Genomic DNA, 179,869 nt, shown 5'->3' on the forward strand with positions numbered 1-179,869 from the left:
CGGACCTGAGGTCGGAGCGATGCTGGTGAGGGTGGGCACCGCGATATAGGTGAACGCGACACCGTTGCTGGTCCCGCCGGGGGTGGTGACGGTAACCGCCACTGTCCCAGCTGAATGGGCTGGGGTCATCGCCGTGATCTGCGTCGAGGAGTTGACCGTGAACGAGGTTGCCGGTGTCCCACCGAAACTCACTGCGGTGGCTCCGGTCAAGTTCGTCCCGGTGAGCACGACCGTCGTTCCGCCGGCCGCCGACCCCGAAGCCGGACTGATGCTGGTCAAGGTAGGAGCAGGCACGCCATAGGTGTAGGGCAGTGGGTTGCTCGTGCCGTCCAGCAGTACCTGTACGGTGACGTTCACCGTGCCGGTTCCAGGCGGCGCGATGGCCGTGAGCTGGGTATCGGAGTCGATGGTGAATGTCGTTGCCGTCGTGCCGAACCGGACACCCACGGGACCGACATTGCTGAATCCGGAGCCGGTGATGACAACAGAGTTGAAACCCGCTGGAGGGCCGAAAGAGGGTGTCAGCGAGGTGATGACAGGTGCCATTTTTTTGCTTTCTATCAGTGAACGTGAAAAGGGTTCTCCCACAGCAGCACGGGCCTGGCCGTTTGTTTCGCCGCCTATACTCAGTAACCCTCCAGTTGCGACACTTTGGCAATAAATCCCCGGTCCACCTTCGTCCAGTCGTTGTCCGTTTCTCGTGTTCTGCCGGTAGCCATTGGGAAACTGGACGCCAGGGGTGAACTTGTGGCCAGGCTTCGATAGGTGTCACCGTCCATTTCGGATGCCTGGGCTTTGTTCACGAATTCCGTTGCTGGTTGTTCGCGAATTCTGGTGTCATTGTTCGCGGCTTCCGTTGCTGGTTGTTCGCGAATTCTGGTGTCATTGTTCGCGAATCGCGTTGCTGGTTGTTCGCGTATTTAGGCATCGGTTGGGCTGGGTGATTCCCGATCCCGGTCGCGAAAATTGACCATCGCCTGAGTTGATATGTCGGATTGGCGTGTCGTGCTGTGCGGGGTCGGCGGTGGGTTACTCAGGCGTGGGCGAGTATGTAGGAGTCGGTGATGGCGGCGTCCGCGGCCGGACAGAGCCGCAGTCCTGTAATGACGAGGGCGATCTCGGCCATGGTGAAGGCGCAAGACTCTGCCGAGCACAGGGTGGGCGATGTGTGGTCCAGCGTCCTGTCCCTGCTTGGTGGTCGGCGCGAGGTCTGAGCGAGGACCTGCCACCACAACGGTGTCGAAATTCGCGATCACAAAAATCCCGAAGTGATGTCGAGATTCACGACCGACTGCTGCCCAGATTCGCGATCAAGAACCAGCTGCCGTAAGAACCGTGTCATCTGGCACATGAAGCACAACTGCCTGGTAACCGGTGGTGGCGGGTGTGGTTTGTCGCGTGATGAGGGGGGCTTGACAAGAATGAGCCGACCGATCGGGCGATCATCGAACACGACGGCAAGGGGGTCGAGGAGCAGCAGCGCGGAATCAGGCGGTAGCGCGAACCGACCTGACCTTTGCTATTGGGCAGCCTCGGCGTGGAGCCGGTACCGCGGATAGTTTCCAGAATCGACCAGCCGGGCCCGCAGGCTACGGCGAGCGGCCATGCTGAAGCCTGTGCCGACGTTGCCGATATAGGTGAGCCGACCGTCGTTGTCGTGCGCGGCCAGGACCAGGGACCCGAACGTCGGCGCCATCGTCCCGTCTACGTCGGAGTCTGGCCTACTGCGATCTCACCGGGCCGGGGTCAGCGGAATCTCTGGATTGGTACCGGCCCGCCACCGCGCCAGCGTCGGCCGGCCAATCGCAGTACTTCCCATTCTGGTTCCAGTTCAGGCCGGTCGGACACGTGTGCACGGTCGCAACGTTGTTCGAGCATTCGACGTACTTCGTCACGTCTCCGGGATAGGGGAAGAGCCCGTCGGGCTCGGGACAGTTGAAGGCGGCGATGTCGAGTACGGTGTCCTCCGCGAGAGCAGACGACGCGGCAACGAGCGTGAGGGTGGAACCGAGCAGCAGCCCGGCTGCTGGCAAAGCAAGAACACAGGCGAATCGCACGGTCGTCTCCTTCGGGTGATGTGGGTCGAGCGGGCCGTACCAGTGGGCGCACTGACCTCGTTACACGCCGGCATCATCGGAATCGAGATTGCCGCACCACCTCCCATGAGTGTCCTTGACGCCGGTAAGTTTTCTGGCCGTTTCGACGAGTCTTCTTGGGGTAGTGGGGGTTCCGGTAGTAATCCCGAAATCCAACGATACGGAACATGGTCTCCATCGATCGCCGACCTCCTGCGGCGGACGATCGTAGCGAGCCCGGGCATCTGGAAGGCGACCTGGTATCCGGAACCAGGCCATCAGGGGTGGTTGGCATGATGGCCGGCATGGCTACCACAGGACTTCCCGAACTCGATGTCGCCCGGATCGTGAAGTACTGCGCCAGTAGAGTTCCCGAACAATATCGCCACGAGATTCGGGTCGAATGCGACGTCTCGCCGCGCCATGTCACGATCTGCGAATGCCGACCACCATGGCACGAGGACTTCGGCCCGGAATGGACACGATTCCCGATCGCCCGCCTGCACTACACGAAGAAAACCGGGTTGTGGACGTTGTATTGGCGGGACCGACACCTCAAATTTCACCGCTACCGGTTCTTGGAGCCGAGCCCTCACGTTCAGGACCTGCTCGATCACATCGACAACAGTGGCGACCCGATCTTCTGGGGTTGATCAGTTATCGTCGGTGACGCGTTGACCTGTTGAGTCCAAGATCGTTTGGTTTCCTCGGCTCTGTCACTCTGTCGTGTGAGAAGGTGGGGTTTCACTCGTGAATTGGGTTCTGCCGATAACGGTTACGCGTGCCGAAGGAATCCGGATGGAAGAGGGCTTGGTGGAAGCAGCGTTCGATGTGGCTGGGCTGGTGGGGCATCGCTATCGCGTGGCCGACTACTACGAGGTAGGGCGAGAGAAGATACGCGAGTACGCGCGAGCAGTACAAGATTTCCACCCGGTGCACTGGAGCGAAGCTGCTGCCGGTGAGCTCGGGTACGCCGGGTTGGTCGCGCCCACTACGTTCATCTCGACCGCCGCGATGCTCGCCAACCGCAGGCTCTTGGAAACCGTCATGACCGGCTACGACATGTTCGTGCAGACCGATCAGGTCTTCGAAATGTACAAGCCGGTGCTCACCGGCGACCGGTTGGTCAGCGATGTCGAGCTCTCCTCGGTGCGCCGCATCGCGGGCAAGGATCTGCTCACCATCACCAACACCTTCACCGGCCAGAACGGTGACGTCGTGCAGGTGATGCACACCACCGTCGTCGGCATCACCGGTGAGGACGTCGACGCCGGCATCAGCGACACGATCGAACGCGTGATCATGAGCGGACTCGACACGACCGCCCGAACCGCAGTCGCGCCCGCGCCCGCGGACGCGGATGGGCTGCTGGGCTCGGATCCGGATGCGACGACCGCTGTACGTACCTCCCCGGTCTCGCGCACACGTGTCCCGCGCACCGCACTCCGATTCGAGGACGTCACCGTCGGTGACGAGCTTCCTGCTCGCACCGTGCACCTGACACGCGGGGATCTGGTGAATTATGCCGGGGTCTCCGGGGATGCGAACCCTATCCACTGGCACGACGAGGTCGCGGCACTCGCGGACCTTCCGGACGTGATCGCCCACGGCATGCTCACCATGGGCCTAGGCGCGGGATTCGTCACCGATTGGCTCGGCGACCCGGGCGCGGTGATCAGATACGGGGTCCGGCTGTCGAACTACACGGTCATCGAAGCCGCCTCCGCTGGAAGCGTTGAGTTCACTGGGCGCATCAAGTCGGTCGACTCCGAAACCAGGACCGCTGTTGTCGTCATAGTCGCGAAGTCCGCCGGACGCAAGGTTTTCGGCCTCGCCACTGCGGATGTTCGCCTCACATAACCTCCGCCGCAATAGGTCCGGTGCTCAGAACAGGGTGTCGCGGACTCGTAGAGGCCGGTAGCCGGTGGGGCACAGCTGGGCGAGATCGGCGTCGATGTCGACTTCGATGGCGCCGAAGAAGACCAACCAGCTCGAACAGCGAAACATCGACCTGCAGCAACAACTCGACGAACGCGACGACGATCTTGCCGCCGCTCGTGCCACCAACCGCGAACTCATGACCCGGCTCAACACATCAACCCAGCCCCGATAACAGGTTCGAGCCCGCCCCTGTCGACTCGTGGCAACCGCCCCGAAGGAGGGCCGACCGTAATCAGTGTTACCGATCGTGTTCGCGTGCTCTTTTGCGGAGTGAGCGTGAGTGAGTTCATAGAGCACACGCCACATTCGCAAGTAGGTTCTTGAATATGGATAACGACGGACCCAGCCGTACAGCGCTCATCACCGCGTACGCCCGCGCCTATCACCAGATCGCTGACCGACCACAGATCTTCACCGACCCCCTGGCGGCACGTCTGCTCGGCGTCACCGCAGAGGAACTGGCCGAATTGGGCACGCCCACAACCAATCACCTCGGTGACGGGGCCAGCGATCGGCCCCGCCGACTCTTCTTCGCCGCACGCGCGCGCTTTGCCGAGGACGCCGTGGCCGCCGCCATCACCGCTGGTGTGCGGCAGGTCGTGATCCTCGGCGCCGGTCTGGACACCTTCGCCTATCGCAATCCGCGCCCGGACTTGCGTATCTTCGAGGTCGACCACCCCGCCACCCAAGCGTGGAAACGCGAACGCCTTACTACCGCCGGAATCGACCGCCCTGAGACGTTGACCTTCGTGCCGGTCGATTTCGAAACCCAGACGCTGGCAGCGGGATTGGAATCCACCGGGTTCAAACGGACGGACCCGGCCGTATTCGTGTGGCTCGGCGTCGTTTTCTATCTGACTCCGAACGCCGCCCACGCCACTCTCGAATACATCGCTGGTCAGGCCCAGCCGGTCGAGGTGGTCTTCGACTACCTGCAGCCCGCGAACAGCGACGAGGACCGTGCGCACCAGCAGGCACGTGCCGATCGGCTGGCCGGCGTCGGCGAACCCGTGTTCAGCTACTTCACGCCCGACGACATCGCCGCACAGCTGCGCGCCCTCGGCTTCACCGACCTCGAAGACCACTCCGCCCCCGACCTCGTCACTCGCTACCTCGACGGATCCCCAAGATTCGGAGGCGAACCGCCCCGCGCACTGCGCGCGATCCGCATACTGCGCGCGAGCCGCTGAGGATTGCCCGCCACGTCGACTCGCACCACATCTGTCGCGACGGCTAGCATCTCCGGCATCAGCCTCTGAACTGCACAAACTCAGAGAAATGCGGGAACGCACGTGAGCGGAGCCCCGGAGAACAGCCCGAATGCATAGGCGGTCTTGAACAAGGTGGCGTCCCGAAACGCGGGCAACCAGCCCTTGCGGCCGAAGGCTCGGATCCGGGCGACTTCGTTGTCGCAGTGAGCAAAGAAGGCGTGCAGCTCCGCTTTCGTGAACACCCGTTTCTTCGGATCGGACTCGTTCTGTTGAACGTGCAGGTCACCGAGCCATTCGTCGATCATCGCCGGAGTCCATTGCCACAGATAGACATTCACATACGCGGTGAACGCCTTGCCCGTGCTCTCACGGCCTTCCACCGTCGTGCGGCCAGGTTCCGCGCGAGCTGCTGATTGGCGAACCCGGCCAGCATGGCCCGAAAGACCTGTTCTTCCGGCCGCAGCAGCGACACCCCGTCGAGCAGATGCAGCCGTGCCGCACCTGGCACCGAACCGGAGAAACCCACCGAACCACCCACCCTCCACCGTTCGCATCTGATGCGAGTCATGGACGAATCCGCAGGCAGTTGGGCCACACTCGGTCATGAACAGACCGCAGACGGCTACCATCGCCAGTGCCTCGGCAGCTGAAATCCTCTGGCAGAAGCCGCAATTGCCGCCCTCGAACCGGTCGATGTGCACACCGTCGCGAGTTCGCAATCCGATGCAATTGGCGGCGAAAGTAGTAATCGCGCGAAAAACAACGACAATGGCTTGACCAGCAGTGATGGCAGCGGGAGTTCAAATCCGCCGAAGAGCCGAAAAGGGGAGCCATGAGCGGATGTCCGGTCCGGATTGGATACTTATCTCGAGCGAGGTTTCAGCAGATCCTCGACCAGGCTGCTGGTGAGAGCGCGAGGGATGCTCGCCCCGGTCAGAGCGCAATAAACGAGCGGACCGAGTAGGGCATCGAGCGTGGCGTCGAGGCCGAGTTCGGGCGAGATCTCAGCGGCGTCGATTGCGTGCGCGAGCATGTCGCGTTCTCGAGCGCGGCGTGGATCGAGATAGCGCGTGTGGAAGCTCTCGGCTGTGCCGGGATTGTGCTGCGCCTCGGCGATGAGTGCGAGCAGGACCTTGCCGGCAGGCTCGCGGGTGAGGAATCGGGCGAAGCCGCGGATGTACGCGCGGATGTTTTCTGCTGTGGGCTTGTCCGTTGGGACGGGGAGGCGCTTGTCGCTGTCTTCGATAAGCGTGTCGAGGAGGATCTCGACCTTCGAGGGCCACCAGCGGTAGATCGTTTGCTTGGCGACGCCGGCACGACGCGCAATCGCCTCGATGGTCAAAGCGCCGAAGCCGTGCTCGACGAGCAGATCGTCCGCGGCATGCAGCACGGCCAGCCGCGCAGCCTCGTCGCGACGGTTGCCCGAGCGCGTCCTGGGCGGAGAGTCCGGGGCGGGCATGGGGTCACCTTACCGGTCGGTGATGCCGTGACCGGACGGCGACGTAATGTATTGTCTAGACGCAACGTTGCGTCTATAGAATATTTCGTCAGGTAGGAGCAGATAATGTCCGCCACGTCCAACCGTCAAGCACTCGTCATCGGGGCCTCCAGAGGCTTGGGTCTTGCCCTGGCCGGTGAGCTCGTTCGACGCGGCTGGCGAGTCATCGCCACCACGCGCCGCGACGGCGACGAGCTACAAGTGAATTCCGATGCCTCCAATGGGCGGCTGCACATCGAAACGCTGGAGATGACCAGCTCGGAACAGTTGGCCGCGCTGCGCGAGCGCCTGGACAGGGACCGACTCGACCTACTGTTCGTCAACGCCGCCATCGACCGCGGCAATCTGCCGATCGACGAGGTCTCCACCGACATGTTTACCGAGGTGATGATCACCAACGCACTGAGCCCGTTGCGCGTCCTCGAGGCCCTGCGTGGGCTCGTCGTGCCTGGCGGAACCGTGGCGGTCATGTCCTCCGACCAGGGCAGCATCTCCCGAAACACCGAGGGCGGCTATGAGCTCTACAAAGCCAGCAAGGCCGCGCTCAACCAGCTGATGCGCAGTTACGCCACCCGCCATGCCGGTGACGGACACACCAAACTGCTCATCGACCCCGGCCACAACCGGACCCGGCTCGGCGGACCCGACGCGCCTCTCGCCCCGCAAGAGAGCATCCCGGCCGTCGCCGACGTCCTCGAGACGCAGTCCGGTGCGCCCGGCCTGCAGTTCCTGGATCGGCACGGCCAGAGCGTCCCGTGGTAGAGCCACACCTGCGCTGATCGAGCTGTCGAGCCACCCGCCGAGCACCGGCCGTGATGCGAGATACGTTGTCGGACAGGCGATCAGGAGCCGCCACTCAGACGCGCGCCATGCGGCAATAGGGGGCATTCGGCGACGAACACAATCTGGGATTCGGCGGTGGTGGGCTGCTGCCCCCGGACCGCGGATGCGCGGGCCAGGCCTGGCCGACACCTTGCCTGCCCTGGTGCGCCGGCCCGCGACCGACGTCGGGATCAGATGGGCGCGGTCTGGATCCGGTCGAAGATCAGTACTCATGAGGATCTAATTCGTTGCCGTCGGCGCTGAGTTCGCGTTTCCCGTCCGGCTGACCGCCGGTGCCGGCATTGTTCACGAGCACATCCAATCGCGAAGTGCGGGCGATGATCTCGTCGGCCAGCCGGTCCACCTCCGCGAGTCGCGACAGGTCGGCCAGGACGATCTGCGGTGCGTGTCCGCTCGCGGCTGTCACCTCGGCCGCTGCGGCCCGATCGGGGTTGCGGCCGTGCAGGATCAGCCGGGCACCCGCTGCGCCGAGCCGCACCGCGAGTTCGCGGCCGAGTCCGTCCGTCGCGCCCGTCATCAGCACAGTGCGATCGACCATGCGATCGATATCGTTGTCGCTCATAATCTTTCCTTGCAGTCTCATTTCCCGTCCTCGTTCCGGATGCTGACCGAAGTGGCGGTCAGGTCGAGCGCGACGTGCGTGCCGAGAGGCGTGTGCACGACGCGCGGTTCGCCAGTGGCCGGCATCGGTATGCCGTTAACGACGACCTCGACCCAAAAGGCTGAAACGCGATCAATGGATATGGTCCCGGGGCGCACGGGCGCCCGCCGGGCCGCGCAGGCGGTCACCGGCGGGTTGTCGCCTTGGACGGCGGGGTCGAGGCAGGCGCGGAAACCCGCCCTCCGCAGTCGAATTCCTTCGGGCCCGGCGGCGACTCCGACCATGATGTAGTTGCCATCCGGACCGGCCCGGGCGTCGTCAGTCGAGGAAGTGCTCGAGTTCCGCGGTGACGAATTGGGGATTCTCCTCGACGAGCCAGTGCCCCGCGTGCGGGACGTCCACGGCTCGCACGATGTTGGTCAGGCGCGGAGAGAGGGTGGCTCGGATCGCGTCGAGTTGGCCCTGGGCGGTCATGAGCAGGGTCGGGACGGATGTCGGTGGGTCAGCGACGGTGTCGCGGACGTCCTTGTCGAGAGCGCGATAGAGCTCGAAGCCGACCGACAGGGCCTCGGGGCGACTGTAAGTGCGTGCGAATTCGTCGATCTCGGCGTCGGTGAACGGGGATCGCTCCGAGGTGCCGCCGAATGCCGTGCCGCCGAAGGAGACCTGCGGGTAGAACATGGCCAGGTACTCGCGGACGTGGTCGCCGACGATCGCTTCGGGGACCCGTGGCTGGGAGTGGAAGGCGATGTGCCAGCTCAGCGCGCGGTAGGTGCGTGCATCGATCGCGGGGCCGGGCAGGGGCAGGTCGAGGTAGCCGAGGCGGGCGGTGTCGGCGGGGAACTGGTCGGCGTACTGGAATGCGATGGCGGCGCCGAAGTCGTGTCCGACAACGCGGGCGTCCCGCACTCCGAGCCGGTCGGCGATCAGGGTGTGCGCGTACCGGGCGAGGGTGGCCTTGTCGGAGCCGGTTGGTAAGCCGGTGCTGTCACCCAGTCCGGGGAGGTCGATGGCGTAGACGGTGTGGTGTTCGGCGAGGGCGGGCATGATCGGCCACCAGCCGTACCAGGTCTGGGGCCAGCCGTGGATCAGCACCACCGGCGTGCCGTGGCCGCCGGTCACGTAGTGCATGCGGACGCCGTCGACGTCGGCGAAATTGTGCTGAAAAGTGTTCTCGAACTTGGGATCCCCGTGCGTGGCGGCGGCGTAGGAGGGGACGGCGGGCGTTGTCGTGGAGCAGGCCGCGGTTGCCATCGTGAGCAGGATCGTGAGTGCGACGGTGGCGACCGCGCGCGTGGAGCGGAGCAAGCCGCGTGGCCGGGTTGCGGTGATCATGTGGTCCTGTCCTGGATGAAGTCAGCGGCCGGTCGTGCCGTCGAATAGTTCGCGGAGGATGTCAGCGTGGCCGGCGTGGCGGCCGCTCGCCGGCGATCCGGTCGTCCAGGCCGTGCGAGCGGGCACGGCCGGCGAGCCGCTCGATCGCCACGGCCGAGACGTCGACGGCGGTCACCCGCCAACCGCGCTGGGCGAGCCATAACGCGTCGCCGCCGCCGAGGTCCAGTGCGTCGCCGGGTGACACATCCGGAACCGTCTCGGCGAGAAGAACATTCGGGCGCGGGTCCGCGGGTGCCGTCCGGTCGGCATACACGCCGTCCCAGAACGTGACCGCATCGGTGGTGGTCATCGAGACTCCTACTGTCGGAATGGGCTTCGGAGACGGCGGGGTGGGTAGGACTCAGTCTCATCCGGCGCTCCGTGATCTGGCACGCAATCTTGCGGTTCCGGCAAGATGGGCGCATGGACCCCGAAACAGATGACGTGCTCGACGCGGTGGGCCCGCGGCTGCGTGCGTTACGGCGCGAGCGCGGTATCACCCTCGCCGATCTCGCGACGACGACCGGTGTCTCCGAGAGCACGCTGTCGCGGCTGGAGAGCGGGCAGCGCCGGGCAACCCTCGAGTTGCTGCTGCCGCTCGCTCGCACCTACGACGTGCCGTTGGACGACCTCGTCGGTGCGCCCCGCACTGGCGATCCCCGAATCCATCTGAAACCGATCCGGCGGTTCGGGATGGTCTTCGTGCCGCTGTCCCGGCGGCCGGGCGGGGTGCACGCGTTCAAGATGATCATTCCCAGGGTTCCGGCACCGCTCGAGCCGACGCCGCAAACGCACGACGGCTTCGAGTGGCTGTATGTGCTCAACGGCCGCCTCCGACTGGTAGTCGGCGAGCGCGACCTGACCTTGCCGCCCGGCGAGGCCGCGGAATTCGACACCTCCCTACCGCACTGGCTGGGCAGCGCCGACGGCGGCACGGTCGAGCTGCTCATCCTGTTCGGCTTGCAGGGGCTGCGGTCGCATGTACACGCCGAGCCGCATCGGTGAGCTTCCCCGGCAGCCGGCTCATGCGGTGTTGACGCGACGAGGAAGGTCACGGCCGGGGCGGACGCGCACCCGGCGGAACTCCCACCCCGACGCGACCCGCTAGCGCACCAAATTCCTGGCAGGGTGCCCGTCCTCCAACCGCGCGGCGATGCTTGACTCGTTCCAGAAAGCGGACGAGACTCTGGGCGTGTCCACGGCCACGGAATTCCAGCAGATGCTGCGGGGAGTTTCGCTTCGCGTGACCGCTCCGCGTATTGCGGTGTTGAGTGCGGTGCACGACCATCCGCACGCCGATACGGATGCGATCATCCGCGCCGTGCGATCTCGGCTGTCAGCGGTATCGCACCAGGCGGTGTACGACTCGTTGCGCGTGCTCACCGCCGCGGGCCTGCTTCGATGTATTCAGCCCTCCGGCTCGGTCGCCCGGTACGAAACGCGGGTCGGCGATAACCACCATCACGTCGTATGCCGGGCGTGCGGGTTGATCGCCGATGTCGACTGCTCGGTCGGGGAGGCCCCGTGTTTGTCCGCGTCCGACGACCGCGGCTTCTCGATCGACGAGGCCGAGGTCATCTACTGGGGTCTGTGTCCCGATTGCGCCGCATCGCACGCCAGATGATCACGTCCTGACCGCAGCCCGCCTTACTCATTCAGGAAGGAATGTCATGACATCCGATAGCCGTCCACCCGCTCCGGAGACCGGAACTCGAAGCGCGAGCGAGAGTGAGAACCCGGCCATCCCGTCTCCGACTGCGAAAACCGACCATCGCCCGCGCACCATCAAGGACTGGTGGCCCGAGCAGATCGATGTCTCGGTGCTGCACGCACATTCGTCCAAGTCCAACCCACTTGGCGAGGATTTCGACTACGCCGAAGAGTTCGCGAAGCTCGATGTCGACGCTCTGAAGGCCGACGTCGCCGCCGTTATGACCGACTCGCAGGACTGGTGGCCCGCGGACTACGGCAACTACGGTGGCCTGTTCATCCGGATGAGCTGGCACGCGGCGGGCACGTACCGAATCGCCGACGGCCGCGGTGGCGGCGGTCAGGGCGCGCAGCGCTTCGCGCCGCTCAACAGTTGGCCGGATAACGCCAGTCTGGACAAGGCTCGTCGACTGCTGTGGCCGGTCAAGCAGAAGTACGGCAACAAGATCTCCTGGGCCGATCTGTTGGTGTTCGCCGGCAATGTCGCTCTCGAATCGATGGGTTTCCAGACCTTCGGCTTCGGTTTCGGCCGCCCCGATATCTGGGAGCCGGAAGAAGTGTTCTGGGGCCCGGAGGACACCTGGCTCGGCGACGAGCGCTACAGCGGTGACCGGGATCTGGCGAAGCCGTTCGGCGCTGTCCAGATGGGCTTGATCTATGTGAATCCGGAAGGGCCCAACGGCCGCCCGGATCCGGTGGCCGCCGCGCGGGACATCCGAGAGACCTTCGGCCGCATGGCGATGAACGACGAGGAGACCGCCGCCCTGATCGTCGGCGGCCACAGTTTCGGCAAGACCCACGGTGCGGGCGATCCCGATCTGGTCGGCCCCGAACCCGAAGCGGCCCCGCTCGAGCAGCAGGGCCTGGGCTGGAAGAGTTCCCACGGAACCGGCAAGGGTAAGGACGCGATCACCAGCGGTCTCGAGGTCGTGTGGACTGCCACTCCGACCAAGTGGGGCAACGGCTTCCTGCAGAACCTGTACGGCTACGAGTGGGAACTGACCAAGAGCCCGGCCGGGGCGTGGCAGTGGAAGCCGAAGGACGGCGCGGGCGAGGGCGCCATTCCAGATCCGTTCGGCGGGCCGGCCCGCACCCCGACCATGCTGACTACCGACCTGTCGCTGCGGGAAGATCCGATCTATCGGGAGATAACCCGCCGCTGGCTCGAGCACCCCGAGGAACTGTCCGAGGCGTTCGCCAAGGCGTGGTACAAGCTGCTGCACCGCGATATGGGACCGCTCAGCCGCTACCTCGGGCCATGGGTTGCCGAGCCGCAGCTGTGGCAGGATCCGGTGCCGGCCGTCGATCACGAACTGATCGACGAACAGGACATCGCGGAGCTCGAGCGCAAGGTCCTCGACTCCGGCCTTTCGATCGCGCAGCTGGTCAAGACCGCGTGGGCGTCGGCAGCGAGCTACCGCAGTACCGACAAGCGCGGCGGCGCCAACGGCGCCCGGATTCGGCTCGCGCCCCAGAAGGATTGGGAGGTCAACGAACCCGCCGAGTTGGCGAAGGTCCTGCCCGTGCTCGAGCAGATCCAGCAGGAGTTCAACGGTTCGGCAGCCGGCGGCAAGAAGGTGTCGCTGGCCGACCTGATCATCCTGGCCGGATCCGCGGCGGTCGAGAAGGCGGCCAGGGATGCCGGCCACGACATCAAGGTGCCGTTTGCGCCCGGACGGACCGACGCCACGCAGGAGAACACCGATGTGGAATCGTTCGCGGTGCTCGAACCGCGCGCGGACGGGTTCCGCAACTACGTCCGCTCCGGCGAGAAGGCCCCGCTGGAGCGTCTGCTGCTCGATCGCGCGTACATGCTCGACGTGACGGCTCCGGAGATGACGGTACTGATCGGCGGCCTGCGCGCCCTGGGCGCCAATTACGGCGGCAGCAAGCATGGTGTGCTCACTGAGCGTCCGGGCCTGCTGACGAACGACTTCTTCGTCAACCTGCTCGATATGCGCACAGAGTGGAAGACGTCCGAGTCGGCGGAAAACGTCTACGAAGGTTTCGACCGGTCCTCCGGCCGACCCAAGTGGACAGCCACGGCCAACGACCTCATCTTCGGCTCGCACTCGGTGCTGCGCTCGGTAGCCGAGGTCTATGCGCAGCAGGACGCCACCGAGAGATTCGTGAAGGACTTCGTCGCCGCGTGGGTCAAGGTGGTCGACAACGATCGATTCGACCTCGCCTGATCTCGGTTGGGCCGCCGGTGGCGTGGCAGCACGTTGTGTGTCACGCCTGTTTCGACGCGAGCTCGATCACGGTGATATCAGAGGGTGCGCCGACGCGGACCGGGGGTCCCCACGCGCCGGCGCCGCGGCTGACGTAGAGCTGGGTGTCGCCGTAGCGGTCCAGGCCCGCGACGGTCGGACTGGCAAGGCCCGCAAGGTAATTGCCGGGCCATAACTGGCCGCCGTGGGTGTGGCCGGACAGTTGCAGGTCGACTCCGAATTCGACCGCATCGTGGATCTGCACTGGCTGATGCGCCAACAGCACCGCGGTACGCGCGAGATCACGGTCGCCGAGCGCGGCGGTGAAGTCCGGTCCCTGTCCGATGCGTTCGCCTTGAATATCGTTGACCCCGGCGAGGTCGAAATACGGCAGCTCGGTGCGGCTGTTCGCAAGCAGCCGCAGTCCGAGTTCCTGCACATGCTCGATCCACTGCTCGGCACCGGAGAAGTATTCGTGGTTGCCGGTCACGAAATAGGCGCCGTGTCGTGCCTGCAACCGCGCCAGTGGTTCGACCGCCGAGCGCAGGTGTTCGACGCTACCGTCGACCAGATCACCCACTACGGCAATGAGATCCGGTTGGGTGTCGTTGATCGTCTCGACCACTCGCTCGGCGAATCCTCGGCCCAGAATCGGACCGAGATGGATATCGCTGACCACTGCGATCCGGTAGCCGTGCGCGGTGCGTGGCAGATGGGCCAGCGGCACCGTCAACTGCTTTACTCGCGGGCCGGTCAGCACGCTGTGGGTACCGTAGCCGACCGTGCTCACCGCCGCCAGGGTCGCCGCGGCGCCTACCGCCCGAGAGACGAAGAGTCGCCGTGAAACCGGCGCGGGATGATCCGCGGCCACGGTTGCCGCAATGTCTTCGGCCGTCCTCGAATGCGCCATCCAACGCCGCAAAAGCGGCCGCACCAGCTCACCCGCAAACAGCCACAGCACGAGATAGACGAACAGCGCGCCCCACATATAACCGGGCCAGGCGATGATCTGGATGATCAGAAACGGAACACCGGCCGATTCGGACGCGAACGCACCGATCAAAAGTGCTGTCCCCGCGACGATCACGCCGGTACCGACCCGGCGGGCGATCGACGCGCGCTCCGTCGTATCCCACACCAGCCGCCGCCAGAGATACCAGTGCACGCCGACCACTCCCAGAACGACGATCACCGCACCGACGACGATTCCCACAACGACCACCACGTCCACGGCAGCACTCTATGTCGTCCGAGCATTGGGTGAGAGTGCCGAGTAACGGCCGACGAGTGTTGGATCGGGATCGCGAGTACTACGGTGCCAACCGCGAGTGGCTACCACAGGTGCAGGCCGGCGATGACCCCTAGAACGTGTTCTGCCTCGTGCGGAGTGCGCCGCCCGATGAGCGAATCTACGGTATGACTACGTAGTAATCGGCTGATCCAGCTACCCTGGGACTTCAGAGATGTCCAGTAGTTGATGAGGGAGTCGGCATCGTGCGTGGATTCGGGGATTTGGAGGCGGTGATCATGGACCGCATTTGGGATCGGGACGCGGAAACGACAACGGTCCGCGAAATTTTCGACGAACTGGCCGCCGAGCGTGGTATCGCCTACACCACGGTCATGTCGACCATGGACAACCTGCACCGCAAGGGCTGGTTGGCGCGCGAACGCGCGGGTAAGGCATATCGATATTGGCCGACGCTCACTCGTGAGGAACACAGCGCGCGGCTCATGCTCGAGGCACTCGGCTCCGGCGGCCGCTCGGATCTGGTGCTCAGCCATTTCGTCGATCGGATCAGCGACGAGGAGTCGGCCGGACTGCGGGCCGCACTGCGTCGGCTGACCTCGCGTAAAACCCCAGAGGCGCCGTGAATGTAGCCGTCAGCCTGATGATCTACGGCAGCTTGGTGGCCACCTTCGGCCCGACCGTGCTGCGCAGACTCACCCGGCGCGGCGTCGCACCCCGGCTCGGGGTGCTCGCCTGGCTGGTCGCGATCGCGGGCGCATTGGGAGCCTGGGTCATCGCGGCCGGCATACTGATCGTCGAATTCGCCACCTACTGGCATCCCGCCGATACGCTGCGCGACTGCTACAACGCGCTGGCCACACCGATGCGCATGCACGGTGGCCTGCTGGTCCAATTGGGCACCCTGACCTGCGCGGCCCTGGTCGCCATTGCGCTCCTGGGCATCCTGGCGCACGCCGCACAGGCGGTGTTGTACATGCGACGCAAGACCATCGCACACGGACGCGCCGTTCGCATGGTCGGTCGTCGCGTGCCCGGCGTCGGTGCGGTCGTGCTGGACTCGCCGGAGCGCCAAGCCTATTGCGTGGCCGGCCGCCCCGACACCATTGTCGTGACCAGCGCGGCCGTCGACGCACTGACCGAGAGGCAGCTCGCCGCGGTGCTCGCTCATGAGCACGCACATCTGAGCGAGCGGCATGCCGGACTGCTCCGATTGCTGCGCGGTATCGCGATCACGCTGCCCGGGATGCGTCTGGTGACCGACGGGACGCACGAAATCGGCCGACTACTCGAAATGTGCGCCGACGATACGGCGGCGCGGACGCACGGCCGGGAGCCGCTGCTCGGCGGCCTGCTCGCGATTGTCGGCGCGACCGAACCGCTGCCGACAGCGGCGTTGGGCGCCGCGGCCACCGCCGTACTGGATCGGGCCGAGCGCTTGGTGGCACCGGTCGGCGCGGTGCGGCGCGCGACGAATCGGACCGCATTGCTCGCCGTGATGGCGGCGACCGTGGTGGGTCTTCTCGAGATTGCGGTCGGAGTACTGTTCTGCAGCACAGTGCTGGGATGAATCCGGTACCGGTCCCGAGCCGGTGCGGGTTGTGTCCGGTTGGCCGGCAGAACAGAGGAGGGGCATAGGTGCACGTCACCTGGGAGCAGGTTTTCGCTTGGCGACTGCGCAGGCAATTCGTCATGTCACCTGACGATGTCGGTGTCACCGAGATCGTCGAGCGCCTGTGCGGTGTGCAGGCTCAGGTGACCGCGGCCGCCGATCTCGCGGTGGCGCTGCGGCGCAGCAAACCCGATCCAGGTGCGCTGCTACCGGAATTGGCGGCGGGCACCCTGATGAAGACCTGGGCCATGCGCGGAACTCTGCACGCGCTCACCCCTGATATGGCGGCCGCGGTTCTTTCCTTGATCGGTTCTGCCCGCACCTGGGAAAAGCCCGCCTGGCAGCGCACATTCGGGGCGTCGCCCAAGGATGTCGCGGCGCTGGTCGATGCGGTGGCGCAGGTGCTCGATGGCGTGGTGCTCAGCCGGGACGAACTGGTCGACGCGCTGGTCGCCGACCCCGCATTCCATCGGCTCGGCGAGGAATTGCGCTCCGGCTGGGGTGCGCTGCTCAAGCCGCTGGCCTGGCAGGGGGCGCTGTGTCACGGTCCCGCCCAAGGTAATCGGGTCACGTTCACCAGCCCGGCCCATCTGGTCAACGGTTGGCGTGGCCTGCCCGAACCCGATGCCGCCGCACCTGTAGCCATTACCGGTTACCTCGGCGCATACGGCCCGGCGACCCCGGAAGCCTTCGATGCCTGGCTCAGCCGCAACAGCCTCCAGAAGACGAGGGTGCGTCGATGGTTCTCGGAGTTGGGGGACGCACTCACCGAGGTCGATATCTCAGGCAGGCGCGCCTACATACTCACCGAACATGCCGACGAACTGGCAGCCACGAAACCGGCCCGCACCGCGGTACACCTTTTGGGCGCCTTCGACCAATACGTCCTGGGGCCGGGCACCGGCGACACCGAACTACTTCCCACCGAACATCGCTCCCGAGTAAGCCGGGCAGCAGGGTGGATTTCTCCCATCCTGGTCCTCGACGGCCGCATCGCCGGCACCTGGGAGACCAGCGCCGACGACCTATCCATCACCACCTTCAACGGCTCACTGCCTCCGACCCTCGAGCTGAAAGCCGCTGCCGACCACGTCGCCGCAGCCATGGGCCACACCGGTTTCACCGTCCACGTGGCGTAGCAACCATCCGCGGCCGACCGAAGGTGACCGCGGTGGATGCGACGGACCTGCCGCTTCCTGATGAGTTCTTTGAAGCAACCAACTATGCTGAGGCGCATGCGCAGGACCAGCTTCGACGAGATGAACTGCTCGGTCGCCCAATGCCTGGAGGTGGTCGGCGAATGGTGGACGCTGCTGATCGTGCGCGACGCACTCTTCGGCGTGAGCCGCTTCGACGACTTCCGCGCACGTCTGGGCATCGCCCGCAATGTACTCACCCAGCGCCTGGAACACCTTGTCGCGCACGACATCATGGTCAAGGTGCCCTACCAGGAAAATCCGGTGCGCTACGACTACCAGCTCACCCCAAAAGGTCGCTCGCTCTGGCTCGTCGTCAATGCCATGCGCCAATGGGGTGACCAGTGGGCCGCGCCCGACGGCCCGCCGGTGCAGGCCGTGCACGAATCCTGCGGCAAGACCACCGTGATCGAACCGGTCTGCGCCGAATGCGGCCAGCGGGTGCACGGGCAGGACCTGAGCCCCGTCGACGGTCCTGGCGCTGCGGGCGGCCGCTCGATCCTGCCCGCCGACCTCCAGCACGCCCACTGATCGATACGTCCATTAGGCTGCGGCGGTGGCGGATGGGCGAGTGCGGAAGTTGATCGACACGGTCGCGTGGGTGCGCATCGAAGACGGCCGCATCCTCTGTGCACGACCTAAAGGCAAGGACATCTTCTACATTCCGGGCGGCAAACGCGAGGGTGCGGAGTCCGATCTGCAGACGCTGCTGCGCGAGATCGAAGAGGAGTTGACCGTCGCGCTGGTTCCGGAAACCGTCGCCCACGTCGGCACGTACGAGGCCGCACTGCACGGGCCGGCCAACGATGTGATCGTACGGATGAGCTGCTACACCGCCGACTATCGTGGCATCCTCGCGGCGAGTAGTGAGATCGAAGAGGTCGCGTGGTTCTCCTATGCGGATCGCGCGTTGGTGCCGCCGGTCGATCAGCTGCTGTTCGACGACCTGGTCGATGCGGGCCGACTGGCCTGAGGTGCCCGCGCATCCGCCGCGCGGGATACGGTCGATGGCATGACCACGGTTCGCTCACTGTTGCGTTGGGCCGCATACGCGTTGGTTGCGCCGGTAATCGGCCTCGGCCCGATAGCGAGCCGGTTTCGCGTCCCGCGCCGATTGCTGGGCATTTTCATCGCGCCGCGAGATCGTCTGGCAGTGCGTGCGGTCGCGCATTCGGTGCTGGCCGGTGCGGTCGGCCTGCTGACCTGGTTTTTTGCCTTCCTGGCGACCATCGCCGCGGTACGCGGAATCTTCTATCCACTCATCGCGGACAACGATCTCGAGCACTCCTGGGGTGGTCCGACGCTGGCCGGAGCCTGGGCGGTGCATGCACTGCTCGGGGTCGGGCTACTGCCCGTATGGGGTCTGGCGCTGGCCGGATTCGGTGCAGTGCAAGTGCGCCTGACCCGCCGGTTACTCGGTCGGCACGGTCCGTGGTGGCCCCTTCCGGTATCGCTGTTGTTGGTCGTCGGTGGGGTGGTGCTGTTCATCTCCTGGTGGCATCAAGTCTGAATGGGGCATGGGCAGGGCCCGCAGATGCGGTGGTGAATCACGTGCGGATCGTGGGGGGCCGGTGAAACGTGCGGGCGCCTGGCTGGCCACTCTCGAACCGGCGCTCGGTGAACATGCCGAACGCCGTCTCGTCGGCTGCCTCATCGACTGGAAGGTGGACGGCATCGCCGGCCACCACATCAGCGCCAGGCTCGAATACCGGTAGCCGCGATCAGGTGGCGACCGGAGACCGCCCGGCCCGTTCGATGAGGTGTTGTACCAGGTTGAGTAGTACTTCTTTGCTGGAGGTGCGGTCGCGGGCGTCGCACAGCATGACCGGGATGTGGTCATCGAGGTCGAGTGCGTCGCGTACCTCATCGATGGTGTAGACGGGTGCGCCCTGGAAGCAGTTGACCGCGACCAGGAATGCCAGTCCGCGGCGTTCGAAGTAGTCCACGGCGGCAAAGGAATTGCCGAGCCGACGGGTGTCGGCGATGACGATTGCGCCGAGTGCGCCGCGGGAGAGTTCGTCCCAGAGGAACCAGAATCGGTCTTGGCCGGGGGTGCCGAATAGGTAGAGGACGAGGTCGCGGTCGATGGTGATGCGTCCGAAGTCCAGAGCCACGGTTGTGGTGGTTTTGTGTTCGACGCCGGATAGGTCGTCGACCCCGGTGGAGACTTCGGTGATCAACTCCTCGGTGCGCAGTGGCGCGACCTCGCTGATGGAGGACACCATGGTTGTTTTGCCGACGCCGAATCCGCCGGCGATGAGGATTTTGACCGAGGCCGCCAGTTGTGGTGTCGCACTGGGGTGGGTGGGGTCAAAGTTTTCGGATGCCATCCAGTACCGCTCGCAATATGTTGAGATCGCCGGGGCCTGCTTCCGGCTGGACCGGTGCCCGGAAGATCAGGTGGCCCTCGCCGATCAGGTCGCCGACGAGGATCTTGGTGACCGCTAGGGGGAGTTTCAGGTGGGCCGCGACCTCGGCGACGGATTGTGGTGCGCGGCAGAGTCGCACGATATCCGCGTATTCCGGTTCGGCTCGCCGCAGGGTGGGTGGTGGGTCGGTGGTGACGACCACGGTGAGCATGTCCAGGTCGTGGCCTGCTCCCATCACCCGCCCGCGGGTGAGTGCGTAGGGCCGGACCAGTGGGCCGGCTTGTTCGTCGTACCATTGCCCGCCGTGGTGTGTCATGGCAGTCGTGCTGGGGTGGATAGGTAGGTGCCGACGCGTTGGACGGTGACGTTCATTTCGTAGGCGACCATGCCGAGGTTGGCTGTTTCGGCGGCTTGTAGTGCTAGGCAGGCGTTGTCGCCGGCGGAGGTGACGAACAGTATCGCGCGGTCGAGTTCGATGACGGCTTGGCGGACGCTGCCGCCGTCGAAGCGGGCTCCGGCGCTGCGGGCGAGGCCGTAGAGGGTGGAGGACATGGCGGCGAAGTGTTCGGCGTCTTCGCGGGTCATGGTGGTGGAGCGGCCGAGGAGTAGGCCGTCGGTGGATAGTACTACTGCGTAGCGTACGCCGGCGAGGCGGTCGACGAGGTCGTCGAGTAACCAGTTGAGGTCACCGGGGCTGGAAGAAGTCACCGTTACCTTCCTGTTCATCCGAGTGTTTACCGCTCGGTCCCTGATAGGTGCCGAATTGCTCGGCGGCCGCCACCTCTGGCAGCACGGCATCGGGGACGGCACGGCGGCCCTGCCTGGTCCCGTTTTCGATGGCGGACATCAGATCTCGCGCCTGCTCCGCCGAACGTTCCCGCTCCGGTGGCTGCTCGGCTTCGGGTTCGGCCGGAGTCGATTGCGCCAGTTGCGGTGCGATGCTGGCTTGCCGGTTGCGGCGCGGCAGCGCTGGCCTGGTGTCGGGCGCGGTGGGCTGCGGCGCCTCGAACGTGGGCGGCGCTTCGACGGCGGGCGGCGCCAGCGGCGGCGCGGTGAGCACCGCGGACTCGGTTTCAGCGCCACCATAGGGGGAGGAGTCGACGAACGGGACCGGATGCCGTCGCCTGCGCGCTGATTCCAGCGGCTCGGAATCCGTTGTCAGAGCGGCTTGTTCATTGGCGAGCAGGGCCGAGGGGATGAGCACGATGGCACGGATGCCGCCGTAGTCGGACTCCGACAACCGGACCGATACCCCGTGCCTGGCGGCCAGCTGGGCGACCACGAACAATCCGAGCCGGGAGTCCGAAGACAACGCCGCGACACCGAAATCCGGTGGCTTGCGCAACATCTCGTTGACCCGGGCGATCTCGGCCTCGGTCATGCCCATGCCCTGATCGCTGATCTCGGCGACCACGCCTTTGCCGACCACATTGCCGCTCACCTCGACCCGCGACTGTGGTGGCGAGAACGAGGTCGCATTGTCCACCAGTTCGGCGAGCAGATGGATGAGGTCGGCCACGACCGAGCCGAGCACATGCGTCTCGGGTAGCCGGGCCACGCGAACCCTTGCGTAGTCGAGGGTTTCGCCGACCGCGCTGCGCACCAGATCGATCAGCGGCACCGGATTGCGCCACTGCCGCCCTGGCTGGCCGCCACCGAGAATGATCAGGTTCTCGGCATTGCGACGCTCGCGGGTGGCGAGGTGATCGAGCCGGAACAGGGTGTCCAGCAGGGCCGGATCCTCCTGGCGCTCTTCGGCCTTGTCAAGAATCTCCAGCTGCCGGTGCACCACGATCTGGCTGCGGTGGGCGATATTCAGGAAGACCGCCTTCACACCCTCACGGGTGCGGGCCTCGTTCACCGCACCCGCGACGGCCGCGGCATGCGCGTGCTGGAAGGCCTTGGCCACCTGACCGATTTCGTCGTGACCGTAATCCAGTTCCGCGGATTCGACCTCCGGATCGATGAGCTCACCCTCGCCGAGCCGGCGCATCAGCTCGGGCAGCCGCTCATCGGCCAGCGCCAGGGTTTCACCGCGAAGCCGCTTGAGCCGGTTGATGACTCGGTTGGCCAGCACGATCGCGATCACGAACGCCAGCAGGCTGACCACAATGACACCGCCACCGGCCCACGCCGATCGCGCGGTGGCATCGGCGGCCTCGTCTTCGGCCAACTTCTGCGAGTACTTGTTCTGGGCGATCCACACATCGATCAGCCCGCGGTTCACCTCGCCGGCCGCGCTGTGCCACTCCTGGGGGCTCAGCGGCAGGGCGGGTGGCGTCGCCTGTTTGGTGGAGCTGCTCGACGAACTGGATGAACTCGACGAGTTGGAGGTGGTGCTCGTTGCCGTGGTGTTGCGTTGGGCCAGCGCGTTTTCCATGGCTATCAGCTGCTGCCAAGCCTGGCTCGCCATCAGCGTGTGCAGGCTCTCCTGCTGCTTCGGGTCCAGTTCGCCCGCGAGATTGGCGGCCTCGGCGTGATAGAAGCCGATCTGGCGCAGGTACTCGTCCATCGGAATGGGGGTCGGCCCATTGGAATTGACGATCATGCCCGCGAGCGCGGTGCTGCGCGACATCGCTTCGGCCACCAGGAAGATTCGCATACCGTCGGCGATGTGCACGCCGATCGTGGCGTCCGGTGCGGACTGCTCGGCGATCTCGGTGCCGAAGGAGATGATGTCGAGCAGTCGGTTGTAGAAGTTGTATGCGTCCGGGACGGGCAAGGTGCCGGCATCGGTGAGCGTTCGGACCTGGTTCATCGACGTCGACAGCGTCATAAAGTTCGCGGCGTTATCGCCGATCTTCGAATCGTCCACCGCCCGGAGTCCGGCGGAGGCATCGATCAGGCCCTTCAGCGCGCCATCGAGGCGCATCCTGGCCACACCTAGTGCGGGGGTTGCGGTCTCGTCGCCGGTCAGCGCGGCCAACGTAAGCTGGCGTTCGCTCTGGACCGCCTCCAGCAATTCGCGGGTGGAGGGTATGGCCTGCTGATTCTGGGCCGCCCAGTCCTTGGCCTTATTTCCCTCGGCAACCAGATATCCCGCCGCACCCACGCCGACCACGAGCAGAGTCAGGCTCGGCACGAGCGCGATCGCCAGAATCCGTGTTCGGACCCCGAGCCTCGCTCTGAACATCGCCATAATCTAAACCAGTTGTGACCATTTCGTTGCGCATGTCCTGCTGAGCGGGACTCGAGTTGACATTTCCGTAGTACTTGCGCCGGCCCGTTCGATGAGATGCTGGACCAGCATCAGCAGGGTGTTCTTGCAGTACTTCCGGTGACGAATACGCGTCGTCATCCGCCAACCCCGAGGAGAGGCTCCTACTGAGAACGGACGCGGCGTATGTTGTGTGTATCTGGGGGTTACTCACAAGTAGGAGGCACCGATGCCCGCGCCGAAAGCCGAAGTGTTCGACCGCCTGAGCGCGATCGCCGCGATCGCTGATCCGGATGGCCGTGCGCGCAAAACGATCGCCGAAACCTTCACCGGCAACCCACTCGGCAGCGTGCCGGTCGGCACCGCCGATGACGTGGTGGCCGCATTCGACAAGGCCGAGACCGCGCAGGCCCGATGGGCCGCGCGTCCGGCCAAGGATCGTGCCGCGGTACTCGAGCGATACCGCGAATTGGTCGTCGAACAGCGCGAATTCCTGATGGACGTGATCCAGGCCGAAACCGGTAAGGCGCGCTGGGCCGCCCAGGAAGAGATCATGGGCCTGATGTTCGCGGCCCGCTATTTCGCCGGGGTCGCACCAGATCTGCTCGACGCACACCGCGTGCCCGGCGCCTTCCCGGTGCTCAACCGAGCGACGGTGCGCCACCAGCCCAAGGGCGTCGTCGGTGTGGTCGCGCCGTGGAACTATCCGATGCTGCTGTCCATCGGCGATTCGATCCCGGCGCTACTCGCGGGCAATGCGGTGATCGTCAAACCGGATAGTCAGACCCCGTTTTCCGCGCTGGCCAGCGCCGAACTGCTGTACCAGGCCGGACTGCCCCGTGACCTGCTCGCCGTCGTCCCCGGACCGGGCACCGTCGTCGGCACCGCCATCGTGGACAATTGCGACTACCTGATGTTCACCGGCTCCTCCGCCACCGGTCGCACCCTGGCCGAACAGTGCGGGCGCAGGCTCATAGGATTCTCCGCGGAACTCGGCGGCAAGAACCCGATGATCGTCACCCGCGGCGCGAAACTGGACAAGGCCGCCAAGGCCGCGGTGCGCGCCTGTTTCTCCAATGCGGGTCAACTGTGTATTTCGATCGAACGGCTGTATGTGGAGAAGGCGGTCGCCGCGGAGTTCACCGAGAAGTTCGTTGCCGCCGTACAGGCCGCGAAACTCGGTGCGGACTACGATTATTCGGCCGATATCGGCAGCCTGATCTCCGAAGCGCAATTGGAGACCGTGTCCAAACATGTCGCCGACGCGACCTCCAAGGGCGCTCAGGTGCTCGCGGGCGGCAAAGCGCGTCCGGATCTGGGACCGCTGTTTTTCGAACCCACCGTGCTCGCCGATGTCACCGACGAGATGGAATGCGGCCGCAACGAAACCTTCGGTCCGCTGGTCTCGATCTACCCGGTCGAGAGCGTGGAGGAGGCGATCGGGCTGGCCAATGACACCGAATACGGTCTGAACGCGAGCGTCTGGGCGCAGAGCAAGGCCGCGGGGGAGCGGATCGCCGAGCGGTTGCATGCGGGCACCGTCTGCGTCGACGAGGGGTATGCCCCGGCTTGGGGCACCACCGCCGCGCCGATGGGCGGTATGGGCATCTCCGGTGTCGGGCGCAGGCACGGCCCGGACGGTCTGTTGAAGTTCACCGAACCTCAGACCGTTGTAGTCACGCGATTCATGAATCTCGATGCGCCGCCGGTGATTTCGCGGGACAAATGGCAGCGGCTGCTGATGACGCTGGTCCGTGGTTTCCGTTTCCTGCCCGGCAGGTAGACACCGCACCCCGCCGTCCCGGTCTGCAGCGGGACGGCGGGGCTTAGCGGTGTCGGCCCAGGGCTGCGGACCCCCTGGCCGATCACCGGTTGGCCGCCCGCGGACGCACCCGCGGGCGTGAATCAGGTATCGACGACTGCGTTTTCGGTAGTCAACTCATCCGATCGGCTCCCGTCCGCGGTGGCGGTCCCGCCGCCAACGCCGCCGTCTCCTCATCGGACAGCAGGCGCGATCTGATGATGAACCGCACGCCCTCTGGCGCCTCCAGCGAGAATCCGCCGCCGCGCCCGGTCACCACGTCCACGGTGAGATGGGTGTGTTTCCACAGTTCGAATTGATCACCGCTGATCCAGAATTCGGTATGCCACGGCAACCGACCCAGCAGCACATCCGCGCCGCCTACCCGGAATTCGCGCACTCCGAAGCACATCGGTGAACTCCCGTCGCAGCAGCCGCCGGATTGGTGGAACAGCACCGGTCCGTGCTGTTCTATCAACCGGCGCAACACTTCTCGTGCCCGTTCGGTGATCGCGACGCGGGCTACTCTGCCGTGCATCAGTAGAACCCGAGTTTTGTCGGTGAATAACTGACCAGCAGATTCTTGGTCTGCTGGTAGTGCTCGAGCATCATTTTGTGGTTTTCCCGGCCGATGCCGGACTTCTTGTACCCGCCGAAGGCGGCGTGCGCAGGGTACGCGTGGAAACAATTGGTCCATACTCGCCCTGCCTTGATTGCCCGACCCATCCGGTAAGCCGTGGTGATATCCCTGGTCCACACCCCGGCGCCGAGGCCGTAGAGGGTGTCGTTGGCGATCATGGTCGCCTCTTCGACGGTGTCGAACCTGGTCACCGCCACCACTGGGCCGAAGATCTCCTCCTGGAAGATCCGCATCGTATTGGTGCCCTCGAAAATCGTCGGCTGGATGTAGTAGCCACCCGGCAGTCCGTCTACCTTGCGTGCTTCCCCACCGGTGAGCACACGGGCGCCTTCCCGCCTGCCGATATCGATATAGGACAGGATCTTTTCGAATTGGTCGTTACTGGCCTGGGCACCGATCATGGTGGTGTCGTCGAGCGGATTACCGCCCCTGATGGCTCGGGTCCGTTCGATGCAGCGGGCCAGGAATTCGTCGTAGATCGACGAATGGATCAGCGCGCGCGAGGGACAGGTGCACACCTCGCCCTGGTTGAGCGCGAACATGACAAAGCCCTCGACGGCCTTGTCCAGGAATTCGTCATCGGCGGCCATGACATCGGGCAGGAAGATATTGGGGCTCTTACCACCCAACTCCAGGCTGACCGGGATGATGTTCTCGCTCGCGTACTGCATGATGAGCCGTCCGGTGGTGGTCTCGCCGGTGAAGGCGACCTTGGCCACGCGCGGACTCGCCGCCAGCGGCTTACCCGCCTCGACACCGAAACCGTTGACCACGTTGAGAACTCCGGGCGGCAGCAGATCCGCGATGAGCTCGATCACCAGCAGAATCGATGCCGGGGTCTGCTCGGCGGGTTTGAGCACCACACAGTTGCCCGCCGCCAAGGCCGGAGCCAGCTTCCACGCGGCCATCAGGATCGGGAAGTTCCACGGGATGATCTGACCGACCACGCCGAGCGGTTCACGGAAGTGGTAGGCGATGGTGTCGACATCGATTTCGGCGATGCTGCCCTCCTGGGCGCGAATGGCGCCGGCGAAGTAGCGGAAGTGGTCCACCGCTAAAGGCAGGTCGGCGGCGAGGGTTTCGCGCACGGGTTTGCCGTTATCCCAGGTTTCGGCGATGGCGAGGGGTTCGAGGCTGTGCTCGATCCGGTCGGCGATCTTGTTGAGGATATTCGCGCGCTCGGCGGGGGAGGTGGCGGCCCATTTGGCGGCGGCGCTGTGCGCGGCTTCGAGAGCCATATCGATATCGGCGGCACAGGAGCGCGCCACCGAGCAGAAGGTCTCGCCATCGACGGGGGAGGGGTTCTCGAAGTACCTGCCCTCGATCGGGGCCGCCCAGTCACCACCGATGAAGTTGTCGTAGCGACTGGCGTAGGTGACGATGCCGGTGGCAGACCCCGGTTTGGCGTAGATCATGTGTAGGCGCTCCCTCGCGAATCTTGCCTGCCGGGCCACTATGTCCCGAGAAGGTTGGTGCGAGGTTGGTGCCGCTATCGCGGCGGGCCGTCAGCAGCGCAGTGCGGTATACAACCGGGCGACGACCACGGCGCGGCGCACATCGTCGGCGGGCAGCAATCGCAGCGCGTGCTCGTGCACTTCGATATCGCCGGGGGAGCGCTCGCCGAAGGCAACGGCGTGATCCGCCCGGTCGCTGGCCAGTACGGCGGTGCGCACCCCGACATCGAGATGGTTGCGCCACTGCAGCACACGTGGGCTGTCCGAACCGGGCAGCAGCGGTCCACGGTAGAGCCAAACCGCAGAGGTCGTGTCGCCAGCCTGGATGGCGGCGAGCAGGTCGACCGCATCGCAGGAGACCGGACCGGTGAGCATGTACCGGCGGTTGCTGATCTCGCCGCCGGTGGTGCGGCGCAGATGTGAGACATCAGCCTTGAGCGTGCTGGAGGAGACCGGGCGGTCGCCGTAGACCGCGGCCTGCAGTTGTTCGGGGGTGAACCCGTCGGGCTCCAGGGCGAGCAACGCCAGGATTTCCAGGTGGCGCGGCGGCAAGGGCACCGGCCTGCCATCGCGGACCAGCCGTGCGCCGTCGAGACATTCGAGCCGCACGCCGCGTGCGGGTGTCGGAGCGGCCGCACGCAATATCGTCTCGACCGCGGTGACCAGCGCCCGGACCGAGGTCATCACCATCGGATGCGAACGCTCCCAGGAACTGGACAGATCGAGCACACCCAACTGGTGGCCGTCGGGTGCGTGGATCGGTGCGGAATAGCAGACCCAGCCGTGTAGCGCGGCGACCAGGTGTTCGGCGGAGAAGACGGTGGTCGGGCGGTCGCTGTGCAGCGCGAGCGATAATCCGTTGGTGCCCATATGGCTTTCGTCCCAGCAGCCGCCTGGTGCGAAATTCACCGCCTCGGCTTGACGACGCAGCGCACGATCGCCGCAGGACCAGAGAATGGTGCCCGCGGCGTCGGTGACGACCGCGAGATAGCCGGAGTCTTCGGAGATGCCGCGCAGATCACCGGCGAGTTCGGTAATGGGTTGGCGCAGTGGGGATTCGGTCCAGCGCTCGCGGACATCATCTAGCCCGGGGGCCGCGGTGCAACTCGGATCGACGGTCGTGAGCGAGCGCCGCCAGGATTGGATGACCTCATTGCGTAGCGAGGTCGAGTCCGCGGATATGCCGAAAGCGCTATTCGGAGCGGACGTCCAACGTGCCCATTCTTTTTCCAGTGCGGCCCGTTGTCGGGTGAGGGTGCGGAATTGTGCCACCTCGTTGACCCCATCGTTAGTGTGAGCTCACATTCGCTATCTCATGATGGCGTACGCATCTAGGTTGAGTCGAGAGTTCGATGGCAAACCGACCGTTCCCCATTGAAGATTCAACTCTGCTGTGCGATCACGGTCTACGCTGCTGGATATGGCAAGGGTTTCGCGACGAGCCAAGGTGGCCGACGTGCACGAACTGGCCACCGGCATGCCGTTCGTCAACCGCGTGGACGGTCCGCACGGCAATGCGGTGTACCAGGTCGGCGGCAAATCCTTTGTCTTCTTCCGCAACCCGCGCCCCGACGCATTCGATCCGGACACCGGTGAACGATATACCGATGTGATCGTGATCTGGGTGCCCTCGGAATCGGACAAACTCGCGCTGGTGCAGGATCCGGATTCACCGTTCTTCACCACTCCGCATTTCGACGGGCATCTGTCTGTCCTGGTGCGCGGCAGTCGCATAGGTGAACTCAGCAAGCAGGAGTTGGCCGAGGTCATCCAGGACGCCTGGCTCAGCCGGGCCTCCCGCAAGCGGGCGGCCGACTGGCTGGCCGCGCACAATGTCGCGGACTGACCTGCCGTGGCCTGTCCTGCGTTCAGCGCAGCAACTCGATTACCGCGCCCATCGGCTCCATACTGCTCTCGAGTACCGAGACGTAGCTGAATCCGAACCGTTCCCGGCGCTGTTCCAGCTGCCGCGCCATTTCCTTCGGCGTCCCGATCAGCAATGCGGGCAACTCCTCCGGCTGGTCGGCGGCATCGGCGGGCAGATGCGGCCCATACAGTTCCAGTGCGGCCGACCGTTCATCCGGCGGAACCACCCGCTGCAGCAGGATATTCAGCTCGACATCCTCGGCCCGTGACCCGAGCAACTCGCGTAGATACGTCATTCGCGCATCGGTGGCGTCGAGTCCGACGAACTGCAGCGGACCGCCGTTGTATGCCGGTGCGGCACCGGGCAGCGCGACGATATCGGCATATTCGGCCGCGACCCGCAGCAGCCGATCACCCCAACCGGCGATGACCAGCGGCGGGCCCGAAGGCTGCACGGGCCGCGGCTGATACTCCGGATCGGCGAACAACCGCCGCAGTGTCGCGACGGTCGTCGCCAACTGCTCGACCCGCTTGCCCGCGGTCTCGAAAGTGATTCCGGCCGTTTCGAATTCCTCCCGGACATATCCGGCTCCGAGCCCCAACTCGACGCGTCCATCGGTGAGTTGATCGGCCGTGGCGGCATCGCGTGCCAAGAGCGTCGCGTTATAGAAGGGTGTGTTCAAGACGAGGGTGGTCAGCCGAACCCGCTCGGTGGCCTCGGCCGCGAGAATCATTGCCGGAAACGGCGCGGGCAACCCCAGGTGATCGGCCACACCGATCACGTCGTACCCGAGTTCCTCGGCCCTGCGACACTTTCGTATCCACTCCGCTCGCGAAGCGGGAGCGAGCAGATTGACACCGAACCGGAACTTGCGTCGCGCAGCCGTCACCGTTCCTGTCTACCAGGCCCGATCAGCAGGGTGCGAGCACCAGTCCCACCCAAACCATCCCGGCCGATGTCACGACCGCCGCCAATGCCGGACCTGGCCGCTTGAACGACTTGACGGTCCGCCGCAACGCATTTCGCCATTGCGGCACATCGGGTTTCGTCTCCGATGTCCGCCTGCCCAACCAGCGTCGCACCAATCCGATGGTGCCGATGACGAGTGTCGCGATCAGCACGGTCCACCCCTACGCATTCACGGCTGTCCGCCGCGACGAAGCCTCCGCCGCCCGTGGCACGACGCCGAACTCGATCAGACTCTCCGCAGTGTCCAGGACGGTCTCCCGCACCGGTCGCATCGACCATCCGAGTTCCCGCCGCGCCTTCTCGTAGCTGAGCTGTTCGGTGCGGCCCAACATCGGCACCGTCAATCGAATCCCCTTGTCGAACAGGGCGATCGCCCGCACGAGAACATCCGGGATCACCCGAGTCGGTACCCGGTATCCACGCGGCCCGAATTCCTCGGCAAGCATTCGCCCCATATCCGCCATCCAGACATGTTCGCCCGCACAGATATACCGATTCCCGACCGCTGCGGCAGACTCCAGTGCAAGCCGATGCGCCACCGCCAGATCCCGCACATCCACCACTGCCCACCCCACCCGAGGTGAACCCGGCGCGTCGTGGGCGAGCAGTCGGCGCACCGGTTCGTGTGAGGTGCTCGTCGCCGCGGATTGCAATGGGCCCAATATCATTCCGGGATTCACCACCACCAGCTCCAGACCCGAATCCACCGCGAAATCCCATGCCGCCCGCTCGGCCAGTGTCTTGCTCTTCTGATAGGCGGCACTGCGTTCGACCACCGACCAATCGGCTTCGGTGCGCACCGCATCCGTCTCATGGCCGTAGGTCACCGCGGCGATCGAAGAGGTGAGCACCACCCGCTGAACGCCGCCATCGGCACACGCCCGCAATACCCGCAATGTCCCGTCGACCGCGGTACCGATCAGTTCCCGTTCATCGTCTGGCGGCGTTGCGGGAAACGGTGACGCCACGTGCAGTACGTACGCACAGCCGGAAACTGCCGCCGCCCACCCCGCATTGTCGTTCAGATCCGCCGCGACGAACTCCAACTCGCCGCCGAGCCGATCCGCAAGCGCCACCAGATGTGCGCGCTTATCCGCATTTCCGAGATCGCGAACCGTGCCACGCACGGCATATCCGTGCTCGAGCAGTTCCGCGATGACGTGTCCAGCGACGAATCCTGTTGCGCCGGTGACGAGTACCCGTGAACTCATATGCTTACCCGCTTCGAAGGAGGAGATGCGAACAGCTCATCTGAGCGCCGCTCAGATCATCTAAGCACTGCATAGTTAGGCTGTCCAGCAGGTGTCGAATACGCTCGATTGGTGACGCGGACCAGTTACCACCACGGCGCGCTGCGCGACACGCTCCTCGCCGCCTGCCTGCGGCTGATCGAAACCGAAGGCCTCGGTGCGGTAAGCCTGCGGCGGGTGGCCCGCGAGGCGGGCGTGAGCACCGGCGCGCCGTACCACCATTTCGCTGATCGCTCGGCATTGCTCGCCGCCCTGTCGACCGAGGGTTTCCGACAGCTCGGCAGCGATTTGGCCGACGCACGCGCCGCCGCCGTCAGCCCGTTACAAGCACTGACCGCGCTGGCCGAAACCTATGTGCGGTTCTCCCAGGAAAATCCCGGCTACTTCCGTCTGATGTTCCGTCCGGAACTCTCGCAACCCGATAAGCATCCGGACGCGGCGGCCGCGGGCGATGCGGCCTTCGATGTCCTTGCCGACAGCATCGCCGACGCCGTCGCCGCCGGGTTGCTGCCCGCCGATAAGGCCGACACGCTGGCCGTCATGTGGTGGAGTCTGGCGCACGGCATGGCCTCGCTGTGGCTGGACGGTCAGCTCGAAAAACGCAGCATCCAGCTCGGGACCACCGCGCCCACACTGGTCGAGGACATCATGCGCACCTTCACTGCATTGCTCGGTCCCGGCGCGTGACGCCCGCGCGGGCACACCCGACACTAGAGTGAAGCCGAACATTTGCTGTCCGATGCACCCGCACTCTTCGAGAGGGATGTTCCGATGACACAGCAGCTCGATCCCACGGTCCAGGAATTCGTCGCCGCGCTCAACGACAGCGACCAGGACCGCTTCTACGCCATCCTCACCGACGATGCGACCATGTCCGATGACGGTGTGGAGCGCAATCTGGTCCAGTGGACCGATTCCGAGATCTTCGGCAGCAATGGGCGCATGAATGTCGAATCGGTCGGTGACAACGGCACCGAATTGGTTGCCGACTACACGAACTCCCGCTGGGGTTCGATGCGCACCGCCTGGCGCTTTATCGTGCACGACGGCAAAATCAGTCGATTCGAGACCGGCCAGGCCTGAGTACCCTGAGTTCGTGTTCAGTCCGCCCGCCGCCCGACCACCACCACCCACGGAGTCGCTGCGCGACGCTGTGTTGCCTGATTACGGCACGGGCTCCCTGGCTGATCTTTTCCCCTCACTCCTCGCCGGGCTCGGCGTACCCGGCGAGGTCGACCGGCTCGGCCTCGAACTCGCCGCCGATCGGATCTGTGTACTGCTGATCGACGGTCTCGGCGCGGATGCGCTCGCCGCGAATTCCGATGCGGCGCCGTTCCTGTCGGCGCTGGCGCGACGCACGCTGACGGCCGGCTTCCCGAGCACGACGACGGTCAGTCTGAGTTCACTCGGGGTCGGTGTGCCCCCCGGTGAACACGGGTTCACCGGATACCTGATACACGTGCCCGGCTACGACCGGCTGGTGAATGCGCTGACCTGGCGGCTACACGGCGCGGGACCGAAGATCGACCTGCTGCACGATCTGGTGCCGGAGCAATTCCAGCCCACCGCCACGGTTTTCGAGCGCGCCGCCGCCGACGGTATCGCGGTGGCCCAGGTCGCGCCGCGCCTACAGGCGGGTTCCGGGCTGACCAGGGCCGTGCTGCGCGGCTGCGAATTCCGCCCCTACGTATCCGTCGGTGATTTCGTCGACGGCGTCGCGATCGCATTGCGGGCGGGCTCGCGGTCGTTGGTCTACGCCTACCACGGCAACCTCGACACGACCGGTCATGTGCGCGGACCATCCTCCGACGCTTGGCTTTTGGAGCTCGCGCATGTCGACCGGCTGGCCGCGACCATCGCCGAACATCTGCCGCCCGATGCCGCGCTCATCGTCACCGCCGATCACGGCATGGTGGAACTTGTCGACCGTATCGATTACGACAAGACCGAGGTACTGCGCGACGGCGTACGCCTACTCGGTGGCGAACCGCGCGCCCGTCACGTCTTCACCGTGGATGGCGCCACCGCCGATGTGGCAGCGACATGGCAGGAATTCCTGGGCGTCGACTTCGATGTCATCCCCCGCGCCGAGGCGATCGACCGCGGCTGGTTCGGCCCCACCGTGGCACCGCATATCGCCGAGCGCATCGGCGATCTCGTGGTCGCGGCCCGTGGTCTGCGCGGTGTCGTGCGCACCGGCGCCGAACCGCTGGAATCCAGGCTGATCGGACATCATGGTTCGCTCACATCGGCGGAGATGAATGTGCCGCTGCGCACGTTCCGACCGTAACCGGCCATTGCCCTAGGCTGTACGCGTCGTCGCGGGCATGGTCGCCCGCCGAAGCGCCAGGAGGATCTCTATGAACGCCACGCTCTTACGGACCGGACTCGGCGTCGCGGCCGTCGCGGCACTGCTGGCCGGTTGCACCGAAATCGAGCGGGCGCTCAACCAGGGTGGGGACACCACCTGCCGCGATTACGTCAAACAGGATCAGGACACCAAGCGCACGACGATCACCAAATTCATCAAGCAGCAGACCAACGATGATCACGAGCCCGCGGGCACGGCGGTCGATGCGACGATGATCCAGGTGGATCTGCTCTGCGGTGCGCAGGTCAATCAGGACACCCCGATCAAAAAAGCCGATATCGCAGGCATTTTCCTCAACAAGTAGTCCGAATACGTGGCAGGCGGACACGCAAAAGCGGCCCCAGTCGATCGAAAACTGAGGGCCGCTTTGCTGTTTCGGGACTACGCGCGATCGAACTCGCCGTCGTTCACGCTAGCGGTGAAGGCGTCCCACTCGGACGGAGTGAACACCAACGCGGGACGGGTCGGGTTCTTCGAGTCCCGCATTCCGACGTGGTCACCGTCGAGGAAGGCCACCTCAACGCACTCTTTTCCGGCTTCGCTACGTCGGGACTTGAACCACTGCGCGGCGGTTAGGTCGACCTCGACGTTCACTGTCACAACTCCTTACGGCACGGACACTCCGGGCATGCAGACGGCCTCTGAGAAAGCTGGGGCCGATTTGCTACCTCGACCTACGTCCGGTCGAACTCGCCGTCGTTCACGCCAGCCGTGAAGGCGTCCCATTCGCTGGGCTTGAAGACCAGCGCGGGGCCGGTCGGGTTCTTGGAGTCCCGCACGCCGACCATGCCTCCGTCAAGGTGTGCGACCTCCACGCATTCGCCGCTGCCCCCCGAACTGTGGCGTGATTTGAACCACTTCGCCCCCGTCAGGTCGACTTCAGCGTTCACCGTTATAACTCCTTGCTATTTCTCTCAATAGGACGCGACTCGACCGAGCATCCATCGTCGCCCCAACCAGCGTACGGAACGTGTGCCGACAACGTTGCACGTCGTCGCGCTTCTCGAGGTACGCATCCCCTGTGTAGCTCTCCGCATAGATGACAGACGGTTCCACCGGTTTGCCTTGTACGTCCTTCGGAAAGGTCATCACAATGAACGGGGTGACGAGTCTGCCGGTTGGCAAGCCAGCTTCTTGCCTGAGTATGCGTAACTCGATGTTCTCGAGCGTGCTCATGTCCGCCGCATGTCGACACTGATCAGCCATCACCTGCGGGTTACCGATGGTGGTCCGCAGCGCATTCTCATGTATCACGGCCGTAAGTTTGCACGGATTCCGGGGCCGCGTGAGCAGGTGCTGACGTCGAGCCCGAACGGCTGCCAACCGTTCCAAATCCGCGTCGGGGACTCGCGGCTGCCTTGCTCGGTTCATGGCCTGCGCGTAGTCGTGAGTTTGGAGCAGACCGGGGATGATGAGCGGCTGAAATATAGCCAATTCACTTGCGGCGGATTCAAGTTCGACGTACGTGTTGAACTTCGGCTCGAGTACATCACTGTAGGTTCGTAGCCACGACCGGACAGGCGCCTGTCCTGCAAGCTCCTTCCATGCCACAAGGTCTTCCGCCTCGACCCCGTATAGCCCGCCCAGGGCGTCAAGATCTGTCGCCCTGACGGTTTTGTTGCGGCCGTTCTCCAGTCTGCTAATCGTTGCGTTACCCCAGCCGAGTGTTCGCGCGGCCACCTCCAAGCTCAGGCCCGCCCGCGTCCGTGCTTCTCGCAGTAAACGGCCGAGTTGCCTACGCGGCAGAGTGGTTCCGTTGTCCTCTGGCCCATCATCGTCTTCGGTTGTCACCCCTTGCGATCCCCTTCCGGCTTGCGATGCAGCTTCCTTCCGTCGCGGAAGGAGCGTAACTGTGTCAGCGGAAGGATTACTGCGCTTTCAGTTGAGTTTCGCCAGTTCGCAATTGCGCCTGTCCGAACGTTGGCGCTTGACACACCCTTTGCGTCATGTCCACGCCGAAACGAGAGCTTCCACAACGAGATCCGTTCACCGGGCCGCCAGTCGCGTACACGGGCGCACCGCCCGAACTGGTCGAGCAGGTCGCGGCCGCGGTCCGCGAGTGGGCAGGCCCGCCGATAGCTCCATCCGTGCGCCGTCTGCTCGACGACTTCCATAAGGACACCCAGCAGAAACTCGACCTCGCTCCCATCGACAGCCGTCCGATATTTCAGGGTGCGGACGGCTCGTTGGTTCCGGTCGACGAGGACGGATGGATTTGCGACTCGGACGCCGATCCGGACAAAGCCGACGCAAACACCATCCAGCCCACCGATGTTCGCGACCTCGAGGAATCGTGAGCACGAAACCCCGAGACCTCGAGAACGTTTCGCCTCGTCCCAACGAACCGGATGTACACCTCAGCGTGTTCCTGCACGGCGTGCGCCTCGACTACGCCGCGTGCCTTACCGCCGCGCTGATATTCACGCGCGAACACCAGCGGCGGCATTACGCCGACGCGGTCACCATCGACCTCGGCGACACCAGCCGCTATCCGCGTCTTCCGTGCGAACGCCTGTTCCTCGGACGATGAGATGGGCGAAATTCGAGAGCGTCAACGGAATCCGTCGGGCCATTCGACTTTCCCAGCGGCAGCCGACGATTGTGCTGGTCAAGGCCGAATTGACGGTTCATGCGCATTCTGCATTACTGTGATCTACATCACGTTCCGTCGGGCATTTTGTCGGTGGGGCCTGGCATGGTGGGCGACATGCCTTTCGCCGATTCCGTCGTCGCCACGGATGTCATCCGCGTGCTCGGTGCCCGTGAGCACAACCTGCGCAATGTCTCGTTGGAAATCCCCAAGAACAAGATCACCGTCTTTACCGGCGTCTCCGGGTCGGGCAAATCGTCGATCGTTTTCGACACGATTGCCGTGGAGTCCCAGCGTCAGCTGTATGCGACATTCCCGGCATTCATTCTCAACTTCCTACCGCGCTATGAGCGGCCGCACGCCGAGGCGATCGAGAACTTGACGGCTCCGGTCATCATCGACCAGCAGCCCGTGGGCGGTGGGCCGCGCTCGACCGTCGGGACGATGACCGATATCTACTCGATGGTGCGGGCGATGTTCGCCCGATTCGGTTCGCCCTCAGCCGGATTCGTATACAACTACTCGTTCAATGTGCCGCAGGGCATGTGCCCGGACTGCGATGGACTCGGGGTCACGGTGCGGGCCGATCCGGATCGGTTGGTGGACCGGAGCAAATCGCTGAGCGAGGGTGCGATTCTGCTGCCCGGTTATGCGGTGGACAGCGGCGAGTGGCAGATGTACGGCAAATCCGGGCGCTTCGATCCGGATAAGAAACTGGCCGATTACGACGAGGACGAGTTCACCGACCTGCTCTACGGCACCGGCGGCAAGGTGGAGCTGACCTTCGCCAAGGGCACCTGGAAGGCGAATTACGAAGGGCTGGCGGCCAAATTCACCCGCACCCGATTGCAGCGCGACACCACAACGCTCAGCGAGAAGACGCGCGAACAGATGCAGAAATTCCTCACCGAGGGTGTCTGCGCGACCTGCCGTGGTGCTCGGCTCAACGAAGCGGCATTGGCCACGAAGATCGATGGCCGCAATATTGCCGACTGGTCCGGACTGCAGATCACCGATCTGATGACGGTACTCGATGCGATCAGCGATCCGGCCGCGCTCGGACTGGCCGCCGCGATCCGGACCGCGCTGCAGCGGGTGAGCGATATCGGACTCGGTTATCTGAGTCTGGATCGGCCGACCTCCACCCTGTCCGGCGGTGAGGGGCAGCGGCTCAAGATGATCAAACACCTGTCGAGCACGCTGATCGGGATGACCTATGTATTCGACGAACCGAGCGTCGGATTGCATCCGCGTGACGTAGGCCGGTTGAACAACCTACTGAAGGCACTGCGGGACAAGGGCAATACGGTGCTGGTGGTCGAGCACGATCCGGATGTCATCCAGATCGCCGACCACATCGTCGATGTCGGGCCGCGCGCCGGTCTGCACGGTGGGCAGGTGGTATTCGAGGGCACCTTCGCCGAGCTGCGGGCCGCGGATACGCCGACGGGTGCGGGATTGCGCAGGCCGTTCACGGTCAAGGACACCTTTCGTAAGTCGAACGGCGCGTTGCTCATCGAGCATGCGAATGTGCACAACCTGAAAGATGTGACCGTCGCGGTGCCGACAGGCATTCTCACCTCGATCACCGGTGTGGCCGGTTCCGGCAAGAGCAGCCTCATTCGCGATGTGTTCGTCCGGGAGCATGCGGATGCGATCTTCGTCGACCAGTCGGCGATCGGGGCATCGTCGCGGTCCACGCCCGCAACGTATCTGGGCCTGATGGATCCGATCAGGAAGCTGTTCGCCAAGGCGACGGGGGAGTCGCCGGGCCTGTTCAGTTTCAACTCGACCGGAGCATGTAAGCAGTGCGAGGGGCGCGGTGTGATCATTACCGAGGTCGCCTACATGGACCCGGTCACCACCCACTGCGATGCCTGTGACGGACGCCGGTTCTCCGACGAGGTGCTGGCATTGACCTTGCGCGGCAAGTCGATTGCCGATGTGCTGGCAATGTCGGCCGAAGAAGCCCTCGGATTCTTCACCGAAAAGGCACTGTCGGCAAAGCTGCGGACGATGAACGAAGTGGGTCTGGACTATCTCAGCCTCGGTCAGGCCATGAGCACCCTCTCCGGCGGCGAACGCCAACGCATCAAACTGGCAACCCAACTCCAGAACACCGGCACCGTCTACGTTCTCGACGAACCGACCACCGGCCTGCACATGTCGGATGTGGACACCTTGCTGGCTCTGATGGACGGCTTGGTCGACCGCGGCAACACCGTAGTGGTAATCGAACACAACCTCGATGTGGTCGCCCATTCCGACTGGGTGATCGATCTGGGCCCCGACGGCGGCAAGGACGGCGGCGAAATCGTCTTCACCGGAACTCCCGCCGAATTGCTGACCCACCCGACCTCTCTCACCGGGGAGTACCTGCGAAAGTACAAGGCCGCCGGGTAGGGGTCAGGCGGAATCAACGAGCGGGCGGACGTGCGCGGCGGCGGAGGCGTCGTCGCGCCACGTGCACGCGAGGCCGAAGGCGGCTACTCGGCCGGTGGCCAAAACGGCTCGTATGGACGCTGAGACGTCGGCCAGTGTGGGGCCGTTGGGGGCAGGGAAGAGTAGGCCCGGGAGATCCTCCGGGGTAACTACATCGAAGTCGACATGAAGGTAGAGCGGGCCGTCCGGCAGGTCGCCGAGGTCGTCGACCGGGCGGTGCCGGATCTGCGCGGCGCGCAGGTATTCGGCTTCCGGTGGGTCGAGGTCGCGGCCGCCGACCAGGACGGCGCGCTGTTCGGGGATGGCGCGCAAGCCGATTCGGTCGGCTATGAGGTGACGCCCGTAGCCGACCAGCATGCGCAGCGGGAAGCCGCCGAGGTAGCCGGATGCGGAGGTCTCGAGGGTTTGCACATCACCGTGCGCGTCGAACCAGACGAGCGCGGGATCCAATCCGGCCCTTTGTAATCCGGCCACCGTGCCGAGGGCGGTGGTGCAGTCGCCGGAGGCGACGATCGCACGTTCACCGCGAATCGCGGACTCCGCAACCCGGTCCGCCACCGCGTCATAGAGCACGGCCATCCGCGCCCATGGATCATCGACATCCGGCAACTCGGCCGTGACCACCGCGTCCGGGGTGATCGGAACATCCATCTCCGGCCGGTATTCATCGAGGTGGTACGGCACGAGCAAGCGCATCTATCCGAGCCTATTCGGGACCGAAGCACGCGCCACCGAATTAGGAACAGGGCCGCGGGAACGTGCGTCCGCCCGGCGCGGAGGGGCCGCCTCGGTCCGTCGTTGTGGCCATCGACGCTTCGGCTCAGCGCGCCGCGTTCACTGATGCGGACTGGTACCCGACCGTCCGCACCGCGTCGGTGATGAGCTCCCGAACGTCACGTGGTGCGCGCGGAAGCAGGTCGTGTAGGTCGGATTTCGATGCTTCGAGGAGTCCGGCACCGAGATTCGCGAACAACGAGAGCGTATGCGTGATTTGATACGGCTCCAACCCGATGCCCTGCAACATATCTCGCATGTCTTCGAGTGAGACGGGCACGTATCGCACCGGGCTGCCGAGGGATTCGTTCAGAATCTCCGCGATATCCGCACCACCGACCGCGGTCACGCCTTCCAACTCGTACACCTTGTCCGCATGCCTGCTACGCCGTCCTGCGGTCAGATCGCGCTCGGTCTCCGCGGCCACCCGTACGGCGACCTCGGCCAGATCCTCCCGTGCCACCACCGAGATTCGACCGGTGCCGAATGCGGCGGCGAATACCCCGGACTCAGCCGAGGCGACGGCACCGGCGACGGCGAGCCCGACCGGCACCTCCGCGTAGAGTCCGTTGCGCAGGATCGTGACGTCGAATGGTGCGGCGGCCAAACGCTTTTCGGTCCAGCGGTGCGGCAGCGCAATCGTCATCAGATCGCCGGAACCCGCGAGACTGGTGTAGATCACGTGCCGGACCCCGGCTGCCGCTGCGGCGTCGATCACCGCACCGTGCCGGGCCAACACCACATCGTCTTCGGCATATCCGGCCGAAATCAGGACGAGGACATCGACATCCCGCAGTCCCGCGGGCAGCGTTGCCGGGTCGTCGAAATCGATTCGGCGCGTGGTGGTGTCGTCACCGGAGCGGCTGCCCCCCGCTACTGTCAGTCCGTCGAGGGTGGACAGGCCTTGGTGGACGAGGCTGCCGAGGGCTCCGGAGATACCGGTTACCAGGATCATCGCAACGCTCCCGATTGTTGTAGTTGCTGGATTCGTCCCAGCATCGGCGGCCGCGAAGCGCGGCATAAGGAGGCACTTTCATGTCGGTCACGAACACCGCGGTCACCGCGCAGGTCGCGGGCACTATTCCCGATGGGCCCTGTGGCGATGACGACTGTGGCATCCGCGATGTGCTCGACCGGTTGGGGGATCGGTGGACGGTATTGGTGATCGTCGAATTGAGTAAAGGGGTGCGGCGTTTCCGCGAGTTGGAGCGGGCGGTTCCCGGCATTTCACAGCGGATGCTGACACTGACCACCAAGCGGCTGTGCCGCGACGGCATGGTGGAGCGGATCGCGTATCCGACGATTCCGCCGCAGGTCGAATACCGGCTCACCGAGACCGGCCAGAGCCTTGCCGCGGCGATCGTCGCACTCGCCGACTGGTCGCGCGATCATAAGGACCGCATCGCCGACGCCCGCCGACGCTGGGATGCCGAGCACGGCGATTGAACACCTGTCGCGGGCGGGCCAACAGCGCTTGAATGGAAGCATTCCCCAGGGAGGTTCCGATGACCCTTACCGCTTGTGACCTGCTCGACGGGATCCAAGCCGAGCTGGCCCCGCACGACAACGACAACCGCATGGTTCCGCTTATCTCGGTCGGCAAAGCACCGCGCGCGGTCTTCGCCGCGATCGCCGCCGAGGAGCAACGCATCACCAGCAGCGACTGGCGCAGCTTCCACGCCATGGCGGCACGAGAGGACGAACCGCACGTCAGAGCATTCCTCGACGGACTCCCACCGGGCGAGCAGCAGGCGCTAGCCCTGTTGGACGCGCTCATGGCGGCAGTTGGACCAGACCAGGGCATGGAGCTGCCCAGAGCGGGTTGTCAGGCCTACCCGGCCTACGTCGCCTGGTTGGCGCTCAACGCCGAGCCCTCCGCCGCTGCGGCGGGCATCTACGCGAACGTCGCCGCATTCGGCCGCTACTGCCGTGCCGTCGCCGAAGGCATGCGCGCGCACTACGACTTCGACGACCCGGCCTGCGCATTCTTCGACTTCTTCGCCGCCGACGCCGCCCCCGAAGCCGAACAGCGGGCCTTCGCCGCAATCCAGGCCGGACTCGACTCCGGACGATTGAATCCGAACGAGGCACACTTGTATGCCAGACTCTTCCAGAACTACGAACTCATGTTCTGGAACACCCTGGCCGACGAGTTCTCCGGATAACAAGGTGCACAGTCAAGCCGTTGGTGTTCGTCCGACCGTGGAAGTCGAGCCGACCGACCACCCGTTGGCCGTGATATGCGAGCACAGGCGTTTCAACCGCAAAGCCCAATCGCGCGTCGAGCGCGGCGCTATCGCTGCTCGCTCAGCTGCTGCGTGCCCGTGATGCGGAGCAGTTCCAGCGCTGTGGCGGCAGGAGTGTCAGGTCCCGCGGAGTACACAACTACGGCCTGGTCGCTGTCGGGGACGAACAGCGCATCGCAATCCAGGACCAAACGCCCGACCTCGGGGTGATCGATGGTCTTGGTGGCGCTGCGCCAGTTGCCGGTGCTCCCTTCGCGCCACAGCTGATCGAATCGCTCACTGCGCGAACGTAGTTCGGCGATGAGCCGAGCGAGGTCGGGATCGTCGGGATAGGCCGCCTTCGCGCTGCGCAGCGAGCTGACCCAGGATTCGGCGGCCGCCTCGGCCTCGGCGGGGGTGAAGACCACCCGGGAGGGTTCGGTGCCGAGGAAGGACTGCCAGATGATGTTGCGTCGGGCGGGCGACCATGCGGAGAAGTCCCCGAGCAATGCGGCGGCCATCGGATTCCAGGCCAGCACATCGGCCTTCGCGGAGATCACCAGTGCGGGCAGATCCGCCATGCGGTCCAGCAGCCGCAGCACGCTCGGTCGCACCACCATGTTGATGCGACCCGCCTGCGGTGGCGCGGAACCGGCCAGCCGGAACAGCAGATCGCGTTCGGGATCCGCGAGCCGTAGGGCGCGGGCGAGCGCGCCGAGCACCGCCACCGACGGTCGCGGTCCCCGCCCCTGTTCAAGCCGGACCACATAGTCGACGCTGACACCGGCCAGTTGCGCGACCTCCTCGCGTCGCAGCCCCGGCACCTGGCGTCGCGAACCACTGGGCAGCCCGACATCGCGCGGCCGCACCCGGGCGCGGGCCTGCCGCAGTAGCGTGGCGAGTTCGGCGCGATCCATGCCTCGATGATGCCGCAGCGTGCGGGTGCCGGGGTGGTACTGCCGGTCCCAGGAGTTGGCGGCCCTGGAGCCACATTCGGGTGGCAGGCCAGGCTCGAGTCATGACCAACACGACAACAGCCCTGGTGACCGGGGCGAATAGGGGAATCGGCCGCGAGGCGGTCCGGCGGCTGGCCGAACTCGGCTGGCAGGTATTCCTCGGTGCTCGCGATGCGGAGCGCGGTAAGGCGGCCGCGTTCGACCTCGCCGAACAGGGATTGAATGTCGAATTCGTCCAGTTGGACGTGACTTCGGTCGAATCGATCACGGTCGCCGCCGAAACCATCGCGGCGCGGACGCCGCACCTGGATGTGCTGATCAACAATGCCGGTATCGGAGGCACGCGGGCCACTCCCGCCGACACCGTTGCCGCCGATTTCCGGAATGTCTTCGAGACCAATGTTTTCGGGCCCGTCCAGGCGACCCACGCTTTTCTTCCGCTATTGCGTGCCGCCACCAATCCACGCATCGTGATGGTGTCCAGCGGCATCGGTTCGATCGCAATCACGTCCGATCCGAGCCGGATCGAATCGCAGATCCTCGGCCTGGTCTACCCCTCCTCGAAGACCGCGCTGAACATGATCACCACGCAGTACTCGCGCGAACTGCCGCAGATGCGAATCAATGCCGCCGATCCTGGTTACACCGCAACGGATTTGAACGGAAACTCAGGGCATCAAACGGTCACCGAGGGCACCGACGCCATCGTCCATCTCGCGACAATCGGTCCCGACGGCCCCACCGGCGGCTTCTTCAACCGCGTCGGCCGGGTGCCGTGGTGAGCACCCGACCTTGCAACCTTGTCGCTCCGGGATTCAGCGCGCTCCGCCGTTGACATATAACGTCTGGCCACTCACATAGGACGCCTCATCACTGGCCAAGAACGCGATCACCGCGGCGACCTCCTCGGGCTGGCCCACTCGGCCGAGCGGGGTCCGTTCGGCGGCGGCCTTCTGATGGTCCTCGGCCGTGAGCCCGACCCGATCGGCGGTCGCGGCCGTCATCGCGGTGGCAATGTAGCCTGGCGCGACGGCATTGACATTGACGTTGTATGGCCCGAGCTCGAGGGCGAGCGTCGCGGTCAGGCCCTGTATCCCGGCCTTCGCGGCCGCATAATTGGCCTGACCGCGATTGCCGAGCGCCGAGCGGCTGGACAGCGAGACGATCTTGCCGTAGCGCTGGGCGACCATGTACTCCTGGGCCGCCTGGGTGCAGTGGAATGCACCGGTCAGATTGACCGCGAGCACCGCATTCCAGTCGTCCTCGGAGAGCCGGAAGAACAGATCGTCGCGGGTGATGCCCGCATTGTTGACCAGAATGTGCGGCCCGCCGAAAACTATTGCGATATCAGCGAATACGGATTCCACCGAGGCGCGATCGGTGACGTCGCAGACATAACCGCGGGCCGTGCCGCCCGCCGCGACGATTTGCGCGGCGGTGTCCTCAGGTGCATTGCGGTCGAGCACTGCGACCTGCGCGCCTTGGGCGGCGAGCAACTGTGCGGTGGCCGCGCCGATACCCTGTGCCGCGCCGGTGACGACGGCGACCCGGTCGGTGAATCTGGTCATCGAAAGTCCTCCTCGAGAGTTCGCTACGGCGCCCATCAGAATGCGCTCACGCCGGTCAGCGCACGACCGATCAGTAGCTTCTGGATCTGGCTTGTGCCCTCGTACAGGGTCATCACCTTGGCATCGCGTAGATATTTGCCGACCGGGAATTCGTCGATATAGCCGTAACCGCCGAAGACCTGTAGCGCCCGATCGGCCGCGCGTACCGCGGCCTCGCTGGCGAACAATTTGGCCTTCGACGATTCGATGGCGAATTCGGCACCGCGGTCGATCAGGTCGGCGACCCGCCACACCAGCAGCCGGGCCGCATCCACATCGAGGGCGATATCGGCGAGCAACTCCTGCACCAGCTGATGCCCGGCGATCGGCTTGCCGAATTGTTCGCGCTCGGTGGCATATCCGACCGCCGCGTCCAGGCAGGCTTGCGCGATACCGACACAACCGGCGGCCACCGACATTCGGCCCTTGGCCAGTGCCGCCATCGCGACGGTGAAACCCTTGCCCTCATCGTGCAATCGGGCGCTGTCGGGAACCCGTACGCCGTCGAGCACGATTTCGGCGGTGGCCTGTCCGCGCAATCCGAGCTTGCCGTGGATGGTTCGGGCGGTGAAACCGGGGGAGTCGGTCGGGACCAGGAATGCGGTGATGCCGCGATGTCCCGCACCGCCGGTGCGCGCGAAAACGAGGGCGATATCGGCCCAGGTGCCGTTGGTGATGAACATCTTGGTCCCGGACAGCACCCAGTCGTCACCATCGCGGACCGCGCGGGTGCGCAATTGCGCCGCATCGGAACCGGTTCCGGGTTCGGTGAGGCCGAAGCAGCCGAGTGCGGTGCCCGAAGTCAGGCGCGGCAGCCAGGTACGCTTCTGCTCCTCAGTGCCGTAGTGGTTGATCGACTTGGTGACCAAACCCAAAGAGACCGAGACGATTCCGCGCACCGCGGAGTCGCCGCGGCCGAGTTCCTCCAGCACCAGACAGTAGGTGAGATGGTCGCCACCGCTGCCGCCGTACTCCTCGGGAATGGTCAGGCCGAGAAAGCCGACTTCGCCCAGTTTGGACACGATCGCGATATCGACGGATTCAGTCCGGTCCCACTCCGTCGCATGCGGCGCGATCTCGCGGTCGACGAATTCGGCGGCCAAGCGCTGGGCGGCGGCCTGTTCGTCGGACAGTTCCAGGTTCATCGCGACTCCGGGCAGGAAAACTAACGGCGAAAGTTTCTCGTATGCTAACCCTCGATAAACTAACGATGCAAGTTTGATGTTGTGGGTATCCACCGTGTGATACTGGATCGATCGACCAGGAGGTTTTCGTGGGAAGGCCCCGCCGCCCCTTGCTCAGTCGCGCCCGCATCGTGGCGGCCGCGCTGGATCTGGTGGATGCCGAAGGTCTGGAGGCGGTTTCGATCCGTCGACTCGCCGCCGAACTCGGGGTGCAGGGCCCATCGCTCTACAACCATGTGGCCACCAAGGACGATCTGCTGGACGCGATGATCGATGCCGTACTCGGCGAGATCGATCTGTCCATGTTCACCAACATCTCGGATTGGCGTGTGGCACTCCGCGATTGGGCCAGGTCGTATCGGGCGGCCCTGGCGGCGCATCCGAAGGTCGTACCCGCCCTCAATCAGGGCATGGGTCGACGCCCGAATGCCTTGCGGCAGGCCGATGCGGTCTTCGGAGGTCTGGTGGCGGCAGGTTGGCCCCGAAGGGAAGCCACCCAGGTGGGGGCGCTGATGCGGTTCTTCGTCACCGGGTCGACGCTGGGGTCGTTCGCTGGTGGATTCCCGGAGGACGCGGCGGTCTATCGCGGGAATTATCCGCACCTGGACGAGGCGCATCTGCTATCGGGACGGCAGCGCGATATCGATGACGCCGCCTTCGAGACCGGATTGCGTGCGTTGCTGGACGGGTTGTCGTTGCGGTTTGAGACGCTGGAGGGTGCGGCGGGCTAGCGCGCGGCCAACCAGTCCGGGAATTCGGTCAGCTCACCCAAGACGAAATCAGCTCCCGCCGTGCGCAATTCGTCGGCATCGCAGGGCCCGGTCATGACCCCGAGCGCGTACACACCCGCCGCCCGCGCCCCGCGCATATCGCCCTCGTGATCGCCGACGAACAGGTCCGCGCCATGCTCTCGCAATGCCGCCGCCTTGCCGTCGGACCAGAGATCACCGACCACCTCATCGATTCGCCACCCGAGCTCGGTGACGTGCAGTCGGGCCAGCGGTTCGTGCTTGCCGGTCACGATGAGCACCCGTCCGCCGCGCGCACGGACGGCATCCAGTGCGGCATCGGCCCCCGGCATGGCCGGAATGTAGGGCACGATCGATGGATAGATCTCGCGGTAGCGGGACACGAGTGCCGGAATGAGCTCCTCGGGCGCACCGACGTCGGCCAGCAGCATCGCCAGTGGGGGGCCGAGTCGGTCGGCCAATTCGGCCCCGCGCAACGGCAGGTCGAACTCGGTGGCCAATTGCTCGATCGCTTTGCGCACACCCGGTCGGGAGTCGATCAGTGTCATATCGAGGTCGAATCCGACGGTCCAGGTCATCCCATGACTCTATCGTCGACGCTCGATCGGCCGCGCGACAGCGTCGGCGGTTAACCAAACCGGGCACGGCGAAGATCAATCAGGCGAAACATTTCCGCAGGCGGCGCGAAAAGCCGATCGCCGACCTTACAGTTAACCGACAGCGAACGGCTCCGGTCTGCATCGCGGAGGACGAGATGACGAGCCAGCGCCAGCCACTGACCATGGGCTCGATTTTCGGGCACTATCGGTTGGATCGACTGATCGGGCGCGGCGGCATGGGCGAGGTCTACGAGGCCTACGACCTGCGCAAGCGCCGCAGTGTGGCGATCAAGGTGCTCCTGGAACGCCTCGCGCAGGACGAGGGGTACCGCGAGCGGTTCCAGCGCGAGGCCGATGCCGCCGCGCGACTGCGCGAACCGCATGTCATCCCGATTCACGATTACGGCGAGATCGACGGCCGCCTCTACATCGACATGCGCCTGGTGGACGGTGCCAGCCTGCCGTCGGTATTGCGGAGTGAGGGGCCGATGCCCGCACCGCGGGCGGTGGCGGTGATCCGGCAGATCGCCTCGGCATTGGATGCCGCACACGCCGAAGGGCTGGTCCACCGTGATGTCAAACCGGACAATATTCTGCTCACCCCGGATGGTTTCGCCTACCTGGTCGACTTCGGTATCGCGCACTCGGATGCAGATCAGGGGCTGACCACACACGGCGCGGTGATCGGTTCGTTCAGCTATATGGCGCCGGAGCGGTTCCGCGCCGAGCACGCCACGCCCGCGGTCGATGTCTACTCCCTGGCGTGCGTGCTCTACGAATGCCTCACCGGTGCACGGCCGTATCGGGGCAGCACCGACGCCGAGATCATCAGCGCGCATTTGTTCGAACCGGTGCCGCGACCGAGTACGAATCGGCCTGATGTGACGCCCGCGCTCGATACCGTCATCGAGCACGGCATGGCCAAGGACGCGCGCGAACGCTACCGGGCGGCGGGGGACCTCGCGCATGCGGCGGAGGCCGCACTGACGAGTGCGGGCGCGGTTACCGAAGGACGCAACGCGGTATCCGATACCGACGGACGAACCTCGAATAGTGAAGCAGGACAAGTCGGTTCACCCGATATCGCGACTCGTGACGATCTGTCATCCGTTGTCCGGAATCCCGGTACGCAGCGATCCGACGTTGAGCAGCCCGAGGCCGAGAAACACGATACTCGGGGACCCACTGTCGCCGAACCGCGCCGCCGACGCCGTGTGCTGACCGCCCTCGTCCTGGCACTCGCCGCCGTGATCGCCGCTGGGGCCGGTTTCGGAGCCTGGACCTTGCTCGGAGATCGCAAGGGCACCGCGGTCGCCGACGCCACCGCATTGCGCGACGCGGATATCGATCTGCTGAAGATCGTCGCACAGACCGGCCGCAAACGATCCACCTGCCAACACGAGCAGCCCGACGCCTCAACCACCGTCGCGGTCATCTTCTGCCCGGACAACCCCGCCGCCAGTGAGTCGGCGGTCCGATACATGCGTTTTCGCAATATCGACGCATTGCGCGACTACTACAACCTCTTGGTCCGCACCTTCCACGCCACGAACTGCCCGAGCGACCCCGCCGGGGCGGACGGCCCGGTGATGTACGAGGGCAAGGAGATCGGTCGCAAGGCGTGCATAGCCAACCGCGCCGAGGCACCCAACGCGCCGAAACCATCCCTGCTACTGACCGATGAGACCCAGCTGGCGCTGGCCTTCTTCATCTGGCCTGCGCCCAGCGACGAGCCGATGCGCGACTACATGGCGAAGTCCATGCCCAACCAGTTCCTGACCGCTGAAGCCGCTCGCGACCCGGACTTCTTCACACCCGAGGACCGCGACCTCCTCGGGCGACTCGGCAGTGCCTTCGGCCCGGGGAACTGTGGGCACGTGCCGCCGCCCGGCGGCACGGTGATCGCGGCCATCGCGTGCAGTACGCCGTCCGACTATCCGTCCGCCCTCTTCTTCGGATTCCCGGACGCCCAGTCGGCCGATACCCTGTACCGCGCCGATGTCGGGGTCCTCGGCGGACACAGTTGCCACGGCGGGGGCGCCGACGACGTGTGGCGCAGCGGGGGCCAAGAAGTCGGCCGATTCTTCTGCTTCGTGGACAACGAACCGGACATCGGCCCCCGGACGTGCCTGGTGGCCGTACACTCCGCTACCCGCATGCTCGCCCAGTTCTGCACGCTGATACCGGGAAACCCGCTCCCCGGACCGAAAACCGAAGCCCAACTGGTGGACTGGTTCGATAAGCACGTCAGCTAGTTGGGCGGCATGACACCGAAGGTGAATTCGGTAGTGCCGATGCGGATCGTCACACCATCGGTGAGCGCGGCGCCGTCGATGACCCGAATCCCGCCGACGAACACACCGTTGGAGGACAACAAATCCTTCAGCACGCATGTCACCCCATTGCTGACGATCACGGCGTGATGGCGGCTGACCTTGCCGTCGTCGAGCACGATGTCGTTGTCGGGCAGGCGGCCGATACGGGTGAACGGGCTGGTGATCGGGAAGGTCTGCCCGCGCGAATCCCGCAGGTACGCTTGGGATTCAGGCGCTATCAGATCGACGACGGTGGTGGCGCGCAGTGCGGATGCGACGGCATCGGCGGGCGGGGTCAGCGGTTCCTGCCGCAGCATCTTGGCTTCGAGTTCGCGAATCGAGGCAACCGGATCGATCCCGAGCTCATCGGCGAGCGTCACCCGCAATCGGCGCAGCGCCTCGAGTGCGTCGCTCTGTCGCCCGTTCACATACAGCGCGGTGATCAGCTGCTCCCACAGCGGTTCGCGCAGCGGATACCTATCGGCCAATTCGGCCAATTCGGCGATCACGCCATCGGCCCGCCCCTGCGCGATCTCGGCCTGGGCACGGGCCTCGACAGCCCCGATCCGTTCGTCGTCCAGGGCGGTGGCGAAGGCATCAGCGAAGCCGAGTCCCTGCAGATCCGCCAGCGCGGTGCCGCGCCACTGGTCGAGCGCGCTGGAGAGCACCTCGCTGGCCACTGAGAACCGGCCCGCGGCCATGGCCCGCAATCCGGATTCCCTGCGGGCACGGAATCGCTGGACATCGCAACTGTCCGCGGGCGCCGCGATCCGGTATCCGGTGCCGGCGCGCGAAAGGATCGTGCGCGCATCGAGTCCGGCATCCCGCAACGGCTTTCGCAGATTCGACACGATGGTATGCAGGCTGATCCGGATATCCGGCGGCGGATTTTCCTCCCACACCGCCTGTGCCAGCGCCTCCGTCGACACCGGCCGGTTCGCATTGACCACCAGATACGCCAGTACCGCGCGCTGTTTGACGCCGCCGAGCGGTTGCGCCACTCCGTCGATCGTCAACTGCACCGGTCCGAGCACCCCGTACCCCGCCCGCATATCCGACATCCCCCAGTCCTCCCGTTCTCGAAAATAACTATCGAGCGCCACGACCTCGCCGTTTCCGGTATCAATCGTGGCAGCGGGTGCCGCGTTCGGCGACCGCGTTGAAGAAGTATCAGACGATCCGGTCGAATCGATTCGTGACGAATTGCCGCGCCCGCAATAGCGAATACGCGCACTACGTTCCGCCCGAACGTCAGTCGAGCTGCGCCCCAGTGGCGATCCGGACTACTTCCCGGTCGGGGTGAAGCACCGCTACACGCGCTGAGCGCGTTATTCCTCGGCGCGGAACTGGGCGCGTTTGTAATCGCCGTATGGTTCGTCGCGTTCGCGCACGGCCTCGCGGAAACCTACGGTGGCCGAACGCAGTTGGAATGCGTAGCCCTCGCGCGTGTGCCGCGAGATCCCGTCGAATACCGTGCTGATCATCGCGGAATTCGTCACGCCCTGCGAATGCAGCGCCGAATTGAGCGCCAGTTTGGCCATCATCAGCTGGTTGATCGGCATCCGCGCGATGCGAGCCACCAATGCCTCGGCGCGTTCGTCGAGTTCATCGGCCGGACACGATTCGACCGCGAGGCCCCAATCTTCGGCCTGCTTTCCGCTGATGCAGTCACCGGTGAACAGCAGCCGCTTCGCGCGCTGATCGCCGAGGCGATGCGCCCACATACCCGCCGCCGGAATGCCCCATACACGGGTGGGTGGGTAGCCGATTTTGGTGTCGTCGGCGCAGATGATCTGGTCGGAGTAGAGCGCGATATCGGTGCCGCCCGCGATGGCGAACCCGTGCAATTTCGCGACGGTCGGCTTATCGGCGTTCATGAGGCTGGCGAAACCGCGGTTGAACCGACTCATCATGGCGTAGTCGATCATCGGATCCCATGTGCCCCAGGGATTGTGATTGACCGCCTGCACCACTGGATCGGCCACGGTGCCGGTGGTGTCGATCGAGCCGTCGACACCGTGGCTGCCCTGTTCGGCGAACATATCCAGGTCGTAGCCGCCACAGAAACCCTTGCCGCGCCCTGACACCAGGATTACGTGCACCCGCGGATCCAGATCGGCTCGCTCGACCGCATGCGCGAGATCGACCGGGGTGTCCGGGGTGATCGTATTGCCCTTCTCCGGGCGGTTGAAGGTAATGCGCGCGATGCGCCCGTCGCGCTCATAGGTGAGTGTGCGGTACTCGCGTTCGCCGGCGGGCTCGGGCCGATCCCGCCACGGCGAATCGGGTACCTCTGTCCAGTTCTCGTACCAGGCCGCGGGGCGGGTGCCCGCATGGTTCGAAAAGGCTTCGCTATCAGGCTGATTCACGTGGAACTCCCGGTGCACTCGATGCCGTATTCGCGGCAACGGTGCACCACGCCACCGGCGTTCGCTGCATCGTTGCGCTCGATGCCACCGTAGCGAACCGGCTCGAGCTCAGGCCTCGGGTGCCGCGGTGTCGTCGGGGAAGGAGTGGTGTTCGTGCACCACAGACCAGCGCCCGTGCTGTTTGCGCAGGCCGAAGGTGATGCGCAGGCGCTTGGCCGGATCGCGGGCGAAATCCTCCGCCGTGCCGCACAGCAGCAGTGCGTGCGCGAATGCCACGTCCGCGCCCGCTGCTACCTCCAGCGAGACGATATCGAAGGTTGCACCCGATGCCTGCCATTCGAAGAAGCCGGGCCAGATATCCCGATACGCGTCGATGCCGCGCACACCTTCGTTCGGCGGGGGCACATCGAACATCACGATATCGTCGGCGTGATCGGTGAGCACCCCGGCCAGATCGCCGGTATGCACCGCCGCCGCCCACCGCTCGATCAGGATCCGGATCTGCTTTTCGTCATCGGGCATATCGGGTCGTCGTCCTCTCCGGCCCGGCCGCGATGGTGTGCGCCGTGGCTCTTACCCACAGAGCGTGCCGAATTCATCACGCAGACGCAATGATTCGGAATGCATTCGTGCAAGATCCCAATGGCGAATTTCGCGCCGGCTACCGATCGGCCCCGCCGTCAGCACCTTGTCGACTAGACGTTACTTTAGATAACAGGTAATCTTGGGGGACGGTCGGGCAAGGGTGCCCGGGTGAGAGCAGACGAACGGATTACCTCAATGACGCGGCATGTCGACGTACTGATCATCGGCGCGGGCCTGTCCGGCATCGGGATGGCGTGCCATCTCACCCGCGAGCACACCGGACGCAGCTATACGATCCTGGAACGCCGCACCGCCATCGGCGGGACCTGGGATCTGTTCCGGTACCCGGGCATCCGCTCCGACTCCGACATGTTGACCTTCGGCTTCGGTTTCCGTCCATGGGTCGGCACCAAGGTGCTCGCCGACGGGCCGCACATCCGCCAATACATCGAGGACACCGCCGCGGAATACGGCGTCACCGAGCACATTCGGTTCGGGCGCAAGATGACCAATGCCAGCTGGTCGAGCGAAACCGAGCTGTGGACCGTCGAGGCGCTCGACGAGCAGACCGGCGAGACCGAGATCTACACGAGCAACTTCCTGGTCGGCTGCACCGGCTACTACGACTACGACAACGGATACCGCCCGCAGTTCCCGGGCGAGGCGGACTTCCGCGGGCAGATCGTGCACCCACAGCACTGGCCGGAGGGACTCGACTACCGCGGAAAGCGCGTCGTGGTGATCGGCAGCGGCGCGACCGCGATCACGCTGGTTCCGGCGATGGCCGACGACACCGCGCACATCACCATGCTGCAGCGCTCGCCCACCTACATCACCGCACTGCCCGCCGATGACCCGGTCGCGGTCGGTATGAAGTACGCGCGGGTGCCGCAGAAGATCGCCTATCGGACCGGACGGGCGCGCAATATCGCGTTGCAGCGGGCCAGCTTCCAGCTCTCGCGCACCAATCCCGAGTTGTCGAAGAAGTTGCTGCTCGCCGCGGTGCGGATGCAACTCGGCAAGCAGATCGATATGCGGCACTTCACGCCGTCGTACAACCCGTGGGACCAGCGGCTGTGCGTCGTCCCGAACGGCGACCTGTTCAAGGTGTTGCGCAGCGGTAAGGCATCGATCGTCACCGATCACATCGACCGCTTCACCGAAACCGGCATTCGGCTCGCATCCGGGGAGGAACTGCCCGCCGATATCGTCATCAGCGCGACCGGTCTCACCGTGCAGATCCTCGGCGGCGCGGCGCTCGAGGTGGACGGGGAGCCGGTGTCGACCCGCGAGCACGTGGTCTACAAGGGCGCCCTGCTCGACGGCATCCCGAACGCCATGCTTGTCCTCGGCTACACGAACGCCTCATGGACGCTGAAGGCAGATCTGGCCGCCGAATACTTCTGCCGCATCCTCAACCACATGAAGTCCAACGGCTACACCAAGGTCGTCGCGATCGCCGAAGACGCCGACCGCTCCGATCAGTCACTGATGGGCGGCGCCCTCACCTCCGGCTACATCCAACGCGGCGACGGCGTCATGCCTCGTCAGGGCGCCCGCGGGCCCTGGCAGGTCATCAACAACTACTTCCGCGACCGCGTACTCCTACGCAAGGCGCCCCTGGAGGACGGGGTACTCACCTTCGACGATGCAGCAGGCGCCGCCCAACCCGGGCGCAAGTCGAGGGCCCACGCACGCAAGCGGATCGCCTAGGGCGCGAGGAGTCGCGACGGCGCCATCCACACGGCACCAGGATGGCGATGGAATCGAATTCGACTACGCGACCGGGATCCGCACCGACACCGCCTAGACCGAAGCGATCCTGCGGAGATTCATAAAGGCCAACAGTTCAACACGAACATCCGCTTGGCCCTCGGAGGGAGCGGCACACAGGTCGGCGATCCACGGCGAGTTCGACCCGCCAATGGCGACGTCGTGTTCGCCGTGGATCGCCGAGATTCCATGTCTATTTGCGGTATTCGCGGAACGTGGCGCGCAGATCGTCGACGATGAGATCGGGTTCTTCCATGGCGGCGAAGTGCCCGCCGCGCTCGAATTCGGTCCAGCGCACGATGTTGTGGTTTCGCTCGGCGATGCGGCGGACCGGGATACCGAGGTCGTGCGGCATCACCGCTACGGCGACCGGTACATCGGTCTCGGGCTCCGGCGCTCCCCAAGTGGCGGCGCCTTCGTAGTAGTAACGTGCCGAGGAGCCCGCGGTGGCGTTGAGCCAGTAGATCATGACGTTGGTCAGCATTGCGTCACGGTCGACGGCGTCTTCGGGTGCGTCGGTGGAGTCGGTCCAGTCCTTGAATCGTTCGACGATCCAAGCCAATTGGCCCACTGGTGAGTCGGCGAGGGCGTAGGCCAGTGTTTGCGGGCGGCTTGCTTGCAGCATCGCGTACGCACCGAGTTCGTATTGGGCGCGGCGGCCCAGTTCGAGTGCACGCCGTTCGGCCGGGTTGTCGAGATCGGCGGTTTCCGGGGTGACCGTTGCGGAGGCGATCATCGTCAGATGTACAGCGACGAGGTGTTCGGCGTCGATGACCGCCAGCTGTCGGGAGATCGCGGCGCCAGTGTCTTCACCGTGCGCGGCGTAGCGGTCGTAGCCGAGTCGGCGCATCAGTTCCGCCCAGGCCTTGGCGGCCCGCGCGGTCGACCAGCCGACCGCGGGTCCGGAGAATCCATAGCCGGGGATGGTCGGCACGACGACGTGGAAGGCGTCCTCTGCTTTGCCGCCGTGGGCCACCGGGTCCGTCAGCGGTCCGATCACGTCGAGGAATTCCACGATCGATCCGGGCCACCCGTGCGTGAGCACCAACGGCAGCGCGTCGGGTTCGGCTGAGCGGACGTGGATGAAATGCACGTCGTGGGCGTCGATTTCGGTGCGGAACTGCGGAAAGGAGTTGAGCCGGGCCTCCTGAGCACGCCAGTCGTAGGTGTTGCGCCAGTAGTCGACCAGGTCCCTGGTGTAGTCGAGCGGGATGCCCTGTCGCCACCCCGCAGCCGGATCCGCGTCGGTCCAGCGGGTGGCGTCCAGTCGCCGATCCAGGTCATCGAGCTGCTCTTGGGGGACGTCGATGCGGAAGGGAGTGATCTCGGTGCTCATGTGAATCACCCTAGAACGCAGCTAGGACAACATCGGCCCTAGGTTCTGGCGGTGAACGCGCAGTGTGTTCGAGACCTCAGCTCGACTGCTCGAGCTCTCGTCGCTCCTGCTGCGGATGCGCCTGGCGGTCGACGGATTGATGTCAATCGCCGCATTTGAGTCCGGGGTGAATCAGGTTGGGGACAAGAGGGTTTCGGCGACTGTCTGCATGTAGGCAAGGTAGGTGGCGCGGGCGCGCGGGGTGGCGTCGGCGCGGGTGAGGGTGCCGCGGGTCAGGGCATAGCCGATGGTTTCGGCGACTATTCGCGGTGGGACAGCGGGGGAGATGCGGCCCGCGGTGTGGAGGCGTTCGAGGTAGCGGGTGAATCGGCGGATGGGGCGTTCGGCGATTTCCTGGGCGAGCACAGCTACTCGGTCGTCGACGGCACCGCGTTCTTCGATGAGGCGCAGCATGGGTCCGGCATTGTGGACTGCGGCGGCGAAGGCATCGATGGTGGCGGTGAGCATCACTCGGGGATCGTCGGTATCGACATCGGGTTCCTGCGCGGCCAGGAAGCCGTCCCGAACCTGGGCGGCGAGGGCGAGGAAGATTTCGTCCTTGGAGGCGAAGTAGACGTACATCGTCGCGCGGGAAACGCCTGCGGCGGCGGTGATATCGGCGACGGTCGTCTTGTCGTAGCCGCGCTCGGCGAAGACGCGGGCGGCGGCATCGAGCAGCGCGCGATGACGGTCGGTATGGGATCGTTCCCGCGCCGCTCGCACCGACCAGCCTGCCTGCGTCATGGATTCCATCGTCGTTGACATTGACGTCAATGTCAAAGCAGACTGTCGGCATGCGTGTTGTGGTGGCGAACAGGGGTGAGGTGGCGGTCCGGGTGATCCGGACGGCTCGCGAGCGGAATTACTCCACCCTCGCGCTCCATACCGGCTCGGAGGCGGCGACCCTGCCGGTGCGCTTGGCCGATGCCGCGTTCCAACTGCCGGGCACCGGCGCGGCCGCCTACCTCGACATTGCCGCAGTAGTCGGCGCGGCCAGGAGCGCCGGCGCCGATGCGCTGGTGCATCCCGGGTACGGATTCCTCAGTGAGAGCGCCGATTTCGCGACGGCATGCGCGGCCGCCGGTCTGGTATTCGTCGGGCCTTCGCCAGAGGTGCTGCGCATTTTCGGCAATAAACTGTCGGCACGCGACGCCGCACGGCAGGCGGGAGTCCCGGTGCTGCCCGCGACGTCCGTCGGCGCGGACCTGGCGGAGATTTCGGCGTTCTTCGCCGACCACCCGACCGGTGTGATGCTCAAGGCGTCGGCCGGTGGCGGCGGACGAGGTATGCGTGCGGTCCACACGGCCGACAAACTCGCCGATTCATTCGACCGCTGCCGAGCCGAAGCCCGCGCCGGTTTCGGCGACGACACCGTGTACGCCGAAGCGCTGGCCGCCGATGCGCGTCATATCGAGGTTCAAGTAATCGCCGACGGACACCGCGCCATCACGCTGGGCGACCGCGACTGCAGTATCCAACGCCGCCACCAGAAACTCATCGAAATCGCCCCGGCCCCGAATCTCCCTGCCGCCCTTCGAGAACGCCTGCACCGCGATGCCATCGGCATAGCCGAATCGGTCTCCTGCCGCGGCGTCATCACCGTCGAATTCCTGGTCACCGGAACCGAAGCCTGGTTCCTCGAGGTCAACCCGCGCCTCCAGGTCGAACACACCGTCACCGAGGCGGTAACCGGCGTGGACTTGGTGGCAGCCCAACTCGATCTCGCCCGCGGCGCCGACCTGCACGACCTTGCTCTCGGGGATCTGCCCGGCTCGGATTCGCCGCAACCGGAGAGCACCGCGACCGCGGTGGGAATGAGCGCGGCGGCCACCGGACGGACGAACCGTGGCCTGGTTGTGCAGGTGACGGGTCGTGATGATGGAGCGAATGCCTTTGGCGATCTGCGGGGGTTCGCGGTGCAGGCACGGGTCAATGCCGAGATGGTGACGGTAGGCGGGGAGGTTTTGCCGAGCACCGGTGTGTTGACAGAGTTCGCCGCGCCGACCGGCGTCGGGGTTCGGGTGGATACCGCGGCGTTCACGGGGATGCGGCAGGGGGCGCAGTTCGATTCCCTGCTGGCGAAGGTTATTGCGCAGGGGCCGACATATTCGGCTGCGGTGCGGCGATGTTCGGATGCGTTGGCGGAAACCGTGATTGCCGGTGTCGATACCAACGCGAGTCTGCTGCGCGCAGTATTGGATCAGCTCGCCGACGGTGTCGGTGTTTCCACTTCGTGGTTCGAGAAGAGCATCGGCGAACTTCTCGGTCGGGCAGGCGATTACACGCCCACCGTGGCCCAGCGCGCGGGCGACTCGGCGACCGGAGATCCCGCGCATGCGCTCGCCGAGCATCGAAGCCCGGCGGTAGCGGATCCGGCGGCCATAGCGATAGCGCTCGAAGACGATGAGCAAGGCATCCGGTCGCCGATGGGCGGGACTGTCGTGAGTCTGGCGGAGTCCGGCAGCATTGTTCCGGCCGGTGCGGAAGTCGTTGTGCTCGAGGCAATGAAGATGCAGCACGTCCTGCGAGCGGAGCAGCCGCTGCGGATATCGCGGCATCTGGTGGCACCGGGTGCGACGGTCGATCCGCATGCGTTGCTGCTGACCTGGATTCCAGCCGACCATGATGGTCCGGCCGCCGATATCGATGCGATCGACCTGGATGCGGTGCGTGCCGATCTGGCGCAGGTGCGGGAACGTCATCGGATCGGGCTCGATGCGGGCCGCCCGGCCGCCGTCGCGAAAAGACATAAGCTGGGCCGCCGTACGGCCCGGGAGAACATCGCCGACCTCGTCGACGACGACAGCTTCCTCGAATACGGCGCTCTCGCCGTCGCCGCACAGCGACTCCGCCGCAGTCCCGAGGATCTGATCGCCAACACACCCGCGGACGGCCTGATCGGCGGCATCGCCACCATCAACGCGGACCGGTTCGGCGCGGAAGCCGCACGCGCATTGGTCATGTCCTATGACTACACCGTGCTGGCCGGCACCCAGGGCATGCGCAACCACGCCAAAACCGATCGCATGCTGCAACTCGCGCACGAACAGCGCCTGCCCGTGGTGTTCTTCACCGAGGGCGGCGGCGGGCGACCGGGGGATACCGACTATTCGGGCATATCCGGCCTCGATGTGACCACCTTCCGCGCGATGGGCGCACTATCGGGTCGAGTTCCGTTGGTAGGCATCGTCTCCGGACGTTGCTTCGCGGGCAATGCGGCGCTGCTCGGTATGTGCGATGTGGTCATCGCGACGCCGGACGCCAATATCGGTATGGGCGGGCCGGCAATGATCGAGGGCGGCGGACTCGGCGTCTACGCACCCGAGGACATCGGCCCCATCGATGTCCAACGCCGCAACGGTGTCGTGCACATCGTCGCCGCCGACGAGGCCGAGGCGGTCGCCACGGCACGTCGCTATATCTCGTATTTCCAAGGGCCACTCGGGGATTGGGCGGCACCTGATCCGCGCCTCGCCCGCCACGTGGTGCCGGAGAATCGGCTGCGCGCCTTGGATATCCGCGAGGTCATCGCAGCGGTAGCCGATATCGACTCAGTTCTGGAACTGCGCCGCGACTGGGGCGTCGGCGTGGTCACCGCCCTGATTCGGGTCGAAGGTCGCCCCGTCGGACTCATCGCCAACGACTGCCACCATCTCGGGGGTGCGATCGATGCCCCCGCCGCCGACAAGCTCAGCGCATTTCTGCAACTGTGCGATGCCCATGGCCTGCCTATCGTATCGCTTTGTGACACACCGGGTTTCATGGTGGGCCCGGAGGCGGAGAAGGAAGCAACCGTCACCAAATTCAGCAAGCTGTTCATCGACTCCGCCGCACTTACCGTCCCCTTCGGCACCGTCATCATCCGCAAGGGTTACGGCCTCGGCGCACAGGCCATGGCCGCAGGGTCCTTCCGTGCCCCCCGCTTCGTAATCGCCTGGCCCACCGGCGAAATCGGCGGTATGGGCCTGGAGGGTGCGGTCCGCCTCGGCTTCGCCAAGGAACTCGCGGCCATCGAAGATCCGGATAAACGCCAGGAAGCCTTCGACAACCTCGTCCAGCTCGCCTACGCCAACGGCAAGGCCTTGACCGCCGCCACCGTCTTGGAACTCGACGACGTCATCGACCCCGCCGACACCCGCCGTTGGATTCGCACCCTGCGCTGAACCGCCCAGCACCTAGGCGATGGCGTTGTTCACCGCGTCAACGAGATTGCGGGCACGCAGGTCCGGTGCGCCTTCGATGATGTAGTTGGTGACGTAGGCGAAGGCGATACCGGTGTCCGGATCGGCGAAGGCGAGGGAGCCGCCGCGGCCCGCATGGCCGAAGGCGTTGGGCCCGCCGAGTGCGAAAGCTTCGGTGGGGAGCATGTACCCGGTGGCGTAGCGGCTGGGCAGCATAATGACGCGGTCGATGCCCGCGACCTGTTCGCGTGTTGCGGCGGCGCGGGTTTCGGGCGTGAGCAGGCGGACGCCGTCGACCTCGCCGATGGTCGCCGCGTAGAGCCGGGCGAGGCCGCGTGCGGTGCCGAGGCCATTGCTGGACGGGATCTCGGCGGCGTATACCGCGGGATCGTTGAAATCGATATCGGCCGGATCGGTGACCTCGAAGGCGCGGTTGACCAGTGCCTCCGGATCTCGCATCGCGACGACCATCGGACGGAATTCCTCCGGGATGAACTCGTCCGGGACCGTCGCCAGATCGACCTTGGGTGCGAATACAAGTCGGCTGACGCGATGCCGTTCGGATTCGGGCAAACCGATGAAGAACTCGACTCCGAGCGGTCCGGCGATATCCTCGGCCAGAATCCGCCCGACGGTGCGACCTGTCGCCCGCCGGATCACCTCACCGACGAGCCAAGCGAAGGTCCGCCCGTGGTATCCGTGCGCGGTGCCGGGCGGCCAGTTCGGCGTCTGCGCGGCGAGCGCCGCCACCATCGGCTCCCAGGCCAGCGCATCCGCCAGCGGCACCGGCTTATCCAGCGCCGCCAGCCCCGCCTGATGGGTCAACAACCATCGCACGGGGATATCGCCCTTACCCGCCGCCGCGAATTCGGGCCAGTACTGCGCGACGGGCGCGTCCAGATCGAGCTCACCACGCTGGGCGAGCAGATGCGCGACGGTCGCGGTGACGCCCTTGGTCGCCGAATAAACCAGTTGCAGCGTGTCCTGCGCCCACGGCCGTTCACTGTCCGGATCGGCCAGGCCACCCCACAAATCCACCACCGGCCGGCCATCCCGATACACCGCGACCGCCGCTCCGATATCTCCCTGCTCGGCGAAATTCGCCGCGAACACCTCCCGCACCGCCTCGAACCCGGACGCGACAACTCCATCCATCACCATGTCTCCCAGCATGTCACGCGTCGCCCCGACTACCGCCGCCAGTGACGGACCCGTTGGCGGGCTCGTGGCACAGTCGGCGCTGGGCGACCCCATTGATCACCGCACTCGTGCTGGTCGAGCGACCCACCTACCGCGCTCGGAAGTTTTTTCGGCGGACATGTCCGAGAATGGTCAGCGGCTGCGACGTATCTGACGAGCGGCGCCACCAGGGCGCCGCCGGAACGGAGGAGTTGTCATGAAATACATGATTCTGAGCTACGGCTCGCAGCAGGACTACGACGGCATGGTCGGCAAGGACACCGGTAAACCCGCATGGAGCGCCGGGGATTTCGCGGCCATGGCCGAGTTCATGGGCAACCTCAACAAGAAGTTGGAGGAATCCGGCGAACTGGTCGAAACGCGTGGTCTGGCCGAACCGGTGCACACCCGCCGCATCATCACGAAGAATGGTGCACCGTTCGTGACCGACGGTCCCTACGCCGAAACGCAGGAGGTGCTCGCTGGATACTGGATCGTCGAATGCGAGAGCTTCGACCGTGCCACCGAAATCGCCGCCGAACTGAGCAAATGCCCGGCCCCGCCGCATATCGCCGAGACGGCCTACGCCGATGTCCGGCCCATCGCGGAGTCCGCACCCGAATTCGGCTGAGCCCCTTCCGATGTCGGATACCGAGGTCGAGGACCTGCTGCGCACCTGTGCGCCGCAGGCCCTCGCCGCGCTGGTGCGGCGCTACGGTCATTTCGACACCGCGGAGGACGCCGTGCAGGAGGCATTGCTCGCCGCCGCGACTCAATGGGCGAACACGGGCATTCCCGACAACCCACGCGCCTGGCTGATAACCGTCGCCTCCCGCCGCCTGACCGACCTGCTCCGCAACGAACAGGCCCGCCGCAGGCGCGAGGACGCCGTGGCCCGCTGGGCACTGTCCGAGGACTGGCTCACCCCGCCCGCCGACCGCGAACCCACCGACACCGACGACACCCTCGTCCTGCTGTTCCTGTGCTGCCACCCATCGCTCACGCCCACCGCACAGGTAGCACTGACACTGCGCGCGGTCGGCGGCTTGACCACCGCCGAAATCGCCCGCGCCTTCCTGGTGTCCGAGGCGACCATGACCAAGCGCATCGGTCGCGCCAAGAAGACGATCAAGGAAAGCGGAGTCGGCTTCGCCGCACCCGCCGGCGCCCACCGCGACGCGCGCCTGGCCGCCGTCCAGCACGTGCTGTATCTGATCTTCACCGAGGGTTACGCCAGCACCTCGGGACCGAGTCTGCACCGCGTCGAACTATGCGCCGAGGCCATCCGTCTGACCCGTCTCGTGCATCGTCTGCTGCCCGACGATGCCGAAGTCACCGGCCTGCTGGCACTGATGCTGCTCACCGATGCCCGCCGACCCGCCCGCACCGGCCCCACGGGCGAACTTGTTCCGATGGAAGACCAGAACCGCGCACTCTGGCGCACCGAAGCCATTACCGAAGGCATCGCGCTGATCACCGCGGCGCTACCCAGCGGCGCACCCGGTCCGTATCAGCTGCAAGCGGCTATCGCGGCGCTGCACGACGAGGCATCGACCTACGAGGACACCGATTGGCCGCAGATCATGCTGCTCTACGAACGCCTGCTCGCGCTGGTCGACAATCCGATCATCGAGCTCAACCATGCCGTGGCCGTCGCCATGGCTCGCGGACCGATGGCCGGATTGAAACTCGTCGACGATATGGCCGACAGCGGCAAGCTGGCGGGCGACCACCGCATGGCAGCCGTCCGTGCCCATCTGTTGGAATCGATGGGGGACCGGACTGGCGCCCGCGAGGCATATCTGCTTGCCGCACAACAGACGATGAGCGTCCCCCAACAGCGCTACCTGCATACCCGCGCCCGCCGAACCACCGACGAGTAGAAAGATAGCGATGCTGATCGTCGTAGATGCCGCGAATGTCGTCGGCTCGCGCCCCGATGGCTGGTGGCGCGATCGTGCGGGCGCGGCTCGGCGATTGCTCATGCGGTTGAGCACACTGGACCGCACACAACCCGCCGACGTGGTCGTCGTATTGGAGGGCGCTGCGAAGGCCGCGGCATCGGATGACTTCGAAGGCGTGCGCGTGGTTCTGGCGGACGGTTCGGGAGACGATGCGATCGTCGACGTCGTGGCGGCCGCGGCCAGCGAGCAGGACAGGATCACCGTCGTAACGGCCGATCGTGGACTCCGCGAGCGAGTCGAAGCGCTCGGCGCCGAATCGGTCGGCCCGCGCTGGCTGCTGGACCGCATCGACCCCTGATCTGTCGGATCCGACTGGTAGACAAGGAGAAGTGTCGCCGAACCAGGAGGTCAGCAGTGCCCAACGAACTCGAGGATCTGCCCTACGCGCGCTATCTCACGCCGCTGGAGAGCGATCTCGAATCCGAGGGCGACTACGATTGTGTGCACATCACCGGCGCCGATATCGATGACATCGAGGCAGGCAACTGCCGTTTCGCCGAAACCGTCTTCACCGCGCTGGCGGTCAATCGCGGCAGCCTGCGCTTCTCCCGCTTCACCGATGTCTGGCAGCGCAATGTGCGCTGGGTCGGCACCGACCTGTCCGATACCTCCTGGCAGGACGTCGAATTGCTCGCCGGTGCGCTGTCCGGCGTCGATGCGGGCGGTGCCAACTTGCGTCGAGTGCGCTTCGAAGGCTGCAAATTCGACTCGGTGAACTTCCGCAAGGCCAAACTGCGCGAGGTGCAATTCGTCGATTGCGTGCTGCGCCATGCCGACTTCGGTGATGCCGAGCTGACCAAGGTCACCTTCCCCGGCACCACCGTGGAGGGTCTGCTGCTCAACCGCGCCCGACTGCAGCAGGTCGATCTACGCGGCGCGGCACACCTCGATATCGCCGAGGGCCTCGACGCCCTGCGCGGGGCGACCATCACCCCGCTCCAACTGCTCGATCTGGCACCCGAGTTCGCCAAGGCGATAGGCATTACCGTCCGCGACTAGTACTGCTTGCGGTGCGGCACGAATTCCAAGGTGAGCAGTGCCGCAGCTGCCAGCAGCACCTCGCGCCACCGGATCAGCACGAACCGCTGATCCGACATCGATTGGAACTTGCGAAGGAATCGGTACAGCGATTCCAGCCGGATCAGCGGGTCACCCAGATGCGCGAGCACATAGATCAGCCTCCCGGTCCGCGAGCGCTCCTTCTCGGCGAACAGTTCCGGGAACGGGGCGAATGCCAGTGCGATCCGTTCGATGCCCTGCGTGCGGGCGTGGTCGACGAGATCGACGATCATCCGTTCGTCCAGTCCGTTCGGGGCATCCTTGCGCCGCCACGGCACATCAAGGCTGAGCTCGCGGCCGCGCCCGGAGACGCCGTAGCGTTGGAAACCTGCCACGCGCCCGTCCGCATCGCGGGCCAGTACCAGCAGCATGCCGGGATTCCGACCGTCCAGCAGGTGGTCGAGGATCATCGAGAAGCCGCGATTCTGCCGGCCGGCACGCCACTCGTCGACGATATCGAGCAGTTCGGCCCGCAATGGTTCGGTCAGGTCGGCCTCGCTGATGACCTCGGTGGTCACCCCGAAATTCCGGGTGCGGCTCACGGCCTGGCGCAGATTGCGGAAGGAGCGACCGACCATCGCGAAGGTTCCGACATCGATGACCACATCGCGACCGACCGGAATCGCGCGCAACCCCCGATGTTCGATCGCTCGATGCCGCCACATCTCGGTCAGTTCCGGACTGGCGCCGAGCACCGCTACCCGCCAGCCGTGATTCGCCGCGAATTCGGAGAAGTCGGTGAGCAGCGCCGGGAAGTCGGCGTGATCGCCGATTGGATCACCGGCGACCACCGCGATCCCGAAGCGGGCCCGATAGCCGATCGCCGCGGTCGAATTCGCATTGAAGTAATAGGACTTCGACGAGTGCAACGCGAATGCGGCGAGGGGATCGCGTCGGGTACGGCCGACGAGTTCGGCGACGCGATACAACTGCTCGGGCTGGGGCCGACTCGACTGCGGCAGCACCAGGATGAATCCGGTCGCGGCCAGGAAGACGAAGCCGAAGCCCGGATGTGAGGCGCGATAGGCGGCATTGGCCGCCGCCAGCACGAAGACCGCGATGGTGAAATGCGGCAGGGTGATCGGCCGACGCAGATGCAGTCCGCGCACCACGAAAAGGCCGGCGATCGACACAGCGACGAACCAGCCGTGATCCTGCCCGGGTGCGGCGCGACCGGCCTCGTAGACCAGCCCGACAACCATCAGCAGCAGGACGATGGAGATCACCGGGCGGACGGCCGCTGTGGTGGTGATCGAGGCATCGCGGTACCCCGCGAGTGTGGAATTCCGTGCCGCCGTTTCCCGTCCTTCAGCCACGTCTGCACCCGACTAGGGCGGCGGGTCCGAACAGGTTCCCCATGTGGTCCTCCCGATGATCCTGTACACGCAACAATATTCGAAACATGGGATGAGTGCTCGAACATTCCTGGCGTACCAAGATCGTTGGAGTCCGCGAGTGTTCGCCCGACGACCGCGCCATGCGGAAGCTGGTGTGTCGGCCACGATCGGACCGGGGTGAGCGCGCCATTGGCCGCTCCAATCGAGTATGCCACCCTGGTGCAATCGGACAAGGGCCGTTCCGTGGCCGTATTCCCGACCATCGGCCCTGGTATCGACGCCATGACATCGGTCTCATCACTTGTATATCGCCTCGGTGCCGGTCTGTGTGAACGGCGGCGACGCTCCGACGAGTCGTCATGAGCACGATTCGTGGTCGACAGCTATCGTTCAGCGATGCATGTACGAATCACATCCCGGTAGCTGTCGACGGACGGCCGAATATTGCGTCTGAGACGCATATCGGATCTATAGACAACAGTGTTCGTAATTGTCTATCGTTTGGTTCATGACGAAGTTCCACGGCAAGAGCTGCCTGATCACCGGAGCGGCCAGTGGATTGGGGCGCAGTACGGCGTTGGCGGTTGTCGCCAAGGGCGCATCGGTCATCCTGACCGACATCGATGACGTCGGACTGCAGCGCACCGCCGATGAGGTGCGTGCGCGGGGTGGTGCAATGTGCCTGGCCGCGCCCGCCGATGTCAGCGATTACGACGCCGTGGTGGCACTGGCCGCGAAGGTGCACGGCGAGGTGGACAGCGTCGATATTGTGATGAATGTGGCGGGCATTGCCACCTGGGGGACCGTCGATCGGCTCACACACGAGCAGTGGCGGCGCACCATCGATATTGATCTGATGGGCCCGATCCATGTGATCGAGGAGTTCGTGCCACGAATGATCGAGGCCGGGCGCGGCGGACATCTGGTGAACGTGGCCTCGGCCGCCGGGCTCTTCGGGCTGCCCTGGCATGCGCCCTACAGTGCGGGCAAGTTCGGATTGCGCGGCGTATCGGAGGTGCTGCGCTTCGATCTGCGGCAGCACCGGATCTGTGTCAGCCTGGTCTGCCCCGGTGCGATGGCGACGCCGATGGTGGACAGCGTCGATATCGCGGGCGTCGACCGGCAGGGCGCGGCGGTGCAGCGGGCGGTCTCGCTGTTCATGCGGCATGCGGTCACGCCGGAGCAGGCCGCCCGATCCATCGTGCGCGGGGTCGAGCGCAACAAGTACATGGTCTTCACCTCCCCAGATATCCGGGTCGGCTATCTGGCGCAGCGCCACTTCCCGCCGTCCTACAACCTCGCGATGCGCGGGCTGAACTGGGCGATGAGCCGCTATATCGATAAAGCATCCGTGCCGACGAAGGTGTAACCGAACAGGACCGACCATCACTCGGCAGCGGCCGGGTCGCGCGGCTACGTCGACTGATGTGGCATCGGAAGTTCTACGCGGCCACGGGGTTCTCCTCCTGAGCCTCCGCTCGAGTTTGGACAGATGCCCACCATGCACTGGTGTTGATGGTCTCTCGACCGATGCAGCGCAATGCATGGTGATCACCTGACCAAATATGTTGGGGCGCAGGTCTATTCGAACCCTCGCACCGCTGCTCGAGGTGACTTCGGATTGACCTCCGATTCCGCTGCCCTCGCCGCGATGGGCAGCAAACCCGAATTCCCTCCCGTACTATCGCGATCGGGAACACCGGCCGGGTAGATGAAGGGGGACGGTGTTGGAGATTCGCCTACCGGCGACCATGCGCAACGGGGGTGCGTGGTTACAGCGCTTCGTCGGGACTACTCCAGGTGCCATCGGCGCGGTCGCCGTCGTCACCGTGGTGTTGTGTCTGCTCGCCGGGTCGACCTCGGCCGATCAATTGAGCGGCAAGATCGCTCGGCGCGATACCGTGCTGGAACACACCGAACCACTGGCCTACGCCGCCCAGACCCTCTATGTCGCGCTGTCGGCCGCAGACGCGTCGGCGGCGACGGCCTTCCTGTCCGGCGGCATCGAATCACCGCAAGTGCGTGGGCAATATCAACAGGCACTCGCCGATGCCGCGGCGGCACTCGCCGAGGCGACCGCCGGGGCCGCCGATCAGCAGACCAGGAATATCGTCGCCAAGATCGCCGCCGACCTGCCCGCCTATACCGGCCTGGTCGAAACGGCGCGGTCGAACAACCGGCAGGGCTTTCCGGTCGGTTCGTCCTATCTGCGCGAGGCCTCACTGTTGATGCAGAATTCGTTGCTGCCCAACGCCGAAACGCTCAGCAAGGACCGCATGGCCGCGCTGCGTCAGGATCAGCACGATATCGGCGCGCTGCCGTGGACGACCATCGTGTTGCTGACGCTGGTGCTGATCAGTTGTGGCGGTGGCACTTTGGTCCTGCTGCGCCGCACCAATCGCCGGATGAACCTCGGTCTGGCGGTCGCCGCCGGCGCGACGGCCCTCGCGCTGTTGTGGGTGGTCGCCGCGACGGTCATCGCCGCGGCCGCACTCGATACCGGCAAATCCGGGGCGACCAGTCGCTTCGAAACCCTGACCCGGGCCCGGATCCTGGCCCAGCAAGCGCGCACCGACGAAACCCTGGAGTTGATCACCCGCGGCGATATCACGACCAGCGAAACCGATTTCCGCAAGCACACCAGCGAACTGGCGGATCGATTGACGACGGTAGCGGGACCGGACTCCGCTGCCTCGCGCAGCGTGCTCGGCTGGACCGCCGGACATGCCAAACAGCGCGAGGCCTACGAGGCGGCGAACTATCCCGCGGCCGTGGCGCAGGCCATCGGCACCGGTCCGGATTCCTCGGCGACATTGTTCGCCCAGCTCGATCAGCTGTTGCGCGACAACCTCATCCAGGAACGCGGCGAGTTGCGCGACGGAGTCGACTCGGCGGGTGCGACGTTGACACTCAGCCCCGCGGGAACACTTGTGCTCCTGTTCGGTGCCGCGGCATCGACGGTCACCGGTTTGTGGCCACGGCTGAAGGAGTTCCTGTGAGACGGCGAATCGTCCTGCGGCGGTCCGGTTTCGGATGGATGGCGCTGGTCGCGGTGAGCGCGCTGGTGACCGCATGCGGTTCTGGCATCCAGCCCCCGGCGTCCACGAATGTGGCCGCGGTCAACCCCAAGCCCGATCTCGTCGAGATCACGACGCCACCGCAGAGCGAATCCAGCGGCAATTGCGATCCGGAGGCCACCCTGCGCCCCGGTCCGTTGCCGAGTCCCGGTGCGATGCCGTCGGGTTCGGCGATGGCGGCCATCGTCGCCAATGGCAAGCTGCGGGTCGGGGTGGATCAGAACACCTACCTGTTCGGTTTCCGCAATCCCAGCACCGGACAACTCGAGGGCTTCGATATCGATATCGCCCGCGAAATCGCGCGATCCCTCTTCGGTGATCCGGACCGGATCGAATTGCGTTCGGTCACCGCGGCCGAGCGGATACCCGCCCTGCAGAACAAGCAGGTCGACCTGATTGTGCGCACCTTCTCGGCGACCTGTGAGCGGCGTCGCGATGTCGACTTCTCGGGTGTCTATTACCGTGCGACGCAACGCCTTCTGGCCGTCCGCAACTCCGGCATCCGGACCGGTGCGGATCTGGGTGGTAAGCGGGTGTGCGTCACTCGAGGCACCACCTCACCCGGACCACTGTTCAGCCTGCCCAAGCGGCCCGTCGTCCTGGGCGCGTCCAACTGGACCGACTGTCTGGCCGCGCTGCAACAGGGCCATGTGGACGCGATCAGCGGCGACGATCCGATCCTGGTCGGTCTGGTCGCGCAGGACCGGAATCTGCAGATCGTCGGCGAGGTAATCGGCACCGGCGCGTACGCGGTCGGCATCGCGCAGGGACATCCGGATCTGGTCCGCTTCGTCAATGGTGTGCTGGAACGCATCCGCGGCGATGGCACCTGGCAGCAGCTCTACAACGCCAGACTCAGCGCCCTCGGCCCGTCACCCGGTCCGCCGGACCTGCGCTACAAAGAGTGAGACCATGCAGATACTCACTCTCGCCGAAATTGACGCTGAATTAGCCACCCGCACAAACGAATTCGATGCCATCACCGCCACCCTACTGGAATTGGACAAACATCCCGGCCACACACTGCTACAGCGTTATCCGCCGACCGGTGTTACCGAACAGCGTTGGCTGCCGGTCCGTGCCGCGCTCGCGCTGATGTGGGAGGACTACAGCCGCCTGCAGATCATCCTGGATTCGGCGCACAAGGTGCGCGGCGCTCGCACGCGCCTCGACGACGGTGAGCGTGCCGAACTCACCCGGCTGCTGCGCGGGCGCCCCTATGAAGCCGCGCGCACGCCTATACCGATGGCGCAACGTTCGCTCACCGGACCCGCCGAAGAGGTTCTGTTCGTCGGACTCGTCGATACCGTTGATCGAATGCGGGCCACCTTCCCGGAAATCGCCGAATTCTTCGACGCGGTCGATGCGGTGAACAGTCGGGTGATGTCGGGCCTCGCGCCGCTGCAGGACACCCTGGACAAGGCGGGCGCGGGCGGGGGCGAGACCGCGCAGCTGCGCGTGATCGGTGACGGCATCGCCGAATTGCTGAGCCTTTCGGCGACCGATCCGCTCGCACTGACGGTGCCGGAGATCGATGCGCGCCTCGCGGAGTTGTCGGGGCAGTTCCGACACGTGGCCACCATCCTCGCCGAACTCGATGCGGTGGGTGCGGATTGGGCCGCGGCGGTCTCCGAGACGCGTAGGCGCTTGGCGGCGCTGCAGGCGACTCGAGCCAGCGCGGCGGAGGCGAGGGCGCAAGTCGAGGCGAAGATCCTGGCGGGTCCGCTGCCGGTGTACGAGGACGACACCGCCGCGCTCGAAGCGGAACTCGATGCGTTATCGGCGAAAACGGGTGCGGCAGCGGATTTGGTGCGGTTGCGGACGCGAGTCGCCGACGCGATCGCCGGGGCGGCCACCGTGGAGGAGTTGGCTCAGGGCCTGCTCGATCGGCGTAGCGAGCTGCGTGGACGGCTGGCCGCCTATCAGGCGAAGGCAGCTCGACTCGGCGTCAGCGAGGACCGAGATGTCCTGGCCTCCAATCAGATCGCGGCGGGTCTGCTCGCGCGGCGACCGTGCGATCTGGCGGCCGTCACCCGGGCGGTCGCCGACTTCCAGCAGATCATCGGGGAGAAATCGGGGCGGGGCAGATGACCTGTAATGAGCCGGATTGCGGCGGCACCATCGAAGACGGATATTGCGTGGTATGCGGCACCGCACCCGCCGAGGCGATCACGGTCTCGGCGGAAATACCCATCCCGCAGAGGGTTTCCAGCGATGGGCGCGCCTGCGCCGAACCGGGCTGCACTGGAGCGATTGTCGGCGGGTATTGCGATGCCTGCGGTACGGCGCCGGCTGAATCACAGCTGGCTACCTGCGCCGAACCAGGCTGTCGCGGAACCATTGTCGACGGCTACTGCGATGCCTGCGGCACCGCTCCGGCCGGGACTTCCGCACTATCGGTGCGCTCCGGAAACACCCGCGCCTCTGGGCGCTCGGTGCGCACCGGCCGGACCTCATCGAAATCCACCGCCCGCGGTCGACTCGGCGCTGGCATGGTAGAGGTGCCGCGAATGCCGCGCATCGACCCCGCCACCGCGGTCCTAACCGATCCGCAGGTCGCCGAGGGAAAACGGTTCTGCGGCAAATGCGAACGACCGGTCGGACGCGGCCATGACGGTACGCCCGGCCGCAGCGAGGGCTTCTGCCCCAGCTGCGGCACCCGGTTCTCCTTCACGCCGAAGCTGAGCAAAGGCGATCTGGTCGGCGGACAGTACGACGTCGTCGGCTGTCTGGCGCACGGCGGGCTCGGCTGGATCTATCTGGCCACCGACCGCAATGTCGCCAACCGCTGGGTGGTGCTGAAAGGCCTACTCAATTCAGGGGACCTGGACGCGATGGCCGCGGCGGTCGCCGAGAAGCGGTTCCTGGCCGAGGTCGAGCATCCGAGCATCGTCAAGATCTACAACTTCGTCGAGCACCGCGGCGCCGACGGTGTCGCGGTCGGCTATATCGTCATGGAGTACGTCGGCGGGACGTCGCTCAAACAGATCCTGCGCGCCCGCCGCGATACCGACGGCAGCTATCTGCCACCGCCGCAGGCCATCGCCTACATCCTGGAGATGTTGCCCGCGCTCGGCTATCTGCATTCCCTCGGCCTGGCCTACTGCGATTTCAAGCCGGACAATGTGATGCAGACCGACGAGCAGCTCAAGCTCATCGATATGGGCGCGGTGATCGCAATGGACGATCAGGACAGCCCCATCTACGGCACCATCGGCTATCAGGCGCCGGAGATCTCCGAAACCGGGCCGACCGTCGCCACCGAGGTCTACACCGTCGGGCGCACTCTCGCGGTATTGCTGATGAATGTGCCGCAGCAGGGCGGACATTTCGGCGCACTGCCCGGCCCGCAGGTCGAACCGCTGCTGGCGAAATACGATTCGCTGCACCGATTCATCCTGCGCGCCACCGACGCCGATCCGGACGCGCGCTTCTCCTCGATGGAGGAGATGACCGATCAGCTGACCGGCGTGCTGCGTGAGGTGCTGAGCATCGATGACGGTGTGCCGCGTCCCGGTATGTCGGCCTACTTCGGACCGCCACGCGGCGTATTCGGCATTCAGGAAGCACCGACGCCGACGAGTATTGTTGCGGCACTGCCGGTTCCGCTGGTCGACCCGAATGACAGCGGTGCTGCGCTCCTGGCGACAACCGGCGGCACCTCACCCGCCGAACTGGAACCAGCTTTCGAGGCGGGACTGCGCTCGGTGCTCACGAACCACGTTGCTTCCGTGGAGATTCCGCTGCGGATTGTGCGCGCCGCTCTAGAAGTCGGCGACCCGACCGATGCGCTGCGCCGACTCGACGAACTCGCCGACACTCTGCCGGGTGACTGGCGACTGGCCTGGTACCGCGGTCAAGCCGAACTGCTCGCGGGCAATATCGATGCTGCCCATGCCGAATTCGATGCCGTGTATGCCGCGTTGCCCGGCGAGGCCGCACCCAAGGTGGCCCAGGCGGCCGTCGCCGAACTCACCGGCGCACAGCCGGATCGGCGACAGGCCGCGCGCTACTACGACACGATCTGGCGCACCGACCACGGCTTCGTCAGCGCCGCCTTCGGACTGGCCCGGCTGCGCAACGCGGACGGCGATCGCGACGGCGCGGTTGCCGTACTCGATCAGGTGGATTCGGCCTCGGCGCTCTACACCGAGGCACGCCTGACGGCCGTGGAGATCATGCTGGCCGACCGCACCCCCGACGAGTTGTCCGAATCGCTGTTACGCGATGCGGGCGGGCGGGTCGAGGCATTGCGGATCGAATCGAAAAGCCGTAGTGCACAAGTGCGGATGCGTGTGCTGGATGCCGCATGGAACTGGCTGCGCGCGGGTAAAGCACCGACGACACATGGGGCGCTGCTCGGCGCCAACCTCGATCAGGACGGAGTACGAACCGGTTTGGAGCGCTGCTATCGCGACCTCGCCCGCGAAACCGAAGATATGTGGACCCGATTCGAGCTCGTGGATCGTGCCAATGCGATCCGGCCGAGGACGACGCTATGACCGCGCCCGAGACCGACCTACAGCCGCGCTGCCCGGAATGCGCGGCGCGGGTCGGGGTGGCCGACCGGTTCTGCGAGGCCTGCGGCCGCCAACTCGGCTCGCGCCGAATCGCGCTGCCTCGGTCGGATCCGAATGCGGCACCGACGTGTGAGGGCTGTGGCGGCACCCGCTACGACGCTGACGGCTATTGCGGCGGCTGCGGTCAATTGCGGCCCCAACCGGATCGGTTCGAGGCCGATCTCGGCGCGGTATATGTGATGACCGATCGCGGTATCGCGCACGCGCGCAACGAGGATGCGGTCGCCGCCGCGGTACTGGAAGACGGGGCCGAGCGCCCGGTCGTCACGGTGATCGTGGTCAGCGACGGCGTCTCCACCTCCGACAATCCGCAGGCGGCCTCGGGCGCGGCGGTGCGGGCTGGCGTCGATGCCTGCCTCACCGCACTGGCCGAAGCACGCTCCGGCACGGCCGTGGTCATGGCCGGGCTCACGGCCGCATCGCAGGCCGTCCGCGATATCGCGACACACGAAGGCCACGCTCCGTCGTGCACCTACGTTTCGGCCATCGTGCGCGGATACGGCGGCGACGGCCTGGAGATCACCGTAGCGAATGTCGGTGACAGCCGGGCATATTGGTTGCAGGGCACCGGCATCGAGCCGATCGCGGGCGGAAATTTGCCATCGACGCGGCTGACCGTCGACGACTCGTGGGCGCAGGCACTCGTCGATGCCGGTGCGATGGACGAGCAGTCCGCGATGCAGGATCCGCGGGCACACACCTTGCTGCGCTGGCTCGGCGCCGACAGCGAGGACAAACCGTGGTCGGACCGATGTGTGAAAACCTTTCACACCACGGGCCCCGGGGTGCTCTTGCTCTGCAGTGACGGACTCTGGAACTACATATCCGATCCGGTGGCGCTCGCGCGAATGATCAGCGGGTTACCGCGCGAGGAGGCGGCGCGGGCGCTTGTCGAATTTGCACTACGGTCCGGGGGGAGCGACAACATCACCGTCGCGCTGGTGCCGATCGGGCCATCGGTCGATGCAGGAGTTGCACAGTGAGTTCCATTGCGAATACGGGTATTTCGATAGCGATAGACCAGAACGAATATCTGGCCGAGGGCGCGGGCACGGTCGATGCGGTGGTGACCGTGGAGACGGGGGCGGATTTCGTGGCGGCCGGACCGGAGCCGGAGCGACTGGAGGTACTGATCATCGACTGCTCCGGATCAATGGCCACCGGTAAGAAGTTCGAAGGTGCGCGCCGAGCGACCCTGGCCGCACTCGATGTGCTGAAGGACGGCACCCGGTTCGCGATCATCGAGGGCACATCAGTGGCGCGGCTGACCTATCCGAGCGATAAACCATCGGTGCCCGTCAACCGTGACACCAGGGCAGCGGCGCGCCGCGCACTGGACAAGTTGCGCCCCAACGGCGGCACCGCCATGGGCACCTGGCTCGGGCTCACCCGACAGTTGGCCAAGAAGCATCCGGATGCGATGGTGCACGCCATTCTGCTCACCGACGGCAAGAACGAACACGAGGAACCCGCGACGCTGGCCGCTGAGATCGAACAGTCCGAGGGAATCTTCACCTGCGACTGCCGCGGCGTCGGAACGGACTGGCAGGTGGACGAATTGCGCACCATCGCCTCGGCGCTGCACGGCACGGTCGATATCGTCGCGGACCCGGCTAATCTGGCCGCGGACTTCGCCGCGATGACGCAGACGTCGATGGCCAAGGCGATTCCGGAACTCACCCTGCGGGTGTGGACACCGGCCGGAGCCACCGTCCAGTTCGTCAAGCAGGTCGCGCCGACCATCGAGGATCTGACCGCACGCCGCACCGATGCCGGACCGCAGCTGGGGGAGTACCCGCTCGGAGCCTGGGGGGCGGAGGACCGCGACTATCACGTGCAGGTGCGAGTCGAGCCCGCCGCGCCTGGACGGGAGAAGCTCGCGGCCCGCATCAGTGTGGTCTCCGGCGACGAAGTGGTCGGGCAGGGATTGGTGCGCGCGGTGTGGACCACCGAGACCGAGCTGTCGGCCCGGATCAGCAGGCGCGTCGCGCATTACACCGGACAGGCCGAACTCGCCCAGGTCGTGCAGGAAGGGTTGAGCGCGCGTAAGAACGGTGATGTGGAGACGGCGACGGCGAAGCTGCGGCGCGCGGTCGAGCTCGCTGCCGAATCCGGCAACGAGGGCACCGCGAAGCTGTTGCGCGGTGTGGTCGAGGTCGACGAGCGCAATGGCACCGTGCGATTGCGTGCCAGGGTCGAGGCCGCGGACGAAATGGCCTTGGACGCACGCTCGACCAAGACGGCGCGGGTACGCAAGGAGGGGTAATGGCGATCGCCACCTGTCCGGACGGGCATCAGTCCGTCGCGATGGACTACTGCGATGTCTGTGGTTCGCCGATCGGTGCACCCGCGCCGACGACCGCGGCCGCGCTGTGCCCGTCGTGTGGGTCGCCGAGCACCGGTCGCTTCTGTGAAGTCTGCGGCGCTGATTCCGCGCTGCCGACGCCCGTGCCGCGTGCGGCCGCGCCCACCGAAATCGCCACCGCGGTTTCCGCCGCCGGTGTGCTGACGTGGGTCGCCACGATCACCGCCGATCGCGAGTTCTACGACCGCGTGCAAGCCCGCAAGGGCCCCGACGCCGATCAGGTCGAGTTCCCGGCATTCTATCCCGAACGCCGAATCACCTTGCGCGGCACCGATATCCTGATCGGCAAACACAGCGTCTCACAGGGGCTGCAACCCGCGATCGATCTGGGCATCGCCCCCATCGATGCCGGTGTCTCCCGCGCCCACGCAATTCTGCGCATCGCCGAAAGCGGCATAACCATCACCGATCTCGGCTCGACCAACGGCACCAGCCTCAATGGCAGCGAAGACCTGATCCCCGCCGAGGTGCCGGTCCCACTCCGAAGCGGTGACCGCATCCACCTCGGCGGCTGGACCACAATCATCGTGACCGCCGAAAGCCCCTGAGCGAATACGGCGCGTCCCCATCGGCACACCCGTCATCACCAGCTCACGCCCGGCATAGAGGCTGTTGCCGATCAGGCTCGACAGGCGTCCAGCAGGCGATGGTGATGTCACAGCGGGGACCAAAGCGAGCATGATTGTGCGGCATCAGTCCATCCAGATAGGTGCCTGTGTCACGGCCGAAATCCGCGTTGATTCGGCTGCAGGCTCTATACAACGTTTGCGGTTGCACCGGCAGCGCAACGCGGCGCGACTCAGCGCCCGAGGTTCGGTTCGAGCTCCTGCAGTACCTCGTCGATGCGTCGCATGACATGGGAGCGCCAACCGGCGTCCATGATCGTGCGGGCCCTCTGCTGGAGCGGGTGGTCCGGATCGAATCCGGCGTGTGCCAAGAACAGTCGGGTGCCCTTGCCCTCGGGCTCCAGCGTCCAGGTGATCGTCCAGTTGGCAGCATGCTCGGCATTCGGCTCGGCATCGCGCCAGCCGACGCGCAGCATCCGCTCCGATTCGAAGGCCAGCACCTCGGCCGCGATCACGCCGGAAAAGCCGGTCGCCGGAACAGCTTTCGCGTCGATGGTGTAGCGGTGCCCGACCTCGAGCCGGAAGTCGGATGGCATGAACCACCGTGCGAGCAACTCCGGTTCGGTCAGCGCGCGCCACACCTTCGCCGGTGGGTGCGCAAGGAATTCGTCCACGTGAATAGTGGTCGGATCGTCGGTCATTCTCTCTCCTGTTCCATGGTGTCCAGCAGTTCACGCAGCCCGGTCAACTTCTCGCGCCAGAACCGCTCGAACGGGTGCAACCACCCTTGGATCTCGTACAGCGGGGCCGCCTCGAGCCGGTACAGCCGTTGCCGCCCGACCTTGTTCTCGCTGACCAATTCGGCCTCCCGCAGCACCCGCAGATGTTCGGAGAAGCTCGGCCGCGCCATGTCGAAATGCGCGGCCAGATCGGTCACCGGTTGCGGTCCGCCCTCGCGTAGCAGCCGCAGCACCTCGCGCCGAACCGGACTGGCCAACGCCGCGAAGACCCGCCCCTCGGGCGCCTCGACGGTCACCGGCCCGCGGTGGCCAGAACGAAGCGGTTGCCATCGGGATCGGTCAGCGTGGCCTGACGTCCCCAGGGCAGGTCGGTCGGTCCCTCGACCGCCACACCTGCCTCGGCCAGCGCCGCACAGTCCGCATCGAGGTCGGCGATTTCGAGGATGACGCCGGTAGAACTGCCGGGCGTGAATCCCTGCTCCGTACTGGCCAGCGTGAACGCGGTCTGGGCGCCCTTTGGTGCGACCTGTAGCCAGCGCACCGGCCCCATCTGCTGATCCACCAGCACCTCGAATCCGAGGGTGTCGACATAGAAGTCCTTGGCCCGTTCCTGATCGGCGACGGGCACGGTAACGACCTTGGCATGGGTGATGTTCACGATCCCGACTATAGGTAGGAAAAATCCTACGCGTCAAATGGTGGCGACTAGGACCGATCGGTCGGTTACTATGCGCGTAGTATGTGGCCATGGGGTTCGAGTGGCCGGACTGGGCGTTCGCGCATTTGATCGGCATCGGACCCCGGGAGGTACGCCAAGTCCTCGAAAGCGCACGGCGCTGGCCGCGGAACGCCGATGACGGGCACGTGATGGTGTTGTCGGTCTGGGGTCGCACGGGCACCGGGCGCCCGCTGATCGTGGCGACGCGCCAACAGGACCAGTGGACCTGGCTGATCATCGGCGCCCGGGAAATGCGCGCCGACGAACTGAAAATGTTCGAGGAGTGGGAACAGGAGAACCGGTGATGAGCGATAAGGATTTCCCGTCCACCCCGGACGAAGTCGCGGCGTTCATGGATCGGCTGACCTTCAGCGACGACCCGGTCCCGCCGGAGAAGGCGCCGCCGCCACTCGCCCCCGGAGACGACATTGTGGTGACCAGCTCCATTCGCATGCCGCTGGAGCTGCACACCCGAGTCAAGCAGCTCGCCGACAGCCGTGGCATCGGCATGTCGACACTGATCCGGGAGTGGATGGAGGCGGCCATCGCCGAACTCGATGGCGACCAGCTCATCTCGCGCGCCGACGCCGTGCGCGCACTATCGCGACTGCATCCGATCCACCGCGCGAGCTGAGTCGGCGCTACGGCGGCCGAAAATAAGTGGCGCTCGGCTGCGATCATGGCGGATATGGAATCCGCCGTCTATCTGATAACCGGCATCCAGGCCGCCGGCAAGTCCACGGTCGCCCAGGCATTGGCGCAGCGGCTGCCGCGCTCGGCGCATGTGCGCGGGGATGCGTTCCGGCGCTTCATCATCGGCGGCCGAGCGGATATGAGTCCGGAGCCGTCGACGGAAGCACTGGACCAACTGCGGCTGCGGCACGCACTGGCCGCGCACACCGCCGATGCGTATGCCGCGGCCGGATTCACCGCCATCATCCAGGATGTCGTGCTCGGGGAGTTCCTGCCCTACACCCTCGACCGCATCCGGACCAGGCCGCGATATGTGGTGGTGCTCGCGCCGAAACCGGCCGTGGTCGCTGCGCGCGAGGCGGGCCGGGCCAAGGTCGCCTACGACGGCTTCACCGTCGACAGCCTGGACGAGGCGCTGCGGGCGCAGACTCCGCGCATCGGATTATGGTTGGACACTTCCGATCTCACCGTGGAGCAGACCGTCGACGAGATTCTCGAGCGGGCCCGGCCATTGGAGAGCGAAGTCCCTGCTCGGTGATTGTGTCCAACACCTTGGCGCCTCGTATTCCGACAGCTCGGTGCGCAGCCGCGAACACGCTGTAGCCGAATAGCGATGTTCAGGACATCGACTGGTTGGGGGTGCTGTCGAGGAAGGTCGAGAGGATCGGCAGGACGAGTTCCGGGCGGTAGACGAGGCTGATATGGGAGATGCCAGGGCCCTCTGCGCTCGAACGGGTCTGGGTTTCAGCCGGTCGGACGATCAGTGGACGACGTCGAAGACGTTGAGCTGCAAGCCGTTGGTGTAGGCCCGGGACTCGACGAGCTGCAGTTTCTGGGCCGCCCATGCCGTCCTTGTCAGTGGTGGAGAACAGGCGCTTGCCCGCGCCGAGCAGCAGCGGGAAAACGAGCAGGTGGTAGCGGTCGATCAGGCCGGCATTGCGCCGCGCCGAAGCGGCGTACACACACTTCAAGGATCGAGAAGCGCTGGTGCAGGCCGTCGCTCGGCACGCGCTGGCACGGCTGGCGGTGACCATGACCGCCGAGCAGGGGTTCTGGTAGTAGCCGCCGAAAAACAACGGATATGGCGTAGGCCCTGGTCGGGGATGGCGTTGAGGCAGGAATTCGGGCCGGCTACTGGTTCTCTGGACGCTGGAGGACCTGGGTTTGGAGGCGGTTGCGCAGGTCGGTTTCCTCGGCCATGTGCCCGATATCGAGATCCTCGATATCGGGCAGTGCACGAACTCGATGCGAGTGCCCTCGGCGCCGACAGTGTCGGCGAGCGGCATAGCGCGGCAAGGTGATTGCGGGCGGGACTCGCGATGGTCACGTGCGCGCCGCTTGGCCGCAATGACATTCGGATGAGTTCGAAGCCAGATATGATCAATAAGCACCAGCCGGTACCAGATAATTCGCTTCCCACCTCAACGGAAACCTGAGCAAGCGGAGTAGTTCATGTCGGCGAAAATGAACGGGCCAGCGGTTGAAAACCAATTGGCACAACTTATCTGGCGACTGCGCGAGTATCTGTGCACCAGCATCGACCACCAGGGTCGCGCCCGATCCACTTGCGGAAGCCGAGTGCTGGAATCTGTGCTGGCCTGCCGGCTCCTGGAGTATGACAGCAGCTATTCCACGGCCCTGGCTCGAGTCCGTTCCTACTTGGCCGCCGCCCACGACCGCGTCGGCCTCACCCCGATCGATCAGGTCCTGCTCGGCAGACCCGACGGGGAGGTGCTGGCAGGGTTCGACCACCATACTGCCCCCCGCAAGCAGGTGTTAGTGGGTGCGATCCTGCACGCGGCCGGCGTCGGCGGCACGGTGGCGTCGGCGGCCCCGGCGGCCCCGGCGATCACCACCAGCGCGCTGCACACGTGGAAACGGGTCGAGTGGGTCGCCTGCCAGGCCATCCACGCCCAGGTCGCAGGCGCACGGATGGCCGATGACCCACTCCAGGCTCTGGCCGACTGGCTGGACGGGCCCCGGATCCACGAGGGCAACCACCTATCTCACCTGCTAGTGCTACACGCCCTACGGCCCTATCCAGAACACCACGCCGCTGTGCGCCATGGGCTCGACCTGCTGGTGGCCACCCAATGTGCCGACGGCGGCTTCAGCGTGGCCGAGCACTTCGATACTTGGGTGACGTCGATCGTGGCCACCGCGCTGACCGAAGCCGGAGCCCGGAACCAGGTGTTGGTGCATACGGGGGAGTGGATGGCGGCTTGTCAGGCCGCTGACGGCGGCTGGTCCTATGCTCCGGGCGCGACCCAGACCGACATGGACACCACTTACACGGCGATGACATTCCTGCACGCCCACGACCGCGACCGCTACGCACCTCGCCTGGCGGCCGGACGAGCCTATGTGCGGCGCATGCAGAACACCGACGGGGGCTGGCCCACTTACTGTCATGGCACCCCGTCTGAGCCTGCCATGACCGGCGGAGCCCTGGTCGTGCTCGCCGAACAAGCACAGGATCACGCCGAAGAGATCGTGGCTGGCGTACGGTGGCTGGCACACTCCCAGCAGTCTGATGGCACCTTCGAACGGAGCTGGAGCCTGGCCGAGGGCAACGCTCTCTTCCGCGCGGTGCACGGACTGTGTGCCGCACGCGACAATGTTCCACTTCCCCCGTCAGTCGCTCGCGCAGTCGACCATGCCGTCGGCCGAGCGACGTCTTACCTGACCCAGACCCAAAACCACGACGGCGGCTGGGGGCATCGCGCATGGAATCCCAGCGACCCGATCAGCACCGGCTACGCCCTGGCCGCCCTCGGCAGACTTCGACAGCGCTCCCCGATGCCAGCGGCGATGGCCTTCCTCGCTGCCTGTCAACGGCCTGACGGTGGATTCGACGCACCAGCCGACACCGTCGCTCCCCGCCCGATCCCGGTGGATGTACCCGTGCTCGCACCCGCCTACGTCCTGCGCGGCCTGGAACACTGTCGACAGTGACCGCGACGCCTTATGCCGACCGGATCTTCGGGTGGCGGGGGCTCGCCTGCCTTTTGGGTGGCAGGCGGCCTATGGACGTCGCTGGTGGTCCACACCGGGAGATCGCGTCATCGATTGCGCGCCATGAGAGTGCCGGCCATAGCAGTAAGCTCGTCGCGAACTGAAGGTGCGAGGGGTGCGGCGATAACTGCTTCTATCGCCTGTTGCGTCTTGGTGGCGATCGCCTGCTCGACCGCGGCGAGTGCGCCGGTATCAGCGATCAGAGCCCGCAACTCGGCGATTTCCCGCTCGTCTAACGTGGGCCTACCATACAACTCATTGATCCGCGTGGCCTGTGCGGAGGTGGCCTGGTGGCGGGCCAACGCGATCAGCATCGTCGGCTTTCCCTCGGTCAGGTCGTCGACGTTCGACTTGCCGGTCAGTTCCGGGGTGCCGAAAGTGCCAAGTATGTCATCACGGAGTTGAAAGGCTTCGCCCAAGGATGCGCCGAACCGTGTATATGAGTCCAGGAGTGTGGCATCAGCTCCAGCGAGCACTCCGCCGAGCTTGAGCGGACCCTCCACGGTGTATTTGGCCGTTTTGTGGCGAATAATAGTGGCTGCCGTCGCGGGCGAACAGCTCCCACGGGCTTGTGCCATCATCTCCAGATATCCACCGAAGACTGTCTCCGTGCGCATAGTGTCGAATACCTTCGCTCCGTCGACCAGCAATGCGGGGGTCATACCACTGGCGTGGAACATAGTGTCGGACCATATCCAGCACAAATCTCCTATCAACATGGCTGCCGCATTACCGAAATGCTCGGGATCCCCACATCCGCGGAGTCTGGTGTGCAGATCACGCCACTGATGATGAATCGTCGCACAGCCTCGCCGCAGGCTGCCACGGTCGATGACATCGTCTTGAATGAGGCAGAATACATGAAAAAATTCCAGCGCAGCCGACACCATCACGATCTCATCGCAGTCAGGTTCTCCCGCCCCATACCATCCGAGATAACAGAGTATCGGGCGGATGCGCTTACCGCCGGCGCCGATGAGTGCGCGAATCGCACGCAGCGCCGCCACCATATCATCAGCTCCGATGTCTACGACTCTTCTTTCCTGACTGTCGAGGAAGTCGGCCAGGACTGCGTCGACTCGAATTCTGAGGGCCGCCGTATCCGGCACCTGGTTTCCCAATTTTCCCGCGTTGGAGAGCATCTGCGCCTCAGCCATGTCTCGTGACAAGCGCCCGCGAGGCCTTTGTCGCAATGAGAATCTTGCGGACCGTCGGCACGGATATCCGGCTGTCGTAGACCGTCACCGGATTCATTGCGATACGCTGGTTGATGTTTCTGTAGATACTCACCATAGCCTCCATACAAGCTCGGCTGGTATTGTCGAGCAGGGGGAGTAGCCGCTCGCCCAGGCAGTACCAATCCTCGGCCCGGCCCGCCGATTGACGAAGGTAGGCCGCCAAACGGCCATCGGGATCCGCCAGCATCTGGTCGGCTCCGATTTCCAACCGTATTCCGCTGCGCGCCAACTCGTCACGCGGAAGATATATCCTGCCCCGAATCAGATCCTCTCGTACATCCCGCAATATGTTCGTTTGTTGAATAGCTACGGCCAGTTGGTCGCCATAACGGTATAAACGCGGGTCGCTGTTCTTCGAGTTCGTCACGCCCAGATACAGTCGCACACCGAATCCTGCAACATGCCGACAATAGTCGACGGTATCGTCGAAAGTCGAGAACTCTGCACCATCGATATCCATTTGTGCACCGGCGATGAGATCGTCCAATGCATCCAGCGGTAAATCGAAGCGGTGCGATGCGTCGGCTACCGCGATCATTATCGGGTCGTCGCTGCGTTCCGGGTTCTCCAGCTCTCGACGCACGGTCGTCATGGCGGAGATCTTCTCGTCTCTGTCGATATCGCTGTCGGCAATATCATCGATATGATGACACAGGGCGTATAAAGCGTACATCGCCAGTCGCTGCCGCTTCGGGAGTAGTATCATTCCGTAGTAGAAGTTACGCGCCTGCTGACGAGTGATTTTGGCACACAAAGTATACGCGCCAGAAATCGTGCAGGCATCCTGCTCCGGAATTTCCACAGTTACTCCTATGCTTAGGGAAGGGTCGATGACGTGTTCCCGCTCGAGCTTCTCATCAATGTGATCAACTCTGTTCGGTCATTCGGCACCGCCCCCGTTTCTCCCCAATCGAGGAATCCCATCTGCTGAGGCCGCCAGATATATTTCCAAATCACCGATATAGCGAGCGAGGATGCCCATCTCCTCATCCGCTACGCGCTGTCCATCCATCTCGAGCAGATTATTTTTGCATGTCACGAATCTTCTGCATTCCGACTCGATCATCTCGACTGCAATCTCCATCGCAGCGCATTCATCGACGCCCAATTCGAGCTCGATCACAACGATCAGGTTGAACTCGCCTGCCGACGATTCGCGGTGATGTGAATAGAGATCGTTGATCCAGGACGAGGCATTGACGCTTATCGTCTTCAACTTGCGCAGGTCGGGATGCCTGTTGAGATTCTCTGTAATCTCGTAGTGTCCAGCCCATTCGTATAAGTCCAGCCAAGGGAGTACACCGCTTGTGTACTGACGCAGTCTGACGTAGTGCCGCATTGATGGAATATGCCCGGTCCGCTGGAGGGTCCGCTCGACTGCCATTGCGGCCAGCGTCTGGCGCAGGTGTGATCGCAGCCTCGACCACCAACGCCGCGATTGTCGATCGCGAAGGCGAGGGAGAACTTCCGAAGCGGCCATGAGAGCGGGATGGTCGCCGGCCTGCTGATAGTCTCCATTCATCAGCCGAAATATCCGGCGTGCCAACCTCGACAACCCGCCCGAACCAACCTGCTGACCGGATACAAGATCATCATCTAAATACAAAAAACCATCCAAGGCTATGGACAGTGTCAACAAATCATCAAAAGAGCACTCCGGAAAACCGAGGCCAACTATAAGAGTTGTCCCCTCGTTTCGTGCGCGTGTCTCGCCGACCTGGTCACGAATGAGCCCGATTTCTTTTTTCCACGAAATCAAACTTTCCTGCGCCCGTCGCCATTCCGGATGTTCATGCGTCCGAAATGGCAACTGTGGTCGACGAGGCAAGTGGTGTGCCGACGGATCCACCGTATCCTCCCTATTCGTACAATCAGCGAGAAGGCAAAGTTGGGTCGATGTGGGGATCGGTCGTGGACGGCCTCGGTGTTGTCGATGTCTCGCGGCGGCGTTCGGTCGCATCGGACAGGCTCTGTGACCCATCCGTCGGGTCCTGGTCTCGCAGAACTTTCGCCGAGCGAAGTACACCCGACGCGAAATCTGATCTCGGCGGTCGAACAGGCACACCAACAGTATGAACCCACGGCCTCGATGATCACTGCGATCCAGCGCGATCCGAAATACCTTGTGTTAGCTCGTTGCTCACTGTATGTCGCGGGGGTCTCGCATCACCTACAACGGCACATCCTCCGCGGTCAACGGCGAGATCACCAGGTCACCGTCCTCATCGAGACGGACCGGCCCCTCGCCCACGGCGAGCACCTTCTCCAGCTCCCCGACCGACTCGTGTAGTTCATCGACCGCGCCCGCCAACGCGCGAGCCGGATCGGCGGATTTTCCGACCAGACGGCAGAACTCGGCGCGCTGAGGCTCCCACTGCTGCGCGGTGAGCAGATACAACGCCGGATCCGCGTAGTGGCGTGACTGTTCCGCACCGCCTTCGCAACCCAAAGCGATGTGTCCGCGGCCGCCGAACCCGCTTCCGCGGGCCCCACCGGTCGATCGGCGATCGAACTACTCACCGAATCTCTCGACGGCCTGGTCGAAGCCGGTCTACTCGAGCCCGAAAGACGGCCCGGTGCAGAGTTTCTCGCCTGGCCCACCGTGCACGGACTGGCCTACCTCGCCGTCGACGGTCCGCTGCGCTTCCTCGAACCAGCCCAACTCGACGACCTCACCACCCAACTATTGGACATGATCGACCGCGGAATCTGAACGACACACCCGCGCAGCAGACGAACATGCAGGACGCGGGCCGAGATTCCTGCCAACGGCCTTTCACCCTCGACCGCATTCGGACCAGGCCACGATAAAGTATGCACAACAACACGTTTGGACTGGTTCTGGCTTCAACTATCCGGTTCCGGTTGTATGCTTCCCCATCAAGCGAATGGCCTAAACGGGGGGCGGGGGCACAGGGGAACACTGACTTAGCGCCGAATCATCTTGCGAGCAGACCGATCTCGTGACGCGTGCCGCATCTTGCCTTTGAATTCCTCCACACATGCCGTCCTGCGGCGTGCGGACGGGATCCCTTGTCGTGCAACACAAGTGGAACGAAAATGGTGCGACACGCGCGTCGAATCGGCATGCGATGCTGCGCTGAGGAAGTCCCTGCCTGTCCAACCGGCGATACCCAGCCGTCAAAGAGGACAGGACAATCATGACGCGGTTGATCGATTTCTCCGCAGCTCTCATCGAGCCCGGCAACATCCAGACCGCAGGGTTTGCCGGGGTCGTCGGATACTTCTCCGAGTCGAGACCCGGAACGAATTTCGCCGCCAAACCACTGCGGCGCGACTACTGCGACCGGTTGCGCGCGGCGGGCCTCGAGATCGTCACCAACTACCAGTACGGCAAAGCGGACACGGCCGACTGGCGTGGCGGCTACGACGGCGGCGCCCGGCATGCCGAGACGGCGTTGCGCCTGCACTTCGAGGCGGGCGGCCCCGGCGACCGTCCGCTCTACGCTCCCGTCGACGACAACCCGGGCCTCGACGACTGGAACAATCTCATCGCTCCGTTCCTGCGTGGCTGGGCCTCGGTGGTCGGCGCCGAGTGGACCGGCGTCTACTGCAATGCCCGCTGCATCGACTGGGCTTTGGAAGACGGTGTCGCCCAATGGTTCTGGCAGCACAACTGGTCCGGCGATCCCGCCATCAACGGTGATCACCCCAAGGCGCACCTGCACCAGATCGAGATCGACCACCGCGAGATCGCCGGCGTCGGGATCGACGTCAGCGATGTCCTTAAACCCGACTACGGACAGTGGTCGGCCGCCACCAACACCCGATAACCCGAGGGGGTACATCATGGCGACATCACCTATCACCAAGCAAGACGACCAGACCGGCGTCAGTCCCAACTGCGACTCCCGCGACGGCGAGCAGGCTATCTGGTTCCTGCTGCACACCCAGGAAGGCGACGGCGATGCCCAGTCGCTGGCGCACTACCTGCAGAATGCCAATTCGGGCGTGTCCTACCACTACACCGTGGACAACTCCGGGACAGTGATCGACGTGGTTGATACCGACAAGTCCGCGTGGGCCGTGATCAGCGGTAATCCTCGCTCGATCAATCTGTGCTTCGCGGGCTCGCGCGTGGCCTGGACGCGGGATGAGTGGTTCTCGAACATGCGGGCCGGAATCGACTGTGCCGCATGGATCGCCGTGCAGGACGCTCGCAAGTACGGTATCCCGATTCGCACGATCACACCCGAACAACTCGGCAACGACGAGGCCGGGATCGCCGACCACAACGCCTATACCATCGGCAAGTGCGAGGGCACGCACACCGATGTCGGCCCCAATTTCCCGTGGGACTACCTGAACTCGAAGCTGGCCGAGTACAGCGAGGCCTGACCGAGACCTTGCCCGGCCCGGCGCCATTGCTCACGGCCGCCCGAGCCAGGCCTGGTCTGCTCGACATGGTCGACCTCGGAGCTGACCGTGCCGTCGGACAACCCGCAGATGCCCGCGCCAGCACGATCCCGGCAGCACATCGGTTTGTGTCCGATATCGATGACCAATGCGCAATTGGCGATCCTCGAGCCGGTGCTGCCACTGCCGCACAGCTGGCACGGAAACGTGGTCAGCCTGAATTGCATTGCCGCCGTGCGGTGGTGGACTCCGGCGACACAGGCTGATTTGCCCATTCGCGGACCGCCTCCGCGAACCGCTCGACCACATCGGCTGGGGCGCCGCTGTAGATGGCCGATGGCCCGATGAACGGATCACGTTGCGGCAGTGGTGGATTGCGGTCTGTGGCCCGCGATTGGCGGAGGTTCGGCTTGCTGGCGGTCATCGGCCCGCCTGACCGGTGTTCTCCGCGCCCGGATCGGCGTGAAGTTTCCGCACCGGCCACACCCCGTAAGGGAGGGGAGTGCGCGGGATCATCAGAGCGGGGATCTGAGCGAGCATGGGCAGCACCTCTTGGTTGTTCCGTATTGGCAAGCTGTTGTCAGGCAGACGATCTGGTGCAGGTGGGGCAGTCGGCGGACGAATCGGTGGGGTGCGGATGTCCCATCTCGATCAGGCGTGTCCAACAGCCGCGCAACATCTCACACGTCCGCACCGTGCAGTCGCCGTGTAAGGCGCGGGATATCTCCCGATGCATCTGGGCCGGTGACATCGCATGGCTCGGATACTGGTGCCGGACGGCATCGGCAGCCATATCAGAATCCCAGATGCGGAACATCGGCCGGGACGAACCGGCCGGCCTCGATGAGCCGCTTCTTCGCCTGCGCCTTGACCGGGCATATCGACGCCTGGCAGTCCAAGTGGCTCTGCATGATTACATGCGCGTATTCGATTGTCATCACGGGCAATTCGCTGTGGTTCGCTACCGGCAGGCCGTGCATGCGGATACTCCGAATGTGAGTGTGGGTATTTGGAATGCCCGGTAGCCGAGGCCGAAACTGCCTGTGCTACAAAGTGGTTCGCTTAGGCAGTGGGTTCTTCCCGGCTACCGGGGTGATGCAAGTAGACACCCGGCCTTCGGAAAACGGCATCCCCAATCGCCCGCTTCCGTCGTATTATCGCCAAACTTTCTCCGCGGATACCGCCACGTGAGCGCCACCTGCTGACGGCTTCCAAAAGTCCGGTCACTACATAGTGAGGCTAACGATATGAGCGTTACCGGCAGTACCCTCGCGCGCCGTGCCCTCGGTCGTGAACTGCGCCGATTGCGGACAGTCAAGGGCATGTATCAAGCCGAGGCGGCCAGGCTGGCCGAAACCTCCCCCCAATCGATCGGCCGTATAGAGGAGGGACGATCGACCCGGATCACCAGCTTTCAGATCAACGCCCTGTGCGATGCCTATGGAGCCACCGACGACGAACGGCGAATCCTGTTGGGGCTGGTGCAGGAGGTGCGGGCCGCGCGGGAGCGGGGCGGCGGCTGGTGGCGTTCGTATGCCGATCAGATCACTGGGGACTTCGACCATTACCTGGCTTTGGAGGAGGCTGCGAGTCGATTGACGGCGTGGAAGGTAGCCATTGTTCCGGGGTTGCTCCAGACTCCGGACTATCGCCGTGCGATAGCTTGGGCTGAATCCCCCGAGCTGCCAACTGAGCAGATCGAGAGGCGAATCGAGTGGTTAATACGGAGGCAGAGACGTCTCGAAGACCCAAGTCTGACTGTGGAGGTCTTGTTGTCGGAGGCCGTCCTCCGCGAAGAGGTCGGAGGCCCAGCAGTTTTGGCGGAACAACTGCATCGACTTGCCGAAGTTGGCGCCTTGCCGAATGTTTCGATACGAGTCGTCCCATTCAACGCCCGCAACCATCTCGGCGTGTTGGTCGGATCGTGCTTCCTAATGGAATTTCCGCCCTTGCCGCAGTCCAAGTTGGTCGAACCGCCGATCGTCTACGTCGAGGGGTACGCCGGTGACTTGTACTTAGAGCGTGAGGAAGAAGTGGGACATTATCGAACTGCGCTCGCCGAGATCGGGCGTGTAGCGTTGGACGAGAGCGAGTCCAGGCGAAAAATCCTGGCGATAGCGAAGGAGTACAGGACGTGAGCGTCGATCTGTCGGGGGCGAACTGGTACAAGAGCAGCCGCAGCAGCTCGACGAAGGAATGCGTGGAGGTCGCACACCTCGATGGGGGCATGGTCGGGGTGCGGGACTCGAAGAACCCCACGGGCCCGGCTCTGGTGTTCAGGCCCGCCGAGTGGGATGCGTTCACGGAGGGTGTGCAGGGCGGGGAGTTCAAGCCGTCCTGAGTAGCGTGTGCATGTGAAATCGTAGGAACCCCAGATGCTTTCGGCATCTGGGGTTCTTCCGATTCAGCGTTCCTCCGCGATCGAAACCGCGATGATCGCTTTGCATGGTGGTGACCTGGCCGGTACCGTCTAGACGAGCTTGCGGGGGCGGGGAAGCCGGTCCGACCCCGGGTCTGGGATGGCACCGGTGCGAGAGGACGAGATGGCTAGCTGCAGCGGTGTGGTCCGGGGTGTGGTTCTCGGTGCGGGGGTGGTTGTACTGGTCTCGGCGTGCAACTCCGGTGGGGACTCGAAGGGCAGCGTGAACAGTGCGTCGTCGACGGCAACCATCGCGGCGGATGTGCCAGCGGGGTTCGATGCGTGTAAAGACATCCCGCAGTCGGTGATTCAGCAGGAACAGCTGATCAAGCCGACGCCGGACATCACAGATAGGCCCGGCGGCTACAAGTGGCGCGGCTGCGACTGGGTTCAGCGTGGTGGCGATGGATACGCTGTCACGATCGACACCACCAATATCACCTTGGCGATGGTGCGTGCGAACAGTCAGTTCACTGTCACCGAAGAGTCCAATGTGGCTGGGCGGGCGGCACTTACCTATCGCCCAAGCGATGATAAGACGGATCAACATGAGAACTGCATACTGATTGTCGATATGAGGGGCGGCAGCCTGGAGGTCAGTATCACCAACCCGCCTTCGGCCAAACTGACTGCCTCCCAGCACTCCTGCGACATCGCCAAGCGTCTCGGGAAAGGGATCGTTCCAGCGATACCTGCCACTCTCTAGACTTGAACGAACTCCGGTCGATCACTGTCGGAAACCCTGGGGGAGGACCACGAACTATGAGCGACTCCACGACATCATCATCGTCGGGCCCGCTGGCCAGCGCGATCAAGGACGCTCAGGACGGCAAACTGACTGTCAGTTTCAGCGACAAAGTGCGTGTCAACGCCGACGAGTTCGTCTACATCGAGCGCGACTGCGAGGCTTTCAAAGAAGAGATCCGCCGACTTCAGCGGATCGCTGAAAGGATCTCGAACCGAAAGAACTGGGGTCTCGGTGAGTCGACGGACGGTATGATCTCGGCCGCCACGCTGGTGGCTCGCTTCCGTGGTAAGGCCAAGATTGTCAATCCAGCCACGGACTCGAACAACAACGTCTACGACATGCTGGAGCAGCACTACCAGATCGTTGACGACATCCAAACCCTGCATCGCACAATCGCCCAGAAATACGTCGAGCAGGACCAAGAATTCGCCGCTGAGTACAACGCGTTGATGGCGAATAAGGAAGCCAGCCAGATCGGTACCCTAAACCAACCAGGCGTGATCTCAGCCCCGGCTGTCGGAGCCTCGAAATGACCGATTCGAACGAGCCCTCGAAGATTGCTGGTGGCGGTGAGCATGTCGATAGTTGGAACCATTGGGAGATTTACAACGCGTTCACTCCGCTGAACACGACCGAGGCTCACGATGGCTCCGGCGAGTATGCGCAGATCGCCACGTCGTGGGCTTCGGCGGCAGAACTTTTCGCCAACCGGATCAATCATTCGAGCTCGGCCGCCTGGGACGGCAATGCCGCGAACAGTTCGCGGGAAGCGATCAGCAAATACGCCAAGGCTGCATTGGACCTGACAACACCGCTGCAGAACCTCGCAGACCGAGTGTCAGCAGCGGCCAAGGGCGTCAACGATACTCAGAATGCCGTGGACAAGCCGCCGGACGGGGGATCGTGGTACAACCCGAAGAGCTGGAACCTGGGCATTTACCATGGCCCGAATTCCGCTGCGGTGCGCAACGATTGCGAGAGTTCCGCACGGGAAGCCATGCGCAGTCACTACGTAAACACATTCGTTTCGGCGGATAAGCAGATTCCAGTGCTCCCGGTACCGAACAGCCCAACCGATCCGTTGTACAAGCCACCGGAAACCAAGAACGATGGCTACACCCCGGGGACCAGTGGAAACGGTGGCGGTAACCCGACGTCCGGGACCGGTAACCAGGGCAAGGGCGACCAGAACGAAAATTCGCAGCCCGCAACCGATCCGACGACGAACAGTTCGCAGGATCCGTCGTCGACCACTCCCACAAGTACCGATTCGTCGCAGACCCCGTCGAGCACCTCCGGTACCCAACCGAGTTCGGTGACTCCCACGACGAGTACTTCGACGACGCCGAGCAGCTACCCGGGCGGAACGGGCAGCAACGGCAGCGGGCTGGGCGGCACGTCCGGCACCACCTCGGGCAAGCCCGGCAGCAGCGTTCCCGGTACACCGACCGCCACCGGCACGGCAGCCAACGCGGCACGTGCGGCGACCACCAGCACCGGGACCTCAGGAATGTCGGGCATGGGCGGGATGGGCGGTGGTCGTGGCCAATCCAAGGGCGACGACGAGTCCCATCAGCTCCCCGAGTGGCTTCGGAATATGGAGAACACCGAAGAGTTGCTCGGTCCTGCCCCGAAATCTGTTCCCGGCGGCGTGATCGGCGGTGACCACGCCGAACCCGGATCGAGACCGAGCTGATCTCCGGCCGCCGGTCGAAGCATCGGTGGCCGGGGCGTTTCCTGCCTGAATTTCGTTGGCTCGCCGCCTGTCCCGAGCTACTTACGCAGTACCCGGGCGGCGCCGAGTCCGCCGCATGATGTTGATTGGATGACCACGATGGCCGAATGGAGTTGGGAACCGGACGATTTCGCGGCGCTCTGGTACAGCGACGCGAACGACCGGTTCCCGGACCCGCTGCGCTATGTCAGCCGTTTGGCCACCAACGATGAGGTCGCCGCGCATCGGGTCGCCGTGCGCACCCGCTACGGTGTCGAGGAAACCGAGCAGATCAACCTCGCCCTGCACACTCTCACCACCTCCGAGCTGCGTATCGAAATCGGCGGTGAATCAACGGTTCTCGGCAAGGGCGAACCCCGTGAATACCGCGTCCTCGGGGCCCGGACCCCATATCACGCGGTGATGCTGACCCAGACCGCCACGGGCGGTGTCGACAGCCCTATCCGCTGTCGGCTGTTCCGCACCGAACAGCTGGCGGCGCGCTTGGCCGGCATTCTGCCCTCGGTTCCTCCGGGCAGCGCTAAACCGGACACCTTCCATGTCGAGGACCTGCGTTCCAGTAACAACGGTCATGGCCGCAATAGTCCGCTGGAACGTTTCGATCGTCTCACTCAGCACCGCTCCGGCGCGGGCGTCGCTGGCCTGCTCGCGGGATACCTGCACAGCCGCCCGGCCCCCTGGTATGCCCTCGGATGGTTCGATGCCGAGGGCGATGGCCGATACGTTCAGCAGCAAACCCGCGAGCACATCACCATCCGCCCCGCCACCACCGGCGATCTCACCAATTACTTCGAAACCTGGATCGACCTGGCCCTGAAACGACTCCACGGCGACGACCCCGACAGCTGGTGATGCGATCGTCGCCGGATTCGGGGTCGCCGTAGTATCGGCCGAAAATCGGGCGGATATGCCCGGGCGCAGATACCGAGGCCCGGTTCCCGCACGCCGGCCCGCTGATGACCCGCCGCGCCATCCTCGGCCTGATCGCCGAGCGCTGAGACGACCTGCTGCGGCTTTCCGGGTCGCTGAAGTGCGGGCACGCCACCGCCTCGCTGCTGGTCGGCAAGCTGTCGGCCTCGGACCGGCAGAACACCCTCGCGGCCGCGCTCGAGGAGCACAGGCGCTGCGCCGCACGAATCGCCTGAACCACAGAGTATTACGGGCTCGCCGTTGAACAGACGCGCCGGGCAGGCCGACACGTCGACGACGAAGTCTTGGCGCACATCAGCCCTGCGCACAGCGAGAATCAACTTCTTCGGCGCCATCGACGCCGAGCTGACCGAGCTCGGCCCCACCGGCTACCGGCTGCTGGAAACCGCTGTCAGCTACGGCAACGAGGAAGCCGTCGGTCGCGCGATCGCGGCCTCTGGGATCGCGCGTGAAGACCTGTTCGTCACCACGAAACTGTGGATCCAGGACTCGCGCAACGGCTCGGCTCGGCCGAGGAAGCCACGAAACGCTCCTTCGACGCCTCTCTGCAGCGCTTCGGCCTGGACTACCTCGATCTGTATCTGATCCACCAGCCCCTCGGCGACTACTACGGCGAATGGCGGGCCATGCTGCACCGCCAAGGCCCCCACCGACGAGGAAATGAACCGTATCGCCGCCCTCGACACCGGCTCATCCCTGTTCTTCGACCACCATGACACCGACACGGTGCGCTGGCTCACCAGCCGCGAATACAACTGACGAGCCGATACCGTGCGCGCTATCGCGACTGCATCCGATCCAATGCGCGAGCTGATTCCAGCGCCGTCGCTGTCTGCGACACATCGCCGGACGCCGTGGCAATTGCGTGCCGAGTTGCGGCCAGCCGTGCGAGTGCGGCCTCGGTGAAGACCGACAATCCGAGGTCGGGGTTGTATCCGTGAATTTCCTTGACATCGAGTTCGGCCAGGAAATACAGGATCTCCGTCGAGATCACCTGCCCCGGAACCAGCACCGGGAAGCCGGGCGGATAGGGGACCACGAATGTGGTGGACACCAGAGTCTTACCCTTGGCGATCCGTCGCCCGGCGTCACCGAGCAGGATGTGTTCGCGGTCGGAATCCTCATACCCGGCATAGAAGGCCGATCGCATGTCGCCGAACGAGCGGGCGCCGTCGGGACGAAATACGCTATCGAACTCGCTGAAGTCGGGTAGCGCGGGCAGATCCTTGGTGATCTCGTCGACCCGGCGCTGCTGCAGGGCGCGATCGGCCTTTCCGGCCGCACCCTGGCTGCGCTCGAAGTCGGTGGCCACTCGGCGCAGCACGTCGAGCAGGTAGTGCACGCTCGACCAGGTGACGCCGATCGTGAAGATCAGCAGCACACTGTTGATCGAGGTCTTGTTGATCTGGATACCGAACCGGTCCATCAGAACTTTCTCGCGGAACTCGAACCCGTTCATGCCGGTCTTGCCGATGAACAGGGTGACCCGAGTCGGATCGAGCACGAACTGATCGGACCGCCACGCCTCGTTCCACTCCGCCAAGCCCCCCTGCCTGACCTGTCGGTAAGAGCTGACTTCGGAGGGCCGGAATTCGTCGGGCACCAGGTCGTCCTCGTCGAGGATGCGGAACCACTTGCCGATCAGCCGGTCTTTGCGGACGCGGTGGCGGAAGACCAGCGCCATGTCGTAGACGTGCCGGACCAGCTGAAAGCCCTCGATGTCGACCTGCCGACGCGCCAAGTCCAACGACGCCAGCAGTTGCTGGTTCGGCGACGTCGAGGTGTGGGTCAAAAACGCCTCACCGAACGCTTCTCGGGCGAGAGCTTTGAAATCCTGGTCGCGGACATGGATCATCGACGCCTGCCGAAGCGCCGACAGCGACTTGTGGGTGGAATGCGTCGCATACACGCGTACCCGCGCGCGCCCGGGGTCGGGAAGCAGACGACGGTTGCTCCACTGGGTGCGGTCGACTCCCTCCATCGACGCACGCCACGCGCGGTATTCCTCGGCGTACCCGGGCGAGGACAGTGTCGACTCGAGTTGTGCGGCGGCAACCATCGCGGTCCGCTGCCGGGCCCACGGCACCGCGGTTGCGAACGCGTACCACGCCTCATCCCACAGGAAGCAAATGTCCGGCTTGATAGCCAGGACCTCCTCCATCACGCGCCGGGGGTTGTAGACGATGCCGTCGAAAGTGCAGTTGGTGAGCAGTAGCATGCGCACTCGGTCCAGCTGTCCGGCCGCCTCGAGGTCCAACAGCGCCTTCTTGATGGTCTGCAGGGATACGGCTCCATAGATCGCGAACGGCTCGAGCGGGTAGGCCTCCAGGTACATCGGGTATGCCCCGGCGAGCACCAGGCCATAGTGGTGCGACTTGTGGCAATTGCGGTCGATCAGAACAATGTCGCCCGGCCGGGTCAGGGCCTGCACAACGATCTTGTTCGCGGTGGACGTTCCGTTGGTGACGAAGTACGTCTGATCGGCACACCATGTCCTCGCGGCTTTGTCCATCGCCGCCCTGATCGTGCCGTGTGGGTCCAGCAGCGAGTCGAGCCCGCCGGAGGTGGACGACGTCTCGGCCATGAAAATGTTGCGACCGTAGAATTCGCCCATATCCTGCAGCGTTTTGGAGTTGAAGATGCTGGCGCCACGCGCGACGGGAAGGGCGTGGAATTGGCCGACCGGCGCGGCCGCATAGGCACGCAGGGCGTCGAAAAACGGTGTGGCGTACCGGCTCCGGAAGCCGGCGAGCACCGTGCTGTACAGGTCGGTGACATCGTTGAGCCGATAGAACGTGCGGTCGTAGACGTTCGGCTCGTCCTGGGTCTCCGCGGCGATCGACTTGTCGGTGAGCAGGTACAGATCGATATGAGGCCGCAACTGCCTGATCCACTCGCCACATTCGACCCAGTTCTGGGTGCGGTCGGTCACGACCACGTCGTCGTTGACGCCGAGCAATGTGGTCATCAACGGCACTCTGTCGCGTGAACGAAGTGGCAGGTCATGCCGGATGATCGCCGCCTGAATCTCGCCGTTCAAGGCGACGGCGGTGATGGCGTCCTCGATGCTCGACACGACAAGCAACTCGAACTGCACATCGTCGGATGCGTCGCGAAGCGCCCGCAGGCTCTGCGCCAGGCTCTCGGGAACCTCGGGCGGGGAATCGTCGCCGAGCAGGACAGTGAAGAACTGCTGGTGTTTGGCCCGCGCCACGAGTTCCTGATCGGCCAAGGGCGCGGACGTGTCGAACACGGCTGTACCGTCGCCGTACTCGGAGAGCAGGCGCACAGCCAGCGACACCTCCTCGGTGAGCCGCACCGTCGCAAGATCGGCGAGATATCCGCGAAACGCCGCCAGTCTCGCCGCGCCTGGGTACAGCCAATACCGCTCGAAGGCGCCGAGACGCTCGAGCAGGCGCCGCACCTGGGCGGCTTCGTGGGTGGTGTCCAGCCCGGCACGGTTGACGTCGGCGAGCCGACGGCACGCGTCGTCGAGCAGATTCCATGTGTCGATTCGCGAGTACGACGGGTTCGCTACCGCCGCCAACGCGGAAACACTGAGCCCTTTCGGGCGCTCGCCGTTTCGGTGCATGTCGTCAGTTTTCGCCGCTCAATCGGTGGGCGAAGCGATTTGTCGAACACGAACGATCAGCCTGGAACATTCCTCGCTGCGAATATTGTCCTCCGCCGTCGATCAAATTCCTAGCTTGCGCTCAGGGTGCCGTGGTGTCGGCGCTGTGTGAGACCCGGTCAGTCCTGAGTCACGGGGCCGGGGAACGGGCCGGAAATCGGCGTCAGCGAGTCGGTGGCCGGCCCCTCGAGCAGGGTGCCGTCGGCGGCGAATCGGGATCCGTGCAGCGGGCAGTCCCAGGATTGCTCGGCATCGTTCCAGCGCACGATGCCACCCAGATGTGGGCAGACCGCGGAGACCTCGGTGGTGGCGCCGTCGACAGTGCATACGGCGGTCGGGCGCAGCCCGTGGCGTTCGACGCGGCCGCTGCCCTCGGCAGGCGCTGCACCGAGGCCGGTGCCGAGCATGCGCAGCCAGCCGAAGGAAAGTTGTTGGGCCACAGAGCTATTGGCGAATACAGCGGCGGGTATCGACTTCAGCTCGCTCGGGCGCCAGCTGGCGAAGGTATCGGCCCACTGCGGTGGTTTGCCGTTGATCCGGCCGGCGAGCGCCAAGGCCGCGGCAATACCGTTCGTCAAACCCCACTTGGCGTAACCGGTGGCGAGCAGGATGTGATTCTGCCCGGGCAGCAGCGGTCCGACGTACGGCAGTTCGTCGACCGGGTGATAGTCCTGAGCGGACCAGCTCTGCAGCGGTTCGGCGGTGGGGAAGCAGCGCCGTGTCCAGGCGATCAACTCCTCGACCCGGCGGCTCGCCGCATCCGTGCGCCCCACTACGTGGCCGTTGCCGCCGACCAGCAGCAGATCCGCGCCATCGGGACCCGGGGTATACCGCAGCGACCGGGTCGGCTCGCCCGCGCTGATGAACATTTCGTGCGGAATCGGCTCGGCTACCCGGAAGGCGCTCAGATAGGAGCGCTCGGCAGTGAGCCGGGCGAAGAAACCGCCGCGGTCGAGTATCGGGGCGCCGGTGGCCAGGATGATCGTGCGCGCAACCAGATCGCCGTGCTCGGTTTCGACGACCAACTGGTCGTGTTCGCCGCTGTGCACGCCCTTGGCCCGGGTGGATTCGAAGATCGGCGCGCCGCGCGATTCGATATCGGCAGCCAAACTGGCCAGCAGCGCCATCGGATCGAGCTGGGCCTGGTTGTCGAGCCGGACCGCACCGTGCGCCGGGAAAGGCACATCCAGTTCCTCGACGAGTGTAGTGGCCAGGCCGGCGGCCCGTGTCGCCTCGTATTCCCTTCGCACAGCGGCCATTTCAGACTTGGACTGAGCGTAGGTAAGCGCCGGGACGCGCTGGATCGGCACGGAATGCTCCGCGCAATACCGCAATAACCATTGCTGCCCTTCGCGATTGGCCTCGACATAGTCGGTCACCGCCCGATCGCCGTGTCGAGCGCGGATCCGCTGCGCTCGAATCCCTTGCAGCAGACTGATCTTCGCCGTGCTGGCACCGGTCGTGCCCGCACCGACGCGCTTACTCTCCAGTACCGCCACGTCGACCCCGCTCTCGGCCAACAGTAGGGCGGTCACCAAGCCGGTGAGCCCGGCGCCGATCACGACGGTGTCGAACCGCAGCCCCGGCGTGAGCCGCAGGCGCGCCGGCACTTCGGCATCGTTCAACCACAGGGACCTCATGCTCCGGCGATAACCGCTGCCGCGCCGCCGAAACATCCCGATACGCGGGCGAGAATTTCCGGAATCCACAAAGAAAATGCGCAGTTCCGATTCAACCGAGAGATCCCGGGTATGCGGCGAATGTCCACCTGAAAACCGATATTTCGGAGGTAGATATCGTGTCCGAGCACAAGAGTGGTCCCCGTGAAGGTGTCGAAGGCGTCGTCGAAGACGCCAAGGGCAAGGTCAAGGAGGCCGCCGGCGCAGTCTTCGGAAAGGACGACCTGCGGGACGAAGGCAAGGCCCAGCAGGATAAGGCGGAATCACAGCGTGAAGCAGCCAGCAAGGAAGCGGCCGCCGAGAAGCAGCGCGCCGAAGCCAAGCTCGACGAACAGCGCCAGCGCGCTTACCAGCAGGGGCAGTGATTATCGATAATCGCTGCACATGAAAGTAATGGGTTGTCGGACAATATGTCCGGCAACCCATTACTTCGTCACCAGAATTACTTCGGCACCAGGATGCCGGTCAAGTCGGCTTTGCGGATAGGGGTGTCCGGATTGGCCTGCGCCCGGCACATCAGTTCGATGGCCGCGATCGAGGCGTCGACGGACTGATCATTGGTCGCCGGCGCATTACCGTTGCGTTCCTGCTCGAGGAATTTGGTCACCGTGACGCGCTGTTTGTCCTTGTCCTGCGCGACGAATTCGTTACAGGGCGTGTCACCGCCCTTGTTCACGGCCTTCTCGGCCTCCTCGCAGCCGCTCGCCAAGACCGCCAGCGCGGCCGCGGCGGCCACCGCGGCGATGCGACCTCGGCCGTTTCCGGTGATTCTCATGATGGATCGCTCCTCCTCGAAACGATGCCGCCGATCGCATCGGCGTCATCCTTCGCGTACCCGCCCGTCGAACACCGAATCAGCGGTGCTGGCGATCACCGATCGCGGGGTGTACGCCGGCCCGGCGCGGGTACGCCGCCAACACGGAGCGCGAACCCAGGAGCAGCCATGGCGACGACATCGAAAGGCGATGACACTGCCGTGACCATCGATGATCAGGAATGGGATCGCAAAGCCAGGCACGAGACCGAAGCCCAACGGCTGGACCGCAATTGGTCCAATCTGGTGCAGGAACTGCGCGTCGTGCAGACCGGTGTGCAGTTCTTGATCAGCGCCCTGCTGATCCTTCCGTTCCAGGCCGGATTCACCACCTTGTCCGAGCCGATGCGACTGCTATATCTGGGCACCGTCTCCGCGGCGATGGGGGCGACGGTATTCCTGGTCGCGCCGGTATCGTGGCATCGGATCCTGTTCCGGCGACATCGGCTGGGCAATGTGGTGGCCGCGGCCCATCGCTGTGCGATGGCCGGGATCGCGCTGCTCGGCGTCGCGTTGACCGGTGCGACGATTCTGGTGATGGCCACCGTCGCGGGCGCCATCGCCGGTGCGGTGGCGGGTGTGGTGGTCGCGATGCTGTTCGCGTTGGCTTGGGTGATGTTGCCCTGGCGCTGGCGCGACCGCCGCGCTGGCTCGGATGGTTGATTATGGTTGATCTGGGGCACGCCGGCGTGCCAGACTTGTACCGGTTGAGAATTACAGCCGAACCCGGGTTCGAAGCGGTACACCACGCGGGACTCGGCCAGCGGGAGCGCTCAGCGACACGCGACAGTGTGGCGACTACCGACGCAGCGTAGTGATACTCCTCCAACCGTCGCCCTCCTGCCGATCCGATCCTGCCGCCCAGGACCGGTATCTCCGTTGGGAGGTTTGACATGTCAGCCGCTCTTCAGCACCGATCAAACGGTCGGCATCCGGCCGGTGAACGACCACGCAACCGGTTCTGGGCACAGCGGGTCGACCGCCGTAAACAGTGTGTGGTGGTGCGGGCCGAGGGTGAACTCGACGCGGCCGCACTCCCAGAATTCCGCGCGATGCTCGAACGTGCCGTCGCGACCCGGTGCCATGCGGTCGTCCTGGATTTGCGCGCTACCAAATTCCTGAGCATCCGGGTCGCGGCCGCCATCGGCGCGATCAAACAGCACGCCGCGCACGGCGGCCCCGATGTGCGGATCGTCGCGGGTCGCCGGGAGATCGAGCGGGTGCTCGCCATTACCGGAGTACGCGCCGTGTGCTGTGATTTCCCCACCATGCGTGCCGCACTCGACACATAATGAGGTCTTAAGTCCCTGGTCGGGCCGATATCCCGGCACCGAGCATGATCACGCTCCATACTTGCGCTGTGATGGAGAGTGGATCGGTTTCGCCCGAGCAGGCGAAAGCGTTGGGCCGGGTCATCGGCATGGGTAAGGTGCAGAACGTCGGCACCTTTTACTTCTGGTTTGCCGACCAACGGTGGGAGTGGTCCGACGAGGTCGCGCTGTTGCACGGATACGAGCCGGGGACGGTGACACCGACCACCGAACTGCTGTTGTCGCATAAGCATCCCGAGGACCGGGCGCAGGTCGCGGACACTCTGGCCAACTCCATCGAGAATGCGCAGCCGTTCTCCAGTCGGCACCGGATCATCGATACGACCGGTCGCGTGCACCATGTGATTGTGGTGGCCGATCAGATGCTCGACGAGGCGGAAACGGTGATCGGGACGTCGGGGTACTACATCGATGTTACCGAGGCACTCGAGGAGCGGCAGCAGGAAACCCTCGACGGCACGCTGCCCGAGCTGTATGCGGCGCGGGCGGTGATCGAGCAAGCCAAGGGCGCGTTGATGCTGGTCTACGGCGTCAGTGCCGAACAGGCGTTCCGGGTGCTGAGCTGGCGCTCCCAGGAGACCAATATCAAACTGCGGGCACTGGCCGCACGGTTGGTCGCCGATCTCGGCTCGCTGGCCGATTCGATGGCCGATATGCGCACGCGGTTCGACCATCTGCTGTTGACTGCGCATGAACGGATCGAGGCCGACTGAGTCGAATCCACACCGGTTGTGATGTTTCGATCGTGACCGGCCGGGTAAGTCGCGAATGGCCCCCGACCCGAAGGCAGGTTCCGGTCGGCTCGGAGGAAAAGAGGTGGTGATGGGCATGGGGGATTGGAGTTCCCAGTCCGCGGCGGAGAAGACGACGACGATCGGGGTACGCATCCCTGCCGAGTTGGAGCAGCTGACCATGCTGCGCGCGCTCGCCGAAACCGTTGCGCTCATCGCGGATTTCGCGATCGATGAAGTGGTCGATATCCGGCTCGCGCTCGATGAGGTGGCCACTTCGTTGATCCTGGAGGCAACACCAGGCTCGACCTTGCACTGCGATTTCACCTACAACGATCACGAAATGTTCGTGCGCGTCGCCGCGGTCGCGGTGTCGGAGAAGGTGGTCGGTCAGGCCGGATTCGGCTGGCACATCGTCCGCACGCTGACACAGTCGATCTCGGCGGCGCAGGAGCCGTTCGACAGCGCGGTCTCCGGATTCCCGACCGTCGTCGACTTCAGCTGGGCACGGAGTGGTGATGGCGGCTGATTCGAGAGCGCACCGCGACAGTTACGACAATATAGAGCCGCTCTTCGAAAAGATCGCCGCCATCGACCCGGCCGATCACCGTCGAGAACTGTTGCGCGAGGAGTTGATCGGCCGGTGCCTGCCGCTGGCCGAACACATCGCGCGCAAATTCTCCGGGCGCGGGGAGAACTTCGACGATCTGCTGCAGGTGGCCCGATTGGGTCTGGTGCAGGCCGTGGACCGCTTCGATGTGTCGCGTGGTTCCTCGTTCCTGTCGTTCGCGGTGCCGACGATCATGGGCGAGGTGCGCAGGCATTTCCGGGACAACACCTGGGCGGTTCGGGTGCCACGGCGCACCAAGGAGATCCAGCTCAGCATCGGTCCGACCATCGAGGCGTTATCGCAGCGGCTCGGTCGGCTGCCCAAGGCCCGCGAGATCGCCGCGGAACTGAGTGTGGATCTGGTCGAGGTCACCCAGGCGCTCATCGCGGGCAATGCCTATCAGTCGAGTTCGATCGACGCGGTGGCCGGTGACGACATCGAGAACGCGCCGCAACCGCTGCTGGACAGCCTGGGTGAGGAAGAGCCCAGCTACCAGTATGTGGAGGACTATCTGGCGGTTCGGCCGCTGATCGAGGAACTGCCCGACCGCGAACGCGAGGTGCTGGTCATGCGGTTCTTCGAGTCCAAGACCCAGTCCCAGATCGCTGAACAGCTCGGCGTTTCGCAGATGCACGTCTCGCGCATACTGTCCAGAACGCTCGGTAAGTTGCGCGACGACGCACTGCGCGACTGATAGCGACGGTAATACATTGTCGCGCAACGTGTTTCGTAGTGATCGGAGCCACGGTTTGCCCGGCGTCGCACGCGGGTACGCGAAGAGGAACCGGACTATTGATGCCGACGCGCAAGGAGGTCGTCATGAACGATCAGCGACGACCGGCCACCCGAGATCCGTACAGCGGACCGGGGGCTTCGAGGTCGCTGAAGAAACCGCCGGAATCAGTCGTTCGTGGCGAGGGCCCGCAGCAGCCCGGGCGCTTCCTCGTCACCCGCAATCATGAAGTGATCCGGCGGTGGGCCGAGCAGCGCGGTGCGCGCCCGGCCACCATGCCAGGCAGCGAATACGGTGGTCGCCTCGGCGTCCTGCGCTTCGATTTCCCCGGGTATGGCGGCGCGGTGCTGCGCGCGGTGGGTTGGGACGAATGGTTCGCCACCTTCGATGCGCGTCGGCTGATGTTCCGCTATCAGGAGCGCAGGGCCGATGGCGGGCCGAGCAACTTCAACCGGCTGGAACAATCCCATCGCGACGAGTGGTGACACTGGCCGAAATGTGTCGCATGTCACGTTCAATTTGCACAAATCGGGTCCTCATGCGCAGGGTGGAGGTAGCCGGACGCTAACCGACTTCCCGTGACCTGCCGTTTACCAATTGGTCGGCCGGGGTATTCAAGCAGTTGGCAAAGGTGCTCGAAGGCGGACTTTCGCGTCGGTTCTGGGTACGCGAGTCTCCGCGTCGCGTCGCGTCCGCGTGGTTGCAAGGGATGAGGGCTTGACCGCAAACCTGATGATCGTTGACGACGACGAAGTGGTACGTGGCGCACTGCGCACGGCCATGGAAGATGAGGGTTACGACGTTGCCGAGGCACAGGAGGCCGAGGACGCGCTGACGTATCTGCGCAACAATGGTGCTCCCGATGTGATGATCGTCGAACTGATGCTCGGGGACATGGACGGCTTCGATTGCATCAGGGAGATCCGCCGTGAGCACGACGTGCCGATCATCGTGGTCAGCTCGCGTGATGACACCCATGATGTGGTGGCCGCACTGGAGGCCGGTGCCGACGACTACGTCACCAAGCCGTTCGAGATCAAGGAGATCTCCGCGCGCATGCGGGCGCTGCGCCGGCGCGCGCGCCTGACTATGGAGCGCGAAGCGCCGCGCGAGGCGGTACTCGACGCACACCCCGACGGGCCGCTGGTGCTGGATCGCGACGGTGGTGCGGTGCGCCGCGGTGAGGATGAAATCCGGCTCACCATCACCGAATTCAAATTGCTCTGCGAGCTCGCCGAATCGCCCGGGCGGGTGCTCAGCCGCACCGTTCTGCTCGAAAGAGTATGGGACGACGGCTTTTTCGGCGATGAACGGATCGTCGATGTTCATATGCGCCGCCTGCGCACCAAAATCGAGCTCGACGCCTCCGATCCGCGCGTCGTAGTCACCGTGCGCGGTCTCGGCTACCGACTCGATCTGCAGCGGTGAGCAGTGTGACCGACGCCGCAATGGCACCGAAGTATGACGCTGCCTGCGGTTGTTTTCTTTTCGTAATACAACCGCAAAGAGATCGACAGGTTCACCTCAAAGTTGCTTCGTAAGCCTGGATAAGTAATGCAGACCGGACCAGGGAGACGTATGTCACTGCACACCTTGTCCACCACGACAATCGAACCATCGGTCACCGAATATCCTTCGGCCGTACCGATTGCCGGAGCGCACACCCAGCCGGTGCTGCGCCCGCCGAGAGTCGGTGACGCGGCCGAGATCTGGCGGATCGCCAAGGATTCGCAGGTCCTCGACACCAATTCCAGCTACGCCTACCTGCTGTGGTGTCGTGATTTCGCGAGCACCTCGGTGGTTGCCGAAGTCGGTGGCCGGGTCGTCGGATTCGTGATCGGCTACCTGCGTCCGCAGGCCCCGCAGACGGTGTTCGTCTGGCAGGTCGCGGTGGAGCACGAACAGCGGGGACGCGGCCTCGGCGGCGCGCTGCTGGAAACGCTGCTCGACACCGTGGCCGGCGCCGGTGTTTCGGCACTGGAGACCACGATCGCACCGGACAATCCGGCCTCGATCGCGATGTTCGCCTCGGTGGCGCGTCGCCGATCGGCCGAGCTGACCAAGCAGCCCTTATTCGATTCCGAACTCTTCCCGGACAGCCACGCTGCCGAAGACCTCTATTTGATCGCCCCCACCGCCCGAAAGCAGGAGGATCGACGTTGATTACCGCCGAGACGACCATTTTCGAGGAGCTCGAATCCAATGTTCGTGGCTATTGCCGCGCCTGGCCGACGGTGTTCACCACCGCGTCCGGGAGTTGGTTGCGCGCCGAGGACGGGAAGGAGTACCTCGACTTCTTCGCCGGAGCGGGAGCGTTGAACTACGGCCACAACAATCCGGTGCTCAAGCAGCCGCTGCTGGACTACATCGCCGGTGACGGGATCACCCACGGCCTGGATATGTCGACCGTGGCCAAGCGCGGGCTGCTGGAAACCCTGCGCGATACCGTGTTCGCGCCGCGCGGCCTGGAATACAAGGTCCAGTTCCCCGGCCCGACCGGCGCGAACGCCGTCGAAGCCGCGCTGAAGTTGGCCCGTAAGGTCACCGGACGCGAGACGATCATCAGCTTCACCAACGCCTTCCACGGCATGTCGCTGGGTGCGCTGTCGGTGACCGGCAATGCCGCCAAGCGGGCCGGCGCCGGTGTGCCGCTGGTGCATGCCGCGCATATGCCCTATGACGGCTACTTCGACAACACCACCGCCGACTTCCAGTGGATGGAGCGGGTGCTCGACGACACCTCCTCCGGTTTCGATCGGCCCGCCGCGGTGATCGTGGAAACGGTGCAGGGTGAGGGCGGAGTGAATATCGCACGCCCGGAATGGCTGCGGCATCTGTCCGAATTGTGCACTGCGCGCGGAATTTTGCTGATCGTCGACGATGTGCAGATGGGCTGCGGCCGGACCGGGCCGTTCTTCTCCTTCGAGGTCGCCGGCATCACCCCCGATATCGTGACGCTCTCGAAGTCCATCGGCGGCTACGGTTTGCCGCTGGCGCTGGTGCTGTTCAAGCCGGAGCTCGACGTCTGGGCGCCGGGTGAGCACAACGGCACTTTCCGCGGTAACAACCCGGCCTTCATCACCGCACAGGCCGCGTTGGAGCACTTCTGGTCCGACGGCACTCTGCAGGCCTCGACCGAGGCGAAGGGGCAGCGTATCGGTGCGGCCCTGACCCAGGCGGCCGAGTACTTCCCGGGCATTTCGACGCGGGGTCGCGGACTGGTGCACGGTGTGGTTTTCGACGATCCATCCCAGGCGGGCAAGGTCTGCCAGGTGGCCTTCGAGCGTGGGCTGCTGGTGGAGACGTCCGGTTCGCTGGACGAAGTGGTGAAGTTGTTGCCGCCGTTGACGGTCACCGACGAGGAGGTCGAGCATGGTCTACGGGTGCTGACCGGCGCGATCGGCACCGTCTGTGGACAGGAGCGTTGAGATGATCGTGCGCAGCACCGCGGAGATCACCGGCACCGAACGCGATGTCGCGGGTCAGGGCTGGCGCAGTAAGCGCATTGTCCTCGGCGGCGACGGCGTCGGATTCTCCTTCCACGAGACCAGCATCGAGGCCGGGACCGTGCACGAGTTCCACTACCGCTACCACGTGGAGGCGGTGTGGCTCATCGAAGGTGAAGGGACGCTGACGGATCTGGATAACGGCGTCAGCTACGAATTGGCGCCGGGCTCGATGTACCTGCTCGACGGAAACGAGCGCCACCGCCTCGAGGTGCGTACCGCAATGCGGATGATGTGCGTGTTCAACCCGCCGGTCACCGGGCAGGAGATCCATGACAGCGATGGCGTCTACCCGCTGGTCGCGGCCCAGGTAAGCGGATAGGAGGAGCAATGACGTTGGTGCAGACCGACGATCGCTACCCGACTCGGCTCGTCACGGCGGGCGGGCACCGAGACCGGACCGATCCCACGGTCTGGGGCGCGGTCGATTCCGAGGAGTTGGCCACCTTCGATGCCAATGGTTTCGGAATCGTCGAAGAGCTGTTGACACCCGCCGAGGTCGCCGAGTTCAGTGCCGAAATCGACCGTCTCGCCGGTGATCCGGCGTTACAGGGTGATGACCGGGTGATCGTGGAGAAGGCCTCGAACCGGGTGCGTTCGGTCTTCGAGGTGCACCGGCTCAGCAGCGCGATCGCCGATCTGGTGCGCGAATCCCGAGTGGCGGGATTGGCCAGGCAGGTGCTCGGCTCGGATGTCTACATCCATCAGAGCCGGGTGAACTACATGCCCGGCTTCCGCGGCACCGGTTTCTACTGGCATTCGGATTTCGAGACCTGGCATGCCGAGGACGGTATGCCCGCACCGCGTGCGGTCAGCCTGTCCATCGCACTGACCAACAACTACCCGATCAACGGCAGCCTCATGGTGATGCCCGGCTCGCACCGCACCTTTGTACCGTGCACCGGCAGCACTCCGGCCGAGCATTATCGGGAGTCGTTGCAGGAGCAGGAGATCGGCGTACCGACGCACGCGGATATCGGTGCGCTGGCGAACCGGTACGGCATCACCCAGTTCACCGGCAGCGCCGGATCGGCCCTGCTGTTCGATTCGAACATCATGCACGGTTCGTCGAACAACATCACGCCGTTCCCGCGGTCGAATATCTTCCTGGTGTTCAACAGCGTGGAGAACGCGCTGGTGCAGCCGTTCGCCGCGCCGGCGCCGCGACCGACGTATATCGCGAGTCGGGACTTCACGCCGGTCTAGTTCCGCCTGCGACGCAACCGGTCTCGGGCCGCCTCACCCGAGACCGTTTGCGCGCGTATGTCTTTGGATGCACGTACTGCTGGTGTCAGCCATAGATGTCCAGCGTGACGGTCAGCGTCGCCAAGCGGGTCGCGAGTCCTAGATCGCGGGCACGTCCCTGGATGTCCGTGCGATCCTCGGCGGGCAGCTCGGCCCACAGCTCGCCGAGACGGGCCTGGGTGTCGGCATCGGCCTCGGACAAGATCCGCAGCAGTGTCGACCACAATCGGCCCTTGGTCGCGATGCCGGGTATCGCGGTCAGGGTTGATTCGGGCAATTCCAGTAGCTGTGTACCGACTCGACGTTGGATCTCGGTATCGGTGCGCTCGACCAGGTCGAGCAGGCCGCGCCACAGAATCGGATCGCTGCATCCCGCGAGCGCGGCGACCAGCGCCGCCATCGCCGCTGGGTCCGCGGTGATCGGGTTGGCCGCCAGCGTCTCCAGGGCCGATGGGCTCAGGTAGGCGGTGAAGCGGAGCATGTCATTGATCGCGCCGTGCTCGATAAAGGTCGCGGCGAGTTCGGTAATGGCTGCGGGCGGGCCGATATCGAGCAGGATGTCGCCGAGTGCTTCGATCACATCCTCGTCGCAGCGGGCGAAAACCGATACCGCCGCCAAACGCAGCTCGGTGGAACCGGCGAGGACGGCACGGAGGATATGCGGTACCCGATTCAGCGGCCCGGACAGCAGTTGGCGCACGATCGCGCTGATATTCGCGCCCGAGTACGCATAGGCCGCCGAGAGGATCAGGCCCTCGTCATCGGATACGCCCGCCTCGATCGCACGGACGAGTTCTGTCGTCGCGAAGCCGAGGAACGGACCGGCCGTGACATAGTCCTTGCGGCGCAACAGTTCGTTGGCGACCTGCACGACCGGTTCCGGCGGCGCGACCTGGGCGAGTCGGCCGATGGTGCGCGGGTCGATATACGGCGCGCAATCGGCGGCATATTTCGGGTCCAGCATGCGGAGGGCTTCCGCGGCCTTCTTGGGATGTTCGATTCCCACCGCACCAGCGGCGCGTCCGCCAATCATCGGCGGAACGACCCGCTGCACCAGCGGTATCGAAACGCTCAGCGGGATGATCGGTACCAGCTTGCTGAGCCGCCCGAAGGTCGCGGAATGGTCGTCGAAGAGGACGCGCGCGATGCGTTGTTGCAGTTCGTGCAGTTGTCCCGCGCCGAGTTTCTCCAAATGCGACAGGCGTTCGGCGGGGACGTGCAGTGTACGGGCCAGCAGCACCAGCTGCGCCCTGGTCACCAGGTCCGTCATCAGCCGAGCCGATTCCCGAACATGACCTTTTTGGCTGCGGTGCTCAGCGGCCAGGGCAGTGCACCGACCAGTCCGTCGACGGCCTCGGCGAGTCCGGCCGTCTCGGCCCTGCGCGTGTCGCGGAACATGGTCAGCAATTCCGCCGATTCCGCCTCGGAGAGTTGATCGAGGGCCGCGACGGGGCCGCCCAGTTCGTGTTCGAGATCTGCTCTGGCGGTCATATTCGCTCCCGGTTCCCCAGGCCTCGCGCAATGACAGTGCACGAAGCACCTCTAGATCACATTCTGCAGTGCCACCTGGCCCACCGGACCCGCTTCGCTGGTATCACCCGCCTGGCAGTCTTCCGGCAAGCGCACCGCCGGTCCGGCTGGTCGACGGTCGGAGCCATGGCGCGATCGGATACGACAATGCCGCGGTGGTCGAGTGGATCTATGCCAGATTGGACCGGTGACCGAGGCATGGACCGGTGACCGAGGCTATTCGGGGCACCGACCTTGGTCATCGTCAATGGCGAGGATTCGCCGACGGTCATCACGTCGTGCACGCTCACGCTCTTCGACGGCTACACCGACGCCACGCCGCCGATCGAATCGGCGGGCATGCTCATCCAGCCGGGCTGATCACCGAGCGACAATGTGCTCCAAAGCGGCGAGGTCCTGTTCGAGCATCCGGAACAACCAATAGATGGCGATGAAGGCCAGCGCGCTGCCCACACACAGCACACGCAGCGGCACAATGACCGCCGGAATATCCCCGGCGGGAATGAAAGTCGCGCCCGCGACGCCGAGCAGCGGGACCGCGGCAGCGATGGCGAGGAAGTAGGTACTGGTGCGGTCGAGTTGGCGCAGCTGGGTGTCATCGGCGGCACCGAGTCTGCCGTGCGGCAAGAACATCGGGTAGACGCTGCGCACCGCATAGAAACTCACCAGGAAATACGGGTAGGCCATGGCGATCGCGCCGCACACGATCTGGGTGATGAAGAAATGCACATACGCTTCGGCGGTGAGGTGATTGCCGGAGACCTGCACCGAGACCGGGACGACGACACCGGACAATACCCATAATGCGAAGCAGATCAACACATTTCGGCGACCGAGTTGCAGAGTATCGCAGCGGGCGCGCGCCAGCGTAGGCGCATCGTAGGACTTGCCCTTGCGTAGCCCGCGCGAGATGGACCACAGATCGGCCAGCAGCACATTGGTGAGGATGATCCCGACCAGGAAGCAGATGCCGTAGGTGGTGACGGCGAACTGGTCGAATCGGTGCTGCGCCTGCGCGTCCAGTTTGGCGATGATGAGCGTGCGATTGTGGTTGTAGCTGTACAGGATTGCCAGCGCGTTCGGACCGGCGATGGCCAGCGCCATGATCGGGTGCATGAGCACTCGGGCGCGCAGTCGCCAACTGTGCGGCGGCGGGTCGACCAGGTCACGGGCGCGCGCGTGCAGGCAGACATCGAATTGCTGGGCCATATCCGCACCGCGCGCCCACCGCTTATCCGGATCCGGGTCGAGCGCACGCACCAGTGCGCGGCACAGCGCGGCGGGGCAATCGGCCGGAAGGTCCTGATACGGCAGCGATTTCGGACTGCCCGAGCGGCGGTTCAACATGCCGTCGAGTGCGGTGCGATCGCCGCCGGTCACCGTATCGTCGTCGAAAGGTTTACGGCCGGTAAGCAATTCCCACAGCATGACGGCCAGGGCGTAGAGGTCGCTGCGGGTATCGAGGTCGGCGGCAGTCGTCGATTTGTCCGGATGCACGGCGGCCAACTGCTCCGGTGACATATAGGCCAGCGAGCCGCCGAAATACGCGACCGGGCTGTCACCGGAGACATTGCCGCTGAAGCTGATATTGAAATCGGCGAGTTTCGGGATGCCCTCGGCGGTCAGCAGCACATTGGCCGGTTTGATATCGCGGTGCAGTACCCCGCAGCGTCCGGCGTAGTCCAGCGCCTGGGCCAGCCTGCGGCCGAGCCAGGCAATGGTCTCCGGCCAGGACAATTCGGCCAGTTCGGCACGCACGGGCGATTCGCTGGGGCGGATCTCACCCTTGTCGGCGAGTACGGAGTCGATGACATCGAGCAGCAGTGCGCCCGACCGCTCGGCCGCCGGGGTATTGCGCACCCGCTCGAGCACGGTGAATAACGTGCCGCCCGGCACGTACTGCATATACAGCAGGCGCAGGCGGCGACTCTCCAGGACGCGCTGGTCGAAGACCCGCACGATGTAGTCGTGGTCGAGCTGGGCCAGGGTCTGTGGTTCGGCGCTCTTGTCCTGGGAGATCTTGACCGCGACGAGTCGCTGCATGGAGCGCTGTCTGGCCAGGAACACCCGCGCGAACGCGCCACGCCCCAGTCCGGTCATCAGGTCGAAGTCGTCTATTTTCTGGCCGACGTCGATCTCGTCGAGGTTCACCGGATCGGTGTAGACGGACATCAGAGTGCTGCGGTAATCGTCGGTGGCCAGCATCTGCGAGAGTTGCTCGGCCTGTTCGGGATAGGCCGCGGTGTATTCCTCGACATCCACCGAAGTACCCGCGCGCCTGCGGACGTGGAACTCTTCGTAGATGAGATCCGGCGGCAGTGGCCAGGTACGCAATTCCGGCAGATCTTCGACGTACTCGGCGAGACGCTTCGGCTCGGTGCCGCGCATCCAGCGGTTCGCCAGATCGACCTTGATCAGCTCGATCAGCGACACCCGGCGGATGGCGGGGGAGTCCGGTAGATACGCGGGCAGATCCGGCGGTGTATCGGCCGCCCGCCAGGCATCCGCGAATCGCTCGACGACCTCGGCGACTCCGGTGCCACGTGAACCACCCGGCGAGCGGTCCGCAGCGACCGTCGCCCCCGGAACCGGCGGAGCGGGGTGCGCCATCTGCGCATCGTAGCTCCGCCGATACCCCGATGGCGGCCGAGTTGGGCAACTGATTTGCTAGCTCAATGCCTGGTAGAGGGTGAGCCAGCGGTCAGGGGAGACGAGGCCGACCGGTTCGTCGAGCGCGATTCCGGCAATGGTGCAGGCCGCTCGGACCTGGCGGGTGGGATAGGCCAGGCGCAGTGTGGTCGCGAGGCAGCCACCGAGGCCGGAGAAGCCGAGTTCCACGAGTTGGCGGTAGCCGCGGAGTTCCCTTGGCGCGAGTAGTGGTTGCTCACGTCTGCGCAGCCGCAGGGCGGCGGCATCTACCCGGGGGATCGGACGGAAGCGGTCGCGGTGCACGCTGATGCCCATTTCCATTGTCACGGTGGGCCATTGGGTGACAGTCAGTTTGGTCCAGCGGCCGTAGTCCCCGGCGTATTTGCGGGTGAACTCGCGTTGGGTCAGTAGTGTCGCCGAGGTGAGCTCCGGTGCCGCGAGACACCAGCGCAGAATATCGGTGCTGGCGGCGAACGGGATATTGGCGACAACAATGAATCGAACGCGAGGCGGGGTGATTTGGCGAATATCGGCGTGGTGCACCTGAATTCGACGGTCGCGTGCATAGCGTGCACGGAGTTTCTCGGCGTAATGGCGGTCCTTTTCGTAAGCCAGGATGTGGTGTGCGTAGTGCAGGAGATGACCGGTGAGCATGCCGTCGCCGGGGCCGATCTCCACGACGAGATCATCGGCACGGATACCGGCGGCGCGTACCAGCCTTCGGGCGACGTGGGTGTCGGTGAGGAAGTTCTGCGACAGCTGTTTGCGGGTGCTGTCGGAGCGGATTCGGGCATGCGGCAGCGAACGATTGCGGGACATGGGTGTCCTCCGAACGGAGTGGTCGAATCAGGAATGTGTGATTCGCCCGGACCCGTGCCGGAACACTATGGGGCGCAGCCCATCTCAGCGCCGTGAGAAATCGATCAGATCGATCCGGCGAGGGGAGCAGCGCAGCGCGCGGGCAGAGGCCGGGCCGCCGCGCGGGGCCGCACGTAGTACGCGCAGACCACGCGCGCTCCGTTCAAGCCAGGACTGCCTCCCATACGGGCAAACATAGAGCACGCCGGGGTTGTCCGCGACTGATTTATCGCGCCCGTCGCTGCGATTCCGAGGCCATCAGCCACAGCGCGACGGCAGTGTCGGCCCCGGATACCCGAGCCGATGGAATTGGTCTGGTCGCCGAGCCGCGCGCTGAGAATCCCGTCGCCTGACGTGGACTCAACGCGCCGATGGCCGCCAGGGGACCAACTGGCGGCATCGAATCCCGCTGACACTCAGCCCGAAGTTACCGATTGATCGTGTTCGTCGGTCTTCTCCTCGGCTGCGCAGGCTCGCCACATTTCGGCTTCGGCGTGGTTGCCCTGACGTTGGAGGAGCTCGGCGAGTCCGGTCATGGCCCGTGATTCGCGGCGATCGGCCGCAGTGCGCCACCAGCGCTCGGCATCGCCGAGTTCGCCACGATTGAACAGGACGACGCCGAGGTCATAGGCCGCCCCGGCGTGCCCCGCCTCGGCGGCTTGCGCCCACAGACCGCACGCCTGTTCCTCCTCGCCGCGTCCGAACATGGCGACGCCGAGATCGTAGAGGGCGGCGCGATAGCCGCGGTCGCCGTCCTTGGTGCGCTGCCGCGAGTTCGGCTGCTCGGGCTTCGGCTGCTCGGGCTTCGGTGGTTCGGGCTTCGGTGGTTCCGAGAGCGGGGCGTGGTCGGAATCCGCTACCCGTTCCCGCACCACCGGAGCCTGCTCGGCAACCGATGGTTGCATCAACCCGGTACGCGCGGGATGCAACGGCGTGGTCTGCTCGGCTGCTGGGAGCTCGGGGCGGGCGAAAGCCGTTTGCGGTGATTCCGGGAACCGCACCGATTCGAGGTCGGGCGGTGTCGGCTGCGGCTCAGGGGGTCTCGTCTGCTCTTGGGTAGCGGATACGGCTCGCTGCGGCTGAATCGGTGCCGTCGGCTGCGCGGATCCGTCCTGTCGCTGTTGCGCGGGCTGCGACGGTTGGGACGCTGGCACGGGGGCAGCGGCCGCCGGGGTCGGGACGGAGGCAGCGGGCGAACTCGCGGTGTCCACCTCGAGCACCAGGTTGGCGAAATTGGGCGGTCCCTCGCCGACGCTGCACCATAGGACGATCCGCCCGGTCGGTGGTTGTTCGATGAGGATGCCGTAGTTGCCCGACCAGGATTTTTGTGCGCCGAATCCGTCGACCCAGACCGGAGTCAGCGAGAACAGCGCGCCCGGATCGGTCGGAACCACCTCGAAAGTGACGCCGGCGGCGAGGGCATCGCTCCACACGTCCACCCCGGCCAGGCGTCTGCCTTCGATGCCGATGTGCCCGTCGACCACTGACAGCCCGATGCCGTGTCCGCGCAGACCCGCGGGCGGTGCCGCGGACAGTAACTTCATGGTGACCAGGATCGGCGCAGCCCCGACCTGCTCGGTATACATCGGGTAGATCAGGCTGCCGTTCCAGGTGATCGGGTCGGCGGATTGATACCGGGCGGCCAGCGGTAGGTTTTCCGGCGAATTCTGGGCATACCAGTGCGAATACGGCTGATTCATATCGCGCCCCGACCTTTCACCGATGCTTCCTCGCCCCTGTCTACGCGGTCCGGCCGCTAACACCGTACCTGCCTCTGATCTGGTGGCTATCTCAGTCCCGATCCGATCGCATGCGATCGAGCGCGAACGTAGCGCCGAGAAGTTCCTCGCCCGTCCCGGTACCCATTTCGAGTCCGTCGAAAGCTTGCACGAGTCTGCGTTCCTCCCAGTGGAAGTGCGATTCCAGGATGGCGGCCAGCCCGTCGAATTCGCGCCGGAGGGTATCGGCATTGTCCGGCCTGATCGAGTCGAGCAGTTCGGTCAGTCTGCGCAGGATATCTGCGACCAGTTGGTGGTCGGTGCGCAGTTCGGCCAAAACCGGTGCCAATTCGGGGAACTGGTCGGCTAGTGCCGGAAAACCCGCAGTGTCCTCGCCGGTGTGATGCCTGGTCAGCGCGGCGCAGAATGCCGTGCAGTGCGCGCGAAGTCGCATCGGCCGCAGTTCCGAACCGGTTGCATAGGCGGTGACATCCGCGCGGATTCTGCTCAGTTCGGTTCGCAGCCAGTCGTGTATCGCCACCAGTTCCTGTCCGAGGGCACGCGCCCGGTTTGCGTCGAGGTCGGTTGATGCCATGAATCGTCTCTCGCTCGAGGAAGACGCACAGGCCGTGCGGCTCCGCGAAGGGGGTTGGAATGCGGCGGGGCCTCGATGGCCCGCTCGACCTCAGTGCGAGCGCGAAAGTGGATGCACGGCGGACTCCTCGATCACGGTGCCTCCATGCCGATCGCCGTCCACCCGGCGCCGCCACGCGACACATCCACTGATCTTGCACCCTGAAAGGCGCGACGATCAACTCGAGTGTTTTCGAAGACGTTGCGCGCCATGCGATATTCAGACCGTGCCGAGCTGGCAACGGCAGGCATTTATATGTAACTCACGGTTACATATAAATCGGGTTCTGCGGAATTCGAGTGCCAGAGCGGCGATGTGGTCATCATACCCGGTCCCGGCCCGCGATGCGCGGTGACCGCGCAACTCGACCCACCGATGGAATGCATCCGTGGGTCGATTCGAACAGGCGTCAGACGCCGACCGTCTCTTCCATTTCCTCCTCGGTCTCTACCGGTCGCTGCGCGCGGACCGCAGCGGCGGGCGCGGGGGAAATATGCCGTTCATATCGCGCGGCGACCACCAGTAACACCGCACCGACCGCCAGCCACACGAACAGGCTCGCGATGCGACCGCCGAAACCCGCACCACCGTCGAAATACAGCAGGCTGCGCGCACCCTCCACGAAACCCGCTCCGTTCCAGAAGGCGTGCAGCGAACCGAAGAAACCGTTCTGCAGTTCGGGACGGTAGATGCCGCCGGAGGTGGTGAAGTTGAGCATGACGAACAGCACCATCAGCGCGAGCGTGGTCCAACGCTTCAAGAAGGTGTGCAGTCCGATGCCGACGGTGATGATGCCCGCCGAGTACAGCCAACCCATCGCCCATATCGTCGCATAATCGTGATCGACGATATGGAAGACCGGTGCGGCCACCGCGATTCCGATAACGCTGACCATCAGCGAGGTCACCAAGCCGATTACCGCGCGCACCCACATGGACAGTCCCGCGCCCGCCGCACCGATCGCGGCGACGCTGCCGTAGGAGCCGATACTCAGGGCGACCAGCAGGAAGAACAGGCCCTGTCCGGTGGGGTCGCCACTGGCGGTCGGGGTGATATCGGTGACCGTCATCGGCAGTCCCTGTGTCCCGGTGACCTGCCGGAACACCAGCTCGACCGCCATGGCGGTGGTATCGGAATTCGCCTTGGCCACAAGTAGTTCGGGATGTTGCGCGTTGGGAATGTACGCGCCGGAGAGCGTGCGGTCGCGCAAATGCGCGGTCGCATCATCGCGGGTGGGCAGCGTGACGACCTCGAGTGCGTCACCGGCCTTGTCCTTCATGGTCTGCGCCAGCACCATGTCCTGCGCGGATGCGCCGACCACGGCCACCTTCAAATGGTTCGGCTCGGGCTGATGGAACGCACCCAGATAGGCAAGCCCCATGCCCAGACGCATCAGCAGCGGGGTCAGCAGATGTCCGGCGACATGGCGTAGCTGGTGCGAGCGCATGAAGGTCAACTCCTAACAGTTGGTAAATACAACTATCACTGTTGTATCATACAACTGATGTATAGTGCAACCATGGCCAGTGAACCGCGCTCCGCGTCGATCCACATCATCCAGCGCGAGCTGACCGCCTTCGCCCGGCGCGCCCGCGGTCGCGCCTCGGAGCTGCATCCGGAGTTGTCGCTGGTCGCGTCGAGCATCCTGGATCTGGTTATCGAGCGCGACGGCTGTCAGGCGACCGATCTCGCGGACCATTTCGTGCTCGACAAGTCCACGGTCAGTCGGCAGGTGGGTGCGTTGGAACGCTTGGGCTATCTGACTCGGGAGGTCGATCCGGACAACCGGCGCAACCACATCCTGCGGCCGACACCGGAGGGTCGGCGGGTCGCGGGGGCAGCCGAACGGCGTCGCCATCAGGAGTTCGCCGAGCGCTTGACGGCATGGAACGACACCGACATCCAGCGTTTCGCCGACTACCTGATCCGCTACAACACCGCGAAATAGCCGCGCGAATTCCATAGTCCCCCTACGTAATTCCCATAACGCCAACTACCAAACCAAGCGCTTGCTACGCTCACTCGATGATCCCCACGATTGTCTGGGGCACCGGCAATGTCGGCCGCTCGGCCATCCGCGCCGTCGACGCACACCCGGCGCTGGAACTCACGGGCGTGCTCGTCCACAATCCGGATAAGGTCGGCCGCGATGCGGGCCGGCTCGCGGGGCTCGACTACGACCTCGGCGTCCCGGCGACCGCCGATATCGAGGCCGCCCTGGCCGCGGGACCTCGAGCTGTGGTGTACGCAGCTTCGGGTGATATCCGCCCCGATGCCGCGCTCGCCGATATCGTCCGCGCCGTCGAGTCCGGCGCCGTCGTCGTAACACCGGCGCTCTACGCCCTCTACGATCCGCGCAGCGCCCCACCCGAAATGCGCGATCCGGTGCTCGCGGCGGTCGCGCGGGGCCGTGGGTCCCTGTTCGTCTCCGGTGTCGATCCCGGCTGGGGCAATGATGTGCTGCCGCTGCTGATGAGCGGACTCGGCGGCACCGTGGAAGCGATCCGCTGCCAGGAGATATTCGACTACACCAGCTACGACCAGCCCGATTCGGTGCGCTATCTGGTCGGCATGGGCCAACCGATGGACTATCTGCCGCCGATGGTGGCGCCCGGCATCCCGACCATGGTGTGGGGCGGCCAGATTCGATTGATGGCGCGTGCGCTGGACGTCGAACTCGAGGAGATCCGCGAAACCCTGGACCGGCGCGCGCTCGATACCACGGTGAACACCGAGCGGATGGGGGAGTTCGCGGCGGACACGCAGGGCGCATTGCGATTCGAGGTGCAGGGGATCGTCGAGGGCGAGGCGCGCATCGTCATCGAGCACGTCACTCGGATCCACCCGTCCTGCGCGCCGGACTGGCCGAGGCCACCGGACGGCGAGGGCGCGCACCGTGTGCTCATCGAGGGCCATCCGCGCATCGAAATCACCATCGAGGCCGCCGACGAGGACGGAAACCGTGCCGCGGGCGGCAATGCCACCGCGGTCGGTCGATTAGTGAATGCCATCGACTGGCTCGTCGACGCCGAACCCGGACTCTATGACGCGCTCGATGTCCCACTGCGTCCCGCAGTCGGCAAGCTCGGAAGGAAACATTCATGATCATCGACATCCCCGAGGGCAAGGACCCGATCGGTTACGTCTGGGGCGAGATGGTGCCCGGCATCGGCCTGGCCGCCTCGAACTTCTCGCTGTCGGTGTATTCGCATTCGACCCTCGGACTGCGCGAATTCGAGGCGGCGCGACTGAAGATCGCCCAGGTCAACGGCTGCATCTTCTGCCTGGATTGGCGCACCGAACGCGACGGCCAGAAGGTGGAGCCGGAGTTCGCGGACGCGGTCACCAACTGGCGCACCACCGACCTGTTCGACGAACGCACCCGACTGGCCGCCGAATACGCCGAACGCTACGCCACCGATCACCACAATCTCGATGACGAGTTCTGGGAGCGAATGCGAGCGCAATACAGCCAGACCGAAATCGTCGAATTGAGTATGAGCATCGGATCGTGGCTGGCCTTCGGACGCCTCAATCATGTGCTCGGTCTGGACGCGGTGTGCGTATTGCCCGGCCATTCGGCGTAGGCGAATACCTTTGTCCCAGAGATGGATACGAACAGCGTCGGCACGAATTATCCAGTGGCGCTGATTATTTCATTACAACGGTACCCAATCTACGCCATCGAGGCGGCTCCAATCGTCGCAGGCCCAGTCCCAGATGAGTTGGGCGACGGTTGCGCCGTCGCTCAGCGTGGCGCCGAGGCGTTGGTTGCGGGCCGGGTGGTGTAGTTCGAGGGTGTAGTCGGTCGGGGAGTTGCGGCGGGTCTGGATGAAACTCTTTGCGTCGTTTCCCTTTTCGGCGATCAGGAAGGGGGTGGTGGCGAGCAGATGGAGTTGGCGGACCCAGTCGAAAATCTCGCGCTGGGTCAGTGAGGAATATTTGCGTTCACCGCCGATATCGATCGAGGCGTAGCGGCGAATTTCGGGGCTGGTCAAGGTGTTGGTTCGCGCATCGTAGATTTCGTATGCGAAACCCGCGATGAGGGCTTCGATGAGCTCGCGTACCCGCGGTGCGGCGTAGTCCATGGCGGAGCCGCGCGTCCTGCGGCGATCCACGCTGTCGGCGGCGGTCACCCGAACCGAATCTCCGGCCGCCTCGATCCGCAGCCTGGCATGTCGGGCCGCGGCCGGGATTCGGCTGTTCCAGCCGTGTAGTCCGGCGATGACGGTCTGGTAGAGGTGGTCATCGGCGGGTTGCCCGCGTCTGGATCGAAAATAAGGAAGTACGTCCCCCGGCGATGCCGCCGCTCCCGCGGGTAGCACCACGAACTCATAGCTCATCAACCCAATTTAACTCGGCCCCCGACACATTCGCCCGCCCTGTTTTCGACCCGAACCGCACTTGATAGGCAAGTATTTACTTGCCTATAGTGTGGGGGTGAGCGGTGATGTATTCAAGGCGCTGGCCGACCCCACGCGTCGGGCGATCCTCGACGAACTGGCCGATCGCGACGGACAGACATTGTTCGAGCTCTGCACGCGGCTCACCGTGGGGCACCAGCTCACTTCGAGCAGACAGGCGATATCGCAGCATCTGGATGTGCTGGCGGCCGCCGGTCTGGTGACCACGCGCCGGGACGGCCGGTACAAGTTCCACCATCTGAATCGAGAACCGCTGCGGCGGCTCACTCACCGTTGGCTCCAGGAGGACCCATGATCCGTATCAATATCACCAGTGTTCTGGTCGATGATCAGGACAAGGCATTGCGCTTCTACACCGAGGTGCTCGGCTTCGTGAAGAAGACCGAGGTGCCACTCGGCGAGGCGCGCTGGCTGACGGTCGTCTCGCAGCAGGAACCGGAAGGCGTTGAACTGCTGTTGGAGCCCGATGGGCATCCGGCGGTCCGGCCGTTCAAGGAAGCGCTGGTCGAGGACGGGATTCCGTTCACCTCGTTCGCGGTGGACGATCTGTACGCCGAGTACGAGCGGTTGCGCGGGCTCGGCGTGCGATTCACTCAACAACCGCTCGATCAGGGGCCGGTTGTGACCGCGGTGCTCGATGACACCTGCGGCAACCTGATTCAGATCGCCCAGCTGAAAAGCTGAGACTCAAGCCGTTCGGAGTATTGCGTCGGCGAGGAGATCCAGTTGGCGGCGTGCCTGCAATGAGCCGATGCGCAGCACCAGATGCTGTGCACCCGCATCGAGGTACCGTCCGAGCCAGTCGACGCATTCTTCGGCCGAACCGCCGAAATAGGCTTGGATCGTGGACATTTCGTCGAGCGAGCGGCGGTAGTACCGGCGGACGTAGCCGTCGAGTTCGGTGCGCGCAGCGGCGGAGTCCGGGTTGATATTGATGGTGGCGTAGAGGGCTGGGGTGATGTTGCGGGTGGTCTTCTCGCGCAGGGTATGCCATGCGCGGGCGTAGGCTTCCGGGTCCGGTAGGAACGGCAGCCAGCCGTCGTAGTGGCGGGCCACCCGTTCGAGCACCCGCGGTGTGTCACTGCCCGCCAACCACAGCGGGGGACCCTCTGGGCTGGCGGCGGGCAGGGTGCGCTTCAGGTCGTCGAGTTGCCAGTAGCGGCCGTCGAATTCTGTTCCACCGGACCAACTCCGACGCCAGATGGCCACCGTTTCGTCGAGCCGGCCGACACGTTGGTCGAAAGGTACCCCGACAGCGGCGAATTCGTCGCGGCTCTCGGGCAGCGGGAATCCTGCGCCGAGACCGAGGATCAACCGACCGTTGCTGAGCTGGTCTACGGTGGCGGCGGTGTGGGCGCCAAGCAGTGGATGACGCAACGTCGCGGTGAGTGCGGCGGTGCCGAATCGGACGCGCGTGGTAGTCGCGGCGACGGCGGCGAGTAGCGGCAGTGGATCGACTCGGGTTCGCGCCAGCGGCGAATCGCCGATCCACACCGAATCGAACCCGGCATCCTCGGCGGCGCGCGCGAATCCGACCAATCCGGCGGCATCATGTTCGCCGGTCATCGAAGTTTCGCGGCTGGGTAGCAGCAAGCCGATCTGTGTCATACCGGCGATCTTCACCCCCGTTGCCGAATCGGGGCAATTACCTCGAAGGTAAGCGACCTAGCGTGGTTCGAGCTCGGATTGAACGAGATCGTCGGGGAAGGCATACCGCCGAAACGCCCAGTACCGGAACGCCATGGCGAGCAGCACGCCCAGAATCTGGCCGGTAATGAAGTTCGACACGGCCTGGGTGACCGGACTGACGTGCGGCACCCGGATATCGAGCACATACAGCGCGACCGCCTGCGGCAACAGCGTGACACCGATACCGAGCGCACTGATGGCGAAGAACAGCGCCGCCTCGTGGTGCCGCTCGCGACCGCCCCTGGTCCGGAACGACCACTCGCGATTGAGAACATACGAAACGATGGTCGCGATCAAGACACCGAGCACGCGCGCGGTGAGCGGCTTCTCACCGAGCACGGTCAACTTCAGCGCATAGACGATTCCGGTGTCGATGAACCAGGTGATCCCGCCCACCACGGCGAACTTGAGCAGTTCACGTCGCTGGATCAGATACGACCGGTACGGCTCCGGGATCCGGTCGAGCGCAAGCTGGACGAAGGACACGCCCCGCACTATATCCAGCAAATCTGTCACCTCACGTTTTCGACCGGCGATGCCGCCCTAACCCAAGCATGCCCGCACCCGCCGCGCCAGGAAAGTCACCTCGACGGTTTCGGGCGCGCCGCGTTGGTCAGCGTGGCAGTGCTGGTCGTGGCACTGTGTCTTACCTGACCCCATAGTCGCAAGGAGGAGCGCTCATGGCCGATGCAGGCAATTGCGGTGTTGTGCTGACCGCGGGCAAGGCGCAGGTCAGCATCGACCCGGAGAATGGCGGGCGGCTGAGGAGTTTCCGGGTCGGCGATCTGGAGCTATTGCGGCAGGGCGCGCGGTACGGCGCGTTTCCGATGGCGCCCTGGTGTGGGCGGATGGGATCGGGGCAGTTCCGGAACGGCGCAACGTTGCATCAGCTGCCGATCAACGCCGATCCGCACGCAATCCACGGCACCGCCCGCGACAGGGCCTGGCATGTCCTCAGCACAACGGTATCCACCGCCGCGCTGGGCTGCGAACTCACCGACCCGTGGCCGTATCGCGGGCGTATCACCCAGGAGTTCCAGCTCACCGAGCACTCGATCACCCTGACCATGCGGGTCGAAACAGCGGGCGAGTCGTTTCCGGCTCAGGTCGGTTGGCACCCGTGGTTTCTGCGAAATCTGGGCTCCGGCAAGGACATCCAACTCGACTTCACCCCCGCCTGGCAGGAGGAGCGCGGCCCCGACTATCTCCCGACCGGACGCCGCATCGGCCCACAACCCGGCCCCTGGGACGACTGTTTCGGGATGCCCGATGGCACTGCCGTGACCCTGACCTGGCCGCACGCTCTCGAGCTGACCATTACCAGTCCCGCCGAGTGGGTCGTCGTCTTCGACCAACAACCCGAAGCCGCCTGTGTAGAGCCGCAATCCGGTCCGCCCAACGGCATCAACACCCATCCACGTCCGGTCACCGCGAGTGACCCGTTGGAACTGTCCACCACTTGGGCGTGGCGTCTGCTCGACTGAACCCTATGCGCCGTCGATCTCGGCGGCCACGCCGTTGAGGATCAGCTCCAGCGCGAATACGAAGTCCTGGTCGGCCGCATCGGTATCGCCGTCCGACGGCGATTCGAACAGCGGACTGGCGAACAGTGCGGCCGCCTCGGGGAAGCGGTCCGGATCGACGAGGACGGCGAGCGTGCGGCGGTAATTTCGATTTGCCTGCACCTCGTCGAGACCAGTGCCGCGCCGCGCCGCGGTGATCTGCTGGGTGAGCAGACTCGCTTGCCGCACATGCCCGCTCACCAGCGTCAGGATGCCGACCTTGGTCGCCCAGTCGAGTCCGGTGTCGGCGAGTGCGCGCAATGCGGCATCCATCCAGCCGATCGTGTTCGGACCGCGAGGCGGCCCGGAGATCGGTAACTGCGGCAACCACGGATGCTCGGCGTAGACCGCGCGCATCGCGTGTGCCCACTGCCGCATCCCGGCCCGCCAGTCGAGGGATCCGGTCCCGAGATCCGGTGTCGGACCGGTCGCGAAATCGGCCATCAGCTCAAAAAGTTCATCCTTGGAACCGACGTGGCGGTAAAGCGCCATTTTCGTGAAACCCAGTGTCTGCGCGACCTTCAGCAGCGTGACCTCGCCGAGCCCGGCGCGATCGGCGAGGTCCACCGCGGCGCGCACGACCCGGTCGACGTCCAGTTCCGCCGGTCGTCCGAGCCGCGCGGGTGCCGGGAGTCGCCAAAGCCTGCCCAGGTCGGCGGGCACCGCCTCGTCGGCCATGGCCTTACCTCCTCGGTATCGCCGATGCTTCTGCGGGATATTAGTCCGAGAGATAGTATATGGTAGATAGTATCCCTCAGATACTATCTATTTGCGGAGAATGTAATGACCGATCAGCTGGTCGCCTCCAGATCGCGAGTACACGACGTCGACGCCATGCGCGGTTTCGCCCTGTTGGGCATCTTCATCGTCAACATCACCTTCATGGCCTCGGGTTATCCCGGCAATCTGGTTACCGACCCCGCGTACACCTCCACCCTCGACGACGCCGTGCGTGCACTGTCCGAGGTCTTCGTCGAGATGAAGTTCTATCTGCTGTTCTCATTCCTGTTCGGCTACAGCTTCACCCTGCAGATGGAGTCGGCGGCCGCAGCGCGAGCCGCCTTCGAACCACGGATGCTGCGCCGCGTCGGGGGCCTGTTCGTCCTCGGTGTACTGCACATCGTGTTCCTGTACGCCGGCGACGTGCTCACCACCTATGCGGTGGCGTGCTTGGTGTTGTACTGGATGCGGCGGGTCAGCGACCGAACCGCATTGCGCGTTGCGGCGATTCTGTACGGCTTGGTCGTGGCGAGCCTGCTGCTCGGCGCGGTGTTTCTGGATGCGTCGGCACTGCTGCCCTCGACCGCCGAGGCGCAAGCCAATGCCGAGCACGCGACCCAGGCCATGCTCGGCGGCTGGAGCGAGGTGATAGGCGAACACCTCGACGGCCTCGGACTCCTTGTCCTGCAAGCCCTTACCCTGCAGGGACCGACCGCGTTGGCGATGTTCCTCCTCGGCATGGTCGCGGGCCGGCGCAAACTGCTCGCCGAGGTACACGGCGACGAACCGATCCTGCGTCGAATCCAACTCATCGGCTTCCCCATCGGCCTCACAGGCAGCATCCTCTTCACCATCGGCGGCGGCACCGGCCACACCCTCCCGGTCGCAATCAGCGTCGCCACCGCACCCCTGCTCACCGCCGCCTACGTCGCGACTCTGCTCCGCGCAATGCACAGCCCCCGCACGTCTTTCGTCCGCACAGCCTTGGCCCCCGCTGGCCGCATTGCCCTCACAAACTACCTCGCCCAATCGGCCATCGGCCTACTGATCTTCACAGGAATAGGCATCGCCGCCGCCGGCACCTTCTCCCCCCTCGCCACCATGACCACAGCTCTGTTCGTCTTCACCCTCCAACTAGCTCTGAGCGCACTCTGGCTCCATTGGTTCCGCTACGGCCCCGCCGAATGGACCCTGCGCTGGATCACCAACGCCCACCGTCCCACCTGGCGCAGAACCCCACCCGAAGCGCTGCTGAATCAACCATGAGGCCGGCAAGAATGTCGGGGTGACGCAACGAGCGGAGGATAAACTCCTAGTTCTGGTCAACGGGATACCCGGCTCAGGTAAGTCGACATTGGCGGCTCTGCTTGCCCGCATTTTGGATGCGCAGCTGCTCTCCAAGGACACCGTGAAAGAAGCCTTGGCGGAATGCATTTCCCGACCCGATGCCGTGCCGTCGCTCGGCGCGATCGCGATGGAAGCTGTCTGGGCGATGGCTACAGCGATACCGCAGACGGTGGTGGTCGACTCATGGTGGTTCCGGCCACGCGACCTCGAGTTCACGCGAGCGGGCATTCACCGAGTCGGCGCCGATCGGGCGATCGAGATCTGGTGTGACGCTTCGGTGGAAACGGCGCGGGCCAGGTATACGCAGCGGCAGCGGGCTGCGGTGCATGACGATGGGCTTCGCCTTGTGCGCGATTGGGACACGTGGGCCGAGCACGGCCGACCGTTGGAACTGACCCCAGTGATCCATGTCGATACCACGAAGCCGACAGATACCGCTGGCCTCGCCCGCCAGATCGAGACGACCGCAGCTTCGGTTCATCCGACCCGAGCCGGCGCCCCCGCGCGGTCAGCGACGCACGGAGGAACTCCGGTGAGAGTGCTGCCGTCGCGGAATTGTGACTCCGATCAGCCGCGCTGAGGGATCGGACGATCAGGCGGGGATGGTTGCGGGGAGGCGGCTCAACGCTTCGAGGGCGGCGGTGGTTGTTTCGGGGGTGGCGGGGAGGAGAGGGAGGCGGACGGTAGGGGTCGGAATGCGGCACTGGGCGGCTAGCGCGGATTTGATGACTACCGGGTTGGGTTCGGCGAAGAGGGCTGCGGACAGGGGGGTGAGACGGTGGGTGAGGGCACGGGCTTCCTGGACGGGGCCGTCGCGCCACAGGTCGATCAGAGTGGCGAAGGCCGAGGTGGCCAGGTGCGCGGTGGCGAGGATTGCGCCCGGGGCGCCGAGGGCCAGCAGTGCGGCGGCGTGCAGGTCGTCACCGGCCAGGACGGTGACGTCGGGTGGGAGGGTTGCCATGAAAGTGGTTGTGGTGTCGTCGATGCCGCCGACGGCGTGTTTGAAGCCGATGATGTTCGGGATGCGGGCGAGGTCGAGGAGGGTGTCGGCGCCGAGGATGCGGCCGGTGCGGTGGGGGATGTTGTAGACGATGAGGGGGACCGGGCTGGTGGCGGCCAGGTGACGGAAGTGCGCGAGGACGCCGGCTTCGGAGGGGCGGGTGTAGTAGGGGACAACGGTGAGCGCGGCAGTGACAGTGGAGCCGAGGGTGGCTAGTGCTTCGGCCGAATCCGCGGTGGAGTTCGTTCCCGCTCCGGCGATCAAGGGGGCGTTGCGTTCTCGGCAGACGCCGCCGCAGATATCGAGGACGCGATGGCGCTCTTCGGGGGTCAGAGTGGCGGTTTCGGCGGTGGTGCCGAGGGCGACGATGCCGGTTGCACCCTCGTCGAGTACCTGATGAGCCAGGCCCGCCAGTGTGTCGGCGGCGAGTTCGCCGTTGGCGGTGAACGGTGTGATCAGGGGGATGAAGAGGCCGGTGAGCGTCATGGTCTCAAGCCTGGCCCGCCGCGATACGTCAGGTCCAGTTCGCGTTTCTTCCGTTGAGCATAAGCTGAACTGATGCTCGACGTTCGAAAGCTACGCCTGCTGCGCGAACTGGCCCATCGCAAGACGATCGCGGCGGTCGCGGAGGCTATGAGCTACACGCCATCGGCAGTCTCCCAACAGCTGACCGCGCTGGAGCGGGAAGCAGGAGTACCGCTGCTCGAACGGACCGGGCGACGCGCCACTCTCACCCCCGCCGCACTCACCCTGGTCGAACACGCGGAGACGATCCTCGCGGCCCTCGAACAGGCCACCGCCGATCTCGCCGCCTCCCGCGCAACACTCACCGGAACGCTGCGCATCGGCGCTTTCCCGACGGCCGTCGCCACGATCCTCGCCCCCGCCCTGGTCGCACTGAGCCACGACCATCCGCGACTGGAATTGCTTGTGACAGAACTGGATCCGATTACGGTCCCGGACGCACTCCGCACCGAAACCCTCGACGTCGCGCTGGTCCAGGAATACGACTACGTACCCGCCGAACCCGATCCCGCCCTGGACACCGAGCCGCTCCTCGAGGAGACCATCTACCTGGCCGCCCCGACCGCCACACCGCTCGAAGACCACCGCGACGCCTCCTGGATCGTCGGCACTCCCGGCACGCTCTGCCACACCATGACGATCCGGGCCTGTCAGGCGGCCGGATTCACCCCGCGGGTCCGCCATCACGTGGACGACTTCAGCACCGTCCTCGCCTTGGTCGCCGCCGGTCAGGGCGTTGCCCTGGTCCCCGAACTCGGCGCACTGACCCCACCGCCGAACATACTGCTCACAGCCCTATCCACCCGACGCAAAACCCTTCTGGCCTACCGGCGCGGTACCGGCCGACACCCGGCCGTCGCCGCCGCCCGAGCCGCCCTACGCACCTCTGCCACCACGATTTCCAGCACTCTCGGCAAATAGGGGTGCCCATGCGCCCGACCAGCCCACAACAATTCCACCCGATCTCGATCGGTGCGATCCAATCGCCGTGCTAGGCGACCGACTTCCGCAACGCCGCCAATTCGTCCCCACGCGGATCACTCACCACACCCGACTCCGGACTGTCGAAGATCTGCACCAGCCGCGAATCCTCCTCGAAGCGCGCCCACCCTGGATCACCCGACTCGGCGAAAGCCACCCACGCCGAATGGATTTCATCGGCGAGCGGTTGCGGCGGATTGGGACCGGTCAGGGTGCGCGCGCCCGCGAGTGCGTCGAAGACGAACGGCACCTCCAGAACGTGACAGGCACCGAGCCCCTCGATACCGGATGACCACGCGAACTCATAGGCGTAGCTCGGCGCGCCCGCGGCGGCGATCGACTGAGCGATCCGCAAGGTGTCCGAGCGGAAGGCCCGATCGGTAATGATCGCGGCGAACACATCCGCCGCCGAGGCGCCCGGACGATTCGCACCGTAGATATCCCCGAGCCCGGGATCGAGTCCGTAGCGGGTGAGCACGAAAGGCAGGGTCTCTGTGGTGATCCCGGCTGCGATACCCGTCGGCACCGTAAAGAACCGGAACTCCTCGGCGGTGCATCCGGCGATGAGCGGCACGGCCCGATCAGGTTGCGCGGCAAGCACTTTGACGGGTTGCCCGTCGAGCACCTCACCATCGATCACCGGAAGCAGACTCATGATCCCCATCCCGTTGGCAATGATCGAGGACCCCCACCGCGCCGGATCCGGATCGCTCATCAGCGCCAGCGCGAGTGTATCCTGCGCCGCGCGCAGCTCATCGGGACCCAACTCGCCGAAATCCGCCGCGGTGGGGCTGATACCGAGACTCGTAGCCAATTCTCCGGCGAGTTTGCGCGCATCCTCGACGGCCACCGCGGCGGATCCATTGCCGCTCTGCATGATCGCCTGCCGGAACAACCCACGCGAGAGCGGCGAAGCCATCAGCGTCGCCACACTCATTCCACCCGCCGACTCCCCGAATACGGTGACCCGGTTCGGATCTCCGCCGAAGGCCGTGATGTTTTCCTGCACCCACCGCAGCGCGAACAACTGATCGTGTAACCCCCGGTTCAGCGGTGCGTCCGGCACCGCAGCGAAGCCGGATATACCGAGCCGGTAGTTGATCGAGACCAGCACGACCCCGTCGCGCGCGAACGCCGCACCGTCGTAGATCGCCCTGGCGTTGGATCCTCGGGTGAATGCGCCGCCGTGAATCCACACCATGACCGGCAGTCCGGCACCGCCCGGATCCGGTGTCCACACATTGACATTCAGATATTCCTCGCCCGGTATCCCGTCACTGCCGATCAGCGCGTGGATCGGCGGGGGATAAGGGGTCTGCACGCAGGTCGCGCCGTGGGTGAGCGCATCACGAACTCCCTGCCAGTCCGGCACCCGCGTCGGCAGACGGAAACGCGCGGGACCGACCGGCGCCGCCGCGTACGGAACGCCGAGGAATGCGGTGATCCCCGCGGTCGTCCGACCGCGGATCTTGCCACCGGTGACGGAAACAATCGGTTCCATGAGACTCCTTCGCTCGACTCGATTCTCTACGCAGCCCCCCGCGTCGGACCACGGTTTCGAGCACCTCGCAGAACTTCCGGAATCTCTTCGGCATCGGACTCGGCCTCGCCGGCGCACGTTCGCTGGTCCGCCTACGGTGGAGGTGTGCTCATTCGCTCAGGCGATACCGTCATCGGCGCATGGGGCGTCCCCGGCGCCGCGTTGTCGCAGACCGACCACGAGATCGCCGTGGCCGCCATCGATCAGCTCGACTGAGGCGGGTTCCGGCGCGATGCAAGGCGCATGCAAGGCGATGTAAGCCAGCCGCAACCGCCCATCTGCAGAGTCGAGTTCATGAACGAGACATTCGATGTGGCCGTCGCCGGTGCCGGACCGGTCGGACTGATGCTGGCCTGCGAACTTCGCCTCGGTGGCGCCGAGGTGCTGGTGGTCGAGCGGCTGGCCGACCCCGATATGACCATCAAGGCCGCTGCGATCAATGTGCCCACTGCGCAGGCGTTCTACCGCCGGGGCATGCTGCCCGACCTGCTCGAACAGCAGAATGCGACGGTGCAGCGCATCCGCGCGGCGGGCATGTTCCCGAATGCCGCGACCCAGCGTCTGCCGATCGCTGGTCATTTCGCGGGCATCATGCTTCGCGCAGACGAAATCGACTTCGACGACCCGGTTTTCGCCGAACTCGGCCCGGGCGCCGAGGCGGTGCTGGTGGCCCAGCAGGCCATCGAGGCGATCCTGGCTCGGCGTGCCGACGAACTCGGGATCGAGATCCGGCGCGGTGCGGAGTTGACCGAATTCGACGATGACGGAACCGGTGTCACTGTCCGCCTCGCCGACGGCACCGTCCGCGCGAACTGGTTGGTCGGCTGCGACAGCGGCCGCAGCACGGTCCGCAAGCTGGCCGGATTCGATTTCCCGGGTCTGGACCCGGAGATCACCGGCCATCAGGCGGTCGTCGAAATGACCGGCGCGGAGGGCTTGCGTCCGGGCTGGAACACCACCCACACCGGGATCTACACCAGCGGTCCGACACCGGGCCGGATCCTGACCGTCGAACTCGACGGCCCGCCCGCCGACCGGACAACCCCGGTCACCGCGGCCGAATTGCAGGCCAGCCTACGCGCGGTGTCGGGTGTGCCGGTCGAGATCACCGCAGTGCATTCGGCAACGCGATTCACCGATAACACCCGCCAGGTCACCGACTATCGCAAGGGCCGGGTGTTGCTCGCCGGCGATGCGGCCCACGTGCATTCGCCGTTCGGTGGGCAGGGACTCAATCTCGGCATCGGCGATGCGGTCAACCTCGGCTGGAAATTGGCCGCGGTGGTGCGCGGCGATGCGAGCGAAACCCTGCTCGACACCTACACCGCCGAACGTCATCCCGTCGGCGCATGGGTGCTGGAGTGGACCCGCGCACAAGTGGCGCTCATGCGACTCGACCAGCGCAGCAAGGCATTACGCAAAGTGATGACCGATCTGTTGGCCACCCGCGATGGCAGCACCGCGATCTTCAAGAGGATCTCCGGTGTTCTGCACCGCTACGACCTCGGCGGTGGCCACGAGCTGATCGGCGCGGTCGCACCGGATATCGAGCTGTCCGATGGCAGTCGGGTCGGTGCGCACTTCGCCGATGGTCGGGCGATTCTGTTGGATCTGACCGATTCCGCGCAGCTGCGGACGATCGCCGCAGCGTGGTCGGATCGGGTACGCGTGGTGACCGCGAAACCCGTTGCACCACGCAAGCTTTCGGCAATGCTGATTCGACCGGACGGTTACGTTGCCTGGGCAGCGGATTCCGGCGATCGCGATGGACTTGCCGAAGCGCTGTGCCGCTGGTTCGGCGACAAATCCTGATCGGCTGGTGCCGGCCCGGCGATCAGGGACCGGGCTGGCACCCTCGGAGCATCAGGCCTCTTGGCGATACACCGCGACGACCGGAATCACCCGAGACGTCTTCGCTTGGTACTCTCCGAAACCCGGCATGATCTCGACCATCCGCGCATACAGCTCATCGCGTTCGGCACCGGTCACCACCTCGGCCTTCGCCGTATAGCTTTCGGTACCGAGTTCCACGGTGAATTCCGCATTCGCGCGCAGATTGTGGTACCAAGCCGGATGCTTATCGGCGCCGCCGTTCGAGGCGATCAGCACGATTCGCTCACCGTCAGGGAGATAGACCAGCGGGCTGGTGACCTGGCGACCGGATTTGGCGCCGATCGTCGTGATCAGCACCATCGCCGCACCCTCGAACATGCCGCCGACCTGGCCCGCATTGGCGCGGAACTCATTGATCACCTGCGCGTTGAAGTCGTTCACTGCACTCCCATCGGTTGTTTTCCGCACCAACCCGCGGATAGCGCCGGAAATTCCGCCCCGCTCCTTGCCGGACCAGTCGGGGCAGAATACAGTACGTCCGTACGGTTTGGTTGAATCGACTTGGAGCTGCCGATGTGGGATCCCAAGAAGTACCTCGCCTTCGATGACCACCGCTCGCGTCCATTCTTCGAACTACTCGGCCGGATCGGGGCCGAGAATCCGCGTCGCGTCGTCGACCTCGGATGCGGCCCAGGACATCTCACCACTTCGATTGCCGAGCGCTGGCCAGGCGCGGTCATCGAGGCATCGGATTCTTCGCCCGAAATGGTCGCCGCGGCAAGGGGTCTCGGCATCGACGCACAACTCGGGACGGTGCAGGACTGGCAACCGGCACCGGATACCGATGTCGTGATCAGCAATGCCGTATTGCACTGGGTCCCGACGCACACCACTCTGCTGCCCCAATGGGTGCGCGCGCTGCCTGCAGGCGCCTGGCTCGCGCTGCAGGTGCCCGGCAACTTCGACGCACCGTCACACCGCGCGATTCGTGAACTCGCGAGCCGCGAAGAATGGCGCGACCGGCTCACGCCCGCGGGCATACTGCAGCCGCGGGATGTTCTCGACCCCAGCGGATATGCCCAGGTGCTCACGCTCACCGGTTGCGCGGTCGACGCATGGGAAACGACTTACCTGCAACGGCTCTCGGGGGAGAATCCGGTCCTCGAATGGGTCACCGGAACCGCCCTGCGCCCGGTGCGCAACGCACTCGACGACACCGGCTGGCAGGAGTTCACCGCACAGCTGGCGCCACTGTTGCGCGCGGCCTACCCGCGCCAGCTCGACGGCACGACCTGGCTGCCGTTCCGGCGGGTCTTCGCCGTGGCACACAAGGACGGCTGAGCCCTGATTATACTTCCCGGCTATGGCTCAGGCGGCAATCCCTACTTCGGAAAGGTTTGCGATGGTTCCCAGCGTTCTCCCCTGTGCTTGCGGTCCGGACTGCCGGTGCGGTTGCCAGGATGGCGGCAAATGCTCATGCGGAGATAAATGCCAACACGAATGACCGATCGATGCTCCCGAATTCGGGAGCATCGATTCGTGTTCAGGCGGTGCCCGGCGCGACGAACATGAAGCTCTTCTCCTCGACGCGTTGCTTGATCCGCCACCGGCCATCGACGCGAGCGAAGGTGTCGTGATACCAGAGCCCGCACAGCATCAGACTCTGCCGACCTTCGCCGGTCGAGACCAGCATCGGGTTGTGACACATGGTGCGCGCGGTGGCGGTGTCGCCGTCGACGGTGATGGACGAATTGCTGATCAGATGTTGAAACGCAAGGAAATTCGGCATCACGCCGGCGAGGAACTTCTTGGTGGATTCGAGATCACCGACCGCGCCGCCCATGGCCGAATAGTCGATATGCGCATCCGCGGTGAAGATCTCGTCGAGCAGATTCCACTGATGGGTGTCTACCGCATGTGAGTACCGGACCATGAGGTCCTCGATCTCCATGCGGTCGGAAATCTCCTGTAGGGACAGCATGGTGCCTCCGAATTGCCGACACATCGTTCCGGCGGTGGCGCGGAACTGTGGGTCAGGGTAGCGGTTGGTTGCGCGGCGAATGGGATATCAGTGCGGTACGGCGTCGCGCACCCGCCCGTCCGCGTCGTGCAGTAGTGCGCGGGCCGCCGACACGTCGACTCCGGTCAGGCGCATGACGATAGCGGTTTTCACTTGGCCGTCGGCGGCATCCAATAGGGCCGCGGCGGTGGCGGAATCGGTTCCGGTCGCCTCAGCGACGATGCGGCGCGCACGGTCGACGAGTTTGGCATTGGTGGGCTGCACATCCACCATCAGGTTGCCGTAGACCTTGCCCGACCGCACCATGGCGGCGGTGGAGAGCATATTGCACACCATCTTCTGCGCCGTGCCTGCCTTCAACCGGGTGGAGCCGGTCAAAACCTCAGGTCCCGTATCGATTTCGATGCCGACGTCGGCGTAGGTGCTGGCTTCCGCGTTGCGGTTGCAGGAGATCGCGACGGTCGCGGCACCGATCGAGCGGCCGAATCGCAGCGCACCGATGGCGTAGGGGGTCCGGCCGCTGGCGGCCAGTGCGACAACCACATCGTCGCTGGTAAGTGCGATGGCGGACAGATCGGCGGCGGCCAGCGCGGGATCGTCCTCGGCACCTTCGACGGCGCGCAGCAAGGCGACGGGTCCGCCCGCGATTATGCCGAGAACCTCGCCGGGATCGGTGCCGAAGGTCGGTGGGCATTCGGCCGCATCGAGTACGCCGAGGCGGCCGCTGGTGCCCGCGCCGAGGTAGATCAGTCGACCGCCGTGCCGCCGTGCCGCGACGATCAGCTCGACCGCTCGTGCGATCTGCGGAATCGCCTGCGCCACAGCCGAAGCCACACCGGCATCCTCGGCGTTCATGGTGTGCAGCAGCTCGTCGATCGGCATCGAATCCAGCATGCTGGTGCGTGGATTCGACGCTTCGGTTGTCAGCGAACCGATTTCGGTCACCGCGACACCGGGTAATTCATTCGGCCTCCTTGGTTCGACGATCGGCTACCGCCTCGTAGGTGCGCCGCAGCGCCCTTGCCGCCGACGGCGTGCGTTGCAGGACGCCGACATACAGCGCATCGACGATGAGGAGCTGACTCATACGACTCGCCATTGCCGCGGAACGGAATCCGTCCTCACGTCCGGCCACGAGCACCGTGTGCGCGGCGGTATTCGCGAGTCCGGATCGAGCCCCGGCCGTCACGGCGACAGTGCGCACGCCCGCGTCGGCGGCCCGGCGCACGGCTTCGACGATAGCGGCGGTCTCACCCGAATGCGAGAACGCGACGGTTACATCACCGGTCTGGAGCAGGCTGGCCTGCACCAGCGCGTCATCCTCGGATGTGCATGCGCCGCACCACATTCCGATGCGGGTCAGCTTCTGCGCCATATCCATCGCGACGAGTCCGGACGCCCCGATGCCGACCAGATGCACCCGTCGCGCGCCCACCAGTGCGTCGACGACGGCTTCCATGGTCGCGGGATCGGCGAGTTCGGCGGTCGCCATCATGCCCTCGGTTTCGAAGGCGGTCAGTTTGTGCAGTACCTTCGATAAAGGGTCGTCGGCATCGATATCGGTGGCGAATACCGGCGCGTTGTCGTCGCCGCCGACCGCGGCCATTGCCAGTCGCAGCTGCGGATAACCTTCGTAGCCGAGGGTTTTCGCCAGTCGGACCACCGCGGAGGTGCTGGTCGCGGATCGCTCGGCGAGCTGGCTCACTGTGAGCTGTGCGGCGGCAGCCGGATCGTGCCGGATCACCTGCGCGACGCGAAGTGCGGTCGGGGTGAGTCGTGGTAGCGCCGCCAGCAGGCGAGTGCGTACGTCGTCGGAATCGGGCATCGTTCACCCCGCCAGCGTGAGTCGTCGGGGCATGGTTACCGGCGCGCCGGGCAGTGTGAATCCAGCCGCACCCGGGGTGATGGAACCGAGCACCGCCGCGCGACTCGCTCCGGTACAGGCGGGATGGCTACCCGCCAGACCGTGTGCGGTGAGGAAGCCGAGCACGGCGAATGCGGTGGCCTCCTTCGCCGCCGACGGTAGGCCGAGTTCGTCCGAAGTACGCAATTTCGTGGGGCCCAGAGATGCGCCGAGCATTGCCATCAGGGTGGGATTGCATGTCCCGCCGCCCGACGCGACGACCTCGGTCGGGCGCAGTGGTGCGAGGGCGTCGGCGATGGTGCGGGCGGTCAGCGCGGTCACAGTGGCGACAATATCGTCGGCGGAGGCCGCGGGGCCGTCCAACACGCGCTCCAGGTAGCTGCGGTTGAACAGCTCCTTGCCGGTGGACTTGGGGGCCGGTGCGCGGTAATAGGGTTCCGCGAGAAGGGTTTCCAGCAGATCGGTATCGATGTCGCCGCGGGCGGCACGTACTCCGTCACGGTCTAAATGCTCGACACCGCCCGTGCACAATTCGACGGCCGCATCGATCAGCGCGTTGCCAGGTCCGGTGTCGAAGGCGACCGGCTTGTCGCCGGTGACTGTGACATTCGCGATCCCGCCGATATTCAGCGCGGCCGCGCGTTCGGGACGTCCCGCCAGCCACAGCAGGTCGAACAGCCCCACCAGCGGTGCGCCCTGTCCGCCTGCGGCGATATCGCGCGAACGAAAGTCGCTGACGACCGGCAATCCGGTGCGTTCGGCGATCCATGCGGGCTGACCCAGCTGCAGCGTGCCCTTTACCGCACCGTCGCTCACCCAGTGGTAGACGGTCTGCCCATGGGAGGCAACGAGATCGGCTGTGCCGCCGAAGAACTCGTACATTGCCGCCAGAGCCGCATCGGCGAAGGCCTGGCCGATCGCGGTATCCAGACGGCACACGGTCGCCATGTCCATGGCATTGGGCGGCAAGGCGGCGATGAGTTCCGAGCGCAGTTCGTCGGGATACGATCGGCTGAGCTGTCCGACTAGTCGCACCTGAATCGTCGTGTCCCGCAATACGATGTCCGCCCCGACGGCGTCGATCGCATCGTGCGAGGTTCCCGACATCAACCCGATGACGCGCACTAGGCCACCACCGCAACAGGTTCCGGCTCATCCGGTGCGGACGCCGAGTGGAACAGGCTCGCGATGCCGCCGACGATCAATGTCACGAGTACACCGATCGGCACCAACCACTGTGCCGCGATCCCCTTTTCGACCACCTTCCCGGCGACGGTCACATCGATCTTGACCACCCGCACCACGAATGTCATCACGATCACCGTGGCAATGAAGGCGACGATCGCGTCGAACTGGTTGGCGCGCGCGACCAGTCGCCCGAGCAGGAACGCGCCGAGCAGCGCACCGTAGGTGTAGCCGGCGATGGTGAGCGCCGTCAGGTACACATTGCCCGTCGTCGCACTGAAACCCATGGCGAACAGCGCCATCAGCGCCGCCCACACCAGTGTCATCACGCGCGCCAGACGCAGCAGCGTGGCATCGGCGAGCGTACGTCGGGAGAAGCCGCGAATGATATCGGCGACCGTCGAATTGGCCATGGAATTCAACGCCGAGGACAGCGACCCCATTGCCGCGCCGAGGATTCCGGCGACCAATAGCCCGGAGACCACCACCGGCAACCCGTGCAGAATGAAGTTGGGATACAGACTGTCCGCGCTGGCCAATCCGAGTTCCTTGGCCGTCTTGCCGCTGTTGTATGACCACAGCAGCACACCGACCAAGGAGAACGCGGCGAATTGGATGGCCACGAAGATGCCCGAACCGATCATCGCCTTCTGACTGTCGCGCAGCGACCGCGTCGCCAGAATCCGCTGCACGATCAGTTGATCCGAGCCGTGCGAGGCCATCGCGAAGATCGCGCCGCCGATAACCGCGGTCGGCAGGGCGAATGTGCTGGTGAGGATGTGCGCGAGACCGAAATCGGTATCGAAGACGCGGAACTTGCCCGCATGCAACGCATCCGACCAGCCGGAGGCGCCGACATGGCCGGTGAGCACACAGATCGCGATAAGTGCACCGGTGAGGTAGAGGCCCATCTGCAGCGCGTCGGTCCAGATCACCGCCTTGATGCCGCCGAGGTAGGTGTAAACGACGGTCAACAACGTCAGCGCCACGATGATCGCGTCGTAGCCGAAGTCGAGTCCGAATTCGCTGAGCAGCAACTTGATCGGAATGGCTGAGGCGAACAGTCGCACACCTTCCGCGAGCAGCCGGGTGAACACGAAAGTCACCGCGGCCACGCCCTGCAGATAGCGACCGAAACGAAGCTCGAGGTACTGGTACGCGCTGACGAACCCGCCGCGCTTGTAGAGCGGGATCAGCACGATCGCCACCACCGTGCGTCCGATGATGTACCCGATGGCCAATTCGACATTTCCGAAGGCCTGATCGGTGTAGGCGCCACCCGGAATCGAAATGACGGTGAGCACACTCGTTTCGGTGGCCACCACCGACAAACACACTGTCCACCACGGCATACGGCCCTCACCGACGAAATAGTCGCTGCTGGACTTCTGTTTTCCGGACAGCCGCAGGCCGATCCACGCGACGGTGACGAGATAGACGACGATGACGGCAAGATTGAGTGCGTTCAACGCAGCTCCCCGGTGACGCGGCGGACTGAGTGCAATTAAGTGTCAGTGGTCACGCATGTCCTGTCAATAAGTGTCAGAGATTCGGGTGACCAGCGCTTCGAGCGCGGTGGTCGGGTCGAGGCCGAGCAATGCGGCACCGTCGATCGGATCGCCGATCGGATCGCGGCGGTCGATCGCGTGCGCGATCCGGCGGTCGAGCGGCTCCAGGAGTGGCGCGCCGAGCTTGGTGAGACCGCCCGTGATCGCATAGGGGACCGGTGGACGAATTCCGGATCGTTCGATCGCGGCGAGGACGGTGCGAGCGAGTGCGCTTGCGGCGGCTGCCATGATCGCGGCCGCGGTATCGTCGACAGCGGCGGCGACGAAGGGTGCGAACTCGGCGGCGATCAGGGCCGGATTATCCTGTTCGCCAAGATATTTCGGCAGTGCTTCCAGTTCGATGCCGTAGTGTTCGCGGGCCTTCTCGGTCAGGATCGTGCGTTGCCCGCGGCCATCATGGGCACGTAGTGCGGCGCGTAGACCTTCGAGGCCGATCCAGCCGCCGCTGCCCTCATCGCCGAGTTGCGGTCCCCACCCGTCGACTCGGGTAAACCCGCCGGCATCGTCGACGGCGGTCGCGACGGCCCCGGTTCCGATAGCCAGCACGACACCGGGGGATCCTCCCAGCGCCCCGGCGTGTGCGGTGACGGCGTCGGAAGTCACGGCGACCGCTGCCGCGCCGGGAACCTCCGCCAACCGCCGGGCAAGTGCCGCCGCCGCGTCCGGTGCCGATGCGGCACCCGCCGCGCCGACAGACAGCGTGAATGTTGTTGGTAGCGAATCGATCTGCCTTGTCACCGCGTAGATCGCACGCTCCGCCGCAATGACACCCGTCGCGTATGCCAGCCCCGGCGCACCCGGTGCTTCCGCATAGCCGACCTGACTTCCGTCGACGCGCAATGAACCGCGACAGCCCGTCTTGCCGAGATCGATCGCGAGAACATGGCTGGTCATGGGAACATCTTTACCCTGTGCTCGGCGAGATTGAGGCCATCGCTGAGTGTCGACGCCGCGACGAGCAGACGAGTTCGGCCTCCGAGTCCTTGACCGCTGCGTCAGCATCGAGGACCACGTCGATGCGATCGGGATCGACAACGATCACGCCTTCCTCCTCGGCGAGGATCAGGTCACCGGGGGATACCTCGACGCCACCAGAGGTCACCGGAGTCTGTAGCTCACCGAGTTGTGCGGTGGTGCCCGCCACAGGCGTGACGAAGCGGCTCGTTGATCTCGGCGGATTTCCAGCAAACTATTGGCACACCACCGTATGATGCGTCAAGAATTCGGTTTGCCCTGCTGCGATGACATCCAGGAGGTCATGCGCGTGGAAGACAACCGATACCTGGCCGAGGACGAAACGGCACGCGAAATGCGTCGCAGAATAGCGCTGGCGCTGCCCGCATTGGGGCTGATGGAGCCCGTTGTCTGGAACGGCTCGAACGGTAACGCAGCCGAGCCGTTGACCGTCGAATTCCCGACTGTCCAAGACCGGTCCCCGGGGCCGGGCACCACGATTCACGGCTTGGCCGACCTGAACTGGCAGCCTGTACCCGGCGCACCACCGCAAAGCTTCGAAACCGCCGACGTGCTCGGTTCCTATCGAACCCCCGGCTTCTACGCGAGCTATGCCCGCTGGCACCCCGGTTGGATGAGCGCCCCGCACGCCTACACCTTCGATCGCCACGCCGTAATGCTGTCGGGCGTATGGACGGTCGGCGCGGGCCCCACCATCGACCTCACCGCCACCCTGCCCATGTACCCTGGCGAATTCGCCACGCGCACAGCGGGTACACCGCACTACGACGGAACTTTGGGCGACAGCCCGGAGCCCGCGGTTTTCATCCTGTTCGGAATCGGGCCTGCCGTACCGATTCCCGTGGACCCCGCGCGGCCGCTGTTCGTCCGCATCTAGTCGCGAACCAGGCGAGAATGAGTGTGTGGCCGATCGTTGATGCGGAGGTTCGGTGCGACTGAATGCGAAACTGGCGCGGGAACGGTTCATGGCAGAACCGGTAGCCCGACTCGCCACCGTGTCCACCGACCTGCGTCCACATATCGTGCCGATCGTATTCGCGGTCATCGACCACATCATCTACAGCGCCGTAGATGCGAAGCCGAAGACGACAACAGCCTTGCGCCGCTTGGCGAATATCGCCGCGAACCCCACCGTAGCCGTGCTCGCCGACCACTACAGCCAGGACTGGACGCACCTGTGGTGGACCAGAGCCGACGGCACCGCGCGAATCGTTGACGCCCCCGAAGCCGAGCAAGCCCTGGAGCTTCTGACCGCACGGTATCCCGTCTACCGCACCCAGCCGCCCCCCGGACCGGTGCTGGCCGTCGACGTCACCCGCTGGTCGGGCTGGTCCGCGAGCTGACCTGTCGATCTACTCGCCTCGCGCAATGGACGTAGCCGTTCCTGCCGAGTCACACCACGGATCGTGAAAGCATGGGATCACCGGTCGAGAGGGGACACGCGTGGGGCAGCTGGAGGGCAAGGTAGCAGTGATCACCGGGGGCGCGCGCGGTCAAGGGCGTTCGCATGCGGTCACTTTGGCCGCTGAAGGCGCCGACATCGTGCTGTGCGATATCGCCGAGCCGATCAGCAGCGTGCCGTATCCGCTGAGCTCCGAAGACGATCTCGCCCAGACCGTCAAGCTCGTCGAGGAGACCGGGCGGCGCTGCCTCGCGGTACAGGCCGACGTGCGCAGCCGCGCGGCGATGGACGGGTTGGCCGAACGGGCCGTCGCCGAATTCGGCCGGATCGACATCCTGCTCGCCAACGCCGGTATCGCCTCGGGTGCGGCCATCGCCGAGATGGACGAGCAGATGTGGCAGGACATGATCGATGTCAACCTCACCGGCGTCTTCCACAGTTTCCGTGCCGTGGTGCCGCATATGATCGAACGCCGGTGGGGCAGAATCGTTGCCACCTCGTCCATCGTCGGCCGCATGGGAGCGGCGAACTCGGGCCACTACGCGGCAGCGAAATGGGGTGTCATCGGTTTGGTCAAATCGCTTGCCCATGAAGCAATTCCGCACGGCATCACCGTCAACGCGGTACTACCGGCCGGTGTGCGCACCGATATGATCATGAATCCGGCAATGTATTCGGCGATGGTGCCCGATATCGAGAATCCCACCCTCGAGGATGTGGAGGCGATGTTCGCCTCCGGTCCGCCGAATGGCGACCTCATTGTGCCGCAAGAGGTTTCCCAAGCAATCCTACTTCTGGTCGGCGAATCCGGGCGCCACTTCAACGGCGAAGCGATCACCATCTCCGGTGGCATGAGCGCGGGCACCATCTGACGCGCGCCGCAAATCAACCGAAGTCGCCCTTTACGTCGACTGAACACTCCCGCCGGCGCGACTAGTCACCCAACAGCTGCCCGTCTTTTTCGTCGGTGCGAGGTGTAGGCCGCCCTGTGGGACTGACCGCAAGTGGTGACACAGCGCCGTCCGACGCCGTACTCTCTGAGTACGGAACGCGTTGATCAGCGAATATTCGGACATCATGTCCGCGAAGTACGTGACCACCACACGTCGAATCGAATATCCGAACTCTCCGCCGCATCACCGGAGCTGGGCGCGCCTGTCCCGACACCACGGCCGCACCGATCGGCGTTCGCGTTTCAACCCGCATGAGGTCCGGAGCCTGGACAACAGGACGAATGGCAAACCAACAGCTCTCGTTATCGGAGGTGGATGATGGCCAGGAAGTTCGAGGGGAAGGTCGCGCTCGACATACGTGATTCGGTCCCCGATTGGGGGCCTTACGCAGAGCCGACGGCGCCGCGGGGCGCGCCGAATGTGTTGTATCTGGTGTGGGACGACATCGGGATCGGCACCTGGGACTGTTACGGCGGTCTGGTCGAGATGCCGAATATGAAGCGCATCGCCGATAGCGGTGTGCAGTTCACGCAGTTCCACACCACCGCCCTGTGTTCACCCACACGCGCCTCCTTGATGACCGGCCGGAATGCGACCTCGGTCGGTATGGCGACCATCGAGGAGTTCACCGACGGGTTCCCGAGTATGTGTGGGCGCATACCGGCCGAAACCGCGCTGTGCTCGGAGGTTCTCGCCGAGCGTGGGTGGAATACGTACGCGGTCGGCAAATGGCATATGACTCCACTGGAAGAGGAGAATCTGGCCGCATCCAAGCGGCATTGGCCGCTGGGGCGTGGGTTCGAGCGATTTTACGGTTTCCTGGGCGGCGAGGCCGACCAGTGGTATCCGAATCTGGTGTACGACAATCACCCGATTTCGCAGCCTTACCCTCCGGAAGACGGATATCACCTGTCGAAGGATCTGGCGGACAAGGCGATCGAGTTCATCCGCGATTCGAAGGTGGTTGCCCCCGACAAGCCGTGGTTCACCTACTTGTGCCCGGGAGCCGGGCATGCGCCGCACCACGTACCACGGGAATGGGCCGACAAGTACCGCGGCCGGTTCGACATGGGCTATGAGAAGTATCGCGAGATCGTCCTGGAGAACCAGAAGCGCATGGGTCTGGTGCCGGAGAACACCGAATTGTCGCCGATGAATCCGTATTCGAATGTCACCAGCGCGGACGGCAAGCCGTGGCCGGCGCTGGATACGGTGCGGGCGTGGGATTCGTTGTCGGAGGACGAGAAGCGGCTGTTCCGACGGCAGGCGGAGGTATTCGCCGGATTCCTGTCCTACACCGACGCGCAGATCGGCCGACTGCTGGACTATCTCGAAGAAAGCGGCCAACTGGACAACACCATCATCGTCGCGTTCTCGGACAACGGTGCCAGCGGCGAGGGTGGGCCGAATGGCACCGCCAATGAGATGAAGTTCTTCAACGGCTACATCGACACGATCGAGGACAGTCTGGGCAAGCTCGACGAGCTGGGTTCGCCGACCACCTACAGCCACTACAGCATCGGCTGGGCGATGGCGTTCAACACCCCGTACAAGCTGTACAAGCGATATGCCTCGCACGAAGGCGGCATCGCCGACCCGTGCCTGATGGCATGGCCGGCCGGTGTGGCGGCCCGCGGCGAAGTGCGCCACCAGTACCTCAACGTCTGCGATGTCACCCCGACCGTCTACGACCTACTCGGCATCACACCCCCGGATACGGTGAAGAACGTACGACAGCGTCCTTTGGAAGGCATCAGTTTCCGGGCGCTGTTCGATGACGCGAACGCGGACGTCGGTAAGCACACGCAGTTCTATTCGATGCTCGGCACGCGCGGGATCTGGCAAGACGGGTGGTTCGCCGACACCGTTCACGCGGCATGTCCGTCCGGCTGGGGGCATTTCGACCAGGACCGCTGGGAACTGTTCCATATCGAGCAGGACCGCAGCCAGATGCACGACCTGGCCGATGTTCATCCCGAGAAGCTGGAGGAGCTGAAGGCGCTGTGGTTCTCGGAGGCGGAGAAATACAACGGCTTCCCGCTCAACGATCTCGACGTCATCTCCATGATGACGCGTCACCGCCCGACGTACGGTGCGAATCGGGACAGCGCTGTCTACTATCCAGGCGTCGCGGATGTGGGCCCCGGGGCGGCGCTGGAGATTCAGGGACGGTCGTTCGCGCTGCTCGCAGAGGCGACGATCGACAATGCCGATGCCGAAGGGGTGCTCTTCGCTCATGGCGGCCGACTCGGTGGACACACCCTCTACGTCAAGGACGGCCACCTTTGTTACACCTATAACTTCCTCGGTGAGGAAGAGCAGACCATCGTCTCCGATCGAACGGTCCCGCTGGGCGACCACATCCTCGGCATCCGGTACGAGCGCCACGGTACCCGCCCCGATAACTTCACACCCACCGGTGAGGCCGTCTTGTACATCGATGAGAACCCGGTCGGCTCTCTCGATGACATGCGGACCCAGCCCATCGTTTTCTCCGGCGTCGGAGAAGGAATCCGCGTCGGCCGCGACAGCGGTCAGTCCGTATCCGCGAGCTACCGCTCACCGTTCCCGTTCACCGGGGGAACGATGCACCAGGTCATCGAGGACGTGAGCGGCAAGCCCTACCAGGACCTGGAAATGGCGGCGGCTGCGGCATTTTCGCGCGATTGAGGCGGCGATCCGTGGCTACCGCAACCCGTCACGATGTCCGGCGAGGCATGGTCCGGATATCCGGCGGCAGCTTCGCGATGGGATCGGAGGACTTCTTCCCCGAGGAGCGGCCGGTGCACCAGGTGCGGGTCGATTCGTTCTGGATCGATCTGCATCCGGTGACCAACGCCGCGTTCCGACGCTTCGTGAAACAGACCGGATACGTCACGGTCGCCGAACGTACTCCCGCGGCCGAGGACTACCCGGAGGCGGAGCCGGAGAACCTGATTCCGGGGGCACTGGTATTCCAACCCACCAAGGGACCGGTGCCATTGGACAACTGGCGCCGTTGGTGGCGGTATGTGCCCGGCGCATGCTGGCGCCACCCGCGCGGGCCCGGCAGCACACTCGACGGGCTCGACCGCCACCCGGTCACCCAGGTCGCCTACGAGGACGCCACTGCATACGCGGCCTGGGTCGGTAAAAAGCTGCCGACCGAGGCCGAATGGGAGTATGCCGCCCGCGGCGGACTGGACGGGGCCACCTACGCCTGGGGCGAGCAGTTCGAACCCACCGGCCGGCGCATGGCCAACATCTGGGTCGGCGCATTTCCGTGGCAATTCCACCCCGGTCGCGGGCAGACCGGGACGCCCGGCACCACAGCGGTCGGGACTTATTCACCGAACGGCTACGGTCTGCACGATCTGACCGGCAATGTCTGGGAGTGGACTGTGGACTACTTCCGCCCGCAGCACCCGACGCCGACCTGCTGTGCCCCACACAATCCGCGCGTGGACACCCCCGAACCAACAGCGCCGCAACGATTTCCACGCCGCATCATCAAGGGCGGATCGTATCTGTGTGCGGCCGACTACTGCCTTCGGTACCGGCCCGCGGCCCGACAAGGTCAGACCGAAGACACCGCTACCTGCCATCTAGGCTTCCGGTGCGTCGCGCACGACGCACCGGAAGCATGAAATTGCTTCCTCGACCGGCTAGCCGGTCCTCGACCGGCTAGCCCAGTTCGAGCGTGCCGAGAATCTCAGATGCACCAAACGACGCTACCGAGCGGGAAACACAACACGACCGAACCGGCCGGAGTGGCGGATGCCGACGGTGATTCGGCAGAAGCTGCGGGAGCTGCGAGGACTAGCAGAGGCAAGGCCATAACAGTGGCGGCAACGGTTTTGACTGTCTTATTGGACATTTTTCATCCTTCAACTAAAGGTTTGAATCGAGAATTATTCTCAACATCCCCGTAGTCGCCCTGTTGGGCCCATACGCACCTTTTGTCTGGTACGCCGAATTCGGTGATGTAGACCCCGACGAGCTCTATGAAGTCCGCGAACCAGGCGACGCTGCCAAGTTGCCGGAATCAAGCTCTGAATGCATCACGTGCCGATCGAATGCTGCTGGCACGCGGTTGGTTGCTTGGTGAAGTTCACATGATTTGCCCCGGATGGAGCACATCCTCCGGCGAGGCCGACAGTTGCTTCATCGGCCGGACCGAACAGGGACGCCATCTGGTAAACGGTAAGGCGTCAAGTAGAGCTTACCGCTGGCTACCACACGAATCGGTGGAAACTGGGGAACATTTCGAAGACAACTCTCCGATTTATGACGAGGCCCCGAGGCCGAGTCACCCTCGGTCGCCGTGGTCGGAGCTCCGTTCGGCAGTTCGATCGCCACACCGACCCCCAGTGTTCGAGCTATATCAGGCTATTGTTCGGTCCACACCGCTAGGTTTGCGGGCATCCTTCGCAGCCGGTGATGTATCGATAGGGGCCAACGCGTGACACTGACCGAAACCGACCCGCGCGTCGAACGCGACCGATCAGGGGAGCGGGGCAGCGACTACGCCAGGTTGTCTCGCCGAGTGCGACAAGCGGGACTGCTCACCCGGCGGCTGCGCTACTACGGTGGGCTGATCGCGGTCACGGTGGTGGGGCTGGCCGCCGGATGGACGGCGTTCGCACTCATCGGTGACTCGTGGTGGCAGCTGGGCACCGCGGTGTTTCTGGCCGCGATCTTCGCTCAGTTCGCCTTCCTCGGCCACGACGCCGGGCATCAGCAGATCTTTCGCACCCGCCGAGCCAATCAGCTGTTCGGCATGATCTGCGGGAATCTCGGCATCGGGTTGAGCATCGGCTGGTGGGTCGGCAATCACAACCGGCACCACGCGAACCCCAATACCGAGGGCGCCGACCCCGACATCATGGGCGTGCTGGCACACTCCGATGTGCGGGCGCGGGCCAGCCGCGGCATCCGGCGGCTGATATTCCGATACCAGGCATGGCTGTTCTTCCCGATGCTGTTGCTCGAAGCGGGCAGCCTGCACACCGCCAGCGTTCGAGCCGTGGCACGACGGGCGACGCCGTACTGGGCTTGGGAGGCCGCGCTACTGTGCGCCCACGCGATCTTGTATCTGTCCACGGTGTTCCTGGTGTTGTCCCCGGCTAAAGCGATTGCCTTCCTCGTCGTTCAGCAAGGCCTGTTCGGGTTCTACATGGGGTGCACTTTCGCACCCAACCACAAGGGGATGGCCGTACTGCCCACACCTGGTTCCACCGACTTCCTGCGCCGTCAAGTGCTCACATCTCGCAATGTCCACGGCGGGTGGTTGACCGATGCCGCCCTCGGCGGCCTGAACTACCAGATCGAGCACCACCTGTTCCCATCCATGCCCCGGGCCAACCTGCGCCGAGCCCAACCGCTGGTCGCCGCATTCTGCGCTGAAATCGGTGTTCCCTATCGCCAGACCAGCCTGTTCGGCTCATACGCCCAGGCGCTACGTCACCTGCACACCGTCGGTCGATCGGCCGGCGCGGCCTCCTCGTCGCGTTCGACGAGCTGATCGATTCCGGACAGCCCGGCAGTCAGCACATGAATGAACTTCGCCGCTGGTCCAGCCGCTCAACTAGCAGCCCGGCGAACCACACTGTTGGTCACTAGCCCTCCTCGCACTCGATTCCGGCCTGCATCGATGCCGACGACACGAACACCCTGCCAAGTAAACAACCTTGCGTAGTGTTTGCGCAGAATATCGAGTAGCCGATACTCGCGTGCGTCGGTTTGTTCGAGCGCAGGATTTTCGTATGACGCTTGCGATATTCGGCGTGGGCTTCCGCCGGGGTTGACACACGGTGGTGTAGCCCAATGTCCAGGGTCTTTCTCAGTCACTCCAGCCGGGACGATCGCGAAGCGATCGCCCTCAAGACGTGGCTGACCGCAGCCGATCCAGGCCTGACCGGTGAGATTTTTCTCGATCTGGACCGACAGACCGGAATTCCGGTGGGCGTGCGGTGGAAAGACGCGCTGCGCCGCGCGAGCGACCGGTGCGAAGCGGTTATCTGTCTCGTTTCCGATAATTGGGACGCATCGCGCGAATGCAAAGTCGAATACCGCCACGCCGAGGACCTGAACAAGCCGATCTTCGCGGTTCGGTTGCAGCCTTTGACCGGTCGCGATATCACTACCGAATGGCAGCGCTGCGACCTGTTCGGTGACGGTCCGAAAACGGAGATCGCGGTGGACGGTGAGTCACCCCCGGTGCGACTGCTCACCGATGGTCTACTGCGACTCCGGGACGGTTTGCGCGCGGCCGGGATAGGGGCAGATACCTTTGCTTGGCCGCCGCCGGACGAACCGGACCGGACACCGTATCGCGGCTGGCAGCCACTGGAACAGGTGGACGCCGCAGTGTATTTCGGGCGCGACACCCAGGTCGGTCGCGCTCTGAATGCGATACGGGGAATGCGCAATTGCGGCGAGGGTCAAATGTTCGTCATTCTCGGGCCGTCGGGCGTCGGCAAATCGTCGTTCCTGCGGGCGGGCTTGCTACCGCGCCTGCATCGCGATGACCGGCATTTCCTGCCGATGGGCATCGTCCGGCCGCAACGTAACGCGCTCACCGGCGGCAGCGGATTCGCACACTCGATTCACGACCTACGCGACAGCATGGGATTGCACACACCCAGCCTCGGTGCGATCAAGGAAGGAATTCGGGATGTCACCCGTCTGTGTGCATGGCTGACCGAGGCGCAGCAGGCCGCCAAGGATCGCATTATCGACGCGACCGACAACGTGCCACCCACGCTCGTATTGCCGATCGACCAGGCCGAGGAACTATTCGGCGTCGACGCGGGTGAGCAGGCAGGCGCCTTCCTCGGTGTGCTCGCAGAACTGCTCGGCGCGGACGACGCGCTGCCGATGATCGCGATCGCGACAATTCGCTCCGACCGGTACGAGCCACTGCAGACCGCGCCGCAGTCGGCCGCCCTGGAGGTCCGCCCGTTCGATGATCTGAAACCTATGCCGCAGGCTCAATTCAAAGAGGTGATCTGTGGACCTGCTCGACGCGCGCGGGAATCCGGGAGCCGACTCTCGTTTGCGCCCGACCTGGTCGACCGACTGCTCGACGACTGGTCGCGCGGCGCGGATACGCTGCCGCTGCTCTCCCTCACGCTGGCACGGCTCTACCAGGACTACGGCGACGCAGAGATCACACTCGCCGAGTACAACGCGATGGGAGGGCTGCGCCGCGTCGTGCAGTGCGAGATCGACGAGCTGCTCGCCGCGGATCTCTCAGCCAGGCAGCGGCAATTGAAGGTGCTGCGCACCGCGTTCGTACCGTGGCTGGCGACGATTAATCCGGACAACGACCAGCCGATGCGGCGCGCGGCGCGTTGGTTCGACCTGCCGTCGGAGAGCCACCCGCTGCTCGAGGCGTTCATCGCCAGGCGCCTGCTGGTCCGCGACGAGCGCGACGGCGAGGTTGTTGTCGAAGTCGCGTTGGAAAGCTTACTGCGCCAATGGGATACGCTCGCCACGTGGCTGCGCGAGCAGTCCACCGACTTGAAGAACGCCGACGAGTTGGAACGCGCGGCGCACGCCTGGAAAGCCAACGCGCGCAGCGACGAATGGCTGCTCGTCGGCAGCCGACTCGATGATGCCGAATCCCTCGCCGCCGAACCGGGTTTCCGGGAGCGGCTCAACCCGACGCGGGAATTCCTGCTCGCCTCCCGGCGGTGTGCAGACGAGCGCGTCGAGGCAGACCTGCGGGCGGCGCGGGAGCGTCAGGAATCCGCGGAGGCCTTGGCGGCTGCGGAAACTCAGGCCAAGGAAAAGGCGCAGGAGTACACCCGGGTGCTGCGACGGCGGTCGCAAATACTGCGGGTGGCGTTGGCGTTAGCGGTAGTCGCGGCGTTGGCCGCCGGATTCTTGTTCCTCAAAGCATCGAGAGCGGAGAAAGACGCGACCGCGCGCAGCCGGGATGCGACCGCGTTGGCACTGCTCGCGAATTCGCAACTGATGCTGTCCGGTTCGTATCCGGGCGTCAACGACGACGTGCTCGCCATGCAGAGTGTGCTTGCCGCGCGCAGTTTTCCGAACCGCAACAACGGCGAATACTCGTTGCTCAGCGCCGTGAATCAGCTACGCAACCTGCGCAAGATCATCCCCACCGGCGGCGGCGACCTTCGCAGCGTCGATTTCAGTCCCGACGGCACGCGCGTCGTGTCCAGTCATGGTGAGCACATCCAGCTGTGGGACGCCGAAACCTGGAAGCCCATCGGCGAGTTCATGACCGGGCACACGCGGGAGGTGATGCAGGTCGCGTTCAGCCCCGACGGCAAACGCATCGTGACCGCCAGTGTCGACAACACATTGCGGCTGTGGGATGCCGAGACCCGCCTGCCGATCGGCGAACCGCTTCGCGGACACGAAGCACAGCTCACCAGCGTCGCGTTCAGCCGGGACGGCCGCCGAATCGTGTCGGGCAGCTCGGACAAGACGCTACGAGTGTGGGATGTCGAATCCCGCCAGCAGTTCGGTGAGCCTATGCGCGGACACGAGAGAGAGGTGATGAGCGTCGCGGTCGGCGTCGATAACACGGTCGCGTCAACAGGTTTCGATGGCACGGTTCGGCTGTGGGATATCGAGTCCCGTCAGCAGATCGGCGAGCTGATACGCGTACCCGGAGAAGAGTTCAGCAGTGTCACGTTCAGCCAGGACGGCACCCGAATCGCAGCGAGTGGTTCCGAGACCACGATCCGGCTGTGGGATGCCCATACCCGCCAGCCGATCGGCGAACCGCTGCGCGGCCACACCGCCGCTATCGAGCGAGTGGTGTTCAGCCGCGACGGATCCCGGCTCGCCTCGGCAAGCGACGACAAGACGGTGCGGCTGTGGGATACCGCGACCGGCCAGCCGGTCGGAGAACCGTTGGTGGGACACGAATTCGCGGTCAGCGCGGTCGCCTTCTACCCTGACGGACAGCGTCTGGTTTCCAGTGGCTTCGACGAAACGCTGCGCGAATGGGACGCCGGTGGCGGACAGGTTCTCCGCGGGCACAACGGGGGAGTTCTCGCCGCGGAATTCAGCCCGGACGGCACTCGGATCGTGTCCGACGGTGTCGATGCGACGATACGGCAGTGGGATGCCCGTACCGGGGCACCTCTGGCTGCGGTGATCCCGATCGAGGGCGTGCCCGCATGGCACTTCAGCCCCGACGGCACGCAGATCGTCACGATCTCTACCACCATGCTGCGACACTGGGACCTGGCCAGCGGTGCTCCGGTCGGGAACTCGATCGCCATACCGCCGGACACCAAGCGTCTGGCATTCGGCGTCGCCGACCGAAAACTCGCGACGGACAACGGCACTGATATCCAGATACGCGACATCGACACGATGCAGCCGATCGGTGTTCCAATTCGACAGCCCGCGTTGAATGCCTTCGAATTCAGCCCCGACGGTCGACAATTCGCCACCGGCGGCCGGGACTGGAGTGTCCGCCTCTGGGATACGAACTCGGGCCAGCAGATCGGTAAGGTCCTGAAAGGCCAAGGCTGGGTCAAGGACATAGAGTTCAGTCGGGACGGCCACACGCTCGCCGTCGCATACCAGGACAAGACGGTACGGCTGTGGAACGCGCAGACCGGAGATCCCATCGGCGATCCCATGCGGACCGATGGCTGGGTAAGCGACCTCGCGTTCAGCCCCGACGGCCGAACCATCGTCACCGGAGGTGAGGACAGCACCGTTCGTTTGTGGGATGTCCAGAAGCACAGTCAGATCGGTTCTGCCCTCATGGGACACACCCAACCGGTAACGCATGTGGAGTTCAGCCCCGACGGCAAGGATGTCGTGTCGACGAGCTACGACGGAACCATCCGTGTTCGGCCGGTCCCGACCGCATCAACAGACATCTTGTGCGACAAGATGACCTCCAACATGAGCCGGGAACGCTGGAACTCCTGGGTCTCGCCGAAAATCCCTTACCACAAACTGTGCCCGAATCTGCCGATCAAGGGTGAGGAGGGCAAATGACAGTGGCTTCCGATGACGAGCTGGTGAATGCCCTCTGGGAGAGGCGGATTCGCTGGTCCCATGCGGCCACCCGGATGAAACTGCGGATCGACCGACTCCGGCTGACGGTGCTGTACCTGAGCAGTTGGGGAGCGATCGCGGCCGCACTGACGGCTACGGTGCTGCGGCAGTCCGGGCTGAGCTCGCGCATCGTCGCGGCCACCGGTGCGGCGGCACTGGCAGGTGCCACCTATGTCGGAGCACAGTTACTGACCTCGGAAGCGGTCCGGCGCTGGACCCGCGCGCGGGCGGTATCGGAGGGAATGCGACAGCAGATCTTCAGGTTTCGCGCGATTCCGGGCACAGTCGCGCAGCTTCGCGCCGAAGTCGAAGAGCTCGAACAGGCCGCCGAGGACCTCCTGTGCTTCCTCGAGGAGGCGCCGCCCGTGGGACCCGCACCTGGGCCGCTGACACCGGAGCAGTATGCGAGCAAACGCGTCGAAGGCCAGATCACCAATTACTATCGCCCGACCGCTCGACGGTATTGCGCGCGAGCACAATTCCTGCGTCGGGTCGCCATCGCACTGGGGCTGATCGCCACGATGGCGGCGTCGGTCAGCACCGCGGTCAGCGCCGACGCCGCCACCCGAATCGCACCATGGATAGCCGTTTTGACCACACTCAGCGGTGCGCTGGTCGCCTATCTCGCAAGTAAGCGATATGACTTCCTGGTCATCAGCTATCTCGCGACCGCCAACCGGTTACAGCGACTGCTCGACCACTGGCGAACAGCGGGATCCCCGACCGGTCCACCGCAGTGGTCGGAATTCGTCGACGACTGCGAGAACACCATCGCCGTCGAAAACGAAAGCTGGCTGGCAAAATGGGCCGACGCTCGCTGACCATTCGAGCGAGGTCGTATCAACTGTCGGGCTGTTCGATGAACTCCGGGTAGACCGTGAAATGGCGGACCGTGCCTGATAGGTCGGGGAGTTCGACAGGTGTCGTCCATGTTCGGAAGTTGTCGTAGCAGTCGCTGTACAAGTATTGGTGGTCGGTATAGGCGTCGAAATAGATTCGCCAGCCGCCGCCGGGGAGCGCGATGATGCACGGTCCTTCGACGGGCGCGCCCCAACCGGCCCAATCGTCGTTTGCCACAAAGGTGTACGGGCCGAGCAGATGATCGGCGACGGCGAGTTCGATGTATTTGGTGGATTCATTCTTGGTGAAGGCGTAGTAGCGCCCAGCTGCGCGGACCACGGTGGTGTCGATATAGCCGTAGGAGGTGTTGTCGGGCTGGGCCAGCCCGATCAGCGGCCTCGGTGCGCTCCATGAGCGCAGTTTCGGGTCAGCGGTGGTCAGGTGCGGTGTGAACCGGTAGCCGTCCGACAACGAGACGATGACACTGATGCTTCCGTCGGTGTCGATGAACCACTCCGGCGCCCAGGTCGATGTCACGCCCGGCAGCGGCACCATGATGTCGTAGAGATGACTCCAGTTCAGCCGGTCCGCGCTGTAGGCGAAACCGATGGTTCGCCCTTCCCAGCCGGTGGTGTAGGTGAGGTAGTAGTAGCCATCGATATTGCGAAAGACGCTGGGGTCGCGCAGCAGACCCGTCGGCGGCCGGTAGGCGGGCCCGCTCAGCTGCCGGAAGGTGATCGCATCGTCGGATTCGTAAACATACAGATCGGTTTCGCTGTCATCGGTGAACGCGGTCATGGTGTATCGCGGCACCGAAGGTGGCCGCTGCGCGGCCGCCGCGTGCCCGGCGGCAGGTAGCGCCGCAGCCAACGCCAGCAACGATCTTCGGCTGAGCACCATCCGCTGATTGTGCCGCGAAGTCGACTGAACATTTGCCGACACGCCGACGGGGTATGCGAGGGCTAACAGCCAAGGCCCGCGGCACCTTTCACGCGAGGCCGACACGGCACGCCCCGCTTACCCTGCTGGACGCTACTCGGCCCGCTCAGTTCAGGAATCGGTATCGGCCGCGCGGAGTTTCGCCAGCAGGGGTTCGGCGGCCTCGGCGAGGAATCGGTCCTGTTGTTCGTCGCCGATTTCGACGACAGCGATGTCGGTGAAGCCAGCGTCCTGGTAGGGCCGCACCGCCGCCACGATGGCGTCGAGATCGGGACCGCACGGGATCGTCTCGGCGATATCTTGCGGGCGCACGAACTGCGTCGCGGCCGCGAAACTCGCCGGCGTCGGCAGGTTCGAGTTGACATCCCACCCGCCCGCAGACCACCGGAACTGTTCGTGGGCGCGCTGGATTGCTTTGTCGCGGTCGGTATCCCAGCTGATCGGCAGTTGCCCGGTCACGCGGGACTTCGCCGCAGCGGAGTCGTTCGCGCGTACGCTATGCCATGACCGAACGAGTTCGGCATCGGGACTGGTGCTGACCATCTCGTCGGCCAATGGGGCGAATCGCTGCACCGATCGTGGTCCGGATACCGCGACCGCGATCGGTACCGGCTGGTCCGGCAAGTCCCAGACCTTAGCGGCGTCGACTCGATACCAGTCGCCGAGTCGGCTGACGGTCCCGCCCGCGTGCAGATCACGAATGATGCCGATGGCCTCCGCGAGTCGCTCCAGCCGTTCCTCGAGCCCGGGCCAGCCCGCACCGATCACGTGTTCGTTGAGGCTCTCGCCGCTTCCGAGCCCAAGGGTGAACCGCCCTTCGGCCAGGATCTGCAACGTCGCCGCCTGCTGCGCCACAATCGCGGGGTGGTAGCGCATGGTCGGGCACGTCACGTAGGTCATCAACGGGATTCGCCAGGTCGCCTGCGCGACGGCCCCGAGGGTGGTCCAGGCGTTCGGGGCGTGTCCCTGCTCCTCGAGCCACGGTGCGTAGTGGTCGCTGCTGACCAGGAAGTCGAATCCTGCCTGTTCAGCGGCGACCGCATAGCGGACGAGCTCGCGCGGGCCGCTCTGCTCGGTCATCAGTGTGTATCCGAATCGGGTCACTGTCGCTCCTTCTCGCTCGGCGGTGGATATCGGTGGGCTACCCGTCTACCGCGTAGTTATCGGTGACGCTTTCCACGCATACGAGCAAGGGCAAGTCGTGACCCGGCAATACCCGCCTCGGATCGACAGATGCTTGCTCGGCACCGCGGGCAACCGCCGCAGACGTCAGAGCGAGGCGTCGTCCATTGCCTCGCGCACCATGTCGAGGGCGACTTCGACCGTGCGCCTCAGCACATCTTCGGGTTCGCCATCGAAGAGCTCATGTCGTGCCCAAGTCCCGCCCTCGCCGTGGACCGCCAGCCATACCGACCCCGCCGGTTCACCGTCCTGGGGATCGGGGCCGCCGACCCCCGTCACAGCCACAGCCACGTCCGCGCCCAGCAATTTCCGCACGCCGATCGCCATGGCTCGAGCCGCGGTCTCCGACACGACAGGTACGTCGGGAACGCCCAGGACCTGCCGTTTGACATCAGCACTGTAGGCAACCACCGCACCCCGCAACCACCGCGCCGAGTCCGGGGCAGCCCCCAATGCCGCCGACAACTGCCCGCAGGTCAACGATTCCGCAACCGCCACCATCCGTTTCGACCGCATGGCGACCGCGGCAACTCGGCTCGCAGACTCATCGATTCTGGACATCGAAACCACCCTATCGGTTCCGGCAGACCTTCCCCGGTCCTTCCAGCACTGGGCGGCCGGCGGTTACACGTTGGCCGTGGTCTTCGCCGGCGGGTGTATGACGCCGGTGAAATTTCCGCTGGAGAGGTTGTAGGTGTGCTGGCGTACGGCGTCGCCGGAGTTGCCTTCGATGGTGGTGATGCTGTTGCCGTTGCGGGCCACCACGACACCGATGTGGTGTTGGCCGCCGAAAACGACGAGGTCCCCGGGGCGGGCGCTGGACATGTCGCTATCGGCCCAGCCCTTACCTGCGGCGTCGGACCAGACGCTGGGCACGTAGTTCTTGTTGCTCCAGCCGACGTCGATGCCGGACTGCTTCCACACCCAGGTGGCGAAGGACGCGCACCATGCGTCATCGATGTTGTAGGGGCGGTTCACGTGGTTGGTTCCGATTTCGGTGACGCCGAGTTCGTTCTCGGCGAATCCCTTGATCTTGTCGATAGTGCTGGAGTCGGCGGGCGGCACATAACTGTGGCCGGACCACGGTGTCGTCAACGGCGCCGTGGTCCCACCGTAGCTGCTGCTGATCGGGTTGTCGGGGACGGAGTTGTTGATGTGATCGGCATGGCGCTGGATGTCGGTCGCGGCGTCACGCATCCGCTGCTCTACTGTCGCGGCGGCGGTGGCGCATGCGGTCCGCAGCGGGCCCTCCACCGATTCCGGCCAGTATTCTCTGCCTGCCGGGTCGACGCGGGGTCCGGGTGTGTTCTTTGCGTCGTCGATGGTGCGTTGGAGCCGGTTGACCGCTGTCTCGATGTCGTCATATGCGTCGCCCGCCACGGAGTATGTTCCGTAGGTCGAGCTGTCGACACCTTCGTCGTTCGCGTCCATCGAGGCTTCGATGTCGCGCAGCGCGGAGACGGTTTCGTTGTGGTTGGTGGTCGTGATCGACTGATTCTTGTCGTCGATAATCTTGTTGTCGCGCAGTAGTTTCACGAATTTCGGGGCCCTGGACGGAGTGCCCGCGCCCAGGTTGTCGACATTGGCTTGGATCGCAGCGCGGGTGGCGCGGACGGCGCTTTTGAGCGTGTCCGATGCGTAACCGGGAACCGTCAGCTCGACGACTTTATAGTGGTCGACGGTCGGGCTCATCGCAGCGCCTCGTTGTCGCTCGGCTGTGGACCAACGAATAGCGACATCCGTAATCCTCTACTCCCAGGGACCGACGCGATTCGAGTATCGGTCATTCCCAGAATCGGGAAATGATGATCCAACATCCTTGCCCGGTCTTTCGGGTTGTTGACGCCGTCTTTCGCCTGGCGCCCAGGGGAGGGCGGCTCGACGCAGAGGATGCGTGGATCTAAATCCATTGGGCCAGAGACTTTCTGGGCAACCGACCGACGTTTTCGGCCTTCGGCTACCTGAATCGAGCTCGGCTCAGCCGTTGGCGAGCGCGTGGTCAGCGAGTGCGGCGATGACCGGTCCGAGTGTTCTGGCGTAACCGACGGTGAGGTGGTTGTCGTCGCGGTACACCAGGTTGTCACCGATGATGAGGGGGCAGCGGGCGGTCGTGCAGAACAGGGCGGTCAGATCGGCGTACTGGCCGCCGCCGGCGATGGCTGCCGCCTGCTCGGCCCCGATACCCGCATCATCGACCGCGACCGGCCGGGCCGGCGTGCATGCCGCCGGATCGTCGATATGTTCGGATAGGCATACCGGCACGGTGGCGTGCGGATCGGGGATCGGCCCGAGCACGAGGACCGCCGCTCCCGTCGCTCGCAGCTGGCCGACCAGGCGGTTCAAGCTGTCGACCCAGGCCTGGTCGTAAGAGACGAAGCCGAAGTCGGCGCCGTAGCGCCGGGACATGCTCAGCACGATCAGGCGGGGGCGTTCGGCCCGCAACCGGGACAGGATCTGGTCGCGCCACTGCTCGCATTCGGTGTACTCGCGGCCCAGATAGGGACTGGTGATGGGCAACCCGAGCAACGGACAGGTGACCTTGGCCATGGTTTCCAGCCGCCAGTGCCGCTGCGCGGCGATCGGCTCGAACGCCGGATGCCACATCGCGGCGTGTGAATCACCGACGAGGGCCACTGTAGTGGCCGAGTCCGGATCGCCGGAGGCGCACTCGGCCTGTCCCACCTCACGCCACGATCGCACGCAGCCGTCGACGAACACGCCCGCCTTGTCGCCGGGCGCGTCGGCCAGTGCGGGGCTCAGATTCGAAGGGACAGCTCGGATTTCGGCCGAAGCAGCGACTGCGGCCTGCGTCTGCGCGGTCAGCTGCCGGACCGCCGCATCGCGTGCGTCGGCGCTGGGAGCGGCCGGTGCCGCCGGCGTGGCGAGTGTGAGAGCCGCGGCCGCCGCGCCACGGCCGACCGGGACAGGTACGAGCATCAGCAGCATCAGTCCCGCACAACCGGCGACCGCGGTGATCGCGCCGCCGCAGGCGAGGCTGCGTACGGCTGACCCTCGCAACGGGGCGGCGAAGCGAACCGGATTCTCGACCAGCCACAATGTGAGCATGGCGAGTCCGCCTGCCGTCATGACCGCGCCCATAGAGCCACCCAGTCCGAGTTGGTGACCAAGCACGCGCGGTGCCAGCAGTAATACCGGCCAGTGCCACAGATACCAGGAGTACGACAGGCGGCCGATGGCCCGCATTACCGGCAGCGCCAGTACGCGACCAACCCCGAATCGTGTTTCCCCACAACCCGATACGATCACCAGGGCAGTGCCGAGAACGGGGAGCAGTGCCGCAGCGCCGGGATACGGTGTCGTCCCGTTCAGGTGAGTACATGCCGCGACGATCAGGACCAGCCCGATCCATCCAGCAGGGGCGGCGACCGCTTTCGGCAAACGCGACCACGCAGCGGTCGACAGCGCGACGATGCCGCCGGTGCCCAGTTCCCAGGCCCGCGTCGGCAGCGAGAAGAACGCCCACGGTGGCAGCGTGCTGGTCCAGATCAGCGAGATCGCGAAGGAGAGCGCGGCGGCTACCGCAACAACGATCAGGTACGGGAACACAGCTGCCGATCCGATTCGGCGGCGGCGCGCGAACCAGGCCGTGACCGCGATCAGTACGGGCCACAACAGATAGAACTGCTCCTCCACACCGAGCGACCAGAAGTGCTGAAACGGCGATGGAGACGTGCCGCCCGCCAGGTAGTCGGTGCCGCGTAGCGCGAGCCGATAGTTCCCGGTATACAAGGCGCTGGCGATCCCATCGCCGAGGACCTGGCGAGCCTGCAGCGGCGGCAGTAGCACCGCCGCGCCGATCGCGGTGGCAACCACCACGACGCCTGCCGCGGGCAGCAGACGGCGGGCCCGTGCGCCGTAGAACCGCACCAGCCCGACAGTGTCGGCGGAAGCTGCTTCCCGCCAAAGAATTCCGGTGACGAGGAAGCCGGAAATGACGAAAAAGACATCGACACCAACGAATCCGCCCCCGACGCCGGGCATGTTCACATGAAAAAGCACAACGGCCAGTACGGCGACTGCTCGCAACCCCTCGATGTCGGGCCGAAATGTCGCGCACGGTGTCGCATTGAGCGCCTGATCAGCCTGCCGATCTAGCAATCCGTCGCTCGCCGCCACCGTCATGCGCGGCATTGTTACCGATCCCGCCAGCTATGTCACGGCAACTCACCGCGCACCAGGCTGCCCGACCTCGATCTTTCGACCCCACACGCGATGAAATTCGGTTGCGACCGTGCTCTGCCGCTGAACCAGAATGTTGGCTATAGTTATGCATAGTCAGCTAAGATGGGGTCGATCAGGAAGGCAGACATGACCAGAATCGAAGGCGCTATCGCACTGGTGACCGGCGGGCAGCGCGGCCTCGGCCGCGCGTTCACCGCCGAGCTCCTGGCGCGCGGCGCGGCCAAGGTCTACGCCACCGCCCGCAAGCCCGAGGCGGGCGATGACGCCCGCGTAGTGCCGCTCGAATTGGAGGTTACCGATCCGGATTCGGTTGCGGCCGTGGCAAATCGGGCCACTGACGTAAACATAGTCATCAACAATGCGGGTGTACTGCGCCCTGCGCCGCTACTGCATGCCGAAATGGCCGATGTGGCCGAAACATTCGAGACCAACGTCTTCGGTCCCCTGCGCATCGCCCAAGCCTTCGCTCCTATCCTCGCCGCCAATGGTGGTGGCGCACTGGTGGATATCCACTCCGTGCTGTCCTGGAGCTCCGGAGCCGCGGCCTACGGTGCGTCCAAGGCCGCCCTGTGGTCTGTGACCAACTCCCTGCGCATCGAATTGGCGGCGCAGGGCACCCAGGTCATCGGCGTCCACCTCGGCTTCGCCGAGACCGACATGGTGAAGGCCATAGATGCCGCCAAACTCAGCCCCGCCATGGTCGCCGCCGCAGTCGCCGATGGCCTGGAAGAGGGGGCGAACGAGGTCCTCGTCGATGAGTTCACCCGGCAGGTGAAGGCCTCCCTGTCCGGTCCCGTCGAGAACCTCGTTCTTCCCTTCCGTCGCTGACACATCGCTTGGCCCAAAGGAATTCACCATGCCGCTCTGGCACATTTACCACCCCGCGAACACCTATACCCCCGAGGACAAGCAAAACTTCGCCCGGGACATCACCACCTACTACGCCCGCTTCGGTCTGCCGGAGTTCTATGCCGTAGCTCTGTTCCACGAACTCGCTGCCGACTCCTTCTACGTGGGCGGCAAATCCACCGCCGCCTCGGTGCGCATCACCATCGACCACCTCGCCCGTCAACTGGACGACCCCGAAATGCGAAAACGCATGACCCGAGGCCTCGACACGCTCATGGCCCCTTACACCCACGATCGCGGCCTGTACCTCGAATTCAATATCAACGAGGTCGCCCGCGACACCTGGATGATCGCCGGCCTCTTCCCGCCACCGGTTGGGAGTGATATCGAGGAGACCTGGGCAAAGGAAAACAAGCCTATCCCGTACTGAAGTCGCCCGCGGGCCGTCTCGCCGCGATCAGCGCGGCGAGACCGGTACCGAATGCTGTGGGCGGGGTCGGCCGTTCCTCACTGGCTCACGACGCTCTTGGCGCCCACCATGCGCACCATGCTGAGGATCGGCAGTCCGATCACCAAATGTTCGATCGCGGTGGAGATACCGATCCAGAGGTGGCTCGACAATGCCAGTGGAATGATCACCGCCGCGGCGGTGAGGATTCCCACGATCCAGTTGAAGAACAATTCCGGTGAGGGAGTGCCCAGGCGCAGCAGATACCAGAGCACCCCGGCCAGCAGCGTGCAGATGAAGGCCACGGCCGCGAACCAGTACGCGTCCTGGGACATGGGGTTCCACACCCCGAACTTGCCGCTCTCGGTCACCCGGGTGGCAATGATCTCGATGATCCAGGCGCACAGCCAGCCCGCGAGCGCGGTCACCACCGCCGCCGCGAACACACCACCAACGAACATACCGATGTTGACGTCAGGACCCTGCTGTGGTCGAGACTGCCGGTCCGGATAATCAGACTGTTGATACCTGCTGTATCCGTTGTCTTGGCTGTATCCGTTTTCTTGGCCGTAGCCGTGATCTTGGCCGTAGCCGTGATCCTGGCTGTATCCGTGATCCTGGCTATACGCCGGGTCACGGTAGTTCCCCGGCTGAAAACCGGATTCGTAACGTGCGGTGTGCTGGTCGCGCGGATCCCTGGGGTTCAACCGCCGATCACCTCCGTCGAGAGCATGCGTGTGCGTCGAGTGTAGGGCCGCCGCGAACAGGCTGCTGCCCGCTTGTCTGTTCCGGCATTCCGTTCACTCGGGGTCGGCACAGCTTGACATACGTCATCGGCGGTAAGGGAAGGCGACACCGGGTGAATCGTGGATCTCGCACGATTCGCGTGATCGATCCAAATCGGAACACGAACGGGTGCTTGATGATTCATCATGTCGCGGGTGTCCTGATCCTGGGCCGATGGCGTCCGGTTCCCGCACTTGGAGGGTCTGCGGATCGAGAGCTTACAACGCGGGCAGCCAAGCGGCCGAAGGCAACTGCCGCGCTAATCGCGCCAGACGGGCGGGCGCTTCGCAAGGAAGGCCGCCATCCCTTCGCGGGCGCCGGGAAGTTGGGCGGCGGCGGCCATGACTTCCAGGGCGAGGGCGTAGGCATCTGCTTCGGGGCGGTCGAGTTGGCTGTAGAGGGTGTGTTTACCGAGGGCCTTGCTGGCCCGGCTGCCTCGGGTAGCGCGGGCGAGCAACTCGTCGATGGCGGTGTCCAGCTCGCCGTCCGGCACCGCTCGGTTGATCAGGCCCCACTGCTCAGCGGTGCGGGCATCGATCGGGTCGCCGGTGAGGGCCAGTTCCATCAGGCGTTTACGGCCGACGGAACGCGCCACCGGCACTGCGGGAGTGTGGCAGAACCAACCTCCCTTGCCGCCGGGGAGCGCGAACCCGGCCGATTCGGCGGCGACGGCCAGATCACATGAGGCCACCAGCTGGCAGCCGGCGGCCGTGGCCAGACCGTGCACCCGGGCGATCACCACCTGCGGCACCGACTGCATGGTCGACATAAGCTCGGTGCACAGTGTGAGCAGTTCCCGCACACCGAGCAGATCGCGGGCGGCGACGTCGGCGAAATCATGTCCCGCGGAGAACACCGGGCCGTGCGCTCCCAGCACTATCCCGGTGGCGTCGGTCTCGCCGGCGGCCCGGAACGAGGCGAGCAGTTCGGCCAGATGCTCGCCCGACAGCGCATTGCGCCGCTCCGGCCGATTCATGGTGATGCGCACGGTGGCGCCGTCCCGCGCGACCAGCACATGCCGATTTTCCAAGGCGGTCATATCTCCACCGTAGATCTGCGGGCAACGAGACGACACCTCCGGAGTGATCCAGAACAGCCCGGACGAACGGACTGCGGACCGCTTCGTCGACGCCGCCTCAGCAGTGCCTATCTGCCCACGACAGTGGGACCAACCTCAGCGCTGAACCGGGCTAGGTATGCGGTAGCCCCAGAAGCGCGGGGGCGGTGATCATTTCGTGCGAGGTTTGCTGATGGCGTCTTTGGCGCGGTCCATCATGGCCGCGAATGGTCCGACGAGCAGATTCGCGCCCGCCGACTCGACGCCGGCGTGCGGACGTGTCGGCGCCATGGCTTCGGCGAATTTCACCGCTTTGCGGAGACGCTCGAGCTCATCGGGTTCCAGCTGGGAACGCAACCGGTTGAACTCCTCGTGCTCCTCGTGTTCGGCATGTGCGAGCACCCCGTCGCGCAGGGCCGCAAGCTTGGCGTCGAACTCGGGAGAATCGATATCGACCGCCTCGATATCGGCGAGCTGGCGCTTGGCTTTGTTCTCTTCCTCGAGACGCGCCTGAATGATGTCGGCGCCGTCATGAACTTCTCGCCGGAAGCGTGGGTGGACGATTTCTTCCTCGGCGGTTTCGTGGACCGCCAGCAAGCGGCGCAGTTCGTAGAACTTCTGCTCCCGCTGTTCCGCCGTTGGGGCCCGCTCGACCTCGGCGAACAGTTCGCGAATGCGCATGTGCTGCTCGATCAGGAACGTGACGACATCATCGGTGGTATTGATCGACGTTGCTTCCACGATCGTCTCCTTGGACAGGTAGTACGGTCAGCGCGAATTGCGCTGCTGCCGCCTTACCCCTGGAAGGGGACGGCAAACACCTCGCAAGCTGGGTCACCTCGTTTGCGTCATGTGTGTGCACCGCCGCGAAGCCAGTCGGACCAGGGGATGCCCCAATCGCCGTTCTGCCAGATGTCGAGCGGGTCGCCGCCGGTGTTGCGGACCTCGACGACGTCGCCGGAGATGACGAAGTCGTAGAACCATGCGGCGTCGTCGGGGGAGATGTTGAGGCAGCCGTGTGAGACGTTGGTGTTGCCTTGGGCCCACATGCTTGCGGCCAGTTCGTGAACGTAGATTCCGTCGTGGCTGATACGGACCGCATGGTTGATACTGGTGCGGTAGCCGAGTCCGGAGTTGGTGGGCAGGCCGTAGCTGGCGGAGTCCATGATCACCGGGTCTTTTCGGTCCAGCACGGTGTATATGCCCGGTCGGGTCCAGAACGACATGGCTCTGCCGCCGATGGTTGCGGTGCCGCCCCTACCCATCGATGTGGGCATGGTGCGCACCAGGTTTCCGTTGTCGAAGACCTCGATCTGTTTGGTGTCGTCGTCGGCGATCGCGACGTGCGCGGGCCCGATGATCACCGACACTCGTTGGTCGCGCAGGCCGTAGCGACCTTCGCCGAGCGCGAGGCCGAACAGTTCGGCCGCGACCGTGACCCTGGTTCCCGGTGCGTGATAGTGCTCGGGCCGCCAGTGTGCGTTCTGATCGTCGAGCCAGTACCAGGCACCGGCGACGGCCGGCTCGGTGGTGACCTCGAGATGAGGTTCTGCGGCTGCCCGATCGACGGGTGCGTCGAAATGGGCGACGAGCACGAAACCTACTCCGTAGGTGTCGTTTTCGGCCAGCTCGACGAGATTGGCGGAGCGCAGGGAGACGTCGACGAGTTGTTGGGGTCGCACCGTGGTGCAGGTTGTCGTCGCGGTGACGTCGCCGGTTTCGCCGTGAGCCACGGCTTTCGCGGTGTAGGTATGTCCGTAGCCGAGTGGTTCGGCACTGGTCCAGCTTCGGTTATCGGGTGTCGATGCGCCCGGCAGTGATCTGCCCGTTTCATCGATCCATTCGACCCACCGCAGCGTCCCGTCCGTCGCGGTGATAGTGCCCGTGCTGCGCGCTTGGACATCGTGGGTGCCAGGTGGGGGATCGAATCGGATTGTGGCGGATTTGGGTGGCGGCGCGGGTTCTCGCACCCACCCGCATCCGGCCAGGGCCAGGCCACCCGCACCGGCGAAGCCAATCAGCAGCCGACGACGTCCCAATGCCACCGTCTATCTCCCTTCTTCGGGGTGCTGGGCGGACCTCTGTCCGTCAGCATGCGGCAGCGACGCGCCGGCTGAGACACCGACGACCAGCATCTCCACCGATCCGTCGCACAACCGATACCTTTCGGCGATCGATACGACGGTCATCGGCGGTCTGTGAAACCCCAGATGGTCACACGGTCCCGCGACAAGTCTCCCCAGGAGCGTTGTTTGGCTATCCGAATGTGGGTTATCCGCCAGAAGACCGGCTGGAACCAGCAGGCCGGGCACCTTCGAACAAAGGGGCCGCAATCATGGGCACTGTAGACAAGGCAAGGAATAAGGCTGACGAACTCTCCGGTAAGGCCAAGGAGAAGTTCGGCGAGGCAACCGACGACAAGGACAAGAAGCGCGAGGGCAAGGCCGATCAGACCAAGTCCAACCTCAAGGATGCAGGCGAGAAGGTCAAGGATGCCTTTCGCGACTGACTTGTCCATGAGTGCACGTTCCATCTCGGCCGAACGCATACGCGGCGGCATTCGGGACGAGCCCGTAAAGGAGCCGATATGAGCACTGTGGCCGCGACCGTCGATGTCGAAGTACCGGTTCGCACCGCCTACAACCAATGGACGCAGTTCGAGACATTTCCGCAGTTCATGGTCGGTGTAGAGGCGGTAGACCAACTCGACGACAAGCACACCCATTGGCGTATCCACGTTGGACCGGCGACCCGGGAATTCGACGCCACCATCACCGAGCAGCATCCCGACGAACGTGTCGCGTGGAAGTCCGACAGTGGTCCCGACCACGCGGGTGTGATCACTTTTCATCGTCTGGACGACACCCACACGCGGATCACCGCGCAAATGGAGATCGATCCGGAGGGATTCGTGGAGAACGCCGCCGATAAGCTCGGCGTGCTGAAGCACCGCGTCAATGGCGACATGCAGCGCTTCAAGCAATTCATCGAAGGCCAGCAACATGAAACGGGCGCGTGGCGTGGGGATATTCCACGCCCTGACGCTCGATGAACTCGGATTGTCTGACCGCTCGCGCTCTACGCCCGCTCTTCGAAACGTTGAGATGCCGCACCCAGCGGCATTTCTTCCAGTAGTACGAACGCGAGCGGGTCCGGGCTCGAATGGGTCTGTCGCCCTTGCCGGTCACGCGTTGGCCAGCAACACACGATCGAGCTGCAACTTCGATAAACGGGGGTGTACATCCTGGATCCTGAGGCGTCTACTGGAATATGTAGTACACGGGTTGATCATCGTGGCTGTGCGACTCCCGTGGCCGTGGCAGGGTGTGCGTAGTGACGCGTGCTGGCATTACGCGCATGACCGATACCAGCACCGAAGGGTTTCTGAGGCCCTTCGAGTACAGCAGCGAAACCAGGTAGCAGGCCATGATCGTTCTCGGAATCATTCTTCTTATCGTTGGATTCATATTCAGCATCCCGATCCTCTGGACCATCGGGATCGTGGTCCTCGTCATCGGCCTCGTGTTATTGCTGTTGGGGTCGACGGGCCGCGCCGTCGGCGGGCGACGCCATTACTACTGACCCTGGATCGCGTTCGCGCGCTGATCCGATCGCCACCATCGCCTGAGCACGCTCAGCGTCGGCGGCCACCGACCTCATGTCAGAGCCAGCTCCACGTGTCGTCCGCCCGCCCTGCAACACCGTCGAACAGTGATGCACGGCCCGACCGAACGCATGAGCACTGTCAACTCGACGTGCTCAGCACCGCGATGTCGCGCGTTCCTGGCCAGAATTGGGGCATCGCGTTCACTCTGCTTCCAGGATCGGAAGGAGCAGGGCGAGGTGCAGCGCGGACAAGCTTATGCGGCGTTGCGATGTGGACGTTCGAGTGTGTTCCGCGCGCGTTCCAGTACCTGTTGTGGCTCGAAGTGGTCGGCCTGCCACGAGTCGGTGCCGATGCCCACCTTGCCGCGCCAGGCCCGCACGATCTTGACGTGCACCGGCCATCGCACGAATCGGCGCATGTCCTGCTCCGATTCCCACACCGTGATGGATCCGCCACGCCGCGCGGTGGGGTTCCCCCACAGCCACAGGCCCACCGCGCCCTGCATGACCGGCCAAGTGTTCCCCAGTTCGAGCCCGATCTCATAGATACTGCGGACTTCCTCCTCGGACCGGGCCAGGAAATCGGTCACGCTGACGAACACATGCCCGGAAACGTCCTGGCGCGGACCGGGTTTCCATGGCATGAGCACGATGCCGTCCGCGAATGGCTGTTCAGGAAGCTCAATAGTACGCACATGCGTATAGTACGCACACGCGTACCATTATGGGAAGAGTGTGGTTCGAACTCAGCTGATCCGCGCAGGGGAGTGGAACCACGGCAGCGGCCGATCCATATGCGGGAAGCCGGTTCGGACGGCCCCCGGGTCCATCTCCGGTCCTGGTCGAAAGCTCAGAGCCGGTCCAGCGGGTCGAGTTCACCGCGTCGGGCCGTGATCATTGCCGGACGTGGCGAAGTCGGGATTGCGCGAGGACACTGAAGGTGTAGTAGCGCCGAATTCGACTCCAGGAGCAATGTGATGGCACCCGACAGGCCTTTTGGAATCGATCCGGAAGAATTCGAACGCGCGTTGCGAGAGGCGGGGATCGAATTCCGCGACCTCCTCGCGAAGGCCGGCGAGTACATCGATCGCACAAGCGTGAGTACGCTGGCGTCGCTGCTGGGTCAGTTCGGTCAGTCGGAGCGTACGCGGCCACCGAAACCGGAGGGCGAGACCACCGGCGAGACCGGCAGTGGAGTATGGGTCATCTACAGCATCGATGACGCCGGCGAGGCCAGGGTCGAGCAGGTTTTTCCGAGTGAACTCGAGGCCTTGCGTGCGCATCGCGACAATACCGACGAACGCCGTCGCGTGCGGTTCCTGCCCTATGGTGTCCCCGCAACCGCGCTGGGCACCCAAGTGCGCAGCTCTGATTGATAGCGGCGCAATAGACGAGCAGTCCGTGTCAGCGACTCATGTAATTCGGCGTGCGGCCAGGCTCATAACGCCCGGTAAGCGAAGGCCGAATCGTCGGTATCGAGATTGCCGGTGACGGCGCGCAGTCAGTTAACGGCGGAAGCGAGGGGATCGTCGTGGCGCGGCATATTCGGCCTCTGTCTCAGGGATGAAGCGCGCGCACCTCGAGTACCTCGTCGAGTGGTCGTCGTGGTGTCGGGGCCGGTTCGCTTTCCTCGGGCGTAATGCCGATGCGGATCACGACCTGGGGCACGTCCGGGTTGGGAATCAGGTCGGCGAGTACCGAACGGCTGGCGACAAGTTCGGTGATATGGGTGAGCGCGCAGGTGGCCAGGCCGCGGGCGGTGCATTCGAGCAGCACCTCCGACAGTGCCTCGCCCGTACGCAGCCATTGTGCAGGCGATTCACCGAGGATGCTGAGCACTACCAATCGGGACTGGTCCTCGAGCTGGCCGCGGCGCAGCGAATAAGGCGCGGATGGAAAGCTGCGGCCGACATCTACCCTCGCCGCCTCGGCATCCGATGCCAGGGCCACCGCGGGGACACCCTCTTTGACATCTGAATGTCCACTCCACCAATGCAATTCGGTCTGATACGGCATATCGTAGCGGCGCAACGCGGTGGCATGATCGGTGGCGGCGGCGACCCGGAATCGCTCACTGTCGGCGACCTCGTCGACGGCCACATGATGTGGTCTCGCCAATTCGCGAATGGCGTCGAATGCCTCGATCCAGCCGGGCGGAGCCAGCATCGGTAACCGGTCGGTGCGGCGTCGGCGAATGGCGCGGATCCGGGCGGCGGTCGTATTCAGCGAGCCGGGCCACGGCCGGAAATCGAGCGTTGCCAAATGCGCCGGCAGATTCGGATCAGGGGTCCGGATTACATCGGCGAACCAGCCCATCGACAGGAATGCCAGACGGGCATGGTCGAGCACGGCACCGCAGCTGATCACCAATTGCCTGCCGAACGGATCGGCCGACCGCAACAGTCGATCGGAATCGCTGAACAGTTGCAATCGCTCACCATCGAACACCCAGCGCCACGGTTGGGTATTGTGCACCGACGGGGCCCGACAGGCGAGCATCAGCGCCATTCGTACAGTGCGCAGCTCGGGAGTGTCAGCACGATCGCTTGCGTTCATCCCTCGAGTCTCGCGCTCGCCCCCTTACCTCACCACGGCCACTGCGCACCCATTCGGGGGCCAATGGTCACCGCGCATGAGGTCCTCGGTCAACCGGTCCGGGCACCTCGGCGCGGGGCTCGCGCTATTGCGCACCTTTGCCGGTGGATGCCGGAAGATGTTGTGCGCATACGGCTTCCACGAATTCGCCGACGGTGGTGTCGGGCAGGCTTCGGGATAGGTCGGCCTCGGTGATGATGCCGACAAGCTTGCCCGCCTCGGTCACCGGAAGTCGTCGGATCCGATGCCGCTCCATCATTGCCAGCGCGGCTTCGATATCGGTGCCGATGTCGACGGTGCGTAGACCGTCGCCCTGGGCCATTTCGCCCGCAGTGGTCGTGCGGGGATTCGCGCCGGTGGCAATGCATTTGACGACGATGTCCCGATCGGTGACGATCCCGACCGGATGTCCCTCGCCATCGCAGATCGGCAATGCGCCGACATCGAGCTGACGCATCCGCTGCGCCGCGTTTTCCATGGTGTCGCGGACCGTAATGCACGCGACGTCGGGCTGCATGATGGCCTGTGCGGTTGTCATGGCTGGCTCCTTTCCGAATGGACCTTCGCGACCATCATGGACAGGTCGAAGTGGATTAACGAGGGCCGATAGTCACCACTGACGGGGGAATCGACACTGGTAGCGGCGAGTCCGCAGCGTCGGTGTGATAAAGCCGGAGTCCTCGATTCAGGGGACCTTCGACCCTGTTCAGCGCTGTTGCGCATGGAGAGACTGCTGAGGTCGTCTGCCGAAGAGGAGGTTGTCTGGTGAGTACGTCCGAGCTGTGGTCGACCAGGGTTGTGCGAGCGTGAGCGAGTTCGCTGCGACCGGCTATCCCGGGCACGCGGTTGTCGAGCTCGATCGCACGACGGCATTGGACCTGCTCGCGACCATCCCGATCGGTCGAGTGGTGTTCAGCCGCGATGCATTGCCGGCGATCCGTCCGGTAAATCATCTGGTCGAGGTGGACGGCCGCATCATCGTGCGGACCCGTCTTACGTCCATGCTCACCTCGGCAGTGCGTGGCAACTCCGATGTGGTGGTCGCCTACCAGGGCGACGAGATCCACCCACACCGCCGCACCGGCTGGTCGGTCGTGGTAACCGGGCTCGCCCGCCCGGTCACCGATCCCGAGCGCATTGCCCGCTACGAGCAACTGCTGCGTCCCTGGGTAGACCAGGTGACAGATTCCGTCATCGAGATCGAGCCCTCGATCGTGTCCGGCATCCGGCTCGTCGACAAGGCCGCGTAATGAAAATCGCGCTGATCATGAGACTGCTTCCGGTACCGATCAGCAGCGGGCGGGTACGACTCGGTCGTAGTCATGAGTCCTGTCCGACCGGCCGACTCATTCCGCGCCATTCCCGGTCCAGCGCCGCATAGCGGCGGATGCGCATTAGCGAGCCGGTGCCATAGCCCAAAAGGGCTGCACCACTCCAGATTACGGCGAGCACCGTCGTGCCGATGCCGATGCCACTGTTGGCGGCGTTGATGGGGCGCACCGGCGGCGTGGTCACTTTGCCATTGCCGTCCAACCACACTCGTACCGCATCGCCCGGCGCGGACTTGTCGGGTACCTCGCTGGTCGTCGTACCGGAGCGGTCGTTCTGATTCCAACGTACGGTCGCGTCGAATCGTTCGGTGGTCGACCCGTAGGCGTCGACGGTCACGATCCGTACCGGCTTCGTCGTAATAGTCGCTGGCACAGCGACTTTCGTCGCGTTCTCGACCCGGATCCGGCTTGCGGCCGCGGTGTAGCCCGCGGTACCTGCCGCCCCCGCGACCGGCACTGCGACAAGCATGACAATGACCGCGAACAGCCACACCAGTGCCTCGACTCGATCCGATAACCGCATCAGCGAACTGGTGTGCCACGGTCGTCGCCGCCATAAGCGGGTCGGCATGGACGGGTATTCCGACACTTCGATCACCTCGTACCCTGTGTCGGGGCGTCCGGTTCGGATATCGATTCCGCGGCCCGGTCCGGATGCGACAGCTCATCTTCGACGATCAGCCAGTCTCTTGGTTGTGCGTGCATGACCGGACCTGCGAGTAGTTCAGGCTGCCTGCGCAGGATGCGGACGAGGAAGTAGCCGGTGACGGCGGCCATTGTGGCGGCCATCAACAAGCCGCCGCCGATGCCGATCAGCACCACGAGCGCCGTGGACTGTCCGGGCTGCCACAGCGGGCTGGTGAACGCGATGAAAACGAACAGCCCGGCCAACCAGGCCAGGGCGGTCGCACCGATCCAGCGGCCCGCACCGACTACAAAGTGGCGCAACACAAACCACTGTGCGACGCCGAGTGACAAGAGCAAGACGATCCCGCCGACCGCTGCTGTGGGCACCAGCACCCATGGCGACCACGTATCGAGTCCGGCACCGGCCAGCACCGGGACCGCACCTATCGACCAGGCCACCAATGCCCCGAATGCGGTGGCGCGAATCCAGTCGCCGGAACGCATTCCGGGCACCGCCGACCGCAACACCGCGGCTTGGAACCAGCCGAGCACACTGCCCTCGACCACGCCGGCCATCAGCAGCGCGACGGCAGCGACGACCGGCGCGGCATCGCGCACCAGCGCGCCGGTCACCGCCGGTGCCGCGAAGCCGAGCAATTCACCCGACGTCACACTCGTGAACCAGCGCCGCCACAGTCCCCACCGTTGCTTCTTCTGCACGTGCGCAGCGCCCATCATCGGCTCGCGCGCAGCAGACAACTCGATCACAACGAGAGGATCGGTCGTCGGCACCTCGGCGCGAGGAAACGCCGTCTGATAGATCGCTGCCGCTTCCTCGCGCTGCAGCGAATCGGGTTGTGCCACATGCCCCATACCGCGATACCACCGCCCATCGAGCCACACCGAAAGCGGCCGGGGTGAACAGAAGTTGCGCCACCAGGTCTTTGTGTCGGCGCGAGCGACCCGGACGACCACGTTGTCGCCCGCGCGGGCGTAGGACACGGGTAAGGCGATATGACGACCCGAGCGCCGCGCCTGATATCGCAGTTCGCACAGGTTGTTCCGCAGTACGTGGGCAAACGGGGAGTGCAATGCCGACAACATCACGGATGCGCCGAATCCCGGTGCCTGATATCGAGTCGCGCTGGTCGTCATATGTCAATCGTCACGCCGTCGCGTGCTGCGGCGACAGGACCGAATGGCACCGACGCCGCAGCCGTTGGCCCTCGAGAGTCGCGGTCCCGGGCCATGAGCATGCTGTCCGAGGCCTGCGTGTGATAGCCCCAGGCCCCCGGAATATGCCACTACCTCGGCCCGCGGCAGCGTACATACTCGCCTCCGATGTTGCGGAGATCGACCGGGCCTGCTGGTCGACGACACCGCGCAGGTCGCCAGACAGCTCAGATAATGCTCGGCGACCGGAACCGCTGCCAGGTCTTCCGAATCGGCGGCCCATGACCGACAGGCATGACCGGCTCGTATCGTAGGCCGCCGTGGACCGGATCCCCGTCGGTCAGTCCTGGGGGCGGGCGATGATCACGGGGCAGTCGGCCGCATGCAGGACGGCCTGGCTGGTGGAACCCAGGGTCATGCCGGCGAAGCCGCCGTCGCCGTGACTGCCGACCACGATCAGTTGTGCGCGTTCGGCGGCGGCGAGGATGCGCTTGGCGGGACGGTCCTCGGTGACCACTCGTTGCACGCGGACCTCGGGGTACTTCTCGGTGTAACCCGCCAGACTTTCGGCGAGCAGTTCCTCGGCCTCGTTCGCCATATCGTTGCGGGGGATATAACGATTGAATTCGGACCAGGTGTGCACCGCTACCAGGGCCGCGCGGCGCCGCGACGCCTCATCGAAGCCGACGTCGAGGGCCCGGATGCCGTCCGGGGAGCCGTCGACACCGACCACGACCGGGCCGAGCGCCCGCTCGGGCGCCACGGCCTCCGGAATCACCGCGACCGGGCAGTGCGCATGCCGGGCCAGCGAGGTGCTGACCGAACCGAGCAATCCGCGCCGAAACGCGCCGAGGCCGCGGGTACCGACGACCAGCAGTCTGGCCTCCTTCGATCGGTCGCACAGCACGGGGATGGGCGGTGCCTCGACAACGAATGTCTCGATATCGATCGGGTGGATCGAATCCGATACGGCGACAGCGGTTTTGCGTGCGAGCGCGACCGCGGCGGCACCGGCTTCGCGATAGACGTCGTAGTCGATCTGGTTAAAGGCGATACCCGGTCCGTAGTCGACTGGTGCGCCGATCGCGTAGATGATGTGCAGGGGCGCGCCGTGTCGGGCCGCGTCGATGGCAGCCCACCGCACGGCGTCGACGGAATCGGCGGATCCGTCGGCGCCGACGAGGACGGGCGGATTGACGGTATTGGTGGACATGGATTTCTCGACTTTCTGGAGCGGAATCAGCGCGGGCGTCCACGTCGGCACCGACAACCACTGCGGCCGAAGCGATTCGGTGCGCGCTGCTATGCGGGTGAGTCATGGGCTGCCTTCGGGTCCGACAATCGGATACCCGTAGGTTAGGAACTCCGGGAGGGCAAGCACGCCTGTCCAAGGTCACGAATCCGAGGGCCGAAAGGCTGCGCTGTTCGCCCTGCCGCTATCTGCCTGCCGCGAGATATTTCAGGGCAGCGGCGCCGACCAGCGCATCACCGTGCCACCTCCGGGGCGGTTCTCGATGCTGAACGTGCCGCCCGCGTCCTTCGCCCGTGCCGCCATATTGGCCAATCCGCTGCGCCGCGCGATGTCATCGGGGACGCCGATACCGTCGTCGGTCACCTCGATGCTGACATCGTCACGCACTTTCAACTCGACCGCTACGGTGCTCGCCGACGCATGCCGCACCACATTGCTCACGGCCTCGCGCAATACCGCCTCGACATCGTCGGACAGCGGCGGCGCGAGTACCGTCACCGGACCGGCCAACCGAACGGTGGTGCGCAGCCCGGAATCCGCCGTCATTTCGACGATGATCCCGTGCAGGTGCTTACGATATTTGGAGGAATCCGCGGTGGTATTGCTCTGCAGATCGAAGATCGAATGGCGAATGTCCTGCACGATCGCCTGCACGTCGTCGATCGTCTCCATCAGCCGAGACCGCACCTCAGGCGCCCGGGCCCGCTGCGCGGTGCCCTGTAGGGACAGACCGACGGCGAACAGACGCTGGATGACGTGATCGTGCAGACCCCTGGCGATCCGATCGCGGTCGGACAGCACATCGAGTTCACGCATACGCTCCTGGGTATCGGCCAGTTGCAACGCAAGCGCGGCTTGGTCGGCGATGGTGGCCATCATCGTCTGTGCCGCGACGTCGAGTGGGGCCGCGGCGGCAGGGCGCAGGGTGGTGAGCACTCCGATGACAGTACGTCCGGCTCGCAGCGGAAGTATCAGCGTCGGACCGAATTCGACAGGGACATCAGGGAACGGGTTGTGTGCCAGTTTCTGGACCGACAACATCTGTCCTCGGCGAAAAACCTCACCGGAATTCGACGCCGCTACCGGCAGGCGTTGGCCGGTGAGTGCGTCGGCGTCGATCCCGGCAGCCGCGACCACCACCAACTCGGTGACCTCATCGGCCGGTATATCGGGATCCTCGGGCCGGGCGATGAAGGTGCACGATGATTCGGTCAGCGTCAGGGCTCGCTGGACGACGAGTGCGAGGACCTCGCTCGATTCACCGGCGACCAGCAGTTCGGTAGCAACATCCCTGGTCGCTTCGAGCCACTGCTGGCGGTCGCGGGACTGCTCGTAGAGACGGGCGTTCTCGATGGCGATGCCCGCGGCAGCGGCCAACGCCTGCACCACTACCTCGTCGTCCTCGGTGAACTCCAGTCCGCCCGCTTTCTCGGTGAGATAGAGGTTGCCGAACACTTCGCCACGGACCTGGACCGGAACGCCGAGGAAGGTGTGCATCGGCGGATGGTGTTCGGGAAAGCCGACCGAGGAGGGGTGATCCGAAAGATTGGTCAGCCGAATGGGTTTCGGTTGCTCGATGAGCAGACCCAGCACCCCGTGCCCGCGTGGCAGATCGCCGATCAGGACGCGGGTGCGGTCATCGATGCCCTCGTACACGAATTCGGCGAGCTGATTGCTCATCGGATCGGTCTCCCGAACACCCAGCGCGCCGAATTCCGCATCGACCAGTTCGATGGCGGTGTGCACGATCGTACGCAGCGTATTGTCGAGATCCAGACCGGCCGTGATGACCAGCATGGCCTCCATCAACCGATCCATCCGGTCGCGCGCATCGACGATCTGCGTGATGCGGTCTTGGACCTCGATAAGCAGTTCACGCAGCCGCAGCTGAGACAGGGTCTCAGTCACTGGTGGCCTACTGCTGTGGGCCGCCCCGGGCGACTGGCGTTCCATACCGAACATTCTTTCACGGTCGGCCCACCGAATTCGGTCGACGGCCACGAATCGACCGGTAGGTCGCCTACTGTTCCTGCTGGTTCAGTTTCGAGGCCAGTACAGCTGCCTGCGTGCGGCGTTCGACACCGAGTTTGGTCAATAACCGCGAGACGTAGTTCTTTACCGTCTTCTCCGCCAGGAACATCCGGCTCGCGATCTGCCGATTCGTCAAACCCTCACCGAGCAGGGACAAAAGTGCGCGTTCCTGTTCGGTAAGGCTCGCAAGCGGCCCGGTCTTCGCCTCCGCTTCCGCACGCAGTTTCGCCATCAGCGCCGCAGCGGCCCGGTTGTCGAGCAATGATTTGCCCGCGCCGACCTCACGGATCGCATCGATCAGCTCCAGGGTCGTGATGTCCTTGACGACGTAGCCGCTGGCTCCGGCCAGGATGGCGTTGAGCATGGCCTGCTCGTCGGTGAACGAGGTGAGGATCAGACAGCGCGGCGCCGAATCGGCGGACAGCAGTTCACGGCACAGTTCGATGCCGTTGCCATCCGGCAGGCGGACGTCGAGAACGGCGACATCGGGACGCAGCGCGGGAATTCGGGCGAGTGCCTGCGCGAACGTACCCGCTTCGCCGACCACCTCCAGGTCTGATTCCAGGGCGATGAGGTCGCCGATACCGCGGCGGACGATCTCGTGATCGTCAACCAAGAACACCCTGATCATGTCTTGCACCTCTCGCTGCAACCGAACTCACTCAGCGTACGGAGCCGCCCGCTTCGGTGTGTCGGCATTGGACCCCACCCTGGTGACCAAAGTCCCTTGATCCGTCCGATTCGGCTGCCGCGCGGCCGTCGGTCCCACTCTCGGCCGATGAGCCGCCCGAAGTCCCGTCAAGAGGGGCCGTCGTGCTCTTATCGGTGGCGCCGCGTCGGTGAGACCGTTGGTCGAAATCGATGAAGGAAGGCGACATGGACCACGGATTGCCCGATGACAGCACTGTCAACACAGCACTGGCACTCGCAGTGCGGGCGCCGTCGGTACACAATGTTCAGCCGTGGCGGTGGCGGGTCGGTGCACGTTCCATCCACCTGTACCTCGACCCTGCGCGTACACCGACCGGGACCGACCCGGATCAGCGCGATCTAGTGCTGAGTTGTGGTGCGGCACTACATCATCTGCGCATAGCGTTCGCGGCGCTCGGCTGGTCCGCGGTGGTGCATCGGCTGCCGAATCCGGCGGATCCGAACCATTTGGCCGCGATCGAGTTGGTGCGGCATCGGCCGACATCACTGGATGCCGCATTGAGCGCGACGATTTCGAGACGCCAGACCGACCGCAGGCATTATTCGTCGTGGCCGATCCCGCATGGATATCTGGGGCTGGTGACCGAACGCGCCGCAACACTGGGTGCCATCGTGACGCAGGCCGGCGACCGCCCACGCGAGGTGCTGGTAGAGACAATGCGCACCGCAGCCGCCCGGCACGCCGACGATCCGGAATATCGCTTCGAATTGGTGAATCGGTCCGGCAGGCACAGCTCGGACGACGGTGTGCCGACCAGGAACGCTTTTCGTGCGCGACCGCGTGATGAACTGTCGGCCCGCGAGTTCGCGGCACCCGCGTCAGCCGACGGTGCGCACGAACCCGATTACGCCGAACTGCTGGTGATCAGCACATCGGCCGACAATCGGCTTTCGCGGTTGCGCGCGGGCGAGGCGATCAGCGCGGTGCTGCTGACCGCCACCAATATCGGCCTGGCCACCTGCCTGCTCACCGAACCGCTCGAGCTTGCGGACCTGCGCCGCAGGGTGCGCCACGAGGTGCTCGACGACATCGCACAACCGCAGGCGATCCTGCGGGTCGGCTGGCTCCCGACCAGTGCACTGTCGTTGCCGATGACACCGCGACGGTCGGTGGCCGATGTGCTCGACCCGTTCGAGTCGGCTGCTGCCGGCTGATCCCCGACCACCGAACCCAGTCGCGCAGGCGCCGCTAAGCCGATGCGGTGCAACGCTTTACGATCGCATCCAAGGCCGCGGCCAAACCAGCGCGGGCCTCCCGCGCGATCGGCCGCAATGCGGGCTGTCGCGTATGGACGACGAGGATGTCCGGGTCGACGACTTCGACGACGGTGGCATCGTTGTGGGTGCGCACCACCACATTGCAGGGCAGCAGTAGACCGATCTCCCGGTGGATGTCCAGTGCCCGGTGCGCGAGCTGCGGGTTGCAGGCGCCGAGGATCAGGTAGTCCTCCATGTCGACGTCGAGTTTCACTCGTAGGGTGGCGCGCACGTCGATTTCGGTCAGGACGCCGAAACCCTGTTCGGCCAAGGCCGCACGCACGATGGCAACAGTGTCGGCGAACGGGGTGGGCACCCGCACGAGGAGTTCGGCGGGCGCGACCGGAATGCGGATCTCGGTGACCAGGTCGCGCGCATCGACGACCTCGTCGGGAGCAACCAGGTACACCTCGGTCGGCGGTCCCACGGGTTGGAACGACGAGGTGCGCAACCAGTTCTCCAACGCTCGGTACGCATCGCCGATGTGCTGATAGTCGCCGCGATGGGTGGTGCGGGCGAACAGGCCCGGCTCGGTCCGACGCACCATCGCCTGATCGCCGTTGTCGCCGATGGGCCCGATGGTGACCGGTAGATCGAAGTCGACCTCGGTCGAGGTGTCCGCGCGGAGGTCACCGAGGTAGGTGGTCGATGGCGAACCGACCGGAGCCAGGCCGGTGGTGGTCGCCAGTTCGTACAGCGCCCGCATCCCGGCATCAATATCGTCGCCCGCGTGGTCGGCGCGGATGGCGCGCCGCAGTTCGAGAACGGTCTGCGGGGATGCTTCATCGATCAGGATGCGGTAGGGCATCGGAGTATCCTTCGGTCTCAGACCCGATTCGTGAGGCGATCGAGTTCGGTATGCGCCAAGCGCTCACCCCAGGTTCGAGCGCGTTCCAATTCACCTTGGGCGAGGGGGCCCTGCATACCATCGACCAGAAAGTCCACCGGATCGTCGGCGAGCTCATATCCCAAGCGCCGCAATCGTTTTCCAGCTCCACGTGCGGCCGATCCCGGCAGCCACCACGGGTTGGCGGCTTTCGTGCCGAAGGCCGCGGCCCGGGAACCCCGGGGGACCGGCAGCGCCGCGTCGAGCCATTCGCGGATTCCGATATCGACCGCGATCGGCGCGTCGGTCTGCTCCGCGGCATCGCGGCGGGTTCGCGTGCGACTCAGTCCGAAGGCGTGGGTGGGTCCGCCGACCACCAGCAGACCGATTGCCGGCTCCGACATCTCCGCGGCGGCGGCGACGCAGAGCAGCTCCACTTCGGCGTATGTGCGCAATCCGTCGGCGATCGCCCGGGCGACGGCGGCGGTATTGCCGAACATCGATTCGTATACGACCCGTGCCCGCATCTCAATCTCCCAAGTTACCTATGACCTGCGGAAATAATTTCGACACTACGTCCGGACCGCAGTGGCGCACAGAGCCGAACCGACACTTCCCGAGTGACCTTCGACCGTCGACGGAAATCCGACGACGGGTGCAAGCATGAGACCGCGAGCAGGGGCCACTCGACCCATCCGGGAAATGACCTTCTTCTCTGCTCGTGCCACTGTCGAAGCGCCATGCTCGAGTACATGGCTGACGAAAGCGCTTTGCACTCGAAACAATCCGATGCGCCGATCCTCGCGGCCGTGGATGCGTCGGCGAATTCGTATCAGGCGGTCGCGTGGGCGGCGGCCGAGGCCGCGATGCGTCATCGCAGGCTGCACATTCTCACTTCGGTGGGAATCCAGATGGGTTACGGCCCCGGTGTGCTGCTGACGGAATCCGACACCGAGTGGCTGCGTCGCGACGGCGAGAGCATCCTGGCCGAGGCCACCCGCCTCGCACGGATAGCCGCACCCGACGACAATCTCGCCATCACCACCGAGGTGACCTTCGACCTGATCATTCCGACACTGATCGAACGCTCCACGCACGCCCACATGCTGGTAGTCGGCAGCTGCGGTCGCGGCGCGTTCCAGCGCGGATTACTCGGCTCGGTGACCACCGCCGCCACCCATCACGCCCACTGCCCGGTCGCGGTGATCCACGCGATCGCGGCGATCGATCCAGTATCGGCGACCCGACCGGTGCTGGTCGGGGTCGACGGCACACAGAACAGCACGCCCGCCATCGAACTCGCCTTCGAGGAGGCATCGCAACGCAACGTGGACCTGATCGCCCTGCACGCATGGAGCGACACCAGCGCGGTCGATCTGCCGCTGGTCAACTGGGAGACCGCACGCGTTTCGGCGGAGGCGGTGCTCGCCGAAAGCCTCGCGGGCTTTGCCGAACGCTATCCAGATGTGAAGGTGCATCGAATCGTGGTGGCCGACAGATCGGTTCGCTCGTTACTCGACGCATCGGCCGACGTCCAACTGGTCGTCGTCGGCTGCCGTGGCCGTGGCGGATTCGCCAGCATGGTCCTCGGTTCCACCAGCAACGGACTACTGCATTCGGTGGAGGTGCCGATAATCGTGGTGCGTTCGAACTGAGCTCGAGGCGAGAGCACGGGACCAGCCTCTCCCCAGAAGGAAACCCCTGATCAACGGCCATCCATGGGTAGCTTGCCGGACACCTCTAGTGCCGATCGGCCCTCAATCCAGGGACCGGCGGCCCTGCCCGGATATGACTACCCGGCAATACGGTGGACGACAATGTGACCCACGAGCAAGGCAGCCGCAAATGACATTGGTGAGATCCGAGAACACCCTCGCCGACTTCGTCGAACCAATCGATGCGATCGTGCACCTCAGGCAAGACTTTCCCACCGTTTCGACCGAGGCACTGTCTGCCGCCGTCAACGGTGCAGAGCGAGAGCTGAACGACGTGCCGCCCGAATGGCTGCCCGAACTCGCCGAACGATTGGCGTGGTGGCGTATCAGAACAGCCACCACGGCCTCGCGTTCATGGACTCCGGGTTCGTATACCACTGGCTCGGCGGGTCAATAGTCGTAGTGCAGCGACCGTGGAAGGTGCCTGCCGAGGGTTGTGGGCGGTCCCGGCGTGTGCGGCCGCGCCGCCGAGCGGCAGATCCGGTCGGCTCCGATTACGGGACGATGGTATTCGACTGTGCGGCGGGTAGACCGAGTGATTGCGCGATGGTCGCGGACCAGGCGCGGATGGCGCCCCAGTCACGCAGATCGCCGTAGCGGCCACCGCCCATCAAGCGATACAGCATCCTGGCTTTCAGCGACACGCCGACGTGTTCGTAGTGTCCGGAGAACGCCTGGTATTCCCGCGGCGCTATCGAGTCGCGCAGCGCGGCGATCTTCTTCGGCACAATCCGGCCGATTCGGCTTCCGATGGGGCCGCCGAGCGCGGGGCCGAGGCCGACACTGAAGAGCCAGACATTCTTTTTCCGCAATACCTCCCGGTGCGTTCGCACGAAGGTGACGGCCGCGGGTAGGAAGTCCATATCGTGGATCGCACTACCGAGCACGACCGTGTCGAAGCGGGACAGCTCCGGTGCGTGCTCGGCGTCACTGAGCTCCACCTCGGCGCCCTGCTCGTCCAGCTCTGCGGCAATGAACTCAGCGATATCGCGGGTCGATCCCTTTTCGGTCGCGTATACGACCGCGATGCGAGGTGCGTTCGATTCCATACCCTCAGCGTCGCGCAAAAGCCCGACCGCTGGTCAGAGCCGTGATACCCGCCGGTCGAGGACCAACGGCCCCATTCAGTGCGTCGCTGCGGCGGGCCCGTAGCGGCCTTAGCCGGTGTCGGCGACCGACGGAGCAGGAATCGCCACCAGAGCTCACCCAGAGTCCCGAAGGCGAGCAACGCAATCGCACCGATCGCGACGGTCGTCTAAGCACTCGCCGAATTGCCGTTGGCGTCGGCGACCGCGGACAATCTCGACCAGCTGCGCGTCGATACGGAGCGGGTGCCGAGGACGCCACGCGGTCTGGGCGGGGGCGCCCGCTGTGGCGCTGGCCAACTCCACTGAACGGACAAAGATCATCGCGTACGACGCCCTTCGGTCAGTCGGGCACGGGTTTGTCCTGACTGCGGCGCGCGTCCAGTTCGACCACGCTGTCCCGGTGCGGCAGGCGGCGGGCGGTGGCGTGGGCCAGCAGTTCGGCGATGCCTTCGCGGATGCCGTCAGCGATGACCTCGATATCGGGTGTGGTGTCGTAGTCGCCGGTGATGCCGAAGGCCAGGTTGTCGCCGTAGCTGAGGATGGCGATCGCGGTGCGCAGCCGCATGGCGATCGGTATGCACGGCAGCAGTTCCAGCACCTGACTGCCCTGCATGGTCAGCGGTCGCCGTGGGCCGGGCACGTTGGTTGCCAGCGCCCCGACGCCGCGCTGGGGGAATCGCGCCGCGAGCCGGACGGTCCATGCGAAGGGGGCGAACGGGAGCCGCGCGGCCAGCGCCAACATCGAATTCTCGGCCTGCGCCCCGCCTTTGGACTTGTGCTCGGCCATCCGGTCATGGATTCTGCCGAGTCGTTCGACAGGGTCGGCCATGTCGATCGGCAGATGTGGCAGCAGGACCGAAACCCGGTTGTCGAGTACATATTTCGCGTCCGCCGGGCGCATCGACACCGGCACCATGATGCGGAGTTTATCGCTGGTCGGCGCCTCGCCGCGGCGGGTGAGCAGGGTCCGGTAGGCCGAGGCGACCGCGGCCAGCACGATGTCGTTGACCGTCACACCGAACGCCGCGCTGATATCGCGCACCTCGGCGAGCGAGGTACGCACGGCAACGTATCGACGCTGTTGTCCGATGGGCCCGTTCAGCGAGGATTCGGCAGCCGGGCTGATAGCGGCCATCGCGATCGGGGCAAGGCTGCGCAGCGTGCCGGCAACGAAGCGGGGTGCATCGAGCGGTATCCGCAGGGTCTTGACCGTCCAGTCGAATAATCCGGCCGCAGTATCGCTCTGGTGATCCTGTCTCGGCGCGCGAGTGGGCGCCTTGTCGGCGGGCCGGTCGCAAAAGCCCTCGAACAGCGAGATGCCCGAGACCCCGTCGACGAGGCTGTGGTGTGCTCGCACGATCAGCGCCCAACGGTCATCGGCTAGATGTTCGACGACGGTGCACTGCCACAGCGGATGGTCGCGGTCGAGCCGCTCCGCGAGTTCGGTCGCGATCAGCTCGAACAGCGTCGCCTCATCGCTCGGTTCGGGCAACGCGGCCCATCGGATATGGCGCGCCACATCGAAGTTCGGATCGTCTTCCCACACCGGTGCGACGAGGTCCAAGGGGGCGCGCCGGACCCGCTGCCGCAGCCGGGTGTTGTCCGCGAGTCGCTCAGCCATCGCTTCGGTGAATTCGGCTCGCTTCGGTGCGGTGCCGGAAATGATGGCGACCGCACCGATACCAAGGCTGATATGCCGGTCGGAATCCTCGAGTTCCATGAACCCCGAATCCAGCGGATGTAGTTCGGTCATACCGACCACCTTCGGCGGCAGCCGCCAACCATCACTGTGGTCGCCTGAGAAACTGCCTCTGCTACACCTCGATTGTCGTGATATCCCGGCTGCTCGTAGCAGATGCGAAGGTAACTCACCGAGGTGACCGTCGTCATGAATTCTGGCCGACCCGGCCGTTCATCCCGCGCCATTCCCGGTCCAAGGTCGCGCGGTCGCACGCGTCGGCCGCAGCAGATCACATCGGTCGACCCGATTGTCTCTGCTGCGCTGAGCGGTCCATAGGTGGTGTCCGGCGGGGCAGGTCCTTGCACGGCAACGCACCATTGCGGGTGTGGAGACGCCGCGCGCTCACTTCTCCTTGTGTGGTGGGTTGAGCTTCGTGGCCAGTACAGCGGCTTGGGTGCGTCGTTCGACGCCGAGCTTGGTCAACAGCCGGGAGACATAGTTCTTTACGGTCTTCT

Annotated in this window: 187 protein-coding genes and 6 pseudogenes; 102 read left to right on the forward strand and 91 right to left on the reverse strand. The window is 64.9% G+C overall.

Annotation, left to right across the window (positions count from 1 at the left end; all coding sequences use genetic code 11):
• The 3 genes from ACIBJI_RS21060 to ACIBJI_RS21070 form a co-directional block, all read right to left on the reverse strand.
• Positions 1–546: IPT/TIG domain-containing protein (locus ACIBJI_RS21060; RefSeq protein WP_397085369.1), on the reverse strand; the 546-nt coding region annotated here is incomplete at its 3' end.
• Positions 547–1,519: 973 nt separating this feature from the next.
• The gene (locus ACIBJI_RS21065) at positions 1,520–1,696 is read right to left on the reverse strand and encodes a hypothetical protein (protein WP_397085371.1); all 177 of its coding nucleotides are present in this window, start codon (positions 1,694–1,696) and stop codon (positions 1,520–1,522) included.
• 25 nt (positions 1,697–1,721) lie between these two features.
• On the reverse strand, positions 1,722–2,057 hold the full coding sequence (locus ACIBJI_RS21070; protein WP_364356635.1) for a carbohydrate-binding module family 14 protein: 336 nt from the start codon (positions 2,055–2,057) through the stop codon (positions 1,722–1,724).
• A 323-nt stretch (positions 2,058–2,380) separates the two neighbouring features.
• Between ACIBJI_RS21070 and ACIBJI_RS21075 the strand changes: the two genes are divergently transcribed.
• The 4 genes from ACIBJI_RS21075 to ACIBJI_RS21090 all read left to right on the forward strand — a co-directional run bounded on the left by ACIBJI_RS21075 (position 2,381) and on the right by ACIBJI_RS21090 (position 5,206).
• Positions 2,381–2,728, forward strand: a complete 348-nt coding sequence (locus ACIBJI_RS21075) for a DUF3024 domain-containing protein (RefSeq protein ID WP_397085374.1) — start codon at positions 2,381–2,383, stop codon at positions 2,726–2,728.
• 145 nt (positions 2,729–2,873) lie between these two features.
• Positions 2,874–3,935 carry a fused (3R)-hydroxyacyl-ACP dehydratase subunits HadA/HadB gene (locus ACIBJI_RS21080; RefSeq protein ID WP_364356641.1) on the forward strand — a complete coding sequence of 354 codons (1,062 nt, stop codon included), beginning with the start codon at positions 2,874–2,876 and terminating at the stop codon, positions 3,933–3,935.
• A gap of 94 nt (positions 3,936–4,029) precedes the next feature.
• Complete coding sequence (locus ACIBJI_RS21085) at positions 4,030–4,188, forward strand: hypothetical protein (protein WP_364356644.1); 159 nt, start codon at positions 4,030–4,032, stop codon at positions 4,186–4,188.
• Positions 4,189–4,342: 154 nt separating this feature from the next.
• Positions 4,343–5,206 carry a class I SAM-dependent methyltransferase gene (locus ACIBJI_RS21090; protein ID WP_364356647.1) on the forward strand — a complete coding sequence of 288 codons (864 nt, stop codon included), beginning with the start codon at positions 4,343–4,345 and terminating at the stop codon, positions 5,204–5,206.
• 80 nt (positions 5,207–5,286) lie between these two features.
• On the opposite strand, the gene ACIBJI_RS21095 is transcribed toward ACIBJI_RS21090, so the two are convergent.
• Positions 5,287–5,928: a hypothetical protein gene (locus ACIBJI_RS21095; RefSeq protein WP_364356650.1), complete on the reverse strand. Its 642-nt coding sequence runs from the start codon at positions 5,926–5,928 to the stop codon at positions 5,287–5,289.
• Positions 5,929–6,089: 161 nt separating this feature from the next.
• Complete coding sequence (locus ACIBJI_RS21100; protein WP_364356653.1) at positions 6,090–6,686, reverse strand: TetR/AcrR family transcriptional regulator; 597 nt, start codon at positions 6,684–6,686, stop codon at positions 6,090–6,092.
• Positions 6,687–6,791: 105 nt separating this feature from the next.
• Between ACIBJI_RS21100 and ACIBJI_RS21105 the strand changes: the two genes are divergently transcribed.
• Complete coding sequence (locus ACIBJI_RS21105) at positions 6,792–7,487, forward strand: SDR family NAD(P)-dependent oxidoreductase (RefSeq protein WP_364356656.1); 696 nt, start codon at positions 6,792–6,794, stop codon at positions 7,485–7,487.
• A 355-nt stretch (positions 7,488–7,842) separates the two neighbouring features.
• Here the strand turns inward: ACIBJI_RS21105 and ACIBJI_RS21110 are convergent.
• The 3 genes and pseudogenes from ACIBJI_RS21110 to ACIBJI_RS21120 form a co-directional block, all read right to left on the reverse strand.
• Positions 7,843–8,151: pseudogene (locus ACIBJI_RS21110) on the reverse strand (SDR family NAD(P)-dependent oxidoreductase); the annotation flags it as partial.
• A 336-nt stretch (positions 8,152–8,487) separates the two neighbouring features.
• On the reverse strand, positions 8,488–9,504 hold the full coding sequence (locus ACIBJI_RS21115; RefSeq protein WP_397085376.1) for an alpha/beta fold hydrolase: 1,017 nt from the start codon (positions 9,502–9,504) through the stop codon (positions 8,488–8,490).
• Positions 9,505–9,565: 61 nt separating this feature from the next.
• Positions 9,566–9,853, reverse strand: coding sequence for a class I SAM-dependent methyltransferase (locus tag ACIBJI_RS21120; RefSeq protein WP_396956773.1), 288 nt, complete (start codon positions 9,851–9,853; stop codon positions 9,566–9,568).
• A gap of 113 nt (positions 9,854–9,966) precedes the next feature.
• On the opposite strand from ACIBJI_RS21120, the gene ACIBJI_RS21125 reads away from it, so the two are divergent.
• The 3 genes from ACIBJI_RS21125 to katG all read left to right on the forward strand — a co-directional run bounded on the left by ACIBJI_RS21125 (position 9,967) and on the right by katG (position 13,445).
• Positions 9,967–10,548: a helix-turn-helix domain-containing protein gene (locus tag ACIBJI_RS21125; RefSeq protein ID WP_396956774.1), complete on the forward strand. Its 582-nt coding sequence runs from the start codon at positions 9,967–9,969 to the stop codon at positions 10,546–10,548.
• Between the two features lie 214 nt (positions 10,549–10,762).
• Positions 10,763–11,167: a Fur family transcriptional regulator gene (locus tag ACIBJI_RS21130; protein WP_396957056.1), complete on the forward strand. Its 405-nt coding sequence runs from the start codon at positions 10,763–10,765 to the stop codon at positions 11,165–11,167.
• 46 nt (positions 11,168–11,213) lie between these two features.
• Positions 11,214–13,445: a catalase/peroxidase HPI gene (gene katG / locus ACIBJI_RS21135; protein ID WP_364351166.1), complete on the forward strand. Its 2,232-nt coding sequence runs from the start codon at positions 11,214–11,216 to the stop codon at positions 13,443–13,445.
• Positions 13,446–13,485: 40 nt separating this feature from the next.
• Here the strand turns inward: katG and ACIBJI_RS21140 are convergent, their stop codons facing one another.
• Entirely contained in the window at positions 13,486–14,694 is a 1,209-nt protein-coding gene (locus ACIBJI_RS21140; RefSeq protein WP_397085379.1) for a metallophosphoesterase, read from the reverse strand.
• A 263-nt stretch (positions 14,695–14,957) separates the two neighbouring features.
• Here ACIBJI_RS21140 and ACIBJI_RS21145 point away from each other — a divergent pair, with 263 nt between their 5' ends.
• The 7 genes from ACIBJI_RS21145 (at position 14,958) to ACIBJI_RS21175 (ending at position 19,235) form a co-directional block, all read left to right on the forward strand.
• Positions 14,958–15,338 (forward strand): BlaI/MecI/CopY family transcriptional regulator, encoded by a 381-nt coding sequence (locus ACIBJI_RS21145; protein WP_364351172.1) that lies wholly within the window; start codon positions 14,958–14,960, stop codon positions 15,336–15,338.
• Complete coding sequence (locus ACIBJI_RS21150) at positions 15,335–16,282, forward strand: M56 family metallopeptidase (protein WP_397085381.1); 948 nt, start codon at positions 15,335–15,337, stop codon at positions 16,280–16,282. Before ACIBJI_RS21145 ends, ACIBJI_RS21150 begins: the two co-directional genes overlap by 4 nt.
• 68 nt (positions 16,283–16,350) lie before the next feature.
• Positions 16,351–17,463 carry a winged helix DNA-binding domain-containing protein gene (locus tag ACIBJI_RS21155; protein WP_364351178.1) on the forward strand — a complete coding sequence of 371 codons (1,113 nt, stop codon included), beginning with the start codon at positions 16,351–16,353 and terminating at the stop codon, positions 17,461–17,463.
• A 96-nt stretch (positions 17,464–17,559) separates the two neighbouring features.
• On the forward strand, positions 17,560–18,051 hold the full coding sequence (locus ACIBJI_RS21160; RefSeq protein ID WP_364351181.1) for a helix-turn-helix domain-containing protein: 492 nt from the start codon (positions 17,560–17,562) through the stop codon (positions 18,049–18,051).
• 25 nt (positions 18,052–18,076) lie between these two features.
• A complete protein-coding gene (locus ACIBJI_RS21165; protein ID WP_364351184.1) occupies positions 18,077–18,493 on the forward strand; it encodes an NUDIX domain-containing protein in 417 nt (138 codons plus the stop codon).
• A 39-nt stretch (positions 18,494–18,532) separates the two neighbouring features.
• A complete protein-coding gene (locus ACIBJI_RS21170) occupies positions 18,533–19,030 on the forward strand; it encodes a sensor domain-containing protein (RefSeq protein ID WP_364351187.1) in 498 nt (165 codons plus the stop codon).
• Between the two features lie 61 nt (positions 19,031–19,091).
• A complete protein-coding gene (locus ACIBJI_RS21175) occupies positions 19,092–19,235 on the forward strand; it encodes a hypothetical protein (RefSeq protein WP_364351190.1) in 144 nt (47 codons plus the stop codon).
• 6 nt (positions 19,236–19,241) lie between these two features.
• On the opposite strand, the gene ACIBJI_RS21180 is transcribed toward ACIBJI_RS21175, so the two are convergent.
• Genes ACIBJI_RS21180 through ACIBJI_RS21195 form a run of 4 tightly spaced genes read right to left on the reverse strand, consistent with a single transcriptional unit; the run spans position 19,242 to position 23,022 of the window.
• Positions 19,242–19,850 carry an ATP/GTP-binding protein gene (locus ACIBJI_RS21180; RefSeq protein ID WP_364351193.1) on the reverse strand — a complete coding sequence of 203 codons (609 nt, stop codon included), beginning with the start codon at positions 19,848–19,850 and terminating at the stop codon, positions 19,242–19,244.
• Positions 19,831–20,205, reverse strand: coding sequence for a DUF742 domain-containing protein (locus tag ACIBJI_RS21185; protein WP_364351196.1), 375 nt, complete (start codon positions 20,203–20,205; stop codon positions 19,831–19,833). The genes ACIBJI_RS21180 and ACIBJI_RS21185 overlap by 20 nt, the downstream gene beginning before the upstream one ends.
• Complete coding sequence (locus ACIBJI_RS21190; RefSeq protein ID WP_364351199.1) at positions 20,202–20,597, reverse strand: roadblock/LC7 domain-containing protein; 396 nt, start codon at positions 20,595–20,597, stop codon at positions 20,202–20,204. The genes ACIBJI_RS21185 and ACIBJI_RS21190 overlap by 4 nt, the downstream gene beginning before the upstream one ends.
• Positions 20,575–23,022 carry a nitrate- and nitrite sensing domain-containing protein gene (locus ACIBJI_RS21195; RefSeq protein WP_364351202.1) on the reverse strand — a complete coding sequence of 816 codons (2,448 nt, stop codon included), beginning with the start codon at positions 23,020–23,022 and terminating at the stop codon, positions 20,575–20,577. Before ACIBJI_RS21195 ends, ACIBJI_RS21190 begins: the two co-directional genes overlap by 23 nt.
• A gap of 253 nt (positions 23,023–23,275) precedes the next feature.
• Here ACIBJI_RS21195 and ACIBJI_RS21200 point away from each other — a divergent pair, with 253 nt between their 5' ends.
• Positions 23,276–24,829: a succinic semialdehyde dehydrogenase gene (locus ACIBJI_RS21200; RefSeq protein ID WP_364351205.1), complete on the forward strand. Its 1,554-nt coding sequence runs from the start codon at positions 23,276–23,278 to the stop codon at positions 24,827–24,829.
• 151 nt (positions 24,830–24,980) lie between these two features.
• Here ACIBJI_RS21200 and ACIBJI_RS21205 read toward each other — a convergent pair whose 3' ends face one another.
• From ACIBJI_RS21205 to ACIBJI_RS21215, 3 genes are all read right to left on the reverse strand, one after another.
• Positions 24,981–25,385 (reverse strand): DUF779 domain-containing protein, encoded by a 405-nt coding sequence (locus ACIBJI_RS21205; RefSeq protein ID WP_364351208.1) that lies wholly within the window; start codon positions 25,383–25,385, stop codon positions 24,981–24,983.
• Positions 25,385–26,902 carry an aldehyde dehydrogenase family protein gene (locus ACIBJI_RS21210; RefSeq protein ID WP_364351211.1) on the reverse strand — a complete coding sequence of 506 codons (1,518 nt, stop codon included), beginning with the start codon at positions 26,900–26,902 and terminating at the stop codon, positions 25,385–25,387. Before ACIBJI_RS21210 ends, ACIBJI_RS21205 begins: the two co-directional genes overlap by 1 nt.
• Before the next feature lie 90 nt (positions 26,903–26,992).
• Entirely contained in the window at positions 26,993–28,213 is a 1,221-nt protein-coding gene (locus ACIBJI_RS21215) for a transcriptional regulator (RefSeq protein ID WP_364351214.1), read from the reverse strand.
• Positions 28,214–28,361: 148 nt separating this feature from the next.
• Here ACIBJI_RS21215 and ACIBJI_RS21220 point away from each other — a divergent pair, with 148 nt between their 5' ends.
• Complete coding sequence (locus tag ACIBJI_RS21220; RefSeq protein ID WP_329409618.1) at positions 28,362–28,787, forward strand: MmcQ/YjbR family DNA-binding protein; 426 nt, start codon at positions 28,362–28,364, stop codon at positions 28,785–28,787.
• A 22-nt stretch (positions 28,788–28,809) separates the two neighbouring features.
• Here the strand turns inward: ACIBJI_RS21220 and ACIBJI_RS21225 are convergent, their stop codons facing one another.
• Genes ACIBJI_RS21225 through ACIBJI_RS21235 form a run of 3 tightly spaced genes read right to left on the reverse strand, consistent with a single transcriptional unit; the run spans position 28,810 to position 30,988 of the window.
• Positions 28,810–29,697 carry a TIGR03621 family F420-dependent LLM class oxidoreductase gene (locus ACIBJI_RS21225; protein WP_397085384.1) on the reverse strand — a complete coding sequence of 296 codons (888 nt, stop codon included), beginning with the start codon at positions 29,695–29,697 and terminating at the stop codon, positions 28,810–28,812.
• Positions 29,698–29,719: 22 nt separating this feature from the next.
• The gene (locus ACIBJI_RS21230) at positions 29,720–29,929 is read right to left on the reverse strand and encodes a hypothetical protein (protein ID WP_364351222.1); all 210 of its coding nucleotides are present in this window, start codon (positions 29,927–29,929) and stop codon (positions 29,720–29,722) included.
• Positions 29,930–29,938: 9 nt separating this feature from the next.
• Entirely contained in the window at positions 29,939–30,988 is a 1,050-nt protein-coding gene (locus ACIBJI_RS21235; protein WP_364351225.1) for an NAD-dependent epimerase/dehydratase family protein, read from the reverse strand.
• Between the two features lie 111 nt (positions 30,989–31,099).
• Between ACIBJI_RS21235 and ACIBJI_RS21240 the strand changes: the two genes are divergently transcribed.
• The 4 genes from ACIBJI_RS21240 (at position 31,100) to ACIBJI_RS21255 (ending at position 33,702) form a co-directional block, all read left to right on the forward strand.
• Positions 31,100–31,714 (forward strand): TetR/AcrR family transcriptional regulator, encoded by a 615-nt coding sequence (locus ACIBJI_RS21240; RefSeq protein WP_364351228.1) that lies wholly within the window; start codon positions 31,100–31,102, stop codon positions 31,712–31,714.
• 84 nt (positions 31,715–31,798) lie between these two features.
• Positions 31,799–32,110 carry a nuclear transport factor 2 family protein gene (locus ACIBJI_RS21245; protein ID WP_364351231.1) on the forward strand — a complete coding sequence of 104 codons (312 nt, stop codon included), beginning with the start codon at positions 31,799–31,801 and terminating at the stop codon, positions 32,108–32,110.
• A gap of 13 nt (positions 32,111–32,123) precedes the next feature.
• Complete coding sequence (locus tag ACIBJI_RS21250; RefSeq protein WP_364351234.1) at positions 32,124–33,317, forward strand: alkaline phosphatase family protein; 1,194 nt, start codon at positions 32,124–32,126, stop codon at positions 33,315–33,317.
• Between the two features lie 70 nt (positions 33,318–33,387).
• Positions 33,388–33,702, forward strand: a complete 315-nt coding sequence (locus ACIBJI_RS21255) for a hypothetical protein (protein ID WP_364351237.1) — start codon at positions 33,388–33,390, stop codon at positions 33,700–33,702.
• A gap of 77 nt (positions 33,703–33,779) precedes the next feature.
• Here ACIBJI_RS21255 and ACIBJI_RS21260 read toward each other — a convergent pair whose 3' ends face one another.
• From ACIBJI_RS21260 to ACIBJI_RS21270, 3 genes are all read right to left on the reverse strand, one after another.
• The gene (locus ACIBJI_RS21260; protein WP_396956782.1) at positions 33,780–33,992 is read right to left on the reverse strand and encodes a DUF397 domain-containing protein; all 213 of its coding nucleotides are present in this window, start codon (positions 33,990–33,992) and stop codon (positions 33,780–33,782) included.
• Between the two features lie 80 nt (positions 33,993–34,072).
• Positions 34,073–34,288, reverse strand: a complete 216-nt coding sequence (locus ACIBJI_RS21265; RefSeq protein WP_396956784.1) for a DUF397 domain-containing protein — start codon at positions 34,286–34,288, stop codon at positions 34,073–34,075.
• Complete coding sequence (locus ACIBJI_RS21270; RefSeq protein ID WP_396956785.1) at positions 34,278–35,189, reverse strand: helix-turn-helix domain-containing protein; 912 nt, start codon at positions 35,187–35,189, stop codon at positions 34,278–34,280. The genes ACIBJI_RS21265 and ACIBJI_RS21270 overlap by 11 nt, the downstream gene beginning before the upstream one ends.
• Positions 35,190–35,344: 155 nt before the next feature.
• Between ACIBJI_RS21270 and ACIBJI_RS21275 the strand changes: the two genes are divergently transcribed.
• The 3 genes from ACIBJI_RS21275 (at position 35,345) to ACIBJI_RS21285 (ending at position 38,391) form a co-directional block, all read left to right on the forward strand.
• Positions 35,345–35,695, forward strand: a complete 351-nt coding sequence (locus ACIBJI_RS21275; protein WP_396956786.1) for a hypothetical protein — start codon at positions 35,345–35,347, stop codon at positions 35,693–35,695.
• Positions 35,692–35,928 (forward strand): hypothetical protein, encoded by a 237-nt coding sequence (locus ACIBJI_RS21280; protein ID WP_364351252.1) that lies wholly within the window; start codon positions 35,692–35,694, stop codon positions 35,926–35,928. Before ACIBJI_RS21275 ends, ACIBJI_RS21280 begins: the two co-directional genes overlap by 4 nt.
• A 177-nt stretch (positions 35,929–36,105) precedes the next feature.
• A complete protein-coding gene (locus ACIBJI_RS21285; protein ID WP_397085387.1) occupies positions 36,106–38,391 on the forward strand; it encodes an ATP-binding cassette domain-containing protein in 2,286 nt (761 codons plus the stop codon).
• A 3-nt stretch (positions 38,392–38,394) separates the two neighbouring features.
• Here the strand turns inward: ACIBJI_RS21285 and ACIBJI_RS21290 are convergent, their stop codons facing one another.
• Both ACIBJI_RS21290 and ACIBJI_RS21295 read right to left on the reverse strand, forming a co-directional pair.
• Positions 38,395–39,126, reverse strand: a complete 732-nt coding sequence (locus ACIBJI_RS21290; RefSeq protein ID WP_364351258.1) for an arginase family protein — start codon at positions 39,124–39,126, stop codon at positions 38,395–38,397.
• 124 nt (positions 39,127–39,250) lie between these two features.
• A complete protein-coding gene (locus ACIBJI_RS21295; protein WP_397085389.1) occupies positions 39,251–40,159 on the reverse strand; it encodes an NmrA family NAD(P)-binding protein in 909 nt (302 codons plus the stop codon).
• A gap of 80 nt (positions 40,160–40,239) precedes the next feature.
• Between ACIBJI_RS21295 and ACIBJI_RS21300 the strand changes: the two genes are divergently transcribed.
• Together ACIBJI_RS21300 and ACIBJI_RS21305 are read left to right on the forward strand one after the other, a co-directional pair.
• Positions 40,240–40,650: a winged helix-turn-helix transcriptional regulator gene (locus tag ACIBJI_RS21300; RefSeq protein ID WP_397085391.1), complete on the forward strand. Its 411-nt coding sequence runs from the start codon at positions 40,240–40,242 to the stop codon at positions 40,648–40,650.
• A 59-nt stretch (positions 40,651–40,709) separates the two neighbouring features.
• The gene (locus tag ACIBJI_RS21305) at positions 40,710–41,369 is read left to right on the forward strand and encodes a hypothetical protein (protein WP_364351267.1); all 660 of its coding nucleotides are present in this window, start codon (positions 40,710–40,712) and stop codon (positions 41,367–41,369) included.
• A 128-nt stretch (positions 41,370–41,497) separates the two neighbouring features.
• Here ACIBJI_RS21305 and ACIBJI_RS21310 read toward each other — a convergent pair whose 3' ends face one another.
• Positions 41,498–42,346, reverse strand: a complete 849-nt coding sequence (locus ACIBJI_RS21310; RefSeq protein WP_364351270.1) for a helix-turn-helix transcriptional regulator — start codon at positions 42,344–42,346, stop codon at positions 41,498–41,500.
• A gap of 101 nt (positions 42,347–42,447) precedes the next feature.
• Between ACIBJI_RS21310 and ACIBJI_RS21315 the strand changes: the two genes are divergently transcribed.
• Positions 42,448–43,167 carry an SDR family oxidoreductase gene (locus ACIBJI_RS21315; protein ID WP_364351273.1) on the forward strand — a complete coding sequence of 240 codons (720 nt, stop codon included), beginning with the start codon at positions 42,448–42,450 and terminating at the stop codon, positions 43,165–43,167.
• 33 nt (positions 43,168–43,200) lie between these two features.
• On the opposite strand, the gene fabG is transcribed toward ACIBJI_RS21315, so the two are convergent.
• Together fabG and ACIBJI_RS21325 are read right to left on the reverse strand one after the other, a co-directional pair.
• The gene (gene fabG, locus ACIBJI_RS21320; RefSeq protein ID WP_364351275.1) at positions 43,201–43,953 is read right to left on the reverse strand and encodes a 3-oxoacyl-ACP reductase FabG; all 753 of its coding nucleotides are present in this window, start codon (positions 43,951–43,953) and stop codon (positions 43,201–43,203) included.
• A 35-nt stretch (positions 43,954–43,988) separates the two neighbouring features.
• Positions 43,989–45,137 (reverse strand): acyl-CoA dehydrogenase family protein, encoded by a 1,149-nt coding sequence (locus tag ACIBJI_RS21325; protein WP_397085394.1) that lies wholly within the window; start codon positions 45,135–45,137, stop codon positions 43,989–43,991.
• Between the two features lie 128 nt (positions 45,138–45,265).
• Here ACIBJI_RS21325 and ACIBJI_RS21330 point away from each other — a divergent pair, with 128 nt between their 5' ends.
• On the forward strand, positions 45,266–45,907 hold the full coding sequence (locus tag ACIBJI_RS21330) for a TetR/AcrR family transcriptional regulator C-terminal domain-containing protein (protein ID WP_364351281.1): 642 nt from the start codon (positions 45,266–45,268) through the stop codon (positions 45,905–45,907).
• Here ACIBJI_RS21330 and ACIBJI_RS21335 read toward each other — a convergent pair.
• Positions 45,904–46,503: an HAD family hydrolase gene (locus tag ACIBJI_RS21335; protein WP_364351284.1), complete on the reverse strand. Its 600-nt coding sequence runs from the start codon at positions 46,501–46,503 to the stop codon at positions 45,904–45,906. The two genes, ACIBJI_RS21330 and ACIBJI_RS21335, sit on opposite strands and share 4 nt — an antisense overlap.
• Before the next feature lie 176 nt (positions 46,504–46,679).
• Here ACIBJI_RS21335 and ACIBJI_RS21340 point away from each other — a divergent pair, with 176 nt between their 5' ends.
• A complete protein-coding gene (locus ACIBJI_RS21340; protein ID WP_396956792.1) occupies positions 46,680–48,779 on the forward strand; it encodes a serine/threonine-protein kinase in 2,100 nt (699 codons plus the stop codon).
• Here the strand turns inward: ACIBJI_RS21340 and ACIBJI_RS21345 are convergent.
• The 3 genes from ACIBJI_RS21345 to ACIBJI_RS21355 form a co-directional block, all read right to left on the reverse strand.
• Entirely contained in the window at positions 48,776–49,900 is a 1,125-nt protein-coding gene (locus ACIBJI_RS21345) for a BTAD domain-containing putative transcriptional regulator (protein ID WP_397085396.1), read from the reverse strand. The two genes, ACIBJI_RS21340 and ACIBJI_RS21345, sit on opposite strands and share 4 nt — an antisense overlap.
• A gap of 267 nt (positions 49,901–50,167) precedes the next feature.
• Positions 50,168–51,208: a crotonase/enoyl-CoA hydratase family protein gene (locus ACIBJI_RS21350; protein WP_364351293.1), complete on the reverse strand. Its 1,041-nt coding sequence runs from the start codon at positions 51,206–51,208 to the stop codon at positions 50,168–50,170.
• Positions 51,209–51,316: 108 nt separating this feature from the next.
• On the reverse strand, positions 51,317–51,730 hold the full coding sequence (locus ACIBJI_RS21355; RefSeq protein ID WP_397085398.1) for a YybH family protein: 414 nt from the start codon (positions 51,728–51,730) through the stop codon (positions 51,317–51,319).
• Positions 51,731–51,988: 258 nt separating this feature from the next.
• Between ACIBJI_RS21355 and ACIBJI_RS21360 the strand changes: the two genes are divergently transcribed.
• Complete coding sequence (locus tag ACIBJI_RS21360; protein ID WP_397085400.1) at positions 51,989–53,506, forward strand: flavin-containing monooxygenase; 1,518 nt, start codon at positions 51,989–51,991, stop codon at positions 53,504–53,506.
• Between the two features lie 253 nt (positions 53,507–53,759).
• Here the strand turns inward: ACIBJI_RS21360 and ACIBJI_RS21365 are convergent, their stop codons facing one another.
• Together ACIBJI_RS21365 and ACIBJI_RS21370 are read right to left on the reverse strand one after the other, a co-directional pair.
• Positions 53,760–54,902, reverse strand: a complete 1,143-nt coding sequence (locus ACIBJI_RS21365) for an epoxide hydrolase family protein (protein WP_364351302.1) — start codon at positions 54,900–54,902, stop codon at positions 53,760–53,762.
• Between the two features lie 171 nt (positions 54,903–55,073).
• Complete coding sequence (locus tag ACIBJI_RS21370) at positions 55,074–55,706, reverse strand: TetR/AcrR family transcriptional regulator (RefSeq protein WP_397085402.1); 633 nt, start codon at positions 55,704–55,706, stop codon at positions 55,074–55,076.
• Between the two features lie 29 nt (positions 55,707–55,735).
• Between ACIBJI_RS21370 and ACIBJI_RS21375 the strand changes: the two genes are divergently transcribed.
• Positions 55,736–59,104 (forward strand): carboxyl transferase domain-containing protein, encoded by a 3,369-nt coding sequence (locus ACIBJI_RS21375; RefSeq protein ID WP_397085488.1) that lies wholly within the window; start codon positions 55,736–55,738, stop codon positions 59,102–59,104.
• 12 nt (positions 59,105–59,116) lie between these two features.
• Here the strand turns inward: ACIBJI_RS21375 and ACIBJI_RS21380 are convergent, their stop codons facing one another.
• Entirely contained in the window at positions 59,117–60,283 is a 1,167-nt protein-coding gene (locus ACIBJI_RS21380) for a serine hydrolase domain-containing protein (protein ID WP_397085404.1), read from the reverse strand.
• A gap of 235 nt (positions 60,284–60,518) precedes the next feature.
• Here ACIBJI_RS21380 and ACIBJI_RS21385 point away from each other — a divergent pair, with 235 nt between their 5' ends.
• The 4 genes from ACIBJI_RS21385 to ACIBJI_RS21400 are packed head-to-tail and all read left to right on the forward strand — an operon-like array spanning position 60,519 to position 63,264.
• On the forward strand, positions 60,519–60,932 hold the full coding sequence (locus tag ACIBJI_RS21385; RefSeq protein WP_397085406.1) for a YciI family protein: 414 nt from the start codon (positions 60,519–60,521) through the stop codon (positions 60,930–60,932).
• A 10-nt stretch (positions 60,933–60,942) separates the two neighbouring features.
• Positions 60,943–62,184 (forward strand): RNA polymerase sigma factor, encoded by a 1,242-nt coding sequence (locus tag ACIBJI_RS21390; protein WP_397085408.1) that lies wholly within the window; start codon positions 60,943–60,945, stop codon positions 62,182–62,184.
• Positions 62,185–62,194: 10 nt separating this feature from the next.
• The gene (locus ACIBJI_RS21395) at positions 62,195–62,563 is read left to right on the forward strand and encodes an NYN domain-containing protein (RefSeq protein WP_364351317.1); all 369 of its coding nucleotides are present in this window, start codon (positions 62,195–62,197) and stop codon (positions 62,561–62,563) included.
• Positions 62,564–62,619: 56 nt separating this feature from the next.
• Positions 62,620–63,264 carry a pentapeptide repeat-containing protein gene (locus ACIBJI_RS21400; RefSeq protein WP_364351320.1) on the forward strand — a complete coding sequence of 215 codons (645 nt, stop codon included), beginning with the start codon at positions 62,620–62,622 and terminating at the stop codon, positions 63,262–63,264.
• Here the strand turns inward: ACIBJI_RS21400 and ACIBJI_RS21405 are convergent.
• Positions 63,261–64,640: a phosphatidylglycerol lysyltransferase domain-containing protein gene (locus ACIBJI_RS21405; RefSeq protein WP_364351323.1), complete on the reverse strand. Its 1,380-nt coding sequence runs from the start codon at positions 64,638–64,640 to the stop codon at positions 63,261–63,263. The two genes, ACIBJI_RS21400 and ACIBJI_RS21405, sit on opposite strands and share 4 nt — an antisense overlap.
• 529 nt (positions 64,641–65,169) lie before the next feature.
• Here ACIBJI_RS21405 and ACIBJI_RS21410 point away from each other — a divergent pair.
• The 8 genes from ACIBJI_RS21410 (at position 65,170) to ACIBJI_RS21445 (ending at position 75,231) form a co-directional block, all read left to right on the forward strand.
• The gene (locus ACIBJI_RS21410; RefSeq protein ID WP_364351326.1) at positions 65,170–66,030 is read left to right on the forward strand and encodes an SDR family oxidoreductase; all 861 of its coding nucleotides are present in this window, start codon (positions 65,170–65,172) and stop codon (positions 66,028–66,030) included.
• Positions 66,031–66,385: 355 nt separating this feature from the next.
• Positions 66,386–67,660: a hypothetical protein gene (locus ACIBJI_RS21415; protein ID WP_397085410.1), complete on the forward strand. Its 1,275-nt coding sequence runs from the start codon at positions 66,386–66,388 to the stop codon at positions 67,658–67,660.
• Positions 67,657–68,646, forward strand: a complete 990-nt coding sequence (locus ACIBJI_RS21420) for a glutamate ABC transporter substrate-binding protein (RefSeq protein WP_364351332.1) — start codon at positions 67,657–67,659, stop codon at positions 68,644–68,646. Before ACIBJI_RS21415 ends, ACIBJI_RS21420 begins: the two co-directional genes overlap by 4 nt.
• Positions 68,647–68,650: 4 nt before the next feature.
• A complete protein-coding gene (locus ACIBJI_RS21425; protein WP_397085412.1) occupies positions 68,651–69,829 on the forward strand; it encodes a hypothetical protein in 1,179 nt (392 codons plus the stop codon).
• Positions 69,826–72,240, forward strand: coding sequence for a tetratricopeptide repeat protein (locus ACIBJI_RS21430; protein WP_364351338.1), 2,415 nt, complete (start codon positions 69,826–69,828; stop codon positions 72,238–72,240). The genes ACIBJI_RS21425 and ACIBJI_RS21430 overlap by 4 nt, the downstream gene beginning before the upstream one ends.
• Entirely contained in the window at positions 72,237–73,301 is a 1,065-nt protein-coding gene (locus ACIBJI_RS21435; protein ID WP_397085414.1) for a PP2C family protein-serine/threonine phosphatase, read from the forward strand. The genes ACIBJI_RS21430 and ACIBJI_RS21435 overlap by 4 nt, the downstream gene beginning before the upstream one ends.
• Positions 73,298–74,584 carry a VWA domain-containing protein gene (locus tag ACIBJI_RS21440; protein ID WP_397085416.1) on the forward strand — a complete coding sequence of 429 codons (1,287 nt, stop codon included), beginning with the start codon at positions 73,298–73,300 and terminating at the stop codon, positions 74,582–74,584. The genes ACIBJI_RS21435 and ACIBJI_RS21440 overlap by 4 nt, the downstream gene beginning before the upstream one ends.
• On the forward strand, positions 74,584–75,231 hold the full coding sequence (locus ACIBJI_RS21445) for an FHA domain-containing protein (RefSeq protein WP_396956812.1): 648 nt from the start codon (positions 74,584–74,586) through the stop codon (positions 75,229–75,231). The genes ACIBJI_RS21440 and ACIBJI_RS21445 overlap by 1 nt, the downstream gene beginning before the upstream one ends.
• Positions 75,232–75,482: 251 nt before the next feature.
• Here ACIBJI_RS21445 and ACIBJI_RS21450 read toward each other — a convergent pair whose 3' ends face one another.
• The 3 genes from ACIBJI_RS21450 to ACIBJI_RS21460 are packed head-to-tail and all read right to left on the reverse strand — an operon-like array spanning position 75,483 to position 76,647.
• On the reverse strand, positions 75,483–75,950 hold the full coding sequence (locus tag ACIBJI_RS21450; protein ID WP_364351350.1) for an SRPBCC domain-containing protein: 468 nt from the start codon (positions 75,948–75,950) through the stop codon (positions 75,483–75,485).
• A complete protein-coding gene (locus ACIBJI_RS21455) occupies positions 75,947–76,285 on the reverse strand; it encodes an ArsR/SmtB family transcription factor (protein ID WP_397085418.1) in 339 nt (112 codons plus the stop codon). Before ACIBJI_RS21455 ends, ACIBJI_RS21450 begins: the two co-directional genes overlap by 4 nt.
• Positions 76,282–76,647, reverse strand: coding sequence for a glyoxalase superfamily protein (locus ACIBJI_RS21460; RefSeq protein ID WP_397085420.1), 366 nt, complete (start codon positions 76,645–76,647; stop codon positions 76,282–76,284). Before ACIBJI_RS21460 ends, ACIBJI_RS21455 begins: the two co-directional genes overlap by 4 nt.
• Before the next feature lie 89 nt (positions 76,648–76,736).
• Here ACIBJI_RS21460 and ACIBJI_RS21465 point away from each other — a divergent pair, with 89 nt between their 5' ends.
• The 3 genes from ACIBJI_RS21465 to ACIBJI_RS21475 are packed head-to-tail and all read left to right on the forward strand — an operon-like array spanning position 76,737 to position 77,938.
• Positions 76,737–77,012, forward strand: coding sequence for a hypothetical protein (locus ACIBJI_RS21465; RefSeq protein ID WP_364351359.1), 276 nt, complete (start codon positions 76,737–76,739; stop codon positions 77,010–77,012).
• Entirely contained in the window at positions 77,012–77,341 is a 330-nt protein-coding gene (locus ACIBJI_RS21470) for a hypothetical protein (protein WP_364351362.1), read from the forward strand. Before ACIBJI_RS21465 ends, ACIBJI_RS21470 begins: the two co-directional genes overlap by 1 nt.
• 45 nt (positions 77,342–77,386) lie before the next feature.
• Positions 77,387–77,938: an AAA family ATPase gene (locus tag ACIBJI_RS21475; RefSeq protein ID WP_364351365.1), complete on the forward strand. Its 552-nt coding sequence runs from the start codon at positions 77,387–77,389 to the stop codon at positions 77,936–77,938.
• A gap of 222 nt (positions 77,939–78,160) precedes the next feature.
• On the opposite strand, the pseudogene ACIBJI_RS21480 reads toward ACIBJI_RS21475, so the two are convergent.
• Positions 78,161–78,347, reverse strand: a pseudogene (locus tag ACIBJI_RS21480) (dihydrofolate reductase family protein); the annotation flags it as partial.
• Positions 78,348–78,978: 631 nt separating this feature from the next.
• Between ACIBJI_RS21480 and ACIBJI_RS21485 the strand changes: the two are divergent.
• Positions 78,979–80,355: a prenyltransferase/squalene oxidase repeat-containing protein gene (locus ACIBJI_RS21485; RefSeq protein ID WP_397085422.1), complete on the forward strand. Its 1,377-nt coding sequence runs from the start codon at positions 78,979–78,981 to the stop codon at positions 80,353–80,355.
• 107 nt (positions 80,356–80,462) lie between these two features.
• On the opposite strand, the gene ACIBJI_RS21490 is transcribed toward ACIBJI_RS21485, so the two are convergent.
• From ACIBJI_RS21490 to ACIBJI_RS21505, 4 genes and pseudogenes are all read right to left on the reverse strand, one after another.
• Entirely contained in the window at positions 80,463–81,572 is a 1,110-nt protein-coding gene (locus ACIBJI_RS21490) for a polyprenyl synthetase family protein (RefSeq protein WP_397085424.1), read from the reverse strand.
• Positions 81,565–82,455 (reverse strand): squalene/phytoene synthase family protein, encoded by an 891-nt coding sequence (locus ACIBJI_RS21495; RefSeq protein WP_397085426.1) that lies wholly within the window; start codon positions 82,453–82,455, stop codon positions 81,565–81,567. Before ACIBJI_RS21495 ends, ACIBJI_RS21490 begins: the two co-directional genes overlap by 8 nt.
• A 78-nt stretch (positions 82,456–82,533) precedes the next feature.
• Complete coding sequence (locus ACIBJI_RS21500) at positions 82,534–83,502, reverse strand: terpene synthase family protein (RefSeq protein ID WP_397085428.1); 969 nt, start codon at positions 83,500–83,502, stop codon at positions 82,534–82,536.
• A 327-nt stretch (positions 83,503–83,829) separates the two neighbouring features.
• Positions 83,830–84,075, reverse strand: a pseudogene (locus ACIBJI_RS21505) (hypothetical protein); the annotation flags it as partial.
• A 33-nt stretch (positions 84,076–84,108) separates the two neighbouring features.
• Here ACIBJI_RS21505 and ACIBJI_RS21510 point away from each other — a divergent pair.
• The 3 genes from ACIBJI_RS21510 to ACIBJI_RS21520 all read left to right on the forward strand — a co-directional run bounded on the left by ACIBJI_RS21510 (position 84,109) and on the right by ACIBJI_RS21520 (position 86,012).
• Positions 84,109–84,366 (forward strand): TetR-like C-terminal domain-containing protein, encoded by a 258-nt coding sequence (locus tag ACIBJI_RS21510; RefSeq protein WP_397085430.1) that lies wholly within the window; start codon positions 84,109–84,111, stop codon positions 84,364–84,366.
• A gap of 448 nt (positions 84,367–84,814) precedes the next feature.
• On the forward strand, positions 84,815–85,447 hold the full coding sequence (locus ACIBJI_RS21515) for a DUF1906 domain-containing protein (protein ID WP_364351368.1): 633 nt from the start codon (positions 84,815–84,817) through the stop codon (positions 85,445–85,447).
• 16 nt (positions 85,448–85,463) lie between these two features.
• Complete coding sequence (locus tag ACIBJI_RS21520) at positions 85,464–86,012, forward strand: N-acetylmuramoyl-L-alanine amidase (protein WP_397085433.1); 549 nt, start codon at positions 85,464–85,466, stop codon at positions 86,010–86,012.
• 229 nt (positions 86,013–86,241) lie between these two features.
• On the opposite strand, the gene ACIBJI_RS21525 is transcribed toward ACIBJI_RS21520, so the two are convergent.
• Both ACIBJI_RS21525 and ACIBJI_RS21530 read right to left on the reverse strand, forming a co-directional pair.
• The gene (locus ACIBJI_RS21525) at positions 86,242–86,454 is read right to left on the reverse strand and encodes a hypothetical protein (protein WP_397085435.1); all 213 of its coding nucleotides are present in this window, start codon (positions 86,452–86,454) and stop codon (positions 86,242–86,244) included.
• A 370-nt stretch (positions 86,455–86,824) separates the two neighbouring features.
• Complete coding sequence (locus ACIBJI_RS21530) at positions 86,825–86,968, reverse strand: hypothetical protein (RefSeq protein WP_364351374.1); 144 nt, start codon at positions 86,966–86,968, stop codon at positions 86,825–86,827.
• A 309-nt stretch (positions 86,969–87,277) separates the two neighbouring features.
• On the opposite strand from ACIBJI_RS21530, the gene ACIBJI_RS21535 reads away from it, so the two are divergent.
• The 9 genes and pseudogenes from ACIBJI_RS21535 to ACIBJI_RS21575 form a co-directional block, all read left to right on the forward strand.
• Complete coding sequence (locus ACIBJI_RS21535; protein WP_396956817.1) at positions 87,278–88,168, forward strand: helix-turn-helix domain-containing protein; 891 nt, start codon at positions 87,278–87,280, stop codon at positions 88,166–88,168.
• Complete coding sequence (locus tag ACIBJI_RS21540) at positions 88,165–88,371, forward strand: DUF397 domain-containing protein (protein WP_364351383.1); 207 nt, start codon at positions 88,165–88,167, stop codon at positions 88,369–88,371. Before ACIBJI_RS21535 ends, ACIBJI_RS21540 begins: the two co-directional genes overlap by 4 nt.
• A 202-nt stretch (positions 88,372–88,573) precedes the next feature.
• Positions 88,574–89,155 (forward strand): DUF3558 domain-containing protein, encoded by a 582-nt coding sequence (locus ACIBJI_RS21545; RefSeq protein WP_364351386.1) that lies wholly within the window; start codon positions 88,574–88,576, stop codon positions 89,153–89,155.
• A gap of 56 nt (positions 89,156–89,211) precedes the next feature.
• On the forward strand, positions 89,212–89,730 hold the full coding sequence (locus ACIBJI_RS21550; RefSeq protein WP_364351389.1) for a hypothetical protein: 519 nt from the start codon (positions 89,212–89,214) through the stop codon (positions 89,728–89,730).
• Positions 89,727–90,893 (forward strand): hypothetical protein, encoded by a 1,167-nt coding sequence (locus ACIBJI_RS21555; protein ID WP_397085438.1) that lies wholly within the window; start codon positions 89,727–89,729, stop codon positions 90,891–90,893. The genes ACIBJI_RS21550 and ACIBJI_RS21555 overlap by 4 nt, the downstream gene beginning before the upstream one ends.
• Before the next feature lie 129 nt (positions 90,894–91,022).
• On the forward strand, positions 91,023–91,784 hold the full coding sequence (locus ACIBJI_RS21560) for an ESX secretion-associated protein EspG (protein WP_364351395.1): 762 nt from the start codon (positions 91,023–91,025) through the stop codon (positions 91,782–91,784).
• A 32-nt stretch (positions 91,785–91,816) separates the two neighbouring features.
• A pseudogene (locus ACIBJI_RS21565) lies at positions 91,817–92,243 on the forward strand (Tn3 family transposase); the annotation flags it as partial.
• A pseudogene (locus ACIBJI_RS21570) lies at positions 92,241–92,300 on the forward strand (hypothetical protein); the annotation flags it as partial. The pseudogenes ACIBJI_RS21565 and ACIBJI_RS21570, both read left to right, overlap by 3 nt.
• A 38-nt stretch (positions 92,301–92,338) precedes the next feature.
• A pseudogene (locus tag ACIBJI_RS21575) lies at positions 92,339–92,425 on the forward strand (hypothetical protein); the annotation flags it as partial.
• Positions 92,426–92,640: 215 nt separating this feature from the next.
• Here the strand turns inward: ACIBJI_RS21575 and ACIBJI_RS21580 are convergent.
• Together ACIBJI_RS21580 and ACIBJI_RS21585 are read right to left on the reverse strand one after the other, a co-directional pair.
• Positions 92,641–95,454 carry an aminotransferase class I/II-fold pyridoxal phosphate-dependent enzyme gene (locus ACIBJI_RS21580; protein WP_364351398.1) on the reverse strand — a complete coding sequence of 938 codons (2,814 nt, stop codon included), beginning with the start codon at positions 95,452–95,454 and terminating at the stop codon, positions 92,641–92,643.
• A gap of 158 nt (positions 95,455–95,612) precedes the next feature.
• Positions 95,613–97,133 (reverse strand): FAD-dependent oxidoreductase, encoded by a 1,521-nt coding sequence (locus ACIBJI_RS21585; RefSeq protein WP_397085440.1) that lies wholly within the window; start codon positions 97,131–97,133, stop codon positions 95,613–95,615.
• A gap of 158 nt (positions 97,134–97,291) precedes the next feature.
• On the opposite strand from ACIBJI_RS21585, the gene ACIBJI_RS21590 reads away from it, so the two are divergent.
• The gene (locus tag ACIBJI_RS21590) at positions 97,292–97,537 is read left to right on the forward strand and encodes a CsbD family protein (RefSeq protein WP_364351404.1); all 246 of its coding nucleotides are present in this window, start codon (positions 97,292–97,294) and stop codon (positions 97,535–97,537) included.
• A 77-nt stretch (positions 97,538–97,614) separates the two neighbouring features.
• Here ACIBJI_RS21590 and ACIBJI_RS21595 read toward each other — a convergent pair whose 3' ends face one another.
• Positions 97,615–97,947 (reverse strand): hypothetical protein, encoded by a 333-nt coding sequence (locus tag ACIBJI_RS21595; protein ID WP_364351407.1) that lies wholly within the window; start codon positions 97,945–97,947, stop codon positions 97,615–97,617.
• 168 nt (positions 97,948–98,115) lie between these two features.
• Here ACIBJI_RS21595 and ACIBJI_RS21600 point away from each other — a divergent pair, with 168 nt between their 5' ends.
• The 11 genes from ACIBJI_RS21600 to thpD all read left to right on the forward strand — a co-directional run bounded on the left by ACIBJI_RS21600 (position 98,116) and on the right by thpD (position 106,103).
• Entirely contained in the window at positions 98,116–98,649 is a 534-nt protein-coding gene (locus tag ACIBJI_RS21600; RefSeq protein ID WP_364351410.1) for a DUF6328 family protein, read from the forward strand.
• A 230-nt stretch (positions 98,650–98,879) separates the two neighbouring features.
• The gene (locus tag ACIBJI_RS21605) at positions 98,880–99,278 is read left to right on the forward strand and encodes an STAS domain-containing protein (protein ID WP_364351413.1); all 399 of its coding nucleotides are present in this window, start codon (positions 98,880–98,882) and stop codon (positions 99,276–99,278) included.
• Positions 99,279–99,349: 71 nt separating this feature from the next.
• Complete coding sequence (locus ACIBJI_RS21610; RefSeq protein ID WP_396957058.1) at positions 99,350–100,030, forward strand: PAS and ANTAR domain-containing protein; 681 nt, start codon at positions 99,350–99,352, stop codon at positions 100,028–100,030.
• Between the two features lie 109 nt (positions 100,031–100,139).
• Positions 100,140–100,577 carry an ATP-binding protein gene (locus ACIBJI_RS21615; RefSeq protein ID WP_397085442.1) on the forward strand — a complete coding sequence of 146 codons (438 nt, stop codon included), beginning with the start codon at positions 100,140–100,142 and terminating at the stop codon, positions 100,575–100,577.
• Positions 100,567–101,352: an RNA polymerase sigma factor SigF gene (locus ACIBJI_RS21620; protein ID WP_364351419.1), complete on the forward strand. Its 786-nt coding sequence runs from the start codon at positions 100,567–100,569 to the stop codon at positions 101,350–101,352. Before ACIBJI_RS21615 ends, ACIBJI_RS21620 begins: the two co-directional genes overlap by 11 nt.
• 125 nt (positions 101,353–101,477) lie before the next feature.
• Complete coding sequence (locus tag ACIBJI_RS21625) at positions 101,478–101,876, forward strand: hypothetical protein (protein WP_364351422.1); 399 nt, start codon at positions 101,478–101,480, stop codon at positions 101,874–101,876.
• Between the two features lie 232 nt (positions 101,877–102,108).
• Positions 102,109–102,819, forward strand: coding sequence for a response regulator transcription factor (locus ACIBJI_RS21630; protein WP_364351425.1), 711 nt, complete (start codon positions 102,109–102,111; stop codon positions 102,817–102,819).
• 150 nt (positions 102,820–102,969) lie between these two features.
• Positions 102,970–103,554: a diaminobutyrate acetyltransferase gene (ectA, locus tag ACIBJI_RS21635; protein ID WP_397085444.1), complete on the forward strand. Its 585-nt coding sequence runs from the start codon at positions 102,970–102,972 to the stop codon at positions 103,552–103,554.
• Complete coding sequence (ectB, locus tag ACIBJI_RS21640; RefSeq protein WP_364351431.1) at positions 103,551–104,819, forward strand: diaminobutyrate--2-oxoglutarate transaminase; 1,269 nt, start codon at positions 103,551–103,553, stop codon at positions 104,817–104,819. The genes ectA and ectB overlap by 4 nt, the downstream gene beginning before the upstream one ends.
• A 1-nt stretch (position 104,820) precedes the next feature.
• Positions 104,821–105,219, forward strand: coding sequence for an ectoine synthase (locus tag ACIBJI_RS21645; protein WP_364351434.1), 399 nt, complete (start codon positions 104,821–104,823; stop codon positions 105,217–105,219).
• Between the two features lie 8 nt (positions 105,220–105,227).
• Entirely contained in the window at positions 105,228–106,103 is an 876-nt protein-coding gene (thpD, locus tag ACIBJI_RS21650) for an ectoine hydroxylase (protein ID WP_364351437.1), read from the forward strand.
• An 85-nt stretch (positions 106,104–106,188) separates the two neighbouring features.
• Here the strand turns inward: thpD and ACIBJI_RS21655 are convergent, their stop codons facing one another.
• Together ACIBJI_RS21655 and ACIBJI_RS21660 are read right to left on the reverse strand one after the other, a co-directional pair.
• The gene (locus tag ACIBJI_RS21655; RefSeq protein ID WP_397085446.1) at positions 106,189–107,412 is read right to left on the reverse strand and encodes a hypothetical protein; all 1,224 of its coding nucleotides are present in this window, start codon (positions 107,410–107,412) and stop codon (positions 106,189–106,191) included.
• Complete coding sequence (locus tag ACIBJI_RS21660) at positions 107,412–107,633, reverse strand: hypothetical protein (protein WP_364351443.1); 222 nt, start codon at positions 107,631–107,633, stop codon at positions 107,412–107,414. The genes ACIBJI_RS21655 and ACIBJI_RS21660 overlap by 1 nt, the downstream gene beginning before the upstream one ends.
• Positions 107,634–107,906: 273 nt before the next feature.
• On the opposite strand from ACIBJI_RS21660, the gene ACIBJI_RS21665 reads away from it, so the two are divergent.
• On the forward strand, positions 107,907–108,032 hold the full coding sequence (locus ACIBJI_RS21665) for a hypothetical protein (protein ID WP_364351447.1): 126 nt from the start codon (positions 107,907–107,909) through the stop codon (positions 108,030–108,032).
• Here the strand turns inward: ACIBJI_RS21665 and ACIBJI_RS21670 are convergent, their stop codons facing one another.
• The 5 genes from ACIBJI_RS21670 to ACIBJI_RS21690 form a co-directional block, all read right to left on the reverse strand.
• Entirely contained in the window at positions 108,033–110,282 is a 2,250-nt protein-coding gene (locus ACIBJI_RS21670) for a serine/threonine-protein kinase (protein WP_364351450.1), read from the reverse strand.
• A 57-nt stretch (positions 110,283–110,339) separates the two neighbouring features.
• A complete protein-coding gene (erm, locus tag ACIBJI_RS21675) occupies positions 110,340–111,140 on the reverse strand; it encodes a 23S ribosomal RNA methyltransferase Erm (RefSeq protein ID WP_364351453.1) in 801 nt (266 codons plus the stop codon).
• Between the two features lie 455 nt (positions 111,141–111,595).
• Entirely contained in the window at positions 111,596–112,879 is a 1,284-nt protein-coding gene (locus tag ACIBJI_RS21680; protein ID WP_364351456.1) for a hypothetical protein, read from the reverse strand.
• Between the two features lie 91 nt (positions 112,880–112,970).
• Positions 112,971–113,492 (reverse strand): hemerythrin domain-containing protein, encoded by a 522-nt coding sequence (locus ACIBJI_RS21685; protein WP_397085448.1) that lies wholly within the window; start codon positions 113,490–113,492, stop codon positions 112,971–112,973.
• 448 nt (positions 113,493–113,940) lie between these two features.
• A complete protein-coding gene (locus ACIBJI_RS21690; RefSeq protein WP_397085450.1) occupies positions 113,941–114,978 on the reverse strand; it encodes a hypothetical protein in 1,038 nt (345 codons plus the stop codon).
• Positions 114,979–115,050: 72 nt separating this feature from the next.
• On the opposite strand from ACIBJI_RS21690, the gene ACIBJI_RS21695 reads away from it, so the two are divergent.
• From ACIBJI_RS21695 to ACIBJI_RS21705, 3 genes are all read left to right on the forward strand, one after another.
• Entirely contained in the window at positions 115,051–115,479 is a 429-nt protein-coding gene (locus ACIBJI_RS21695) for a MarR family winged helix-turn-helix transcriptional regulator (protein WP_396956826.1), read from the forward strand.
• A gap of 77 nt (positions 115,480–115,556) precedes the next feature.
• On the forward strand, positions 115,557–116,636 hold the full coding sequence (locus tag ACIBJI_RS21700) for a dihydrodipicolinate reductase (protein WP_364351468.1): 1,080 nt from the start codon (positions 115,557–115,559) through the stop codon (positions 116,634–116,636).
• Positions 116,633–117,118 carry a carboxymuconolactone decarboxylase family protein gene (locus ACIBJI_RS21705; RefSeq protein WP_364351471.1) on the forward strand — a complete coding sequence of 162 codons (486 nt, stop codon included), beginning with the start codon at positions 116,633–116,635 and terminating at the stop codon, positions 117,116–117,118. Before ACIBJI_RS21700 ends, ACIBJI_RS21705 begins: the two co-directional genes overlap by 4 nt.
• A 72-nt stretch (positions 117,119–117,190) precedes the next feature.
• Here ACIBJI_RS21705 and ACIBJI_RS21710 read toward each other — a convergent pair whose 3' ends face one another.
• Positions 117,191–117,874: a hypothetical protein gene (locus ACIBJI_RS21710; RefSeq protein WP_364351474.1), complete on the reverse strand. Its 684-nt coding sequence runs from the start codon at positions 117,872–117,874 to the stop codon at positions 117,191–117,193.
• 97 nt (positions 117,875–117,971) lie between these two features.
• Between ACIBJI_RS21710 and ACIBJI_RS21715 the strand changes: the two genes are divergently transcribed.
• Positions 117,972–118,250 (forward strand): metalloregulator ArsR/SmtB family transcription factor, encoded by a 279-nt coding sequence (locus ACIBJI_RS21715; protein ID WP_364351477.1) that lies wholly within the window; start codon positions 117,972–117,974, stop codon positions 118,248–118,250.
• The gene (locus tag ACIBJI_RS21720) at positions 118,250–118,639 is read left to right on the forward strand and encodes a VOC family protein (protein ID WP_364351661.1); all 390 of its coding nucleotides are present in this window, start codon (positions 118,250–118,252) and stop codon (positions 118,637–118,639) included. Before ACIBJI_RS21715 ends, ACIBJI_RS21720 begins: the two co-directional genes overlap by 1 nt.
• Positions 118,640–118,642: 3 nt before the next feature.
• On the opposite strand, the gene ACIBJI_RS21725 is transcribed toward ACIBJI_RS21720, so the two are convergent.
• Positions 118,643–119,563, reverse strand: coding sequence for an LLM class flavin-dependent oxidoreductase (locus ACIBJI_RS21725; protein ID WP_364351480.1), 921 nt, complete (start codon positions 119,561–119,563; stop codon positions 118,643–118,645).
• A gap of 57 nt (positions 119,564–119,620) precedes the next feature.
• Complete coding sequence (locus ACIBJI_RS21730) at positions 119,621–120,130, reverse strand: GtrA family protein (protein ID WP_040690789.1); 510 nt, start codon at positions 120,128–120,130, stop codon at positions 119,621–119,623.
• Between the two features lie 194 nt (positions 120,131–120,324).
• On the opposite strand from ACIBJI_RS21730, the gene ACIBJI_RS21735 reads away from it, so the two are divergent.
• Positions 120,325–121,128 (forward strand): aldose 1-epimerase, encoded by an 804-nt coding sequence (locus ACIBJI_RS21735; RefSeq protein ID WP_364351483.1) that lies wholly within the window; start codon positions 120,325–120,327, stop codon positions 121,126–121,128.
• 3 nt (positions 121,129–121,131) lie between these two features.
• On the opposite strand, the gene ACIBJI_RS21740 is transcribed toward ACIBJI_RS21735, so the two are convergent.
• The gene (locus tag ACIBJI_RS21740; RefSeq protein WP_364351486.1) at positions 121,132–121,884 is read right to left on the reverse strand and encodes a TetR/AcrR family transcriptional regulator; all 753 of its coding nucleotides are present in this window, start codon (positions 121,882–121,884) and stop codon (positions 121,132–121,134) included.
• A 105-nt stretch (positions 121,885–121,989) separates the two neighbouring features.
• Here ACIBJI_RS21740 and ACIBJI_RS21745 point away from each other — a divergent pair, with 105 nt between their 5' ends.
• Both ACIBJI_RS21745 and ACIBJI_RS21750 read left to right on the forward strand, forming a co-directional pair.
• Positions 121,990–123,192 carry a DUF418 domain-containing protein gene (locus tag ACIBJI_RS21745; RefSeq protein WP_364351489.1) on the forward strand — a complete coding sequence of 401 codons (1,203 nt, stop codon included), beginning with the start codon at positions 121,990–121,992 and terminating at the stop codon, positions 123,190–123,192.
• A gap of 19 nt (positions 123,193–123,211) precedes the next feature.
• A complete protein-coding gene (locus ACIBJI_RS21750) occupies positions 123,212–123,853 on the forward strand; it encodes an AAA family ATPase (protein ID WP_397085452.1) in 642 nt (213 codons plus the stop codon).
• A gap of 12 nt (positions 123,854–123,865) precedes the next feature.
• Here the strand turns inward: ACIBJI_RS21750 and dapA are convergent, their stop codons facing one another.
• Positions 123,866–124,759 carry a 4-hydroxy-tetrahydrodipicolinate synthase gene (gene dapA / locus ACIBJI_RS21755; RefSeq protein WP_364351495.1) on the reverse strand — a complete coding sequence of 298 codons (894 nt, stop codon included), beginning with the start codon at positions 124,757–124,759 and terminating at the stop codon, positions 123,866–123,868.
• Positions 124,760–124,831: 72 nt separating this feature from the next.
• Between dapA and ACIBJI_RS21760 the strand changes: the two genes are divergently transcribed.
• Positions 124,832–125,719, forward strand: a complete 888-nt coding sequence (locus ACIBJI_RS21760; RefSeq protein WP_364351498.1) for a LysR family transcriptional regulator — start codon at positions 124,832–124,834, stop codon at positions 125,717–125,719.
• 70 nt (positions 125,720–125,789) lie between these two features.
• On the opposite strand, the gene ACIBJI_RS21765 is transcribed toward ACIBJI_RS21760, so the two are convergent.
• On the reverse strand, positions 125,790–127,280 hold the full coding sequence (locus ACIBJI_RS21765) for a carboxylesterase family protein (RefSeq protein ID WP_364351501.1): 1,491 nt from the start codon (positions 127,278–127,280) through the stop codon (positions 125,790–125,792).
• Between the two features lie 81 nt (positions 127,281–127,361).
• Here ACIBJI_RS21765 and ACIBJI_RS21770 point away from each other — a divergent pair, with 81 nt between their 5' ends.
• Both ACIBJI_RS21770 and ACIBJI_RS21775 read left to right on the forward strand, forming a co-directional pair.
• Positions 127,362–127,535, forward strand: coding sequence for a heme-binding protein (locus tag ACIBJI_RS21770; protein ID WP_364351664.1), 174 nt, complete (start codon positions 127,362–127,364; stop codon positions 127,533–127,535).
• Positions 127,536–127,613: 78 nt separating this feature from the next.
• The gene (locus tag ACIBJI_RS21775) at positions 127,614–129,131 is read left to right on the forward strand and encodes an FAD-dependent monooxygenase (protein WP_397085454.1); all 1,518 of its coding nucleotides are present in this window, start codon (positions 127,614–127,616) and stop codon (positions 129,129–129,131) included.
• Between the two features lie 51 nt (positions 129,132–129,182).
• On the opposite strand, the gene ACIBJI_RS21780 is transcribed toward ACIBJI_RS21775, so the two are convergent.
• Positions 129,183–129,593 (reverse strand): nitroreductase family deazaflavin-dependent oxidoreductase, encoded by a 411-nt coding sequence (locus ACIBJI_RS21780; protein ID WP_364351507.1) that lies wholly within the window; start codon positions 129,591–129,593, stop codon positions 129,183–129,185.
• A gap of 132 nt (positions 129,594–129,725) precedes the next feature.
• Between ACIBJI_RS21780 and ACIBJI_RS21785 the strand changes: the two genes are divergently transcribed.
• Entirely contained in the window at positions 129,726–130,493 is a 768-nt protein-coding gene (locus ACIBJI_RS21785) for a trans-aconitate 2-methyltransferase (protein WP_364351510.1), read from the forward strand.
• Between the two features lie 202 nt (positions 130,494–130,695).
• On the opposite strand, the gene ACIBJI_RS21790 is transcribed toward ACIBJI_RS21785, so the two are convergent.
• The 7 genes from ACIBJI_RS21790 to ACIBJI_RS21820 form a co-directional block, all read right to left on the reverse strand.
• Positions 130,696–131,133 (reverse strand): nuclear transport factor 2 family protein, encoded by a 438-nt coding sequence (locus ACIBJI_RS21790; RefSeq protein WP_364351513.1) that lies wholly within the window; start codon positions 131,131–131,133, stop codon positions 130,696–130,698.
• An 87-nt stretch (positions 131,134–131,220) separates the two neighbouring features.
• Positions 131,221–132,117 (reverse strand): N-acetylmuramic acid 6-phosphate etherase, encoded by an 897-nt coding sequence (gene murQ, locus ACIBJI_RS21795; protein WP_364351516.1) that lies wholly within the window; start codon positions 132,115–132,117, stop codon positions 131,221–131,223.
• Between the two features lie 16 nt (positions 132,118–132,133).
• Entirely contained in the window at positions 132,134–132,997 is an 864-nt protein-coding gene (locus tag ACIBJI_RS21800; protein WP_364351519.1) for a MurR/RpiR family transcriptional regulator, read from the reverse strand.
• Between the two features lie 3 nt (positions 132,998–133,000).
• Positions 133,001–134,161 (reverse strand): anhydro-N-acetylmuramic acid kinase, encoded by a 1,161-nt coding sequence (locus ACIBJI_RS21805; protein ID WP_396956830.1) that lies wholly within the window; start codon positions 134,159–134,161, stop codon positions 133,001–133,003.
• Positions 134,161–135,690, reverse strand: coding sequence for a sodium:solute symporter (locus ACIBJI_RS21810; protein ID WP_364351525.1), 1,530 nt, complete (start codon positions 135,688–135,690; stop codon positions 134,161–134,163). Before ACIBJI_RS21810 ends, ACIBJI_RS21805 begins: the two co-directional genes overlap by 1 nt.
• 63 nt (positions 135,691–135,753) lie before the next feature.
• Positions 135,754–136,683 carry an N-acetylglucosamine kinase gene (locus tag ACIBJI_RS21815; RefSeq protein WP_397085457.1) on the reverse strand — a complete coding sequence of 310 codons (930 nt, stop codon included), beginning with the start codon at positions 136,681–136,683 and terminating at the stop codon, positions 135,754–135,756.
• A 10-nt stretch (positions 136,684–136,693) separates the two neighbouring features.
• Positions 136,694–136,933 (reverse strand): hypothetical protein, encoded by a 240-nt coding sequence (locus ACIBJI_RS21820; protein WP_364351531.1) that lies wholly within the window; start codon positions 136,931–136,933, stop codon positions 136,694–136,696.
• A 120-nt stretch (positions 136,934–137,053) separates the two neighbouring features.
• Between ACIBJI_RS21820 and ACIBJI_RS21825 the strand changes: the two genes are divergently transcribed.
• From ACIBJI_RS21825 to ACIBJI_RS21860, 8 genes are all read left to right on the forward strand, one after another.
• Positions 137,054–137,641, forward strand: a complete 588-nt coding sequence (locus tag ACIBJI_RS21825) for a hypothetical protein (protein WP_364351534.1) — start codon at positions 137,054–137,056, stop codon at positions 137,639–137,641.
• Positions 137,642–137,699: 58 nt separating this feature from the next.
• Entirely contained in the window at positions 137,700–138,107 is a 408-nt protein-coding gene (locus tag ACIBJI_RS21830) for a TIGR03668 family PPOX class F420-dependent oxidoreductase (protein ID WP_364351667.1), read from the forward strand.
• Between the two features lie 100 nt (positions 138,108–138,207).
• Positions 138,208–139,038 carry a mycofactocin-coupled SDR family oxidoreductase gene (locus tag ACIBJI_RS21835; RefSeq protein WP_364351537.1) on the forward strand — a complete coding sequence of 277 codons (831 nt, stop codon included), beginning with the start codon at positions 138,208–138,210 and terminating at the stop codon, positions 139,036–139,038.
• A 399-nt stretch (positions 139,039–139,437) separates the two neighbouring features.
• A complete protein-coding gene (locus tag ACIBJI_RS21840; protein WP_397085459.1) occupies positions 139,438–141,789 on the forward strand; it encodes an arylsulfatase in 2,352 nt (783 codons plus the stop codon).
• A gap of 47 nt (positions 141,790–141,836) precedes the next feature.
• Entirely contained in the window at positions 141,837–142,745 is a 909-nt protein-coding gene (locus ACIBJI_RS21845; RefSeq protein ID WP_397085490.1) for a formylglycine-generating enzyme family protein, read from the forward strand.
• 815 nt (positions 142,746–143,560) lie between these two features.
• Positions 143,561–144,622 carry a fatty acid desaturase family protein gene (locus tag ACIBJI_RS21850; protein WP_397085461.1) on the forward strand — a complete coding sequence of 354 codons (1,062 nt, stop codon included), beginning with the start codon at positions 143,561–143,563 and terminating at the stop codon, positions 144,620–144,622.
• Between the two features lie 302 nt (positions 144,623–144,924).
• Positions 144,925–149,097, forward strand: coding sequence for a TIR domain-containing protein (locus tag ACIBJI_RS21855; RefSeq protein ID WP_397085463.1), 4,173 nt, complete (start codon positions 144,925–144,927; stop codon positions 149,095–149,097).
• Positions 149,094–149,978, forward strand: a complete 885-nt coding sequence (locus ACIBJI_RS21860; RefSeq protein ID WP_364351549.1) for a DUF4231 domain-containing protein — start codon at positions 149,094–149,096, stop codon at positions 149,976–149,978. Before ACIBJI_RS21855 ends, ACIBJI_RS21860 begins: the two co-directional genes overlap by 4 nt.
• Positions 149,979–149,997: 19 nt before the next feature.
• On the opposite strand, the gene ACIBJI_RS21865 is transcribed toward ACIBJI_RS21860, so the two are convergent.
• From ACIBJI_RS21865 to ACIBJI_RS21885, 5 genes are all read right to left on the reverse strand, one after another.
• A complete protein-coding gene (locus tag ACIBJI_RS21865) occupies positions 149,998–150,897 on the reverse strand; it encodes a glycoside hydrolase family 43 protein (RefSeq protein ID WP_364351552.1) in 900 nt (299 codons plus the stop codon).
• Positions 150,898–151,047: 150 nt separating this feature from the next.
• Positions 151,048–152,040: a TIGR03557 family F420-dependent LLM class oxidoreductase gene (locus ACIBJI_RS21870; protein WP_397085466.1), complete on the reverse strand. Its 993-nt coding sequence runs from the start codon at positions 152,038–152,040 to the stop codon at positions 151,048–151,050.
• Positions 152,041–152,205: 165 nt separating this feature from the next.
• Complete coding sequence (locus ACIBJI_RS21875) at positions 152,206–152,679, reverse strand: CinA family protein (protein ID WP_364351564.1); 474 nt, start codon at positions 152,677–152,679, stop codon at positions 152,206–152,208.
• 63 nt (positions 152,680–152,742) lie between these two features.
• Complete coding sequence (locus ACIBJI_RS21880; protein WP_364351567.1) at positions 152,743–153,810, reverse strand: CHAP domain-containing protein; 1,068 nt, start codon at positions 153,808–153,810, stop codon at positions 152,743–152,745.
• A 285-nt stretch (positions 153,811–154,095) separates the two neighbouring features.
• Positions 154,096–156,261, reverse strand: a complete 2,166-nt coding sequence (locus ACIBJI_RS21885) for an acyltransferase family protein (protein WP_397085469.1) — start codon at positions 156,259–156,261, stop codon at positions 154,096–154,098.
• Positions 156,262–156,447: 186 nt separating this feature from the next.
• On the opposite strand from ACIBJI_RS21885, the gene ACIBJI_RS21890 reads away from it, so the two are divergent.
• Both ACIBJI_RS21890 and ACIBJI_RS21895 read left to right on the forward strand, forming a co-directional pair.
• A complete protein-coding gene (locus ACIBJI_RS21890) occupies positions 156,448–157,149 on the forward strand; it encodes an SDR family oxidoreductase (RefSeq protein WP_364351573.1) in 702 nt (233 codons plus the stop codon).
• A gap of 28 nt (positions 157,150–157,177) precedes the next feature.
• Positions 157,178–157,600, forward strand: a complete 423-nt coding sequence (locus tag ACIBJI_RS21895; RefSeq protein ID WP_396956843.1) for a tautomerase family protein — start codon at positions 157,178–157,180, stop codon at positions 157,598–157,600.
• Positions 157,601–157,677: 77 nt separating this feature from the next.
• Here ACIBJI_RS21895 and ACIBJI_RS21900 read toward each other — a convergent pair whose 3' ends face one another.
• The 4 genes from ACIBJI_RS21900 to ACIBJI_RS21915 form a co-directional block, all read right to left on the reverse strand.
• Positions 157,678–158,325 (reverse strand): hypothetical protein, encoded by a 648-nt coding sequence (locus tag ACIBJI_RS21900; RefSeq protein ID WP_364351579.1) that lies wholly within the window; start codon positions 158,323–158,325, stop codon positions 157,678–157,680.
• 338 nt (positions 158,326–158,663) lie between these two features.
• Complete coding sequence (locus tag ACIBJI_RS21905) at positions 158,664–159,443, reverse strand: enoyl-CoA hydratase-related protein (RefSeq protein ID WP_364351582.1); 780 nt, start codon at positions 159,441–159,443, stop codon at positions 158,664–158,666.
• 189 nt (positions 159,444–159,632) lie between these two features.
• Positions 159,633–160,202: a hemerythrin domain-containing protein gene (locus ACIBJI_RS21910; protein WP_364351585.1), complete on the reverse strand. Its 570-nt coding sequence runs from the start codon at positions 160,200–160,202 to the stop codon at positions 159,633–159,635.
• Positions 160,203–160,309: 107 nt separating this feature from the next.
• Positions 160,310–161,506, reverse strand: a complete 1,197-nt coding sequence (locus ACIBJI_RS21915) for an Ig-like domain-containing protein (protein WP_396956844.1) — start codon at positions 161,504–161,506, stop codon at positions 160,310–160,312.
• 290 nt (positions 161,507–161,796) lie between these two features.
• On the opposite strand from ACIBJI_RS21915, the gene ACIBJI_RS21920 reads away from it, so the two are divergent.
• The 3 genes from ACIBJI_RS21920 to ACIBJI_RS21930 all read left to right on the forward strand — a co-directional run bounded on the left by ACIBJI_RS21920 (position 161,797) and on the right by ACIBJI_RS21930 (position 163,043).
• On the forward strand, positions 161,797–161,970 hold the full coding sequence (locus tag ACIBJI_RS21920) for a CsbD family protein (RefSeq protein ID WP_364351591.1): 174 nt from the start codon (positions 161,797–161,799) through the stop codon (positions 161,968–161,970).
• Positions 161,971–162,048: 78 nt separating this feature from the next.
• Positions 162,049–162,513, forward strand: coding sequence for an SRPBCC family protein (locus ACIBJI_RS21925; protein WP_364351594.1), 465 nt, complete (start codon positions 162,049–162,051; stop codon positions 162,511–162,513).
• Between the two features lie 374 nt (positions 162,514–162,887).
• Positions 162,888–163,043 (forward strand): DUF6131 family protein, encoded by a 156-nt coding sequence (locus ACIBJI_RS21930; protein ID WP_364351597.1) that lies wholly within the window; start codon positions 162,888–162,890, stop codon positions 163,041–163,043.
• 278 nt (positions 163,044–163,321) lie between these two features.
• On the opposite strand, the gene ACIBJI_RS21935 is transcribed toward ACIBJI_RS21930, so the two are convergent.
• Positions 163,322–163,762 carry a hypothetical protein gene (locus ACIBJI_RS21935; RefSeq protein WP_364351603.1) on the reverse strand — a complete coding sequence of 147 codons (441 nt, stop codon included), beginning with the start codon at positions 163,760–163,762 and terminating at the stop codon, positions 163,322–163,324.
• 282 nt (positions 163,763–164,044) lie between these two features.
• Here ACIBJI_RS21935 and ACIBJI_RS21940 point away from each other — a divergent pair, with 282 nt between their 5' ends.
• Positions 164,045–164,443 (forward strand): hypothetical protein, encoded by a 399-nt coding sequence (locus tag ACIBJI_RS21940; protein WP_364351606.1) that lies wholly within the window; start codon positions 164,045–164,047, stop codon positions 164,441–164,443.
• Between the two features lie 181 nt (positions 164,444–164,624).
• On the opposite strand, the gene ACIBJI_RS21945 is transcribed toward ACIBJI_RS21940, so the two are convergent.
• Both ACIBJI_RS21945 and ACIBJI_RS21950 read right to left on the reverse strand, forming a co-directional pair.
• Complete coding sequence (locus tag ACIBJI_RS21945; protein WP_397085472.1) at positions 164,625–165,623, reverse strand: Acg family FMN-binding oxidoreductase; 999 nt, start codon at positions 165,621–165,623, stop codon at positions 164,625–164,627.
• 124 nt (positions 165,624–165,747) lie between these two features.
• Positions 165,748–166,200 carry a CBS domain-containing protein gene (locus ACIBJI_RS21950; RefSeq protein WP_364351612.1) on the reverse strand — a complete coding sequence of 151 codons (453 nt, stop codon included), beginning with the start codon at positions 166,198–166,200 and terminating at the stop codon, positions 165,748–165,750.
• Between the two features lie 268 nt (positions 166,201–166,468).
• Here ACIBJI_RS21950 and ACIBJI_RS21955 point away from each other — a divergent pair, with 268 nt between their 5' ends.
• Positions 166,469–166,912 carry a pyridoxamine 5'-phosphate oxidase family protein gene (locus ACIBJI_RS21955; protein ID WP_364351615.1) on the forward strand — a complete coding sequence of 148 codons (444 nt, stop codon included), beginning with the start codon at positions 166,469–166,471 and terminating at the stop codon, positions 166,910–166,912.
• 70 nt (positions 166,913–166,982) lie between these two features.
• Here ACIBJI_RS21955 and ACIBJI_RS21960 read toward each other — a convergent pair whose 3' ends face one another.
• The 5 genes from ACIBJI_RS21960 to ACIBJI_RS21980 all read right to left on the reverse strand — a co-directional run bounded on the left by ACIBJI_RS21960 (position 166,983) and on the right by ACIBJI_RS21980 (position 172,707).
• Positions 166,983–167,516: a hypothetical protein gene (locus ACIBJI_RS21960; protein WP_364351618.1), complete on the reverse strand. Its 534-nt coding sequence runs from the start codon at positions 167,514–167,516 to the stop codon at positions 166,983–166,985.
• A gap of 71 nt (positions 167,517–167,587) precedes the next feature.
• A complete protein-coding gene (locus ACIBJI_RS21965; RefSeq protein WP_364351621.1) occupies positions 167,588–168,775 on the reverse strand; it encodes a hypothetical protein in 1,188 nt (395 codons plus the stop codon).
• Positions 168,776–169,133: 358 nt separating this feature from the next.
• On the reverse strand, positions 169,134–170,006 hold the full coding sequence (locus tag ACIBJI_RS21970; protein ID WP_364351624.1) for a universal stress protein: 873 nt from the start codon (positions 170,004–170,006) through the stop codon (positions 169,134–169,136).
• Between the two features lie 246 nt (positions 170,007–170,252).
• Complete coding sequence (locus ACIBJI_RS21975) at positions 170,253–172,007, reverse strand: GAF domain-containing protein (RefSeq protein ID WP_397085475.1); 1,755 nt, start codon at positions 172,005–172,007, stop codon at positions 170,253–170,255.
• Between the two features lie 58 nt (positions 172,008–172,065).
• The gene (locus ACIBJI_RS21980) at positions 172,066–172,707 is read right to left on the reverse strand and encodes a response regulator transcription factor (protein WP_364351630.1); all 642 of its coding nucleotides are present in this window, start codon (positions 172,705–172,707) and stop codon (positions 172,066–172,068) included.
• A 245-nt stretch (positions 172,708–172,952) separates the two neighbouring features.
• Here ACIBJI_RS21980 and ACIBJI_RS21985 point away from each other — a divergent pair, with 245 nt between their 5' ends.
• Positions 172,953–173,942, forward strand: a complete 990-nt coding sequence (locus ACIBJI_RS21985; RefSeq protein WP_364351633.1) for an Acg family FMN-binding oxidoreductase — start codon at positions 172,953–172,955, stop codon at positions 173,940–173,942.
• Between the two features lie 34 nt (positions 173,943–173,976).
• On the opposite strand, the gene ACIBJI_RS21990 is transcribed toward ACIBJI_RS21985, so the two are convergent.
• Positions 173,977–174,852 carry a DUF302 domain-containing protein gene (locus ACIBJI_RS21990; protein ID WP_396956852.1) on the reverse strand — a complete coding sequence of 292 codons (876 nt, stop codon included), beginning with the start codon at positions 174,850–174,852 and terminating at the stop codon, positions 173,977–173,979.
• Positions 174,853–174,869: 17 nt separating this feature from the next.
• Positions 174,870–175,397, reverse strand: coding sequence for a flavodoxin domain-containing protein (locus ACIBJI_RS21995; RefSeq protein WP_364351636.1), 528 nt, complete (start codon positions 175,395–175,397; stop codon positions 174,870–174,872).
• A gap of 225 nt (positions 175,398–175,622) precedes the next feature.
• On the opposite strand from ACIBJI_RS21995, the gene ACIBJI_RS22000 reads away from it, so the two are divergent.
• Both ACIBJI_RS22000 and ACIBJI_RS22005 read left to right on the forward strand, forming a co-directional pair.
• A complete protein-coding gene (locus ACIBJI_RS22000; protein ID WP_364351639.1) occupies positions 175,623–176,525 on the forward strand; it encodes a universal stress protein in 903 nt (300 codons plus the stop codon).
• A gap of 190 nt (positions 176,526–176,715) precedes the next feature.
• The gene (locus ACIBJI_RS22005) at positions 176,716–176,982 is read left to right on the forward strand and encodes a hypothetical protein (RefSeq protein ID WP_364351642.1); all 267 of its coding nucleotides are present in this window, start codon (positions 176,716–176,718) and stop codon (positions 176,980–176,982) included.
• Positions 176,983–177,079: 97 nt separating this feature from the next.
• Here the strand turns inward: ACIBJI_RS22005 and ACIBJI_RS22010 are convergent, their stop codons facing one another.
• The 3 genes from ACIBJI_RS22010 to ACIBJI_RS22020 form a co-directional block, all read right to left on the reverse strand.
• The gene (locus ACIBJI_RS22010) at positions 177,080–177,634 is read right to left on the reverse strand and encodes a flavodoxin domain-containing protein (protein WP_364351645.1); all 555 of its coding nucleotides are present in this window, start codon (positions 177,632–177,634) and stop codon (positions 177,080–177,082) included.
• A 379-nt stretch (positions 177,635–178,013) separates the two neighbouring features.
• Complete coding sequence (locus tag ACIBJI_RS22015) at positions 178,014–179,426, reverse strand: wax ester/triacylglycerol synthase family O-acyltransferase (protein ID WP_364351648.1); 1,413 nt, start codon at positions 179,424–179,426, stop codon at positions 178,014–178,016.
• 330 nt (positions 179,427–179,756) lie between these two features.
• Positions 179,757–179,869: LuxR C-terminal-related transcriptional regulator (locus tag ACIBJI_RS22020; RefSeq protein WP_364351676.1), on the reverse strand; the 113-nt coding region annotated here is incomplete at its 5' end.

The sequence above is a fragment of the Nocardia sp. NPDC050408 genome, assembly GCF_044458905.1.
Classification (GTDB): Bacteria; Actinomycetota; Actinomycetes; order Mycobacteriales; family Mycobacteriaceae; genus Nocardia.

Bases quoted from the DNA above. Each gene is read 5' to 3' on its own strand.
- ACIBJI_RS21065 (WP_397085371.1), bottom strand. From the start codon at position 1,696: ATGGCGCCGACGTTCGGGTCCCTGGTCCTGGCCGCGCACGACAACGAC.
- ACIBJI_RS21075 (WP_397085374.1), top strand. From the start codon at position 2,381: ATGGCTACCACAGGACTTCCCGAACTCGATGTCGCCCGGATCGTGAAG.
- ACIBJI_RS21080 (WP_364356641.1), top strand. From the start codon at position 2,874: ATGGAAGAGGGCTTGGTGGAAGCAGCGTTCGATGTGGCTGGGCTGGTG.
- ACIBJI_RS21085 (WP_364356644.1), top strand. From the start codon at position 4,030: ATGTCGACTTCGATGGCGCCGAAGAAGACCAACCAGCTCGAACAGCGA.
- ACIBJI_RS21090 (WP_364356647.1), top strand. From the start codon at position 4,343: ATGGATAACGACGGACCCAGCCGTACAGCGCTCATCACCGCGTACGCC.
- ACIBJI_RS21100 (WP_364356653.1), bottom strand. From the start codon at position 6,686: ATGCCCGCCCCGGACTCTCCGCCCAGGACGCGCTCGGGCAACCGTCGC.
- ACIBJI_RS21105 (WP_364356656.1), top strand. From the start codon at position 6,792: ATGTCCGCCACGTCCAACCGTCAAGCACTCGTCATCGGGGCCTCCAGA.
- ACIBJI_RS21115 (WP_397085376.1), bottom strand. From the start codon at position 9,504: ATGATCACCGCAACCCGGCCACGCGGCTTGCTCCGCTCCACGCGCGCG.
- ACIBJI_RS21120 (WP_396956773.1), bottom strand. From the start codon at position 9,853: ATGACCACCACCGATGCGGTCACGTTCTGGGACGGCGTGTATGCCGAC.
- ACIBJI_RS21125 (WP_396956774.1), top strand. From the start codon at position 9,967: ATGGACCCCGAAACAGATGACGTGCTCGACGCGGTGGGCCCGCGGCTG.
- ACIBJI_RS21130 (WP_396957056.1), top strand. From the start codon at position 10,763: ATGCTGCGGGGAGTTTCGCTTCGCGTGACCGCTCCGCGTATTGCGGTG.
- katG (WP_364351166.1), top strand. From the start codon at position 11,214: ATGACATCCGATAGCCGTCCACCCGCTCCGGAGACCGGAACTCGAAGC.
- ACIBJI_RS21160 (WP_364351181.1), top strand. From the start codon at position 17,560: ATGCGCAGGACCAGCTTCGACGAGATGAACTGCTCGGTCGCCCAATGC.
- ACIBJI_RS21170 (WP_364351187.1), top strand. From the start codon at position 18,533: ATGACCACGGTTCGCTCACTGTTGCGTTGGGCCGCATACGCGTTGGTT.
- ACIBJI_RS21180 (WP_364351193.1), bottom strand. From the start codon at position 19,850: ATGGCATCCGAAAACTTTGACCCCACCCACCCCAGTGCGACACCACAA.
- ACIBJI_RS21185 (WP_364351196.1), bottom strand. From the start codon at position 20,205: ATGACACACCACGGCGGGCAATGGTACGACGAACAAGCCGGCCCACTG.
- ACIBJI_RS21195 (WP_364351202.1), bottom strand. From the start codon at position 23,022: ATGTTCAGAGCGAGGCTCGGGGTCCGAACACGGATTCTGGCGATCGCG.
- ACIBJI_RS21200 (WP_364351205.1), top strand. From the start codon at position 23,276: ATGCCCGCGCCGAAAGCCGAAGTGTTCGACCGCCTGAGCGCGATCGCC.
- ACIBJI_RS21205 (WP_364351208.1), bottom strand. From the start codon at position 25,385: ATGCACGGCAGAGTAGCCCGCGTCGCGATCACCGAACGGGCACGAGAA.
- ACIBJI_RS21210 (WP_364351211.1), bottom strand. From the start codon at position 26,902: ATGATCTACGCCAAACCGGGGTCTGCCACCGGCATCGTCACCTACGCC.
- ACIBJI_RS21220 (WP_329409618.1), top strand. From the start codon at position 28,362: ATGGCAAGGGTTTCGCGACGAGCCAAGGTGGCCGACGTGCACGAACTG.
- ACIBJI_RS21235 (WP_364351225.1), bottom strand. From the start codon at position 30,988: ATGAGTTCACGGGTACTCGTCACCGGCGCAACAGGATTCGTCGCTGGA.
- ACIBJI_RS21245 (WP_364351231.1), top strand. From the start codon at position 31,799: ATGACACAGCAGCTCGATCCCACGGTCCAGGAATTCGTCGCCGCGCTC.
- ACIBJI_RS21255 (WP_364351237.1), top strand. From the start codon at position 33,388: ATGAACGCCACGCTCTTACGGACCGGACTCGGCGTCGCGGCCGTCGCG.
- ACIBJI_RS21275 (WP_396956786.1), top strand. From the start codon at position 35,345: ATGTCCACGCCGAAACGAGAGCTTCCACAACGAGATCCGTTCACCGGG.
- ACIBJI_RS21285 (WP_397085387.1), top strand. From the start codon at position 36,106: ATGCCTTTCGCCGATTCCGTCGTCGCCACGGATGTCATCCGCGTGCTC.
- ACIBJI_RS21290 (WP_364351258.1), bottom strand. From the start codon at position 39,126: ATGCGCTTGCTCGTGCCGTACCACCTCGATGAATACCGGCCGGAGATG.
- ACIBJI_RS21295 (WP_397085389.1), bottom strand. From the start codon at position 40,159: ATGATCCTGGTAACCGGTATCTCCGGAGCCCTCGGCAGCCTCGTCCAC.
- ACIBJI_RS21300 (WP_397085391.1), top strand. From the start codon at position 40,240: ATGTCGGTCACGAACACCGCGGTCACCGCGCAGGTCGCGGGCACTATT.
- ACIBJI_RS21305 (WP_364351267.1), top strand. From the start codon at position 40,710: ATGACCCTTACCGCTTGTGACCTGCTCGACGGGATCCAAGCCGAGCTG.
- ACIBJI_RS21310 (WP_364351270.1), bottom strand. From the start codon at position 42,346: ATGGATCGCGCCGAACTCGCCACGCTACTGCGGCAGGCCCGCGCCCGG.
- ACIBJI_RS21315 (WP_364351273.1), top strand. From the start codon at position 42,448: ATGACCAACACGACAACAGCCCTGGTGACCGGGGCGAATAGGGGAATC.
- fabG (WP_364351275.1), bottom strand. From the start codon at position 43,953: ATGACCAGATTCACCGACCGGGTCGCCGTCGTCACCGGCGCGGCACAG.
- ACIBJI_RS21325 (WP_397085394.1), bottom strand. From the start codon at position 45,137: ATGAACCTGGAACTGTCCGACGAACAGGCCGCCGCCCAGCGCTTGGCC.
- ACIBJI_RS21335 (WP_364351284.1), bottom strand. From the start codon at position 46,503: ATGACCTGGACCGTCGGATTCGACCTCGATATGACACTGATCGACTCC.
- ACIBJI_RS21340 (WP_396956792.1), top strand. From the start codon at position 46,680: ATGACGAGCCAGCGCCAGCCACTGACCATGGGCTCGATTTTCGGGCAC.
- ACIBJI_RS21345 (WP_397085396.1), bottom strand. From the start codon at position 49,900: ATGTCGGATATGCGGGCGGGGTACGGGGTGCTCGGACCGGTGCAGTTG.
- ACIBJI_RS21355 (WP_397085398.1), bottom strand. From the start codon at position 51,730: ATGCCCGATGACGAAAAGCAGATCCGGATCCTGATCGAGCGGTGGGCG.
- ACIBJI_RS21360 (WP_397085400.1), top strand. From the start codon at position 51,989: ATGACGCGGCATGTCGACGTACTGATCATCGGCGCGGGCCTGTCCGGC.
- ACIBJI_RS21365 (WP_364351302.1), bottom strand. From the start codon at position 54,902: ATGAGCACCGAGATCACTCCCTTCCGCATCGACGTCCCCCAAGAGCAG.
- ACIBJI_RS21370 (WP_397085402.1), bottom strand. From the start codon at position 55,706: ATGTCAACGACGATGGAATCCATGACGCAGGCAGGCTGGTCGGTGCGA.
- ACIBJI_RS21375 (WP_397085488.1), top strand. From the start codon at position 55,736: ATGCGTGTTGTGGTGGCGAACAGGGGTGAGGTGGCGGTCCGGGTGATC.
- ACIBJI_RS21380 (WP_397085404.1), bottom strand. From the start codon at position 60,283: ATGGTGATGGATGGAGTTGTCGCGTCCGGGTTCGAGGCGGTGCGGGAG.
- ACIBJI_RS21385 (WP_397085406.1), top strand. From the start codon at position 60,519: ATGAAATACATGATTCTGAGCTACGGCTCGCAGCAGGACTACGACGGC.
- ACIBJI_RS21390 (WP_397085408.1), top strand. From the start codon at position 60,943: ATGTCGGATACCGAGGTCGAGGACCTGCTGCGCACCTGTGCGCCGCAG.
- ACIBJI_RS21395 (WP_364351317.1), top strand. From the start codon at position 62,195: ATGCTGATCGTCGTAGATGCCGCGAATGTCGTCGGCTCGCGCCCCGAT.
- ACIBJI_RS21410 (WP_364351326.1), top strand. From the start codon at position 65,170: ATGACGAAGTTCCACGGCAAGAGCTGCCTGATCACCGGAGCGGCCAGT.
- ACIBJI_RS21425 (WP_397085412.1), top strand. From the start codon at position 68,651: ATGCAGATACTCACTCTCGCCGAAATTGACGCTGAATTAGCCACCCGC.
- ACIBJI_RS21430 (WP_364351338.1), top strand. From the start codon at position 69,826: ATGACCTGTAATGAGCCGGATTGCGGCGGCACCATCGAAGACGGATAT.
- ACIBJI_RS21435 (WP_397085414.1), top strand. From the start codon at position 72,237: ATGACCGCGCCCGAGACCGACCTACAGCCGCGCTGCCCGGAATGCGCG.
- ACIBJI_RS21445 (WP_396956812.1), top strand. From the start codon at position 74,584: ATGGCGATCGCCACCTGTCCGGACGGGCATCAGTCCGTCGCGATGGAC.
- ACIBJI_RS21450 (WP_364351350.1), bottom strand. From the start codon at position 75,950: ATGACCGACGATCCGACCACTATTCACGTGGACGAATTCCTTGCGCAC.
- ACIBJI_RS21465 (WP_364351359.1), top strand. From the start codon at position 76,737: ATGGGGTTCGAGTGGCCGGACTGGGCGTTCGCGCATTTGATCGGCATC.
- ACIBJI_RS21470 (WP_364351362.1), top strand. From the start codon at position 77,012: ATGAGCGATAAGGATTTCCCGTCCACCCCGGACGAAGTCGCGGCGTTC.
- ACIBJI_RS21475 (WP_364351365.1), top strand. From the start codon at position 77,387: ATGGCGGATATGGAATCCGCCGTCTATCTGATAACCGGCATCCAGGCC.
- ACIBJI_RS21490 (WP_397085424.1), bottom strand. From the start codon at position 81,572: ATGGCTGAGGCGCAGATGCTCTCCAACGCGGGAAAATTGGGAAACCAG.
- ACIBJI_RS21515 (WP_364351368.1), top strand. From the start codon at position 84,815: ATGACGCGGTTGATCGATTTCTCCGCAGCTCTCATCGAGCCCGGCAAC.
- ACIBJI_RS21520 (WP_397085433.1), top strand. From the start codon at position 85,464: ATGGCGACATCACCTATCACCAAGCAAGACGACCAGACCGGCGTCAGT.
- ACIBJI_RS21525 (WP_397085435.1), bottom strand. From the start codon at position 86,454: ATGACCGCCAGCAAGCCGAACCTCCGCCAATCGCGGGCCACAGACCGC.
- ACIBJI_RS21530 (WP_364351374.1), bottom strand. From the start codon at position 86,968: ATGACAATCGAATACGCGCATGTAATCATGCAGAGCCACTTGGACTGC.
- ACIBJI_RS21535 (WP_396956817.1), top strand. From the start codon at position 87,278: ATGAGCGTTACCGGCAGTACCCTCGCGCGCCGTGCCCTCGGTCGTGAA.
- ACIBJI_RS21545 (WP_364351386.1), top strand. From the start codon at position 88,574: ATGGCTAGCTGCAGCGGTGTGGTCCGGGGTGTGGTTCTCGGTGCGGGG.
- ACIBJI_RS21550 (WP_364351389.1), top strand. From the start codon at position 89,212: ATGAGCGACTCCACGACATCATCATCGTCGGGCCCGCTGGCCAGCGCG.
- ACIBJI_RS21555 (WP_397085438.1), top strand. From the start codon at position 89,727: ATGACCGATTCGAACGAGCCCTCGAAGATTGCTGGTGGCGGTGAGCAT.
- ACIBJI_RS21560 (WP_364351395.1), top strand. From the start codon at position 91,023: ATGACCACGATGGCCGAATGGAGTTGGGAACCGGACGATTTCGCGGCG.
- ACIBJI_RS21580 (WP_364351398.1), bottom strand. From the start codon at position 95,454: ATGCACCGAAACGGCGAGCGCCCGAAAGGGCTCAGTGTTTCCGCGTTG.
- ACIBJI_RS21585 (WP_397085440.1), bottom strand. From the start codon at position 97,133: ATGAGGTCCCTGTGGTTGAACGATGCCGAAGTGCCGGCGCGCCTGCGG.
- ACIBJI_RS21595 (WP_364351407.1), bottom strand. From the start codon at position 97,947: ATGAGAATCACCGGAAACGGCCGAGGTCGCATCGCCGCGGTGGCCGCC.
- ACIBJI_RS21600 (WP_364351410.1), top strand. From the start codon at position 98,116: ATGGCGACGACATCGAAAGGCGATGACACTGCCGTGACCATCGATGAT.
- ACIBJI_RS21605 (WP_364351413.1), top strand. From the start codon at position 98,880: ATGTCAGCCGCTCTTCAGCACCGATCAAACGGTCGGCATCCGGCCGGT.
- ACIBJI_RS21610 (WP_396957058.1), top strand. From the start codon at position 99,350: ATGGAGAGTGGATCGGTTTCGCCCGAGCAGGCGAAAGCGTTGGGCCGG.
- ACIBJI_RS21615 (WP_397085442.1), top strand. From the start codon at position 100,140: ATGGGCATGGGGGATTGGAGTTCCCAGTCCGCGGCGGAGAAGACGACG.
- ACIBJI_RS21620 (WP_364351419.1), top strand. From the start codon at position 100,567: ATGGCGGCTGATTCGAGAGCGCACCGCGACAGTTACGACAATATAGAG.
- ACIBJI_RS21625 (WP_364351422.1), top strand. From the start codon at position 101,478: ATGAACGATCAGCGACGACCGGCCACCCGAGATCCGTACAGCGGACCG.
- ectA (WP_397085444.1), top strand. From the start codon at position 102,970: ATGTCACTGCACACCTTGTCCACCACGACAATCGAACCATCGGTCACC.
- ACIBJI_RS21645 (WP_364351434.1), top strand. From the start codon at position 104,821: ATGATCGTGCGCAGCACCGCGGAGATCACCGGCACCGAACGCGATGTC.
- thpD (WP_364351437.1), top strand. From the start codon at position 105,228: ATGACGTTGGTGCAGACCGACGATCGCTACCCGACTCGGCTCGTCACG.
- ACIBJI_RS21655 (WP_397085446.1), bottom strand. From the start codon at position 107,412: ATGACGGACCTGGTGACCAGGGCGCAGCTGGTGCTGCTGGCCCGTACA.
- ACIBJI_RS21660 (WP_364351443.1), bottom strand. From the start codon at position 107,633: ATGACCGCCAGAGCAGATCTCGAACACGAACTGGGCGGCCCCGTCGCG.
- ACIBJI_RS21670 (WP_364351450.1), bottom strand. From the start codon at position 110,282: ATGGCGCACCCCGCTCCGCCGGTTCCGGGGGCGACGGTCGCTGCGGAC.
- erm (WP_364351453.1), bottom strand. From the start codon at position 111,140: ATGTCCCGCAATCGTTCGCTGCCGCATGCCCGAATCCGCTCCGACAGC.
- ACIBJI_RS21680 (WP_364351456.1), bottom strand. From the start codon at position 112,879: ATGAATCAGCCGTATTCGCACTGGTATGCCCAGAATTCGCCGGAAAAC.
- ACIBJI_RS21685 (WP_397085448.1), bottom strand. From the start codon at position 113,492: ATGGCATCAACCGACCTCGACGCAAACCGGGCGCGTGCCCTCGGACAG.
- ACIBJI_RS21690 (WP_397085450.1), bottom strand. From the start codon at position 114,978: ATGCGCTCGCACCAGCTACGCCATGTCGCCGGACATCTGCTGACCCCG.
- ACIBJI_RS21695 (WP_396956826.1), top strand. From the start codon at position 115,051: ATGGCCAGTGAACCGCGCTCCGCGTCGATCCACATCATCCAGCGCGAG.
- ACIBJI_RS21700 (WP_364351468.1), top strand. From the start codon at position 115,557: ATGATCCCCACGATTGTCTGGGGCACCGGCAATGTCGGCCGCTCGGCC.
- ACIBJI_RS21705 (WP_364351471.1), top strand. From the start codon at position 116,633: ATGATCATCGACATCCCCGAGGGCAAGGACCCGATCGGTTACGTCTGG.
- ACIBJI_RS21710 (WP_364351474.1), bottom strand. From the start codon at position 117,874: ATGAGCTATGAGTTCGTGGTGCTACCCGCGGGAGCGGCGGCATCGCCG.
- ACIBJI_RS21725 (WP_364351480.1), bottom strand. From the start codon at position 119,563: ATGACACAGATCGGCTTGCTGCTACCCAGCCGCGAAACTTCGATGACC.
- ACIBJI_RS21735 (WP_364351483.1), top strand. From the start codon at position 120,325: ATGGCCGATGCAGGCAATTGCGGTGTTGTGCTGACCGCGGGCAAGGCG.
- ACIBJI_RS21740 (WP_364351486.1), bottom strand. From the start codon at position 121,884: ATGGCCGACGAGGCGGTGCCCGCCGACCTGGGCAGGCTTTGGCGACTC.
- ACIBJI_RS21745 (WP_364351489.1), top strand. From the start codon at position 121,990: ATGACCGATCAGCTGGTCGCCTCCAGATCGCGAGTACACGACGTCGAC.
- dapA (WP_364351495.1), bottom strand. From the start codon at position 124,759: ATGACGCTCACCGGCCTCTTCATCCCCCTGATCACACCGTTCACCGCC.
- ACIBJI_RS21760 (WP_364351498.1), top strand. From the start codon at position 124,832: ATGCTCGACGTTCGAAAGCTACGCCTGCTGCGCGAACTGGCCCATCGC.
- ACIBJI_RS21765 (WP_364351501.1), bottom strand. From the start codon at position 127,280: ATGGAACCGATTGTTTCCGTCACCGGTGGCAAGATCCGCGGTCGGACG.
- ACIBJI_RS21775 (WP_397085454.1), top strand. From the start codon at position 127,614: ATGAACGAGACATTCGATGTGGCCGTCGCCGGTGCCGGACCGGTCGGA.
- ACIBJI_RS21785 (WP_364351510.1), top strand. From the start codon at position 129,726: ATGTGGGATCCCAAGAAGTACCTCGCCTTCGATGACCACCGCTCGCGT.
- ACIBJI_RS21790 (WP_364351513.1), bottom strand. From the start codon at position 131,133: ATGCTGTCCCTACAGGAGATTTCCGACCGCATGGAGATCGAGGACCTC.
- ACIBJI_RS21800 (WP_364351519.1), bottom strand. From the start codon at position 132,997: ATGCCCGATTCCGACGACGTACGCACTCGCCTGCTGGCGGCGCTACCA.
- ACIBJI_RS21815 (WP_397085457.1), bottom strand. From the start codon at position 136,683: ATGACCAGCCATGTTCTCGCGATCGATCTCGGCAAGACGGGCTGTCGC.
- ACIBJI_RS21840 (WP_397085459.1), top strand. From the start codon at position 139,438: ATGGCCAGGAAGTTCGAGGGGAAGGTCGCGCTCGACATACGTGATTCG.
- ACIBJI_RS21845 (WP_397085490.1), top strand. From the start codon at position 141,837: ATGGTCCGGATATCCGGCGGCAGCTTCGCGATGGGATCGGAGGACTTC.
- ACIBJI_RS21855 (WP_397085463.1), top strand. From the start codon at position 144,925: ATGTCCAGGGTCTTTCTCAGTCACTCCAGCCGGGACGATCGCGAAGCG.
- ACIBJI_RS21860 (WP_364351549.1), top strand. From the start codon at position 149,094: ATGACAGTGGCTTCCGATGACGAGCTGGTGAATGCCCTCTGGGAGAGG.
- ACIBJI_RS21865 (WP_364351552.1), bottom strand. From the start codon at position 150,897: ATGGTGCTCAGCCGAAGATCGTTGCTGGCGTTGGCTGCGGCGCTACCT.
- ACIBJI_RS21875 (WP_364351564.1), bottom strand. From the start codon at position 152,679: ATGTCCAGAATCGATGAGTCTGCGAGCCGAGTTGCCGCGGTCGCCATG.
- ACIBJI_RS21880 (WP_364351567.1), bottom strand. From the start codon at position 153,810: ATGAGCCCGACCGTCGACCACTATAAAGTCGTCGAGCTGACGGTTCCC.
- ACIBJI_RS21885 (WP_397085469.1), bottom strand. From the start codon at position 156,261: ATGACGGTGGCGGCGAGCGACGGATTGCTAGATCGGCAGGCTGATCAG.
- ACIBJI_RS21890 (WP_364351573.1), top strand. From the start codon at position 156,448: ATGACCAGAATCGAAGGCGCTATCGCACTGGTGACCGGCGGGCAGCGC.
- ACIBJI_RS21895 (WP_396956843.1), top strand. From the start codon at position 157,178: ATGCCGCTCTGGCACATTTACCACCCCGCGAACACCTATACCCCCGAG.
- ACIBJI_RS21905 (WP_364351582.1), bottom strand. From the start codon at position 159,443: ATGACCGCCTTGGAAAATCGGCATGTGCTGGTCGCGCGGGACGGCGCC.
- ACIBJI_RS21920 (WP_364351591.1), top strand. From the start codon at position 161,797: ATGGGCACTGTAGACAAGGCAAGGAATAAGGCTGACGAACTCTCCGGT.
- ACIBJI_RS21925 (WP_364351594.1), top strand. From the start codon at position 162,049: ATGAGCACTGTGGCCGCGACCGTCGATGTCGAAGTACCGGTTCGCACC.
- ACIBJI_RS21930 (WP_364351597.1), top strand. From the start codon at position 162,888: ATGATCGTTCTCGGAATCATTCTTCTTATCGTTGGATTCATATTCAGC.
- ACIBJI_RS21940 (WP_364351606.1), top strand. From the start codon at position 164,045: ATGGCACCCGACAGGCCTTTTGGAATCGATCCGGAAGAATTCGAACGC.
- ACIBJI_RS21945 (WP_397085472.1), bottom strand. From the start codon at position 165,623: ATGAACGCAAGCGATCGTGCTGACACTCCCGAGCTGCGCACTGTACGA.
- ACIBJI_RS21950 (WP_364351612.1), bottom strand. From the start codon at position 166,200: ATGACAACCGCACAGGCCATCATGCAGCCCGACGTCGCGTGCATTACG.
- ACIBJI_RS21960 (WP_364351618.1), bottom strand. From the start codon at position 167,516: ATGCGGTTATCGGATCGAGTCGAGGCACTGGTGTGGCTGTTCGCGGTC.
- ACIBJI_RS21965 (WP_364351621.1), bottom strand. From the start codon at position 168,775: ATGACGACCAGCGCGACTCGATATCAGGCACCGGGATTCGGCGCATCC.
- ACIBJI_RS21970 (WP_364351624.1), bottom strand. From the start codon at position 170,006: ATGTCCACCAATACCGTCAATCCGCCCGTCCTCGTCGGCGCCGACGGA.
- ACIBJI_RS21975 (WP_397085475.1), bottom strand. From the start codon at position 172,007: ATGTTCGGTATGGAACGCCAGTCGCCCGGGGCGGCCCACAGCAGTAGG.
- ACIBJI_RS21980 (WP_364351630.1), bottom strand. From the start codon at position 172,707: ATGATCAGGGTGTTCTTGGTTGACGATCACGAGATCGTCCGCCGCGGT.
- ACIBJI_RS21985 (WP_364351633.1), top strand. From the start codon at position 172,953: ATGGACCACGGATTGCCCGATGACAGCACTGTCAACACAGCACTGGCA.
- ACIBJI_RS21990 (WP_396956852.1), bottom strand. From the start codon at position 174,852: ATGCCCTACCGCATCCTGATCGATGAAGCATCCCCGCAGACCGTTCTC.
- ACIBJI_RS21995 (WP_364351636.1), bottom strand. From the start codon at position 175,397: ATGCGGGCACGGGTCGTATACGAATCGATGTTCGGCAATACCGCCGCC.
- ACIBJI_RS22000 (WP_364351639.1), top strand. From the start codon at position 175,623: ATGGCTGACGAAAGCGCTTTGCACTCGAAACAATCCGATGCGCCGATC.
- ACIBJI_RS22005 (WP_364351642.1), top strand. From the start codon at position 176,716: ATGACATTGGTGAGATCCGAGAACACCCTCGCCGACTTCGTCGAACCA.
- ACIBJI_RS22010 (WP_364351645.1), bottom strand. From the start codon at position 177,634: ATGGAATCGAACGCACCTCGCATCGCGGTCGTATACGCGACCGAAAAG.
- ACIBJI_RS22015 (WP_364351648.1), bottom strand. From the start codon at position 179,426: ATGACCGAACTACATCCGCTGGATTCGGGGTTCATGGAACTCGAGGAT.